The organism is Pseudomonas sp. JS3066 (assembly GCF_036328175.1).
In the GTDB taxonomy this organism is placed as follows: domain Bacteria; phylum Pseudomonadota; class Gammaproteobacteria; order Pseudomonadales; family Pseudomonadaceae; genus Metapseudomonas.
Genome location: NZ_CP143312.1, coordinates 1,582,291 through 1,812,976, shown reverse-complemented (window position 1 = coordinate 1,812,976; position 230,686 = coordinate 1,582,291). Strand labels below are relative to the sequence as shown.

Annotated in this window: 202 protein-coding genes, 11 tRNA genes and 1 pseudogene (2 of these 214 running past the window's edge); 56 read left to right on the top strand and 158 right to left on the bottom strand. The window is 61.7% G+C overall.

Annotation, left to right across the window (positions count from 1 at the left end; all coding sequences use genetic code 11):
- The 5 genes from SA496_RS08475 to SA496_RS08455 all read right to left on the bottom strand — a co-directional run.
- Positions 1-288, bottom strand: partial view of a dienelactone hydrolase family protein gene (locus SA496_RS08475; RefSeq protein WP_330115264.1) — the start only. Its footprint begins 501 nt before the window's first position; 288 of the gene's 789 nt are visible here — the first part of the coding sequence; the start codon lies at positions 286-288; its stop codon lies off the left edge, out of view.
- A gap of 260 nt (positions 289-548) precedes the next feature.
- Positions 549-2,447, bottom strand: a complete 1,899-nt coding sequence (gene htpG, locus SA496_RS08470; RefSeq protein ID WP_120651605.1) for a molecular chaperone HtpG — start codon at positions 2,445-2,447, stop codon at positions 549-551.
- A 207-nt stretch (positions 2,448-2,654) separates the two neighbouring features.
- Positions 2,655-3,902 carry an MFS transporter gene (locus SA496_RS08465; RefSeq protein ID WP_120651606.1) on the bottom strand — a complete coding sequence of 416 codons (1,248 nt, stop codon included), beginning with the start codon at positions 3,900-3,902 and terminating at the stop codon, positions 2,655-2,657.
- A 40-nt stretch (positions 3,903-3,942) separates the two neighbouring features.
- Complete coding sequence (locus SA496_RS08460; protein ID WP_120651607.1) at positions 3,943-4,386, bottom strand: PaaI family thioesterase; 444 nt, start codon at positions 4,384-4,386, stop codon at positions 3,943-3,945.
- On the bottom strand, positions 4,383-4,838 hold the full coding sequence (locus SA496_RS08455) for a PaaI family thioesterase (protein ID WP_120651608.1): 456 nt from the start codon (positions 4,836-4,838) through the stop codon (positions 4,383-4,385). The genes SA496_RS08460 and SA496_RS08455 overlap by 4 nt, the downstream gene beginning before the upstream one ends.
- Before the next feature lie 171 nt (positions 4,839-5,009).
- Here SA496_RS08455 and SA496_RS08450 point away from each other — a divergent pair, with 171 nt between their 5' ends.
- Positions 5,010-5,237, top strand: a complete 228-nt coding sequence (locus tag SA496_RS08450; protein ID WP_120655224.1) for a hypothetical protein — start codon at positions 5,010-5,012, stop codon at positions 5,235-5,237.
- Between the two features lie 61 nt (positions 5,238-5,298).
- On the opposite strand, the gene SA496_RS08445 is transcribed toward SA496_RS08450, so the two are convergent.
- From SA496_RS08445 to sdhC, 12 genes are all read right to left on the bottom strand, one after another.
- The gene (locus SA496_RS08445; RefSeq protein ID WP_120651609.1) at positions 5,299-5,688 is read right to left on the bottom strand and encodes an MAPEG family protein; all 390 of its coding nucleotides are present in this window, start codon (positions 5,686-5,688) and stop codon (positions 5,299-5,301) included.
- Positions 5,685-6,419, bottom strand: coding sequence for a DUF599 domain-containing protein (locus SA496_RS08440; protein ID WP_153921132.1), 735 nt, complete (start codon positions 6,417-6,419; stop codon positions 5,685-5,687). The genes SA496_RS08445 and SA496_RS08440 overlap by 4 nt, the downstream gene beginning before the upstream one ends.
- A gap of 122 nt (positions 6,420-6,541) precedes the next feature.
- A complete protein-coding gene (brnQ, locus tag SA496_RS08435; protein WP_330115263.1) occupies positions 6,542-7,855 on the bottom strand; it encodes a branched-chain amino acid transport system II carrier protein in 1,314 nt (437 codons plus the stop codon).
- 309 nt (positions 7,856-8,164) lie between these two features.
- On the bottom strand, positions 8,165-9,052 hold the full coding sequence (gene sucD, locus SA496_RS08430; protein ID WP_028629428.1) for a succinate--CoA ligase subunit alpha: 888 nt from the start codon (positions 9,050-9,052) through the stop codon (positions 8,165-8,167).
- Positions 9,052-10,221, bottom strand: coding sequence for an ADP-forming succinate--CoA ligase subunit beta (gene sucC, locus SA496_RS08425; protein WP_153921128.1), 1,170 nt, complete (start codon positions 10,219-10,221; stop codon positions 9,052-9,054). Before sucC ends, sucD begins: the two co-directional genes overlap by 1 nt.
- A 203-nt stretch (positions 10,222-10,424) precedes the next feature.
- Positions 10,425-11,861, bottom strand: coding sequence for a dihydrolipoyl dehydrogenase (lpdA, locus tag SA496_RS08420; protein ID WP_120651613.1), 1,437 nt, complete (start codon positions 11,859-11,861; stop codon positions 10,425-10,427).
- 69 nt (positions 11,862-11,930) lie between these two features.
- A complete protein-coding gene (gene odhB / locus SA496_RS08415) occupies positions 11,931-13,160 on the bottom strand; it encodes a 2-oxoglutarate dehydrogenase complex dihydrolipoyllysine-residue succinyltransferase (protein WP_120651614.1) in 1,230 nt (409 codons plus the stop codon).
- 44 nt (positions 13,161-13,204) lie between these two features.
- Complete coding sequence (locus SA496_RS08410) at positions 13,205-16,036, bottom strand: 2-oxoglutarate dehydrogenase E1 component (RefSeq protein ID WP_153921126.1); 2,832 nt, start codon at positions 16,034-16,036, stop codon at positions 13,205-13,207.
- Positions 16,037-16,281: 245 nt separating this feature from the next.
- Positions 16,282-16,998 (bottom strand): succinate dehydrogenase iron-sulfur subunit, encoded by a 717-nt coding sequence (locus tag SA496_RS08405; RefSeq protein WP_120651616.1) that lies wholly within the window; start codon positions 16,996-16,998, stop codon positions 16,282-16,284.
- A gap of 11 nt (positions 16,999-17,009) precedes the next feature.
- Positions 17,010-18,782: a succinate dehydrogenase flavoprotein subunit gene (gene sdhA / locus SA496_RS08400; RefSeq protein WP_120651617.1), complete on the bottom strand. Its 1,773-nt coding sequence runs from the start codon at positions 18,780-18,782 to the stop codon at positions 17,010-17,012.
- A 3-nt stretch (positions 18,783-18,785) separates the two neighbouring features.
- The gene (gene sdhD / locus SA496_RS08395; RefSeq protein WP_069083276.1) at positions 18,786-19,154 is read right to left on the bottom strand and encodes a succinate dehydrogenase, hydrophobic membrane anchor protein; all 369 of its coding nucleotides are present in this window, start codon (positions 19,152-19,154) and stop codon (positions 18,786-18,788) included.
- The gene (sdhC, locus tag SA496_RS08390; protein ID WP_120651618.1) at positions 19,148-19,522 is read right to left on the bottom strand and encodes a succinate dehydrogenase, cytochrome b556 subunit; all 375 of its coding nucleotides are present in this window, start codon (positions 19,520-19,522) and stop codon (positions 19,148-19,150) included. Before sdhC ends, sdhD begins: the two co-directional genes overlap by 7 nt.
- A 362-nt stretch (positions 19,523-19,884) precedes the next feature.
- Between sdhC and gltA the strand changes: the two genes are divergently transcribed.
- Complete coding sequence (gene gltA / locus SA496_RS08385) at positions 19,885-21,171, top strand: citrate synthase (protein WP_120651619.1); 1,287 nt, start codon at positions 19,885-19,887, stop codon at positions 21,169-21,171.
- A 66-nt stretch (positions 21,172-21,237) separates the two neighbouring features.
- On the opposite strand, the gene SA496_RS08380 is transcribed toward gltA, so the two are convergent.
- The 3 genes from SA496_RS08380 to SA496_RS08370 are packed head-to-tail and all read right to left on the bottom strand — an operon-like array spanning position 21,238 to position 23,024.
- Positions 21,238-21,840, bottom strand: coding sequence for an START domain-containing protein (locus SA496_RS08380; protein WP_120651620.1), 603 nt, complete (start codon positions 21,838-21,840; stop codon positions 21,238-21,240).
- Between the two features lie 47 nt (positions 21,841-21,887).
- A complete protein-coding gene (locus tag SA496_RS08375; RefSeq protein WP_120651621.1) occupies positions 21,888-22,145 on the bottom strand; it encodes a YkgJ family cysteine cluster protein in 258 nt (85 codons plus the stop codon).
- Between the two features lie 45 nt (positions 22,146-22,190).
- Complete coding sequence (locus tag SA496_RS08370) at positions 22,191-23,024, bottom strand: hypothetical protein (protein ID WP_330115262.1); 834 nt, start codon at positions 23,022-23,024, stop codon at positions 22,191-22,193.
- 71 nt (positions 23,025-23,095) lie between these two features.
- Between SA496_RS08370 and SA496_RS08365 the strand changes: the two genes are divergently transcribed.
- Positions 23,096-23,437, top strand: coding sequence for a DMT family protein (locus SA496_RS08365; RefSeq protein ID WP_077525320.1), 342 nt, complete (start codon positions 23,096-23,098; stop codon positions 23,435-23,437).
- A gap of 127 nt (positions 23,438-23,564) precedes the next feature.
- Here SA496_RS08365 and SA496_RS08360 read toward each other — a convergent pair whose 3' ends face one another.
- Positions 23,565-24,437 carry an NAD(P)-dependent oxidoreductase gene (locus SA496_RS08360; protein ID WP_120651623.1) on the bottom strand — a complete coding sequence of 291 codons (873 nt, stop codon included), beginning with the start codon at positions 24,435-24,437 and terminating at the stop codon, positions 23,565-23,567.
- 116 nt (positions 24,438-24,553) lie between these two features.
- Between SA496_RS08360 and SA496_RS08355 the strand changes: the two genes are divergently transcribed.
- Entirely contained in the window at positions 24,554-25,096 is a 543-nt protein-coding gene (locus tag SA496_RS08355; RefSeq protein WP_120651624.1) for an exonuclease domain-containing protein, read from the top strand.
- A gap of 78 nt (positions 25,097-25,174) precedes the next feature.
- A complete protein-coding gene (ppnP, locus tag SA496_RS08350; protein WP_120651625.1) occupies positions 25,175-25,456 on the top strand; it encodes a pyrimidine/purine nucleoside phosphorylase in 282 nt (93 codons plus the stop codon).
- Between the two features lie 78 nt (positions 25,457-25,534).
- Here the strand turns inward: ppnP and murB are convergent, their stop codons facing one another.
- The 8 genes from murB to SA496_RS08310 all read right to left on the bottom strand — a co-directional run bounded on the left by murB (position 25,535) and on the right by SA496_RS08310 (position 32,382).
- Positions 25,535-26,554 carry a UDP-N-acetylmuramate dehydrogenase gene (murB, locus tag SA496_RS08345; RefSeq protein WP_120651626.1) on the bottom strand — a complete coding sequence of 340 codons (1,020 nt, stop codon included), beginning with the start codon at positions 26,552-26,554 and terminating at the stop codon, positions 25,535-25,537.
- Positions 26,551-27,015: a low molecular weight protein-tyrosine-phosphatase gene (locus tag SA496_RS08340; protein WP_153921119.1), complete on the bottom strand. Its 465-nt coding sequence runs from the start codon at positions 27,013-27,015 to the stop codon at positions 26,551-26,553. The genes murB and SA496_RS08340 overlap by 4 nt, the downstream gene beginning before the upstream one ends.
- Positions 27,015-27,779, bottom strand: coding sequence for a 3-deoxy-manno-octulosonate cytidylyltransferase (gene kdsB / locus SA496_RS08335; RefSeq protein WP_153921117.1), 765 nt, complete (start codon positions 27,777-27,779; stop codon positions 27,015-27,017). The genes SA496_RS08340 and kdsB overlap by 1 nt, the downstream gene beginning before the upstream one ends.
- Entirely contained in the window at positions 27,776-27,961 is a 186-nt protein-coding gene (locus SA496_RS08330; protein ID WP_077525327.1) for a Trm112 family protein, read from the bottom strand. Before SA496_RS08330 ends, kdsB begins: the two co-directional genes overlap by 4 nt.
- Positions 27,962-28,001: 40 nt before the next feature.
- On the bottom strand, positions 28,002-29,006 hold the full coding sequence (gene lpxK / locus SA496_RS08325) for a tetraacyldisaccharide 4'-kinase (protein WP_153921114.1): 1,005 nt from the start codon (positions 29,004-29,006) through the stop codon (positions 28,002-28,004).
- A complete protein-coding gene (locus SA496_RS08320) occupies positions 29,006-29,452 on the bottom strand; it encodes an ExbD/TolR family protein (RefSeq protein ID WP_120651630.1) in 447 nt (148 codons plus the stop codon). The genes lpxK and SA496_RS08320 overlap by 1 nt, the downstream gene beginning before the upstream one ends.
- A complete protein-coding gene (locus SA496_RS08315; RefSeq protein WP_120651631.1) occupies positions 29,449-30,084 on the bottom strand; it encodes a MotA/TolQ/ExbB proton channel family protein in 636 nt (211 codons plus the stop codon). Before SA496_RS08315 ends, SA496_RS08320 begins: the two co-directional genes overlap by 4 nt.
- A 72-nt stretch (positions 30,085-30,156) precedes the next feature.
- Positions 30,157-32,382 (bottom strand): DNA internalization-related competence protein ComEC/Rec2, encoded by a 2,226-nt coding sequence (locus SA496_RS08310; RefSeq protein ID WP_330115625.1) that lies wholly within the window; start codon positions 32,380-32,382, stop codon positions 30,157-30,159.
- A 173-nt stretch (positions 32,383-32,555) separates the two neighbouring features.
- Between SA496_RS08310 and SA496_RS08305 the strand changes: the two genes are divergently transcribed.
- Positions 32,556-33,083 (top strand): DUF2062 domain-containing protein, encoded by a 528-nt coding sequence (locus SA496_RS08305; protein WP_120651633.1) that lies wholly within the window; start codon positions 32,556-32,558, stop codon positions 33,081-33,083.
- A gap of 50 nt (positions 33,084-33,133) precedes the next feature.
- Here the strand turns inward: SA496_RS08305 and SA496_RS08300 are convergent, their stop codons facing one another.
- From SA496_RS08300 to SA496_RS08290, 3 genes are read right to left on the bottom strand one after another with little or no spacing between them, the layout of a single operon-like run.
- Positions 33,134-34,378 carry a lipoprotein-releasing ABC transporter permease subunit gene (locus SA496_RS08300; protein ID WP_120651634.1) on the bottom strand — a complete coding sequence of 415 codons (1,245 nt, stop codon included), beginning with the start codon at positions 34,376-34,378 and terminating at the stop codon, positions 33,134-33,136.
- 1 nt (position 34,379) lies between these two features.
- Positions 34,380-35,063, bottom strand: coding sequence for a lipoprotein-releasing ABC transporter ATP-binding protein LolD (gene lolD / locus SA496_RS08295; protein WP_120651635.1), 684 nt, complete (start codon positions 35,061-35,063; stop codon positions 34,380-34,382).
- Entirely contained in the window at positions 35,056-36,306 is a 1,251-nt protein-coding gene (locus SA496_RS08290) for a lipoprotein-releasing ABC transporter permease subunit (RefSeq protein ID WP_120651636.1), read from the bottom strand. Before SA496_RS08290 ends, lolD begins: the two co-directional genes overlap by 8 nt.
- A 166-nt stretch (positions 36,307-36,472) precedes the next feature.
- On the opposite strand from SA496_RS08290, the gene SA496_RS08285 reads away from it, so the two are divergent.
- Genes SA496_RS08285 through SA496_RS08275 form a run of 3 tightly spaced genes read left to right on the top strand, consistent with a single transcriptional unit; the run spans position 36,473 to position 38,082 of the window.
- Entirely contained in the window at positions 36,473-37,057 is a 585-nt protein-coding gene (locus SA496_RS08285) for a PilZ domain-containing protein (protein ID WP_120651637.1), read from the top strand.
- Positions 37,058-37,066: 9 nt separating this feature from the next.
- On the top strand, positions 37,067-37,357 hold the full coding sequence (locus SA496_RS08280; protein ID WP_330115261.1) for a phosphodiesterase: 291 nt from the start codon (positions 37,067-37,069) through the stop codon (positions 37,355-37,357).
- Positions 37,358-37,359: 2 nt separating this feature from the next.
- The gene (locus SA496_RS08275) at positions 37,360-38,082 is read left to right on the top strand and encodes a glycerophosphodiester phosphodiesterase (protein WP_120651639.1); all 723 of its coding nucleotides are present in this window, start codon (positions 37,360-37,362) and stop codon (positions 38,080-38,082) included.
- Between the two features lie 328 nt (positions 38,083-38,410).
- On the opposite strand, the gene sthA is transcribed toward SA496_RS08275, so the two are convergent.
- From sthA to SA496_RS08220, 11 genes are all read right to left on the bottom strand, one after another.
- A complete protein-coding gene (gene sthA / locus SA496_RS08270) occupies positions 38,411-39,805 on the bottom strand; it encodes a Si-specific NAD(P)(+) transhydrogenase (protein ID WP_120651640.1) in 1,395 nt (464 codons plus the stop codon).
- Between the two features lie 150 nt (positions 39,806-39,955).
- Positions 39,956-40,183, bottom strand: coding sequence for a (Na+)-NQR maturation NqrM (nqrM, locus tag SA496_RS08265; RefSeq protein ID WP_120651641.1), 228 nt, complete (start codon positions 40,181-40,183; stop codon positions 39,956-39,958).
- Between the two features lie 2 nt (positions 40,184-40,185).
- Positions 40,186-41,202 carry an FAD:protein FMN transferase gene (locus tag SA496_RS08260; protein WP_330115260.1) on the bottom strand — a complete coding sequence of 339 codons (1,017 nt, stop codon included), beginning with the start codon at positions 41,200-41,202 and terminating at the stop codon, positions 40,186-40,188.
- Positions 41,186-42,412: an NADH:ubiquinone reductase (Na(+)-transporting) subunit F gene (nqrF, locus tag SA496_RS08255; RefSeq protein WP_330115259.1), complete on the bottom strand. Its 1,227-nt coding sequence runs from the start codon at positions 42,410-42,412 to the stop codon at positions 41,186-41,188. Before nqrF ends, SA496_RS08260 begins: the two co-directional genes overlap by 17 nt.
- Positions 42,413-42,421: 9 nt before the next feature.
- Positions 42,422-43,030 carry an NADH:ubiquinone reductase (Na(+)-transporting) subunit E gene (gene nqrE / locus SA496_RS08250; RefSeq protein ID WP_069083249.1) on the bottom strand — a complete coding sequence of 203 codons (609 nt, stop codon included), beginning with the start codon at positions 43,028-43,030 and terminating at the stop codon, positions 42,422-42,424.
- Positions 43,030-43,704 (bottom strand): NADH:ubiquinone reductase (Na(+)-transporting) subunit D, encoded by a 675-nt coding sequence (locus SA496_RS08245; protein WP_174235579.1) that lies wholly within the window; start codon positions 43,702-43,704, stop codon positions 43,030-43,032. The genes nqrE and SA496_RS08245 overlap by 1 nt, the downstream gene beginning before the upstream one ends.
- On the bottom strand, positions 43,701-44,489 hold the full coding sequence (locus tag SA496_RS08240) for a Na(+)-translocating NADH-quinone reductase subunit C (protein WP_120651644.1): 789 nt from the start codon (positions 44,487-44,489) through the stop codon (positions 43,701-43,703). Before SA496_RS08240 ends, SA496_RS08245 begins: the two co-directional genes overlap by 4 nt.
- A complete protein-coding gene (locus SA496_RS08235) occupies positions 44,482-45,693 on the bottom strand; it encodes an NADH:ubiquinone reductase (Na(+)-transporting) subunit B (protein ID WP_120651645.1) in 1,212 nt (403 codons plus the stop codon). The genes SA496_RS08240 and SA496_RS08235 overlap by 8 nt, the downstream gene beginning before the upstream one ends.
- Position 45,694: 1 nt before the next feature.
- The gene (locus SA496_RS08230) at positions 45,695-47,032 is read right to left on the bottom strand and encodes a Na(+)-translocating NADH-quinone reductase subunit A (RefSeq protein ID WP_153921101.1); all 1,338 of its coding nucleotides are present in this window, start codon (positions 47,030-47,032) and stop codon (positions 45,695-45,697) included.
- 323 nt (positions 47,033-47,355) lie between these two features.
- Positions 47,356-48,753, bottom strand: a complete 1,398-nt coding sequence (locus SA496_RS08225) for an amino acid permease (protein WP_120651647.1) — start codon at positions 48,751-48,753, stop codon at positions 47,356-47,358.
- A 93-nt stretch (positions 48,754-48,846) separates the two neighbouring features.
- Entirely contained in the window at positions 48,847-50,313 is a 1,467-nt protein-coding gene (locus SA496_RS08220) for a glyceraldehyde-3-phosphate dehydrogenase (RefSeq protein ID WP_330115624.1), read from the bottom strand.
- Positions 50,314-50,448: 135 nt separating this feature from the next.
- Here SA496_RS08220 and mfd point away from each other — a divergent pair, with 135 nt between their 5' ends.
- From mfd to SA496_RS08205, 3 genes are read left to right on the top strand one after another with little or no spacing between them, the layout of a single operon-like run.
- Positions 50,449-53,889, top strand: coding sequence for a transcription-repair coupling factor (gene mfd, locus SA496_RS08215; protein ID WP_330115258.1), 3,441 nt, complete (start codon positions 50,449-50,451; stop codon positions 53,887-53,889).
- A 34-nt stretch (positions 53,890-53,923) separates the two neighbouring features.
- Positions 53,924-54,445 carry a CsiV family protein gene (locus SA496_RS08210; protein WP_330115257.1) on the top strand — a complete coding sequence of 174 codons (522 nt, stop codon included), beginning with the start codon at positions 53,924-53,926 and terminating at the stop codon, positions 54,443-54,445.
- 6 nt (positions 54,446-54,451) lie between these two features.
- Complete coding sequence (locus tag SA496_RS08205; RefSeq protein ID WP_330115256.1) at positions 54,452-57,082, top strand: DEAD/DEAH box helicase; 2,631 nt, start codon at positions 54,452-54,454, stop codon at positions 57,080-57,082.
- A gap of 55 nt (positions 57,083-57,137) precedes the next feature.
- Here the strand turns inward: SA496_RS08205 and SA496_RS08200 are convergent, their stop codons facing one another.
- The 4 genes from SA496_RS08200 to SA496_RS08185 are packed head-to-tail and all read right to left on the bottom strand — an operon-like array spanning position 57,138 to position 60,169.
- Complete coding sequence (locus SA496_RS08200) at positions 57,138-57,875, bottom strand: S-methyl-5'-thioinosine phosphorylase (protein WP_120651650.1); 738 nt, start codon at positions 57,873-57,875, stop codon at positions 57,138-57,140.
- Between the two features lie 9 nt (positions 57,876-57,884).
- On the bottom strand, positions 57,885-58,883 hold the full coding sequence (gene nagZ / locus SA496_RS08195; RefSeq protein ID WP_330115255.1) for a beta-N-acetylhexosaminidase: 999 nt from the start codon (positions 58,881-58,883) through the stop codon (positions 57,885-57,887).
- Positions 58,884-58,892: 9 nt separating this feature from the next.
- Positions 58,893-59,417: a L,D-transpeptidase gene (locus SA496_RS08190; protein ID WP_120651652.1), complete on the bottom strand. Its 525-nt coding sequence runs from the start codon at positions 59,415-59,417 to the stop codon at positions 58,893-58,895.
- Between the two features lie 44 nt (positions 59,418-59,461).
- Positions 59,462-60,169: a TetR/AcrR family transcriptional regulator gene (locus SA496_RS08185; protein WP_120651653.1), complete on the bottom strand. Its 708-nt coding sequence runs from the start codon at positions 60,167-60,169 to the stop codon at positions 59,462-59,464.
- Positions 60,170-60,395: 226 nt separating this feature from the next.
- On the opposite strand from SA496_RS08185, the gene lexA reads away from it, so the two are divergent.
- Entirely contained in the window at positions 60,396-61,007 is a 612-nt protein-coding gene (lexA, locus tag SA496_RS08180; protein ID WP_120651654.1) for a transcriptional repressor LexA, read from the top strand.
- A gap of 10 nt (positions 61,008-61,017) precedes the next feature.
- Positions 61,018-61,491, top strand: a complete 474-nt coding sequence (sulA, locus tag SA496_RS08175) for an SOS-induced cell division inhibitor SulA (protein WP_120651655.1) — start codon at positions 61,018-61,020, stop codon at positions 61,489-61,491.
- A gap of 82 nt (positions 61,492-61,573) precedes the next feature.
- On the opposite strand, the gene SA496_RS08170 is transcribed toward sulA, so the two are convergent.
- The 6 genes from SA496_RS08170 to fadB form a co-directional block, all read right to left on the bottom strand.
- Entirely contained in the window at positions 61,574-61,807 is a 234-nt protein-coding gene (locus SA496_RS08170; RefSeq protein ID WP_077525348.1) for a hypothetical protein, read from the bottom strand.
- 71 nt (positions 61,808-61,878) lie between these two features.
- Positions 61,879-62,397, bottom strand: a complete 519-nt coding sequence (locus SA496_RS08165) for a DUF6586 family protein (RefSeq protein ID WP_153921095.1) — start codon at positions 62,395-62,397, stop codon at positions 61,879-61,881.
- Positions 62,398-62,463: 66 nt separating this feature from the next.
- The gene (topA, locus tag SA496_RS08160) at positions 62,464-65,070 is read right to left on the bottom strand and encodes a type I DNA topoisomerase (protein ID WP_153921093.1); all 2,607 of its coding nucleotides are present in this window, start codon (positions 65,068-65,070) and stop codon (positions 62,464-62,466) included.
- A 117-nt stretch (positions 65,071-65,187) separates the two neighbouring features.
- Complete coding sequence (locus SA496_RS08155) at positions 65,188-65,424, bottom strand: DUF1653 domain-containing protein (RefSeq protein WP_120651658.1); 237 nt, start codon at positions 65,422-65,424, stop codon at positions 65,188-65,190.
- Between the two features lie 162 nt (positions 65,425-65,586).
- Positions 65,587-66,762, bottom strand: a complete 1,176-nt coding sequence (gene fadA / locus SA496_RS08150; RefSeq protein WP_120651659.1) for an acetyl-CoA C-acyltransferase FadA — start codon at positions 66,760-66,762, stop codon at positions 65,587-65,589.
- A 19-nt stretch (positions 66,763-66,781) separates the two neighbouring features.
- Entirely contained in the window at positions 66,782-68,929 is a 2,148-nt protein-coding gene (gene fadB, locus SA496_RS08145) for a fatty acid oxidation complex subunit alpha FadB (RefSeq protein ID WP_330115254.1), read from the bottom strand.
- Between the two features lie 470 nt (positions 68,930-69,399).
- Here fadB and SA496_RS08140 point away from each other — a divergent pair, with 470 nt between their 5' ends.
- On the top strand, positions 69,400-70,206 hold the full coding sequence (locus SA496_RS08140; RefSeq protein WP_330115253.1) for a hypothetical protein: 807 nt from the start codon (positions 69,400-69,402) through the stop codon (positions 70,204-70,206).
- A gap of 42 nt (positions 70,207-70,248) precedes the next feature.
- Here the strand turns inward: SA496_RS08140 and SA496_RS08135 are convergent, their stop codons facing one another.
- Complete coding sequence (locus SA496_RS08135; protein ID WP_120651662.1) at positions 70,249-70,683, bottom strand: hypothetical protein; 435 nt, start codon at positions 70,681-70,683, stop codon at positions 70,249-70,251.
- 85 nt (positions 70,684-70,768) lie between these two features.
- Between SA496_RS08135 and SA496_RS08130 the strand changes: the two genes are divergently transcribed.
- The gene (locus tag SA496_RS08130) at positions 70,769-71,209 is read left to right on the top strand and encodes a universal stress protein (protein ID WP_077525355.1); all 441 of its coding nucleotides are present in this window, start codon (positions 70,769-70,771) and stop codon (positions 71,207-71,209) included.
- A 27-nt stretch (positions 71,210-71,236) separates the two neighbouring features.
- On the opposite strand, the gene SA496_RS08125 is transcribed toward SA496_RS08130, so the two are convergent.
- Both SA496_RS08125 and SA496_RS08120 read right to left on the bottom strand, forming a co-directional pair.
- Positions 71,237-71,923, bottom strand: coding sequence for a DUF6901 family protein (locus tag SA496_RS08125; protein WP_120651663.1), 687 nt, complete (start codon positions 71,921-71,923; stop codon positions 71,237-71,239).
- 20 nt (positions 71,924-71,943) lie between these two features.
- Positions 71,944-73,857, bottom strand: coding sequence for an ATP-binding cassette domain-containing protein (locus SA496_RS08120; protein WP_120651664.1), 1,914 nt, complete (start codon positions 73,855-73,857; stop codon positions 71,944-71,946).
- A 184-nt stretch (positions 73,858-74,041) separates the two neighbouring features.
- Here SA496_RS08120 and SA496_RS08115 point away from each other — a divergent pair, with 184 nt between their 5' ends.
- The gene (locus tag SA496_RS08115) at positions 74,042-75,976 is read left to right on the top strand and encodes a transglycosylase SLT domain-containing protein (RefSeq protein WP_120651665.1); all 1,935 of its coding nucleotides are present in this window, start codon (positions 74,042-74,044) and stop codon (positions 75,974-75,976) included.
- Between the two features lie 52 nt (positions 75,977-76,028).
- On the opposite strand, the gene SA496_RS08110 is transcribed toward SA496_RS08115, so the two are convergent.
- The 3 genes from SA496_RS08110 to yegS form a co-directional block, all read right to left on the bottom strand.
- Positions 76,029-76,832, bottom strand: a complete 804-nt coding sequence (locus SA496_RS08110; RefSeq protein WP_330115252.1) for an MOSC domain-containing protein — start codon at positions 76,830-76,832, stop codon at positions 76,029-76,031.
- 68 nt (positions 76,833-76,900) lie between these two features.
- Positions 76,901-77,827, bottom strand: a complete 927-nt coding sequence (locus tag SA496_RS08105) for a chemotaxis protein CheV (RefSeq protein WP_120651667.1) — start codon at positions 77,825-77,827, stop codon at positions 76,901-76,903.
- Positions 77,828-77,960: 133 nt separating this feature from the next.
- Positions 77,961-78,860 carry a lipid kinase YegS gene (gene yegS, locus SA496_RS08100; RefSeq protein WP_120651668.1) on the bottom strand — a complete coding sequence of 300 codons (900 nt, stop codon included), beginning with the start codon at positions 78,858-78,860 and terminating at the stop codon, positions 77,961-77,963.
- Positions 78,861-79,067: 207 nt separating this feature from the next.
- On the opposite strand from yegS, the gene SA496_RS08095 reads away from it, so the two are divergent.
- Positions 79,068-79,766 carry a pirin family protein gene (locus SA496_RS08095; RefSeq protein WP_120651669.1) on the top strand — a complete coding sequence of 233 codons (699 nt, stop codon included), beginning with the start codon at positions 79,068-79,070 and terminating at the stop codon, positions 79,764-79,766.
- Between the two features lie 119 nt (positions 79,767-79,885).
- On the opposite strand, the gene SA496_RS08090 is transcribed toward SA496_RS08095, so the two are convergent.
- From SA496_RS08090 to SA496_RS08080, 3 genes are read right to left on the bottom strand one after another with little or no spacing between them, the layout of a single operon-like run.
- The gene (locus tag SA496_RS08090) at positions 79,886-81,445 is read right to left on the bottom strand and encodes an FGGY-family carbohydrate kinase (RefSeq protein ID WP_330115251.1); all 1,560 of its coding nucleotides are present in this window, start codon (positions 81,443-81,445) and stop codon (positions 79,886-79,888) included.
- Positions 81,446-81,463: 18 nt separating this feature from the next.
- Positions 81,464-83,038: a glycerol-3-phosphate dehydrogenase/oxidase gene (locus tag SA496_RS08085; RefSeq protein ID WP_330115250.1), complete on the bottom strand. Its 1,575-nt coding sequence runs from the start codon at positions 83,036-83,038 to the stop codon at positions 81,464-81,466.
- A 2-nt stretch (positions 83,039-83,040) separates the two neighbouring features.
- Positions 83,041-84,636, bottom strand: coding sequence for an FAD-binding oxidoreductase (locus tag SA496_RS08080; RefSeq protein WP_120651672.1), 1,596 nt, complete (start codon positions 84,634-84,636; stop codon positions 83,041-83,043).
- Between the two features lie 126 nt (positions 84,637-84,762).
- Between SA496_RS08080 and gliR the strand changes: the two genes are divergently transcribed.
- Positions 84,763-85,785: an AraC family transcriptional regulator GliR gene (gliR, locus tag SA496_RS08075; protein WP_120651673.1), complete on the top strand. Its 1,023-nt coding sequence runs from the start codon at positions 84,763-84,765 to the stop codon at positions 85,783-85,785.
- 48 nt (positions 85,786-85,833) lie between these two features.
- On the opposite strand, the gene SA496_RS08070 is transcribed toward gliR, so the two are convergent.
- Both SA496_RS08070 and moaB read right to left on the bottom strand, forming a co-directional pair.
- Entirely contained in the window at positions 85,834-87,048 is a 1,215-nt protein-coding gene (locus SA496_RS08070; RefSeq protein WP_120651674.1) for a molybdopterin molybdotransferase MoeA, read from the bottom strand.
- Complete coding sequence (gene moaB, locus SA496_RS08065) at positions 87,045-87,584, bottom strand: molybdenum cofactor biosynthesis protein B (protein ID WP_120651675.1); 540 nt, start codon at positions 87,582-87,584, stop codon at positions 87,045-87,047. The genes SA496_RS08070 and moaB overlap by 4 nt, the downstream gene beginning before the upstream one ends.
- Before the next feature lie 67 nt (positions 87,585-87,651).
- Between moaB and mobA the strand changes: the two genes are divergently transcribed.
- From mobA to SA496_RS08045, 4 genes and pseudogenes are all read left to right on the top strand, one after another.
- A complete protein-coding gene (mobA, locus tag SA496_RS08060; RefSeq protein WP_120651676.1) occupies positions 87,652-88,239 on the top strand; it encodes a molybdenum cofactor guanylyltransferase MobA in 588 nt (195 codons plus the stop codon).
- A gap of 78 nt (positions 88,240-88,317) precedes the next feature.
- Positions 88,318-88,539, top strand: coding sequence for a YgdI/YgdR family lipoprotein (locus SA496_RS08055; protein WP_120651677.1), 222 nt, complete (start codon positions 88,318-88,320; stop codon positions 88,537-88,539).
- Positions 88,540-88,702: 163 nt separating this feature from the next.
- Positions 88,703-88,779, top strand: a tRNA-Pro gene (locus tag SA496_RS08050).
- A 118-nt stretch (positions 88,780-88,897) separates the two neighbouring features.
- Positions 88,898-89,229 (top strand): annotated as a pseudogene (locus SA496_RS08045) (hypothetical protein).
- 3 nt (positions 89,230-89,232) lie between these two features.
- On the opposite strand, the gene SA496_RS08040 reads toward SA496_RS08045, so the two are convergent.
- The 3 genes from SA496_RS08040 to SA496_RS08030 all read right to left on the bottom strand — a co-directional run bounded on the left by SA496_RS08040 (position 89,233) and on the right by SA496_RS08030 (position 91,309).
- Entirely contained in the window at positions 89,233-89,469 is a 237-nt protein-coding gene (locus SA496_RS08040) for a glutaredoxin family protein (RefSeq protein WP_120651692.1), read from the bottom strand.
- 46 nt (positions 89,470-89,515) lie between these two features.
- On the bottom strand, positions 89,516-90,667 hold the full coding sequence (locus SA496_RS08035; RefSeq protein WP_120651693.1) for a DUF5610 domain-containing protein: 1,152 nt from the start codon (positions 90,665-90,667) through the stop codon (positions 89,516-89,518).
- Between the two features lie 84 nt (positions 90,668-90,751).
- A complete protein-coding gene (locus SA496_RS08030; protein ID WP_330115249.1) occupies positions 90,752-91,309 on the bottom strand; it encodes a TetR/AcrR family transcriptional regulator in 558 nt (185 codons plus the stop codon).
- 155 nt (positions 91,310-91,464) lie between these two features.
- Here SA496_RS08030 and SA496_RS08025 point away from each other — a divergent pair, with 155 nt between their 5' ends.
- The 3 genes from SA496_RS08025 to SA496_RS08015 all read left to right on the top strand — a co-directional run bounded on the left by SA496_RS08025 (position 91,465) and on the right by SA496_RS08015 (position 94,412).
- Entirely contained in the window at positions 91,465-92,079 is a 615-nt protein-coding gene (locus SA496_RS08025; protein WP_330115248.1) for a glutathione S-transferase family protein, read from the top strand.
- A 90-nt stretch (positions 92,080-92,169) separates the two neighbouring features.
- Positions 92,170-93,036, top strand: coding sequence for an MBL fold metallo-hydrolase (locus tag SA496_RS08020; RefSeq protein ID WP_120651696.1), 867 nt, complete (start codon positions 92,170-92,172; stop codon positions 93,034-93,036).
- A 107-nt stretch (positions 93,037-93,143) separates the two neighbouring features.
- Positions 93,144-94,412: an OprD family porin gene (locus SA496_RS08015; RefSeq protein ID WP_153921078.1), complete on the top strand. Its 1,269-nt coding sequence runs from the start codon at positions 93,144-93,146 to the stop codon at positions 94,410-94,412.
- A gap of 171 nt (positions 94,413-94,583) precedes the next feature.
- Here SA496_RS08015 and SA496_RS08010 read toward each other — a convergent pair whose 3' ends face one another.
- Positions 94,584-95,792: an ammonium transporter gene (locus SA496_RS08010; RefSeq protein ID WP_120651698.1), complete on the bottom strand. Its 1,209-nt coding sequence runs from the start codon at positions 95,790-95,792 to the stop codon at positions 94,584-94,586.
- Between the two features lie 356 nt (positions 95,793-96,148).
- Between SA496_RS08010 and SA496_RS08005 the strand changes: the two genes are divergently transcribed.
- The 6 genes from SA496_RS08005 to SA496_RS07980 all read left to right on the top strand — a co-directional run bounded on the left by SA496_RS08005 (position 96,149) and on the right by SA496_RS07980 (position 100,947).
- A complete protein-coding gene (locus tag SA496_RS08005) occupies positions 96,149-96,463 on the top strand; it encodes a DUF883 family protein (protein WP_120651699.1) in 315 nt (104 codons plus the stop codon).
- Positions 96,460-96,855 (top strand): phage holin family protein, encoded by a 396-nt coding sequence (locus SA496_RS08000; protein ID WP_372240573.1) that lies wholly within the window; start codon positions 96,460-96,462, stop codon positions 96,853-96,855. Before SA496_RS08005 ends, SA496_RS08000 begins: the two co-directional genes overlap by 4 nt.
- On the top strand, positions 96,852-97,169 hold the full coding sequence (locus SA496_RS07995; protein WP_120651701.1) for a hypothetical protein: 318 nt from the start codon (positions 96,852-96,854) through the stop codon (positions 97,167-97,169). The genes SA496_RS08000 and SA496_RS07995 overlap by 4 nt, the downstream gene beginning before the upstream one ends.
- A gap of 120 nt (positions 97,170-97,289) precedes the next feature.
- Complete coding sequence (locus SA496_RS07990; protein ID WP_120651702.1) at positions 97,290-98,462, top strand: EAL domain-containing protein; 1,173 nt, start codon at positions 97,290-97,292, stop codon at positions 98,460-98,462.
- Between the two features lie 61 nt (positions 98,463-98,523).
- Entirely contained in the window at positions 98,524-99,855 is a 1,332-nt protein-coding gene (locus SA496_RS07985) for a deoxyguanosinetriphosphate triphosphohydrolase (RefSeq protein ID WP_120651703.1), read from the top strand.
- A gap of 24 nt (positions 99,856-99,879) precedes the next feature.
- Positions 99,880-100,947, top strand: a complete 1,068-nt coding sequence (locus SA496_RS07980) for an FUSC family protein (RefSeq protein ID WP_330115247.1) — start codon at positions 99,880-99,882, stop codon at positions 100,945-100,947.
- 9 nt (positions 100,948-100,956) lie between these two features.
- Here SA496_RS07980 and SA496_RS07975 read toward each other — a convergent pair whose 3' ends face one another.
- Positions 100,957-104,574: a transporter substrate-binding domain-containing protein gene (locus SA496_RS07975; protein WP_330115246.1), complete on the bottom strand. Its 3,618-nt coding sequence runs from the start codon at positions 104,572-104,574 to the stop codon at positions 100,957-100,959.
- 7 nt (positions 104,575-104,581) lie between these two features.
- Entirely contained in the window at positions 104,582-105,196 is a 615-nt protein-coding gene (locus SA496_RS07970) for a response regulator transcription factor (protein WP_178123561.1), read from the bottom strand.
- Between the two features lie 414 nt (positions 105,197-105,610).
- Between SA496_RS07970 and SA496_RS07965 the strand changes: the two genes are divergently transcribed.
- Positions 105,611-108,565, top strand: coding sequence for an HD domain-containing phosphohydrolase (locus SA496_RS07965; RefSeq protein ID WP_120651706.1), 2,955 nt, complete (start codon positions 105,611-105,613; stop codon positions 108,563-108,565).
- A gap of 167 nt (positions 108,566-108,732) precedes the next feature.
- On the opposite strand, the gene SA496_RS07960 is transcribed toward SA496_RS07965, so the two are convergent.
- Positions 108,733-109,074 carry a YggL family protein gene (locus tag SA496_RS07960; RefSeq protein ID WP_120651707.1) on the bottom strand — a complete coding sequence of 114 codons (342 nt, stop codon included), beginning with the start codon at positions 109,072-109,074 and terminating at the stop codon, positions 108,733-108,735.
- A gap of 224 nt (positions 109,075-109,298) precedes the next feature.
- Between SA496_RS07960 and dacB the strand changes: the two genes are divergently transcribed.
- The gene (gene dacB / locus SA496_RS07955; protein ID WP_120651708.1) at positions 109,299-110,756 is read left to right on the top strand and encodes a D-alanyl-D-alanine carboxypeptidase/D-alanyl-D-alanine endopeptidase; all 1,458 of its coding nucleotides are present in this window, start codon (positions 109,299-109,301) and stop codon (positions 110,754-110,756) included.
- A gap of 35 nt (positions 110,757-110,791) precedes the next feature.
- On the opposite strand, the gene SA496_RS07950 is transcribed toward dacB, so the two are convergent.
- Positions 110,792-113,569 carry a sensor domain-containing diguanylate cyclase gene (locus tag SA496_RS07950; protein ID WP_330115245.1) on the bottom strand — a complete coding sequence of 926 codons (2,778 nt, stop codon included), beginning with the start codon at positions 113,567-113,569 and terminating at the stop codon, positions 110,792-110,794.
- A 373-nt stretch (positions 113,570-113,942) separates the two neighbouring features.
- On the bottom strand, positions 113,943-116,120 hold the full coding sequence (gene rlmKL, locus SA496_RS07945) for a bifunctional 23S rRNA (guanine(2069)-N(7))-methyltransferase RlmK/23S rRNA (guanine(2445)-N(2))-methyltransferase RlmL (protein WP_120651710.1): 2,178 nt from the start codon (positions 116,118-116,120) through the stop codon (positions 113,943-113,945).
- A gap of 435 nt (positions 116,121-116,555) precedes the next feature.
- Here rlmKL and rmf point away from each other — a divergent pair, with 435 nt between their 5' ends.
- A complete protein-coding gene (rmf, locus tag SA496_RS07940; RefSeq protein ID WP_120651711.1) occupies positions 116,556-116,771 on the top strand; it encodes a ribosome modulation factor in 216 nt (71 codons plus the stop codon).
- 92 nt (positions 116,772-116,863) lie between these two features.
- Here rmf and SA496_RS07935 read toward each other — a convergent pair whose 3' ends face one another.
- Together SA496_RS07935 and SA496_RS07930 are read right to left on the bottom strand one after the other, a co-directional pair.
- Complete coding sequence (locus tag SA496_RS07935; RefSeq protein ID WP_120651712.1) at positions 116,864-117,889, bottom strand: quinone-dependent dihydroorotate dehydrogenase; 1,026 nt, start codon at positions 117,887-117,889, stop codon at positions 116,864-116,866.
- A gap of 57 nt (positions 117,890-117,946) precedes the next feature.
- Complete coding sequence (locus SA496_RS07930; RefSeq protein ID WP_120651713.1) at positions 117,947-118,168, bottom strand: DUF2835 domain-containing protein; 222 nt, start codon at positions 118,166-118,168, stop codon at positions 117,947-117,949.
- A gap of 147 nt (positions 118,169-118,315) precedes the next feature.
- Between SA496_RS07930 and SA496_RS07925 the strand changes: the two genes are divergently transcribed.
- Positions 118,316-119,185, top strand: a complete 870-nt coding sequence (locus tag SA496_RS07925; protein ID WP_120651714.1) for a DUF6685 family protein — start codon at positions 118,316-118,318, stop codon at positions 119,183-119,185.
- A gap of 351 nt (positions 119,186-119,536) precedes the next feature.
- Here the strand turns inward: SA496_RS07925 and SA496_RS07920 are convergent, their stop codons facing one another.
- Positions 119,537-119,851, bottom strand: coding sequence for a cupin domain-containing protein (locus SA496_RS07920; RefSeq protein ID WP_120651715.1), 315 nt, complete (start codon positions 119,849-119,851; stop codon positions 119,537-119,539).
- Between the two features lie 204 nt (positions 119,852-120,055).
- A complete protein-coding gene (locus SA496_RS07915) occupies positions 120,056-124,918 on the bottom strand; it encodes an NAD-glutamate dehydrogenase (RefSeq protein ID WP_153921063.1) in 4,863 nt (1,620 codons plus the stop codon).
- Positions 124,919-125,326: 408 nt separating this feature from the next.
- Between SA496_RS07915 and SA496_RS07910 the strand changes: the two genes are divergently transcribed.
- The 6 genes from SA496_RS07910 to SA496_RS07885 all read left to right on the top strand — a co-directional run bounded on the left by SA496_RS07910 (position 125,327) and on the right by SA496_RS07885 (position 132,154).
- The gene (locus tag SA496_RS07910; protein WP_120651717.1) at positions 125,327-126,286 is read left to right on the top strand and encodes an AAA family ATPase; all 960 of its coding nucleotides are present in this window, start codon (positions 125,327-125,329) and stop codon (positions 126,284-126,286) included.
- Between the two features lie 122 nt (positions 126,287-126,408).
- Entirely contained in the window at positions 126,409-127,287 is an 879-nt protein-coding gene (locus SA496_RS07905) for a DUF58 domain-containing protein (RefSeq protein ID WP_120655229.1), read from the top strand.
- Entirely contained in the window at positions 127,284-127,775 is a 492-nt protein-coding gene (locus tag SA496_RS07900; protein WP_120651718.1) for a DUF4381 domain-containing protein, read from the top strand. Before SA496_RS07905 ends, SA496_RS07900 begins: the two co-directional genes overlap by 4 nt.
- Complete coding sequence (locus SA496_RS07895; RefSeq protein ID WP_120651719.1) at positions 127,768-128,787, top strand: vWA domain-containing protein; 1,020 nt, start codon at positions 127,768-127,770, stop codon at positions 128,785-128,787. Before SA496_RS07900 ends, SA496_RS07895 begins: the two co-directional genes overlap by 8 nt.
- On the top strand, positions 128,784-130,505 hold the full coding sequence (locus SA496_RS07890) for a VWA domain-containing protein (protein WP_120651720.1): 1,722 nt from the start codon (positions 128,784-128,786) through the stop codon (positions 130,503-130,505). Before SA496_RS07895 ends, SA496_RS07890 begins: the two co-directional genes overlap by 4 nt.
- On the top strand, positions 130,505-132,154 hold the full coding sequence (locus tag SA496_RS07885) for a BatD family protein (protein WP_120651721.1): 1,650 nt from the start codon (positions 130,505-130,507) through the stop codon (positions 132,152-132,154). Before SA496_RS07890 ends, SA496_RS07885 begins: the two co-directional genes overlap by 1 nt.
- Positions 132,155-132,537: 383 nt before the next feature.
- Here the strand turns inward: SA496_RS07885 and SA496_RS07880 are convergent, their stop codons facing one another.
- The 10 genes from SA496_RS07880 to SA496_RS07835 all read right to left on the bottom strand — a co-directional run bounded on the left by SA496_RS07880 (position 132,538) and on the right by SA496_RS07835 (position 146,983).
- Positions 132,538-134,913, bottom strand: coding sequence for an efflux RND transporter permease subunit (locus tag SA496_RS07880; RefSeq protein WP_120651722.1), 2,376 nt, complete (start codon positions 134,911-134,913; stop codon positions 132,538-132,540).
- Between the two features lie 18 nt (positions 134,914-134,931).
- Positions 134,932-136,020, bottom strand: a complete 1,089-nt coding sequence (locus tag SA496_RS07875) for a WD40/YVTN/BNR-like repeat-containing protein (RefSeq protein WP_371924364.1) — start codon at positions 136,018-136,020, stop codon at positions 134,932-134,934.
- Positions 136,021-136,381: 361 nt separating this feature from the next.
- Positions 136,382-137,749: a DUF1329 domain-containing protein gene (locus tag SA496_RS07870; RefSeq protein ID WP_120651723.1), complete on the bottom strand. Its 1,368-nt coding sequence runs from the start codon at positions 137,747-137,749 to the stop codon at positions 136,382-136,384.
- A 63-nt stretch (positions 137,750-137,812) separates the two neighbouring features.
- Positions 137,813-139,849 carry a DUF1302 domain-containing protein gene (locus SA496_RS07865; RefSeq protein ID WP_120651724.1) on the bottom strand — a complete coding sequence of 679 codons (2,037 nt, stop codon included), beginning with the start codon at positions 139,847-139,849 and terminating at the stop codon, positions 137,813-137,815.
- Between the two features lie 520 nt (positions 139,850-140,369).
- On the bottom strand, positions 140,370-143,027 hold the full coding sequence (pepN, locus tag SA496_RS07860; RefSeq protein ID WP_330115244.1) for an aminopeptidase N: 2,658 nt from the start codon (positions 143,025-143,027) through the stop codon (positions 140,370-140,372).
- A gap of 105 nt (positions 143,028-143,132) precedes the next feature.
- Positions 143,133-143,963 carry a DUF2797 domain-containing protein gene (locus SA496_RS07855; protein ID WP_178083602.1) on the bottom strand — a complete coding sequence of 277 codons (831 nt, stop codon included), beginning with the start codon at positions 143,961-143,963 and terminating at the stop codon, positions 143,133-143,135.
- Positions 143,963-144,223 (bottom strand): YeaC family protein, encoded by a 261-nt coding sequence (locus tag SA496_RS07850; protein ID WP_120651726.1) that lies wholly within the window; start codon positions 144,221-144,223, stop codon positions 143,963-143,965. The genes SA496_RS07855 and SA496_RS07850 overlap by 1 nt, the downstream gene beginning before the upstream one ends.
- Before the next feature lie 36 nt (positions 144,224-144,259).
- A complete protein-coding gene (locus SA496_RS07845; protein ID WP_120651727.1) occupies positions 144,260-145,126 on the bottom strand; it encodes a rhomboid family intramembrane serine protease in 867 nt (288 codons plus the stop codon).
- A complete protein-coding gene (locus tag SA496_RS07840) occupies positions 145,113-146,096 on the bottom strand; it encodes a metallophosphoesterase (RefSeq protein ID WP_330115243.1) in 984 nt (327 codons plus the stop codon). Before SA496_RS07840 ends, SA496_RS07845 begins: the two co-directional genes overlap by 14 nt.
- A complete protein-coding gene (locus SA496_RS07835; protein WP_044875010.1) occupies positions 146,096-146,983 on the bottom strand; it encodes an NAD(+) kinase in 888 nt (295 codons plus the stop codon). The genes SA496_RS07840 and SA496_RS07835 overlap by 1 nt, the downstream gene beginning before the upstream one ends.
- Before the next feature lie 93 nt (positions 146,984-147,076).
- Here SA496_RS07835 and SA496_RS07830 point away from each other — a divergent pair, with 93 nt between their 5' ends.
- Complete coding sequence (locus SA496_RS07830; protein WP_120655232.1) at positions 147,077-148,018, top strand: DUF1853 family protein; 942 nt, start codon at positions 147,077-147,079, stop codon at positions 148,016-148,018.
- An 89-nt stretch (positions 148,019-148,107) separates the two neighbouring features.
- On the opposite strand, the gene SA496_RS07825 is transcribed toward SA496_RS07830, so the two are convergent.
- The 6 genes from SA496_RS07825 to SA496_RS07800 all read right to left on the bottom strand — a co-directional run bounded on the left by SA496_RS07825 (position 148,108) and on the right by SA496_RS07800 (position 158,117).
- Positions 148,108-150,378 carry an Ig-like domain-containing protein gene (locus SA496_RS07825; protein ID WP_330115242.1) on the bottom strand — a complete coding sequence of 757 codons (2,271 nt, stop codon included), beginning with the start codon at positions 150,376-150,378 and terminating at the stop codon, positions 148,108-148,110.
- Positions 150,379-150,409: 31 nt separating this feature from the next.
- Positions 150,410-151,708, bottom strand: coding sequence for a hypothetical protein (locus tag SA496_RS07820; RefSeq protein ID WP_153921056.1), 1,299 nt, complete (start codon positions 151,706-151,708; stop codon positions 150,410-150,412).
- 473 nt (positions 151,709-152,181) lie between these two features.
- A complete protein-coding gene (locus SA496_RS07815) occupies positions 152,182-153,288 on the bottom strand; it encodes a cyclic nucleotide-binding domain-containing protein (protein ID WP_120651731.1) in 1,107 nt (368 codons plus the stop codon).
- A 4-nt stretch (positions 153,289-153,292) separates the two neighbouring features.
- The gene (locus SA496_RS07810) at positions 153,293-154,258 is read right to left on the bottom strand and encodes a 1-aminocyclopropane-1-carboxylate deaminase/D-cysteine desulfhydrase (protein WP_178123559.1); all 966 of its coding nucleotides are present in this window, start codon (positions 154,256-154,258) and stop codon (positions 153,293-153,295) included.
- 69 nt (positions 154,259-154,327) lie between these two features.
- On the bottom strand, positions 154,328-155,698 hold the full coding sequence (locus tag SA496_RS07805; protein ID WP_153921052.1) for a chromosome partitioning protein ParA: 1,371 nt from the start codon (positions 155,696-155,698) through the stop codon (positions 154,328-154,330).
- Positions 155,699-156,080: 382 nt separating this feature from the next.
- The gene (locus tag SA496_RS07800) at positions 156,081-158,117 is read right to left on the bottom strand and encodes an NADPH-dependent 2,4-dienoyl-CoA reductase (RefSeq protein ID WP_330115241.1); all 2,037 of its coding nucleotides are present in this window, start codon (positions 158,115-158,117) and stop codon (positions 156,081-156,083) included.
- A gap of 203 nt (positions 158,118-158,320) precedes the next feature.
- Between SA496_RS07800 and SA496_RS07795 the strand changes: the two genes are divergently transcribed.
- Positions 158,321-159,253: a hydrolase gene (locus SA496_RS07795; RefSeq protein ID WP_120651735.1), complete on the top strand. Its 933-nt coding sequence runs from the start codon at positions 158,321-158,323 to the stop codon at positions 159,251-159,253.
- A complete protein-coding gene (locus SA496_RS07790) occupies positions 159,250-160,287 on the top strand; it encodes an AraC family transcriptional regulator (RefSeq protein ID WP_120651736.1) in 1,038 nt (345 codons plus the stop codon). The genes SA496_RS07795 and SA496_RS07790 overlap by 4 nt, the downstream gene beginning before the upstream one ends.
- Here the strand turns inward: SA496_RS07790 and SA496_RS07785 are convergent, their stop codons facing one another.
- From SA496_RS07785 to gspE, 13 genes are all read right to left on the bottom strand, one after another.
- Positions 160,288-160,413 (bottom strand): hypothetical protein, encoded by a 126-nt coding sequence (locus tag SA496_RS07785; protein ID WP_330115240.1) that lies wholly within the window; start codon positions 160,411-160,413, stop codon positions 160,288-160,290.
- Between the two features lie 157 nt (positions 160,414-160,570).
- A tRNA-Asp gene (locus SA496_RS07780) sits at positions 160,571-160,647 on the bottom strand.
- Between the two features lie 102 nt (positions 160,648-160,749).
- Positions 160,750-160,826, bottom strand: a tRNA-Asp gene (locus SA496_RS07775).
- Positions 160,827-160,861: 35 nt separating this feature from the next.
- Positions 160,862-160,937, bottom strand: a tRNA-Val gene (locus tag SA496_RS07770).
- Positions 160,938-161,086: 149 nt separating this feature from the next.
- Positions 161,087-161,605, bottom strand: a complete 519-nt coding sequence (locus tag SA496_RS07765) for a type II secretion system protein M (protein ID WP_120651737.1) — start codon at positions 161,603-161,605, stop codon at positions 161,087-161,089.
- Between the two features lie 2 nt (positions 161,606-161,607).
- Positions 161,608-162,750: a type II secretion system protein GspL gene (gspL, locus tag SA496_RS07760; protein ID WP_330115239.1), complete on the bottom strand. Its 1,143-nt coding sequence runs from the start codon at positions 162,748-162,750 to the stop codon at positions 161,608-161,610.
- On the bottom strand, positions 162,747-163,718 hold the full coding sequence (gene gspK, locus SA496_RS07755; RefSeq protein WP_120651739.1) for a type II secretion system minor pseudopilin GspK: 972 nt from the start codon (positions 163,716-163,718) through the stop codon (positions 162,747-162,749). Before gspK ends, gspL begins: the two co-directional genes overlap by 4 nt.
- On the bottom strand, positions 163,715-164,419 hold the full coding sequence (gene gspJ, locus SA496_RS07750) for a type II secretion system minor pseudopilin GspJ (RefSeq protein ID WP_120651740.1): 705 nt from the start codon (positions 164,417-164,419) through the stop codon (positions 163,715-163,717). Before gspJ ends, gspK begins: the two co-directional genes overlap by 4 nt.
- Complete coding sequence (gene gspI, locus SA496_RS07745; protein WP_330115238.1) at positions 164,416-164,805, bottom strand: type II secretion system minor pseudopilin GspI; 390 nt, start codon at positions 164,803-164,805, stop codon at positions 164,416-164,418. The genes gspJ and gspI overlap by 4 nt, the downstream gene beginning before the upstream one ends.
- Positions 164,802-165,347, bottom strand: coding sequence for a type II secretion system minor pseudopilin GspH (gene gspH, locus SA496_RS07740; protein WP_330115237.1), 546 nt, complete (start codon positions 165,345-165,347; stop codon positions 164,802-164,804). The genes gspI and gspH overlap by 4 nt, the downstream gene beginning before the upstream one ends.
- 32 nt (positions 165,348-165,379) lie before the next feature.
- Positions 165,380-165,766 (bottom strand): type II secretion system major pseudopilin GspG, encoded by a 387-nt coding sequence (gene gspG, locus SA496_RS07735; RefSeq protein ID WP_256661032.1) that lies wholly within the window; start codon positions 165,764-165,766, stop codon positions 165,380-165,382.
- Positions 165,767-165,815: 49 nt separating this feature from the next.
- Positions 165,816-167,030 (bottom strand): GspF family T2SS innner membrane protein variant XcpS, encoded by a 1,215-nt coding sequence (gene xcpS / locus SA496_RS07730; protein ID WP_120651744.1) that lies wholly within the window; start codon positions 167,028-167,030, stop codon positions 165,816-165,818.
- Entirely contained in the window at positions 167,031-168,518 is a 1,488-nt protein-coding gene (gene gspE, locus SA496_RS07725) for a type II secretion system ATPase GspE (protein WP_120651745.1), read from the bottom strand.
- A gap of 261 nt (positions 168,519-168,779) precedes the next feature.
- On the opposite strand from gspE, the gene SA496_RS07720 reads away from it, so the two are divergent.
- Both SA496_RS07720 and gspD read left to right on the top strand, forming a co-directional pair.
- The gene (locus SA496_RS07720; protein WP_120651746.1) at positions 168,780-169,424 is read left to right on the top strand and encodes a type II secretion system protein N; all 645 of its coding nucleotides are present in this window, start codon (positions 168,780-168,782) and stop codon (positions 169,422-169,424) included.
- A gap of 4 nt (positions 169,425-169,428) precedes the next feature.
- The gene (gspD, locus tag SA496_RS07715) at positions 169,429-171,390 is read left to right on the top strand and encodes a type II secretion system secretin GspD (RefSeq protein ID WP_120651747.1); all 1,962 of its coding nucleotides are present in this window, start codon (positions 169,429-169,431) and stop codon (positions 171,388-171,390) included.
- Between the two features lie 118 nt (positions 171,391-171,508).
- Here gspD and SA496_RS07710 read toward each other — a convergent pair whose 3' ends face one another.
- From SA496_RS07710 to leuC, 17 genes are all read right to left on the bottom strand, one after another.
- Positions 171,509-172,273: an SDR family oxidoreductase gene (locus SA496_RS07710; RefSeq protein ID WP_256660980.1), complete on the bottom strand. Its 765-nt coding sequence runs from the start codon at positions 172,271-172,273 to the stop codon at positions 171,509-171,511.
- A gap of 11 nt (positions 172,274-172,284) precedes the next feature.
- On the bottom strand, positions 172,285-173,496 hold the full coding sequence (locus SA496_RS07705) for an O-succinylhomoserine sulfhydrylase (protein WP_120651749.1): 1,212 nt from the start codon (positions 173,494-173,496) through the stop codon (positions 172,285-172,287).
- A 75-nt stretch (positions 173,497-173,571) separates the two neighbouring features.
- Positions 173,572-175,077, bottom strand: coding sequence for an amidophosphoribosyltransferase (purF, locus tag SA496_RS07700; RefSeq protein ID WP_330115236.1), 1,506 nt, complete (start codon positions 175,075-175,077; stop codon positions 173,572-173,574).
- Between the two features lie 89 nt (positions 175,078-175,166).
- Complete coding sequence (locus tag SA496_RS07695) at positions 175,167-175,679, bottom strand: CvpA family protein (protein ID WP_077525450.1); 513 nt, start codon at positions 175,677-175,679, stop codon at positions 175,167-175,169.
- 95 nt (positions 175,680-175,774) lie between these two features.
- Complete coding sequence (locus SA496_RS07690; protein ID WP_120651751.1) at positions 175,775-176,449, bottom strand: SPOR domain-containing protein; 675 nt, start codon at positions 176,447-176,449, stop codon at positions 175,775-175,777.
- A 5-nt stretch (positions 176,450-176,454) separates the two neighbouring features.
- Positions 176,455-177,741: a bifunctional tetrahydrofolate synthase/dihydrofolate synthase gene (folC, locus tag SA496_RS07685; protein WP_120651752.1), complete on the bottom strand. Its 1,287-nt coding sequence runs from the start codon at positions 177,739-177,741 to the stop codon at positions 176,455-176,457.
- Positions 177,738-178,610: an acetyl-CoA carboxylase, carboxyltransferase subunit beta gene (accD, locus tag SA496_RS07680; RefSeq protein ID WP_120651753.1), complete on the bottom strand. Its 873-nt coding sequence runs from the start codon at positions 178,608-178,610 to the stop codon at positions 177,738-177,740. The genes folC and accD overlap by 4 nt, the downstream gene beginning before the upstream one ends.
- Positions 178,611-178,647: 37 nt before the next feature.
- Positions 178,648-178,911 (bottom strand): hypothetical protein, encoded by a 264-nt coding sequence (locus tag SA496_RS07675; RefSeq protein WP_120651754.1) that lies wholly within the window; start codon positions 178,909-178,911, stop codon positions 178,648-178,650.
- Between the two features lies 1 nt (position 178,912).
- Positions 178,913-179,530, bottom strand: a complete 618-nt coding sequence (locus SA496_RS07670; RefSeq protein WP_330115235.1) for a phosphoribosylanthranilate isomerase — start codon at positions 179,528-179,530, stop codon at positions 178,913-178,915.
- Between the two features lie 56 nt (positions 179,531-179,586).
- Positions 179,587-180,447, bottom strand: a complete 861-nt coding sequence (gene truA / locus SA496_RS07665; RefSeq protein WP_153921038.1) for a tRNA pseudouridine(38-40) synthase TruA — start codon at positions 180,445-180,447, stop codon at positions 179,587-179,589.
- Positions 180,448-180,450: 3 nt separating this feature from the next.
- A complete protein-coding gene (locus SA496_RS07660) occupies positions 180,451-183,435 on the bottom strand; it encodes a FimV/HubP family polar landmark protein (RefSeq protein WP_120651775.1) in 2,985 nt (994 codons plus the stop codon).
- 142 nt (positions 183,436-183,577) lie between these two features.
- Positions 183,578-184,606, bottom strand: a complete 1,029-nt coding sequence (locus SA496_RS07655; protein ID WP_330115234.1) for an aspartate-semialdehyde dehydrogenase — start codon at positions 184,604-184,606, stop codon at positions 183,578-183,580.
- A 111-nt stretch (positions 184,607-184,717) separates the two neighbouring features.
- Positions 184,718-185,830 carry an aspartate-semialdehyde dehydrogenase gene (asd, locus tag SA496_RS07650; RefSeq protein ID WP_120651777.1) on the bottom strand — a complete coding sequence of 371 codons (1,113 nt, stop codon included), beginning with the start codon at positions 185,828-185,830 and terminating at the stop codon, positions 184,718-184,720.
- 57 nt (positions 185,831-185,887) lie between these two features.
- Positions 185,888-186,970, bottom strand: a complete 1,083-nt coding sequence (gene leuB, locus SA496_RS07645) for a 3-isopropylmalate dehydrogenase (RefSeq protein WP_120651778.1) — start codon at positions 186,968-186,970, stop codon at positions 185,888-185,890.
- A 42-nt stretch (positions 186,971-187,012) separates the two neighbouring features.
- A complete protein-coding gene (locus SA496_RS07640; protein ID WP_120651779.1) occupies positions 187,013-187,777 on the bottom strand; it encodes a class I SAM-dependent methyltransferase in 765 nt (254 codons plus the stop codon).
- Between the two features lie 16 nt (positions 187,778-187,793).
- Entirely contained in the window at positions 187,794-188,438 is a 645-nt protein-coding gene (leuD, locus tag SA496_RS07635; protein WP_120651780.1) for a 3-isopropylmalate dehydratase small subunit, read from the bottom strand.
- A gap of 15 nt (positions 188,439-188,453) precedes the next feature.
- A complete protein-coding gene (gene leuC, locus SA496_RS07630) occupies positions 188,454-189,878 on the bottom strand; it encodes a 3-isopropylmalate dehydratase large subunit (RefSeq protein ID WP_120651781.1) in 1,425 nt (474 codons plus the stop codon).
- Between the two features lie 171 nt (positions 189,879-190,049).
- Between leuC and SA496_RS07625 the strand changes: the two genes are divergently transcribed.
- Both SA496_RS07625 and SA496_RS07620 read left to right on the top strand, forming a co-directional pair.
- Positions 190,050-190,937, top strand: a complete 888-nt coding sequence (locus SA496_RS07625) for a LysR family transcriptional regulator (RefSeq protein ID WP_077525439.1) — start codon at positions 190,050-190,052, stop codon at positions 190,935-190,937.
- A 113-nt stretch (positions 190,938-191,050) separates the two neighbouring features.
- Complete coding sequence (locus SA496_RS07620; protein ID WP_330115233.1) at positions 191,051-194,731, top strand: sensor domain-containing protein; 3,681 nt, start codon at positions 191,051-191,053, stop codon at positions 194,729-194,731.
- A 61-nt stretch (positions 194,732-194,792) separates the two neighbouring features.
- Here SA496_RS07620 and SA496_RS07615 read toward each other — a convergent pair whose 3' ends face one another.
- The gene (locus tag SA496_RS07615; protein WP_120651783.1) at positions 194,793-195,239 is read right to left on the bottom strand and encodes an Hsp20 family protein; all 447 of its coding nucleotides are present in this window, start codon (positions 195,237-195,239) and stop codon (positions 194,793-194,795) included.
- Between the two features lie 112 nt (positions 195,240-195,351).
- On the opposite strand from SA496_RS07615, the gene SA496_RS07610 reads away from it, so the two are divergent.
- The gene (locus tag SA496_RS07610) at positions 195,352-196,098 is read left to right on the top strand and encodes an SDR family oxidoreductase (protein WP_120651784.1); all 747 of its coding nucleotides are present in this window, start codon (positions 195,352-195,354) and stop codon (positions 196,096-196,098) included.
- A gap of 3 nt (positions 196,099-196,101) precedes the next feature.
- On the opposite strand, the gene SA496_RS07605 is transcribed toward SA496_RS07610, so the two are convergent.
- Entirely contained in the window at positions 196,102-197,076 is a 975-nt protein-coding gene (locus SA496_RS07605) for a tRNA dihydrouridine synthase (protein WP_330115232.1), read from the bottom strand.
- 126 nt (positions 197,077-197,202) lie between these two features.
- On the opposite strand from SA496_RS07605, the gene SA496_RS07600 reads away from it, so the two are divergent.
- Positions 197,203-197,595 carry a hypothetical protein gene (locus SA496_RS07600; protein ID WP_120651786.1) on the top strand — a complete coding sequence of 131 codons (393 nt, stop codon included), beginning with the start codon at positions 197,203-197,205 and terminating at the stop codon, positions 197,593-197,595.
- A gap of 3 nt (positions 197,596-197,598) precedes the next feature.
- Here SA496_RS07600 and SA496_RS07595 read toward each other — a convergent pair whose 3' ends face one another.
- From SA496_RS07595 to SA496_RS07540, 12 genes are all read right to left on the bottom strand, one after another.
- Positions 197,599-198,048, bottom strand: coding sequence for an acyl-CoA thioesterase (locus SA496_RS07595; RefSeq protein WP_120651787.1), 450 nt, complete (start codon positions 198,046-198,048; stop codon positions 197,599-197,601).
- The gene (locus SA496_RS07590) at positions 198,045-198,695 is read right to left on the bottom strand and encodes a bifunctional 4-hydroxy-2-oxoglutarate aldolase/2-dehydro-3-deoxy-phosphogluconate aldolase (RefSeq protein ID WP_153921026.1); all 651 of its coding nucleotides are present in this window, start codon (positions 198,693-198,695) and stop codon (positions 198,045-198,047) included. The genes SA496_RS07595 and SA496_RS07590 overlap by 4 nt, the downstream gene beginning before the upstream one ends.
- Before the next feature lie 104 nt (positions 198,696-198,799).
- Positions 198,800-199,642: an alpha/beta hydrolase gene (locus tag SA496_RS07585; protein ID WP_120651789.1), complete on the bottom strand. Its 843-nt coding sequence runs from the start codon at positions 199,640-199,642 to the stop codon at positions 198,800-198,802.
- Between the two features lie 11 nt (positions 199,643-199,653).
- A complete protein-coding gene (locus tag SA496_RS07580) occupies positions 199,654-200,193 on the bottom strand; it encodes a TetR/AcrR family transcriptional regulator (protein WP_120651790.1) in 540 nt (179 codons plus the stop codon).
- Between the two features lie 165 nt (positions 200,194-200,358).
- A tRNA-Glu gene (locus SA496_RS07575) sits at positions 200,359-200,434 on the bottom strand.
- A gap of 63 nt (positions 200,435-200,497) precedes the next feature.
- Positions 200,498-200,573, bottom strand: a tRNA-Ala gene (locus tag SA496_RS07570).
- Positions 200,574-200,615: 42 nt separating this feature from the next.
- A tRNA-Glu gene (locus SA496_RS07565) sits at positions 200,616-200,691 on the bottom strand.
- A gap of 63 nt (positions 200,692-200,754) precedes the next feature.
- Positions 200,755-200,830: transfer RNA gene (locus tag SA496_RS07560), tRNA-Ala, on the bottom strand.
- A gap of 42 nt (positions 200,831-200,872) precedes the next feature.
- Positions 200,873-200,948: transfer RNA gene (locus tag SA496_RS07555), tRNA-Glu, on the bottom strand.
- 38 nt (positions 200,949-200,986) lie between these two features.
- Positions 200,987-201,062, bottom strand: a tRNA-Ala gene (locus SA496_RS07550).
- A gap of 146 nt (positions 201,063-201,208) precedes the next feature.
- Entirely contained in the window at positions 201,209-202,690 is a 1,482-nt protein-coding gene (gltX, locus tag SA496_RS07545) for a glutamate--tRNA ligase (protein ID WP_120651791.1), read from the bottom strand.
- Positions 202,691-202,716: 26 nt separating this feature from the next.
- Positions 202,717-203,637: a LysR family transcriptional regulator gene (locus SA496_RS07540; protein ID WP_120651792.1), complete on the bottom strand. Its 921-nt coding sequence runs from the start codon at positions 203,635-203,637 to the stop codon at positions 202,717-202,719.
- A 107-nt stretch (positions 203,638-203,744) separates the two neighbouring features.
- Here SA496_RS07540 and SA496_RS07535 point away from each other — a divergent pair, with 107 nt between their 5' ends.
- From SA496_RS07535 to SA496_RS07525, 3 genes are read left to right on the top strand one after another with little or no spacing between them, the layout of a single operon-like run.
- Positions 203,745-204,791, top strand: a complete 1,047-nt coding sequence (locus tag SA496_RS07535) for an HlyD family secretion protein (RefSeq protein ID WP_120651793.1) — start codon at positions 203,745-203,747, stop codon at positions 204,789-204,791.
- A gap of 49 nt (positions 204,792-204,840) precedes the next feature.
- Positions 204,841-206,340, top strand: a complete 1,500-nt coding sequence (locus tag SA496_RS07530) for an MDR family MFS transporter (RefSeq protein ID WP_330115623.1) — start codon at positions 204,841-204,843, stop codon at positions 206,338-206,340.
- Between the two features lie 41 nt (positions 206,341-206,381).
- Positions 206,382-207,281 (top strand): EamA family transporter, encoded by a 900-nt coding sequence (locus SA496_RS07525; protein WP_120651795.1) that lies wholly within the window; start codon positions 206,382-206,384, stop codon positions 207,279-207,281.
- A 39-nt stretch (positions 207,282-207,320) separates the two neighbouring features.
- On the opposite strand, the gene uvrB is transcribed toward SA496_RS07525, so the two are convergent.
- Positions 207,321-209,336: an excinuclease ABC subunit UvrB gene (uvrB, locus tag SA496_RS07520; protein WP_120651796.1), complete on the bottom strand. Its 2,016-nt coding sequence runs from the start codon at positions 209,334-209,336 to the stop codon at positions 207,321-207,323.
- 183 nt (positions 209,337-209,519) lie between these two features.
- Between uvrB and SA496_RS07515 the strand changes: the two genes are divergently transcribed.
- Both SA496_RS07515 and SA496_RS07510 read left to right on the top strand, forming a co-directional pair.
- Positions 209,520-210,716 carry an amino acid aminotransferase gene (locus tag SA496_RS07515; RefSeq protein WP_120651797.1) on the top strand — a complete coding sequence of 399 codons (1,197 nt, stop codon included), beginning with the start codon at positions 209,520-209,522 and terminating at the stop codon, positions 210,714-210,716.
- A gap of 69 nt (positions 210,717-210,785) precedes the next feature.
- Positions 210,786-210,861, top strand: a tRNA-Asn gene (locus tag SA496_RS07510).
- 218 nt (positions 210,862-211,079) lie between these two features.
- On the opposite strand, the gene SA496_RS07505 is transcribed toward SA496_RS07510, so the two are convergent.
- The 20 genes from SA496_RS07505 to wbpA form a co-directional block, all read right to left on the bottom strand.
- Positions 211,080-211,400: a ComEA family DNA-binding protein gene (locus SA496_RS07505; RefSeq protein WP_153921022.1), complete on the bottom strand. Its 321-nt coding sequence runs from the start codon at positions 211,398-211,400 to the stop codon at positions 211,080-211,082.
- 63 nt (positions 211,401-211,463) lie between these two features.
- Positions 211,464-213,476, bottom strand: a complete 2,013-nt coding sequence (locus SA496_RS07500) for a polysaccharide biosynthesis protein (protein WP_330115231.1) — start codon at positions 213,474-213,476, stop codon at positions 211,464-211,466.
- Positions 213,477-213,640: 164 nt separating this feature from the next.
- Positions 213,641-214,654: an MraY family glycosyltransferase gene (locus tag SA496_RS07495; protein WP_330115230.1), complete on the bottom strand. Its 1,014-nt coding sequence runs from the start codon at positions 214,652-214,654 to the stop codon at positions 213,641-213,643.
- Complete coding sequence (locus SA496_RS07490; protein WP_330115229.1) at positions 214,651-215,613, bottom strand: NAD-dependent epimerase/dehydratase family protein; 963 nt, start codon at positions 215,611-215,613, stop codon at positions 214,651-214,653. Before SA496_RS07490 ends, SA496_RS07495 begins: the two co-directional genes overlap by 4 nt.
- Before the next feature lie 32 nt (positions 215,614-215,645).
- Positions 215,646-216,602: an NAD-dependent epimerase/dehydratase family protein gene (locus SA496_RS07485; RefSeq protein WP_330115228.1), complete on the bottom strand. Its 957-nt coding sequence runs from the start codon at positions 216,600-216,602 to the stop codon at positions 215,646-215,648.
- An 18-nt stretch (positions 216,603-216,620) separates the two neighbouring features.
- Complete coding sequence (locus tag SA496_RS07480) at positions 216,621-217,721, bottom strand: DegT/DnrJ/EryC1/StrS family aminotransferase (RefSeq protein ID WP_330115227.1); 1,101 nt, start codon at positions 217,719-217,721, stop codon at positions 216,621-216,623.
- Entirely contained in the window at positions 217,714-218,184 is a 471-nt protein-coding gene (locus SA496_RS07475) for an acyltransferase (RefSeq protein ID WP_330115226.1), read from the bottom strand. The genes SA496_RS07480 and SA496_RS07475 overlap by 8 nt, the downstream gene beginning before the upstream one ends.
- On the bottom strand, positions 218,177-218,581 hold the full coding sequence (locus SA496_RS07470) for a sugar 3,4-ketoisomerase (RefSeq protein WP_330115225.1): 405 nt from the start codon (positions 218,579-218,581) through the stop codon (positions 218,177-218,179). The genes SA496_RS07475 and SA496_RS07470 overlap by 8 nt, the downstream gene beginning before the upstream one ends.
- Before the next feature lie 309 nt (positions 218,582-218,890).
- Positions 218,891-219,712, bottom strand: a complete 822-nt coding sequence (locus SA496_RS07465) for a glycosyltransferase (RefSeq protein WP_330115224.1) — start codon at positions 219,710-219,712, stop codon at positions 218,891-218,893.
- 2 nt (positions 219,713-219,714) lie between these two features.
- Positions 219,715-220,827 (bottom strand): glycosyltransferase family 4 protein, encoded by a 1,113-nt coding sequence (locus SA496_RS07460; protein ID WP_330115223.1) that lies wholly within the window; start codon positions 220,825-220,827, stop codon positions 219,715-219,717.
- 96 nt (positions 220,828-220,923) lie between these two features.
- Positions 220,924-222,246: a hypothetical protein gene (locus SA496_RS07455; RefSeq protein WP_330115222.1), complete on the bottom strand. Its 1,323-nt coding sequence runs from the start codon at positions 222,244-222,246 to the stop codon at positions 220,924-220,926.
- Positions 222,234-223,307: a non-hydrolyzing UDP-N-acetylglucosamine 2-epimerase gene (wecB, locus tag SA496_RS07450; protein ID WP_330115221.1), complete on the bottom strand. Its 1,074-nt coding sequence runs from the start codon at positions 223,305-223,307 to the stop codon at positions 222,234-222,236. The genes SA496_RS07455 and wecB overlap by 13 nt, the downstream gene beginning before the upstream one ends.
- A gap of 43 nt (positions 223,308-223,350) precedes the next feature.
- Positions 223,351-224,490: an N-acetyl sugar amidotransferase gene (locus tag SA496_RS07445; protein ID WP_330115220.1), complete on the bottom strand. Its 1,140-nt coding sequence runs from the start codon at positions 224,488-224,490 to the stop codon at positions 223,351-223,353.
- Positions 224,487-225,263: an AglZ/HisF2 family acetamidino modification protein gene (locus SA496_RS07440; RefSeq protein ID WP_330115219.1), complete on the bottom strand. Its 777-nt coding sequence runs from the start codon at positions 225,261-225,263 to the stop codon at positions 224,487-224,489. Before SA496_RS07440 ends, SA496_RS07445 begins: the two co-directional genes overlap by 4 nt.
- The gene (hisH, locus tag SA496_RS07435; RefSeq protein ID WP_330115218.1) at positions 225,263-225,871 is read right to left on the bottom strand and encodes an imidazole glycerol phosphate synthase subunit HisH; all 609 of its coding nucleotides are present in this window, start codon (positions 225,869-225,871) and stop codon (positions 225,263-225,265) included. The genes SA496_RS07440 and hisH overlap by 1 nt, the downstream gene beginning before the upstream one ends.
- Positions 225,868-227,154 (bottom strand): oligosaccharide flippase family protein, encoded by a 1,287-nt coding sequence (locus tag SA496_RS07430; protein ID WP_330115217.1) that lies wholly within the window; start codon positions 227,152-227,154, stop codon positions 225,868-225,870. The genes hisH and SA496_RS07430 overlap by 4 nt, the downstream gene beginning before the upstream one ends.
- Before the next feature lie 94 nt (positions 227,155-227,248).
- On the bottom strand, positions 227,249-228,331 hold the full coding sequence (locus tag SA496_RS07425; protein WP_330115216.1) for a DegT/DnrJ/EryC1/StrS family aminotransferase: 1,083 nt from the start codon (positions 228,329-228,331) through the stop codon (positions 227,249-227,251).
- 3 nt (positions 228,332-228,334) lie between these two features.
- On the bottom strand, positions 228,335-228,916 hold the full coding sequence (gene wbpD / locus SA496_RS07420) for a UDP-2-acetamido-3-amino-2,3-dideoxy-D-glucuronate N-acetyltransferase (protein WP_330115215.1): 582 nt from the start codon (positions 228,914-228,916) through the stop codon (positions 228,335-228,337).
- 8 nt (positions 228,917-228,924) lie between these two features.
- Positions 228,925-229,875 (bottom strand): UDP-N-acetyl-2-amino-2-deoxy-D-glucuronate oxidase, encoded by a 951-nt coding sequence (wbpB, locus tag SA496_RS07415; protein ID WP_330115214.1) that lies wholly within the window; start codon positions 229,873-229,875, stop codon positions 228,925-228,927.
- Positions 229,876-229,894: 19 nt separating this feature from the next.
- On the bottom strand, positions 229,895-230,686 hold the 3' portion of the coding sequence (gene wbpA, locus SA496_RS07410; RefSeq protein WP_330115213.1) for a UDP-N-acetyl-D-glucosamine 6-dehydrogenase. The gene runs 522 nt beyond the window's last position; only the last 792 of its 1,314 coding nucleotides appear in the window; its start codon lies beyond the right edge, outside the window — the gene reads right to left on this strand; its stop codon occupies positions 229,895-229,897.

Sequence of the window (230,686 nt, the reverse complement as noted above, 5' to 3'; positions counted from 1 at the left end):
CTCTTCCGGATTGCTCGGTCGGATGCCCTTGCCGTACATGTCGGCGATGAAGATCACATAGCGTTGTCCGGCAATCTCCTTGGCCTGTTCAGCTGCAGCCGGCGTCACTCCAAGCCAGTTGGGCACCATCATCAAGCCGGGTCGCGGCGTCTTCACGGTATCGTCGTAGACCAGCGTGCCCTCGAAGGCCTTGCCATCGATCTCATAGGGAACCGCCTGGGTGACCATAGCCGCCCAGGCGGGGCCGGTGAATGCGAACAACAGCGAAGAAAGCAGCAAACGGTTCATGGAGTGCTCTCCTTTCCTGGGGAAATGACCAAGGTTAGACAGTCCTGTGGCGCAAACCGTCCTACCGCTTTCATTGCCTGGAATTTCAGCCTGGCCCGATGTGTGGCATTCATTCGCCAAGGGCGACGCAGCTACACCAAGACGCTGCTTGTCGTACCTGCGATCCGGTTGGCGAGTGAACTCGACCCAAGAAGAGCCGGCGTTAATCCCGGACAAAGAAAAGGCCCGCATTTGCGGGCCTTTTCCTTACCTTCCAACAGTCAAGCGGAGAGCTCCACCAGCAGCTTGTTCAGGCGACGCACGTAGGCAGCCGGGTCCTTCAGGCTGTCGCCTGCGGCCAGGGCAGCCTGGTCGAAGAGGATGTGCGACAGCTCGCCGAAGCGGTCCTCGTCCTGCTCGCCATCGAGCTTCTCGATAAGCGGGTGGGCCGGGTTGATCTCGAATATCGGCTTGGAGTCCGGTACTTTCTGGCCGCTGGCTTCGAGGATCTGGCGCATCTGCAGGCCCAGGTCCTGTTCGCCGATGGCGAGGATCGCCGGAGAGTCGGTCAGGCGGTGCGACACGCGCACTTCCGAGACTTCTTCACCCAGCGCGGTCTTGAGACGCTCGATGAGCCCCTCCTTGGTCTTGGCGACTTCTTCCTGGGCCTTCTTGTCCTCTTCCGAGTCCAGCTTGCCGAGGTCGAGATCGCCACGTGCGACGTCAACGAAGCCCTTGCCGTCGAAGTCGGAGAGGTAGCTCATCAGCCATTCGTCGATGCGGTCGGTGAGCAGCAGCACTTCGATGCCTTTCTTACGGAAGACTTCCAGGTGCGGGCTGTTCTTCACCTGCGAATAGCTCTCGCCAGTGAGGTAGTAGATCTTGTCCTGGCCTTCCTTCATGCGACCGATATAGTCGGCCAGGGAAACGCTCTGCTCGCCCGAATCGTCGCTGGTGGCAGCGAAACGCAGCAGGCCGGCGATCTTCTCCTTGTTGGCGAAATCCTCCGCCGGACCTTCCTTCAGCACCTGGCCGAAGTTCTTCCAGAAGCCCTTGTATTGCTCGGGTTCGTTCTTCGCCAGCTTCTCCAGCATGTCCAGCACACGCTTGGTCAGCGCCGACTTCATGGAGTCGATCACCGGACCGGACTGCAGGATTTCGCGGGAAACGTTCAGCGACAGGTCGTTGGAGTCCACCACGCCCTTGATGAAGCGCAGGTAGAGCGGCAGGAACTGGTCAGCCTGGTCCATGATGAACACGCGTTGCACGTAGAGCTTCAGACCACGCGGCGCCTCGCGGTGATAGAGGTCGAACGGTGCACGGGCCGGGACGTAGAGCAGCGAAGTGTATTCCAGCTTGCCCTCAACCTTGTTGTGGCTCCAGGACAGCGGATTCTCGAAGTCGTGGGCGACGTGCTTGTAGAACTCCTGGTACTCCTCGTCCTTCACGTCGGTGCGCGGACGGGTCCAGAGCGCACTGGCGCGGTTGACGGTTTCCCACTCCTGCTCGGCCGGCGCATCCTCACCGTGATGCTCCTTCGGCAACTCGATGGGCAGGGCGATGTGGTCCGAGTATTTCTTGATGACGTTGCGCAGGCGCCAGCCGTCGGCAAACTCTTCTTCGCCGCTCTTCAGGTGCAGGACGATACGGGTGCCGCGTTCGGCCTTGTCGATGGTGGCGATGTCGAACTCGCCTTCGCCTTGAGACGACCAGTGAACACCTTCGGTGGCAGCCAGGCCGGCGCGACGGGTGAACACGTCGACCTTGTCGGCAACGATGAACGCGGAATAGAAGCCCACGCCGAACTGGCCGATAAGGTGGGAATCCTTCTTCTGGTCGCCGGAGAGGTTCTTCAGGAAGTCGGCAGTCCCGGACTTGGCGATGGTGCCCAGGTGCGCGATCACCTCGTCACGGCTCATGCCGATGCCGTTGTCCTCTAGGGTGACGGTGCGAGCCTCCTTGTCGAAGCTGACTCGGATCTTCAGCTCGGCGCCCCCTTCCAGCAGCGCGGGCGTTGCCAGCGCTTCGAAGCGCAGCTTGTCGGCTGCGTCGGAGGCGTTGGAAATCAACTCGCGGAGGAAGATTTCCTTGTTGGAATACAGGGAATGGATCATCAGGTGAAGCAGTTGCTTCACCTCGGTCTGGAAGCCCAGGGTTTCTTTTTGAGTTTCCACACTCATGGTCGTCTTACTCCACGTGGATGGCTAGAGCCGCTTACAGCGGCGGATCACATCCAGATGGGGCCTTAGACAAGGATTTCAAGTGCTTAGCGAAAGCGGAAGGAACCTCGCTCTCGATACATCACAGGCTGGGTGTCACTCGGCATGCCCGCAAGCGGTGCCCAGCCTGGCCAGCGATGCTCGCCAGAGCGGCGCTTCCGTCCGGACTCAGGGTTCGAGCAGCTCGACGTGGGATACCTCGTCGAGATCGAAGCTGAAGCTGGCAGCCCCTGCCCCACCGAGGTTGCGACGAATCAGGACGCGGCCGTCACGATCCAGGCCGGCGAAGCGGCCTTCGGCGGTGCTACCGCGTACCGTGTACACGCGCATGCTGAGCTCCTGGTACTCGCCGGGGTCGCTCAGCAAGCGTTGCAGGGAGAAGCGCAGGCGGCGATCCAACGGACCCGCGCTGTCCGCCTGTGGCGCAGGCTCCTGCGCCTCGCCCGACGCCTGGGCGTCTGCGCTGGACACTGCCAACGGCGGGAAACTGTCACGACCCACGCGCCAGCCCCGGCTCTCGCTCTTTACCAGCTGAAGTGACAGGTGCTGGCTCTGGCCGTCGACACGAGCTTCCACCTCGACGTCCAACTCACGTGCCGGCAGGCTGACGGATGGCAGCTGGGCCAGTTCGACATCGCGGGTGACGAATCGACGTTGCAAGTAATCGCGGATCACATAGGCCAGCGTATCGCGCGAGTCGAAGGTCGTATCCACCAGGCCGTCGCGGTAGCGCAGGCGGTCGGTGAAGACTTCAAGGTGGCCGGAAAGCGTGGTCGCGAATTTCGGTGGTAGCACCAGGTGGAAGTCACCCGCCAAGCGATTCGGTGCGACCGGCTGAAGATCGAGGTGCAGCGTGTAGCCGCGGGGGATGCGCCGGGCTTCGGGCAGTTCCTGCTCTGGCAGCAGCCAACTGATTTCCACTTCCGGCTGCGGGCCGGCATCTTTGGGCAGCACATCCAGGCGCAGAGCCCCCTGCGGCTGGTTGCCCACACGGATGGTGAGCTCGCGACGGGCGTAGAAGTCCTGGCCCTCACGCAGGCTGAGAACTCCATCCACCAGTTCGGCTTGAAGCGGAGCGAAGCGCTGCCCGTTGAGTTCGCCTTTGATGCGGATATCCAGCTCGGAAACCGTCTGCTGCTCGTCAGCCAGCCAGCGCAAGCTGAAGATCGCCTGCAGTCGCTCCGGGTCCTGCGCGGCGAGCATGGTCAGGCCCACCACAAACGGTATGAAGCCCATGGCCCCGAAGGCCACGGCCTTTCGCGCGGTTCGCCAATGGTAGAGCACGTAGGCCACCGTCACCGGCGGCAGCAGGCTACCGAAGCCCCAGAAGAGGCTGGTACCGAACGCGAGCATCACCAGCCAGACGAGGCCGATGATGATCAGCAGCAGGCCACCAAGTATGAGTAACGCAACCATCGGGCTTTCCTTGTAAGCGACCGGACGCGCCTGGCACGCCTCAGGATTCGTCGACCTTGAAGTGGGCGCGCGCGGTGGCGATGGGTTCGGTCTGGGTGGTTTGCCAGGCAGTAATGGCGACGTTGGCGACACGGCGGCCTTGTCGCCAGACCTGGCATTGGACGTAGGTGTCACGATAGTGCCCGGCGCGTAGGTAATCTATCGAGAAGTCGATGATTTTGGGCATATGTGGCGTGCCCATGAACATCAGCAGATGGAGCATCGCGGCGTGCTCCATGAAGCCGGCGATCACACCGCCATGGATAGCTGGCAGGGTCGGATTGCCGATGTTGTCCTTGTTCGCCGGCAGGCGGAACACCATGTCATCCCCCAGGCGCAGGCATTCCATGCCGATCAGCTTGGCGTAGGGAATAAGGCACACCAGCGAGTCGTAATCGTTCTTCTCGTGGGCTTCGCGCACCAGGGCATTCAGATCGAGGCTCATGCCGCACCTCCCTGCTTCAGCTGTCCGGGCTTACCCATCCGCATGAATGCGCCCACCACGTGGGCGATGGGCTGGGTCGGGTCGTCCTGGTAGGCATAGCCTCGGGTGAAGATGATGTTGGGAGTAACCCGGTAGCACTCGGCAAAGCCAAAGACATCTTTGTGCGGCTCGGCCGGATGCATGTAGTCGATGCGCAGGTCCAGGGTCGGACAGATCTCGAACTCCGGCAGCACGCAAACGGTCGAAATGCCGCAGGTGGTGTCCATAAGAGTGGTAATAGCGCCACCATGGATCACGCCCGTTTCCGGATTGCCTATGATCTGCGCGCTGTAGGGTAGGCGCAGGGTCAGGCCCTGGGGAGTGGCTTCGTGCACGCTGAGACCGAGCACCTGGCAATGGCGCAGCACGGCAAGAAAGCGCTGCGCCCGTTCGATGAGGGTGTTGTCCGTCATGACTGCAACCTTGGCGGAATATGAGCAAGGAGGCGAATCATACCCTGCCCCACCTGCTTCCGCCGTGGGAGACCGCCCAGTCATGCTTTTTGCAATTAGTGCGGAACTTAGAAACCGGTCATAAACTCCAACGGCTATCGATGAGGAAAAGCCACACATGGAGGCTCAATGATGAAGAAAACCCTGTCTCTCGCCCTGCTCCTGGCTGCAAGCCTTGGTCTCGCCGCCTGCGACAAGAAGGAAGAGGCTCAGGCACCGGCTGCCCCGGCAACCGAATCCCAGCCGAGCGCACCGGCAACCGCGCCGACTCCGGCACCGGCTCCCGAGGCCGCACCGGCTCCCAGCGAACCTGCTCCGGCCGCTCCGGACACCGCGCCGACCGAGGAAAAGAGCCAGTAAGCTCCCGGCAGCAGAAACCACAAGGCCCGCATTTGTGCGGGCCTTGTCGTATCCAAGGGTATCAAAGCGCGGGGCTGAGCATCAGCAACAGGCAGCAAATCAGGCCGACGGCCCAGACCAGGCTGCGCGGGCTGGCATTGTCATTCCAGTAGAGGAACAGGTACAGGACCCGCGAGACGATGAAGATGATCGCCAGCAGGTCGACGAACCAACCGTGGGTCTGGGTGACGTGCGCCATGAGCACACCCGCGGCGAACAGCGGGAACATCTCGATGCTGTTCTGATGCGCCGCCACCGCTCGTGCGCCAAAACCCGTAAGCCGTGCCTGCTGCGCGCGCGGGTGATGATTGTCGTAGCCCCTGCCCTCCTCCCGCATGGCTTTGGCCACAGGAATCTTCGCCAGGTAGATGAGCAAGGCGGCAAAGAACAGGCACCAGAACGGAATACTCATTCGACTTTCTCCTTGGGCGCTTCCAGCGCCTGGGTCGGCGTATAGACCATCACATCCAGCACATCGGAATGGAATTCGCGCCGGTACAGCACCAGTACAACGCCGGTGGTCACAATCACGAAGAACCAGGGATTGATGAACCACGCCAGCATAGCCAGGCCGAAATAGTAGCTGCGCAGGCCGAAGTTGAACTGGTTTGCCGCCAGCGAAATGACACGGGCAGTTCGCTCTGCAAAGGCCTTTCTTTCCTGTTCGCTGACATGCTTCTCACCAATCATCGGCGCCGATCCCACGAGGATGGCGGCAAAGTTGTACTGACGCATGCACCAACTGAAGGTGAAGAAGGCATAGACGAAAACCACTGCCAGGCCCAGCAGCTTGAGTTCGGAGATGCCGCGGCTGGCGGGCTGCACGAACGGAAGGTCGGCCAGCACCGATACAGCACGGTCTGTGGATCCCAGCACGGTAAGGATGCCGGCCAGGATGATCAAGGTGCTGGAGGCGAAGAAAGACGCGTTGCGCTCCAGGTTGCCAATCACACTGGCATCGGCGATGCGGTTGTCACGTAGCAGCAGACGGCGCATCCAGTCCTCTCGATAAAGGTGAAGGACCGACGCCAGGCAGGCGGTATCCCTCCCCTTCCATATGGCGTAACGGGTGTATCCCACCCAACAGGTGATGAACCAGAGGATGGCCACCAAGTGAGGCCAATTGCGCAGGATCGTGGACATGCGAATTCCTTTTAAGAACACGACCGATTATAGCGACCCGCAAGCACGTCCCTGCAGCTTCTAATGGATGCTTATGGCAACAAAAAGGCCGCCCTGAGGCGGCCTTTCTCGCGGAGACGGTTTCAGGCGGCCACTTCCACCGGCTTACCCAGAAGGCGATCACAGAAGCTGGCCACGGCCAATGCGGCGACAGCGGGCAGCAACCACGCAAGGCCTTGCTCGGACAGCGGCAGATGGGACAGCCACTGCGGCATCCAGCCGGCCAGCTCAGCACCCTTGAGCGCGTCGATCAGGCCGAACAGCAGCGACACCAGCATCACCGGCGCCACCACGCGACCCGGCGAGTGCCACAGGCCCCAGCAGAAACTAAGCGCGACCAACACGATGCACGGCGGATAGATCGCCGTGAGCACCGGCACCGAAACCTGGATCAGCTTGGTCAAGCCGAGGTTAGATACCAGCAGGCTGAAGACGGCCAGGATGATTACCAGGCTGCGGTAGGAAAGCGGCAGAAGGCGGCTGAAGTACTCTGCACAAGCGCAGGTCAGACCGACCGCCGTTACCAGGCACGCCAGGGAAATCAGCAGTGCAAGGAAGGTACTGCCGAGGTTGCCGAAGGTGTGCTGCACATAGGCATGCAGCACCGCTGCACCGTTGGCGGCTTCACCGGCGATGCCATGGCTGTTGGCCCCCAGGCGGAACAGGCTGATGTACACCAGCGCCAGGCCCACACCGGCGATCAGGCCAGCGATGATCGCGTAGCGAGTAATCAGGCGCGGCGACTCGACGCCACGAGAGCGGATGGCATTGACGATGACAATACCGAACACCAGTGCACCCAAGGTGTCCATGGTCAGGTAGCCATTGATGAAGCCCTGGGAGAACGGGGCGGCCTGGTAGGCCGGGGTGGCATCACCGATATCACCCATCGGCAGCATGAACGCAGCAATGCCGAGGATAGCCAGAGCGATGATCTTCATCGGCGCAAGCACGCGACCAACAGTGTCCAGCAGGCGGCCCGGGTAGAGGGAAACCGCGAGGACCACCAGGAAGTAGACCAGGCTGTAGGCGAACAAAGCCACCGGTGTATCGCCGGTCAAGGGCGCCAGGCCCACTTCGAAGGAAACGGTGGCGGTACGCGGAGTCGCGAACAGCGGGCCAACCGAGAGGTAGCAGACTGCCGCCAGCAATACGCCGGCCGTTTTTCCGATCGGGCTGCTGAGGGAGTCCATGGCACCACCGACCTTGGCCAGTGCGATCACCGTCACGACCGGAAGACCAACCGCGGTGATCAGGAAGCCCAGGGCCGCCATCCAGACATGGGGACCGGACTGCAGGCCAACGATAGGAGGGAAGATGATATTGCCGGCCCCGACGAACAGGGCGAATGTCATAAAGCCAAGTGCCAGGATGTCCTGGCCTTTCAAGGATTTCATTGGGGAATTACCACATCGCTGAAACAGGGTTTACCGAAGGGGTTTCCCGATTGGGTCGGGGGAAACGTCATCCATCCGTTTGGGATTGATCGCTAGTGCCCGACCTTCGCCCTTGTGGAGCATGGTGAGCGGCACGGTTGCAACCCTACTGATTTTACCGGGTGCAACGCCTGACGTGGATCAGGTTGTCGGAGTAGCAACCGTTTCTGTCGCTTGCCCGACAGGCGGTTGCACTTTCTCGAGAAAAGGTTGCACCCATAACGACAAAGGCCACCCGAGGGTGGCCTTTGTTGGGAGCATCAAGTCGCCTTAGGCGTTCTTGACTTCCCAGCCGGTCAGCTCGGCCAGGGCCTTGCCAATGTCGGCCAGGGAACGCACGGTTTTCACACCAGCGTCCTGCAGGGCGGCGAACTTCTCGTCCGCGGTGCCCTTGCCACCAGAGATGATGGCGCCGGCGTGGCCCATGCGCTTGCCGGGCGGTGCAGTCACACCAGCGATGTAGGACACCACCGGCTTGGTGACATTGGCCTTGATGAAGGCAGCAGCTTCTTCTTCAGCGGAACCGCCGATTTCGCCGATCATGACGATGGCTTCGGTCTGCGGGTCTTCCTGGAACAGCTTCAGGATGTCGATGAAGTTGGAGCCCGGGATCGGGTCACCGCCGATGCCCACGCAGGTGGACTGGCCGAAGCCGGCATCGGTGGTCTGCTTCACGGCTTCATAGGTCAGGGTGCCGGAACGCGACACGATGCCTACCTTGCCCGGCAGGTGGATGTGACCCGGCATGATGCCGATCTTGCACTCGCCGGGAGTGATCACGCCCGGGCAGTTCGGGCCGATCAGGCGTACGCCCAGCTCGTCACACTTGACCTTGGCGTCCAGCATGTCGAGGGTCGGAATGCCTTCGGTGATGCAAACGATCAGCTTGATGCCGCCGTTGGCCGCTTCCAGAATGGAGTCCTTGCAGAAGGGAGCCGGAACGTAGATCACCGAAGCTTCGGCGCCAGTGGCTTCAACCGCTTCCTTGACGGTGTTGAACACCGGCAGGCCCAGGTGAGTGGTGCCGCCCTTGCCGGGGGTCACGCCGCCAACCATCTTGGTGCCGTAGGCGATGGCTTGTTCAGAGTGGAAAGTACCTTGGCTACCGGTGAAGCCCTGGCAGATGACTTTGGTGTCTTTGTTGATCAGGACGCTCATTACTTGCCCTCCGCCGCGGCCTTGACGACTTGCTGTGCAGCGTCGGTCAGGCTGGTCGCCGCGATGATGTTCAGACCGCTCTCGGCCAGTACCTTGGCACCGAGGTCAGCGTTGTTGCCTTCCAGACGAACCACGACCGGAACCTTCACGCCTACTTCCTTCACGGCACCGATGATGCCTTCGGCGATCATGTCGCAGCGGACGATACCGCCGAAGATGTTCACCAGAACGGCTTGCACGTTGCTGTCGGAGAGGATGATCTTGAACGCTTCGGTCACGCGCTCTTTGGTCGCGCCGCCGCCAACGTCAAGGAAGTTGGCCGGCTTGCCGCCGTGGAGGTTGACGATGTCCATGGTACCCATGGCCAGGCCGGCACCGTTGACCATGCAGCCAATGTTGCCTTCCAGGGCTACGTAGTTCAGTTCCCACTTCTGCGCATGGGCTTCACGAGCGTCGTCCTGGGACGGGTCGTGCATGGCGCGCAGCTTGGGCTGACGGTACATGGCGTTGCTGTCGATATTGATCTTGGCGTCCAGGCAGTGCAGGTTGCCGTCTGCCTTGATTACCAGCGGGTTCACTTCCAGCAGGGCCAGGTCGTAGTCCTGGAACAGCTTGGCCAGGCCAACGAAGATGTGGGTGAACTGCTTGACCTGGTCACCTTCCAGGCCCAGCTGGAATGCCAGCTCGCGGCCCTGGTACGGCTGAGCACCGACCAGCGGGTCGATGGTGGCCTTGAGGATCTTCTCGGGGGTGTCGTGAGCTACTTTCTCGATGTCCACGCCACCTTCGGTGGAAGCCATGAACACGATACGGCGGCTGGAACGATCTACCACGGCGCCCAGGTACAGTTCCTTGGCGATGTCGGTGCAGGATTCAACCAGGATTTTGCTGACCGGCTGACCATTGGCATCAGTCTGATAGGTCACCAGGCGCTTGCCCAGCCAGTTGGCGGCGAAGGCCTTGGCATCTTCCTTGCTCTTGACCAGCTTCACGCCGCCCGCTTTACCGCGGCCGCCAGCGTGGACCTGAGCTTTGACAACCCATTCGCTGCCACCGATTTTTTCGCAGGCTTCTGCGGCTTCTTCCGGGGTGTCTACGGCAAAGCCCTTGGATACGGGCAGGCCGTATTCAGCGAACAGCTGCTTACCCTGATACTCGTGGAGATTCATGCTTGTCTACCGTCTTCGTTTAGGTATTGCGCATTTCGGCGCTGCATTCGTGGTGCCGCGCCACCTGTGACTGCAGTTGAAGGCAGTCCGGCGGGCTTTCCGCGGTGAGCTGCTGCCTTGTCGGCCGCAACTCACGACGGGCAACCCGCCGTGGTTCCGGATCCTGCACTGGCCACTTGCGCGGTCTGTGCAGGAGGTCTTGCTCAGCGCTTCTTGCGGTTGGCGATGTGGATGGCGTGGCCATTCACAGCGAGGGCCGCTTCGTGCAGCGCTTCGGACAGGGTCGGGTGCGAGAAGACCATCATGCCCAGGTCTTCGGCACTGGTGCCGAATTCCATGCCGATGGCACCTTGCTGGACCAGTTCGGCAGCGCTCGGGCCAATTACGTGGACGCCCAGCACACGGTCGGTCTTGGCATCGGCGATCACCTTGACGAAACCAGCGGTGTCGTTGGCAGCCATGGCACGACCGCTGGCGGCGAACGGGAAGGTGCCGACGTTGATTTCAACGCCTTCGGCCTTCAGGGTCTGCTCGGTCTTGCCGACCCACGCGATTTCCGGGTGGGTGTAGATGACCGACGGGATCAGGTCGTAGTTCATCTGGGCTTTATGGCCGGCGATGCGCTCGGCGACCATGATGCCCTCTTCCGAGGCCTTGTGGGCCAGCATGGCGCCACGTACCACGTCGCCGATGGCGTAAACGCCCGGAACGCTGGTCTTGCAATGGTCATCGACGAAGATGAAGCCGCGCTCGTCCAGGGTAACGCCGCTGTCGGCAGCCAGCAGATCGGTGGTTACCGGGCGACGGCCCACGGCCACGATCAGCTTGTCGAAGGTTTCCTTCTGCTCGCCGTTGGCGTCGGTGAAGTTCACAGTGACCTGCTTCTTCTTCACTTCGGAACCGGTCACGCGGGCACCCAGACGAATCTTCAGGCCTTGCTTGGTGAGGACCTTCAGGGCTTCCTTGGAAACCTGCTCGTCAGCGGCCGGGAGGAACTTGTCCAGTGCTTCGATGACGGTCACTTCAGCACCCAGGCGAGCCCAGACGGAACCCAGCTCAAGGCCGATGACGCCGGCGCCGATAACGCCCAGCTTCTTCGGAACGGCCTGGAAGTCCAGCGCACCGGTGGAGTCGACGATCACGTCCTGGTCAACCGGGGCCGGCGGGATGTCTACCGGCTTGGAGCCGGAAGCGAGGATCACGTTCTCGGCTTCGACGATCTGCACCTTGCCGTCGGAACCAGTGACTTCGACCTGCTTGTTGGCCAGCAGCTTGCCGTGGCCTTCCAGCAGGGTGACGCCGTTGGCCTTGAACAGGGTAGCGACGCCGCCGGTCAGGTTCTTAACGATGGTGTTCTTGCGACCGACCATGGCAGGAACGTCGATGGTGACGCCCTTGGCTTCGATGCCATGGATTTTGAAGCCCTCGTGGGCCTCATGGTACTTGTAGGAGCTGTCCAGCAGCGCCTTCGACGGAATGCAGCCGACGTTCAGGCAGGTGCCGCCCAGTGCGGTCTTGCCTTCCTTGTCCTGGTACTTCTCGATGCAGGCGGTTTTCAGGCCGAGCTGAGCTGCCTTGATAGCGGCAACGTAGCCGCCGGGGCCCGCACCAATCACTACCACGTCGAATTTCTGGGTCATAACTCATTCCTTCTCATATGAAACCGGACGGCCCCTGTAAGGGGGGCCGCCGTAAAGAGAGACTGCTGATCAGATGTCCAGCAGCAGACGAGCCGGGTCTTCCAGCAGGTTTTTGATGGTCACCAGGAAGCTTACAGCTTCCTTGCCATCGATCAGGCGGTGGTCGTAGGACAGAGCCAGGTACATCATCGGGCGGATAACAACCTGACCGTTGATGGCCATCGGGCGCTGGATGATGTTGTGCATGCCAAGGATGGCGGCCTGCGGCGGGTTGACGATCGGGGTCGACATCATCGAGCCGAAGGTGCCGCCGTTGGTGATGGTGAAGGTGCCACCAGTCATCTCGTCGATGGACAGCTTGCCCTCACGAGCCTTCTTGCCGAAGGTCGCGATGCCATTCTCGACTTCGGCCAGGCTCATCAGCTCAGCATTGCGCAGGACCGGAACCACCAGGCCACGGTCGCTGGAAACGGCTACGCCGATGTCCTGATAGCCGTGGTAGACGATGTCGTTGCCGTCGATGGAAGCGTTGACCGCCGGGAAGCGCTTCAGCGCCTCGACGGAGGCCTTGACGAAGAAGGACATGAAGCCCAGGCGCACGCCGTTGTGGGTCTTCTCGAACAGGTCCTTGTACTTCGAACGCAGCGCCATGACTTCGGTCATGTCGACTTCGTTGAAGGTGGTCAGCATGGCCATGGTGGACTGGGCTTCGACCAGACGCTCGGCGACCTTGGCACGCAGGCGGGTCATCGGTACGCGCTTCTCGACGCGGTCGCCAGCGGCGAAGACCGGAGCCTCGGCAGCCGGGGCTGCGGGCTTGGCGGCCGGGGCAGCGGCAGGAGCGGATTTCTTGGCTTCGACAGCGGCAACCACGTCTTCCTTGGTCACGCGACCGCCTTTGCCAGTGCCGGCGATGCTGTTCGGGTCAATGCCGTTCTCTTCAGCCAGCTTGCGGGCGGCCGGGGAAAGGATGGCGTCGTCGGCAGCAGCTGCTGCCGGAGCAGCAGCCTGGGCCGCGGGAGCGGCTGCCGGAGCAGCAGCGGCCGGGGCGGCGGCAGCGGCGCCGGCGTTCAGCTTGCCGAGCAGCTCGCCGCTGAGCACGGTGTCGCCCTCGTTCTTGACGATTTCAGCCAGGACGCCATCGGTTTCAGCGAGGACTTCCATGACCACCTTGTCAGTTTCGATGTCGACGATCAGTTCGTCACGCTTGACCGCATCGCCCGGCTTCTTGTGCCAGGTAGCCACGGTGCCGTCGGCAACCGATTCCGGGAAAGTGGGGGCTTTGATCTCGATAGCCATTATTCAGGGTTCCTATCTAATTCGGTTTCTTCAGCGCGAAGGCGTTAAACAGTAAAGGCATCTTGCAGCAGTTTTTCCTGCTGCTCAGCGTGCATGGAGGCGTAGCCGCAAGCCGGAGCTGCAGAACCTTCACGACCCGCGTACTCGAGGAACAGCCCTTTCTTGTGGGCTGCCGCGACGCGACGCATGTGGTGCTGGCTGCAGTACCAGGCGCCCTGGTTCATCGGCTCTTCCTGGCACCAGACGATGTGCTTGAGGTTCTTGTACGGAGCCAGAACCTCGGCCAGATCGTCCTCGGGGAACGGATACAGCTGCTCGATACGCACGATGGCGATATCTTCGCGGCCTTCGGCGCGACGCTTCTCCAGCAGGTCGTAGTAGACCTTGCCGCTGCACAGGATCAGGCGGTCGACCTTCTTCGGCTCGATCGCATCAATCTCGCCAATGACGGTCTGGAACGAGCCTTCCGCCAGATCTTCCAGGGTCGAGATGGCCAGCTTGTGGCGCAGCAGGGACTTCGGAGTAAGGGCAACCAGCGGCTTGCGCAGCGGGCGGATCACCTGGCGACGCAGCATGTGGTAGACCTGCGCCGGGGTAGTCGGTACGCAAACCTGGATGTTGTGCTCGGCGCACAGTTGCAGGTAGCGCTCCAGACGCGCGGAGGAGTGCTCCGGTCCCTGGCCTTCGTAGCCGTGCGGCAGCAGCATGGTCAGGCCGCACAGACGACCCCACTTGTGCTCGCCGCTGGTGATGAACTGGTCAACCACAACCTGGGCGCCGTTGGCGAAGTCACCGAACTGGGCTTCCCAGATCACCAGCGCGTTCGGCGTGGTGGTGGAGTAACCGTATTCGAATGCCAGCACGGCCTCTTCCGACAGGTAGGAGTCGTACAGATCGAACTTCGGCTGGTCAGCGAACAGGTGCTGCAGCGGCAGGTAGGTACTGGCGTCCTTCTGGCTGTGCAGCGCCGCATGGCGGTGCGAGAAGGTGCCGCGACCGACGTCCTGGCCGGTGATACGGACCGGATGGCCTTCGAACAGCAAGGTCGCGTAGGCCATGGTCTCGGCGTAGCCCCAGTTGATCGGCATCGCACCGGCGCCCATCTTCTGGCGGTCTTCGAGGATCTTGGCGACCTGGCGCTGGACCACGAAACCTTCCGGAATCTCCAGCAGCTTGGCGGAGAGTTCCTGAAGGGTCTTCAGCTCGAAGCTGGTGTCGTGGCGCGCGGTCCAGGCGTGCCCCAGGTACGGACGCCAGTCGACGAAGAGCTCCTTGTTGGGCTCCTTGACCAGACTCTTGACCACGTGCTGGCCGTTGTCCAAGGCAGTGCGGTACTCGTCGACCTTGGCCTGGATGGCGGCGGTGTCGAGCACACGGGACGAACTCAGGGCGTCGGCGTACAGCTCACGAGTGGTGCGCTGCTTGCTGATCTGCTGGTACATCAGCGGCTGGGTACCGTTCGGTTCGTCGGCTTCGTTGTGACCACGACGGCGATAGCAGACCAGGTCGATGACCACGTCACGCTTGAACTGCATGCGGTAATCGACAGCCAACTGGGTAACGAACAGTACGGCTTCCGGATCGTCGCCGTTTACGTGCAGGATCGGCGCCTGGATCATCTTGGCGACGTCGGTGCAGTACTCGGTGGAGCGCGAGTCTTCCGGACGGCTGGTGGTGAAACCAACCTGGTTGTTGATCACCAGATGAATGGTGCCGCCCGTCTTGTAGCCACGGGTCTGCGACATCTGGAAGGTTTCCATGACCACGCCCTGACCAGCGAAAGCGGCGTCGCCGTGGATGGAAATCGGCAGAACCTTGTCACCGCTCTTGTCCTGGCGACGGTCCTGGCGGGCACGAACGGAACCCTCGACCACCGGGGAAACGATTTCCAGGTGGGACGGGTTGAACGCTAGCGCCAGGTGAACTTCGCCGCCCGGGGTCATGACGTTGGAGGAGAAGCCCTGGTGGTACTTCACGTCACCGGAGGACAAGCCTTCGGTCTTCTTGCCTTCGAACTCGTCGAACAGGTCGCGCGGGTTCTTGCCGAAGGTGTTGACCAATACGTTCAGACGGCCGCGGTGAGCCATGCCGATGACGATTTCTTTCAGGCCGTAGGAGCCGGAGCGTTGGATGATCTCGTCCAGCAGAGGGATCAGGCTTTCGCCACCCTCCAGGCCGAAACGCTTGGTGCCCGGGTACTTGGTGCCCAGGTACTTCTCCAGCCCCTCGGCAGCGGTCAGACGCTCGAGCAGATGGCTCTGGACTTCCGGCGAGAACGCCGGACGGCCGCGCACGCTCTCCAGACGCTGCTGGAACCACTTGCGTTGCTCGGAATCGACGATGTGGGTGAACTCGGCACCGATGGTGCGGCAATACGTCTCGTTGAGGGTCTGCTGAATCTCACGCAGAGTAGCCTCTTCTTTGCCGATGTAGAGCTCACCAGTACGGAAGGTGGTATCGAGGTCGGCATCGGTCAGTCCGTAGTGACGGATCGACAGGTCAGCCGGAACCGGACGCTGCCACAGACCAAGCGGATCGAGCTTGGATGCCTGGTGGCCGCGCATGCGGAAAGCCTGGATCAAGCGCAGGACTTCTACCTGCTTCTTCTCGTGCTCACTGCTTACAGCGCCAGCGGAAACCGGCTGAGCGCGGCGCTGGTTCTTGGCGAGCAGGACGAAATGATCGCGGATGGTGGAGTGCGAAACGTCGGTGGCAAGATTGCCGTCGGTCGGCAGCTTCTGGAAGTAGGTGCGCCACTCTTCGGGCACAGCGTTGGGATCGTGCAGGTAGAGCTCATAGAGCTCCTCCACATATGCAGCGTTACCACCGGATAGGTGGGCACTGTTCCACATGCGCTGCATTTCGCTTTCTTGCATGCTTTGTCACCCTCGATAAGGGGACACCATCGGCATGGACACCACTAGGGCTTAAAAGTCCTGGCACAGCGACTTCGGTAAAGCCACCAAGGATCCCGCAGATAGTCCGGGCACCAGCCCGGTTGCCCCTGCTGGTCATCTATATATTTTTCAAATAAGGAACACGGCTTTGTGAGCTGCGTTCCTGGTTTTACTGCGACACCGGCCAGGCCGGTGTCGCAGGTGTTGCGGGTACAGCAATCGAATCAGGTACCGCTTTGCAGCAGCATGTTACGCACGTGACCGATCGCCTTGGTCGGGTTCAGTCCCTTCGGGCAAACGTTCACGCAGTTCATGATGCCGCGGCAACGGAACACGCTGAACGGATCGTCCAGCGCAGCCAGTCGCTCTTCGGTCTTGTTGTCGCGGCTGTCAGCCAGGAAGCGATAGGCTTGCAGCAGTGCGGCGGGACCGAGGAACTTGTCAGGGTTCCACCAGAAGGACGGGCAAGAGGTCGAGCAGCAAGCGCAGAGAATGCACTCGTACAGACCGTCGAGCTTCTCGCGCTCTTCCGGGGACTGCAGACGCTCGATGGCCGGAGCCGGAGTGTCGTTCTGCAGGAAGGGTTTCACCTTCTCGTACTGCTTGTAGAAGATGCTCATATCGACGACCAGGTCACGTATGACCGGCAGGCCCGGCAGCGGGCGAATCACCAGCTTGCCGCCCTTCAGTCCAGCGGCGGACAGGGGAGTGATGCACGCCAGGCCGTTCTTGCCGTTGATGTTCATGCCGTCGGAACCGCAGACGCCTTCACGGCAGGAACGACGGTAGGAGAAACCCTCGTCCTGCTCTTTGATCAGCGCCAGTACGTCGAGGACCATTACGTCCTTGCCGTCGGTGTCGACCTGGAAATCCTGCATGGTCGGAGCGCTATCGCGCTCCGGGTTGTAGCGATAGACGCTGACAGTAAGAGTCTTGGACATGTCGGCCACCCTTAATAAGTACGTACTTTGGGTTCGAACGCCGGAACGGTCTTCGGCGCGAAGTTGACGGCGCGCTTGGTAACGCGCTTATCACCCGGGAAGTACAGGGTGTGGCACAGCCAGTTCTCGTCGTCGCGGTCTTCGAAGTCTTCGCGGGCATGGGCGCCACGGGACTCTTTACGGACTTCCGCAGCGATCGCGGTCGCTTCGGCGACTTCCAGCAGGTTCTGCAGCTCCAGAGCTTCGATACGCGCGGTATTGAAGGCCTGAGACTTGTCGTTGATCTTGACGTTTGCGATGCGCTCACGCAGCTCAGCCAGCTGAGCAATACCCTTCTGCATGTATTCGCCGGTACGGAATACACCGAAGTAGTTTTGCATGCACTGCTGCAGCTCGCGCCTCAGCGGGGCAACTTCTTCGCCGCTGGTACGCTCGTTGACGCCGGACAGGCGCTTGAGCGACTGCTCGATGTCGGTCTCGCTGGCGCCGCGCGCCTCGATACCTTCCTTGAGCGCCTTTTCCAGGTGCAGACCAGCAGCACGGCCGAATACAACCAGGTCGAGCAGGGAGTTACCGCCCAGACGGTTGGCACCGTGTACCGATACGCAAGCCACTTCGCCCACTGCAAACAGGCCTTCGACGATGGTGTCGTTGCCGTTGGCGTCCTGAGTGATGGCCTGGCCATGAATATTGGTGGCAACGCCGCCCATCATGTAGTGGCAGGTCGGGATAACCGGAATCGGTGCGACGACCGGATCGACATGCGCGAAGGTCTTGGAAAGCTCGCAGATGCCGGGCAGGCGACTGTGCAGAACTTCCTCACCCAGGTGGTCGAGCTTCAGCAGTACGTGGTCCTTGTTCGGGCCCACACCATTGCCGGCGATCACTTCCTTCACCATGGAGCGGGCGACCACGTCGCGGCCAGCCAGGTCCTTGGCGTTCGGAGCATAACGCTCCATGAAGCGCTCGCCATGGGCGTTGATCAGGTAACCACCCTCGCCGCGGCAACCTTCGGTCACGAGCACGCCTGCACCGGCGATACCGGTCGGGTGGAACTGCCACATCTCGATGTCCTGGACCGGCACACCAGCACGCAGGGCCATGCCCACGCCGTCGCCAGTATTGATCAGGGCGTTGGTGGTGGAGGCGTAGATACGACCTGCACCGCCAGTGGCCAGAACAACGGCCTTGGAACGGATGTAAACGGTTTCGCCGGTCTCGATGCAGATGGCGATGATGCCAACCACTGCGCCGTCCTGGTTCTTCACCAGATCAACCGCGTACCACTCGTTGAGGAACGAGGTACCGCTCTTCAGGTTCGCCTGGTACAGGGTGTGCAGCAGGGCGTGACCGGTACGGTCGGCTGCGGCGCAGGTACGGGCAGCCTGGCCACCCTTGCCGAAGTCCTTGGACTGGCCACCGAACGGACGCTGGTAGATGCGGCCTTGCTCGGTACGGGAGAACGGCAGGCCCATGTGTTCCAGCTCGAACACGGCTTCCGGACCCACGGAGCACATGTACTCGATAGCGTCCTGGTCACCGATGTAGTCGGAACCCTTGACGGTGTCGTACATGTGCCAGCGCCAATCGTCGTTCGGGTCGGCCGAAGCGATGGCGCAGGTGATGCCGCCCTGGGCGGACACGGTATGGGAACGGGTCGGGAAGACCTTGGTCACCACGGCGGTCTTGTGACCACCTTGGGCCAGTTGCAGCGCAGCACGCATGCCGGCGCCGCCGCCACCTACGATGATGGCGTCGAAAGAAAGAGTACGAATGCTAGACATGGATCACACACCCCAGAGAATCTGCACGCCCCAGACGAAGAACGCGAACATCGCAATGCCGCATACCGCCTGGAACAGGAAACGCACGACAGTCGCCGCCTTGCCCAGCGCCATCGGCGTCAGGTAGTCGGTGGAGATGGTCCACATGCCGACCCAGGCGTGGACGCTCAAGGCGACCAGGGCAAGCAAGCTGAAGATGCGCATCGCGGTGTGGGAGAACAGACCGTGCCACTCGGCATAGGTCAGACCCGGATTGAACAGCAGGTAGCCCAGCAGGAAAAGGAAATAAGCCGCGAGAACGACCGCAGAAACACGCTGGGCCATCCAGTCATAAAGACCCGAACGCGAGAAGTTCGTAACGTTGGTTACCATATCCACACCCCCAGCAGCACGATCAGCACCGCAGAAACTACGATGACGATTTTCGAGCCCAGCTTGCCGCCCTCGAGCGTCTCGCCGACGCCCACATCCATTACCAGATGGCGCACACCGGCGACCAAGTGGTAAAGCAACGCGGACAGGAGGCCCCAAACCACCAGCTTGGCCAGCGGACTGGTCAGGCACGCCTTGACCTGCTCGAAGCCTTCCTCGGAGCTCAGCGACTTGTCGAGTGCGAACAGCAGCACGGCAATGCCGAAGAAGAGGATGACGCCAGAGATACGATGCAGGATGGACGTGTAAGCAGTGATGGGGAGTTTGATGGTCCTGAGATCTAGGTTTACAGGTCGTTGGCTATTCACGGCTTTTTTTTCACACTGAGGCCCCTAACAAACAGGGCAAGTTGTCGGGAAGTGCACTGATCAGGTACCCCTCACCAAAGGGAGTGCCGACCTCCAGAATATGGGCCCAGGGCCCCTGGCGATCGGGCGCTGAGTATAGACAGTTAGCTGACTAATGACAATGCAAACGCCTGCCCCTAAAAGCGGATTGCGCTGCCTATATAAAAGGCGTAAATAGCCCCACTTTTTGCGCCGAAAAACCCACGCAAACCCCACTGGCGCATGGGTTTCTTCAAATTGACATTCGAATTTATACCTCTATAGTGTCCCGGGCCCTGCGTGGGGGGCTGTCTGATGATTTCAAGCATAACTAGGAGGCCGCTATGGCTGACAAAAAAGCGCAGTTGATCATCGAGGGCGCAGCCCCCGTAGAGCTGCCCGTTCTGTCCGGAACCATGGGACCCGATGTAGTCGATGTGCGGGGCCTGACCTCCACGGGCTGCTTCACCTTTGATCCTGGCTTTATGTCGACCGCCTCTTGCGAGTCGAAGATCACCTACATCGACGGCGACAAGGGCGTACTGCTGCACCGTGGCTATCCGATCGAGCAGTTGGCAGAGAAGTCCGACTACCTGGAAACCTGCTACCTGCTGCTGAACGGCGAACTGCCGAACGCTGAAGAGAAGGCCAAGTTCGTTGGCACCATCAAGAACCACACCATGGTTCATGAGCAGTTGAAGAGCTTCTTCAACGGCTTCCGCCGTGATGCCCACCCCATGGCAATCATGTGCGGCGTAGTCGGTGCCCTCTCCGCCTTCTACCACGACTCCCTGGACATCAATAACCCGCAGCACCGCGAAGTTTCGGCCATGCGCCTGGTGGCCAAGATGCCGACCATCGCGGCAATGGCCTACAAGTACTCCATGGGCCAGCCCATGATGTACCCGCGTAACGACCTGAACTACGCGGAAAACTTCCTGCACATGATGTTCAACACCCCGGCCGAGATCAAACCGATCAGCCCGGTACTGGCCAAGGCAATGGACCGCATTTTCATCCTGCATGCGGACCACGAGCAGAACGCCTCCACCTCTACCGTACGCCTGGCTGGATCCTCCGGCGCCAACCCCTTCGCCTGTATCGCTGCCGGTATCGCCGCCCTCTGGGGCCCGGCGCACGGCGGCGCCAACGAAGCGGTGCTGAGCATGCTGGACGAGATCGGCGACGTCTCGAACATCGACAAGTTCATCGCCAAGGCGAAGGACAAGAACGACCCGTTCAAACTGATGGGCTTCGGCCACCGCGTCTACAAGAACTTCGACCCGCGCGCCAAGGTCATGAAACAGACCTGCGACGAGGTTCTGGCCGAGCTGGGCATCAACGACCCGCAGCTGGAGCTGGCAATGAAGCTCGACGAGATTGCGCGCAACGATCCTTACTTCAAGGAGCGCAACCTCTACCCGAACGTCGACTTCTACTCAGGCATCATCCTGAAGGCCATCGGCATCCCGACCAGCATGTTCACCGTGATCTTCGCCCTGGCTCGCACCGTCGGCTGGATCTCGCACTGGAAGGAAATGCTCTCCGGCCCGTACAAGATCGGCCGTCCGCGCCAGCTGTACACCGGTTACGAAAAGCGCGACTTCGTCTCGCTGGATGGCCGCAAGTAAGGCCGACCGCATAATAAAAAAGGCTGCCGATGGGCAGCCTTTTTTATTTCGACTTCGTCTAGCCTTTCAGCGCTTTTCCGCCCGCTGGCGCATCGCTTTGAGGGTATTGAACGGTGCATCGACCACAAAGCTGTTGGCCAACCAGGAAGGTACGCTGCCACCCGGTTCGGTATGCACCTGGTAAGTCACCTCCACCTCCCCCGCTTCTTTAGGCACAAGCTTCCATAAACCATCCACCTGGGTCACCCGGACATAACCATCTGTCTCAGGCAGGTACTTGGGCACGCCTTCCAGTAAGCGCGTGACACTGCCGTCTGCCCCAAACTCAGAAGTGACGTGCAACACCGAATCCCGCGGAGTTACCGGCCAGGGCGTATTGAATCGGGTGTAAGTCCAGCTCTGCGCCCCGTCACTCTTGAGCAGCTTCTGGTCCTTGCACTCATGAATCCAGGCGCAGGATCCAGAGACATCCTCCTGCAAGGCACGCAAGGTTGCGATATCCGTCTTCATGGTCACGACGCCGCGATAGGCCTTGTACCTGGATCCCGGCACCTCGCTGAGGAAAACCTTTATGCCCTCCTCGTCCTTAGCCAGCTTCCAGTCCTCGGCACGAGCACCTGAGACCGCCAGAAGCCCCAAGGCGCAGAACGCCACAAACTTGAATCTCATGATTTCTCCTTGTTCGGACAGTACCGGCGATGGGCCGGCCGAATAAATCAAGCGGCCGAGGTTGCCTCTTCCAGCCAGCCGAGCAGGCGAATCGCCTCATCGCGGCTATCACCGCAAACTTCCGGATCTGCATCAAAAGCACCACAGACAGCCGGACGGCGAGGATCGCCGAACAACTGGCAGAGATTCTCGACGGACAAATGCAGACAACGCTCTCCGGCTGGCTTTCCCGAAGGCATGCCAGGAATCGGGGAACTGATGGATGGTGCAATGCAACAAGCACCGCAGCCTGGGCGGCAGAGCATGGCGAACGACCTCGGACGGCAGGAATGCTGGAACAAACGCGCATTTTACTTGGACGGAGCCGGTGTGGACATGACCCCAACCACCGACGCCTGGTGCGCACGAAGCTCTTGTGGAGTTTCGCCCTTGTAGATACGTGCGCTCAGTTGCCCTTCGTGCACTTCAAGTCCTATGCGTTGGGGATCTCGCAAGTCGAACACCTGATAGGCCACAGATTGGCTATGAAAAGCCCGCAAGCCTGACGTCAGGTAAAACGCCTGGGTCGCAATGATGCTCCGACCACCCTCCCCTACATCTGAATCACCACTCAACAGCACCACCAGGCGTCGACCGGACATGTCGTACGCACCGGAGAGTTCGCCAAAGCCATAAACGCGCTCCCCCAAGTCCCGCCGCCAGCTCAGGTAAAGCCGGTTCAGCTTCGGCTCGCCCAGCGTCACCTTCAGCAGCAACCCGCGCTCGCCATCATCCTCGAGGGACAACGTGTATCCGCTCAGGCTGCCATCTGCACAGCGCAGATGCCCCTTCAGCAGCAGCCTGTCACCCAAGCGCTCTACTGACTCCAGACTCTGGTCGCGACACAGTAGCTCTTGCTGCAGCAGGGACGGTGCCTTTCTCCCCACACCAGCCGCTAGAAAACCACCCTCAGCAGCCCAGAGCGTTTTTTCCGGCCGTTTTTGCGCGTAGACCCCGAACCCCGAACCACGCCAGGAAAGCCTGTAGCGACCGAAATCGAAGTCGCGCGCCACCATGAAGGCCGGCGGCAGATGCAGCTCCGCAATCACCGGCTTCGTGCGCCAGGCATCGAGACCACGCAAAACTGTAATTGCCACCGCGAGCAGCAGCAGTGCGAAGAAACCCAGCCCACGCCGAAACCCCATGGCCCGCCCCTTTCCTTGAATAACAACACCCATTAGGCTTGCACGCTTCCAACGACACAGAGCCCCACATCATGCCGGTATGGATGCAGACCGCCGCCCTACTCACCCTGTCCAACGTTTTCATGACCTTCGCCTGGTATGGCCATCTAAAGACCCTTAATACCAAGCCCTGGATCATTGCCGCGTTGATCAGCTGGGGTATCGCGCTGTTCGAGTACCTGATCATGGTGCCGGCCAATCGCATCGGCTATACCGAGCTCTCGGTCGGCCAACTGAAGATCATGCAGGAAGTGATTACCCTGGCGATCTTCGTCCCCTTCAGCGTGCTCTACATGCAGCAGCCGCTGAAGCTGGACTATCTCTGGGCGGGGCTGTGTCTGCTAGGCGCGGTCTACTTCATTTTCCGCAGCTAGGCTCGCCTGCGCTTCGACCATGCGTCGCCAAAAATCGACTCAGACTGCTCATTAACAGTCGTTAACTCCACGTCCTCGCCGATTTCTTCCTAGGCAGACCTTTTCTCGGCGTCCTAGCGTTCGAGCACTACGCGGGTTTCTTCAATCGGGCGATCAGGCTGGAAGTATCCCAGCGCCCACCGCCCATGGCCTGGACCTCAGCGTAGAACTGGTCGACGAGTGCCGTAATAGGCAATTGCGCGCCGTTGCGAGCCGCCTCGTCGAGGACGATGGACAGGTCCTTGCGCATCCAGTCCACGGCGAAGCCGAAATCGAATTTGCCATCCAGCATGGTCTGGTGTCGGTGTTCCAGCTGCCAGGACTGCGCAGCCCCCTTGCTGACCACTTCCATGGCGCCCTGTGCATCCAGCCCGGCGCACTGGGCGAAGTGCAGCGCCTCGGCCAACCCTTGCAGCAGACCGCCGACGCAAATCTGATTAACCATTTTGGTCAGTTGTCCGCTGCCCACGGGCCCCATGCGTCGAATCAGTTTGGCGTAGCTGTCGATCACCGGCGCGGCGCGGTCGTAGAACACCTGCTCGCCACCCACCATCACCGAGAGCATGCCCGCTTCAGCGCCAGCCTGACCGCCAGAAACGGGGGCATCGAGGAAACCCAGTTCCCGCTCAGCCGCCAGGGTGGCCATTTCACGCGCGACATCCGCCGAAGCCGTGGTGTGATCCACCAGGATAGAGCCGGGTGCCATGCCGGCGAAAGCGCCATCCGCCCCAAGCAGGACAGCGCGCAAATCATCGTCATTGCCAACACAGACCATCACGAACTCCGCGCCCTCTGCCGCCTCACGAGGCGTGGCGAAGGCATCGCCGCCGAACTCATCGCACCACAGCGTGGTCCTGCCCGGCGACCGGTTGTAGACCCGTACCGAATGCCCTTCGCAGGCCAGGTGTCCGGCCATGTTGAAACCCATGACCCCCAAACCGATGAACGCTACTTCAGCCATTGTTCTTCTCCTTCGTCGACCTGCGGAAAAGCCTAACACGCAGTTTGCCGCCCCGCGAAAGCGCCACCATACTCGCTCCAGGCTGGCCCCGACCGCCCCTTGCCAAGGAGAACCCCATGCCGCACTGGCTGGTAATCGATCTGGAAGCCACTACCGAAGAAGGCGGGTGGCCCCTGGAAGAAATGGAGATCATCGAGATCGGAGCGACCGTCGTCCGCGCCGACGGACATGAGGTCGACCACTTTCAACGTTTCGTACGACCTGCACGCCGCCCCTGCCTGACCGGGTTCTGCCGCCAACTCACCCACATCAGCCAGGCCGACGTGGATGGAGCCGCCAGCCTGCCGCAGGTATGGGAGACCTTCGAGCGCTGGCTCAGCCATCACAGCCCGCGCCTGGTGGGTTGGGTGAGTTGGGGCGACTATGACCGCCGCCAGCTGGAGAAAGAATGGCAACGGCATGGACTCGACAGCCTGCTGGCCGTGGCTCCTCACGTGAATCTCAAGCAGCGCTTTGCGGAAGCGCGCCAGCTCAAACACGCAGTTGGCCTGCACACGGCCCTGCAGTTGGCAGGGCTGCACTTCCAGGGTCAGCAGCACCGCGCCCTCGAAGACGCCCGTAATACCGCCCGCCTGCTTCCGCTCGTGCTACCCGCCTGAATGCGCCGGAGCTAGTGACGCTGAAATTCTCGTTGGGCATACTGTCGGGCCCTTTCAGACCCCATCCAGGAGCCCAGCATGTTCAAGGTCAACGAATACTTCGACGGCACCGTCAAATCCATCGCTTTCGGCATGACCGAAGGCCCGGCCACCATCGGAGTGATGGCCGCAGGCGAGTACGAATTCGGCACCAGCCAGCTGGAAGTGATGCATGTCATCGCCGGCGCACTGACCGTGAAACTGCCGGGCAGCGACAACTGGGAAACCTTCGCCGCCGGCAGTCAGTTCACCGTGCCGGCCAACAGCAAGTTCCAGCTGAAAGTGGCTCAGGACACCGCCTATCTCTGCGAGTATCGCTAAGGCGGAGCCTCGCTCCCGAGGCCCAGAATGAAAAAACCGGCCAGTTGGCCGGTTTTTTTTATTTGTGCGAGCAGAACTTCATATCAGATTCGGCTCCATCTCCAGCGCTACGCCAAACTTCGCCACGATATCCGCCTGGATGCGCTGGGCCAGCCCATGGAGCTGATGACCGGTGGCGGCGCCGTAGTTCACCAGCACCAACGCCTGAAGACGGTGCACACCGGCATCGCCGTCGCGGAAACCCTTCCAGCCGGCACGCTCGATAAGCCAGCCAGCGGCCAGCTTCACCTGCCCATCCGCCTGCGGATAAGCGACCAGATCGGGATACTCGCCACGCAGACGCTGAGCCAGCTCGGCATCAACCAACGGATTCTTGAAGAAGCTGCCGGCGTTGCCCAACAGGGCGGGATCGGGCAGTTTTTCGCTACGAATTGCGCAAATGGCGCGGCTGACATCGCTGGGCGATGGCGAGCCGATGCCTTCATCCTGCAGGCGCTGACGTACCGGGCCGTAATCCAGATGCAGCAGAGGCGAGCGACTGAGTTTGAAACGGACCCGCAAGATCAACCATCGGCCCGCTTCGCGCTTGAACAGGCTGTCGCGATAGGCGAACTGACACTCATCCAGATCGAACTCTCGCAACTCGCCAGTTTGCCGATCCAGGGCGGTGAGCCCGGCGAAGACGTCTTTCAGCTCGACGCCATAGGCACCGATGTTCTGCATGGGCGCAGCGCCAACAGTGCCAGGAATCAGACTGAGATTTTCCAACCCGCCCAAGCCTTGCTCCAGGCTCCAGAGCACTAGCGGATGCCACGGCTCGCCCGCCTCTGCTTCCAGCAGTACAGTCACACCGTCATCGGCCAGGATACGAATACCTCGGCTGGCCATACGCAGCACCAGCGCCTCCACGTCACGGGTCAGCAGCAGATTGCTGCCGCCACCGATCACCAGCAGAGGCAGGCCGCGTTGAGCCGCCAGATCGATGGCCTCACGCACGCCAGCATCGTCGCGCGCCTCGGCGAAAAGCCGTGCCTTCACGTCGACGCCGAAGGTGTTGTACGGCTTCAAGGACAGATTTTCGTGCAGGACCAGACTCACAGGCGCCCCTTGATTTCAACGATCAGCGCATCGCAGGCCCGCTCCACCAGGTCAAGCACCTGCTCGAAGCCCTCCTCTCCGCCGTAATACGGATCAGGCACCTCATCCAGCTCCAGCTGGTAACGGCGGAGGAACAGGTCCAACTCGGCCGTAGAATCGCCGGGACACAGTCGGCGCAGATTGGCCAGGTTGTTCTCGTCCATTGCCAGGATCAGGTCGAAGTCGCCGAAATCCCCCCGGCCAACCTGACGTGCGCGCTGCTGGGAAAGGTCGTAGCCACGGCGTTGGGCGGCCACGCGGGTACGGGCGTCCGGCGCCTTGCCCACATGCCAGTCACCAGTGCCGGCGGAGTCCACCCACACCCGCTCGGCGAGACCAGCCTCACGCAGTTTGTGGCGCAGCACGCCTTCGGCAGTGGGAGACCGGCAAATATTACCGAGGCAAACGAAGAGAACGCGCATCAGCCCCCCAGCAAGCGCCGAACGCGCTCGAGGTCTTCCGGCGTGTCGACGCCGGCAGGCGGCGCTTCCAGGGCATCAGCGACATGGATACGCACCCCGTGCCAGAGCGCGCGCAACTGCTCCAGGCATTCGGTATTTTCCAGCCAGCACGGGCCCCAGGCGACAAAGTCATGGAGAAAGCCCGCGCGGTAGGCATAAATGCCGATATGGCGGCGATACGGCACCCCGGCCGGCAACTGGTCGCGACTGACAGCGAAAGAGTCCCGGGCCCAAGGCAGCGGCGCGCGACTGAAAGTCAGGGCCAGGCCGTTGAGATCGGAGGAAACCTTCACCACATTGGGATTGAACAGTGCCTGCACATCCTGGATGGGTTCGGCCAGTGTGGCGATGCCGGCTTCCGGATGAGCGGCCAGGTTGGCAGCCACCTGGTCGATGATGGCTGGCGGGATCAGCGGCTCGTCACCCTGCACATTCACCACGATGGCATCACTGGCCAGACCGAGCTGGCTAGCCACTTCGGCCAGGCGGTCCGTGCCGGAATTGTGGTCCGCACGGGTCAGTAGCACTTCGGCACCGAAGGCCTGACAGGCTTCGACGATCCGCGCGTCGTCAGTGGCTACCACCACGCGCTGCGCTGCGCTGTGCCGAGCCTGCTCCCAGACGTGCTGGATCATCGGCTTGCCGGCGATGTCCTGCAGCGGTTTTCCGGGCAGGCGTGTCGAAGCGAAGCGGGCGGGAATGACGACGGTGAAGGCCTGGGTCATTTGTCCAGACGCTCATCGACATTGAGAGTGCGGGCTTCACCTTCCAGCATCACCGGAATGCCATCCCGTACCGGGAAGGCCAGAGCGTCGGCCTTGCAGATGAGCTCGCTCTTGTCGTCGGCCAACTTCAGCGGGCCCTTGCACAGGGGGCAGGCGAGGATATCGAGGAGTTTCGGGTCCATGAGTGAATCCTTGAGGCGGCAGCCGAAGGGCTACCTTGGGTTAGAAGCGGCTTGGCAGAAGGCGGGCCAGCTGCCCGTCGAACCAGGCGACGAATGCCGGCGAAGGCGCGGCATTGACCGCCAGATACCACCAGTCGGCGGAGGCAAAGGCCCGGCACTTCACAGCATCCTTCTCGGTCATCAGCAGCGGCAGCGACGGTGTGAAAGCCAGGGCTTGCGCGCTATAGACAGCATGATCGGCGAATGGGTGCGGGATCGGGCGCCAGTTTAGCGCCTCCAGGGTTCTGAAGAAACGCTGCGGGTTGCCTATGCCGGCCACCGCATGTATGGCCTGCCCAGGCGCGAAATGGTCCAGTCCGACACGCTTTCCAGTCTGCAGATTGACCAGTTCGCTCGGTTGCAGCTTGAAGGAGAAACCTTCGGCGGAGTCGCTTTCGGCGCCATTGCGCAGGACCGCATCCACCGAATCCAGACGCTCCGGCGGCTCGCGCAGGGGGCCGGCTGGCAGGCAGCGGCGATTGCCGAGCCCACGGGCTGCGTCAATCAGCACCAACTCCAGATCGCGCGCCAAGCGGTAGTGCTGCAGGCCATCGTCGCTGAGGATCAGGTCGAGGGTTTCCTGCTCCAGCAGGGCCCGCACGGCACGGGAACGGTCCGGGTCGATTACCAGTGGCACACCACTGCGCTGGACGATCAGCAGCGGTTCGTCGCCGGCCTGCTCGGCCCCCTGCTCCGCCCGCACCCGCCAAGGCATTTGCGGCGGCTTGGCCCCATAGCCGCGGCTGACCACACCGACGCGCAATCCGCGCGCCCGGCAGTGCTCGATCAGCCAGAGAATCATCGGGGTCTTGCCGGTGCCACCAACGGTGATGTTACCGACGACGATCAACGGAACAGGCGGGCGATAGCTGTTGCCCTGCCCCGCCATGAAGGATGCGCGCTTGCGCTCGGCGACTCGACGATAGAGCCACTCCAGCGGGCTCAGCAAGCCAAGTGCCGGATGACCTCGATACCAGGCGTCTAGCAGGCGCTCAGAGAAGGCCATCAGGGCTTCTTGGCCGCGTCGGCCTCGATGGTGGTCATGCGCAACTGGCTGAATCCCAGCTTGCCGGCGGCATCCATGGCGGTGACTACTGACTGGTGAGTAGTGCGCGCATCAGCGGTGATCACCAGCGGCAGGCTGTTGTCGCCTTCCGACTCGCGTCCCAGGGCAGCGATCAGGGTCGCCAGGTCGCTCTTCACCAGGTTCTGGCCGTTGAGCGAGTACTGGCCGTCCGCAGCGATGCTCAGCTCCAGCGTCTTGAGCTCGGTTTCCTCGGGAGGCGTGCCGCTCACGGCCTCGGGCAGTTCAATTTTCAGCTGATTGGGTTTGCTGAAGGTGGTGGTCACCACGAAGAACAGCAGCAGCACGAAGATCACGTCGATCAACGAAGTGAGGTTGAGGAACACCTCTTCGCGGGCGACATTGCCCGCCCTGCGGCGGAATTTCACGCTTTGGCTTCCTCTGCGAAATCCACTTCGCGATCGCCTTGGACCACTTCCACCAGCTTGATCGCTTCCTGCTCCATGGCCACTACCAGCTCGTCAACACGACGCAGCAGGTAACGGTGGAAGAACACAGCCGGAATGGCGACGATCAGGCCTGCAGCAGTGGTCACCAGCGCCTTGGCGATACCGCCGGCCAGCACGGGCGCGTTGGCCATGCCGTTCTCCATGAAGCCGCCGAATATATCGATCATGCCGAAGACGGTACCCAGCAGGCCGAGTAGCGGCGCCATGGCAGCGATGGTGCCAAGGGCATTGAGGTAGCGCTCCAGCTCATGGATGACCCGACTGGCAGCTTCCTCGATGCACTCCTTCATGATTTCGCGGCCATGTTTGGAGTTGGCCAGGCCCGCAGCCAGCACCTCACCCAGCGGCGAAGAGGCGCGCAGCTCCTTGAGCTTCTGGCTGTTCAGCTGCTTGTCCTTGATCTGGCGCCAGACCTGGCCCAGCAGGTGCGGCGGAGACACGCGGCTGATGCGCAGGGTCCACAGGCGTTCGGCAACGATCGCGGTGGCGGCGATGGAACACAGAATGATCGGCAGCATCATCCAGCCGCCGGCTTTGACCAACTCCCACACGGTAGGAAATCCCCTTCGGAAAAGTGGCGCCACTCTAGCATAGGGGCGGGCCTCCGCCGACCGTCGCCGTTCTCATTTTTCCCTCCAGAATACGGACTTTTCTCGCTCGCTCTCCGGCTCGACGCCAGCGCCCAGACGCAGCAGCAAATGACCCTGCTTCGCCGTGTCATGGATCTCGGCGGGCAGCGCGCCGATTCGCGAAACGATCAACGGATGGGGATGGCCGTAGGGGTTCAGGTGGCCTCGGGAAATCAGCACTTTCTCAGGCGCCACGGCATGCAGGAACGCGCCACTGGAGGACGTTCGGCTGCCATGGTGGCCCGCCACCAGCCAGCGCGCCGCAAGTGGCTGGCCACTGGCGACCCAGGCGGCTTCACCGCGAGCCCCGAGATCGCCACTCAACAGGATGCGCTCACCAGCGGCCTCGACCGACAACACACATGAGCCATCATTGCTATCGCCTGTCAGTGGCGACTGCCAGATTCGGAATCTCACGCCATCCCAAGTCCAGGCCAGATCAGCCGGACAGGCCTCGGCGCCCAGTTCGGATGGCAGCCGCTCCAGCTCACCAGTCAGCACCCGCGCCACCGCCAACCCCCGACTTACGGCCAGGGCGCCGCCGGAATGATCGGAATCCGCATGACTGAGCAGTAACAGATCCAGCCGAGACAACCCCAGGCCGCGCAGGGTCGGAACTACCACACGCTCGCCGATATCGAAGTCGCCCCGGCGCGGACCGGCGTCGTAGAGCATCGCATGCTCGTGAGTGCGGACCAGCACCGAAAGGCCCTGCCCCACATCCAGCACCCGAACCTCGGCCTGACCACGTGCCGGGCGCTCCTGCGGCGGGAACAGCATGGGCAATAGCAGCGCCAGCCCCAGCGCACGCAGCGGCACGCCAGCCGGGGCAATCAGCAGCAGTACACCCAGCGTTCCAAGGATCCAACCCCAGAACGGAACTTGCGTAGGAATCCAGGCGGGAACCTGCGTCGCCGTCCAGGCCAGTATCTGGAACAGCAACTCCAGGGCACCACCGGCCAACCAGAGCAATGCATCCCCCAGTAGGGGAATGCCAAGTAGCAATGTGCCTAGCAGCGCCAGCGGCAGCACCACCAGGCTGATCCAGGGCACCGCCAGCAGGTTCGCCAGAGGGCCACTGAGGCTGATGGGCAAGGCCAGGGCCAGCAGCAGAGGCGCCAACCCCACACCCATGACCCACTGAGCTCGCCACCAGGTCGCCCACCAGCGCCATGCCCCCAGCCGCCCGGCAAAGGCCAGCACCAGCAGGACCACAGCACCAAAGGAAAGCCAGAATCCCGGTTGCAGCACTACCAATGGTTCAGCCAGCAATACGGCACACAGCGCCACCAGCAAAGGCGTGAGGAATCCCAGGTGGCGAAAGCGCAAACGCCAGAGCAAGACGACGCCAAGCATCACGCAAGCTCGCTGCACCGGCACATCGAATCCTGCCAGCACGCCATATCCGAGCCCACCGGCGAGAGCCATGGCACAAGCCCAGGGTAGCCAGGGCAGCGACCGAGGCCAGAGTCCGTTTCGAGCGAGCACCACCACCAGGCCGTAAAGGACACCCGCGAATAGCGTGATGTGCTGACCGGAAATCACCATCAGGTGCGTGGTCCCCGTGTCTTGTAACAGGCGCCAGTCCCGATCCTGCAAGCCGGAGCCGTCGCCCAGCACCAAGGCGGCTAGCCCACCGGCCCGTCCCCAGGCATCCACCTGCAGCAAACGATGACGCAAGGAGTCCCGCCAGGCGACAGGGCCGCTTGCCGCTTCCAGTCGCTCCCCGGCCTTGACCGAGCCGGTTGCCCCTATGCGCCGTGCCAGCAGCCACGCCTCGTAGTCAAAGGTCGCGGGATTCACGAGACCACGCGGTCGTTTAAGGCGAACAGCCAGCCGCCAGCGTTCGCCGGCAAACACACGCGGGCCGCCATGCCAGGACAGCCGCAACCTGCCAGGCAATTGCGCCCGGGAGGAATGGAGCGCCGCCAGCTCGAAGCGCACCACCCCATCAGCCGTGCTGGGGAGGCCGACCACGGTTCCTTCCAACCAGCGCACCTGGCCGTCCAACCGCGATTCCAACCGGTCGTCCAACGCCCATTGGGCACTCATGCAAGCCCAACCGAGACCAAGCAGGAACAGCCCGCTGCGCCAGGCACGCGACGCCAGCAGCGCGAATCCGAGAATCAACTGGAGCAGGAGCCACCAGACAGGCGGCAAGACAGGCATCCAGCGCAATAAAAGAAGGCCTACGGCAAGCGTGGCCAACCCCGAAACCATGGGCATCCGACTTCCCTTCCCTGGGACGGAGACTGCGGCGACGTCCCCTACAGCCCTGCACGTCGCGATCCAGGCGGCGCAGTTCCGTTTAAACTTGCCGACACAAACTGACCCGGCGATGTCATTTCCGGGTGTGCATAATACCCGGCGCTTTCGTCGGCCAGAGACCGCCCATGCCGCGTCGTATATTCAAACGCTACATGCCGAACCCGGACACCATCAGGGAACACAAGTCCCTGCGTTTTCTCGGCACCCTGATTCACGACCCGAACCTCTGGCACCTCAATCGCCATTCGGTCGCCCGCGCCATGGCCATGGGCCTGTTCGCCGCGTTCATCCCCATTCCCATGCAGATGCTGCTGGCAGCCGGCCTGGCCATCATGGTCCGTGCGAACCTGCCGATCTCGGTGGGTCTCGTGTGGTTGACCAATCCCATCACAATGCCGCCGGTTTTCTACTGCACCTACAAGATGGGGGCGTGGATCATGCAGATCTCTCCGCGCGCCCTACCCGAGGAACTGACCTGGGAATGGATCACGCAGGAGCTTTCCTCGGTCTGGCAACCATTCCTCCTAGGATCGGTGGTCTGCGGCATCCTGATCGGCGCACTGGCCTACATGCTGACCATGCTTTATTGGCGCTGGTGGGTCGGGCACAGTTGGCGCAAACGCCAGAAGGCCCGGCGCGAAAACAGCCGCTAAAACGAAAACGCCGCATTGAATGCGGCGTTTTCTATTGCGGGGAGCGCCCCCTACTCGTAGCGCAAGGCCTCGGCTGGCTGGGTCTGGGCGGCACGCCAGGCGGGATAGAGGGTGGCCAGGAAGCTCAGGATCAGGGCCGCGCCACAGATCAGCAGAACATCCCCCAATTGCAGCTCAGACGGCAGGTAACTGACGAAGTAGACGTCTGAACTGAATATCTGCCGGCCACTGGCGCGCTCCAGCGCAGCGATCCACTGGCTGACGTTGAGCGCCGTGATGATGCCCAACACGGTGCCGATCAGCGTGCCGATGAAGCCGATCACGCTGCCCTGAACCATGAACACCGCCATGATCTGGCGCGGCGTCGCTCCCAGCGTGCGAAGGATGGCGATATCCGCACGCTTGTCGGCGACCACCATGATCAAGGTGGCGATGATGTTGAACGCAGCCACGGCCACAATCAGCAAAAGGAGCAGGCCGATCATGGTCTTCTCCATCTTCATGGCGCTGAACAGACTGCCCTGCGTATGGGTCCAGTCATCGGCGCGATAACCCTGCCCCAGCTCGGCGGCAATCTGTTTCGACACTTCAGGTGCGAGGAACAGGTCCTTCAGGGCAAGGCGCACACTTTGCACCTGCCCTTCCGGCAGACGCTGGATGGTGGAGGCATCGGCGATGTTGATCAGCGCCAGGGAGCTGTCCAGCTCGGCACCGACCTTGAATACACCCACCACATTGAGGCGCTGCATCCGCGGCGTAATACCGCCTGGTGCATTGCTGACTTCAGGGACGATCAGGGTCAGCTTGTCGCCGACATTGAGGCGGAAACGCCGCGCAGTAATTTCGCCGACCACGATGCCGGACTCGCCCGGCTTCAGGGCATCGAGATTCCCTTGCACCATGTGCTTGCCGATGATGGAAACCTTGGTCTCTTCCTGCGGGTCAACACCATTGATCTGCACCGGCTGCATCATTCCCTTGTAGGAAAGCATGCCCTCCAGCTCAGCGAAGGGCACCGCGCCCACGACCTCCGGGTGCTTCATTGCGGCGTCGGACACGCGGCGCCAGTCGGCCAGGGGCTGATCGGCACTCAGGGTAGCGTGTGACACCATGCCGAGGATGCGCGAGCGCATTTCCTTCTGGAATCCGTTCATCACCGAGAGCACTACGATCATGGCCAGCACGCCCAGTGCCAGACCGATCATCGACGTGAGCGAGATGAAGGAAATGAAGTGGTTACGGCGCTTGGCGCGCGTATAGCGCGTGCCGATAAAGATCGGGAGAGGTCTGAACATCTCAGGCAGCCACCAGTCGGCCTTCTTCAAGGCGCAGCACCCGATCCATCTGGCGGGCAAGCTGCAGGTCGTGGGTCACCACCAGGAAGGCGGTCTGCGAGGAGCGGCTCAGTTCCAGCATCAGCTCCTGGATGCCATGCGCAGTGTGCTGGTCGAGGTTGCCGGTGGGCTCGTCGAGCAGCACCAGACCTGGGTTGTTGACCAGGGCGCGGGCAATGGCCACCCGCTGGCGCTCACCACCGGAAAGCTCGGCCGGCTTGTGCGACAGGCGATGGCCCAGTCCAACGCGCTCCAGCAGCGCGGTGGCACGCTGGCGCGCCTCGGCGATTGCAGTACGACCGATCAGCAACGGCATGCAGACGTTCTCCAGCGCAGTGAACTCTGGCAGCAGATGGTGGAACTGGTAGACGAACCCCAGAGCGCGATTGCGCAGCAGGCCGCGGGCAGTTTCACTGAGCGCGGACAATTCCTCGCCGGCCAACCAGACGCTGCCCTTGCTCGGGGTATCCAGTCCACCCAGCATGTTCAGCAGCGTGCTCTTGCCGGAGCCGGAGCTACCCACGATGGCCACCCGCTCTCCCGGATGCAGTTCCAGCTGGACGCCAGACAGCACCTCGACGGACTGCGGGCCCTCGTCGTAGCTCTTGCCCAGGTTGCGGCAACTCAGGACAGCCTTGTTACTCATAGCGCAAAGCCTCTGCTGGCTGGGTGCGCGCGGCACGCCAGGCGGGATAAAGGGTGGCGAGGAAACTCAGGACCAGCGCAGCCGAGCAGACCAGCACCACGTCCTCGGCCATCAGTTGGGATGGCAGATAATCGATGAAATAGACATCGGCACTGAGGAACTTGTGTCCCAGCAGGCGCTCCAGCAGGCCGATGGCATCGCTCACGTTCAATGCCGCGAGAATGCCCAGCACGCCGCCAATAAGCGTGCCGACAACACCGATCACGGTGCCCTGGACCATGAAGATGCCCATGATCTGCCTGGGTGTGGCACCCAATGTCCGGAGAATGGCAATGTCACCGCGCTTGTCAGTCACCACCATCACCAGGGTTGAAATGATATTGAAGGCAGCGACAGCCACAATCAGCAGCAACAGCAGGCCGATCATGGCCTTTTCCATCTTGATCGCCTGGTAGAGGTTGCCGTGCGTACGGGTCCAGTCACGGGCATAGAAATCTTCGCCCTTCAATTCGCCCGCGATCTGCCACGCCACTTGCGGCGCCTGGAACAGGTCATCGAGTTTCAGGCGCAGCCCCTGAACCTGGTCCGGCTGCCAACGCTTGAGGCGGGCGACATCGGACAGGTTGGCAATGGCCAGGAAGCCATCCAGCTCACCCGCGCCAACGTGGAAGATGCCGACCACGGTGAAGCGCTTCATCCGCGGGAAGACCCCCGCCGGGGTCACGGCAACTTCCGGGAGCACGAAAGTGACCTTGTCGCCCATACCGACGCCAAGCTTGCTGGCCGCACGATCGCCAATGACGATGCCGAACTCGCCCGGTTTCAGGGCACCGAGGCTGCCCTCCCGGAAGAAGTTGCCGATGATGGAAACCTTGGGTTCTTCCTGCGGGTCCACGGCGTTGACCAGCACCTTCTGTACCTTGCCGTCGGCAGTCAGCAGGCCCTGGACCTGGGTGTAAGGCGCAACGGCCTTCACTTCGGAATGCCGGGCCACGCCTTCTGCCAGCTTGCGCCAATCATTGATCGGCACCGCGGACTCCACGGTGGCGTGGGGCACCATGCCCAGCACACGGGTTCGCATTTCATAGTCGAAGCCGTTCATGACCGACAGCACCAGGATCATTACCAGCACACCGAGTGCCAGGCCGATCATGGAGGTCAGGGAAATGAAGGAGACGAAGTAGTTGCGGCGCTTGGCGCGCGTGTAGCGTGCGCCTATGTACAGGGACAGCGGTCTGAACATGGAAGTGGAGTTCGCTGGCGAAAGAAGGGACGTCCTTGTGGCGGGGCTTGGCGAGCAGCGTTTACACTCAAATTCTGTTCGTGGTCTGTCGCGGCGCTCCGGGCGACGCAAACGGACTTGCAAAACGGAACAGCTCTTCGACCACCACCGCTGCCATGGGTTCGCCATGTCGACACGAGACGCGGATGACCGCCGCGAATACTACCGCATCGAAGATTCGATCGCACTGGAATTTCGCCCGCTGAAACAGGGCGAAACAGCTGATGAAAGCGGCGCGGACAGCGGCTCTCAACTGTTCGGACTGCTTAGCGAATTGCATCTGATGGACTTCGAATCGCAGCACTTGCTGCGGCATATCCATGAGCGCGATCGAACCCTGGCGAATTACCTCAAGGTCATCAACAAGCGAATTGACCTGCTTGGCCAGGCCCTTGCGCAGAGCCTGTTGCGCGACATCGGCCCAGCACGCCAGGTGACCCTGTCAGAAGGCGGCCTTGGCTTCACCAGCGACCAGCCCATCGAAACCGGCACCCACCTGGCGATCAAGATGGTGCTGATGCCCCAGGCCCTTGGCCTCTTGCTGAATGCCACGGTCATCCACAACCAGCCCCGCGATGACGGCCAGTTCGATATCGGCACCGAGTTCGATGACCTTACCGACGCCCAGCGCCAGCTGCTGGCGCGCCACATACTTCAGAAACAGGCCCAGCAGCGACGCCAGGCCCGCGAACGTTCCTCTCCTTCCACCTGAGACCCGCGCATGAAGCGTACCGGACTGCTGCTGACCTGCCTCCTCCTCGCACTGCCCGTTAGCGCGGAAACCATCGAGATTCCTGTCGGAGAGCAAGGCGACCTGGGCCTCTCGCTGCCTGTGCGCGGTGAGAGCCAGGGCGCGGTACTGGAGCGCTTCGGCCTTCCTGACGAAGAACACCCCGCAGTAGGCAAGCCACCGATCAGTCGCTGGGACTACCGCGAATTCTCGGTTTATTTCGAAAGCGGACGAGTCATCGACAGCGTTCGACACCATCAACCCAGAGCACCAAGGGAATAAACGTGACCCTGATCTACGGCCATCGAGGCGCAAAGGGCGAATGCCCGGAAAACACCCTGGCCAGCTTCAAGCAATGCCTGTCACACGGCGTGAAGCGTTGCGAGCTGGACCTGCACCTGTCCCGAGACGGCGAGCTGATGGTGATCCACGACCCCAGCCTGAAGCGCACCACCGGCCGTCGGGGCAAAGTGGCGGAGCATGACGCCGAAGAGCTGGAAGGTTATGACGCCCGCCTGGGCGGACCAGGCTGGCACCAGCCCTGCCCCATCCCGCGCCTGGCGAGCCTGTTCGAGCACTGTGATTTCGATCATTGGCAACTGGAAGTGAAGAGCGCTTCGCGGGTTCGCGCCGCGCGGACCGTGCTGGCAATCCAGGAGCTGGCTGAGCGTCACGGACTGGTGGACAAGGTGACGGTCACTTCCAGCTCCCGCGAGGTTCTGCGCGCCCTCAACCGACTGACGCCAAAGCTGTCTCGCGGGCTCGTGGCGGAGTACGCCTGGCTCGACCCGCTGAAGGTGGCCAAGCACCACGGCTGCAACCTGCTGGCCCTGAACTGGACGCTTTGTACCCCGGAGCGTCTGCTGAAAGCCCAGAAGGAAGGTCTGCACGTTTCGGTCTGGACCGTGAACGAACCAGCGCTGATGCGCCGCCTCGCCGACTTCGGCGTGGACAGCATCATCACCGACTTCCCAGGCCTGGCAAGCACCTCCATTGGGATACGCTGAAGCCGCCCGGCTGCAGCGAGTTCATTCGCGATTGAAATGACTATGCCGACAAGTTTGTCGGGTACGCCGCGCGCACCAGCGGCACCTGGACCACGACTGTCGCTCCACTGAGGCCGAACCGGTGCGCATGGCGCACCCTACAGCAGGCGTGCCACGGTTGAATGGTTCTTCAAGCTCAGGCAGTCCCCCATGAAAAAACCGGCCATAAAGGCCGGTTTTTTCGTTTAGGCGTCACCTGATCAGAAGCTCTCCCGGTTCGGCCAGCGCCATAGGTGCGTATCGCCGAGAGGGTCCTCCCCGGCCGGCTCAGGCGCCCGGCCGGTGCCGCTCAAAAAAGCCGGTTAAGGCCGTCGAACGCAGCCACCCGATAGGCTTCGGCCATGGTCGGGTAGTTGAAGGTAGTGTTGATGAAGTACTTGATGGAGTTGGCTTCACCCTTCTGGTTCATGATCGCCTGGCCAATGTGGACGATCTCGGAGGCCTGGTAGCCGAAGCAGTGGACGCCGAGGATTTCCAGGGTCTCGCGGTGGAACAGGATTTTCAGCATGCCCACCGGCTCGTGGGAAATCTGCGCACGCGCCATGCCCTTGAAGAAAGCCTTGCCCACTTCGTAGGGGATCTTCGCCTGGGTGAGTTCGCGCTCGTTCTTGCCGATCGAGCTGATCTCCGGAATGGTGTAGATGCCGGTCGGTACGTCATCGACGAAGCGCCAGCTGTCATTTTCAACGGCGCTGCCGGCGGCCGAGCGGCCCTGATCCGCGGCAGCACTTGCCAGGCTTGGCCAGCCGATCACATCACCGGCAGCGAAGATGTTGCTGACTTCAGTACGGTAGTACTGGTCAACGTTGATCTGGCCACGACTATTGACCTTGATCCCGATGTTCTCCAGGCCCAGCTTGTCGGTGTTGCCGGTACGACCGTTGCACCACAGCAGGCAGTCGGCCTTGATCTTCTTGCCGGACTTGAGGTGCAGGATCACCCCGTTCTCCAATCCTTCGATGCGCTCGTACTCTTCGTTGTGGCGAATCAGCACATTGTTGTTGCGCAGGTGGTAGCTGAGGGCGTCGGAGATTTCGTCGTCAAGGAAGCTGAGCAGCTGGTCGCGGTTGTCGATCAGGTCCACCAGCACACCCAGGCCGCTGAAGATCGAGGCGTACTCGGAACCGATCACGCCGGCTCCGTAGATGATGATTCGACGCGGCGTGTGGGTCAGGCTGAGGATGGTATCGCTGTCGTAGATGCGCGGGTGGTTGAAGTCGACATCCGCCGGACGATAAGGGCGCGAGCCGGTGGCGATGATGACCTGCTTGGCCACCAGCTTTTCCACCACACCACTGGCGCAGACCACTTCCACGGTCTGCTCGTCATGGAAGCTGGCAGTACCGAAGAATACGTCGACGCGGTTGCGCGCATAGAAGCCGGTGCGCGAGGCGACCTGCTTGGAAATAACCCGCTCGGCACTCTTCAGCACGTCGGGGAAGGAGAACCAGCGCGGCTCACCAATCTGGCGGAACAGCGGGTTGGTGTTGTACTGCATGATCTGCCGAACGGAATGACGTAGCGCCTTGGACGGAATCGTGCCCAAGTGGGTGCAGTTGCCGCCAACCAGCGGGCGGTTGTCTACCACCGCTACCTTGCGCCCTGCCTTGGCGGCGTTCATCGCCGCACCTTCCCCCGCCGGGCCCGAACCCAGCACCACTACGTCGTAGTTGTAGACAGCCATGCTTACTCCTCATAACGGGCCGGGGCGCCCTTTGGCGCCCCCGGCAAGGTCCGCGGCAGTCGCCACCGCGGAAATCGGAACCTGTTTCGGCGATCCTGGAAGGGACCCTGAACTGGCGTGCAGCTTAGTCCAGGCGCCTGGCGCTGCACATTAGCGCTTGGTCGCGTCGTAGGCGAGGTTTGAATCCACTACATCGCCCTCGCGGCGCACTTCCTCACATTTCTCGCGATTGCCGCCACAGATCGAGCACTCCTTCTCGATGCCCAGGTTGGCGATTCCACCACAGGAACCGGCGATGGGCTTGCGACCCATGATCACGCCGACGGCCATGCCCAGCACCACCAGCAGCATGATCAGGAACACCAGCACGAAGGTCATCTTCACTTCTCCTCTTGCTCGAGCAGCTCGCGGAAGCGGCTGCTGCCATGGCTGACGAAGCCCTGTCCTTCACGGATCACGAAGAAGGCGGCGATGCCATGGCGTTCAGCATAGGCCTCCCCCGCCTTCGGCCCCAGTACCAGCAGCAAGGTGGACAACCCGTCCGCCCTCAGCGCCGACTCATCCACCACGGTTACCGCCGCCAGGTTGTGGCTGATCGGCGCCCCCGTTGCCGGATCCAGAGTGTGGGAGTAACGCTTGCCGCCCTTCTCAAAATAGTTGCGATAGTCGCCCGAGGTGGAAACGCCGACCCCATCGAGCTGGATGATCTTCTGCGCTACCTGCCGATCATCCCGCGGTGCTTCGATGGCGATGCGCCAGGGCGAGCCATCGGGTTTGCGGCCGAAGGCCTTCAACTCGCCCGTGATTTCCACCAGCGCACTGCCGACACCCAGCTCACCCAAATGTGTCACCACGCGATCAACCGCATAGCCAGCGGCGATGCTGTTGAAGTCCAGTTGCACCGGTGCGTCCTTGCACAGCTCCTGACCACGAATCGACAGGTGCTGATGACCGACATTGGCCTTCGCGGCAGCAATGGCTACGGCACTGGGTACCTGCTCGCCACGTGACTGAGGGCCGAACCCCCAGAGGTTGAGCAGCGGCTCCACCGTCATGTCGAAGGCGCCATTGCTGTCCTTTGACAGGTCGCCGGCGAAAGACACCAGCTCCAGCATCGGGGCAGGCAGTGCCATGCAGCTGCCTGCCGGCAAGGCGTTGAAACGCTCCACTTCGGAGTCGGCGCGGTAGGTGGACATCTGCAGGTCGATTTCCTTCAGGATGCCTTCCACCTCGTGGCGGACCCGCTCGACCGAAGGGCCGGAAGCGTTGCGCACGTACTTCACCGAGTAGCTGCTGCCCATGGTGGGGCCGCTGAACTGCTCCAGGCTATCGCCACACCCGGCCAGCAGGAGACTGGCCGAGAACATCAGCGCGATCGGCCTAGCCACCGAAATCATCCAGCAGGATATTGTCCCGCTCCACGCCGAGGTCGGTGAGCATCTTGATCACCGCAGCGTTCATCATCGGCGGGCCACACATGTAGAACTCGCAATCCTCGGGGGCCGGGTGGTCCTTGAGGTAGTTCTCATAAAGGACGTTGTGGATGAAGCCCTTCAGCCCACTCCAGTTGTCCTCCGGCTGCGGGTCGGACAGCGCCAGGTGCCACTGGAAGTTCGGATTCTCGGCGGCCAATTGGTCGTATTCCTCGGTATAGAAGGCTTCGCGCAGGGAACGCGCGCCATACCAGAAGCTGATCTTGCGCTTTGAACCCAGGCGTTTGAGCTGGTCGAAAATGTGCGAGCGCATGGGCGCCATGCCCGCACCACCACCGATGAAGACCATTTCCGCTTCGCTGTTTTTGGCGAAGAACTCGCCGAAGGGGCCATAAACGGTAACCTTGTCGCCTGGCTTGAGACTGAAGACCCAGGAAGACATCTGCCCAGGCGGCAAGTGATCCTTGCCTGGCGGGGGCGAGGCGATACGGATGTTGAATTTGACGATGCCCTTCTCATCCGGGTAGTTGGCCATGGAGTAGGCGCGGATCACCGTCTCCTCGACTCTGGATACGTACTTCCACTGGTTGAACTTGTCCCAGTCGCCCCGGTATTCGGGCTGAATATCGAAGTCCTTGTAGGCCACCTGGTGTGGCGGGCATTCCAGCTGTACGTAACCACCAGCGCGGAAGTCCACGCTCTCGCCTTCCGGCAGGCGCAGCGTCAGCTCCTTGATGAAGGTAGCCACGTTGGGGTTGGACTCCACCGTGCACTCCCACTTCTTCACACCGAAGACTTCTTCCGGCACCTCGATATGCATGTCCTGTTTCACCGGGGTCTGGCAGGACAGGCGCCAGCCTTCCTTTGCTTGGCGGCGGGTGAAGTGGGACTCCTCGGTGGGCAGCATTTCCCCACCGCCGCTCTCGACGACGCACTTGCACTGGGCACAAGTACCGCCGCCGCCACACGCGGAAGACAAAAAGACGTTATGGGATGCCAGGGTCTGCAGCAGCTTGCCGCCGGCGGGCACAGTGATGGTCCGCTCGCCGTTGATCACGATATTCACGTCGCCGCTGGACACCAGCTTGGCGCGGGCCGCCAGAATGATCACCACCAGCCCGAGGACGATGGCGGTGAACATGCCGATGGCGAGGAAGATTTCGAAACTCAGCATGTCCGTTCCTTAGAGCTGCACACCGGAAAACGACATGAAGCCGAGCGACATCAAGCCGATGGTGATGAAGGTGATGCCGAGGCCCTGCAGGCCCTCGGGGACATCACTGTATTTCAGCTTCTCGCGGATACCCGCCAGCAAGGCGATAGCCAAGGCCCAGGAGAAGCCGGAACCGACGCCGTAGACCACGCTCTCGCCCAGGTTGTAATCACGCTCCACCATGAACAGCGAGCCGGCCATGATGGCGCAGTTCACCGTGATCAGCGGCAGGAACACACCGAGGGCGTTGTAGAGCGAGGGCACATATTTGTCGAGCAGCATCTCGAGGATCTGCACGATGGCGGCGATCACGCCGATGTAGCTGAGCAGGCCAAGGAATGACAGGTCCACGTCCGGTAGACCTGCCCAGGCCAGGGCACCATCCTTGAGCAGCAGACTGTAAAGCAGGTTGTTGGCCGGCACGGTGATGGCCTGCACCACGATCACCGCGATACCCAGGCCAATAGCGGTTTCCACTTTCTTCGAAATGGCGATGAAAGTGCACATGCCAAGGAAGAAGGCCAGCGCCATGTTCTCGACGAACACGGCCTTCACGAACAGGCTGAGGTAGTGCTCCATCAGTAGGCCTCCTTGTTGGATACCTGGGGCGCGATCCTGTAGGACGGAGCCTCCTTCTGCTCGGTCTTCCAGCTACGCAGCGCCCAGATGATCAAGCCGATCAGGAAGAAGGCTGAGGGTGGCAACAGCAGCAGGCCATTGGGCTGGTACCAACCACCGTCGTTGATCACCGGCAGGACCTCGTAGCCCAGCAGCTTGCCGGCGCCAAGCAATTCGCGAATGACACCGAGGACGATCAGCATGGCGCTGTAGCCCAGGCCGTTGCCAATGCCATCGAAGAAGGACAGCAGTGGCGGATTGGCCATGGCAAACGCTTCCGCGCGGCCCATCACGATGCAGTTGGTGATGATCAGGCCGACGAACACCGACAGCTGCTTGGAGAGGCTGAAGGCGTAGGCCTTGAGCACCTGGTCGACCACGATCACCAGCGAGGCGATGATCACCATCTGCACGATCATGCGGATCGAGCTGGGGATCTGGCTGCGGATCATCGAGATGAACAGGTTGGAGAAGCCGGTCACCAGGGTCAGGGCGATGGACATCACCAGCGCGGTCTTCAGGTTGGAAGTGACCGCCAGCGCCGAGCAGATCCCCAGTATCTGCAAGCCGATGGGGTTGTTGTGCAGGATCGGGTCCAGCAGGACCGACCGGATAGTGGGTTGCGCCATGCTCATGCCTCCCCGTCGCTCAGCCTGGCCAGGAACGGACCAAAGCCGTTCTTGCCAAGCCAGAAATGCAGCAGATTGTTGACGCCCTTGCTGGTCAGCGTGGCGCCGGCCAGGCCGTCGACCTGATGTCGGGCGTTCGGCGACTGCGCGTCGACACTGCCCTTGATGATCTGGACAGCCAGTTGGCCCTGTTCGTCGAACAGGCTCTTGCCATTCCACAGCGCCTTCCATTTCGGGTTGTCCACTTCGCCACCCAGACCCGGGGTCTCGCCATGCTGGTAGAAACCCAGGCCGACCACGGTATCGAGGTCACCCTTGAGCGCCAGGAAGCCGTACAGGGTCGACCAGAGGCCGTAGCCACGCACGGGCAGGATCAGGGTCTGCAACTTGCCATCCTGCTCCACCAGGTAAACGGTGGAGAAACGCTCGCGACGCTTGATAGAGGCGGTGTCCTGCTCAGCCGACAGTGCATCGGACAGCTTCGGATCCTTGGCGGCCTTCAGCGGGTCGAACCCGGCGGCCTGGATATCGGCGGCATAGTCACCACTGTTCAAGTCAACAACCTTGGCGGAGATGCGCTCGGCGTAGAGCTTCTTGACCTCATCGGCAGACATGCCCGGCTGCGCCAGACCCGCGATGGTCAGAATGCTGCGCTGTTTGTCCAACTCGCGGTTTTCCACCTGGATGGGCTTAAGCGCGATGGCGCCACCTGCCACGAACACGGAACACACCAGGCAGACCACCAGGGCCACCATCAGGGTGCGGACAGTGGATTCCTTCTGGTTAGCCATTGCGTGCCAGCCTCCGCTTGATATTGGCCTGGACCACGAAGTGGTCGATCAGGGGCGCGAACAGGTTGGCGAAGAGAATCGCCAGCATCATGCCCTCCGGGAAGGCCGGGTTGACCACACGGATCAGCACCACCATCAGGCCGATCAGTGCACCGAACAGCCATTTGCCGGTGTTGGTCATGGAGGCAGACACCGGGTCGGTGGCCATGAACATCATGCCGAAGGCGAATCCACCCAGAACCAGATGCCAGTACCAGGGCATGGCGAACATTGGATTGGTGTCCGAGCCGATGGCGTTGAACAGCCAACTGGTGGCGATCATGCCCAGCATCACACCAGCAACGATTCGCCAAGCCGCGATGCGGGTCACCAGCAACACGCCGCCACCGATCAGGATGGCCAGGGTGCTGGTTTCACCGATGGAGCCCTGGATGGTGCCGAGGAAGGCGTCCATCCAGCTGATGCCATGGCCGACGATATTGTCGACGCCGCCCGCGGCACCGAGGCTCAGCGAAGTGGCGCCGGCGAATCCGTCCACAGCGGTCCAGACCGCGTCACCGGAAATCTGTGCCGGGTAGGCGAAGAACAGGAAGGCGCGGCCTGCCAGAGCCGGGTTTAGGAAGTTCTTTCCGGTACCGCCGAAGACCTCCTTGCCCAGCACGACGCCGAAGCTGATACCCAGCGCGACCTGCCAAAGTGGAATGCTTGGCGGCAGGGTCAGGGCAAAGAGCACGGAGGTGACGAAGAAACCTTCGTTCACCTCATGGCGACGGATCGAGGCGAACAGGACTTCCCAGAAGCCGCCGACAATGAAGGTCACGGCGTAGATGGGCAGGAACCAGGCGGCCCCCTGGACGAAGTTGTCCCACAGGCTGTTCGGGTCGAACCCGGCCAGGGCTCCGATCAACGCGAAGCGCAAGCCCTCCTGGGCCGCCAGTAGGTCTGGGCTTTGCGCGAACACCAGGTTGGCCTGGTAGCCGACGTTCCACATGCCGAAGAACATCGCCGGGAAGGTGCAGAGCCAGACGGTGATCATCATGCGTTTCAGGTCGATGCCGTCGCGCACATGGGCGGTGGTTCGGGTCACATTGGCGGGGCGATAGAAGAAGGTGTCTACCGCCTCGTACAGTGCGTACCACTTTTCATAGCGACCACCCTGCTCAAAGTTGTGCTCGATCCGATCGAGGAATTTACGCAGGCCCATGTCAGCCCTCCTTCTCAATACGGCTGAGGTTGTCCCGCAGGATGGGGCCGTATTCATACTTGCCGGCGCAGACGTAGCTGCATAGGGCCAGGTCTTCTTCATCCAACTCCAGGCAACCGAGTTTCTGCGCCATTTCGGTGTCACCGACGATCAGGTAGCGCAGAAGCTGCGTGGGCAGGATGTCCAGGGGCATCACCGCCTCGTAGTTGCCCACCGGCACCATGGCGCGCGGACTGCCGTTGGTAGAGGTGCTGAATGCGAACTTGCGACTGCCCAGCAGTCTGGAAACGAAGATGTTCAGCACCGAATGCTTGTTCATCCCGGCACGCAGGTAGTGCAATAGCTCGCGGTCGTTACCTTCGCGCAGACAGGAAACTTGCAGGTGGTAACGACCGAGATAGGCGCAAGCACCACGGGATGTGCGGCCACCCAGCAGGGAGCCGGAAACCACGCGGTTAGCACCGGATTGCAGCTCGCCAGCGGTGAGCTCATCCAGGCTGGCCCCCAGACGTGTTCGCACCAGACGCGGTTTCTCCACCACAGGGCCGGCAAGCGAAATCACGCGTTCAACCCAGAGGCGGCCGGTGGTGAACAGTTTGCCGATGGCAATCACGTCCTGATAACCGATGTGCCAGACGCTCTTGCTCACACTGACCGGATCGAGGAAGTGGATATGGGTTCCTGGCAGCCCGGCGGGGTGCGGGCCGGCAAACGACTCACGATGAACCTTGGCCAGGCCTTCACCCGGCAGTGCAGCGCCTTCTGCCTTGCAGAGAAAGATGCGGGCCAACCTGGAGAGGACTTTCAGGCCGTGCTCGAAGTCCGCGGCATGCCCGGCGATCACGACAGCAGGATCGGCGGCCAAGGGATGGGTATCCATGGCGGTGACGAAGATGGAACTGGGCGTGGCATCGATAGCTGGCACGCGGCTGAAGGGCCGAGTACGAAAGGCGGTCCAGAGACCGGAGGTAACCAGGTTATGACGCACTTGCTGTGGGTCGAGCTGGTCGAGCCTTTCGGCGGAATAATGCTCGAAACAAACCTCGTCATCGCCGTCGAGATCGATCACCACCGATTGCAGCACGCGCTGTTCGCCACGGTGGATGGCGCTCACTAGGCCGGCACCTGGCGCGGTATAGGTCACGCCGGGTGTTTTCTTGTCGGAGAACAGCGGCTGGCCGAGCTTGACCCGGTCCCCCACCTGAACATCCATGGTCGGCTTCATGCCGTGGTAATCGAAGCCGATGACGGCAACGCTCCGAACCGGGCGCCCAGCCTCGATTCGTTGAGCCGGCTCACCCGCCACTGGCAGGTCCAGCCCTCGCTTGATTCTGATCATAGGTTTCGCCTGAAACAGGAATTCTGCTCGAAATGCCTTGGCTCGATAGCCCGATAGAACACCGTCGCACCTGCCTGAGCAGGTACGGACGCACTACATCCCGAACGATTAAGCAGCGGATTATAGAGAGCCAGCCCTACCGTCGCCACTTGAGCCCTTTCATTTCATAGACTTAGGAAACAACGAGCAACAGGTCGTCCACTACTGAATCGTGGGTCATCTCATTCGCACTGGACATTGCCGTAACGCACGCCCCCCATCGGCGCGTGGATACAATGAAAAACGGGAGCCGTTGGCTCCCGTTCTTCGTTCCGCATTCCGCATCAGTGGGCGACAGCACGCTCGGCGGTGCGCTTGAAGTAGTAGCAAACGCCGATCAGCGCCAGCCAGAACGGAATGGCGTAGACCGAGACATTGATACCCGGAATCATCAGCATCACACCGAGGATCAGCGCCACGAAGGCCAGGCACATGTAGTTGCCTACCGGATACCAGAGTGCCTTGAAGAACGGCTGAATACCCTGCGACTGCAGAGACTTGCGGAACTTCAGGTGCGACAGGCTGATCATCGCCCAGTTGATCACCAGCGCCGCCACTACCAGAGCCATCAGCAGCTCCAGCGCCTTTTGCGGCGCCAGGTAGTTGACCACCACACAAAGAAGCGTGATCAAGGCGGAAACCCCGATGGCCAGCACCGGCACCCCACGGTCGTCCACCTTCATCAGCGCCTTGGGCGCATCGCCTTGCTCCGCCAGGCCGTAGAGCATCCGGCTGTTGCAGTAGACGCCACTGTTATAGACCGAGAGCGCAGCGGTCAGTACCACGAAGTTGAGGATGTGTGCTGCAGTATCGCTGCCGATCAACGAGAAGATCTGCACGAAGGGGCTACCGCTATACGGATCGCCAGCGGCGCCCAGGGTTTCCAGCAGCTTGTCCCACGGATAGAGCATCAACAGCACGCTGAGCGCGCCGATGTAGAAGATCAGGATGCGATAGATCACCTGATTGATGGCCTTGGGAATCACCTTCTTCGGCTCGCTGGCCTCGGCGGCGGTAATACCCACCAGCTCCAGGCCACCAAAGGAGAACATGATGATGGCCAACACCATCACCAGACCTTCGATTCCGTTGGGGAAGAAACCGCCATGGCTCCAGAGATTGTCCACCGCGGCCTGGGGCCCGCCTTCTCCGCTGACCAGCAGGTAGATACCCAGGATGATCATGCCGATGATGGCCACCACCTTGATCAGGGCGAACCAGAACTCCGCCTCGCCGAATACCTTCACGTTGGCGAGGTTGATCAGGTTGATCAGTACGAAGAACACCGCGGCCGACACCCAGGTCGGTACTTCCGGCCACCAGAACTGGATGTACTTGCCCACCGCCGTTAGTTCGGCCATGCCCACCAGGACATAGAGCACCCAGTAGTTCCAGCCGGCGAGAAACCCCGCGTACCCCCCCCAGTACTTGTGGGCGAAGTGACTGAAGGAACCCGCAACCGGCTCCTCGACGATCATCTCGCCCAGCTGGCGCATGATCAGGAAAGCGAAGAATCCGGCAATGGCATAGCCGAGAATCATCGACGGCCCCGCCGACTTGAGCACCCCGGCCGACCCCAGGAACAGGCCGGTTCCGATAGCTCCGCCCAGCGCGATAAGCTGGATGTGGCGGTTTTTCAGGCCCCTTTTGAGCGGCCCTTGGTGAAGGTGATGTCCTTCCATCTGGGTAATCCCCAAGCGATTCTTGTTATCCGATTACAGACCCAATAATGAAAAACGGGAGCCCGAGAGCTCCCGTTTTTCATTTTCAAACGCTTAGCGCGGGAAAGACGGCAGGTTGACTCCGGCCATGTCTTCCATCACGCGAACCACCTGGCAGCTGTAACCGAATTCGTTGTCGTACCAGACGTACAGGACAACGCGGTTGTCATTGCAGATGGTGGCCTCGGCGTCTACCACACCGGCGTGGCGGGAGCCGACGAAGTCGGTGGAGACCACTTCCTGGGAAGCGACGAAGTCGATCTGCTTCTGCAGGTCCGAGTGCATGGCCATCTGGCGCAGGTACTCGTTGATCTCTTCGCGGTTGGTGGCCTTTTCCAGGTTCAGGTTCAGGATGGCCATGGAGACGTTCGGCGTCGGGACGCGGATCGCGTTACCGGTCAGCTTGCCCTTCAGAACCGGCAGAGCCTTGGCGGCAGCGGTAGCGGCGCCGGTCTCGGTGATCACCATGTTCAGCGGCGCGGCACGGCCACGACGGCTGCCCTTGTGGAAGTTGTCGATCAGGTTCTGGTCGTTGGTGAACGAGTGAACGGTTTCGACGTGGCCGTTGACGATGCCGTACTGGTCGTTCACTGCCTTCAGCACCGGCACGATGGCGTTGGTGGTGCAGGAAGCGGCCGAAACGATCTTGTCGTCAGCGGTGATGTCGCCATGGTTGATGCCGTGGACGATGTTCTTCAGCGCACCCTTGCCCGGAGCGGTCAGGATCACGCGGTCGACGCCGGGGCACTTCAGGTGCTGGCCCAGGCCTTCGGCGTCGCGCCACTTGCCGGTGTTGTCGACCAGCAGGGCGTTCTTGATGCCGTACTGGGTGTAGTCGATCGACGCCGGGTCGTTGGAGTAGATCACCTGGATCAGGTTGCCGTTGGCGGTGATGGTGTTGTTGGCCTCATCGATGGTGATGGTGCCGTCGAACGGGCCATGCACGGAGTCGCGGCGCAGCAGGCTGGCACGCTTTACCAGGTCGTTCTCGGCGCCCTTGCGGACAACGATGGCGCGCAGGCGCAGGCCGTCGCCACCACCGGTCTTCTCGATCAGGATGCGGGCCAGCAGGCGACCAATGCGGCCGAAGCCGTACAGGACAACGTCGGTGCCTTCGCGGGCGCCGCCATTCTGCTTGCCAACCACATCGGCCAGCTCGTCCTTGGTGAACTGCTCGATACTGCGGCCTTTGCCTTCAGCCTTGAACTTGGCAACCATCTTGCCCAGGTCCACGGAAGCGCTGCCCAGCTTGAGCTCGCTCATGGCCTTGAGGATCGGGAAGGTTTCGTGAACCGACAGCTCAGCTTCCCCCGCCAGGCGGTGACGGGCAAAGCGGTGAGCCTTGAGAATGGCAATCACGGAGCGGTTGATCAGGCCACGGCCATAGATCGAAGTCACAACATTGTTGTTGCGATACAGCTGGCCAATCATCGGAATCATGGCTTCCGCGAGGGCTTCACGATCGATCCATTCACCGAGACACTGGTCGGGCTTCTGAGTCACGGGCAGTACCTTCCACATGTAGGGGATGAAAAAAGGGGCTACATTATGACGGCGCACGCAGGCGCCGGCAATCAGCAGCGGCCCCAACACTGACATCCGCTAGTCGGGATAGTTACAATCCGCCGATCTTTTTCCGACCGGAGCCTCTTGCCCGTGTCCGTATTGCGCCTCCCGCCCCTCCCCTCCGCCGCTGGCAAGCAGCACTGGGGCAATCTGCCCGGTGCCGCACTGAGCCTGGCCATCGCCGAAGCCGCCAGCGCCGGTAAGCGATTCACCCTGCTGCTGACCGCTGACAGCCAAACGGCCGAGCGACTTGAGCAGGAACTGGGTTTTTTCGCCCCGGACCTCGATGTCCTGCATTTCCCCGATTGGGAAACGCTGCCCTACGACCTTTTCTCGCCGCACCAGGACATCATTTCCCAGCGTGTCGATACGCTTTATCGGCTGCCCGGGGTCAAGCGCGGCGTACTGGTGGTCCCCATCACCACGGCCCTGCACCGTCTGGCGCCAACTCGTTTCCTGCTCGGCTCCAGCCTGGTACTGGATGTCGGCCAGAAACTGGATGTGGAACAGATGCGTCTGCGCCTGGAAGCGGCCGGCTATCGCTGCGTGGACACAGTCTACGAGCATGGCGAGTTCGCCGTGCGTGGCGCGCTGATCGACCTGTTCCCCATGGGCAGCGACCTGCCCTACCGGATCGACCTGTTCGATGACGAGATCGAAACCCTGCGCACTTTCGATCCGGAAACCCAGCGTTCGGTGGACAAGGTGGAGTCCATCCGCCTACTGCCGGCGCGCGAGTTCCCGCTGGACAAGAAGGCGGTCACTGACTTCCGCGGCCGCTTCCGCGAGCGTTTCGACGTCGACTTCCGCCGTTGCCCGATCTATCAGGATCTGGCCAGCGGTATTACCCCCGCGGGGATCGAGTACTACCTGCCGCTGTTTTTCGAAGAGACCGCAACCCTCTTCGATTACCTGCCAGCGGACACTCAGGTGTTCTCCCTGCCAGGTATCGAGCAGGCGGCCGAGCAGTTCTGGAGCGACGTACGCAACCGCTACGAAGAACGCCGTGTCGACCCGGAACGCCCTCTGGTACCGCCCGCCGAAGTGTTTCTGCCGGTGGAAGACTGCTTCGCCCGCCTGAAGGGTTCGCCCCGCCTGATCCTGAGCCAGGAGGACGTCGAGCCCGGCGTCGGCCGCGAGCGCTTCTCCGCTCGCGCCTTGCCCGACCTGGCGATCCAGGCCAAGGCCACCGAACCCCTGGCAGCCTTGCGCCGCTTCATCGACGAATTCCCCGGCAGAGTGCTGTTCAGTGCTGAATCTGCTGGTCGCCGCGAAGTACTGCTGGAGATGCTCGCACGCCTGAAACTGCGCCCGCTGGAAGTCGAGGGGTGGCCGGAATTCGTCGCCAGCTCCGAGCGCTTGGCCATCACCATCGCACCACTGGATGAAGGTCTGCTGCTGGACGACCCGGGCCTTGCACTGATCGCCGAGAGCCCGCTGTTTGGCCAGCGCGTGATGCAGCGCCGCCGTCGCGAACGTCGCGGCGATGCCGGCGACAACGTGATCAAGAACCTGGCCGAGCTGCGCGAAGGCGCTCCCGTCGTGCATATCGATCACGGCGTGGGCCGCTACCTGGGGCTGATCACCCTCGAGATCGACGGCCAGGTTGCCGAGTTCCTCGCCCTGCAATACGCCGAGGAAGCCAAGCTCTACGTCCCGGTCGCCAGCCTGCACCTGATCGCCCGCTACACCGGCAGCGACGATGCCCTTGCGCCCCTGCACAGACTAGGCTCCGAAGCCTGGCAGAAGGCCAAGCGCAAGGCCGCCGAGCAGGTGCGCGACGTTGCCGCCGAACTGCTGGACATCTACGCACGTCGCGCCGCCCGCGAAGGCTATGCGTTCAAGGACCCGACGGTGGACTACGCCACCTTCTCCGCCGGCTTCCCCTTCGAAGAAACCCCGGACCAGCAGTCCGCCATCGAGGCCGTGCTGACCGACATGCTGGCTCCCAAGCCCATGGACCGCCTGGTTTGCGGCGACGTCGGCTTCGGCAAGACCGAAGTGGCCATGCGCGCGGCCTTCGTCGCCGTCCACAGCGGCAAGCAGGTTGCGGTGCTGGTGCCCACTACCCTTCTCGCCCAGCAGCACTACAACAGCTTCCGCGACCGCTTCGCCGACTGGCCGGTGACCGTGGAAGTGATGAGCCGCTTCAAGTCCGCCAAGGAAGTGGAAGGCGCGGCGCAGCAGCTGGCCGAAGGCAAGATCGACATCATCATCGGCACCCACAAGCTGCTGCAGGACGATGTGCGCTTCAAGAACCTGGGCCTGGCGATCATCGACGAGGAACACCGCTTCGGCGTGCGCCAGAAGGAACAGCTGAAGTCCCTGCGTAGCGAAGTCGACATTCTCACCCTCACCGCCACGCCCATCCCGCGTACCCTGAACATGGCTGTCGCGGGCATGCGCGACCTGTCGATCATCGCCACGCCGCCGGCACGCCGCCTGTCGGTACGCACCTTCGTCATGGAGCGACAGAACACCGCCATCAAGGAAGCCCTGCTTCGCGAGCTGCTACGCGGTGGTCAGGTCTACTATCTGCACAACGAGGTGGCGACCATCGAAAAATGCGCCGCCGAGCTGGCTGAACTGGTACCGGAGGCTCGCATTGCAGTCGGTCACGGCCAGATGCGCGAGCGCGAGCTCGAGCAGGTGATGAGCGACTTCTACCACAAGCGTTTCAACGTACTGGTGGCCTCCACCATCATCGAAACCGGTATCGACGTACCCAGTGCCAATACCATCGTCATCGAGCGCGCCGACAAGTTTGGCCTGGCCCAGCTGCACCAGCTGCGCGGGCGGGTCGGCCGTAGCCACCACCAGGCATACGCCTACCTGCTGACGCCGCCGCGCAAGCAGATGACGCCGGACGCCGAGAAGCGCCTGGAGGCCATCTCGAACGCCCAGGACCTGGGTGCCGGTTTCGTCCTCGCGACTCACGACCTGGAAATCCGTGGCGCCGGCGAACTCCTTGGCGACGGCCAGAGCGGACAGATCCAGGCGGTCGGTTTCACCCTCTACATGGAAATGCTCGAACGTGCGGTGAAGGCGATCCGCAAGGGTGAGCAGCCGAACCTGGAGCAACCTCTGGGCGGCGGACCGGAAATCAACCTGCGCGTGCCGGCGCTTATCCCCGAGGATTACCTGCCGGACGTGCATGCTCGTCTGATTCTCTACAAGCGCATCGCCTCGGCGGCCGACGAAGATGGCCTGAAGGAGTTGCAGGTGGAGATGATCGACCGCTTCGGCCTGCTGCCTGAACCGACCAAGCACCTGGTGCGCCTGACCCTACTCAAGCTGCAGGCGGAAAAGCTCGGCATCAAGAAAGTCGATGCAGGCCCGCAAGGTGGCCGCATCGAGTTCGACGCCACCACCAGCGTCGACCCGCTGGTGCTGATCAAGCTGATCCAGGGCCAACCCAAGCGCTACAAGTTCGAAGGCGCCACCCTGTTCAAGTTCCAGGTGCCAATGGAGCGCCCGGAAGAACGCTTCAACACCCTTGAAGCCCTGTTCGAACGCCTGACCCCGCAGTAGTCTGCGGAATGATTGCCCCTATAAGGAACAACCCATGCGTGCCATCCGTAACTTCGCCCTGCTGCTCGCCCTTCTGGCCCCGGCAGCCTTCGCTGACGGCCTCTATTCGGTGGAGATGATCATCTTCCGCCAGGCCGGCGACCCCATCCCCGCCAGCCAGCCGGCTCCGGACGATTGGGCGACAGGCAGCCAGTCCATCTCCGGCAGCGAGCGCGGCACCGCACTGGATGGTGAAGCAGCCAAGCTGAACCCCAACGCCGGCTACGAGGTCCTGCTGCACAAGGCATGGTCACAGAACCTGTCGGCCATGGAGAACAAGGTCTCGGTCACTTCCGGCGAGCAACAGCTGGGGCATTTCCCAGTCGAAGGCACGCTGGCCCTAACCCTCGATCGCAGCGTCGATGCTCAGGCCGACTTCTGGATCAACCAGTTCGACAGTAGCGGCCTCATCAGCAGCAGCGAGCGCCTGCGCCAGGGCACCCGCCTGAAGAATGGTGAGCTCACCTACCTCGACCACGGCAACCTGGGCATCCTGATCCGCATCAGCCCCCTCTAAGGCGCCATGAGTGCCCTGCTCGACCAACTGAGGCAACTGGACTGGCGCCTGGATTTCGATCCAGGCGCTCTTTCCCGTGGTCTCAGATACGCAACGGAAAACCGCATCCGTCTACTCAGCCTCAGCGACAAGGCCATCGAAACCAGCTGTGAAGGGTCCGAAGGTCACTTCTATACCCAGCTGATCCGCCTAGCCCCCCAGGGACTGGGCATCGTCGGCCGTTGCAGCTGTCCAGTGGGCTTCAACTGCAAGCACTGCGTTGCCGCCATAAGCCATCTGCTCACCCAGCCCGCGTCCGGCTGGCAAGCCAATACTCCGCCCAGCGAACGCCTGATCGATGACCTCCAACCCGTTCCGCACCTGATCCTCGGGAGCCATGCGCAGAGCCAGTACGACCTGCGCAGCGGGCGCATGGTCGGCAGCCAGCAGCACCGCGCCGGACTGGTGTTCGATTACGGCGGCGCCCACACCCATGGCAAGACGGCGAAACCGGAGCGCTTGCATCACCGCACCAATGGCGAACGCCTTTCCATCTCACGCCACCCGAAAGCCGAGCAGGCCTTGCGGGATGTTCTACGCCAGCACGGTTTCAAGGAAGCCCTGCGGCAGAGCCTGGCGCTGCCCGCCAACAGCGCCGAGATGTTCGAGCTACCCAGCGATGAGCAATGGCTGCATTTCATGCGCGAGCAATTGCCGGCTCTTCGCGAGCAGGGCTGGCATATCGATATTCGTCCCGGCTTCCAGTTCGACCTGTCCCAAGTCGAGGGCTGGTACGCCGAAGTGGAAGAAGCGCCCGGCCGTGAATGGTTCGACCTGGAACTGGGCATTGTCGTCGAAGGCCGCAGAATCAGCCTGCTTCCGGTACTGTTGCGCCTGATTCAGCGCAATCCCGAGCTGCTCGACCCGCAGAACCTCCAGCGCCGCAAGGACGACGAACAACTACGCCTGCAACTGGATGCCACCCGCGCGGCGGATGGGCGCCCCTTGCAGGTTATGCTGCCTTTCTCTCGACTAAAGCCCGTTCTGACAACGCTGGGCGAGCTCTACCAACGCGACCAGGACCCGTCCCAGACCCTGCGCCTGGCACGCCCCGACGCTGCGCGCCTGAGCCAGCTCGAAGGGCTGGACCTGCACTGGCAGGGCGGTGAAGAACTTCGAGATCTGGCGCGCAAACTACGCGACAGCAGCAAGGCCGCCTGCAGCCCGCCAAAGGGCCTGAATGCCGAACTGCGCCACTACCAACTCGAAGGTCTGGCCTGGCTGCAAACCCTGCGAGAAGTCGGAGCCGGCGGCATCCTCGGTGACGACATGGGTCTGGGCAAGACTCTGCAGACCCTCGCCCATCTTCTGCTGGAAAAGGAAGCCGGCCGCCTCGACCGCCCGGCCCTGGTGGTAATGCCCACCAGCCTGATCCCCAACTGGCTGGACGAGGCTGCACGCTTTGCGCCGGACCTGCGCGTCCTCGCCTTGCATGGCCCCAGTCGAAAGAAAGCCTTCGCGCGGATGGCCGAGCATGACTTGTTGCTGACCACTTACGCCCTTCTCCCGCGGGATCTGGAACAGTTCGCTGAACTGCAGTTGCACGCCCTGATCCTCGACGAAGCGCAGTACATCAAGAACCACGCCAGCAAAGCAGCCCAAGCGGCACGCCAACTGCAAGCCCACCAGCGCCTGTGCCTTACCGGCACGCCACTGGAAAATCACCTGGGCGAACTCTGGTCGCTGTTCCACTTCCTGATGCCCGGCTGGCTGGGCGACAGCCAGGGCTTCCTACGCAACTACCGGACGCCCATCGAGAAACACGGCGACGCCACCCGTCTGGCACACCTCAATGCCCGCCTCAAGCCTTTCCTGTTGCGCCGCAGCAAGGAAGCCGTGGCCACCGAACTGCCGGCCAAGAGCGAGATCACCCAGTGGGTCGAACTCAGCGACCGCCAACGCGACCTCTATGAAACAGTGCGCCTGGCCATGGATCACAAGGTCCGCGACGAGATCGACCGCAAGGGCCTGGCCCGCAGCCAGATCGTTATCCTCGAGGCCCTGCTGAAGCTGCGCCAGGTGTGCTGCGACGCGCGACTGATTGAGGAAAGTGGCACTCGCTCGCGAGGCAGCAGCTCGGGCAAGCTGGATAGCCTGATGGAAATGCTCGAAGAACTGATCGCCGAAGGCCGCAAGGTGCTGCTGTTCTCGCAGTTCACCAGCATGCTGTCGCTGATCGAGGATGAGTTGCGCAAACGCGCGATCGAGTATGTGCAGATCACCGGCGACACCCGTGATCGCCGGACGCCCGTACAACGCTTCCAGAACGGTGAAGTGCCGCTGTTCCTGATCAGTCTGAAAGCTGGCGGAACTGGCCTTAACCTCACTGCCGCCGACACGGTTATCCACTACGATCCGTGGTGGAACCCGGCGGTGGAGCGCCAGGCGACAGACCGCGCCTATCGCATTGGCCAGGACAAGCCGGTGTTTGTCTATCGGATGATTTCGCGCGGGACCGTGGAGGAGAAGATCCAGCAACTGCAAGCGCAGAAGGCAGCGCTCGCAAGAGGGATTCTCGACGGCCGCGAGAAGGATGGCTGGCGATTGGCGGAAGAGGACATCGACGCCCTCTTCGCCCCCCTGCCCCGAATTGTCTGAACCGGAGCACCGCAGCAGGCATCACACCGAGATGCCTGCTGCGGGACAGGACACGTCAGGCTTTCAGCACGTGGGCCAGGACGCTGCGAACCTTGCCGATACCCGCGGCCAGAGCGGCTTCGATCTCGGCCATGGTGATAATGCCTTCGGACTTTCCGGCAGCCGGATTGACCACCAGAGACAGGCACGCATAGGGCAGGTTCAACTCACGAGCCAGCGCAGCTTCGGGCATGCCGGTCATGCCGACAATGTCGCAGCCATCGCGCTCAAGGCGGGTGATTTCGGCAACGGTCTCCAAGCGTGGCCCCTGGGTGCAGCCGTAGACGCCGAAATCGCTATGCGGGAAATCGCAGGCATTCAGTGCGGAAAGCAACTGGCCGCGTAGCACTTCGTCATACGGGTGGCTGAAATCGATATGGGTGACGTGGTCCAGGTCACCCTCGAAAAAAGTACCGACGCGACCGTGGGTGTAGTCGATCACCTGATGCGGCACCACAAGGTGGCCGCTGCCCATGGCCGGATGAATGCCGCCCACCGCGTTCACCGCGATCACCGCCTGGGCGCCCGCATGCTTGAGGGCCCAGAGGTTCGCCCGGTAGTTCACCTGGTGCGGCGGAATGCGATGCGGGTGGCCATGGCGAGCGAGGAACAACACATCGTGCCCGGCGTACTCACCACGAACGATACCGGCCGAGGGTGCACCGTAAGGCGTGTCAGGATGCAGCAGCGCTTTCATGCTCAGGCCTTCGAGCTGGGTCAGGCCTGTACCACCAATGATGGCGTAGACGGTCATGTCGGTTCCTCAATCGATCAACTGGGCTTCACGCAATGCTGCAGTCGCCTGCAGCCAGCGGGGGTCCTGGCGGTATTCGGTACCGGGGAAAGCGCGGCGGCGCATGCGCGCGAGGCTGGCCGGCGGCGTCGCTCCCAAGCGCTGCAGGCGCTCCAGGGCCAACTCGGCGGCTGCGCGATCGTTGCACACCAACCCCATGTCGCAACCCGCGGTCAGGGCTGCCTCGATGCGCTCGGCGGCGTCGCCCACCACATGGGCACCGGCCATGGACAGGTCATCGCTGAAGATGACGCCGGAGAACTTCAGTTCCCCACGCAGGATTTCCTGCAGCCAACGCCGGGAGAAACCAGCCGGCTGGTTATCCACCTTCGGGTAGATGACGTGGGCGGGCATCATGCCGTCCAGCTCGGACGCAAGGCGGGCGAAGGGGATCAGGTCGCTCGCTCGAATCTGCTCAAGGCTGCGCTCGTCCGTGGGAATCGCCACATGAGAATCGGCCTCCGCCCAGCCGTGTCCAGGGAAGTGCTTGCCGGTAGCAGCCATGCCGGCCTCACGCAGCCCACGGATGAACGAACCAGCCAGACGCGCAGCGCGTTCGGGGTCGCCTTCGAACGCACGACTCCCCACCACAGCGCTGCGCTGGTGGTCGAGATCCAGCACCGGGGCAAAGCTGATGTCCAAGCCTACCGCCAGTACTTCGGTCGCCATCAACCAGCCGCACTGTTCAGCCAGTTGCTCCGCGTTGTCGTTGTCGGCCAGGGCCCGCATCGCGGGAAGGCGCAGGAAACCCTGTCGCAGGCGCTGTACGCGGCCGCCTTCCTGATCGACGGCAAGAATCAGGTCCGGACGAACGGCACGGATGGACGCACAAAGCTCGCGTACCTGACGCGGGCTTTCGATATTGCGGGCGAAGATGATCAGACCGGCAACTTCTGGCTGTCGGAGGATCTGCCGATCCTCAGCGGTCAACCAGGTGCCGCCGATATCCAGCATCAGGGAACCTTGCATTAATAATCCTTAAGAGAGTTGCGCCGCCGCCCAGTCCGGGCAGGGCGCTTCGTCAATGCGTACCGCACAGTGGACGGGCACTCGATCGAAGAGTTCCAGCACATCCGTATTGCGCAGACGAATGCACCCATGGGAACGAGGCACGCCCATTGGCTCGGTATCTGGCGTGCCATGCAGGTAGATATAGCGGCGGAAGCTGTCGACACTACCAAGGCGGTTGCGACCTGGCTCTCGACCGCTGAGCCACATAATGCGACTCAGTATCCAATCCCTTCCCGGAAAACGCCCGTGCAGCTCGACATTCCAGACCTCACCAGTCCAGCGCCGACCACGCAGCACCGCCCCCAAGGGCAGACCGCCGCCAATCTTCGCGCGAACCTGGTGAAGTCCACGGGGCGTGCAATTGGAGCCATTGGTCTCACCCGCACCGTTGAGCGCGGTAGAGACAGACATGCGCAGCACCAACTGCCCGTCGGCAAAGCCGTAGAGCTGCTGGTCAGCGATGGAGATATGCAGAAGATCAAGGTATTGCATGGGCCGCAAGCTTAGCCGATCAGCCCGCTCGCGCCCATATGGTTTTAAGCCTTGGCGGGGGCTGCCGGGGCCTTGCTCCGTGGTTTCAGCATTGCGCTCGCCAGCACCTCGTCGGTAACGCCGGTCTCGGCACGCATGCCGGCCGCCAGGAAGGGCACCATCAGTCGCATGACTTGTTCGATCGAGGTATTCACGCCAAAGTCGTTTTCCGCCATGGCACGCAACGCCTTGATCCCAGACATGCTGAATGCCGCGGCGCCAAGCATGAAGTGCACCCGCCAGAACAGCTCCAACGGGGGAACCCTTGGTGCAGACTCATTTACCAGCAGCATGTAACGACGGAAGACCTTGCCGTAAACCTCTTCCAGATACTTGCGCAAGTGCCCCTGGCTCTGACTGAATGCGAGACCGAGCAAGCGCATGAAGATAGAAAGGTCATTTCCGCTACGAGGCTTTACCGCAAGGGCCTGCTCGACGAGCATTTCCAGCAACTCCTCGAGGCTGGCCTTGTTTTCGGCCTTGGCCTGGCGACGATCCAGCTCTCGCTCCAGGCTCTGACAGAAGGGGCCAAGGAAACGCGAGAAGACCGCCTGAATCAACGCCTTCTTCGAACCGAAGTGATAGTTCACCGCCGCCAGATTGACCCCAGCTTTGCTGGTGATCAGGCGCAACGAAGTCTCGGCGAAGCCCTTCTCCGCGAACAGCTGTTCCGCAGCATCCAGAATGCGTTCTACGGTTTCCGACTGGGCCATGGCTCCTCCGCCTGACAAACACTTGTTTGAAACATACGTTTCATCCGGTCAGATTGTCAAGTCGACCTCACCACTATCTGACGCAACGGTCATTCTCCCGGGCAGTGCGCCAAAGGGGTGTCTCGATTATTCCTCCCTCTTCTTCCTTCGCCACAAAAAGAAGCATTGCCAAGCCCAAATCACTGTATATAATCCCAGCAACTGTATAAAAAAACAGAGCGCCTCCATGCTGAAACTGACGCCCCGCCAAGCTGAGATTCTCGCATTCATCAAGCGCTGCCTTGAAGACAATGGCTTCCCTCCGACTCGAGCGGAGATAGCTCAGGAACTTGGCTTCAAGTCACCCAACGCCGCCGAAGAGCATCTCAAGGCGCTGGCACGAAAAGGTGCGATTGAGATGACCCCGGGTGCTTCCCGCGGCATTCGCATCCCCGGCTTCGAGCCCGGCAACAGCGAAGATGATGGACTGCCGGTGATTGGCCGCGTCGCTGCAGGCGCGCCAATCCTCGCGCAGCAGAACATCGAGGAATCTTGCCGCATCAATCCCGACTTCTTCCATCCCCGAGCCGACTACCTGCTGCGCGTTCGCGGCATGTCGATGAAAGATATCGGCATCTACGACGGAGACCTGCTCGCCGTCCATAGTACCCGCGAAGCCCGAAATGGCCAGGTTGTCGTAGCTCGCCTGGGCGAAGAAGTCACGGTCAAGCGCTTCAAGCGTGAAGGCGAAAAGGTCTGGCTGATTGCCGAGAACCCGGAGTTCGCCCCAATCGAAGTCAACCTGGATGAACAGGATCTGGTGATCGAAGGTTTGAGTGTCGGCGTGATCCGCCGTTAAAGGAGGCCCTATGCAGTTCCCGCAGTCGCTTGGTCGGTCACAGCTCCCTCTGTTCCACGAGGCCATCCTGGCCAATCCCGTGGCGCCGCTGCTGACCGATGTGGTCGAAGAAACCAGCAAGGAAGAACCAGACGCGTTCAGTGAACTGTCGCTGCGCGGCGCTGCCGGGCATTGCCGCAGCCTGCTCGCCTCGATATTGCGGGAACTAAGTGAAGAGAAAGACGCACGCTGGCTGACACTGATCGGCGCCCCCGCTGGCCTCTCCCGGGATTGGCTGCGCGAGTCCGGCCTCAACCGCGAACGCATCCTGATCCTGCAACCACGCGGAGAGCAAAGTGCTCTTGAGCTGGCTTGCGAAGCCCTGCGCCTAGGCCGCAGCCATACGGTTGTGAGCTGGCTTCAGTTGGGACAACGGGCCAAACGCCAACTGGCCCAAGCTGCACGCCAAGGCGACGCGCAAAGCCTGAACGTTCTACTGGGATGAAAGGTTTCTGGGCCCCTGATGATCGCAGCGCCCCTCTGACACGAGACGGTAACCGGATCAGCGGAAGATCTGGCCCCAGAGATCAATGCAGGACGCGCGGACCATCCTGGTGGTCCATCTCTCCTTCAGCCAGTCGGCCAGCCATCTGAACACCGACATTCAGCATGGCTTTGGCGACTTCCAGGTGATGCCCCTGAAGGAAAGCCTTGGCATCGGCGGAGAAGTCCAGCGTAACCAACGCCTCCTCGTCCTCAGCCCGGCGCAGAATGATGCGCCCGTCAGGCAGTTCGACTATTTCCAGAAAGGACGTAGGCATAAGTTCATATCTCCACGAAAGGCGGCCATTGTAGCAGCCAGCCGCCAGCACGCCCTAGCCCGTCGATCAAATCAGCACTCGCTGAGTGTTTCCCGGAAGCGCAACGCAAGCGATTTCAGATTTTGCCGCCATGATTCCAGGACTTCACGCGACAACGGCTTTTCTTCCTCATCTATGCTGACTGCGGTGATCAACGGTAGAGTCGGGTCGATCTTTGCCTGCTTCGGCGCCTGAGGTGGCTGGAATAATGCGCGATAAGCAAAGAGCAGCTCAGCCAGCCATGTTTCACGCTGCTGGGCCAACTCCACCAACTCAGCCAGCTCAGGACTAGGCGCAGCAGCCAGGACTTCCGGCGTCAGTAGCAACTCGACTCGCGGCGCACCTGCTTCTGGAAGGCGATAGTAACCGGCAATTTCGTGGCACAGGCCAAGAAGCGCACCGTAGAGGTGGAACAGTACCGCCTCGCGCTCGGATTGCACCAACGCCTGGGCATTCATGGCCTTGCCCTCTTCCGCCTTGCTCCAGGACTCCAGCGACAGGCCAGCGAAGAAGATTTTCTGGTTGGTGCGGGTATAAAGCTCATGGGCCATGACGGCGCCCTCCACAGGTGACCCCGGCAGTATATGCGCGCCCGTAAACGGACGCGCTAGGGGCGGTCAGCGCTTGTCTTCGACCTTCCACTTGCCGCCATCGAAGAAGGCGCGCCAACCGGTTGGTTTGCCTTCGACCTCGGTCTGCACATATTGCTCCTTGGTCTTGCGGCTGAAGCGGATCACCGCCGGGCGCCCCTCCGGGTCTTTCTTCGGCGCATCCAGCAGGTAGTGATACTTGGCATCCAGCTCGTCCTTGTGCGGAATCAGCTCCTGAACCAAGGGGGCGCGCGTTTCGCGATTCTTCGGGAACTGGCTGGCTGCCAGGAACAGGCCGGAAGCACCATCACGCAGCACGTAGATGTCATCGACCTTCTCGCATTTCAATTCCGGCATACGGATCGGATCGATCTTCGGCGGCGCTGCTTCACCGCTCTTCAGCAACTTGCGGGTGTTCTTGCAGCTCGCGTTGGTGCAACCGAAGAACTTGCCAAACCGACCCGTCTTGAGCTGCATCTCGCTACCGCACTTGTCACACTCCAGGCTCGGACCTTCATACCCCTTGATGCGGTACTGGCCCTGCTCGATCTCATAGCCTGAGCAATCCGGGTTGTTGCCACAGATATGCAGCTTGCGGGTTTCATCCAGCAGATAGGCGTCCATCGCAGTGGCGCAGATCGGGCAACGATGCTTGCCGCGTAATACGCGGGACTCCGACTCACCTTCGTCGTCCGCGGCAATCTCATCGCCCGGCACCAGGTTGATGGTGGCCTTGCAACGCTCTTTCGGCGGCAGGCTATAGCCCGAGCAACCAAGGAACACGCCGGTAGAAGCGGTACGGATCATCATTGGGCGACCGCAGTCACGGCAGGAAATATCGGTCGGGGTTGGCTGGTTGGCACGCATGCCCTTGTCAGCGCCTTCCGCCAGCTCGAGCTTCTTCCTGAAGTCGCCATAGAACTCGTCCAGCAGATGCTTCCAGTCACGCTCGCCCTGGGCTACGTCATCCAGATGCTCTTCCATGCCGGCGGTAAAGCCATAGTCCATCAGGTTGGCGAAGCTTTCGTTCAGCCGCTCGGTGACGATGTCGCCCATCTTTTCCGCGTAGAAACGACGGTTGTGCACCGTTACGTAGCCGCGCTCCTGAATGGTGGAGATGATTGCCGCGTAGGTGGACGGACGACCAATGCCCCGCTTTTCCAGTTCCTTCACCAGGCTGGCCTCGGAGTACCGCGCCGGCGGCTTGGTGAAGTGCTGGCTGGGCTCGAGGTTGAGTAGCTTGAGCAGTTCGCCCTCGCTCATTTCCGGGAGTACGTCATCCTCGCCAGGCTTGCTCTGCTGTGGCAGGACGCGAGTGTAACCATCGAACTTGAGAATGCGCCCCTTTGCACGCAGCTCAAACTTGCTGGCAGTGACGCTGACGCTGGTGGACAGGTATTCCGCCGGCGGCATCTGGCAGGCCACGAACTGGCGCCAGATCAGGTCATACAGGCGCTCGGCATCACGCTCCATACCAGACAACTGAGTGGGACGCAGATTGACGTCGGACGGGCGAATGGCCTCGTGCGCTTCCTGAGCGCCTTCCTTGCTGGAATAGACGTTTGGCTTGGACGGTAGGTACTTCTGGCCGAATTCCCCCTCGATGAAGCCACGCACCATGGTGATGGCATCGGCCGAGAGGTTGGTCGAGTCGGTACGCATATAGGTGATGTAGCCGGCCTCGTAGAGGCGCTGGGCCATCATCATGGTTTTCTTCACCCCGAAGCCCAGGCGATTGCTCGCGGCCTGTTGCAAGGTGGATGTAATAAACGGCGCGGAGGGGCGACTGGAGGTTGGCTTGTCTTCGCGCTTGGCAACGGAGTAACTGGAAGCCTTGAGCTTCTCCAGCGCCGCCATGGCCTGGGATTCGTTCAGCGGCTTGAAGGCCTCGCCGTTCTCACGCGCCACTTCGAAACGCACCTTCGCGCCCTTGGCGGTGCCAAGGTCAGCGTGCACTTCCCAGTACTCTTCCGGAACGAATGCGCGGATCTCGCGTTCGCGCTCCACCACCAGCTTCACCGCTACTGATTGCACGCGACCGGCAGACAGGCCACGAGCAATCTTCTGCCAGAGCAACGGCGAGACCATGTAGCCCACGACGCGGTCGAGGAAGCGACGGGCCTGCTGGGCGTTCACGCGGTTGATATCGAGGTCGCCGGGCTGGGAGAAGGCTTCCTGAATGGCCTTCTTGGTGATCTCGTTGAACACAACGCGCTTGTAGCGGCTGTCATCACCACCGATGGATTCCCGCAGGTGCCAGGCAATGGCCTCCCCTTCGCGGTCCAAGTCGGTTGCGAGATAGATGGTGTCGGCATCCTTGGCCAGGCGGCGCAACTCGTCGATCACCTTCTCCTTGCCGGGCAGGATCTCGTACTTGGCTTTCCAACCGTGCTCTGGGTCGACGCCCATGCGAGCAACCAACTGGCGCTTGGCTTTCTCCTTGGCGGACAGGACCGGCGCTTCGCCAGCAGTCTTTCCGCGCTTGGCCGGCTCCTTGGCGGTACTGGCTGAACCGCTGGTAGGGAGGTCACGGATATGGCCGATGCTCGACTTCACCACGTACTGGTTGCCCAGGTACTTGTTGATGGTCTTGGCCTTGGCCGGGGATTCCACGATGACCAGCGATTTGCCCATGGATCGGTGTGTTCCTGATTGAAGAATGTAAAAGGCGGGTGCCGCCCGTCGCGGCACCGCTATATATAGTGGCCAGTGCGAAGCGGTCAAGCGCGCCCCGGCTGTCCTCGCCGCCCCTCAGGGCTGAGGAAATAGGTCCGGCTCCGCACTCACCAAGGCGAAGCGCGCAATCTGCTCGCCGTCCACCTGAACCGTTTCGGTGAACATGCTGAGCGGTCGCACCCAAAGGCCGAATTCGCCATAGAGGGCCTGGTAGACCACCAGTTCTTCCTCCGTCTCGGAATGTCGTGCAATACCGATGACACGGTACTGCTGACCCTTGTAGTGACGATAGAGACCCGGTTGCAGGCTCATGATTGCCTCACAGTGATGAATGCAGGCTAGCCCGCAAAGGTTGCGCATGGTGCCGCGTGATGCGACTCGAAGCCAGCCCTTACACGAAAATTCCTGCGAAGTATCTCCACATGAAAGCAAAAACCGGGGCACTGGGCCCCGGTTTTCTCATCCTGCGTGCGCTTATACGCGCTCGAAGATGGTGGTGATGCCCTGGCCGAGACCCACGCACATGGTGGACACGCCCAGAGTACCGCCGTTCTGCTTCATCACGTTCAGCAGGGTACCGGAGATACGGGCACCAGAGCAGCCGAACGGGTGACCCAGGGCAATTGCACCGCCGTGCAGGTTGACCTTCTGCTCCATCTTGTCGAGGAGTTTGAGGTCTTTCAGCACCGGCAGGGCCTGAGCAGCGAAGGCTTCGTTGAGTTCGACGAAGTCGATGTCGTCCATGGTCAGGCCAGCGCGTTTCAGCGCCTTCTGGGTGGACGGCACGGGGCCGTAACCCATGATCGCCGGATCTACGCCGGCAACCGCCATGGCACGTACTACGGCCATCGGCTGAATACCCAGGTCCTGGGCACGCTGGGCGCTCATCACGATCATGCAGGAAGCGCCGTCAGTGATCTGCGAGGAAGTACCCGCAGTCACGGTGCCGCCTTTCGGGTTGAACGCTGGCTTCAGGCTGGCCAGGCTTTCCAGGGTGGTCTCCGGACGAATGGTCTCGTCAAAGTCGAACACCTTCAGGAAGCCGTTCTCGTCGTAGCCTTGCATCGGGATGATTTCATCCTTGAACTTGCCTTCGACGGTGGCCTTGTGGGCCAGTTGGTGCGAACGCACACCGAACTGATCCTGGGCTTCACGGCTGATGCCATGCATCTTGCCGAGCATTTCGGCGGTCAGGCCCATCATGCCGGACGCTTTGGCGGCATACAGGGACATATGCGGGTTCGGATCAACGCCGTGCATCATGCCGACGTGGCCCATGTGCTCCACACCGCCGACCACGAATACGTCGCCGTTGCCGGTCTGGATGGCCTGCACGGCGGTGTGCAGGGCGCTCATGGAGGAACCGCACAGACGACTGACGGTCTGGCCGGCGCTGGTGTGAGGGATCTGGGTCATCAGCGACGCCATGCGTGCGATGTTCCAGCCCTGCTCCAGCGTCTGGTTAACGCAGCCCCAGATCACATCCTCGACTTCCGCCGGGTCGACCTTGGTGTTGCGCTCCAGCAGCTTGCTGATCAGGTGCGCCGACATATCTTCGGCGCGGGTGTTGCGGTGCATGCCACCCTTGGAGCGACCCATCGGGGTGCGGCCGAAGTCGACAATGACTGCATCTCTAGGATTCAGGCTCATATTCTTCACTCTCGCTCAATTAGCCGAAAAACTTCTGGCCGTTCTTGGCCATTTCGCGAAGCTTGGCGGTCGGGTGGTACAGCGCGCCCAGGTCGGCGTACTTGTCGGCCAGGGCCACGAACTCGGCCACACCGATGCTGTCGATGTAGCGCAGCGCACCACCACGGAAGGGCGGGAAGCCGATGCCGTAGATCAGGCCCATGTCGGCCTCGGCAGCGGTCGATACGATGCCATCTTCCAGGCAGCGCACGGTTTCCAGGCACAGCGGGATCATCATGAAGTTGATGATGTCTTCGTCGGTCAGCTCACGCTGCTCCTTGACGATCGACTTCAGCACTTCGTAGGCAACCGGATCGGTAACCTTCTTCGGCTTGCCGCGCTTGTCGGTTTCGTAGGCGTAGAAGCCCTTGCCATTCTTCTGACCCAGGCGCTTGGCTTCGTACATGACGTCAACGGCGGTCTTGCCTTCAACGGCCATACGATCCGGGAAGCCTTCGGCCATCACATCGCGGCCGTGGTGGCCGGTGTCGATGCCGACCACGTCGGACAAGTAGGCCGGGCCCATGGGCCAGCCGAACTTCTCCATGATCTTGTCGATGCGTACGAAGTCGACGCCGAATTCCAGCAGCTTGGCGAAACCGCCGAAATACGGGAACAGCACACGGTTGACCAGGAAGCCGGGGCAGTCGTTGACCACGATCGGGTTCTTGCCCATTTTCTTGGCGTAGGCAACGGTAGTGGCAACAGCCACTTCGCTGGACTTCTCGCCACGAATCACTTCAACCAGCGGCATCATGTGCACCGGGTTGAAGAAGTGCATGCCGACGAAGTTCTCCGGACGCTTCAGGGCCTGGGCCAGGTAGCTGATGGAGATGGTGGAGGTGTTGGAAGCGATGATCGCGTCTTCGCGAACATGACCTTCCACCTCGGCCAGCACGGCGTGCTTGACCTTCGGGTTCTCGACGACAGCTTCGACCACGATATCGACGTTGCCGAAGTCGCCGTAGGACATGGTCGGACGAATCGCATTCAGCGCTTCAGCCATCTTTTCAGGCTTCATGCGGCCTTTCTCGACGCGCTTGCCGAGCAGCTTGGACGCTTCGTTCAGGCCCATCTGGATACCCTCTTCGCGGATATCCTTCATCAGGATCGGAGTGCCCTTGGAAGCGGACTGGTAGGCGATGCCGCCACCCATGATGCCAGCGCCGAGTACGGCAGCCAGTTTCACGTCCTTGGCAGCTTCGTCGTACTGCTTGCCCTTTTTCTTCAGTTCCTGGTCATTCAGGAACAGGCCGATCAGGCTAGTGGCGACCGAAGTCTTGGCCAGCTTCACGAAGCCGGCGGCTTCCACTTCCAGAGCTTTGTCGCGGCCGAAGTTGGCAGCTTTCTGGATGGTTTTGATGGCTTCGACCGGAGCTGGGTAATTCGGGCCGGCCTGGCCAGCAACGAAGCCCTTGGCGGTTTCGAAGGCCATCATCTGTTCGATGGCATTGAGCTTCAGCTTTTCAAGCTTGGGTTGACGCTTGGCCTTGAAATCCAGCTCGCCGGAGATGGCACGCTTGACCAGGTCCAGAGCGCCAGCCTGCAGCAGGGCGGGAGCGACAACAGCATCGACGGCACCAACTTTCAGGGCGTCCTCGGCACGGTTCTCCTTGCCGGAAGCGGTCCACTCGATCGCGTTGTCGGTACCGATGAGGCGCGGCAGGCGCACAGTGCCGCCGAAGCCCGGATAGATGCCGAGTTTGACTTCCGGCAGGCCGATCTTGGCAACGGTGCTCATCACGCGATAGTCGGCTGCCAGGCACATTTCCAGGCCGCCACCCAAGGCGATGCCGTTGATCGCGGCAACGGTGGGAACTTCGAGGTCTTCGAACGCGCTGAAGATCTTGTTGGCTTCGAGGTTGCCGGCCACCAACTCTTCGTCGGGCAGCTGGAAGTTCTCGACGAACTCGGTGATATCGGCGCCGACGATGAACACGTCCTTGCCGCTGCTAACGATCACGCCCTTGACCGAAGCGTCGGCCTTGATGGCTGCAACTGCATCACGCAGTTCGTTCAGGGTGAGGCGGTTGAACTTGTTGACGGACTCACCCTTGAGGTCGAATTTCAGTTCGACGATACCGCCCTCAAGAGCCTTAACCGTGATGGCTTTACCTTCGTAAATCATCAACTGATCTCCACGGTTTGGGAAACTGGACTGTACGCATCGGAGCCGACCGGCGGACTTGCCTCCGGCGCTGCCGGAGCATAGTCCTGATCGATCCGGCACACCCACCGACGCGATATTCGGGCTTCATCGGAAGCGTCAGACAAGACAAACGCTTGATTCATACGCCCGTTTGATTTGGGTGAGCGCAGATTCAGGGAAAAGTCTGCGCTTGTCAATCGCGCAGCGTGACCGGTCGGCCACGATAAAACAGCTCTGTCACCTGCCTTGCCGCAAGTCGGGCAAGACAAATGACACAGATTCACTCAATTGATTGCGTCTCATCACGACCACTGCTGCTTGGCGGAAAAGCTGCCAGAAGGCCGCTGGCAAATTGCCTGCCTCACAGGTACATTCGTGCCACTCGATCCGCCAGGATTCGAACGCCAAAACAACAACAATCGAGGCCAATGGCCCACGGAGTAGTACCAATGACGAGCCGTCTGCTTGCCATTCTGCTGGGTACCCTGCTCACCCTTCCCGCTTTAGCTTCTGCTCAAGCGTCCCCGGCGGACAGCCTGCTCAAGCTCCATCAGATGCGCCTCGCCGCCCAGCGCAGCCTTGGCGACTTCTATATGTACAACGGCATGGAAGGTGATCAGCGCTACGCGCGACTGATCGACGAGTCGGTGCAGAAGGCGGATACGCACCTGAAGGAACTGGGCGAAATGCCCGGGGAAGCATCGAAGGCCCTGCGCGCCCAGCTGGCCCAGGAATGGCAGAGCTACCACAGCGAGCTGACCGGTCTGGTCACCTCACTCAAGCAGCAAGGTTATACCGACCTGCAACCGGTGGCCGACCTGACCGAGCGGAACAAGCGCCTGATGGACCTCTCGAACGAGCTCTACGCCAGGATCCAGCAGGAGGGTTCGACCCAGGTTCCGCCCCTGACCCAGCGCAGCCGAGATCAGAGCCTGCTGATGCAGACCATCGCAGTGGACTACGCCTCCCGTAGCGCGTCCATCGGTGGCAGCTTCATTGGCAGCAATGGCGGCAAGGGCATCGACGAGCTGGCCGGTCAGTTTGCCAACCAGCTGATCAGCCTGGAGCAGGCGCCACAGAACACTCCGGAAATTCGCCAGGCGCTGGATGGCATCAGCACCAAATGGCGCTACATCGAGAAATCGCTGAAGAACTACAACGAAAACAGCGTGCCGTTCCTCATCAACAAGTACTCGGACCGCATCATCGACGGCCTCGAAGACATCTCCGCCCGCTACTCCGCCGCCCAGAGCTGAGACCGGCAACCTGCGCGACGGCAACACCGTCGCGCCCTGACCTCAGGCCAGCGCCTTCAGCGTTTCGGCGATGCGCTGCAGGTCTTCCGCAGTTCCCCGCTCCCCCCAGTAGAGGGCAATCATCTGCGAGCTCGCTTCGACCTTGTAGACATCCTTCGGCAAACCAGCCAGATGTGTCAGCACCGCCGCGTCCTCGCACGGCTCGCGCCACTGGTTCACCCAGGTGCCCGGCTCGTTCTGCCAATAGCACCAGGCCTCGCGCCCGCGCAGACGCGGCCGATGGTACTGGGCGCAGGAATGCGGCGGCTCCTGGACCAACCAGTGCGGCCACTCCTGGCGCGACAACTGCATGGACAACCCCATCCGCCGTGCCTGCAGGCGCAGCTCCATACGCCCGCGCTGCCCTTTGGAAGGCACCAGCCAGACCAGCGGGCTGAGCATCGCCAGTAGGAGCAACAGGACGATCCAGATGGTCATAAAGGTTATCCCGCTCAAAAGCCTGTGTTAAACGTTCCGGAAAGCCATACTTGTGATCATGCGCAACCTTAAGGAGGAGTCACCCATGACCTACCAGCACATTCTGGTCGCCGTAGACCTGACCGATGAATGCCATCCGGTGGTGCGTCGCGCCCAAGCGCTGGCCCAAGCCAGCAATGCCAAGCTGTCGCTGGTGCATATCGTCGAACCGATGGCCATGGCCTTCGGTGGTGACGTACCCATGGACCTGTCCATGCTCCAGCAACAGCAGTTCGAACAGGCTCGGGAGCGCTTGCAGGGCTTCGCCGGCATTTATTCCGAGCTGAGCGCCGACCAGCGCCACCTGGCCTACGGCCAGCCACGCCAGGAAATCCACCGCCTCGCCGAGGAGCAGGGCTGCGACCTGATCGTTGTCGGCAGCCATGGCCGCCACGGCCTTGCTCTGCTGCTCGGCTCCACCGCGAACGATGTGCTCCACGGCGCACCTTGCGACGTACTGGCGGTCCGCCTGAAGAAGCCTGAATAAAACGACTCGACCCAGCGGGCGCGGGCGTCAGTCAAAGCCCTCGCCCGCGCTCATCACCAGCGGCCGGATCTTCTGCAACTGGGTTTCCAGCGAGTAGGTCATGCTGGAGGCCATGGAGAAGAAGGTCAGGAAGGCCTTGAGATTGGAGTCCCCTTCGCAAGTATCGTGGATACGTTGCCAGAAGGCCTGGTTCACCAGCTGTAGCTGCTGGAACAGACGCACCAGCCCCTTCAACTCCCAGTCTGCATGGCGCCCTTCCCGAAGGTTGAAATACTGACGTGCCAGATAGAGCGAAACGGCCCGTAGGATGAACTCCTGATTACTGGCAAATGGCAGGTGCTGATGCGCCATCGGCTTGAGCTTGCCCAGCACCGGGCAGGCGCTGGTAGCCATGATGACCCCCAGCAGGGCGCGAAGCCCCTCCTCCAACCCAACCACCTTGGCGTATTCACGCTCTGGCGTACGCACCCAGACCTGCACCTTCTTGAACGCCGGCAAGCCCTGAAAGTCCTCGATCACCCGGTGCAGGTCCACCGCTGCCGGGCAATGGCTGTGGGTTTCCTGACGCAACGGGCAGTTGCTGCACTGCTGGTGCTCCAGACGCGTCCACTTCGGCGCGCCAGCAGCGCGTTCCGGGTCGTACTCACGATCCAGCTCAATGCGATAGCTGAACTCATGAAGGTCATCCAGGCTGATGCGGTATTCGATGGCCATGGGCTCTCCGGCTCACTTCCTCAACTGTCTTCCAGCTCCGCCCAACGCTCGATCAGGCGGTCCAGTTCCTTCTGCAAGCCATCCAGGCGTTCCAGCACCACGCGGGTCTGCTCCGCCGGGCGCTGATAGAATACCGGGTCGGAAATTTCCTCCTGCAGCTTCGCCTGCTCAGCCTCCAGGGCTTCGATCTGCCCGGGAATCGCTTCCAGTTCGCGCTGGAGCTTATAGCTCAGCTTCTGCTTCGGAGCCTCAGCGACGGTCGCCTTGACCACGGGTGCGGGTTCTGCGGCCTTGGGAGCCTCGGCCTTGGCCTCTCGCCCCTCCCCAACGCCCAGTAGGCGCGGCGAACCGCCCTGGCGCAACCAATCCTGATAACCGCCCACATACTCGCGAACCCGACCCTCGCCCTCGAACACCAAAGTGCTGGTGACCACGTTGTCGAGGAAGGCCCGGTCGTGGCTGACCATCAACACGGTGCCAGGGAAGCTCAGCAGCACTTCTTCAAGCAATTCCAGGGTTTCCACGTCCAGGTCGTTGGTTGGTTCGTCCAATACCAACAGGTTCGCCGGCTTGCTGAACAACTTTGCCAGCAACAGACGTGCCCGTTCGCCTCCGGACAGCGCCTTCACGGGTGTGCGAGCGCGCTGAGGGCTGAACAGGAAGTCTCCGAGATAGCTCAGCACATGACGGTTCTGGCCCTCGATGGTGATGAACTCGCGACCTTCGGCGAGGTTGTCGATTACGGTCTTTTCCAGATCGAGCTGGTGACGCAACTGGTCGAAATACGCCACTTCGAGGCGAGTGCCGACCTCGATGCTGCCGCTGGTGGGTTGCAGATCCCCGAGCAGCAGCTTGAGCAGCGTGGTCTTGCCGGTTCCGTTGGCGCCAAGGAGGCCGATACGGTCGGAGCGCTGCAGCACCAGGTTGAAATCGCGAATCAGCGGTTCGCCGCCCGGATGTGCAAATCCGACGCTCTCGGCCACCATGACCTGCTTGCCGGACTTCTCGGCGGTTTCCAGCTGGAAACTGGCCTTGCCCTGACGCTCGCGACGATCGGCACGTTCGGCACGCATAGCCTTGAGCGCGCGTACGCGACCTTCATTACGCGTACGACGCGCCTTGATGCCTTGGCGAATCCATACTTCTTCCTGCGCTAGTCGCTTGTCGAACAGCGCGTTGGCCGTCTCTTCCGCCGCCAGTTGCTGCTCCTTGTGGACCAGGAAGCTGGCGTAGTCGCCGTTCCAGTCGATCAGGTGGCCGCGATCCAGTTCCAGGATGCGCGTGGCCAAGTTCTGCAGGAAGGAACGGTCGTGGGTGATGAACAGTACTGCACCGTTGAAGCCCAGCAGGGCCTCTTCCAGCCAGGCAATGGCGCCGATATCCAGATGGTTGGTGGGCTCGTCGAGCAGCAGCAGGTCAGGCTCGGCCACCAGCGCCTGTGCCAGCAGCACGCGGCGGCGCCAGCCACCGGAAAGCTCGGCCAGGGTTTTGTCCGCCGGCAGCTGCAGGCGGCTCAGGGTGCTATCTACCAGTTGCTGCAGGCGCCAGCCGTCGCGAGCTTCGAGTTCCTGCTGGACGTGGGCCAGCTTGGTCAGGTCCGCCTCGGACTGGATGTGCTGGCTGAGGTGATGGTATTCGGCCAACAGCGCGCCGACACCGGCCAGACCCTCGGCGACCACGTCGAAAACGGTACGATCGTCAGCAAGCGGCAACTCTTGCGGCAATTCGCCGATCTTCAGCGCCGGTGCGCGCCAGATTTCACCGTCATCGGCGAACTGATCGCCCTTGACCAGGCGCAGCAGGCTCGACTTGCCTGTGCCGTTGCGGCCAATGATGCAAACGCGCTCGCCACGGGCGATCTGCCAGGACACCTTATCCAGCAGCGGCATGGCGCCGTAGGCAAGAGATACGTCGGTGAACTTGAGCAGCGTCATGTGGGGCCTCCGGGATAAGGGCGCGCATTCTACCCGACTTGCCACACCGTCTCTCGGGCATTTTTTACCGCCGGTTTCCCTTGCTGGCGCAATGCTTTAACCGGCCCGCCCCAGAAGCTAAGCTAGGCGCTATTCGATGCCCCGAAATGGGCATTCACAACGATATATCTGCCTCGGAAGTGTCATGCGCGGTCGTCTGCTCAGCCTGTTTTCCTGTCTGCTCCTTTCTACGGTCGGCCTGCAAGTCGCTCAGGCCTCCTCGGTTCCCCTCGCGCAGCAGCGGCTGATGTACGACGAGGCCAAGCGCGCACTGGCCAAGGGTGATTCCGGCCCCTACCAGCGCTACGCCAATGCCCTGCGCGACTACCCGCTGGAGCCCTACCTGGCATACGACGAGCTGACCGCCCGTCTGAAATGGGCGAGCAACGAAGAAATAGAGAAATTCCTCGCCGAGCATGGCGACCTTCCCCAAGCCGGCTGGATGAAGCTGCGCTGGTTGCGCTGGCTGGCCGAGCGGGGCGAGTGGCAGACGTTCGTCAATTACTACGACCCCAAGCTCAATTTCACTGAACTCGACTGCCTTTTCGGCCAGTACCAGCTCAAGCACGGAATGAAGAAAGAAGGCTATGCCTCGGCCAAGAAGCTCTGGCTGGTGGGCAAGTCCCAGCCCGAAGCCTGCGATGTGCTGTTCGGCATGTGGAGCGCCGAGGGCCAACTGACCGAGGAGCTGCGCTGGAAGCGCGCCAAACTGGCCGCTGAAGCCCGCAACTATGGCCTGGCCAACCACCTGGTGAAAACCATGCCGCGCCTGGGCACCCAGGGCAAGCTGATGGTGGAAGTGGCGCAGAAGCCGCAGATATTGAGCCAGACTGCCCGTTTCGCACCCGCCGATCGCCACACGGCCGATGCCGCAGGTCTCGGCTTGCGCCGCCTGGCACGCCAGGACCCGGAGAAGGCTCTGAGCCTGCTGGATGTCTATGCAGCGCGCCTGCCCTTCTCCAAGGAAGAGAAAGTGGCCATCGCCCGCGAAATCGGCCTGACCCTGGCCAAGCGCTTCGACTCCCGCGCACTAAAGGTCATGACTCATTACGACCCCGAACTGCGCGACAACACCGTCAGCGAATGGCGCGCGCGCCTGCTACTGCGACTGGGTCGCTGGGACGACGCCTACCAGTTGACCCGGCAGATGCCCGAAGACCTGGCCAAGACCAACCGCTGGCGCTACTGGCAGGCCCGCAGCCTGCAACTGGCGCAGCCCCAGAGCCAGCAACCGGTCCCGCTGTTCCAACCGGTTGCCCGAGAGCGTGACTTCTACGGCTTCATGGCCGCCGACCGTATCCAGGCACCCTATCAGTTGAACAACAAGCCTCTGGCCATCGACCCGAAGGTGATGCAGAAGGTGCGCAACACCGCAGGCATCCGCCGTGCGCTGGAGTTCCATGACCGCGGCGAGATCGTCAACGGCCGCCGCGAGTGGTACCACGTCAGCCGCCTGTTCAACCGCGACGAGATGGTGGCCCAGGCCAAGATCGCCTATGACCTGCAATGGTACTTCCCGGCCATCCGCACCATCAGCCAGGCCCAGTACTGGGATGACCTGGATATCCGCTTCCCGATGGCCCACCGCTCGGCACTGACCCAGCAAGCGAAGATTCGCGGTCTGCATTCCAGCTGGGTGTTCGCCATCACCCGCCAGGAAAGCGCCTTCATGGCCGACGCGCGCTCCGGCGTCGGCGCAATGGGGCTGATGCAACTGATGCCGGGCACCGCCAAGGAAACCGCGCGCAAGTTCGGCATTCCGCTGGGCTCGCCGAAGCAGGCGTTCAACCCCGACGTCAACATCCAGCTCGGCGCCGCCTACCTGAGTCAGGTCCACGGCCAGTTCAACGGCAACCGAGTGCTCGCCTCGGCCGCCTACAACGCCGGCCCCGGCCGGGTTCGCCAGTGGCTGCGGGGCGCCGACCACTTGTCCTACGATGTCTGGGTGGAAACCATTCCCTTCGACGAAACCCGCCAGTATGTGCAGAACGTGCTGTCCTACTCGGTGATCTACGGGCACAAGCTGAACGCTCCGCAGCCTCTGGTGGATTGGCACGAGCGATATTTCGACGACCAGTAAGACATGAGAAAGGGCGCCAATCGGCGCCCTTTCTCATTGGCTCGAAATCAGATTACTCGAGGACTTCGATCTCCATCCCCACTTCCAGCACCCCGGTAGCGCGGTTGATCAGATTCTGTCCAAAGTAGACCTCGCCCTCGCGCTCGCGATAGGTCTTCAGGGTCGTCAGTGGCTCACGGTCGGCGTTGCGTTCTCCGGTCGCCGGATCGATGGTGGTCAGGATGCAGCGGCTGCAGCCCTTGGCGACACTGAACTCGATGCCACCGATGCGAATGCGCTTCCAGCCGTCCTCGGCGTAGGCCGCGCTGCCCTCCACCACCAGATTCGGGCGAAAACGCAGCATCTCCAAGGGCCGCCCTACCCGTTCGCTCAAGTCTTCCAGCGAGGCCTGACCGATCAGCAGCAGCGGGAAACCGTCGGCAAAACCCACCTTTTCTTCCGGCAACAGACTGCCTGGAATGTCCCGCGCACGGTGTTCTGGTACATGGACCAGGCGGCACGCCTTGCCGAGGAAATCGCTGAGCCATTGCGCCGCTTCATCGCCGGCGTCCGGCACATGCATCGGAGCACCCCAGACAAAGGTACCGCGCAGATTGCCGTCGGGATCGGGCAACAGCACTTCCAGGGTCGGCTGCCCCGCGGTGCTCAGGGTCAAGCCGCCGGCATCGTTCCACCGTGCCGAAAGCTGGGACATCCGAGGAAAGGCGCGCTGGGTCAGGAAGCGGCCATTTTCGGCATCCACCAGCATCCAGCGCCGGTCGCCTGCCAAGCCCAAGGCGTCCACCTGGGCCTTCTGCAGGGGTTCGCCAATGGCGGATTTCATGGGGTATCGATAGAGGGAGGAGAGACGCAACATGGCCGGCTTCCTGATCAGCGTTCGAGCGAAACCCACCTTATACGCAGCGAACCCCGCTCACCTCAAGCTCATTGATCGCGCTTGAGCCGGTCCATCACCACATCCACCAGCCTGTCGGGCTGGAACTTGGAGAGGAAGTTGTCGCAGCCGACCTTCTTCACCATCGCATCGTTGAAACTGCCGGACAGCGACGTGTGCATGACCACATAGAGGTCGCGCAGGCGCGGATCGTTGCGAATCTCGGTGGTCAGGCGGTAGCCATCCATCTCTGGCATTTCCGCGTCGGTGAAGATCATCAGCAGCTTCTCGGTCATGTCTTCGCCACTGTCGGCCCAGGCTTTGAGCATCTTCAATGCTTTCAGGCCATCGCTGGCCATGTGCATGCGCATGCCAAGCTGCGAAAGGGTCTCCCGCAGTTGCGTCAGAGCTACGCTGGAATCGTCCACCAGAAGCACCTCACGCCCCACAGCCATCTGCAACAGCGGGTTGCCCAGGCGATCAGCGGATACGCGTGTGCTCATGGGCACGATCTCGGCCAGCACCTTTTCCACGTCGATGACTTCGACGATCTGCTCATCCACCTTGGTGATCGCCGTCAGATAGTGCTGGCGACCCGCGCCTCCGGGCGGCGGCATGATGGATTCCCAGTTGAGGTTGAGGATGCGGTCCACGCCACCCACCAGGAACGCCTGTACCGAGCGGTTGTACTCGGTGACGATGATGGTGCTGCGCTCATCCGGTACCAGTGGTCGCATGCCAATGGCCTGGGATAGGTCGATCACCGGCAGTGTCTGGCCTCGGAGGTTGACTACACCGCACACAAAGGGATGTCGCTGCGGGATCAGCGTCATCTTCGGCAACTGCAGGACTTCCTGCACCTTGAACACGTTGATGGCGAACAGCTGGCGGCCACTGAGGCGGAACATCAGGATTTCCAGCCGGTTTTCACCCACCAGTTGGGTGCGTTGATCGACGGTGTCGAGAATGCCGGCCATGGAACTTCCTCTGCTACGAATGCGGTGTGGGCAGGACTGCCATGGCAGCGTTTCGGCAAATTGCCGAAAAACTGAAGGCATGGCACCGCGCCATCATGCCGCAGCCAATCCCCTGGCGCCAGTGCTCCGGCGCCTAGCCTGTCAGTAGCAGCGGAGAACTCTCCGGCAGATGCACCCGCAGCGCCCCAACTCGCGCGGAAACGCGCAGACGCGAGCTTTCCAGCGGTTCGCCATCAAGGTTCAGGTCCAGCCCTTCCGTGGCTTCCACCTCCACCCACGGCAGACGTGCGCTCACGGAAACCGCCTCCAGGCCGAGGATGCCGCCGGAGAGCAGAGTTGTCAGGGTGCCCACCACGTCCTGGGGCGCCGGGATGATGCAGAGATCCAGCAGTCCATCGTCCACCACAGCTTGCGGACACAAAGGGTGGCCACCGCCGGCCTGACGCCCGTTACCGATTCCGAGAGCCAGGAACTCGCCCTCCCAGGAGAAATCCGGGCCGCGAAAACTGCCCAGAGCCGAGTGCACCTCGGAGAAGTGGGTAAGGCCCGTGAGAAAATAAGCCGCTCCACCGAGCACCTTCTTCAGGTCTTCAGAGGTGTTGGCAGTGATTTTCGAGCCAAATCCCCCTGTCACCATGTTGAGGAACAGATGCCCGTCGGCATCGCCCAGGTCTATGGCTCGTGGCGCGACGTCCAGCAGCGCCAGCGCATCGCCGGGCTCAAGAGGTATGCCGGCGGCGCGAGCGAAATCATTGGCCGTGCCCAGGGGCAGCAGCGCCAGGCTGGCATCGCTACCGGCCTGGACGATGGCTTCGGCCACTTCGCGCAGGGTGCCGTCACCGCCTCCTGCGATCAGGGTCCGATAGCCCGCTGCCAACGCTTCCCCGACCAGACGCCGGGCATCACCGCCTTCCCAGGTGACACGCACCGCCAACTCCCACCCGTCATTCCGACGGGCTTCGACGGCAGACCTCACGTCGTCGTTCGTTGCTTGCTTGCCATGCAGGATCAGCAAGGCTTTGCGCTCGCCCATGATCACCTCCGTCGATCAGGAATGGCCGGAGTATAGGACCGCAAGGCTTCCGCAGTGACGTCACTGGCGATTGACCCAATGCCAATTAAATCGAACTAATAGATACGAAAGGCGAACAAATTGCGCTTTTACACAGTTATATGATGATTGATCATGCCACCCATTCCTCCCGGAGAACTCCCTCCGCGAGCAGACAGGAGACCGAACATGATCGAAGTACGCCCCTTCGCTGAACTGGGTGGAGCTCACCACGGCTGGCTAAACGCTCGTCATCACTTTTCCTTCGCCAGCTACTACGACAGCCAGCGGATGAACTGGGGCCAACTGCGGGTGTGGAACGACGACGAGATCGCACCTCAGAGCGGCTTCCCGCCGCACCCGCACCAGGACATGGAAATCATCACCTACGTCCGCGAGGGTGCCATCACCCACCAGGACAACCTGGGCAACAAGGGCCGTACCGAAGCCGGCGACGTGCAAGTGATGAGCGCAGGTACCGGTATCGCCCACAGCGAGTACAACCTCGAGGACGAAACCACCAAGATCTTTCAGATCTGGATCATGCCCACCGAGTACGGCGCCGCGCCGTCCTGGGGTGCCCGTCCCTTCCCCAAGGGCGAGCGCGCAGGTAGCTTCGTCACCCTGGCTAGCGGCATTGACGAAGGTAATGACGCCCTGCATATCCGCGCCAATGCCCGACTCGCCGCCGCGACCCTGAAAGCCGGCCAGACCGCCGAGTACCGCCTGGAGAAAGGCCGCAAGGCCTACCTGGTGGCAGCCAAGGGCCGATACGAAGTGAATGGCGTTGCCGCTGAAGCCCGTGATGGCGTGGCAGTACACGATGTGGAAGTGCTCAGCTTTACCGCCAGCGAGGACAGCGAAATCGTCCTGGTGGATGTGGCCTGACACTCCCCATCGCCATCAATGGGTACACAGCACTTTGTGTAGGTTAATTCATTGGCGAGGGAGCTAGCCGGGGGCCGCGATGCGGCCCTTTCACGAATGAATTCGCTACTGCGGCTGCCCTACGCCGGGTAGCCGGTGATGTCGCGAATCTTCCGGTACAGCGGCCGCAGCTGCTTGTACATCCCCCGGTAGACCTCCCGGTACAGCCGCTCGTAGGTGCGTTGTGCCTGCGGTTCCGGCTGGAACACCTGGCCCACACGCGTCATGGCACGGATGGCCGCCGGGAAATCCGGGTGCAAACCCAGGCCCACCGCGCAATCGATGGCCGCACCGAGCCCCGAGGTTTCGTATACGTGCGGCCGCTCGGCCGGCAGGCCGAAGATGTCGGCGGTCAGTTGCATAGCCGCATCACTCTGGGAACCTCCACCTGATACCCGCAGACGCGTGATGGCCGTGCCGGAGCGTTTCTCTATCTGTTCCTTGCCTTGGCGAAGTGCGTAGGCCAGGCCTTCGAGGATGGCCCTATAGATGTGCGCGCGGGTATGGACATCGCCGAAGCCGATGATCGATCCCTTCGCTTCCAGACCCGGCTCGCGGATGCCCGGCGACCAATACGGCTGCAACATCAGCCCCATGGAGCCAGGCGGCACGCTGCTGACCAACTCGTCGAACAACGCCTCGGGCTCTACCCCCAGCTCCTTCGCCCGCTGCATTTCGCGCAGGCCGAACTCCTGCTTGAACCAGCTGACCATCCAGAATCCCCGATAGATCATCACTTCGGTGTTGAAGTGATCGGGAATCGCCGCCGGATATGGAGGGATCAGTGGAATGGTTTCCAGGTACTTGCGCCGCGTGGTGTTGATGGTCGCGGTCGTACCGTAGGACAGGCAGGCCACGCTCGGCTCCACCCCGCCAGCGCCAATTACTTCGCAGGCCTTGTCAGCCCCAGCGGCAATCAGCGGCAGACCTTCCGGAATACCGGTATGGCGGCTGGCCTCGGCAGTGATGCTACCCAGGCGCTCGCCGGGCTTGAAGAGTTCCGGCAACTGCTCGCGGCGCACGGGCATGGACTGCCATTTCCAGTCACGCGACGGCGCCCACTGCAAGCGCTTGTAGTCGAACGGCAGGTAGGCGACCTGACATGCCACGGAATCGACGAAGCGACCGCACAAACGGTGACTGAGAAAGCCAGACAGCAGCAGGACCTTGTGGGTCCTGGACCAGAGCTCCGGTTGGTTCTGCGCAACCCAATTGGCTTCCGCCTGGGCGCGGAAGTAGTCCACCGTACCTTCCAGCCCGATCGCCTTGAACAACCAGCCCCATGGTCCCTTGATTCTTCCCTTCACCTCGGCCTGGCGCTGGTCGAGCCAGAGAATGGCCGGACGCAACGGCCGGCCCTCGTCGTCGACGTTGATGACTGTCCCGCGCTGGGTGGTCAGGGAGACACCACGGATCAGGCTGCGGTCGATATCCACTGATTCCCACAACAGTCGGCAGGCTTCACCCAGGCTGTCCCAGTAGTAGTCCGGGTCCTGCTCGGCCCAGCCGGGCTGGCTGGAGTAATAGGCCTCCAGCGGTACCTTGCCCTTGCCCACCAGATTGCCTTGCAGGTCGAACAGCAGGGCGCGCACGCTCTGAGTGCCGTTGTCGATGGCCAGCAGATAGCTCTTTTCGCTCACGATGCGTCCTTGTTGTTGTTATTCGGGCAGGCTGTAGCAGTGACGCCAGAGCGCCAGGTAAGCCGCCTCTTCGTCTGCCCAGCGGAAATCGTCCCAGCCCAGCAGCGGCTGACACAGCGAGCGGATGCGCGGCAACTCCGCGCGGGCACCTTCAGGCAGCAACAGACCGAGGCGCGTGCGGCGCAGCAACAGGTCATCCAGGTGCAGGACCAATTCACCCTCCGCCGCCCAGGCCAGTTCGGCCCAGAGCGTATTCGTGGTTCCGACGCGCCCATTGCCGATCTTCGCGACCCAGCGAGCCAGCTCGGCGGCACTTCGTCCATGCCGGCCTGCCAGACGCAGACGCTGGGCTGGCGACAGGCTCGCAGCGTCCGGAGCTGCACAAGGCATGAAGACCGGGCCATCGCCCTCCTCCAGCGTCCGGCCGACGAAGCCCGCGCAGGCATGCAGCACCTCCAGCGCCAACAAACGGAAGGTGGTCAACTTGCCGCCGGCCAGGGTGACGCAGCCGGGCTCCATCCAGAGGACATGCTCGCGTTTCTCATCCGACGGTCTCAGCCGTGCCTCGCCATCGCTCACCACCGGCCGAACACCCGCCCAGGTGGACAGCACATCGTCACGGCCGATCCGCACAGCGGGGAACTGCAAGGCGCAGGCCTCCAGCAGGTAGTCGACTTCCGCCTCAGTGATGCGTGCGTCCCGGTCCAGCTCTTCCCGGTGATCGAGATCGGTGGTGCCAATCACAGTCGCCCCTTCCCAAGGGAAGACAAATACCGGCCGACCGTCCGTGGGGTGCATGAAACTGATCGCATGGGCCAACGGCAGACGCCACCCCGCAATCAGGAGGTGACTGCCGCGCAAGGGACGGATGTGCTCCGTGCCCTGCACAGTACGTAGACGATCAGCCCAGGCTCCCGTCGCCTGGGCCACCGCACGGCTGCGGAAAGTGAGTCGTTGACCACTTTCCAGGTCCTCGGCCTCCAGGCCGGTCACGCTGCCTTCTTCCCGTCGCAAGTTCACCACACGCATGCCGTTCAGGGCCTCGCCGCCTTCAGCACGGGCCTCTCCCAGCACCCGCATTACCAACCGGGCGTCGTCGGTTACCGCATCGAAGAAACGGGTGCCGCCCTGAAGGCCGCCTTCGTCCAGGCCGGGCACCAGATAGCGCAGCTGCTGCAGCGGGTAGTACAGGTGGTTGCGGCGCCCGGCCAGGGCGTCATAGACCGCCAGCAGACCGCCGAATACGCGCGGCCCCGGAAAGCTGCCGCGGTGCGGCATGACGAAACTCAACGGATCCACCAGTCCCGGCGCTTCAGCCAGCAGACGCTGGCGTTCTCGCACCGAGGCGCGGGTAAGGCCGAACTGGCCCTTGGCGATGTAGCGCAAGCCGCCGTGGACCATCTTCGAGGAGCGACTCGACGTCCCCCAGGCGAAATCCCGCTGCTCCAGCAGCAGGCATTTCCAACCGCGCCTCGCCGCTTCCCGCAGGATTCCGGCGCCGCATATGCCGCCGCCGACCACGATCAGGTCCCATTCCCTGCTGGCCAGTTCCGGCAAGGCTGCGGCGCGCCAACCGGCGTTCCAGGCGGCCATGTTCAATCCTCGAACAGCACGCCGGGGGCGAGACGGCCCTCGGGGTCGAAGTGCTGCGCCAGGCTGCGCAGGGCGGACATGCCCAGAGGCCCTTTCTCCGCCGGCAGCCAGGGCGCGTGATCGCGGCCAACGCCGTGCTGATGGCTGATGGTGCCGCGATTCTGCGCGATCACCTCACTGGCGACGCGCTTGAGTTTGCTCCAGCGCGCCAGGGCGTCAGCGTAACTCGCACCAGGACGATAGACATAGGTGGTGTAGATGCTCGAACCCTCGCCATAAACGTGGGACAGGTGCGTGAACACATGGACCCGCTCGCCCTCATCCGTCAGGCCATTGCGCAGACTGGCCTCGATCTTGCCGAGCAGACTGTCGACGTTAACCCAGTCGGTGGCCGTTTCCAGGGTGTCCACCACATAGCCTGCACCCCACAGCGCGTGGCGCAGGTAGGGGAAACGGAAGCGGTTGTGCTCCCACTTCTTGCCCAGCAAGGTGCCGGTGAATACACCACCGAAGGCCTTCAACAGGCGCCTGGCCTGCTTCAGCGATGTGGCGTTCTGCAAGCGGTTGCCAGTCACGCCGAAAGTCAGCATGCATTTGCCGGCGCCCGCCCCGCGCAGCGCCAGGTACCTTTCCAGCAGTGCAATCTGCCCCGGATGGCCAGCCAGGGCCAACTGGGTTTCCGTCTCGATAGCATTCGACAGACGCAGCATGGACAGCGGCACCCGCGCCTGGGCAAGGCGGCGAATACCCTTGAGGGCCTGGCTCCAGCTGGGGAGGAAAACCGCGTAGAAGGACTCCTGATCTGCCAGCGGAGTGACCCGCACCCGCACTTCGGAAATCACCCCGAAGCGCCCTTCTGAGCCGAGCACCATCTCGCGCAGATCCGGGCCCGCAGCCGACGCCGGGAAGGTGGGCAGTTCCATGGGGCCGGCAAAGGTCTCCAGCGTGCCTCCGGCAAACAGCTGCTCGATGCGCCCGTAACGCAGGGATTGCTGGCCACTTGAACGGCTCGCCACCCAGCCGCCAAGGGTGGACAGCTCCCAGGACTGCGGGAAATGACCAAGGGTGTAGCCACGGGCACGAAGCTGGCTTTCCACTTGCGGTCCGTTGGCGCCGGGGCCGAAGGTGGCTATCTGGCTTTCCTCGTCCAGCTCCAGCATGCGGTTCATGCGCGCCAGGGAGAGCGTCAGCACCGGCCGCTCGCTGGCTTGAGGATTGATATGGCCCGCCACCGACGTGCCGCCGCCATAGGGAATCAGTATCAGGTCGCGTTCGGCCGCCAAGGCCAGCAGCTCGCGGATCTGCTCCGGGGTTTCTGGGAAGGCCACGCCATCTGGGAACTGGCCGAAGTCTCCCTCGCGCATTGCCAGCCAGTCCGGCAGGCTTTGGCCACGGGCGTGGCGCACGCGAGTCTCGGCATCCAGGCTGATCAGCGGATGTGCCACAAGGCGCGAAGCCGGTACACGAGCCAGCACCTGCTGCAGACTTGCGTCAGCCAGAGGCTGGCCCGCGCTGATGCGCTCGGCCAGGAAGGCCGCTCCATTGGCCGGCAGCTCCACCACCGTCGCCTCATCGCCCCAGCCGTTCCAGCGTCGCATGCCGTTCTCCTTGTTCGGGTTATTTCGTAGGTCTTCGATGGCTGCCTATACTAGCCAGCCGCCCAAAGGCGTCACTGTCGGATCGGGACAGTGGCCATCGCCAATCAGGACATAACAAGAAAACGCATGCACGCCCTCGGCTATACCTCCGTTCCCGCCCTTCTCAAGTACCTGCGCCACGCGGAACAGCTTGGCCTGGAACAGGCCTCCGTCCTCGCTGCCGCCGGGCTCAGCCCGGAGGACCTCGCGGACAACGGCCGACGCCTGCCCAGTGAAGCCCACGAACGTCTGCTGGACCATCTGATCCGGGAATCCGGTGACCCACTCTTCGGCCTGCACTCAGCGCGCTACGTGCAACCCGGTTCCTGGAGCGTGCTGGGCTACATCACCATGAACTGCGCCACCCTGGGCGAGGCCATGAGCCGCATCGCGCCTTACGAGAAGCTGGTGGGCGACATGGGCGTGAGCCGCATCGAGGCCGAGGACGACCTGGTGCGGATGATCTGGAACTGCCGCCACCAGGACCCGGCCATTCGCCGCCACATGGTGGAAAACGTGCTCGCCTCCTGGCTGCTCTACGCCCGCTGGATCGCCGACATGCAGCGCTCGCCGAGGGAAGTGTGGTTCGAACACGCCCAACCCGAGGCGACCCGCATCGAAGACTATGAAGAGGTATTCGGCTGCCCAGTGCGTTTCGAACAGCCCTGCAATGCCCTGCTGGTACCCCTTGAATACCTCGCCGTGCCACTACGTCAGGCCGATGCCAACCTGCTGCGTACCCTGGAAGAACATGCACTGGCACTGATGGCGGGGCTGGATGACGACGAGCCGCTTCCGCAGCGAGTCAAGAATGCGCTGCGCCTACTGCTCAAGGATGGCCTGCCGCGTAAGGAACGGGTGGCGGAAAAATTCCACATGACGGTCCGCACCCTGCAGCGCCACTTGCAGCAAGCCGGCACCAGCTACCAGCAGATACTCGATGAACTACGCCGCGAACTGGCCGAACATTACCTGCTGCGCAGCGACCTGCCGATCCAGGACATCGCCTGCTACCTGGGTTTCACCGAATCCCGCTCCTTCCATCGCAGCTTCAAAACCTGGACCGGGCAGACGCCAGGGGAGTATCGGGAGGCGAAGAGGCAGGCGTGAACAGCCTATAGGGGATCAATCCTGTAGGGACTTGACCAACCAGAGCAGTCAGGCCTGCAACTCACTCAACGGAATAAAGCGCAAGGTATCGCCCTCGGCCAAAGTGGTGCCTTCCAGCACTTCCACCAGCCCCTCTGCCCAAGCGGCACTGCGCAACACACCCGAACTCTGGTTCGGGTAGATCACCGCGCGGCCGTTCTCCAGCCGTGCTCGCAGGTACTCGCGACGATTACCCGGCTTCTTCCAGGTAAAGCCGGCAGGCACCACGAACCCGAGCGGCTCCACCTCTTCGACGCCTAGACGACGCAGCAAGTAGGGCCGCGCCAAAAGGCCGAAAGTCACCAGCGTCGATGCCGGGTTACCCGGCAAGCCGATTACCGGTACGCCGCGGAAGTGCCCGAAAGTCAGGGGCTTCCCTGGTTTGATCGCCAGTTTCCACAGTGCTAGTTCGCCCGCTTCGCGCAGCGCCTCACCCAGGAAATCCGCCTCGCCCACGGAAACGCCGCCGGTGGAGAGAATCAGGTCCACCTGCCCCAACTCGGCCAGCGCCTTGCGGGTCAGCTCCAGATCGTCTGCGAGGATGCCGGCGTCCACGACCGAACACCCCAAACGCTTGAGCCAGGCGATCAGCAGACTGCGGTTGCTGTTGTAGATCTGCCCCGGTCCCAGCGGCTGGCCGGGCGGTACCAGTTCGTCGCCGGTGGAGATCACCGCCACGAGGGGACGACGGCGCACCAGCAACTCTGCAGCACCCAGGGAAGCGCACAGCCCCATTTCTATAGGGCCAAGTCGCGTACCGGCGGGCAATACGCTATCGCCAGTGCGGGTTTCCTGGCCGCGTGGACGGACGTTCTGCCCTGCTCTAAGCGGCTCGAGAAAACGCACCCTGCCATCGGGCAGGACTTCGGCGTTCTCCTGCATTTCCACCAGGTCCGCGCCTTCGGGCAGCGGCGCACCGGTGAAGATGCGCGCGCAAGTGCCAGGTTTCAGCGGCTCCGGTGCACTGCCGGCAAGAATGCGCTGGCTCACTATGAGAGGCTCGCCCTGCCAGTCGGCCAAACGCAGGGCAAAACCGTCCATTGCGCTGTTGTCCCACGGTGGAAGGTCGAGACCGGCCACCAGCGGTTCGGCCAGTACGCGGCCGTCGGCCTCAGCCAGGGCCACGGTTTCACACGCATCGATCGGCGCAGCCACCGCCAACGCCAGCAAGCGCGCCAGGGCGTCCTCGACCGGCATCAGGCCGGGATGGTCGCATCCACTCATCCGCGGCTCTCGCAAGCATTGGCCTGAGTCAGGTGCGGTACGAAGTTGCACGGACGATGGCGGTTATCCAGTTGCTCGGCGAGGATGCCGTCCCAGGCCGTTCGGCAGGCATTGGTCGAGCCCGGCAGGCAGCATACGAGCGTGCCGTTGGCCAGCCCGGCCAGCGCGCGGGACTGCATGGTCGAGGTGCCGATATCTGCCACGGAAATCTGCCGGAAGTATTCGCCGAAGCCGTCCACCTGCTTGTCCAGCAGGCAGGCCACCGCTTCGGGAGTGCTGTCACGGCTGGTGAAACCGGTACCGCCGGTGATGAGCACCACCTGCACTTGATCGTCGGCGATCCAGGTGGCGACCTGGGCGCGGATCTTGTACAGGTCATCCTTCAGCAGCACGCGCGCGGCCAGGTTGTGCCCGGCGGCGGTCAGGCGGTCGACGAAGAGCTGGCCGGAGGTATCGGTCTCCAGGCTGCGGGTATCACTGACGGTTAGAACGGCGATATTGAGCGGCACGAACACCGCCTCGGCCTTGTGACTCATGGCAGGCTTCCAGTTGTAGGTGTGAATGCCCGGTGTTATATCACAGCGCCGCCCCGGAGACCTTTCGATGACCGACCAACCCTTGCCGCACTGCTCCGTCCTGCTGCTTTCCGGCGGTCGCGGCCAGCGTCTGGGCGGCCGCGACAAGGGCCTGGTCGAGTGGTGCGGTCGCCCCCTGATCGCCTGGTTGCACGAACGGGTCCGCCCCCTTACCGACGACCTGATCATTTCCTGCAATCGCAACGCCGAGCAATACGCAGCCTGGGCCGACCAACTGGTACAGGACGACAGCCCGGACTATCCGGGACCGCTGGCCGGCATCCGTGCGGGTCTGGCGGTGGCCCATCACGATCAGGTGCTGATACTCCCCTGCGACGCCCCTCAGGTGGACGACACGCTGATTGCCAGCCTTCTCGCCGCCGCCTGCGAGCGTCCGGTGATGGTCCGCCAGGGTGAACTCTGGGAGCCGCTGTTCTGCGTGCTACCCCGTAGGGTACTGCCGATACTGGAAGCCGGCTGGCAGGCCGGAGAGCGCAGCCCACAGCGCATTCTCAGGCAACTGGACCCGGTCGCAGTGGTCTGCCCGGAAGGCGATCCACGGCTAGCCAACCTGAATACACCCGATCTGCTAGGCCCCTCGTGCCCCGGAAACTGAGTCAGATTTCTGGAACTTTGCCAGGAAGTTCTTCGTCAGAAGCTCCGTACAACCAGCGTAATCATCAAGGAGATGACGATGAACCAGCGGATAGTCCCCGCTTTCCTGCTCGCAATGGGTCTTTTCACTCTGGCCGGCTGTTCTTCGCCGACAGTGATCACCCTGAATGACGGGCGTGAAATCCAGGCCGTGGACAAACCCGAATTTGACGACGACTCGGGTTTCTACGAGTTCGAACAATTGGACGGCAAGCGTGCCAAGGTGAACAAGGATCAGGTCCGCACCATCAAGGAACTCTGATTCCCACGGCCCGCTCGCGCACTGCCAGCGAAGCGGGCCTTCACCCTCCCGCAGCAACCCCGCGTCATTCTTAGCCTCCCGCGCCGCGATGCAGAGAAAATAAAAAATTTCTCGCTAACCCCTTGTAGGCCAAAAGTTTTTCTGTAGAATGCGCGCCACACAACGGAGCGTAGCGCAGCTTGGTAGCGCGTCTCGTTCGGGACGAGAAGGTCGCTGGTTCGAATCCAGTCGCTCCGACCAAACCCCGAAAAACCCGCCTTGAAGGCGGGTTTTTTATTGCCTGCGATTTTTCTTTGGCAGCTTTCCCAGTGCAGATGCCAAATCGCCAGCACCGCCCTATCATCAGCCGGTTTCTCCCATCGCCAGGGAAGCGGTCGTGCGCATTGCACTCCTCTCCATCGTCCTGCTATCTGCCTCCGCCCTGAACGTCAGTGCCGCCAATACGCCATGTCCGGCAGTAAAGGCGGTATCGCCCGTTGCGATGGCGAACTCTTCGTCTGCAATGATGGTTCCATCAGCGGTTCGAAAAAGAACTGCGGCGCGATGCTTGGCCAGCCGGCAGCCGGGAGCGCCACGCGGATGGTGGAGGATGGGCAGTGTCTGTGTGGAAGCGGAACGATCTGCATCGGTCCGCGTGGCGGGCACTACTGCCTGACACCAAGCGGCCGGAAGAGCTATGTCAGGAAATAGCCGTCAGGACAGGAAGGCCGCTACGGCAGTCGCATCGAAGGGCCACCCCAGCTCTCCGCCGGTATCGCAACGGCGCAGAACCGGAATGCGCAGACCATAGATTTCGACCCACTCTTCGCGGTCAGCTATGTCCACCAACTCCACCATCAGGCCGCGTTCGACGAAAGGCATGAGCACGCCTTCGGCTACCTCGCAGAGGTGGCAACCGAGGGTGCCGAAGAGTTGGCATTCAGGAAGCATGGCGATGCGCCTCGAAGATCATCGAGGCGCGAAGTCTAGCACGCGCTCAGGCGTCGGTGGACTTGCCCTGGCCCTTGTCTAGCAAGGGTTGCAGACCATCCAGCAGACGATTGTTCAGGGCCTCGGCCTTGGCCAGTTGAGTTGAATCGAAGCGCTCGTCCAGGGCGAAACCACCCTTGAGCAGCTGTTTCAGGGTGTCGCGGCCGTTTTCGGCCAGTTCCCCGGCGCTGCGCAAGGCGTCCAGCAGGCTGTTGGCGTAGTCCTTGAGGTTGCCATTGACCGCGCTGGCCGCCTGGCCACCCTGCTGGGCGACTGCGCCGTATGCGTCAGCGGCCTGCATGACCTTGGTCTGGGTGAGGTGCAGGGACATGGACGCCAGTTGTTCACCATCCATATCCAGCGCCATGGCCCGGTCGAAAGCGCCGGCCAGATCGCCGGAGTAGAACTTGCTGGAGATGTCCTGGACCTGGCCGAGCAGGTCGCTCAGCGCGGCCTTTTCCTCGTCATCCAGATCTCCCTCTATCTCGATCTGCCAGGCTCCGATCTGCAGGCTGGAGGAATGGCTGCTGCCAACCAGAAGCGACGTCTTGCCATCGCTGGCTGCTGCCAGAGTGCTGCGGGAGTAGCTGGCCGACGCCTGGGCAATCGAGATGCGCAGCTTGTCCCCATCACGGGTCTTCACTTCCAGGTCGAAGGTTTCCGCCTGTGCCTGGAATCGCTCGCTATAGCCGGCGACTGCCACCGCGCCGCCCGGCTCGGTCGTAGTCGCTGGCTGCAGGTAGGTCTTCTGCAATTGATCCAGGCCGTCCTGGATGCGGTCGAAAGTGTCGTCGATATCCTCGGCCACCTTGCCGCCGAGCACACCCAGGCCATCGAGAATCTTGCGCGCGTCATCGAAGCCTTTCTGAATCCCGGCGCGAGCCTGGTCGAGCAGCCCCTGCAGCTTGGCTGTGTCGGCGCCATTGGCCGACTCACTGCGCAGGCGCTGGTCGATGAAACCGAGCACGCGGTCCGCGACTTTCTCGGGGGTGTATTTGGATGCTTTGTCGCTCAGAGCGCCCGGTTCCAGCCCCAATTGCTCGCCGAGGCGGCGAGCCAGCGTTTCCTGCGCATTCACCTGCTTTCGCGCCAGGGCAGCGGGCATACCGGAAACAGTAGAACGTTGAGTGGACGAAGCGAAAGGAGCCAGGGCATTCATATCGGGGAGTCCGGAGTCGGCGGCGTCCCCTCTTTGGCGGCCGCAGGCGGAAGAACTTGAGCGGCTGTCGACGAGCGGATTGAGTCAGATGCCAGCGGCGCGCATCAACTGATCAGCTGCGTCCTTCGCCTCCAGCGCCTGCTCGCTCGGCCCCTCGATGTGGGCCATGCTGATCGCCCCTTCCATCAGATACTGGAGTTGGCGGGCCAGACGCTCCGGCTGGGCAACCTCCAGTCGTGCCAGCGCATCTCGGAAGTAACGCTGGGTAGCGAGCTTGTAGGACGCCGCCAGACGATGCACAGGATGGTCCCGATCATGGAATTCGCCCGCCGCATTGATGAAGGCGCAGCCGCAGAACGGTTCCTGTCTCAGCCACTCGGCCAGGCCATCGAAAACCCGCAGGATCGCCTCCCGCGGCGGCAAATGCTCAAACGCCGATGCCATGCGCTCGGCTGCCGGCGCGAAGCGCGATTCCAGGGCCGCGATGATCAGCTCGTCCTTGGATTTGAAATGCTTGTAGAGGGTCATCTTGGCCACGCCGGACTCGGCCAGGATGCGGTCGATACCCGTGGCGTGGAAACCTTCGCGATAGAAAAGCGCGATGGCGGTGTTGACCAGTTGATCGCGTTTGCTCGATGCCATTGCAGCCTCCTGAACCGGCGCATTATGCGCATCCCGTTGGATTGGCTCAAATGACGTGGGACGTGAAGCCAGGGATGTCGCATGCTTCGCCCTTGAAATATACAGACAGGTCTGTCTACCATCCAGCGCATTCCAACCAACGCGAGGGACTCGCCATGCAACTTCACGACTTCTACCTCTCCGGCAATTGCTACAAGGTCCGCCTGTTTCTCGGCCTGATCGGTCAACCGGCTGAACTGTTGACCGTGGACCTGCCCCACGGCGCGCAGAAGCACCCGGAGTTCCTCGCGCTGAATCCACGAGGCCAGGTCCCGGTGCTGGTGGACAACGGTCAGCCGCTGGTCGACTCCCAAGCGATACTTGTCTACTTGGCGCGACGCTATGCAGATGCGCACTGGTACCCGCTGGACGCCGTCGCCCAGGCGCAGATCGCTGGCTGGCTGAGCCTCACCGCCAACGAAATCCATAACGGTGTGGCACGTGCACGAATCGGCCTGAAGTTCGGCCGGCAGGTGGATCTGGAGGACGCCCAGGCGCGTGGCCGGCAGGTCCTGGAACTCGTGAACGCGCACCTGACCAATCGCACCTGGCTGGTCGGTGAGCAGCCCACCATCGCCGACGTGGCGGTTTACCCCTACCTGGCCATGGCCGAAGAAGGCGGGCTGGAGCTCGCGCCCTATCCGTACCTGAATAGCTGGCTCGCGCGGATCCGCGCCTTGCCCGGTTACCTCGACCTACCTCATTTCCAAGGGGCTCGGAGGACAGAATGAACAGCCCATTCCACCTCGGCCGCAATCGCCTGCCATTGGCTTCAGAAGCTGCGCCCCCCTCTTCTTTCCTGCCCCAAGGACACTGATCAAATGCGCTTGCGTTCGTATTTCCTGCTCATTCTGCTTGGCACCTTCAGCGCGATTGCCCAGGCCGATGGCCTGCGTTTTGCCCTAGTGAAGACTTCGGAAACCGAAACCCTGGACGCCTTCACCGTGGCGGACGGCAAATGGACCGAGAAGGTGAAGGCGAACCACGTGGCGGTGCTGATCCAGCATCACGCCGCTACCCTGCTGTTCGACACAGGCCTAGGCCGACAGGTAGACAGCCAGTTCACCAGCGAAATGCCCTGGTGGGACAAGCCCCTGATGCAGTATGGCGCCGTGACCCCGGCCCGCGACCAGTTGGATCGCGATGGTATCCAGGTGGACCGCATCATCCTCAGTCACGCCCACTGGGACCACGCCTCGGCACTGGTGGACTTCCCCGATGTGCCAGTCTGGGCGCCTTACGAAGAGATCGAGTTCACCGAAATCGCAACACCGCCGGCAATACTGCCCAGTCAGTTCACCCACGGCGTCAAATGGCACCCCTTCACCTTCCTGCCCATTCCCTTCATGGGCTTCGAGGAAAGCCTCGACCTCTTCGGTGATCGCAGTCTGGTACTGGTGCCGCTGAGCGGCCACTCACCGGGTTCGGTGGGCCTATTCCTGACCCTTGAAGATGGACGGCGTTTCTTCTTCACCGGTGACGCCAGTTGGCGCCTGGAAGGTTTTACCGGGCCGAAGGAGAAATTCTGGGTCAGCCGCAGGATGGTCGATAACGACCGCGAAGCCACGCGCGCCCAATTGCAGAAGGTTCACGAACTGCTCCAGAGCGAACCTGGGCTCACTGTGATTCCTGCTCACGACGCCAAGGTGCAGGACGTGCTCGGTTACTACCCGCAGTGGGTGCAGTGAGCTGCAGACCATCGTCTAACAGACAGGAAATGTAACGAAATGCTTTAGTCAAATTGTTGTAACAGGACGACCCGACCGACCTGCAATCCAACGAGGAGACAATAACAATGAGCAATACCTCGCTTGCACGAGCCGTGGCCCTGGCCACGCTCGGCGCCAGTGTCACCCTGCCGGGCATCGCCCAGGCCGAGTTCATCAAGGACAGCAAGGCCAGCCTGGAGCTGCGCAACTTCTACTTCAACCGCGACTTTCGCCAGGACAACGCTCCCCAGTCCAAGGCTGAAGAATGGGCCCAGGGTTTTCTGCTTCGCTATGAATCCGGCTACACCGAGGGCACTGTGGGCGTTGGCGTCGATGCCCTTGGCCTGCTCGGCGTCAAGCTCGACTCCAGCCCGGACCGCAGCAATACCGGCCTGCTCAAGCGCGACCGGGAAACCGGACGCGCCCAGGACGAATATGGCGAGCTCGGCCTGACCGCCAAATTGCGCGCCTCCAAGAGCGTTCTCAAGGTCGGTACCCTGCTGCCCAAGTTGCCAGTCGTCCAGTACAACGATTCGCGGCTGCTGCCACAAACCTTCAAGGGCGGCCATCTGAACTCGATGGAGCTCGACGGCCTCACCTTCGATGGCGGCCAGCTCAAGCAGGTCAACCAGCGTGACTCCTCAAACTACGAGGACATGACAGTTGCCAGCGGCGCCGCCCGCGCCATCACCTTCCGCAGGGGCACCACCAGCGACGAGTTCAATTTTGGCGGCGCCACATACAAGTGGACCGACAATCTCGCCACCGGCTACCACTACGGCGAACTCGACGAGTTCTACAAGCAGCACTATTTCACTGCCCTGCATTTACTGCCGCTGGGCGACAAGCAGTCGCTGAAGAGCGATATCCGCTATGCCCGCTCCACCGATGAAGGCACCAGCAACGTCGACAACAAGGCCTTCGGCGCCATGTTCACCTATGCCCTCGGCGGCCACGCCTTCGGTCTCGGCTACCAGAGCATGAGTGGCGATACCGGCTTCGCCTACATCAACGGCACCGACCCCTTCCTGGTCAACTACGTGCAGATCGGCGACTTCGCCAACAAGGATGAAAAATCCTGGCAAGCCCGCTACGACTACAACTTCGCCAGCATCGGCATCCCCGGGCTGACCTTCATGACCCGCTACCTCTCCGGCGACAACATCGACCTGGGCGCAGGCCGCGAGGAAGGCAAGGAATGGGAGCGCAACATGGACATCGCCTATGTGTTCCAGGAAGGCGCTCTGAAGAACTTCGGCGTGAAATGGCGCAACGCGACCGTGCGTTCGACCAACTTCGGCAGTGACATCGACGAGAATCGCCTGATCCTCAGCTACGTGCTGCCGCTCTGGTAATTCCGCTCCAACAGAAAAGCCCGCCAATCGGCGGGCTTTTTCATGTTCCGGCATTGAGCTCCCGTAGGTTGGCAGCGTGCAAGTCATGGCTGGGACTGCACGTCTGGCTTCACGTACCTCGGCGGAGTGCCGCCTGGGCCAACCTGCAAGGACTCGCAGGTGAAGCGGACATCAGTCCTGCGAAGTCGCACCGATCTTGTGTATCGACAGGTCTGCGCCGTAGTACTCCTCTTCCTGGCTCAGACGGATACCCCAGGTAGCCTTGAGCAGACCGTAGACCGCGAAGCCCCCCACCAGCGCCACCAGCACGCCAAGGCCCGTGCCGATCAGTTGACTCACGAGGCTGACGCCGCCAAGGCCACCCAGAGCCTCCTGACCGAAGATGCCGCAGGCGATGCCGCCCCAGACGCCGCAAAGGCCATGCAGCGGCCAGACACCGAGCACATCATCGATCTTCCATTTCACCTGGGTAGCGGTGAACGCCCATACGAACAGGCCGCCGGCGATGGCGCCAGTCACCAGCGCACCGACTGGATGCATCAGGTCGGAGCCGGCACAGACCGCTACGAGGCCGGCAAGCGGACCGTTGTGCAGGAAGCCGGGGTCGTTGCGCCCCACCAGCAACGCTGCGACGGTGCCGCCGACCATGGCCATCAGTGAGTTCACTGCCACCAGGCCGCTGACGCCCTGCAAGGTTTGTGCGCTCATCACGTTGAAACCGAACCAGCCAACAATGAGGATCCACGACCCGAGCGCCAGGAACGGGATGTTCGAGGGTGCGAATGCCACCAGGCGGCCTTCGCGATAGCGCCCGTTACGGTGCCCCAGCAGTACTACGGCACCGAAAGCCAGCCAACCGCCCACGGCATGCACCACCACCGAGCCGGCGAAGTCGTGGAAGCTCGCGCCAAAGCTGCCCTTCAGCCAGTCCTGAAGACCGAAGTTACCGTTCCAGATCAGCCCCTCGAAGAAGGGATAGACGAAGGCAACGATCAGCAACGTGGCGCAGAGCTGCGGACAAAAGCGTGCACGCTCGGCAATGCCGCCGGAAATGATGGCCGGAATCGCCGCGGCGAACGTGAGCAAGAAGAAAAACTTCACCAGGGCATAGCCGTGGTCGGCGGCGAGTACGCTGGCCGGCTCCAGGAAAGTCACGCCATAGGCGATCCAGTAGCCGATGAAGAAATAAGCCAGGGTCGAGACGGCAAAATCGGAGAGGATCTTCGACAGCGCGTTGACCTGGTTTTTCTGGCGCACGGTGCCGACCTCGAGGAAGGCAAAACCCGCGTGCATAGCCAGCACCATGACGGCGCCCATAAGGATGAACAAGGTGTTAGAGCCGTGGATGAGAGTCTCCACGGCACTGTTGAGGTTTTCCATTGGCGAAGACGACTCCGGCAGCGAGGAAAAAAGCACCAAAGCAGTTCAAGCAGGGATTTCTGCGCACCATCCTGAAGCCGTGCTGCACCGCCACGGATCCAACCAGGATCCAGACTTGGTGCAGGCAGGCCAGCGCAGGAATTCTTCCTGACTGCGTTTCTCTTTGATTTTCATGAGGTTGTGCGCTTGCTCCGCGTATCGACGAGCCTTCCAGGCCGCCCCGATGCGGAGCATTTCGCCACAACCGCGCACCAGCCCGATGCAAGCGCTATACCAGCAATCCGATTGGAAATTCCGGATGAACCTTGGCCGAAGGCACCTACTCTTAGGCATTGAGTCCTACAAGGAGAATCGACATGCCCCGTAAGACCGCCACAACTACCCAGGACGAATTGCTGGCCGACTTCCAGACCCTTGTCAGCGATACTGAGAAGCTGCTGCAGGACACCGCCAGCCTGGCAGGCGAACAAGCAGATGAGCTTCGCCTGCAGATCCACGAAAGCCTCAAACGCGCCCGCGAAACCCTCCGCGATACCGAGAAAAACCTGCGCGAACGCAGCGAAGCCGCCGTCCAGGCCACCGAAGACTACGTACAGGAACATCCCTGGCAGAGCGTCGGCCTCGCCGCCGGCATCGGCTTTCTGCTCGGCCTGCTGGCTGCAAGGCGCTGACCATGAGCGACGAAAACCCTTCCGCCCAGGAGGCGGAACGCGGTCCCTCGCCAAGACGCCTGAGCGCCTCCCTGCTCAACCTGTTGCACAGCCATGTGGAGCTGTTCGGGATAGAACTGCAGGAACAAAAGGCCAGCAGCCTCCACCTGCTGCTGCTCGGGGGGTTGACGCTGATTTTCGCCTTGCTGCTGCTGATCGGGCTTTCGGGCCTGTTGATCGTGCTGCTTTGGGAAAACTGGCGCCTGGAAGCGCTCGGAGGACTCTGCCTCTTCTACCTGCTCGCCACGCTTTACTGTGGCGTGCGCCTGCGGACAGCGATAGACGACGAAGAATCGCCCTTCAGCGCAACGCTCGAAGAATTGGCCCGTGACCGGGAGCGCCTGTTGCCATGAGCCTGCCGGAACTGCCCCGCAATGCATCCCGTCGTGACATGCGCAAGGCATTGGTACGCCTACGCCTTGAAATGCAGCGCCAGGAACTGCGCCACGAATCCCTGCTGCTGACTCAGCCATTGCGCCAGGCACGTGAGTTCACCCGCCAGCTGGACATCCCTCACGCCCCGCTTTGGGGCATGGCGGCGGTGGCTGTCCTGGGTTTTTTCGCCGCCCGCAAAGGCAGCCTGAGGCGCGGCCTGCGCCTGGGCAGCGCGCTATACCCGTTGTTGCTGGCCCTGTTGAAGAACCCGCCGCGAAGCGGGCCGGGGTAATACACCAGCCGGGGAAGGCAACTGGCCACATTCTTGCTACGGGTGAGCGGCCCGTCGCACCTGAAATGGGCAACACCCTGCGCACCGCGCCGCCCCCTGGCCGTCCACTAAGGAGTCACCGTGATCGATGGGCAACCGCTCGCCTGCTTCCAGCCCTTCATCGATACTGCTACAGGGCTAATCGCCGGCGTCGAGGCCCTGGGGCGATTGCGCCAGCCGGACGGCAGCCTGCAGTCGGTCGGACCGCTGTTCGTTGATACCAGAATCTCGCCGGCTGCTCTGCGCCGGCTCGACCGGCAGCTGCGGGAAGACGCTTTGCGGCGCCTGCATGAGGCCCCGCCAGACTGGTTCCTCAGTTTGAACATCTCGCCGCGCTGGATTAGCCGTCTGCGTCCGGGCCAACCCTTGCCCAGCCTCAAGCAACTGCAGCGCTTCGGCGTCCCGGCCGAACGCATCGTTTTCGAGATCACCGAGTTTGGCGGCGCCAGCCAGCGCCTGGCGGACGTGGTGGCACGCTATCGCGAGGCCGGCGCGCGAATTGCCATCGACGATTTCGGCGCCGGATATTCCCAGCTTGATCGGGTTTTGGCGTTGCAACCGGACATTCTCAAACTCGACATGCGTCTGTTCCAGGCCGCCGCCCGTGGCGGGCCCAGCGGTGAAGTGGTGAAGGCACTTGCGCAAATGGCCGAAAAGACCGGCTGCTGGATCATCGCCGAAGGCGTGGAGACGGAAGCCGAACTGGACTTCGCCCTGGAGTGCGGCGCCCGCTACGTGCAGGGCTACTTGTTTGCCGCGCCGCACCTGGAGTTCTTCGAGGAAGATGCCTTCGTCCAGCGCTTCGCCCTGCTCCGCGACCGCTACGTACAGAGCAAGCTGGCCGAACGCGCACGTCTCATGAGGCTGCGCCGCAGCCTCAACCAACTGATGGCACGGCTACGTGACTGGGCCGAAAGCGGAGCGCCGGCGTCGAGCCTGGCCAGCCCGGAGGGTTACCCCTGGTTGCTGCGCATCTACCAATGCGATCGTAATGGCACACAGATCACTCCCAATCTGCATTGGGAGCCTGGTGGTTGGCAGGAGGACGCGAGCTACCGGGGTCACAACTGGTCCTGGCGGCCCTACTTCTATCAACTTCTGGCCGAAGGCTGGGAAGAGCGCCGTCTGACCCTGTCCACGACCTACCGTGACGCCACCACCAACCAGTACTGCCTGACGGCCGGACAGTTCATCGACAACGGCCGCCGTCTCCTGCTGGTGGATGTGGATGCCGCCGGCCTGGCAATGGACTGAGTCGCCGGTAATCGCTTGGGGTAGAGTAGGATCTTCGGCCACAGAACGGCGAGGACAGGCCTTGGACTGGCAGACCCTGCTCACCCGCGAACGCCTTGGTAAACCGGTGCACAGCACCGATGAGCTGGGCCGTAGCCCCTTCCACAAAGACCACGACCGCATCGTCTTTTCCGGCGCCTTCCGCCGCCTCGGGCGCAAGACCCAGGTGCATCCGGTCTCCAGCAACGATCATATCCACACACGCCTTACCCATTCGCTGGAAGTAAGTTGCGTGGGGCGCTCCCTGGGCATGCGCGTCGGCGAGACCCTGCGAGATTCACTGCCGACATGGTGCGAGCCGTCGGACCTCGGCGTCATCGTCCAGTCGGCCTGCCTGGCCCATGACATCGGCAACCCGCCTTTTGGCCATTCCGGAGAAGACGCCATTCGCCACTGGTTCGAACAGGCGGCGGCGCGGGGCTGGCTGGACGCCATGAGCGAAGCCGAGCGAGCTGATTTCCTCAGCTTCGAGGGCAACGCCCAGGGCATGCGCGTGCTGACCCAGCTGGAGTATCACCAATTCGACGGCGGCATGCGCCTGACCTACGCCACTCTCGGCACCTACATCAAGTACCCCTGGACTTCGCGCCACGCCGAGGCACTGGGCTACAAGAAGCACAAGTTCGGCTGCTACCAAAGTGAGCTGCCGCTGCTGGAGCAGATCGCAGCCAAGCTGGAGTTGCCGCGCCTCGACCAACATCGCTGGGCTCGCCATCCACTGGTTTACCTGATGGAGGCTGCGGACGACATCTGCTACGGCCTGATCGACCTGGAAGACGGTCTTGAGATGGAGCTGCTGGACTATGCGGAAGTCGAATCCCTGCTGCTGGGCCTGGTGGGCGACGACTTGCCGGAGACCTATCGCCAGCTCGGACCAAAGGATTCCCGTCGGCGCAAACTGGCCATCCTGCGCGGCAAGGCGATCGAACACCTGACCAATGCCGCCGCGCGCGCCTTCGTCGAACAGCAGGACGCCTTGCTCGCCGGCACCTTGCAAGGCGACCTGGTGGAACACATGCACGGCGCGGCCAAGCGTTGCGTGCTCCGCGCCAAGGCCATCGCCCGCGAGAAAATCTTCCAGGACAAGCGCAAGACACTCCACGAAATCGGCGCCTATACGACGCTGGAAATCCTCCTCAACGCGTTCTGTGGCGCCGCGCTGGAGCAACATGGCGGGCGCACGCCGTCATTCAAGAATCAACGCATCCTCGACCTGCTCGGCAACAATGCACCTGACCCTTCCTGGCCGCTGTATCAGGCCTTCATCCGAATGATCGACTTCATTGCCGGGATGACCGACAGCTACGCAACCGAAATGGCCCGAGAAATGACCGGCCGATCCAGTCCGACCTGACCCAGCGCCCTCAGGAGACGCTTGATGCGTACGTTGCTCAAACAGAGCCTGCACTGGCACGCTGGCGCACCAGCGTGGGGACCCGCCCTGATGGCGGGACTGGGCTGTGGATTGCCTCTGGTGCTGGGCCTGTTCACCAGTCACACAGGATTTCTCTGGGCTGCCACTGGAGCCTTCCAGGCTTCGCTGGCCAACCCCTTGCACCGTTTGGGCATGCTGCGCATGACGCTGCTTACCGGATTGGGAGCGCTCGCCGCGGGGATGGGTTTCTGGGTGGCCAGCCATCCGCTGCTGAGTCTGTTCAGCTTCGCCCTGATGGGGCTCCTGATGGCCGCTCTGCAACGTTTCGGCAACGAGCTTGGCAAGCTGGGAGCCGGGCTCGCTGTGTGCCTCTGCCTCGGCCAGGGCCAGGCGGGTCTCGGCAACCTGAACAATGGCATGGCAGTGGGCGCGCTGTTCGCCATAGGGGGATTGTGGGTAATGTTGCTGGCGTTCGCGCTGCGGGCCTATCACGGGCTGCGACTGTGGCCACTGCTACCCAGCCCAGGCAACCTCGCCAAGGTGGCGCGTCGCCTTGCGCAACGCATGTCCCATCGCCTCTGGTTCATACACGCCCTGGCCTGCAGCCTTGCCGGCGCACTTGCCGGGCTAGCGGTGAACCTGACCGGATTGCCGCGTGGCTACTGGTTGACGTTGACGGTGCTGACTACGATCCAGATGGACCTCAACAGTAGCCTGCAACGTGGCATCCAACGTTGCGTGGGAAGCCTCGTGGGCGCATTGATCCTGATCGGGGTGGGGAGCTGGTTGCAGAGCCCTGCCCTGCTGGTAGCCTGCCTGCTGCCATTGATATTTTTCAGCCGGGCGTTCATCGCCCAGCATTACGGACTGTTCGTGGTGCAGACTACCGTGTGCTTCGTGCTGCTGGCGGAGAGCCTGTCCCGCGACTGGCATCTCCCCGAACTGCGCCTGTACAACTCCCTGCTGGGTGCCGGGCTTGCGATGCTGGTCGCCTACCTCGCCTTTCGTGCCCGTCTGCACTGGGGAACCGCACCAGCACCTTCAATGGAAATGGCACGTCAGGGCGAGTAGCCCCGGTCGTCACTCCTGCAGGAGACACTCCAACTCGCCCTGGACGCGGCCCAGGTTCTTGCACACCGCACGGGCCAGGTGCAGCAGCTCGGCGTGCTCGGCGCCGTTGTCATGGGCTCGGCTGTAGGCCATGCAAAGGGCCAATAGCGGTTCGGCACCGATCAACTCCACTGCGCCCTTGACCCTGTGCACCAGGCGCTCCAGCTCGTTCCAGCGCTCAGCCTGCAGAAGGTTCTCCATCTCCTCGACGTCAACCTCGTTGGCGCGGTGCAACTCCTGCAGCAGCATGCGGGTCACTTCCGGCGAGCCGCCCGCTGCGCGCTCCAGCAGACCAAGGTCCAGGCGGACGGGCTGATCATCGCTACATGGTTCGCCCTTGGGTAGCAGACTCTGGAGATAGCGCTGCAGACCTTCCAGGCCAATGGGCTTGAACAGGCAATCGTCCATGCCAGCTTCGCGGCAACGCGCCAGTTCTTCCGGCTGGGCGTTGGCAGTGAGACCGATGATCAGTCCGGGATGCACGCCTCGCGCGCGCTCCCTTTCGCGAATGCTTCGAGTCAGTTCATAGCCATCCGTTACCGGCATATTGCAGTCGGTAATGACGAGGTCGAAATCCGAAGCACTCCAGGCAACCAGGGCCTTTTCGCCATCCTCGGCCTGTTCGGCAAACTGCCCCAGGAGCTCCAGTTGCTGTACCAGCATCATTCGGTTGACCGGGTGATCGTCCACCACCAGCACGCGAAAAGCCCCCGGAGGCAGTTCCCGGACACCATCCAGCTCCGCCACTGGTGGCAGCGGGGTCAGACGTGGCAGACAGAAACTCATGGAAACACACGTGCCAACACCCAGCTGGCTGCGTAGTTCGATGCTTCCCTCCATCAACTTCACCAGTCGCCGGCAGATGCTCAAGCCCAAGCCAGTGCCGCCTTGCCCCGCACCCACGCCGCCGGCCAGTTGGGTAAACGGTTGGAACAGGCGCTGCTGGTCCTCTTCGGCGATACCGATGCCACTATCTTCCACTATCACGGTCAGTTGCAGATGCTCATCAGCTTTGCAGCAGGCCTGCAGACGAACGCGAACCGTGCCCTTGTCGGTGAACTTGATCGCATTGCTGATCAGATTCGACAAGATCTGCTTGAAGCAGGAAGCATCCACCATCACATCGTCCCGGGACTGGAGGTCCAGCGCCAATGACAGTCGCAGGCCCTTCTGCCGTGCCAATCCATCAAACACGCGGACCACGGATTCGATCAGTGCGCGGGGGGACTCGCGACGTGGCTCCAGAGTCATGCGCCCGGACTCGATCTTGGCTATGTCGAGAATGTCGCCGATCAGCGCCAGCAGGGAATCAGCCGACTCTCGCGCCACCAGAATCGCTTCCCGATCGAGACGTTCACGCTTCAAGGCAAGCTCGAGCATGCCGATGATGGCATTCAACGGGGTGCGGATTTCGTGGCTCATGGTGGCGAGGAAGCGACTCTTCGCAACGTTGGCGGATTCAGCCTGCTCCTTGGCCTGGCGCAGTTCATCCATCAGGCGATTGCGCTCGGTGATATCCACCCAGCCGCAGATCAGGCCACGAATCCTCTGCAGGGCATCGCGATAGGGAATGGCCCAGTACGAAACTTCCAGGGGAATGCCGCCCAAGTGCAGCTGATAGTCGCGGAACAGCGCCTCGCCATTTTCCAACGCGAGCCGACTCAGCCCTTCCAGCACCTCGAGCTCTTTTACGGCGTCTGCCTCGAGGCCAGGCACTTCCGTCAGACGCAGACCAATCAGTGCCGCGCGTGGTAAACCAATGGCGTCGATGAAACTGCGGTTGCAGGTGATGGTACAGCCGTCGAGACCGCGCACTGATAGGGGAAAGGGAATCCCATCGATAAGTGATCGCTTGAATGCCAACTGGTCGTTGAGGCGACGTTCCTCCCGCTCACGCCGCCACACCTGACGACGCAGATACAGCGCCCATGAAGCGAACACTATCGCCACCAGCAGAAAAGCGAAGCCGATCTGGTAGAGCCGCGCCCGGTACTCGATCCAGCTGCTCGCAGGCTCTTCGGCCTTGGTATACCAGCGGTTGATGATGCTGCCCAGCTCATCTGGAGATACGGACAACAACGCCTTCTCGAGGATGCTTTGCAGTTCGGGCGCATCACGAGATACCGAAAAGGCGAAGCGGCCCGGATCACGGCCGATGGTGTCGGCGATCCGGAGTTGCCCGGGATAGTATCGATTGATAAGGAAGGTGGACGACGCCATAGCATGCACCGCTGCATCGGCCTTGCCCTCCGCGACGTTCGCGAGACCCTCGATGCCGGTTTCGACTTCTCGCAGCTCTAGCTTGGGGTAGTTCTCGCGAATGTACGGGATCAGCGAATGCCCGGCAGGAACCACCAGGGTGCGCCCATTTAGCTCCCCAAGCCCTTGCGGAGCGCTATCCGAAGCCCTTACCACCAGAACGCTGCTGGTGCTGTAGTACGGTCGGGTGAAGCCAAGGAACTGGCTGCGCTCGGGTGTGGAGAACAGCGTGGCGGCCATGTCGACGCGCCCTTCCCGCAAGTCCGCGAGCATATCCCTGGCGGTGGACCTGGCGCTGACTTCGAACTCCAGGCCGGTCCTCTGCCGGATCAACTCCAGGAGATCCGGCACGATCCCACGGAAGCGGCCCTGCCGGCTGAAGAAGGTCAGCGGCTCGAAGGTTTCATCGACCACCAGCCGTGCGGGATTATGCTGCGCCATCCAGCGCAACTCGCGTTCGGTAAGTTGGGGACGAAGGTTGTCCAGGAACATCCCCGCACCGCCGCCCCAACGCTTCGCAATACCTACGCGAGCGGCATCCGGGATCCCGGCGATGGCGCTGTCGAAAATTCGCTGCAGCCGCTCGTTACCCTTGGCCATGGAGAAGCAGACGCCAACACCGTCGAATCCGGCAAAGTTCGTCATGCGCAGGTTGATGAGGTAGCCCTGCCTGATCAGGTAGTTGGCAGCGACGGCGTCGCCGATGAAAACATCGCTCTGATCGAATGCGACTGACTGCAAGGCTCTGCGCACCGAGCTGTGCTGGATAAGACGCGCATCGGGGTAGAGCTGGCGGAGCATTTCCAGGCTCGGCCCCTCCGCTGAATAGGCGAGGCGCAAGTCGCGAAGATTGCCGCTGGCCGCACGACGATCATCTATGCGCGTCACCATCACCGGCTGATGATGCATGTAAGGGATGCTCTGGATCAGGCCAGGACTGGCAGCGTCACCTTCCATGCTGTTGCCCAGGAGGTCGACCTTCCCGTTGCGCAGCGCCTCGCGAGCCGCCTCGCGGTCAGGGAAACGCAATACCTCGGCCTTGACCCCGAGGGCCTGGGTGATCAGCCGCAAGAAGTCCGCAGTCACCCCTTCGTAGTCCTGGCCGCTCGCCGTGATATCGAAGGGAGGAAAATCGGGTTCGTTGGTGCCGATCCGCAACACGCGCTTTTCCTTCAACCAGCGCTGGTCATCCTCTGTCATGGACACTACCAGGCTGCTGGATTCGGACCGCCCCAACAGTTCCAGGGAAAGATTATCGTCGCCAAGGCTGATCGAGGGCAGGAGCGAGCCTCCGAGCAGGAGGCCTGCCAGCAGGTAGATTAAGCGCATGAATGCGTCAGATCAGGGTGTTGCGGTTGGCGAACTCCACCAGCTCAATCAACGTCCGGGCGTTGAGCTTGAGCAACAGGCGCGTCTTGTAGGTACTGACGGTCTTGTTGCTGATGAACATCTCCTCGGCAATCTCCTTGTTGCTGAGACCATTGGCGAGAAACTTGAGCACCACCAACTCCCGATCGGAAAGGCGGCCGATCATCTCGACTTCATCGGGCAACCCGATCTGCCGTTTGCCGGACTTGATCACATCGCTCGGGAAGTAGCTGTAGCCGGAAAGGACCGCCCGAACCGCCGCGGTGACCTCGGCGAGATCGCCCTCCTTGCAGACGAAACCCGCCGCACCTGCCTGCATGCATCGCGTGGCGTAGTGGTTGGGGTTCTGTCCGGTCAGTACCAGCACCCTCAGGGGCAGGTCCAAGGCGTGGAGCCGGGCAATGACGTCCAGACCGCCGAGCTTTGGAATGCCGATATCGAGTATCACCATGTCTGGCTGGTGCTCCCGCGCGAGCGCGATTGCATCAACGCCGTTGTCCGTTTCTGCCACTACCGCGTAGCCTTCGCGGTCCAGTAAAAGCCTGACGGCGAGGCGGATCACCGGGTGATCGTCGACGATCATTACCTTGTAGGCGGACTCGCTTCCCGGCTCGAGGAAATCGTCCAGATTGACCAGTTTGCTCACAGCATCGCCCCCTTGGCGCGGTTTGGTGGCTGCCAAGATAGAGAAGCTCGTTGCACTGTCGACCCCTGAACGGCACCGGTCGCGCCATTCAGGACAGGACCTACCTTAGCTTGCGTCCTGTCCTACAGCTGCGGGCCAATTTCGATAGGAAAGACAGTTCGGTTCCCGCCCGGTGATCGCCAAATCCATGGCCCCGGGTGCAATCGGGATCGCCGGGCTTTCGCAGTTTCCCGGCACCTCCCCTTCTGTAGCTGACAATTTTGCCCTTCATGGCAGTTTGCACGACGCGCGCAACGAGCCTCATCTATGCTGCTGTAGGCCACCAGGGACAGGGCTCGAGGAGCTTCCGCAATGCCGCAAAAGTTCGCTGAGCGTCGCTTTCCGTTGCACGTCCACATCAGTGCGCTCTTTACCCTGCTGCTGCTTATCACCGGAGTGGTCCTTGGCCTGTTCAATTACCGCCAGACCAGCCAGATCATTCTGTCCAGCAGCGATGAGCTTTTCGACCGCATCAGCGCGGAGGTGGAAACCGATCTGCAGCACACCTACCAGCCGATCCACCATCTGCTCAACCTGCTGGCCCTGAGCGACACAGACCAGTCTCTGGACAGCACAGATCGCCTCAACGCCCTGCTCAAACCCCTGACCCAGGCATTGAAGGACAACCCCAAACTCGCATCGCTGTATCTCGGCTATGACGATGGCGACTTCTTCATGGTCCGCCACCTGCGCAGCGAAACCCTGAAGAAAGCGTTCAAAGCACCGCCGACTGCAGCCTTCCAGGTGTGGAGCATCGAGCGAGACAACCAGTCCACGGCGCGCTCGCTGACTTTCTTCTTCGACGACCAGCTCAACCAGATCACCAGCCGCGAGGAGCTCAACGAACGCTATGACCCTCGTGGCCGGCCCTGGTACTACCGTGCCCTGGAACAGGATGGTGCGATCACCACGGCACCCTACGTGTTTTTCTCCAGCGGTGCTGTCGGCACTACGTTGGCCCGCCCCAGCGGCGGCGACGCGGTGATAGGTGCCGACCTGACCCTGGAAGACCTGTCCGCCACCCTGGCCAATCACCGAGTCACCCCCTCCACCGAGGTAGTGCTTTACCAGCCTGACGGCCGCGCCGTGGCCTATCCCGACACCAGCAAACTGGTCAGGCGTCTCAACGGCGCGCCCGAGCTGGGTGAAGTGAAGGATTTCAGTCCCCCGCTCGCGGCGCTGATCGGCCTTTCCGGCCAGGATGCCCTGCGCACCAGCCTGGAGATCGGTGACCGACGCTGGGTCCTCGCCCGCCAGCACCTCAAGGAGGGCGGTCCGAAAGGCCTTCAGCTGGCAGTTCTCGCTCCTGAGGACGAACTGCTGGATGATGCCTATCGCATCCGCTGGCAGAGCGCGATGCTGACCCTGGCCATCCTGCTGCTGTGCATCCCGCTCGGTATCCTGCTCTCGCGCGTTGTGGTCGAACCGTTGCGAGCCCTGGTCACCCAGGCCGAAGCCATTCGCAGCTTCAACTTCAGCCTGCCCGCCATGGGCCGCTCGCCGATCCTGGAAGTCGACCAATTGGCGGTCGCCACGGCGCGAATGAAAGAAACCATTTCCAGTTTCCTGGAAATCGCCTCCAGCCTATCGGCCGAAACCCGCTTCGACAATTTGCTGCGACGCGTCCTCGACGAAACTGTCGACATCAGCGAAGCCTCCGGCGGGCTGATCTATCTGATCGACAACCAGAAGGGCCGCCTGGAGCCTCACGGTCTGTTCCTCAACGATCAGGAGCAGGATCTGGAATCACACGGTATTCGTGGCTTCGGCCTTGAGAGCCCGGCCCTGCCGCACTGGCTGGACCTTCCATCCCACGGCGGCCCGAGCCAGGTTTGCTCCTTCGGCTATGACCAGGCCGGCGCCTACCGTGACCTGCTGAAAACCTTGGAAAGCCCTCGCGTACATCTGGTCAGCACCGGCCTGCACAACCGCCAGGGTGTCACCATCGGCGTGTTGGTCCTGCTGCACCGCGACACGGGCAAGGAGTCGCGCCCCGCCATCCTCAGGCCGGAGCGCATCGCCTTCGTCGAAGCCATCTCCGGTGTCGCCGCGCTGTGCATTGAAAGCCAGCGGCTGCTGGAGAAGCAGAAGCAGTTGCTGGATGCATTCATCCAACTGATGGCCGGCGCCATTGACGCCAAGAGCCCTTACACCGGCGGACACTGTCAGCGAGTGCCTGAAATCACGCTGATGCTGGCGCGCGCCGCCGCCGCCAGCAACGAGACACCATTCCGCGGGTTCAACCCCACGGATGAAGAATGGGAAGCGCTGCATATTGCCGCCTGGCTGCATGACTGCGGCAAAGTCACGACCCCGGAATACGTCGTGGACAAGGCCACCAAGCTGGAAACCCTGAACGATCGCATCCATGAGATCCGCACCCGCTTCGAGGTGCTCAAGCGTGACGCCTGGGTGCGCTACTGGCAGGCGATCGCCCAAGGCGCCGAGGAGGCCGGGCAAGTACGGCTACGCGATGACGAACTGGTCGCGCTGGACGATGACTTCGCCTTCATCGCCCGCTGCAACCTGGGCGGCGAAGCCATGGCGGATGCGGACCAGGCACGCTTGAAGAACATCGCCGCACGCACCTGGACGCGCACTCTGGACAATCGTCTGGGCGTGTCCTGGGAGGAGGCCCAGCGCCTGGCCCGAACCCCGCCGCAGCCGCTGCCGGTGGAAGAGAATCTCCTGGCCGACCGCCCCGACCACGTGATCGAGCGCCCTGCCAGTGAGCTGCTTCCCCCTGACAATCCCTGGGGTTTCAAGCTGCAGGTGCCTGCACACAAATTCAATCGTGGCGAGCTGCACAACCTTTCCGTTGGACGTGGCACGCTGACCGAGGAGGAGCGCTACATCATCAATCACCACATCGTGCAAACCATCCTGATGCTCAATCACCTGCCCTTCCCTGCCCATCTCGCGAACGTCGCGGAGATCGCTGGCGGGCACCACGAGAAGATGGATGGGACTGGCTATCCGAAACGCCTGACCCGCGAAGAGATGAGCCTGCCGGCACGTATGATGGCGATCGCCGATATCTTCGAGGCGCTGACGGCCGTAGACCGCCCCTACAAGAAGGGCAAGACTCTCTCCGAAGCGCTGGGCATCATGATCGGCATGTGCCGCAATGCCCACATCGACCCCGACCTGTTCGGCCTGTTCATCCGCTCCGGGGTCTACATGGACTATGCGCAGCGCTTCCTGAAGCCGGAACAGATCGACCAAGTGGACGAGACGGACGTGTTGACGAAAGCAGGGCTGGCTTGATCGGGCGGCACACGCCGCGAGTTCATTCGACAAGGCAGCGAAGCTGCCCCCAGATGAAGCCCCTGCAGATCGGTGGTCTGCCTGGTGATTGAAATCGCCCGTGCAGCAATTCGCAGAAAACAAAAAAAGGGCGCCACCAGGCGCCCTTTTTCCATCCTTCAACCCAATCAGGCGTTGACGGGATTTTCCGGGTACCACACGTCGATCAGCGGGCTGACAGTGGAGCCGGCCAGCTCAGCGTGGCCCTTCTTCAGCCAGGCTTCGACCAGGTCACGCTGCTCGGCGGTTACCGAACCACGCTTGCCAAGGCAAACGAAACCGTAGTCTTCGGAACCGATGAAGCCCAGACCATTGCCCTCGACCGCTTCGTCGATGAAACGCTCGAAGAATGCCGAAACCGCTTCCAGATCCAGGCCCTCCTTGTAGTTGAAGGTGAGTTCGAAACCCAGTTCCTGGAATTCATCGACGCAAAGCTTCTTGCGCAGGCGGCGGGAGCGATTGGTGGCCATAAGGCAGTTCCTCGGCATAAATGACGGGCGGCACTCTAGCAGCTTCCGTCGCAACTTGCCCGCCCGCTGCGCGTATGTGATTGCACTGGCTGACGAAATGAGTAGCGAACTCGCACAGTCGGGACAGGGTTACGGCATAATGCGCCGATTTCCCGCCCCCTCATGGGAACAGTTGCCATGTCATCCATTTTTGTTACCCGCCCTCGCCAGGAGGGCAATCTTTAATGTTCAAATCCATTCGTACCCTTGCATTTGCTGCCCTGATCCTGCCCTGTGCGCTACCTGCCTCCGCCGCACAGGTGAACACCAGCCTGCCTGCCAAGGTGCAGAAGGCGCTGACCGCCAACAAGATCTCCTCCAACTCGCTGTCCCTGGTGACCCTGCCGCTTACCGGCCCGGGCGCGCAGACTCTGGTCAACGCCGATGTGTCGGTGAATCCGGCCTCCACCATGAAGCTGATTACCACCTATGCCGCCCTGGAGCTGCTCGGCCCCACCTATCAGTGGAAGACCGAATTCTTCACCGACGGAACGCTGAAGGATGGCGTGCTGAACGGCAACCTCTACCTCAAGGGTGGCGGCGATCCCAAGCTGAACATGGAAAAGCTCTGGCTGATGATGCGCGACTTGCGCGCCAACGGCGTGCGCCAGGTCACCGGCGACCTGGTGCTGGATCGCGGCTACTTCATCCACCCGCAGCTACCCGCCTTCAATGATGATGGCGGTGACGACAACAAGCCCTTCCTGGTCGGCCCCGACTCGCTGCTGGTCAACCTCAAGGCGGTGCGCCTGATCGCCCGCGCCGAGGGCGGCAAGGTCAACCTGGCCATGGAGCCTCCGATCGAGAGCATCCGCATCGAGAACAAACTGCAGGTGACCAAGGCCGCCAAGTGCCCCTCCTGGCCCGATGTGCGTTACAACCCGGTGACCCAGTTCGATGGCACCACCCTGATCGCCAGCGGCAAGCTGCCGGAAGGCTGCAGCGCGCAGACGTACATGTCCCTGCTCGACCATCCGGGCTACGCGGCAGGCGCCGTACGTGCGTTCTGGAAGGAGCTGGGCGGCAGCATCAACGGCAAGGATCGCCAAGGCGACGTTCCCAAGGACGCCAAGCTGCTGGCACGCTCCTTCTCTCCGGACCTCGTTGAGATCATTCGTGACATCAACAAGTACAGCAACAACACCATGGCCCAGCAGCTGTTCCTCAGCATCGGCGCGCGCTATCGCACCGACGCCGATGGCGACGATGCCAAGGCCGCGCAGCGGGTGGTCCGCAACTGGCTGGCGAAAAAGGGCATCACCGCCCCCCACCTGGTAATGGAGAACGGCTCCGGCCTGTCCCGCCATGAGCGGGTCAGTGCGCGCGAAATGGCCACTATCCTCCAGGCCGCCTGGCAGAGCCCCTATGCCGCCGAGTTCATCTCGTCGCTGCCGCTGGTAGCGATGGACGGCACCATGCGCAAGCGCCTGCGCCGCACGGCCCTGGAAGGTGAAGCTCATATCAAGACGGGCACGCTGAACACCGTGCGTGCAATCGCCGGCTTCAGCCGAGACAGCAACGGCCATACCTGGGCAGTGGTCGCCATCCTCAACGATGCGCGCCCGTGGGGCGCCTCGGCGATCCTCGACCAGGTGCTGGTGGACCTCTATCGCCAGCCCAAGAGCGTCGCTGGCGCCAACTGAACTCCGAATGGCCGCCCACTCGGGCGGCCAACTCGTCAGTCGGCTATCTGGATCCGATTGCGCCCTGCCTCCTTGGCCGCGTACACCGCAGCATCAACCCGACGCAGCAAGTCATCCGCAGTCTCCCCTTCACGCCAGCCGGCGCACCCGAAACTGGCCGTTACCGGCCCCACGCCCGCTATGTTCTCCCGTGACAGCGCCTGCCACAGTGCCTGGGCCACCTGGAAGGCCTGGTCGACATTCGTATCCGGGCAGAGCACGACGAACTCCTCGCCACCCAGCCGGCAGAGCACGTCGATGCGTCGCAGACGCTCGCCAACCCGCATGCACAGGGTCTTGAGTACCCGGTCACCGGCCTCGTGCCCATGGCAATCGTTGATCTGCTTGAAGTGGTCGACATCGAGCATCACAAGCGCCAGCGGACCTTCGCGGCGTTCGGCCCTGGCGATTTCCAGGTCCAGCCGCTCCTGGAAGTAACGCCGGTTATAGACACCCGTCAGGGCGTCGGTGACCGAGAGCGCGCGCAACTCCTGCTCCACCAGCTTGAGGCCAGTGATGTCGGTGATGTAGCCGTGCCACAGGAAAACACCATCCTCGCCACGCTCGGGTACCGATTCCCCCCGCAGCCAACGCAGGCCCTTGCGCGGCAACAACACCCGGAAGTCTTCGCGCCATGGTGCGAGGGCTGCCGCTGAACGCCGGATCGAACCCTGGACCCGTTCAAGGTCATCAGGATGAATGCGCTCCAACAGCCACATCGCATCGTCCCGTACCCTTTCCGATTCGACTTCGAAGACTTCGAGGATTCCAGCGCTGGTGTAGGGAAAGCTGAAATGCTCGCCCGGCTCCATGCGGAACTGATAGAGCACACCGGGCACGCGTGCGCTGAGTTTCTCCAGCAGACGATCGCGCGCCTCAAGCGCCTGCTGTACATGCTTGCGTTCGGTCACATCGATTGCCACGCCGAGGTAGCCCACCAGCACATCGCGTTCGTCACGTACGCCGGTCAGGATCAGGCTACAAGTCAGCCGGCTGCCATCGCGGCGCTGGAATGTCCACTCGTGCTCGTCGTAGCGGTCGCCAGCAGTCACCTCTTCCACATAGGCCTGGTAGTCGGGAACCGGCTTGCCGAGTTGTCGTCCCAGCTCGCGGCAGCGCGCTTCCACTTCGCTTTCGACATGCAGCACCACCGGATGCCGGCCAATCATCTCCAGCGCGCGATAACCGAACATGCGCTCGGCGCCGACGTTGAACTGGAGGATGGAACCGCGCATGTCGGTACTGATGATGGCCACCTGCGTCGCGGCATTGAGCAGGCTGCGCAACTGCCCGTGAGCCATGGCCAGCTGGAGTTCCACCGCCTTGCTGGAACTGATGTCGGTCTGGGTGCCGATCATCCGCAGGGGCATGCCGGCGGCGTCCCGATCGACCACCTTGCCCCGATCCAGTATCCAGAGCCAGCGACCGTCCTTGTGCAGCATGCGATGTTGGCTCTGGTAGACGGTGCTGGCACCTCGCAGGTGCCGTTCCAGCTCTGCCCGCGCCTGAGGCTGGTCCTGGGGGTGGATCAGGCGAGCTCGCGCCTCCAGGCTGTCGCCTACATCCTCCTCGGCATAACCGAGCATGCTCTTCCAGCCGCGAGAGAGAAATATTCGCCCACTCTGCGGCTCCCAATCCCAGACTCCGTGCCCGGCGCCATCCAGGGCGAAGCTCCAGCGTTCTTCGCTTAGCTGCAGCTCGATCTCCCGGTCGCGTAGCTCCATCGTGCGCTGTGCCACAAGGGCCAGGGCGTTCTGCCGCTGGTTGACCATCAGCAGGAGATAGCCCGCCAGCAGCAGGGTGAACGCCAGGCCGCTGATCGCTACCAGCTTGGCGGTAGAGAGCGGCGGCCCGGCCAGGAAGGCAGCACTCGGCACCACTTCCAACAGATACCGGCGGTCGCCAAACGGCACCACGCGGCGCAGGTACAAGTCGCTCTCGGGCACCTCGGCGCTCTGGTAGATCAGCTGTTCACGGCCATCCTCACTAACGTCGCTCACCCGCATCGCCAGGTTCGCCAGGTTGTCCGGCGCGATAGCCGCTTCCATCTCCAGGTTGAGGCTGACCACCGATGCCACGAAGCCGCGCAGGCCGGAGTCCTTCGGCAGATTGCCGTCATACACCGGCGCCAGCATGACCACGCCGCTGGCTTCGCGCTCCACGACACCCCTCACCCGCAACCGCTCAGTGACGGTCACGCTGTGCGTCTTACGCGCCTTGGCGATGGCGGCTCGTCGCTGTGGACTGGAATTCAGGTCCATCCCCAGCGGCACCTGGTCGATGCGCGACGTCACGCTGTAATAAACCGGGAAGTATTCGTCGCGTGTCGGGCTGGGTACGAGGCCGTCGCCCTTCAGGTCACGTATGGCGAAACCGGTCATACCTTCCGCCCGCCCCTTGGATTCGAAGCTCTCGCGCTCGCCCCCGACAATTCGAGGTACCCAGGAGTAGGCAAGCGTGTCGCCCAACAGCGGACCGACGAAGCCCTGGAATTCGCTGAGGGTGACTTCATCGGAATTGCCGAAGAAACGCTGGACAGCATCCAACTCCTTGAGTTGACCGTCCAGACGCTCTTGAATGCGGCTGATTCGCTCGGTGGCAGCGAGGCTGAAGCGCTCTCGCAGCTGTTCCTCTTCGGCGCTGCGCACTGCCTGACTGAGCAGGAGGGTGAGCGCAGCACCGCCGAATACGGCCAGCAGGCAAACCAGCCACACCAGGGGGCGGCCGGACAGCAAAGCCGACAGGTTCAGTTTTTCCGTCGCAAGCGACTGCATGCTCACTTCTCGAATCTGGGTGTGGAAATACCGTCCCTGTGAGGATGAACATAGCTAGGTAGTGGCACTTTGCCTAGGCGCAAGCGGGGGCAGGCCGACCGCCCACGACAAACGCCGGACAGCCGGAGCTGGCTGGAAGCAACGAAGGAGAGCGTTTCGGAGGACTGCCAGGAGGGCGTTGTAGTGGGAGCGGCACGGCGGTAAAGAAATTTCCCGTTGCACCCGAGCCAGGTCCAACGGGATTTACCGGGCCGTCATGCACCATGCCGGATCGGTATAGGCCCCCTTGACCCGACAGGTACTGCCGCGCCGCGAGGGCCACTCAAGGTGAAAGTCCGATCCCGGAACTCAGTCCCTGGCGACCCGAGCTGAATCAACGGGTGGTCAGGCGCCAGGCGCGGTGGATCTTTGCATTGCGGGCGAAATCCGGGTCCAGGGTTTCGGCGCTGATCTCGCTGACCGCGTAGCGGGACACAAGGCCCTCATCCAGTTGGAACTTGCGGAAGTTATTGGAGAAATACAGAACGCCACCTGGCGCCAGCCGCGCCATGGCCAGGTCCAGCAACTGGACATGGTCACGTTGAACGTCGAACACCCCTTCCATGCGCTTGGAGTTGGAGAAGGTCGGCGGGTCAATGAAGATCATGTCGTACTCCCCGCGATCTTCTGCCAGCCAGGCCATCACGTCGCCCTGCTGCAACCGGTGCTTGTCGGAGAAACCATTCAACGACAGGTTGCGCCGCGCCCAGTCGAGGTAGGTCTTCGACAAGTCCACGCTGGTGGTGCTACGCGCGCCACCCTTGGCCGCATGAACGCTTGCCGTGGCGGTGTAGCAGAAGAGGTTGAGGAAACGTTTACCGTCGGCCTCGCGCTGGATGCGCATGCGCATCGGGCGATGGTCGAGGAACAGGCCGGTGTCCAGGTAGTCGGTGAGGTTCACAAGTAGCTTCACGCCACCTTCACTCACCTCCATGAAGCGCCCTTCGCTGCCCTGGCGCTCGTACTGGCGGGTTCCACTCTGGCGCTCGCGCCGCTTGACCACCACGCGGGAGGGGTCCACGTCCAGCGCTTGGGGAATCGCCGCCAGCGCATCGAGCAGGCGCGCCTGAGCCTTCTCAGGGTCGATGGAACGAGGCGGTGCGTACTCCTGCACGTGCACCCAATCACCATAGAGGTCGACCGCCAGGGCATACTCGGGCATATCCGCGTCATACAGGCGATAACACTGGATACCCTCCTTGCGCGCCCACTTGCCCAGTTGCTTGAGGTTCTTCTGCAATCGATTGGCGAACATCTGGCCGCCTTCGGAGAGGCGCGCGGGCTCCGCGCGCACGGAGGTACGCTCGCCCTCCGCGGCCGCCCGACGATCACCGGTCACGAACTGTTCCGGCAACACCTTGAGCAGCAGGAGCTTGCACGCCAGGGCGCCGTTCCAGAACGCGTACTGCTTGTGGCTACGGATGCCCATACGCTTGCCCAGCTCCGGCGCACCGGTGAATACCGCCGCTTCCCACCCCAGGCACGACTGGCGCAGGCGCTCACCGAGGTTCTGATAGAGATAGAGCAGGCTGGCTTCGTCGCCAAGACGCTCGCCGTAGGGCGGATTGCTGACGACCAGGCCCTTCTGGTTCTGGTCCGGGCGCGGCTCGAAGGTGGCCAGTTCGCCTTGATAAATCTTCACCCAGTTGCTGAGGCCGGCGCGTTCGATGTTGTTGCGCCCAGGCTGGATCAGGCGGGGGTCCGCCTCGTACCCACGAATCCACAGCGGCGGTTTGGCCAGGCCGGCGTCTGCGCGGTCACGCGCCTCTTCGTGAAGCTTCTTCCACAGCGCCGGGACATGGCCCAACCAGTTGGTGAACCCCCAGCGCTCGCGCTTGAGGTTGGGCGCAATATCGGCCGCCATCATCGCCGCCTCGACCAGGAAGGTGCCAACACCACACATGGGGTCGGCCAGCGCCCCACCTTCAGCAGCGATCCTTGGCCAGCCTGAGCGGATCAGAATGGCAGCCGCCAGGTTTTCCTTGAGCGGTGCGGCCCCCTGCTGCAGGCGATAGCCACGCTGGTGCAGGCTATGGCCGGCCAGGTCGACGGACAGGATCGCCTCGCCCTTCTCCAGGCGCAGGTGGATGCGCAGGTCGGGGTTCACCTTGTCCACGGAAGGGCGCACTCCATCGGCATTGCGCAGCTTGTCCACCACAGCGTCCTTGACCTTGAGCGCACCGAAATGCGTGTTGTCGATGCCCGAACCGTGGCCACTGAACTCCACCGCCAGGCTACCGCTGGGCATCAGATGATCGTGCCAGTCCACCGCCAGCACGCCGTGATAGAGATCTTCAGCGTTCTGTACCGGGAAGCGCTTGAGCACCAGCAGCACTCGGTTGGCCAAGCGCGACCAGAGGCACAGGCGATAGGCGGTTTCCAGGTCAGCCTTGCCGCGCACTGCAGCAACCTGCTCGCGTACCTCCTGCAAGCCGAGTTGTGTAGCCTCTTCGACCAGCAGGCCTTCCAGGCTCTTCGGGCAGGTGAGAAAAAGTTCGTAGCGATCCGACATTGTGGAATCCAGGGCCTTTGCAGGCCATCAGCGGCACAGAACCTGATCTGTGCGGTAAGAAAATGTGTGACCAAAGGTCGCGGAACGGCCCTTCGTCGGAATGAAAAATTGTCTGACTCGCGCGCCAAACCAAATGGCACTACGACATCACTGCTCTGGCCAGCCCCGAAGCCACGGGGCTTAGACCGAAAAGTGGCAAAAAACGTTTCCGTCAGCTTATGGCCATTGCCACCTTCAAGTTACGTGCTTATGACAAAACGATCATTCACAGGCCAGAGGGCATTGGTTAGAACTCAGCTTAACCCGCCGCCGCAATGGCGGCGGGATGAAGGCGCGTCACGCCGGCAACGCGTCGTCGAAGGCAGAGCATTTTCTGCCGCGGTTCCGCCATTGGAACCAATGGACATAACAGTCAACAAATGAGGGCTACACCCTATGAGAAGACTTAAGCGTGATCCGATGGAACGAGCATTTTTGCGCGGCTATCAGCACGGCATCAACGGCAAATCCCGCGATCTTTGTCCTTTCACCCATCCCACCACACGGCAAGCCTGGATCAATGGTTGGCGCGAAGGCCGTGGCGATAACTGGGATGGCCTCACCGGCGCAGCCGGCATTCATCGACTGAACGAACTCCACGCCGTCGGCTGACACAGGATCACACCGACTTCACCAAGCACGCCCCATCCGGGCGGCGGGCGCAAGCCCAGGGGCTCCCAAGCGGGAGCCCTTTTTATTTGTGCTCAGTTCCTTGGCAGACCAGCGATGGCATCCACCGCCTCGCGAATCAGTGCCGGCCCCTTGTAGATGAAGCCCGAGTAAATCTGTACCAGGCTTGCACCGGCAGCGATTTTCTCCGCCGCATGACGCCCCTCGGTGATACCGCCGACAGCAATGATCGGCAGGCGACCGCCCAGTTCACCGGCCAGCACTTTCACCGTCTGGGTACTCTTGTCACGCACAGGAGCACCGGACAGGCCACCCGCCTCGTCGCCGAACGGCAGCCCTTCGACGCCTTCGCGGCCGAGGGTGGTGTTGGTGGCGATCACTGCATCCATGCCGGACTCCAACAGCGCCTTGGCCACCATTGCGGTTTCCTCGTCGCTCATGTCCGGGGCGATCTTGATGGCCAGCGGCACGTGTTTGCCGTACTGGGCAGCCAGGGCCTCCTGGCGGTTGCGCAGGGCCTCCAGCAATTGCTTCAGCGAGTCACCGAACTGCAGGCTGCGCAGGCCGGGGGTGTTCGGCGAGCTGACGTTGACCGTCACATAACTCGCGTGGTCGTAAACCTTGTCCAGGCAGATCAGGTAGTCGTCCACCGCCCGCTCTACCGGGGTGTCGAAGTTCTTGCCGATATTGATGCCCAGTACGCCGTCATACCGGGAGGCATGCACCCGCGCCAGCAGATGGTCGACGCCCAGGTTGTTGAAGCCCATGCGGTTGATGATGGCTTCGGCCTGGGGCAGACGGAATAACCGCGGTTTGGGATTGCCCGGCTGCGGGCGCGGCGTCACGGTACCGATCTCGACGAAGCCGAAGCCAAGCTGGGCGAAGCCGTCGATGGCGTCACCGTTCTTGTCCAGGCCGGCGGCCAGGCCAACCGGGTTGGGGAACTCCAGCCCCATCACCTTCACTGGCAGGCTTGCCGGTGCCTTGGTCAGCAGTCGGTTGAGGCCGAGTCGGCCACCGGCTCCGATCAGGTCGATGGAGAGTTCGTGGGAGGTTTCCGGGGACAGGGAAAAGAGCAGCTCGCGGGCCAGTTTGTACATGGTCGGTCGGGCATCGATCGGCGATATGGGCCGGCGATTATAGCTGCGCCGCCCCCTTCAGGCGAGGCGACGCAGGCTCATGAGCTTGCCATCTGCCGAGAATTCAAGCTCGAAGGTGCCACGAACCCCGGCGTGACCCAGATGTGGGCGCAGATGATGGGCAGGCAGGCTGACCTTCCGGCCATCGCGACTACGTAGCAACACACGGTTGGCCCGACCTTGATAGACTGCGACGAATTCGTCCGCAGTCAGGGAAATATCCAGCACCACGCTGGGCATGGAGGCGTCCTCGACAATGAAGAGCAGAATTCTGCCACACCGTCCGTTCGCCCTGATTCCCCGCCAAGCGGAATTGTCCGACACCCGGTTCGCGCGGCCGGCAAGCCTCTGCCACACTGCCAGCCGTGACCGAGGAGTATTCAGGCCATGAGTCAGATGCAGCCACCACCACTGAGCGCCCGCCTGGCTGCAATCGCCCAGCGCTTTGGCCTTGGTAAAGCGTCGCGCCGAGTGTTCGAACGCGCCAGTCAACTGCATCTGCCATTCCAGCAACTGCCGCCCCCCCAGGAAACCATCTGGTGGCAGGCAAGCCCGCCCCTGCAACGCCTGGTGGAACTGCCGCGCAGCGCGCTGTCAGGCCCCGTCCAGGAAGACAAGGCCGAAGCCCATGCCGTGCTGGTGGGCGTGATCAAGCGCAGCGAGCAGCACCTCTCCAGCTTCGACCTGCGCCAGGTCGATGGTTTCTGCGGCCACGACAACGAACCGCTCCCCACTGCCAGCTTCGAGGACTACCTGAGCGGCCTGCACAGCCGCAAGGTGCGCATCATCAGCTACAAGGACTTCATCAAGGCCATCAGCCTGCCGTTGCCACGCTTCCTCGCCGGCTCACCCATCAGCCTCTTCCGGGCCAACTGGTGCGGCAAGCGAGTGTTCTGGAACGGCGACCAGCATTCCGAAGCGTTTGCCGCCTCCATCGCCTACGCACGCCTGCGCGAGCTGGAAGCCACGCTCCCCGCCGAGATCATCGACTACCGCATTGACGACGGCGGCCTTGATCTGCTGGACGACCGTTACCATGTCCTGGCCATGCCGGTGCAGGCCTGGAGCGACCCCTCTTTCATGGGCCTGCTGCTGGATGGCGGCATCCCCTATTCCCGCCTGACCATCCTGCGTCATGCCGGAGCCCCGGAATTCATCCTGCTACCCAAGAAGCACGCCGATGCTACCGCCCTCGGCGAAGGCCTTCGCCTGGCCGGCGCAGCGGATGTCGTGAAATACCTGCGGGCATTGGCCTGAGGGTCGCCCGTCCAAGAAACCTCCTCCGCCACCTAGAGGCCAGGGCAGGAGGAGAAAAGTTCAGGCAAGACGAAACTGAAGCGGAAAGAAGAACAGCCGGACGGCTGGCAAAAACCGAACGCCCCCAATGATCCGGACTATGACCGACCACGCAGGCCATACGAAGGTGACCCGCTCAACGCGTCGGAATGAATGATCCAACCTCACCTGAAACCTGGCTGAATATTGGGCTACCCAATACCCGAATGACCAGAAATGTTCTGGATCGCGGGGCAGGAACTGTGCCGCAGAGTATTGCCTCGTGGCAGATGAAAGGGACAGGAATTCAGCCTGCCCCCTTCTACTGCCCCCTCATTCCTTGATGATTGCGCCGCCAAGGTGAGCGAGGAAGAACAGTGAGTCCTCCAGGGCCTCAGCGTCATGCTCCTCGTCCGGGCCAATCCGCATGTAGTCACCCGCCGCGAGAGCCAGGTCGCCAAAGCGGATGCGGCCGGACAGCACGAGGATTTCCTCCGGGCCTTCGTGGTCATGGCACGGGAAGACGGCGCCAGCCTTGAATTCAATGAAGTCCGAACCGTTGCCATTTTCACCCCAGATGGAGGCAACACGGATTCCGGGGATGCCGGACTCGACGAACTGACGGGCTGCGTTGGGGAAATGGATCATGGCGATTTCCTCGCTAGATATTTGCCTGAGACTTTAATCGTGCGCGATGCAATCGTGTACGATTTAGAAATATTGCTCCCACCGATTGGGAGTGTCAACAAACGCAGAACCGGCGTTAATCGCTAGGCCTCGCGATTCTCCGGGCGAAAAAAAGCCCCGCATGAGCGGGGCTGAGAGCACAAAGAGTCTACGGAGCCACGGTCATCACGGGATGCAGATGCCGTGCTGACCGCTTTGGGCCAGGTCCATGAGCTCGCGGTTGGCCACTGCGTACATGGCGTAGTCGGTAGCTGTGGCGGCGCGCAGTTCGATCAGCATGGCCTTCCAACGCTCCACCAGGGCGCGGTGCTGATCCAGCCACAGAGCCACACGCTCCTCGATGTCCGCCGGACCTTCGTTCATCTGCAAGACGGAGATGGTGATGGCCCGCTGCTGCCAGTCCAGGTCGTCGCGGAAAGCTTCCCGCGCCAACGCTTGCCAGTTGTTTTCCACCGGCAGGCTGGTGATCTGCTGCAGGTACCAGGACAGATCCAGCGCGCCACCCACCGCGAAGTAGGCGGTAGCCACTTCGGCGGTGTCCTTGCCGGTGACATCCGATGCCTCGATGATCGGCAGCAGCGTGTAGAGGTGGCTGGTACCAGCCACGACACGGGCCAGGTCCTCGGGTGCGCCGGCTTCCACGTAGGACTGGAAGCGTGCGAGCCACTGCTCGCGGGACGGGCCTTCGAGAAGCTCGTCCAGGCGGCCGGCCAGGGCCTCCACGCGCGGAGCAAAGTGGTTCACGTCGCGCGCTGCGTTCTGGTCTTCACGACGGCTGCGCAGGAACCAACGGGTGGCACGGCGTCCCAGACGCATCAGCTCATCCATCAGGGTCAGCTGCAGCTCGGCCGGCACCTTGTAGTCCAGCGCCTCGATCTGCTGCCACCAATGCGGCAGGCGGAACACATCGCGCACCACGACATAGGCGCCAGCCACGTTGGCCGCGCTCATGCCAGTGGACTCCTTCAGACGCTGCACGAAGGTGATGCCCATGTGGTTGACCAGGTCGTTGGCGATCTGGGTGCTGATGATTTCGCGCTTCAGACGATGGCGGCGCATGGACTCGCCGAAGGTCTCGGCCAGGCGCGCCGGAAATGCAGTCTCCATCTCCTGAGCCAGGTAGTCATCATCCGGCACCAGCGATTTCAACAGCGATTCCTTGAGGTCGATCTTGCTGTAGGAGATCAGCACCGACAGCTCGGGACGGGTCAGCCCCTGGCCATTGGCGATACGCTCGTTCAGCTCGTCGTCCGAAGGCAGGAACTCCAGGCCGCGATCCAGCTTGCCGGCGGATTCCAGGGCGGCGACCAGGCGCTTGTACTCGCCAATCTTCTCGCGGGCACGGCGTTGTGCCAGGGACAGCGCCTGGGTCTGCTTGTAGTTGTTGCCCAGTACCAGGTTGCCCACGTCGTCGGTCATCTCGGCCAGCAGCTTGTTGCGCTGTTTGCCGGTCATGTCGCCGTTGGCCACGATCTCGTTGAGCAGGATCTTGATGTTGACCTCATGGTCCGAGCAGTCCACGCCGCCGGCATTGTCGATGAAGTCGGTGTTGCTGGCGCCGCCATTGAGGCCGTACTCGACGCGACCCAGTTGGGTCATGCCGAGGTTGCCGCCCTCGCCCACCACCTTGGCGCGCAGTTCGCGGCCGTCCACGCGCAGCGCGTCGTTGGCCTTGTCGCCCACATCGGCATGGCTCTCGCTGCTGGCCTTGACGTAGGTGCCGATGCCGCCGTTCCAGAGCAGGTCGACCGGAGCTTTGAGCAGAGCATTGAGCAGTTCGGTCGGGGTCAGTTTGTCGGCCTCGATCTCGAAGCGCTGCTGCATCTGCGGACTGATGGCGATGCTCTTGGCGCTGCGCAGGAAAATGCCACCTCCCTCGGAGATCAGCTTGGTGTCGTAGTCGGCCCAGGACGAGCGCGGCAGATCGAACATGCGCTTGCGCTCGATGAAACTGGACGCCGCGTCCGGGTTCGGGTCGATGAAGATGTGCATGTGGTTGAAGGCGGCCACCAGCTGCAGCTTGTCTGACAGCAGCAGGCCGTTGCCGAATACGTCACCGGCCATGTCACCGATGCCGATCACGGTGAAGTGATCCTTCTGAACATCGATGCCGCGTTCGCGGAAGTGACGCTGCACCGACACCCAGCCACCCTTGGCAGTGATGCCCATGCCCTTGTGGTCGTAGCCAGCCGAACCGCCGGAGGCGAAGGCGTCACCCAGCCAGAAGCCATAGTCCTGGGCAATGCCGTTGGCGATGTCGGAGAAGGTCGCGGTGCCCTTGTCGGCGGCGACTACCAGATAGGGGTCGTCGGCGTCGTGGCGCACCACGTTGGCCGGTGGCACCACCTTGCCTTCCTTCAGGTTGTCAGTGACGTCCAGCAGACCGGAGATGAAGATGCGGTAGCAGGCGATGGCTTCGTTCTGGATGTCGTCACGGGTGCCGCCAACCGGCAGGCGACGCGGGATGAAGCCGCCCTTGGCGCCCATGGGCACGATCACCGCGTTCTTCACCTGCTGTGCCTTCACCAGGCCCAGCACCTCGGTACGGAAGTCTTCCTCGCGATCGGACCAGCGCAGGCCGCCACGGGCCACATCGCCGAAGCGCAGGTGCACGCCCTCGACACGCGGGCAATAGACGAAGATTTCGAACTTGGGCACCGGACGCGGGATTTCCGGAATCAGGCGCGGGCTCAGCTTGAAGCTGAAGTAGGACTTGTTCTGGCCGGCCGCGTCGGGCTGGTAGAAGTTGGTGCGCAGGGTCGCCTTGATGAGGTCCAGGTAGCGACGCAGGATGCGGTCTTCGTTGAGCACCGCAACGTTGTCCAGCTCACTGAGGATGGCGTGCTCCAGTTTCTGCTGCTTGTCCTCCAGATCGTCTGCCGCCAGCTTGCGCGCCAGGTAGAAGCGGGTCTTGAACAGACGCACCAGCTCCTTGGCGATGTTGGCGTGGTTCAGCAGGGTGCTGGCGATGTAGGACAGGTCGAAGCCCAGGCGAATCTGCTTCAGGTAGCGCGCATAGGCACGCAGCAGGGCAACATCGCGCCACGGCATGGCGGCAGTCAGCACCAGGCGGTTGAAGGCATCGTTCTCGGCGTGGCCGCCAACGATATGGACGAAGGCGTCCTGCAGCGTGTCGTTCAGCTCCTGGAGGTCCACCTCATCACCCAGGGCGCTGGTGAAGGCGAAATCGTGAATCCAGTACTGGCGGCCGTCCTGGCGCGCAAGGCGGTAGGGGAACTCACCCAGCACGCGCAGGCCGAGGTTCTCCAGGATCGGCAGCACATCGGACAGCGCCAGCGGCGTGTCGGCGTGGTAGAGCTTGCAGTGCAGCTGCTGCTCGCCCTGGACCAGCGGCTGGTAGAAGCTCATCACCAGCGGGCGCTCGTCGGACAGGCTATGCAGGTGCTGCATGTCCACCACCGCCGAGTGCGGGGCGAAGCGCTCGCGATAGCCGGCCGGGAAGCCTTTCGGGAAGTCGGCCAGGACACGGGTGCCCTGTCCTTCACCGAAGCTTTCGTTGACCAGGCTGGCGTAATCGTCCTTCCAGGAGCGACAAGCCTGGATGACTTCCTTCTCCAGTAGCGCGATATCGACGTTCAGCTTGATCTTCGGGTCCAGGCGCAGGATGAATTGCACGCGCGCCAGCACGGATTCGGAGAAGAAGGTCCAGAACTCGCAGTCGGTGGCCTGCAGGCGATCCATCAGGATCTGCTGGATCTTCAGGCGCGTCTCGGTGGAGTACACATCGCGCGGCACATAGGCCAGCGCATAGGCGAAGCGGCCATAGGGGTCACGGCGCAGGAACAGGCGGATCTTGTTGCGTTCCTGCATCTGCACGATGGACATGGCGGTGGTGAACAGATCGGCCACCGGGGTCTGGAACAGGTCGTCACGCGGCAGTACTTCCAGGACCTGGGCCAGTTCCTTGCCCAGGTGAGCCTTGGCATCGAAGCCGGAACGGCGCTGGATTTCCGCCACTTTGCGGCGGATGTAGGGAATATGCTCGACGCTTTCGGCGTACACCGAGGAGGTGTAGAGGCCCATGAAGCGGCACTCCTTTACCACCTTGCCCTTGGCATCCAGCTCACGGATGGAGACGAAGTCCGGATAAGCCGGGCGGTGCACGCGACTCGGTTCGGCTGCCTTGGCAAAGGACAGCAGATTGGGCTCGCGCAGGTACTCCAGCGCCTCGGCCTCGATGTGCACGTCGTCCTTTTTCAGGCCCGCACGGCGCAGCCTGGAAACCCCCAGCAGGGATTTCTCGTCATAAACCAGGTGACCGCCGTTCTTGTCGTCGGCCACGGTGAATTCTTCATAGCCGAGGAAGGTGAAATGGTCGTCCAGGATCCAGTCCATGAACACCTTCACTTCCTTCAGCTCTTCGCCATCGACCTTCAGCTTGGCCTTGTCCAGCCAGGCCAGCAGCTCCTGGGCCTTGGCCTTCATCGGCTTGAAGTCCGCCACGGCCACGCGAACCTCGCCAAGCACTTCCAACAGAGCCTTTTCCAGGGTCTTCATGGCACCGTTGTTGGCACAGCGGTCGATTTCCAGGTACATCAGCGCTTCCTGGCGCACATCCTTGCCCTGGGTACCCTTGGGCAGGACTTCCTGCAGTTCGCCCTTGGCATTGCGACGCACGCTGAGCACGTTGTTCTGCAGGGTATGGATGCTATAGCCGCGACGGTTAAGCTCCATGCGCACCGAGTCCACCAGGAAGGGGATGTCGGGGTGCAGCACTTCCACGGCGGTATGGGTGGACTGCCAGCCGTGTTTCTCGTAGTCGGGGTTGAATACCCGCACTTCAGGGCTGGCGGGGTCGAAGCGCTCCAGCAGGCGCCAGGACGACAGGGTGCAGCCGGCCAGGTCGGACATGCGGCGCTGGGTCAGCTCGTCGAGCGCGATGATGCCGAAGAATTGTTCGGCGAACAGGGAAACTTGTGGCAATGCCTGTTCGCTGACGTGCTGCGCCAGGGCCGCTTGCAGTTGGTGCTGGAAGTCGGCTTTGCTGGCCGCCGTGAAGAACGCCATGGTTGTGCTCCGCTAGGCTCGTTTTGTTGGGGTTAAGCGTAGAACGCTTAAGAGGCGGAGAAAGGGCCACAGGTCGATCCGGGCAGTGCGACCCTGCTCCGGGCAAGCGCCGGGAAACAACTGCGACCCGGCGGTCACCATTGCCGCGAAAGCTTAACGAGGGAGCAATGCAGCGCGCTTACGGTGCTGCGACATATTCGTTCAATCAGCGTCCGCCTATACCAATGTACAAGTGCCCATCCAGAGGCACTGGAGCGAACCAGCGAAGAGACCAAATATCCGGCCCTGTCACGGAACCAACGCCTGAATTCAGGCTCTTCTAGGCCGCCTCCCCTGGTCTGGATTAAAGTTATGCATCAACACCGGAGGGCTTACAGCTCTCTTTTCCCCAGCTCAACGAGTCCATCGATGGAACACCGTGAAGCGCTAGTCACCCTTCGAAACTTCCTTTCCACGCAAATCCTCGGTCAGGAAAAACTCATCGATCGCCTGCTGGTCGCTTTGCTTGCCGACGGCCACCTGCTGGTGGAAGGCGCGCCCGGCCTGGCCAAGACCAAGGCCATCAAGGATCTGGCCGACGGCGTGGAAGCAGAGTTCCATCGCATCCAGTTCACCCCGGACCTGTTGCCGGCTGACATCACCGGCACCGAGATCTACCGCCCTGAGAACGGAAGTTTCGTCTTCCAGCAGGGGCCGATCTTCCACAACCTGGTGCTCGCGGACGAGATCAACCGTGCACCGGCCAAGGTGCAGTCGGCCCTACTGGAAGCCATGGCCGAACGCCAGGTATCCATCGGCCGCTCCACCTACGCCCTGCCTCCGCTGTTCCTGGTTATGGCAACCCAGAACCCGATCGAGCAGGAAGGTACCTATCCCCTCCCTGAAGCCCAGCTTGACCGTTTCCTGATGCACGTACGGATCGGCTTCCCGGACGCGTCGGTGGAACGCAAGATTCTCCAGCAGGCCCGCGGCGAGGCACTGCATGGCGAGACGCGTGCCGAACACCAGGTCAGCCAGCAGGCGATCTTCGCCGCGCGCAAGGAAATCCTCGGGCTCTACATGGCCGACGCGGTGGAGGAATACCTGGTGCACCTGGTCATGGCCACCCGCACCCCAGCCAAATTCGACAGCGAGCTTGCCGAGTGGCTGGCCTGGGGCGCGAGCCCACGAGGCTCCATCGCACTGGACCGCTGCGCCCGCGCCCATGCCTGGATGGCAGGCCGCGACTTCGTCAGCCCGGAGGACATCCAAGCGGTGCTCTTCGACGTGTTGAGGCATCGCCTGATTCTCTCTTTCGAAGCAGAAGCTGCCGGTATCGACCAGGACCGGGTGATCCAGCGCATCCTGGATGTGGTAGCGGTGGCTTGATGCGCCTGAAAGCGGCGGCCTGGAGATTCCGGATCAGGAAGCGCCGTCCGGCGACTGCTGGCTTCGCCCCACCGGCTGCCAGCGCGGAAGGCGTGCACGTAGACCTGGCCGAACTGATCGACATGCGCCATCGGGTTCGGGAAGTGCAGCTGTTCTCCAGCCCCGCCCGGCGCAGTCCACTGATCGGCCTGCACCACTCCAAGCTGCGTGGCCGTGGCGTGGACTTCGACCAGGTGCGCATCTACCAGGCAGGCGACGACGTTCGCACCATCGACTGGCGCGTCACCGCACGCACCCAGGAACCCCACACCAAGCTGTTCCACGAAGAGCGCGAACGGCCGGTGTTCATCATGGTCGAGCAAAGCCAGCGGCTGTTCTTCGGCACCGGGCTGGTGTTCAAGTCGGTGCTCGCCGCGCAGGCCGCCAGCCTCATCGGCTGGGCCGCCCTGGCCCACAACGACCGGGTCGGAGGCCTGGTGTTCAGTGACCAGGACCACCACGAAATCAAACCTCGGCGCAGCAAGCAGAGCCTCCTGCAATTGCTGAACCGCCTGGCCCGTGCCAACCAGGCCCTCGGCAGTCCGGGCGGTGCCCAGCGCGAAGGTTTCAGCCTGGCCCTGCGCCGCGCCCGCGAGGTACTGCGCCCGGGCAGCCTGGTGGTGATTCTCTGCGACGAGCGCACCCTTTCCGATACCGCCGAGCAGCAGATCAGTCTCCTCTCTCGTCACACCGACCTGATCCTGATGCCGGTTTCCGATCCGCTGGACCATGCGCTGCCGGCTGCCGGCCTGCTGCGTTTCGCCGAACACGGTGCACAGCTGGAACTGGACACCCACGCCAGCGACCTGCGCCAGGCCTATCGCGAGATGGGTGAGGCCCGAGTGGCACGCTGGGAGCGCCTCGCCCAGCGACTCGGCGTTCTGCTGCTGCCGCTGTCCACCCAGGAAGGCATGATCGATCAACTGCGCGACTACTTGCAGCACCGAGGCGGCAAGCAATGAACCCACTGGACGGACTGGAACCCCTTATCGAGCCAACGCCCATTCCCTGGTGGCCGCCGGCACCCGGCTGGTGGTGCCTGCCGCCCTTGCTCGCGCTGCTGGCATGGGCTATCTGGCGCTGGTGGCGACTCCGGACACGCCCAGCCGCGGAAGAAGCCGAACAACCCCTGGACCCTCTGCGCCAGGCCGCCCTGGATGAACTGGCGCGCCTGCCAAAACCCTACGACGGCGCACCTGCCGGCCCCTGGCTGCAGGAACTCAACGGTCTGCTCAAACGTCTGTGCCGCATGCACTACCCCGGAGACCAGAGCCACACCCTCAGCGGTCGCGCCTGGCTGGCCTATCTCGACAACCGCTGCCCGGCCGCTGGCCTGACACGCTGGATGCTGTTGGTCGAAGGCGCCTATCGCCCGCAGTGCAAACTGGACGACAAGGCCATCGCCGGCCTCTACCAGTCCGTCGAGACCTGGATCCGCAAGCATGTTTGAGTTCGCCTGGCCCTGGATCTTTCTCCTCGCCCCGCTGCCCTGGGTGCTGCGCCTGCTACTGCCGCCGGCAGACAGCGGTGAAGCGGCGCTCAAGGTGAGCTTCCTCGCCGACCTCGAAGGCCTGGTGGGCCGGCGCGCCCGCGCCAACCTGCCGGCCTGGCGTCAACAGGCGCCCTTCGCCCTGCTCTGGCTGTTGCTGCTCTGCGCCGCCGCTCGCCCGGAGTGGGTCGGCGAGCCGCAACCATTGCCCACCAGCGGACGCGACCTGCTACTGGCGGTGGATGTGTCCGGGTCCATGGATTACGCCGACATGCAATGGGAAGAGGAAGAAGTCAGCCGACTCACCCTGGTGAAACACCTGATGGGCGAGTTCATCGACGGCCGCCGCGGCGATCGCATCGGCCTAATCCTGTTCGGCAGCCAGGCGTACCTGCAGGCGCCCCTGACGTTCGACCGACAAACCGTGCACACCTGGCTGGACGAGGCCCTGATCGGCATCGCTGGCAAGAACACTGCCGTCGGCGACGCCATTGGCCTGGCGGTTAAACGCCTGCGCCAGCGGCCAGCTGACAGCCGCGTGCTGGTGCTGATCACCGATGGCGCCAACACCGGTGGCGAGATTGACCCGCTGACGGCCGCGCGCCTGGCTGCCGAAGAGAAGGTGAAGATCTACACCATCGGCATCGGCGCCGATCCGGAGCAAAGTGATGTACTGGGAATCCTCGGCCTCAATCCAAGCATGGATCTGGACGAGCCGACCCTGACCGCGATCGCCGAACAGACTGGCGGTCAGTATTTCCGCGCACGCAATAGCAAGGAACTGGAAGAAATCGAAGTAAGCCTGGATCGCCTGGAGCCGGTGACCCAGCGAGCCAGCCAGGCTCGTCCGGCATTTTCCCTGTACAGCTGGCCCCTGGCCGGGGCCTTGCTGCTGAGCGTCTTACTGGTCTGCCGAGTACTCTGGCCCCACGCCCTGCAGCAGCGACCCCAATGGCTACGGAGGCGCCCATGATGGAGCTCTGGCCCCACTGGCTGCGCCCTATATGGCTGCTTCTGCTACCGCTGCTGGGCTGGCTGCTCTGGCAGCTCTGGCACCGCGAGCGGCGCAGCGGCCGCTGGGAACAACTGCTGCCACGTGCCTTCCAGCCCTGGCTACTGAGCGGCGGCAGCCAACGCAATAACCGCCTGCCCTGGCTTGCCCTTGGTCTGGCCTGGCTGCTGTGCCTGCTGGCCCTTCTCGGTCCCACCTGGCAACAGATGGAGCAGAGCACGCAGAAGCGCGCCGACCCACTGGTGGTAATGCTGGAACTGACGCCGTCCATGCTCGCCAGCGACATCGCGCCGAGCCGTCTGGAGCAGGCGAAACGCAAGCTGCGTGACCTGCTGGACGCGCGCCGCGACGCGCAGACGGCGATCGTCGTCTATGCCGGCAGTGCCCACAGCCTGGTTCCGCTCTCCGACGACCTGATGACCAGCCTCAACCTGATCGACTCCCTGAAGCCCTCGATCATGCCGCAGCAGGGGCACCGTGCCGACCTTGCCGTCGCCAAGGCCCTGACGCTGCTGGAACAGGGCGCACAGGGCCAGGGACGCCTTCTGCTGATTACCAGCGGACTCGACGACGAGGAGCAGGCTGGTATCCGCAAGGCCCTCGGATCACGCGCAGAGCGCCTGGTCATTCTGGGTATCGGCACGGCAGCCGGCGCCCCCATCGCTCAGGAGGGAGGCGGCTTCCTAAAGGATGATCAGGGCGCCATCCTTCTGCCCAAGCTCGACGGTTCCCAACTGCGCCGTTTCGCCGCAAACCTGGGCGGCCGCTACGCTGAAGTCCGACTTGATGAAGGTGATCTGCGTAGCCTGGAACTGCTCGATGGCCCCAGTAGCCTGCGCGAGAGCGGCGAGATCGCCCGCCTTGCGGCCTGGGCTGATCAGGGCCACTGGTTGCTGCTGCCGCTGCTGCTCATCGCTGCCTGCGCGGGCCGCCGTGGCTGGCTGTTCTGCCTTCCATTGCTGCTGGTGCTTCCCCGCCCAAGCCTCGCCATGGATTTCGAAGACCTCTGGCTGCGTCCGGACCAACAAGGCCAACGTCTGCTGGAAGCCCAGCAACCAGCCGAGGCGGCCAGGCGCTTCAGCGATCCACGCTGGCAGGGTATTGCCCTCTATCAGGCTGGCGACTACACCGAGGCCGCAACACGATTCGCCCAGGGCGATACGGCGGCCGACCACTACAACCGCGGCAATTCCCTGGCCCAAGCCGGCGAACTTGAAGCGGCGGTAGATGCCTACGATTCGGCCTTGCAACGCCAGCCGGACCTGGCGGCAGCAACAAAGAACAAGACGCTGGTGGAAGACCTGCTGCGTCAGCGCGAGGCCGAGAGCAGAGCTGGCGACCAGGAAGCGCAGAACAGTGAAAAGCAGCAGACTGGCCAGGGCCGCGAGGCAAATGCTGCGAAACAACAGGAGGGCGAACAAAGTGCCGAGCAGAACGCCCAGCAGCAGGCTGGCGGTGAAGCCCAACCAGGTGGGTCGACGCGGCCGGGCCAGGGCGGCACCGCCGAACAGGCGCTCTCCCAGAACACCACACAAAGCCAATCCGCCAGCAACGAGCCTTTGGGCGACGAACGTCGCCAGGCCCTCGAACAATGGCTTCGGCAGATTCCGGACGACCCGGCCGAGCTGCTGCGCCGCAAGTTCTGGTACGAACAGCAACAGCGCCAGGAAGAACAGTGATGACGCGCCTGCTATGCACCCTACTTCTCAGCCTGATGGCGCTGACGGCCCTGGCCGCCGGCTTCACCGCCACCGTCGATCGCACGCGGTTGAGCGAAGGTGAAACCGTCGAGCTGACCCTTGAGTCTTCCGACCCGACCCTGTTCGGCAAACCGGACCTGACGCCCCTGAACGACACCTTCGAAGTTCTCGCCACCCGTCAGATCAACCAGCTCGGCACCTTCAACGGCAAGAACGACCGCGCCACCCGTTGGATCATCACCCTGCAGCCGAAGCAGACCGGCTTCGTCACCATCCCGGCTTTGAAGCTGGGCGATGTTCACAGTGCCCCGATCACCCTGCACGTGCAAAAAGCCGAGAAAAGCGAGAAATCCGGCAGCAGCAATCTGGCCCCGGTCTTCATCGACGCCAGCCTCGACCAGGAAAGTGTCTATGTACAGGCGCAGGCCATCCTCACCCTGCGCATCTACCATTCGGTGTCCCTCTACGATGACAGCAGCCTCAGCCCGCTGCAGATGAACGACGCCCGTGTCGAGCAGCTGGGTGATCCGCGCACATATGAGAAGGAGATCAACGGCGTTCGCCATGGTGTGATCGAAGTGCGCTACGCCGTCTTTCCGCAGAAGAGCGGTGTTCTGAACATTCCCCCGCAGGTGTTCAGCGCGACCTTGGTCGATCCGGGCAGCGATACCGGCTACCAACCCTTTGGCCCGCGCCCCGGCAAGCTGACGCGGGTGAACTCGCCGCGCATACCCCTCACCGTCATGCCCAAGCCCTCCGAGTATCCTGCCGACGCACCCTGGCTGCCGGCACGCAATCTGACCCTGACCGAATCCTGGAGCCCCGATCCGACCAGCGCGCAGACCGGTGATTCGCTGACTCGCAGCCTGCTACTCAATGTAGAGGGCCTCTCCAGCGCCCAGATCCCGCCATTGCCGGCGACACAGGCCCAAGGCTTGCGCCGCTATCCCGACCAGCCGCAGATGGGCAACAAGATCGACGACCGCGGAATCATCGGTAGCCGCGAAGAGCGCGAAGCGCTGGTGCCCACCACCAGCGGCCGCCTGGACCTGCCGGCAGTGACCGTGACCTGGTGGAATACCCGCGACAACCGCCTGGAGCGCAGCGAAATTCCTGCACGCACCCTGGAGGTCGCCAGCAATCCCGAACTCGAAACAGCGCCTGCGCTATCGGTTGGGACGCAGGTCGGCAATGCGATCGGCCAGGCGCTCGTCTGGCCCTGGCAGCTCGCCTGCGCGCTGCTCGCCTGCACTACCCTTCTGGGCTTTGGCCTGTGGTGGCGCGCGCGTCGCCAACCAGCAATCCTGCCCACGATCCAGGCCGGTCCCAGCCCACGCACCCTGCTGGACGAACTGCGCCGTGCCTGCCAATCCAACGATCCCCACGCGACACGCCAGGCCCTGGACAACTGGGCTCGCCAGCAGCCGGAAACCCTCGCTGACATGGCCGCCCGCTTCGTACCGTTGTCAGATGCCATGGACGGACTCAACGGCGCGCTCTACAGCGAAGCCGGCCTGCACTGGCAGGGCGAAGACCTCTGGAAAGCCATTCGCGCCCTGCCTGCCGCCCAGCTGGAACAACTGGCCACTGGCGAACCGAGCCAACTGCCGCCGCTGTATCCGCGCTGACGCCTGGAGCCTCGCGCTTACCTTGTTGGGACGAATTCGTTCCGTAGGTTGGTACGAGCCCGCGAGGCCCAACGTGGGGACTCGACCGCGATCGTTGGGCTTCGCCGCGCTCTGCCGCAACCTACGGATTGCCTAGACCCCCTCTGCAGCCTCGAACTTCCCTTGTAGGGGCGAACTCACTCGCCACCCAGGTAGGGTGCGCCGCGTGCACCAGCGATCAGACCGGCGCGAGAGCTGAATCCGCAATCGGTGCGCATGGTGCACCCTACGACGGCAGCTCTGCGCATACCCTGTGCGAGCGCACTCATTCGCCGACTCGTTACGTTCGAAAGCCCATAAAAAAACCGCGGCCAGGGCCGCGGTTTTTTATTCAACGATCAGGCTCAGTGGGCCAGCAGCGAACCACCGACCTTGCCCGCCAGCTTCTCGGGCTTGATCAGGAAGCGCGCCAGGGCCGGCAGCAGCCACAGGGCACCGAACATGTTCCAGAGGAGCATGAAGGTGAGCATCAGACCCATGTCAGCCTGGAACTTGATGGCCGAGAAGATCCAGGTGGCGACACCGATGGCCAGGCAAAGGCCCGTGAAGAGCACGGCCTTGCCGGTGGACTTCAGGGTCTCGTAGTAGGCCTCCTGCAGCGGCAGGCCAGCACGCAGGAAGCTTTCCAGGCGGCTGTAGATATAGATGCCGTAGTCGACGCCGATACCCACGCCCAGCGCGATCACCGGCAGGGTTGCCACTTTCACGCCAATACCCAGCCAGGCCATCAACGCGTTGCCCAGCACCGAGGTGAGGATCAGCGGCAGTACGATGCACAGGGTGGCAGCGATGGAGCGGAAGGTGATCAGGCACATCACGGCAACGCAGATGTACACCAGGATCAGGATGGTCAGTTCGGCCTGGGCGATCACCTCGTTGGTGGCTGCTTCGATACCGGCGTTACCGGCGGCGAGGAGGAACTGCAGACCATCCTTGTTGTGATCCTTGGCGAACTCTTCCACGGTCTTCACGGCACGGGAGAGCGTCTCGGCCTTGTGGTCGTTGAGGAACACCAGTACCGGGGCCAGCGAGCAATCGGAGTTGTACAGGCCTTCGGCGCGGCTGATGGAGTTGTTCAGCACGTCCTGGTTGCGGGAAAGGGTTTCCCACTTCAGGTTGCCTTCGTTCATCCCTTTGATCACCTGCTTGGAGACGGTGACCATGGAGATGGCGGACTGCACGCCCGGAGTGTTCTCCATCTTCCACATCAACTCGTCCACCGGCGCCAGGGTTTCATGGGTGGAGCAGCCTTCCGGGCCGGTCTTGACCATGACTACCAGTACGTCAGAGCTGGTGGAGTAGTTGTTGATGATGAAGTTGTTGTCCTGGTTGTAGCGCGAATCCGGACGCAGCTCCGGCGCACCCTGGTCGAGGTCGCCGATCTTCAGGTTCTGGCCGTACCACAGGCCGCCGCCGAAGGCGATCAAAGCGATGACCACGGAAATCGGAGCCACCACCGGATGGGCGAAGTTGGACAGCAGGCGCCAGAACGGATGGTCGCGCACCGCGTCCTTCTTGCTGCGCTCGATGGCCTTCTTGCTGATGCCGACGTAGGAGATCGCAACCGGCAACAGGATCAGGTTAGTGAAGACGATCACCGCAACACCGATGGAAGCGCCGATGGCCAACTCGCGGATCACGCCGATGTCGATGATCAGCAGGGTGATGAAGCCCACTGCGTCAGCGAGGATGGCGATCATGCCCGGCAGGAACAGCTGGCGGAACGTGCGCCGCGCGGCGGTCAGGGCGTTGTCGGCGTCACTGGATTGCAGGGCGATACCGTTGATCTTCTGCACGCCGTGGGAAATACCGATGGCGAAGATCAGGAAGGGCACAAGCATCGAGTACGGGTCGAGACCAAAGCCCACGGTGTGCATCAGACCCAGCTGCCAGATCACCGCCACCAGCGTGGTGGAAAGTACGGCGATGGTGCTGCGGATACACCAGGTGAACCAGTAGAGCAGCACCAGGGTGATGAAGAAGGCGATGCCGAAGAACATCACCACCATGATCAGGCCGTCGATCAGGTCACCCACCTTCTTGGCGAAGCCCACTACGTGGACCTTCACATTGGGGTTCTGGGCCTGGTACTTGTCACGGATCTTTTCTTCCAGCTCATGGGAGAACTGGCGGTAGTCGAGCTTCATCAGCTTGCCCTGGTCGTTCGGGTCCGGATAGGACTCGAGCAGCGGCACATCGACGATGCTGGACTTGAAGTTGTTGGCCACCAGACGGCCAATCTGGCCGGACTTGAGCACGTTGTTGCGCAGCTCTTCCAGGCTGGCTGGCGAGCCGTCGTAGGTCTGCGGAATGACTTCGCCACCGGCGAAGCCTTCTTCGGTCACTTCGGTCCAGCGAACGCTCGGACTCCACAGGGACTTCAGACCGGAACGGTCCACGCCGGAGATGTAGAAGACCTCGTCATGGATCTGACGCAGGGTTTCCATGTACTCCTTGGTGAAGATGTCGCCGTCGACCGCTTCCACCGAGATACGCACGGTGTTACCCAGGTTGGCCAGGTCATTGCGGTGTTCCAGCATCTTCTGGATGTACGGATGATGCAGCGGGATCATCTTCTCGAAGCTGGTGGAGGGCCGTACGTGCATGGCCTGCCAGAAGAGGAAGATGCTGACCAGCAGGCAGATGATGATCACCGCCGGCCGGTTGTTGAAGATCAGGCGCTCCAGAAAGGTCGCCTTGTCCTGGTGATGGGTACTCATCGAAATTCTCCGCCTTTCTTATAGTTGGCCCAGCTCGGCGCCGGTCGGCGACGCTACGCGTACACCGCCCTGTCCCACCAGGATCAGGTTGCCTTTCTCGTCGGCGATGACACTGGCCAGCGACATGCGATCGCTGCGGTTCACCACGGCGAAGCTGCGGCCATTGTCGGTGCTCTTCAGCACGCTGCCGCCATGACCGACCACCACCAGGCTACCGTCAGGCAGCAGTGCGCCACCGGACAGACCGAACTCCAGTTCGCCGTTGCCGGCTTTCAGCGGCACGGTTTCCCAGGTGCTGCCGAAGTCCGCAGAACGGAACAGGTGGCCACGCAGGCCGTAGGCGATCACCACGCCCGGCTCGGAAGTGCCGAGTGCACCGAATAGCGAGCCCTCGTACGGGCCTTCGAGGCGTTCCCAGGTCTCACCCCAGTCGGCGGAGCGGAACATGCTGCCCGCCTCCCCTACCACGAACAGGCCGGAGTCTTTCACCGCGGTGATGGCGTTGAGGTGGTACTGGTCTTCGTTATCGAGGCGGTCGCTGACGTCTTCCCAGTTCTTGCCGCCGTCACGGGTGGTCAGCAGGGCGCCATAGGAGCCCACTGCAAAGCCGGTGCTGGCGTCCTTGAACCAGACATCCAGCAGAGGCGCTTCGCGTTGCAGGTCTTCGAACTGAAGGGTCCAGGTTGCGCCACCGTCCACACTGGCGAGGATCTGCGCGTCGTGGCCAACGGCCCAGCCTTGCTTGTCGTCGACGAAATAGACAGCGGTAAGCATCTGGCGGGTAGGCACCTTGGCCTGGGTCCAGGACTTGCCGTTGTCGTCGGAATAGAGAATGTGGCCGCGGTCGCCAACGGCAACCAGGCGCTTGCCGGCATGGGCGACGTCGAGCAGCAGGCTGCTCACGGCTTTGGGCGATTCGATGGAGAGGACCGGCGCATCAGCGGCCAGCGCGGATGCGGTGATGGGCGCAGCGGCTACAGCAAGGACGGAGAGCACACTGAACAGCGAGAGCGCTTTGGCCAGCGGCGAATGAAAGCGGAACGTCGGCTTGTGGAGATTTTCCACTGCAAGGCCTGACGGGGTGCGCCGCATGACGGGCTCACTCATACACCTTTCCCCTTTTTGTTATAGGTGGATGCTGCCCAGGGCAGGCAGCGCACTAATCCTAGCCAGCTTTGGAAAGCCTGCACAATCGGCGGGACGTTATGTTTTGTTAAGCGCAGGTGCCGCTGTGTAACCGAGGCGCGAACTGCTCTGGCGCGGCGATCATTGACGGAACATCGAATCGACGCAGCGCTGGCAGAACCGTCCGTTTGCAATTGGTTGGCAATGCCCAGGCGGACACCTCCCGGCGACCTGCGCCTGAGGCAATGGGCAATTCTGATGCAGGCTTATCGCCTGCAAAATCGCCGACGAGAATGAAAAAGGCCGCTACAAGTAGCGGCCTTCTTCCTGGAGCTCTAAGCGATCAACGAGTACCACGGCGACGCAGGGCGGATGGCTTGAAGTAGCCATCGTCCGGAGTGGCCTGGGTGAAGTCGATGGTGGTCGGCTCTTCGTTGTCCAGGTTCTGCACGTGGTAACGACGGGCCTGCAGGTCGTGGAACACGTCGAGTGCGGACCAGGTGGTCGGCAGATCGTAGTAGTTCTTCAGGTAGGCAACCGATACGCGCCACAGCTCGCCACGGCCGTCGTACTGGTCAACCACCGCGGCTTGCCAGCTGTCCTCGTCGAGGAACAGGGTGCGCTTGGAGTAGATGTGGCGGGCGCCCGCCTTCAGGGTGCCTTCCACGACCCACACGCGGTGCAGTTCGTTGCGGGTAAGGGCCGGATTCAGGTGGCCGGGCTGCAGCAGGTCCTTGTACTTAACCTCAGGGCTGGAAACCTTGTAGTTGTTGTACGGGATGTAGATTTCCTTCTTGCCTACCAGCTTCCAGTCGTATCGGTCCGGAGCCCCGTTGAACATGTCGGTGTCGTCGGCGGTGCGCAGGCCGTCGGCAGCAGCGATCGGGGTGTCGTAGGCAAGGTTCGGTGCGCGGCGCACGCGACGCTGGCCGGCGTTGTAGCCCCAGGCCTGACGCGGCTCCTTCACCTGGTCGAGGGTTTCGTGGACCAGCGTGGCACCACCAGCCAGGCGAGCCGGGCTCTTGGTGAAGGACAGGTAGTAGAACAGGATGTTGTTCAGGTCGGCGTAAGTACCTTGCGGGTTGTAGTACTTGAACCGGGCTTCCTGCTGCGAGGTCACCAGGGAGTAGTCGCCATTACGCTGCACGGCCACTTCCGAAGCGCGGCGCACGATGTAGGAGCCGCGATAACGGGTGATGTGGTTCCACAGGGCCTCGACGCCATTCTGCGGGATCGGGAACGGGATGCCGCCATAGGCATCGGAGAAGCCATTGCCGCCGTCCAGCAGCTTGGCGGTGGTGGCGTTCTTGACGGTGTTGTCATACACCCACTGTGGCGCAGAACCGGAGCGGCGGGTCTGGTACACTGGCATCTGGAAGCTGTTCGGGTAGGCATTGAACAGGGCGATCTGACCGGGTGTCAGGTTGGCCTTGTACTGGTCCAGGTTCGCCTTGGTGATGGTGAACAGCGGTTTGTCTTCCGGGAACGGATCCGGGTGGTGCTGGCCGGACTTGTAGCCAGCCGGAGCCTGGGTAATACCACCGGTCCAGGCCGGGATGGTGCCGGCAGCGTTGCCGGCCTTCTCGGCACCGAAGGGGGTCAGGCTGGCGCCGAGCTTGGTGGCGTCCTGGGCCGAAACCGAGGCCAGGGCGCTGCTGGCGGAGAGCGCCAGGGCAACCGCGGCGCTAATCAGCGAAAGCTTTTTCAGCATGTGGGTTCTCCGTGATGAGTCTGTATCGGGCGCCCCGGGGCGCCCGTATTGTTCTTGTTGGGATTAGAACGAGTACTTGACGTTGACGCCGATGTTGTCGCGGTCACGTACCGAGTTGTTCTGGCCGCCGCCGTAGAACTCGGTGTACTGGAGTTCGGCTTCCAGGCTGTTCAGGTAGGTCGCTTTGACGCCCAGGGTGTAGGCCTTGCGACCTTCGATGAAGCTGCCGGTCTGGTAGGAGTTGCCCTCGAAGTCGTCCTTGTAGACGACGTAGGGGGAGATGTTCACGCCGGCGTAGACGTCGTTCCAGGTACCGGATACCAGCAGGGTGTAGCCGTAGGCGTTCTTATTGACCTGATCGTCACGCTCGCCGCCGGACACGTAGGAGTTGTTGCCGCGGCCGGAGTAGTAACGCTTCTGGCCGTTGAACGCGGTGTATTGCAGGTCGCTGCCGCGCAGGTGCTCGGAAGCCAGCTCCGCCACGCCGATCAGGGAGTCGAAGGACAACGACGGGCCGAAGTTGTAGATGGTGCCCAGGGAGGTGTTGAAGGCCTCTACGCGCTCGGAGTTGTGGATCGAATCACCCAGCTGCACGTCCTGGCCGCCGATGTTGACGGTACGTCCGGACGCCAGTTGCGGCGCCTGGAGCAGCAGATCACCCAGCAGGTCGTTGGTGGTGGCGATACCAATCGGCAGGTTCGGGCGGTAGGCCAACTCACCGAAGACCGAAGCGTCGCCCACGGTGGTGTTGAAGCTGAAGCCGTACATGCGGATGTCTTCGGCGTATTCACGCTGTGCTTGCACGGCGTTCGCCACATCCATCGTCGCCAGGCCGCCGGCTGCGGTAGTAGCGGCGGTAGTCAGCGCGTTGGAGTAAGCACGCGCCAGGGCCGGGTTGAGGGCCGGGTTGGCCAGCACTGCGCGCAATTGAGCGACCGAGATACCCGCCTGGGCTGCAACTGCCTGCTGAACCTGCGGAGCGATCGCGGTAGAAGCAGCGCCAGCGATCTGGGCAAGGTTCAGGCCCGCGTAATCACCCAGGTTGGCCGCGATGGTCGGCTCTTTGGCGTGATAGTTGACAAAGTAGAAGCCGAACTCGGTGGAGTTCAGTTCTTCAGCGATATAGCGGAGAGCCACGCCGAATTGACCGTCGTTCTTGGCGTTGATGTCCGGGCCGATCGAGGCCACCTTGATCACGCCATTGGCGTCCACGTTACGGCCGCCTTGAAGACCACCGATACCCGCAGCGCTCAGGCCGCTGTAGAGGGGAGCGAGCGGTTGCAGGGCACGCTGGGTGGAGTACGCGGTATTGCCGCCATCAGCGAACAGGTCGGTCTCGGAGTAGAAGGTGCCTACCGGGTCGATGGCCGACTCTTTCCAGTTCCACTGGTAGAAGGTTTCCATCGACAGGTTTTCAGTCAGGCCGACGTTGAAGCTCAGGGCCTCCACCGGCACCAGCACTTCCTTCAGTTCGGAGCCCGGCAGACGGAACTTGGCCGCGTCCACCGGGTTGGTGGTGTTCACGCCGCCGCGGTAGAAGATGCCCTCACCCCAGTTGAATACCTGCTTGCCAACACGGCCGGTGACCGGCATGTCGGCCACGTCCCAGTTGCCATAGAGGTAGGCGTCGAGAATCTGCGCGTCACGGCCGGCCTTGTGACGGGTTTCGTAAGTGAAGCTGTCGTCCTTCGGGAAGTTCTGGCTCGGCTGGACCGGGTTGTTGTTGTCCAGGTAGTCGTTGCGCTTGTCCATGATCTGGGTGTCATAGAAAGCGGTGCCACGCACGAACATGCCGTAGTTCTTGTAGGTCGCTTCCAGGTCGGAAGTGATCTTGTAGACCTCGGAGACCAGGCCGGTATCGAAGTTGCGGTTACCGTCGTTGGTGTTGATGTCGTTGTTGGTCTTGTCCTGGCCCTGTACGCGCCACAGCTGGCCGTAGGAAACAGTGGTATCCAGGGAACCGGAAATTTCGTCGTTGGCGAAGCTGAACTCCACCGCCTGGGCCTGGGCGGCTACCAGGAGCGGCAGGATACCGGCGAAGGCGAAACCTGCCTTGGCCGGTGCGAAACGCAACGTGGGCTTGCGGGACTTGAGCTCCATCGAGTCTTACTCCGTGGACTGATCACTTTGTTATTGGCAGCCCGTCATGCGGGCTTGTTTGTCCAGCCGCTTGGCGGCTTTGTTTGGCTTCGGCAGGAAATCCCCAGCGCAGAGCGCACCCCGCTTCGATTGCACCGAAACGGGGCCAAATCGTCAGCGGCGTTGCAACCATGGTGCCAATTCGCAATTGAGCGTCAGAAAAGTTCCACGAGTCTCGCGACAAATTTCAGTCAAACAAGTGACTGATCATCCACTGATCAAATTTGAATTTTCTGTCCGATCTTGTCGGACGATCTGGCTCGATTTGTCACTCAAGATCACACTTGAAGGGCATGTACGTTCATACCAAAAGCTGTCTGGTCAAGCCATTTATGGGCTTTTAAGACTGCTTGCGCATAACAGCGGCCCGATTCATTTCCTTGAGTAACAAAAAAGTGTTACCGGAGCTAACCGGTAACACTTCTTGAGGAAGAGACTTCAGAGGGATGACAGCCCGCTTTCGCAGGCTGTCAGCGGAGCGTCAGGCGAGGCTCTTGCTAACCACTTCGAAGACATCGCTGGACAGTTCGCCAGAGGCGAGGATGCGCTCCAGCTCGGCCTTCATCAGCTGCTGGCGAGCGGCGTCGTACTTGCGCCAGCGGGTGAGCGGCGCCAGCTGGCGGGAAGCGATTTGCGGGTTGAGGGCGTTCAGCGTGATCACATGGTCAGCGAGGAAACGGTAGCCGGCACCATCGGCCCGGTGGAAGTTCACCAGGTTCTGGTTGGCGAAGGCGCCGATCAGGGCACGCACCTTGTTCGGGTTCTTCAGGGTGAAGGCCGGGTGCTCCATCAACGCCTTGACCCGTTCCAGGCCACCTGGAAGACCACAGCCGGCTTGCACACTGAACCACTGGTCCATCACCAGCGGATCATCCTTGAAGTATTCGGCGAAGCGTTCGAGCGCCTCTGCCTTCTCTTTTTCGAAGCCCGAGTTGACCAGCACGGCCAGGGCCGACAGGCGCTCGGTCATGTTGTCGCAATCGCTGAACTGCTCCCGGCAGGCCTCCAGCACTTCCGCCTTGCCGCTCTGCATCAAGTAGGAAAGCGCAATGTTCTGCAGGGTGCGACGGGCGATATGCGCCGCCTCGGCCACGTAGCCGGTTTCGCGGGACAGCGCGCGATTGGCCTGGAAGCGGGCCAGCAGCGGTTGGAACAAGGCTCCGCCGATGGACTGGCGCGCGAACTCTCGAGCGGCGTGAATGGCATCCACATCAGCCACTTCGCTGATCTCGGTGAGATAGGCCTCGCTCGGGAGGGAAAGCATTTCTGCAACCATCGCCTGATCGAGCGACTCATCCTCAAGCAGGGTGCGGAAGGCAGTTATCAGGCGCGGATCCAGTACCAGCTTGTCGCCGCGCTGATGCTGGCCGATCAGCTCCTGCAGCACCTGCACCGAGAGTTGCTGGCCGGCTTCCCAACGGTTGAATCCGTCGGAGTCGTGCTGCATGAGGAACATCAACTGGTCGCGGCTGTAGGGAAAGCTGAGCTTCACCGGCGCGGAGAAGCCTCGCAGCAGCGAAGGCAGTGGGCGCTCGGGAACGTCGACGAAGGTAAAGGTCTGCTCCGCCTCGCCCAGGGCCAGCACGCGGCTGCACCCTTGGGCCGCGTCTTCTCCCTGCAGGCGCAGAGGCAGCTCGCGGCCCTGGCCGTCCAGCAGCCCCAGCTCCACGGGAATGACGAAGGGTTGCTTATCCTTCTGCCCCGGGGTGGCCGGGCAGCTCTGACGGAAGGTCAGGCTGTAGGTCTTCGTGGCGGCATCGTAGCGGTCTTCCACCTGCAGGCGCGGCGTACCGGACTGGCTATACCAGCGCTTGAACTGGGAAAGGTCGACACCGTTGGCATCTTCCATCGCCTTGACGAAATCGTCGCAGGTCACTGCCTGGCCGTCATGGCGCTCGAAGTACAAGTCGGTGCCCTTGCGGAAGCCTTCGGCCCCCAGGAGGGTATGGATCATGCGTACCACTTCCGAACCCTTCTCGTAGACGGTCAGGGTGTAGAAGTTGGAGATTTCGATGAAGGAGTCCGGGCGCACCGGGTGGGCCATCGGGCCGGCATCTTCGGCGAACTGATTGGTACGCAGGAACGCAACGTCCTCGATGCGCTTGACGGTGCGCGAGTTCATATCGGCGGAGAACTCGGCGTCACGGAACACGGTGAAGCCTTCTTTCAGCGACAGCTGAAACCAGTCGCGGCAGGTCACGCGATTGCCCGACCAGTTGTGGAAGTACTCGTGGGCCACTACGGCCTCGACACGCTGGTGGGCTGCATCGGTGGCGGTTTCCGCCTTGGCCAGCACGCAGCTGGAGTTGAAGATGTTGAGCCCCTTGTTCTCCATGGCGCCCATGTTGAAGTCGTTAACCGCAACGATCATGAAGATGTCCAGATCGTATTCGCGGCCATACACCTCTTCGTCCCAGCGCATGGACTTCTTCAGGCTGTCCATGGCGTGCTGCACCTTGTCGATGTTCTCCGGCTCGACATAGATGCGCAGGGTCACGTCGCGCTTGCTCATGGTGTTGAAGACGTCTTCCACGCACCAGAGGTCGCCCGCCACCAGAGCGAACAGATAAGCCGGTTTCTTGAACGGGTCTTCCCAGGTCGACCAGTGACGACCGCCCTCCTCCGCCCCACTGGCCACCGGGTTACCGTTGGACAGCAGCACCGGATAGCGGTGCTGCTCGGCGCTCACGGTGGTGGTGAACTTGCTCATCACGTCCGGGCGGTCGAGGTAGTAGGTGATCTTGCGGAAGCCTTCGGCCTCGCACTGGGTGCAGAACATCTTGCCGGACTTGTACAGGCCTTCCAGCGCCGTATTGGTTTCCGGGTGAATGCGCACGGTGCTATCGAGGGTGAAGCTCGTTGTCACGGGCTGAAGGGTCAGATGGCTGTCATCCACCTGGTAATCGGCGGCGCCCAGCTCGCGGTCGTCCATGGAAAGCGACAGCAGCTCCAGTTGCTGGCCGTCCAGCACCAGCGGCGGCAGACCTGAGCCGGATTCGGGGTTGCGGCGCATCACCAGCTGGGCGTGAACCAGGGTGTGATCCTCGTACAGCTCGAAGGTCAGGTTGGTCTCGTCGATCAGGTAGTCGGGCGCCTGATAGTCCTTGAGGTAGATGACTTTCGGTTGCTCGGTGCGCATGGTCGTCTCTTCGCGTGCGGGGCGGCCCCGAAACCCTGGGCCGCGCATGATGAAAGGGTCAAGGTCGGAGTATGGACTATTCCCCCTCCGACCTCATGGCGGGAGCTATGCGGCGCTGATGGCCAATTGGTAGGCCGTGTACTTGCGCAAATTGATCACGCCGGTATCGAGGATCAGGTACTGGCCCTTGATGCCCCGCAGCGTACCTTCCACCACCGGCGTCTTGTCCAGATCGAAGCTGACGACCTTAGTCGGGTAGGCATCCACGGGATAGCTGATCTCGATGGGCAGGATATCCCTGACTGGCTGGATGGCCTGCAAGCCGAAGCGGTCCTGCAAGGCGCGAATACCATCGGCAAGCTGGTCGAGCAGCTCATCGCGAATAGCCGGCAAGTCCAGCGAAGGTGCCTCGCCCTTGAGCATCGCCCGCCAGTTGGTGCGGTCGGCCACCTTGCTGCGCAGCAGGTCCTCGACGAAGCCCGACTGCTGGCGGGTGGCCACGCGAACGATCGGTAGCGCCTGGCTGGCGCCCTGGTCGATCCAGCGGGTCGGCACCTGACCGGCGCGGGTGATGCCCACTTTGATGCCCGAGGAGTTGGCCAGATAGACCACGTGGTCGGTCATGCAGAAGCGTTCGCCCCACTCGGGCTCACGGCAGGTGCCCTCGTCGAAGTGGCACTTTTCCGGGCTGACGATGCAGCTGTCGCACTGCGCCAGCTTGGTGAAACAGGGGTAGCAGTAGCCCTGACTGAAGCTCTTCTTCGTCTTGCGTCCACAGTGGGTGCAGTGGATGGCGCCGAGGAACTCCAGGCGCAACTGCCTGCCGATCAGGGGATTCACCGCGATATCGGCTTCGCCAAGGCGGAAGCCGTATTGCACCGGGGCCTCAAGGCGCACCGACATCTTGCTGAGTGCGCCGCGTCCTAGTTCCAGCATCAGTGAACCGAATTCGACTTGAACAGGATGTTGGGGATGGGATCGGACTTGGAGCTGCACTCCTGCGGACCCATGTAGCCGGTACGTTCTTCTTCCGGCAGGTGCTTCAGCTCCCAGGCGATTACCGCCTGAAGCGACAGTTCTTTCTGTTCCTGGGTCAGCTTGCGGCCGTCCGGCCACTTGCCGATCTCCACGGCCAGCTTGAGGCTTTCGTAGACATCCTGGGTGATGTTGCTGATCAGATGGGCAAACGACGACATGGGCCACTCACGGGGAAATGGGACAGGCTGCGCATTCTACCGGCGCAGGCGAGCCAGGGCACCACCCATCAGTCCAGTGGCGCAACCGACGACGAGGCCGCCCACATGGGCGCCGTTGGCGATGGCTCCGAACCCCAGGGCAGTGATCAATCCGGACAAGCACACCAGCAGCCAGATCAGCATCATCGCCATCACGCCTGGCGGCAGCCGGTAAGCCGGACACGGCGCCAGGCGCTGGAACACCCAGCAATGCCCCAGCAGGCCGTAGAGCACACCGGACAGCCCACCGAACAGCGACGGGCCGCTGACGAGATATTGGGTGTAGTCCGACACCAGGCTGAAGCCCAATGTCAGCACCAGCAGCACCGGACCGCCCTGGCGCGCTTCGATGCGGCGCCCCAGCTCCCAGAACCACATGCCGTTCATGGCCAGGTGCAGAATGCCGAAGTGGATCAGCATCGGCGTCACCAGCCGCCACCACTGCCCTGCCGCCAGGCCCTCATCCAGGGACGAAAAATAGATGTAATCGCCCTGGACCTCGAAGTCCTGGAAGCTCAGCCAGCGAATGACCGAGAAGTTGTCACCCAGGTTGGTGAGCGCTGCGACCACCAGGGTGACCAGTAGCACCAGGCTGGTAATGGGGCTGGCCATGATCTGGGCGACGAAGCCCGCGCGGGGGGCATCCTGCGGCGTTTCATGCTGAAGCTGGAAGTGCGGGTCGCCGTCGGGAAAGCGCGCATAGAGCCCACGCACCTGTTCCGCCAGTTGCTGGCCCGGCACCCAGAGCACCTGCTCGCCGGATTCCTCGCTGACGCGATAAGGCACATTAAGGCGCTGCAACAAGGCAATGAAACCGGAAAGATCCACGGTCAGGGGCAATCGCAAGACTTCAATCGCGCTCATTGGGAGCCTCGGGGCGTTCCACTTCGACCCAGACGAACTTGTCCGGATCCAACCGGCTTTCCTGGTCGAGCCGATAGGCCACCAGCTTGCCGTACATCACCGCGCTGTAATCCAGACAGGCAAGGTTGCCGCGAATCGGCGCCGGCCGACCGCGCCGCCAGTAGTGGCCGACGAACAGCAAGGGCTCCTGCGGACCATAACTGAGCAGGCGCGACTTGTGCGCCTTGGACAGTGGTTGGCTGGCCACCTGTTCGGGCAGCGCGTCAGGCTGGAACACCACGTCACCATAGGTTTGCGGGTCTTCAGCCCAGAACTTGGTGCGGAACACCGAGCGGGTGAAGCCGTCGCTGCCGGTCAGGGTCATGCCACCGGGCAGCGGCAGGTCGGTGCCACGCAACAGGCGGTCGAATACGCGGCTGGCGAAACTGGCGGGGTCGGCCGCAGCCTTGATGAAGGCTTCGTTGACCCGCCCGTTCGGATGCATTTCGCGCAGGGCGGCGATCAGCTCGCCGTCCCAGCACGCATGGACCATGCGGAAGTGACCGCCGTCCAGGAACAGCGGCAGTTCGTAGAACCAGCCGAGGAAGTCCCGCCAGTCCGCCGGATGGCCTTCGAATTGCTCCAGGGTTTCCTTGATCAGCCGGGTATGACGCGGCGTGTGCTCACGGACAAAATGCCGACCGCTACCGGGCGACGCGGGGGTGCTCCAGCCGAGCGCGTTGTACTCATGGTTGCCCATGATGCACAGGGCCTGCCTGGCCTCCACCATGGCGTGGACGATGTGCAACGCTTCGCGGATGCGTGGGCCGCGATCGATGATATCGCCGAGAAACAATGCCATTCGCTTCGGGTGCTGCCAGACATCGCCATGCTTGCGATAGCCCAGGCGGTCAAGCAGACGCTCCAGGGTGTGGGCGCAACCATGGACGTCACCGATCAGATCGTAGCCACGGCCGGGATCGAGGCTCATCAGTCGCCTCCACCTAGTCGGCTGCCCCAGCCCAGCTTGGTCCGGCAGACCTCGTAGTAGTTGTGGTCCAGCGGGTGGATCAGGCGCAGTTTCTGCGGCTTCTTGGCGACGGTAATGGTGTCGCCGGGCGCGCAGGTGAAGTGGTTCTGGCCGTCGCAGGACACCAGCGGGTAGATCTGCAGGTTGGGCGAGACCACGATTTTCAGCTCGCTGGTGCTGTCCACCACGATGGGCCGGCTGGACAGGGTGTGCGGGTACATGGGCACCACAACTATGGCATCGAGTTTGGGATGCATGATCGGGCCGCCCGCGGATAGCGCATAGGCGGTGGAGCCGGTGGGTGTGGCGATGATCAGGCCGTCGGCCTTCTGGCTGCAGACGAACTGGCCGTCGATGTGAAGTTCGAACTCGATCATCCGCGTCGACTTGCCGGGGTGCAGCACCACATCGTTCAGCGCGTCGCCCTGGCCAATGGCCTCGCCGTGGCGGCGTACCTCGGCCTCAAGCAGGAAGCGCGTCTCGACGCTGTAGCGGCCGTCCAGCACCTCGGCCACCTTCACCTCGAGCTCGTCAGGGCGTATGTCGGTCAGGAAGCCCAGGCTGCCACGGTTGATCCCCAGTACCGGCACGTTGTGGCGCGCGAGGGCCCGTGCGGCGCCGAGCATGCTGCCGTCTCCGCCGACGACGATCACCAGGTCGCAGACCTCACCAAGGATTTTTCGTGAAGACGTCTGCAGGCCGTGGCCCGGCAGCACTTCGGCGATGGTGTCTTCGAGGATGACGTGGAGATGGCGGTCCAGCAGGAATTTTTTCAGCCGGCGAATGGTGTCGAGCACATGGGAACTGCCCAGGCGACCGATGATGCCGATATTGCGGAATTGCTCCATGGGGCTCCAGGGCGGCATTGGCGGGTGAGGAATGGCGAAATTATGGGGGATAGCAGCGGACAGCGGCAAACCGCCTTCGGCTATGCTCGCAGCATGCACGCCTTCGAATCGCTGACCGACCTGCCCCGTCAACTGCGCCACGCCGGTGTACGCGACCTGGCGTGGGTTCTGGTTTCCCCGCCGCTGCTGGCGCAAACGCCCTGGCGCCAGCGCCATCCCCTCAGCGCGAGCGGCTGGGCCAGTCGTCCTGAATGCCTCGCTGACTGGCTCCGTGCACTGGACCGCCAGCCCGAGTCTCTCGACCAATGGCTGGCACATGCCGCCAGCCGGCGCCTCGGCCTCTACTACGAACGCCTGTGGCAATTCGCCCTGACCCAGGCGCCGGATGTGGAGCTGCTGGCCGCCAACCTGCCAATCCGCATCGCTGGCCAGACCCTGGGCGAGCTCGACCTGCTGCTGCGGGACGACGAAGGCGTGCATCACCTCGAGCTGGCGATCAAGCTCTACCTGGGGCCGCGCCACGGCGATGGCGGCAAGCCATCCGAATGGCTGGGGCCAGGCAGCCACGACCGTCTCGACCTCAAACTGGAACACCTCAGCCAGCACCAGCTGCCCCTGTCGTCGAGCCCCGAAAGCCGCCAGGTTCTCGATCAGTTGAACGCGCAGCCGGCCAGCGCTGAGCTCTGGCTGGGTGGTTATTTCTTCTACCCCTGGCCGGGCAACTGCACCGCACCGCAAGGCGCCAATCCGGGCCATTTGCGCGGGCATTGGCTGCGCCACAGCGACCTCGAGGACTTTCTCGGCCAGGCCGAGGGACCCTGGCAGCCCCTGCCTCGGCAATCCTGGCTGTCCCCGGCGATCAGCGAAGCCGACGAATGCTGGACGACAGAACGCTTCGGACAGTGGCGCGAAGAGCTCCAGTCGGATAGCCCGGCTCGCCTGCTGGTACGCCTGGCTGCGGATGGCGACGGTCGCTGGAAAGAAGCCGATCGCGCCTTCCTGGTCAGTGATCGCTGGCCGCTCGAACCGCTGTAATCCGGCAAGGCGCAACCTGTCCTGCAAGAACGCCAGCAAAGCACAACGCCCGCAGACCTGATGGCCTGCGGGCGCTTGCCAGCTCCTGGTTACTGCACGACCACAGGGCTGGTCCGCACGGTGCCCAAGGCCGATCGCGCAGTGGCGCTGGGGCTGTTGCCAGGGGCGATGCTGGAATTGCTCACCGTCACCCGCCAGGTGCCGTTGGCCGCCGGTACCGCGGTGCCCAGCAAGGTCACGCCGCCGCTGCTGGTCACTTCTACCCGGATGCTGTTGCCAGCAGGGCGGGAGGTGGTGCCACTGATATCCCAGTCATAGCGCCGTACCGACGGTACCAGGATGCCTAGGACTCCCGAGACCAGACCGCCCAGTCCTCCGGTGGCGCGCACCGTGGCCGAGGTTATGCCCAGGGTTTCCGCTGGCATCTGTACCGGTGCGACCAACACACTGACGGTCGCGACCCCAGAGAGGTTGCCCAGGCTGTCCCGTGCGCGATAGGTGAAGCTGGTGCTGAGCGGATTCGCCAGGGCCGACGGCGGCGTGTAGGTGACGCTGGTGCCATTGCTGGTGACGCTGCCCTGCCCGGACGGCGGCTGAGTCAGGTTGGCAATGGCCAGAGGCACATTGCCCTCCGGGTCACTATCGTTGGCCAGCACGTTGATGGTCACCGGGTTCGGCGCCGTTGTGCTCGCCGAGTCATTGCCCGCCACCGGCGGTTGGTTGCCGGCCACGTTCACGGTCACGGTCGTCGGGGCGGAAAGCGCGCCCAGGCTGTCCCGAGCCTGATAACTGAAGGTGGTGGTCAGCGGGCCGGCAAGGCCAGCCGGCGGCGTATAGGTCACCACGGCTCCGTTGGCGGTCACGCTACCTGTGCCGGATGCCGGCTGGGTCAGGTTGGCAATGGCCAGCGGCACGTTGCCCTCCGGATCGCTGTCATTGGCCAGAACGTTGATACTGACCGGCGTACCCAGCGCGGTGCCCGCGGAATCGGCAACCGCTACCGGCGGCTGGTTGGCCGGACCGCCCTGAGCACCGACCACAAGGACCGGTTCGGTATCGGCACCACCGGCGGCAGACTTCACCGTCACATAGGCTGGCGGTTGCGCTACCTCTCCAGCGATCAGGCGCTGCTGGCTGCCGGCAATCCGGGTCAGGGCACCGAAACCCTCCGCGGCCAGCACCGGCACCTGCACTTCGTCGCTGGATCGCGCTTCGATGGTCAGCGTGCGATCGACCGCCGAGTAACGCGCATTGCTGATTTCCACCTGGTCCGTCAGCGGCTGGCTCAGGGTAGTCGGTGCCGTGATGCCACTGCTGTCGGTTGCCGTCACCACCACCTGCGGAGGCAGGCTCGCAGGACTGGTGTCCTGGCCGAAGAACGTACCGCTGCCACTGCCGGTCATCTGGAACTGGCAAGGTGACGGCGGATCGCCAACCAGGTCGATGGATTCACGGAAGCAAAGGCTGGCGCCCGTGGTGGAATTGCCGAACACCGAAATCCAGGTGCGACCGGCACTGCGGGTGTAGCTGGCACGGGAAACCTCCAGCGACGTGCCTGCACGGCTGCTCAGGACCTTGCCCGACAAACTGAACAGGTTGGTCTGCGCCACCCGCCCACCGGGCCCTTCGATGCGCACGAAGTTGGTGCCGAAGGGACTGCCGGTAACCTGCTCGGCGAGGTTGGGGTCGCCAATGAAGGTCTCCACCAGCCCGGTCTGAGGGTCGGTTTCCCGGTACGGACCATTACGGCTGACCAGATAGGGACCGACATTGCCAGCCAGGGCACCGCGGAAATCGCCCGGAGCGCCGATGCCGATATCGCGGGTCAGGTTGATGGCCCGGCGGCCGGGTGCAGTGACATTGAAGGTATCCACGCCATAAGGGTGGATGACCCGGTAGGTGCCGGCCACCGGCACGTTCACCCGGATGCGGATACGCGCGAAGCTCTGCTGGTCGCCCTGGCGTGGCACCTCGCTGGCAAAGGCTGCCTCGATGCCGGCAACGTAGGCCTCCATCTCGATGCCATTGCCTGGATCTTCGATTTCGGCTTCCGCGAGCATCCAGAAGCTTTCATCCGGGAAGTTGCCAGGGAAAGCGATCGGTTTGGTTTCGTCGAAGATGCCGGGATTGGGCAGCAGGGTACACATGAAATTGCCCGGCGCACGCGAACTTTGAACCTTGGACAGGCACAGCTCGAGCTTCAGTTTCGCCGCGTCCGAATCCGTGCGGTCCTGGTACCAGAGGGGAAAGCCGCCGGTCGCCGCGGTATAGGGACCGGGGTCGACAGCCGCGAGCTGGGCCTGGGCGCCAGCGGCGCCAACCCCCACAACCATCGCAAGAACTACTGGCCACTTATGCATGACAGTCTCCATAGCAATCTGGGATTGGCGCTCAGGGAAGGATTCGCACGTCTTCGGTGTCGCGGCCGCCGTTGGCGGACACCACCGTGACCCGCGCGGGGGGAATGGGCGTGACGACCTGCTGCAGACGCCCGCCCACCAGCCCGCCGACGCCCTCGACCGTCAGGCCCGGCTGGCCGGTGCGATCGCTGGAAACGGCTTCAACCGTCAGGGTGTTGTTGCCCAGGCTGTACTCGGCGCGGCTGATGCTCACCACATCAACCAGTGCACTGTTCTTGCTGGTAGGCAGACTGCCCGGCACCACGGCCGAGTTGTCGGCAGTGATGCTCACGCTGCTTGCGCCCCCCGGATCACGCGGCGACTGGCCATACCAGGCGCCCAGGGCGGTGCCCTGCATGGCCGCGGCAGTGCCGCCGGCGTCGGTGAAACTGGCACTGGCGCCGGGTGGCGGTGCCTGGACGAAGACGTCCTGCTGTGCCTGCCCCGCCCCGTTCTCACCGCGCGAATAGGTGCTGCGGGAAACCTGCAGGGGCGTCGGCAGCTGGACGCTGGAGAGCTTGCCGGAAACCGAGAACAGTCGTGATTCGAGCCTCAGGCCGTTTGGCCCTTCGATGCGTACGAAGTTGGTGCCGAAGGGGCTGCCTGTAACCGCCTCGGTCAGGTTGGGATCACCGATGAAGGTTTCCAGCAGGCCGGTATCCGGATTGGCCTCCTGATAGGGTCCATTGACGCTGCGCAGGAATGGGCCGACATCGCCCTTGAGCGCCCCCTTGAAATCGCCCGGTGCGCCGATGCCGATATCACGAGTCATGTTGATGGCGCGGGTGCCGGGCGCATCCACCTGGAATACCTCAACCCCGTAAGGGTGAGTCACGGTATAAGTGCCGGCGGTGGGTACCGTCACACGGATGCGGATACGGGCGAAACTGACCTGGTCGTCGTTCGCCGGCACTTCGCCGTTGAAGGCTGCCTCGACCGCTGAGACGTACAGCAGGTCAACCCCGCTGGCGGCGTCAGCAACACTGGTCTCCCCTGTGAACCAGAAGGCTTCATCGGGGAAGTTACTCGGAAAGTTGATCGGCCGGGTGTCATCGAACACTCCGGGACTGGGCAGCAGCGTACACATGTAGTTGCCCGGCACCCTGGAGCTTTGCGCCCTGGACAGGCAGAGGTCCAGGGCGCGTCCGTGGGTGTCCTGGTACCACGCGGCGAAGAAGCCGTTGGCGTGGATGGGAGCGTTCTGATCGACCGCGTAAAGCGCTGCCCGGACCGGCTGCAGGCCAGCGCCCAGGATCAGCGAAACTGCGACTGTTGTGGCTGTTTTGCGCATGACATTGCCCTTCTATGCTGGTGAAGTTTCAGCCGTAGAAATGCCTGGGAGCTGGTCACGAGGAGGCACCCTCGGGAAGTTGCCCAAGTGCAAACGAGTAATGGGAAAGCGGCGGCAACAGTTCGGATTGCAGTGCCCGAACCGTGTCCGAAAAGCCCCCGGATGATTCAGGCGATGGCGCCGCACCTGCGGAAGCGGCTCGCTCCAGGGGAACGGGGCATCCGCGACCTCAGCGTTGTTGAGGGGGCGGGGCGGCGCAACAGTATCAAGTCGATAGTCGGAAAGTTAAACCGAGTGTGGTGACCCGAAAGTGGGTGGGAAACTGATACCTCCAATTTCCGCCAGAGTTTCGAAGTTATGCGATAGGGCAAGGCCGGCGACAACTTTCTCGAACTACAAAGTTACTCGTCGCAACTTTTCCAGCGAAGTTTGAAGACCCAGTTTTGGGGTTGGAAACTTGTGTGCGCGACCGATCAACGGCTGCGTTCGACCCGCCCTCCCGAGCGCGCCAGGTAGCCTGCCCCGGTCTCGCTGATCAGCGCATCGCGCTGCAATGCCGGCAAGGCATCCAGGCCATCGCGCAGGGCATAGGCGCGAATACCCAGCTGGGAAAGCGTGAACACTGCACTGGCGCTGCGTTTGCCGCTGTCGCAATAGCAGAGGTAAGTGCCACCGCCATCCAGCAACCGCGCCTTCAGGCGCAACAGGTGCAGTGGCATGTTCAGCGCCTTGGGCGCATGGGCGCGCTCGTACTCTTCCTGCAGACGCACATCCAGCCATTGGCCGCCGCCGCCCAGCAGGCGGACCGCTTCGCCCAGGCTGACCTCATCCACCACCGGCGCCTTCAGGAGTTCGAGGAAGTCGGCCTGGTCCAGCCGCTGCAGGATGCTGTCTTCCAGCAGCGTGACACTGGCGTTGCGCGGGCAATCCCCCAGCAGGGCTTCCTCGCCGAAGCACGCTCCCACGTCCAGTTCAGCCAACAGTTGCCGGTCGCCGCCCTCTCCACGGATGACCTCCGCCCGGCCGGACTGCAGGAAGTAGCAACAGTCGCCCTCCTCCCCCTCACTCATCACACGGCTTCCCGCCGGCAGCTCCACTCGCCGCAGACGCTCCAGCATGCTGCGCACGTTGGCCGGTGGAACCTTGGCCAGCAACGGGCTTGCGAGCAAGGTTTCGAGCCACTCGCCTTCGCCTTCCGGACTGAGGTCCAGCAGCAGATCCAGATGGGTCGAGCTCCAGGTCAACTGGCGCGCCAGGGTGGCGCTGTCGATGCCCAGCAGCGAGCAGTCTCGCGAGGCGAGCGCTTCGTGCAGGCGTGGCAAGGTGGGGGAAATGGGATGGCAGCTGGCTTCGCTGCCCGCCTCCAGACGCGTCTCTGCACCTTCGGCATCTCGCAGGAGCAGCTCGCCGGACAACAGGTACCAGGTCAGGCGGGCCTGGTCGCCCCGTCGGAACAGCAACTGTCCCGCGAGCAGGGGTTGGGGTACCAGTTGCGGACGCAGCTCACGCCACTGCTGGTCACTCAGTGCATTGAGCGGGACCAGGCTGCGCAGCTGTTGGGGATTCAGGGGTTCGCTCATGGAGTCATCCTTGTGCTTCCACTGCCCGATCAGTGTAGCCGGCCAGTCGCAACAAATCGGAATGCAGGGCGCGGCGGCCCTGCAGACCACCAGTGTGGAGCAGCACCAGGCGGCTGCCGCGAGGAATCCGGCCAGCCTGTGCTTCATCGTGGATTGCCAGCAGAGCCTTGGCGGTATAGAGGGGCTCAAGTTCCAGGCCGCCATCCCTTTCGCTGTCCAGCAGGAAGCGGGCGAGCACCGCATCCAGCCGCGCAAATCCCCCCTGGCTGGCATCGATCAGGCGGTAGCCCCCGTCGGCGCACCCGGCCTCGGTAAGGATGGCGCTCACTTGCTCTGCCACGCCGTGGTCGGACGGTACCGCGAGGGCACCGATTACCGGGTGCTCGCCTGCCTCGCCCAGCACCAGCCCGGCGAGAGTCGTGCCGGTGCCTGCGGCCGTCCAGAGGCTGTGGTAGTCGCTCCATCCCAGGTCGGCCAGTTGCTGGCGAATCATCCCCACCAGCCCCAAGCATCCTTGGGCCCCCATCAGCCCTCCACCGCCCTCGGGCACCGGTTGGTAGCGCGGATAACGCCCCAGCCACGGGTCCCAGAATCCTGGCCGGTGGCGCGCCCGGTAGCCGCCATACCCCAGCCAGTGCAGCTGCATTCCGAATTGCTGAAGGTCGCGCACGGTTGGCGTGTCCTGGGGTTCGCCACGAAGCAGACCGACCGAGGGAAACCCGAACCGGGCACCGGCCGCCGCCAGGGCATGGAGGTGGTTGGAGTGCGCGCCCCCCAGACTGATCACACCTTCAGCACCCTCGCGCCCGGCCTTGGCCAGGTAGGGCGCCAGCTTGAACCACTTGTTGCCAGACACCAGTGGGTCTACTGCATCCAGGCGTAGCACGGCCAGTTGCAACTCGGCTGCGGTCAACCAAGGCAGGCACAGAGGCTCAAGAGTGGCGCGGGGATTCCAGTCAGGCAGGGTCAGGGGCAAGGTCGGGTCCGTCGGCGGCCATTCGGGGGCGCTAGGGTAAAGCAGGCTCGCGTACGGTTTCGCTCAACCTGCGGTCCGCAGTCGCCCACCCGCACGGTGACGGGGGCAGCAATTGGATTCGCCGGAAACGAAGCGACTGGGTGCCTCGATGCGATCGATGGGCATGCTGCAACGCTCGCCGTTTGGCAGGCTGGCTTCGCAGGTGGGCTGCTGGTAATGAGCCAACCACTGGCGGTACTGGTTCTCGGACACGAAGCACTTGGCCGCGGCGTAGGCCTGGGGATTTTCCTGGTAGCGGGCGATGTCGGTCAGCGGAATGGTCAGGTGCCCAGCGCCCGGATGGTAGACCACAAAGACCACGCCCAACTGGGCCAGACGTTCCAGCATCAGTTGCCCGGACTGTCCTTCGAGCGCATCGCACTCCTGGCGCAGGCGATTGACCTCGGCCTGCAGCTGTGCGTCCAACTGGTCGCGATAGGCCAGTTCGACATCACGAATCGCCAACTGCTCGCGGTACTCGGCCACGGCGGCGGCGACTCGCGCCTGCAGCTCGCCTTCGAATTGCGCGCGGAGGATGTCCGCTTCGGTACGGCCGTGGCGCTCCAGTGCACGCAATTGCACGTTCATTTCCTCACGGCTGGCCTGGAAGCGCTCCAGCTCGCCATCAAGCTTGGCTTGCAGGCCCGCGTTGACCTCTTCCTGCTGGCGCAGGGCGTGCTGCAGGGTGCGAATCTGATCCTGCAGGGCCGAGCTGCTCTGGTCGGCCGCATGGCGCATTCGCGCAATGGCCTCTTCGTTCTGCTGGCTGAGGGAGCTGAGGCGCAGGCGCTGCTGGCGGACCAACTGGGCAGTCTTCAGGCGATGCTCCTTCTCCATCTTCTCCGCCAGTTGCTCGGCCATCTCCTTGGTGATTTCCGGCGGGGCGTACCAGCTGTCTTCCGATGCCACCTGGAGCTTCTCGGCATCCAGGACCGTGGGCAGTTCCTCCTCCACCAGCAGGCCTAGGCTGTTGCCCTTGACGGCGTCACGCAGCAGGGCGAGGTCATTGCGGTCGGAATTGAGGCTGGGGTCCCAGAGATGCATCTGCTGCCAGGACACCGGACACTGACTGCGGCACGCCAGGCGAATAGGGCCGGCGCCGAGGTCGGGACCACGCCCTGCGCGCTCGGCCAGCTGCCGCAACGGCAGGTTCCAGCCGGTATCGGCTCGGCCGTCTTCATCGAAGTCGAGGTAGAAGAACACCACCGCGCGCACTTGCATGCGCGGGTTGATCATCACGTAAGCCAGTTGCATCTGGCGGTCGGCGAACTCAGGCAAACCGACCACACCGTCGAGGATGGCTTCAAACTCCGAGTGAAGCATCTGCTTGCAGATGCCACGGTCGTTGAAGAACACGACGGCTTCCACCAGTTGCGGCTTCTTCAGCATGCTCATCGCTCTACCTCTGGCTCTGCGCGGTGACTCACTGCGGGCATTGTTGGGGGTGTTCGGTTTTCGTCCGCACACACTAATCCGGACTTTAGAAAAGTCTAGGGGATATTAGGCGCCGAGCAATGTGACTGGGTTGGCAGAGCCCGGTCGCCGGGGCCTGTCGGACCGGCGGCAAGGCTAAAGTGTGACGTGGTTGGAGCTGCAGGGAAGTGCCGCCCGGCGCGAACCGGGCGGCGAGGCGGACGAAGCCCGGACAGGATCTCGCGAGCTAGCAGGTCGCAAGGCGAAAACCGCCTAGGAAGCGCAGTTTACGAATGGTAAATATGCATTCCGAGGCGGTTTTCAACACAGCAGAGCCGACGCGCAGCAAACCCTGTTCTGGCTTTTAGAGTTCGGCAGCGAGGCGCGAGCCTTGATTGATGGCACGCTTGGCGTCCAGTTCGGCAGCCACATCGGCACCGCCGATCAGGTGCACGCTCTGGCCGGCGGCGACAAGGCCATCCTGCAGTTCGCGCAGCGGGTCCTGGCCGGCGCAGACGATCACGGTATCCACCGGCAGCACCTGGGGCTCGCCCTCGGCCACGCGAATGTGCAGGCCAGCATCGTCAACCTTGAGGTACTCCACCGAGTTGAGCATCTGCACCTGCTTGTTCTTCAGGCCGGTACGGTGGATCCAGCCGGTGGTCTTGCCGAGACCATCACCCACCTTGGATTTCTTGCGTTGCAGCAGGAAGACCTGGCGCGCCGGCGCATGAGGCTGCGCCTTGATCCCGGCGATACCACCACGGGCCTCCAGGGCGCCGTCGATGCCCCACTCTTTCCAGAAGGCGGCACGATCGAGGCTGGTGGACTCACCCTGATGGGTGATGAACTCGGAAACGTCGAAGCCGATACCGCCAGCGCCGATGACGGCAACCTTCTGGCCCACCGGCTTGCGCTCGAGAATGGCGTCCAGGTAGCTGATCACCTTCGAATGCTCGATACCGGGGATTTCCGGGGTGCGCGGGCTGATGCCGGTGGCGAGGATGATTTCATCGAAGCCGCCCTTGGCCAGGTCCTCGACCGAGACACGAGTATTCAGGCGCAGGTCGACCCCGGTGGTTTCAAGCTTGCGCTTGAAGTAGCGCAGGGTCTCGAAGAACTCTTCCTTGCCCGGCACACGCTTGGCCACGTTGAACTGCCCACCGATCTCGGCGGCGGAGTCGAACAGGGTCACGCTGTGGCCACGCTCGGCGGCAACGGTGGCGGCCGAGAGGCCGGCAGGACCGGCGCCAACCACGGCGATCTTCTTGGCCTGGGCAACCGGGATGAAGTTCAGCTCGGTTTCGTGGCAGGCACGCGGGTTCACCAGGCAACTGGTCAGTTTGCCGCCGAAGGTGTGGTCCAGGCAGGCCTGGTTGCAGCCGATGCAAGTATTGATCTCGTCGGCGCGGCCTTCGGCGGCCTTGTTGACGAAATCCGGATCGGCGAGGAAGGGACGAGCCATGGACACCATGTCGGCGTCGCCTTCAGCCAGTACCTGCTCGGCCACTTCCGGTGTGTTGATGCGGTTGGTGGTGATCAGCGGGATCTTCACCTCACCCTTGAGCTTGGCGGTGACTTTGGTGAAGGCCGCGCGCGGTACCTTGGTGGCGATGGTCGGGATACGAGCCTCGTGCCAGCCGATACCGGTATTGATGATGGTCGCGCCAGCGGCTTCGATGGCCTTGGCCAGGGTGACGATCTCGTCCCAGGTGCTGCCACCTTCCACCAGGTCGAGCATGGACAGGCGGAAAATGATGATGAAGTTCGGGCCTACGGCCTCGCGAACGCGACGGACGATCTCCACCGCCAGGCGCATGCGGTTCTCGTAGCTGCCACCCCAGCGGTCGGTACGCTGGTTGGTGTGGGCGGCGAGGAACTGGTTAATGAAGTACCCCTCGGAACCCATGATCTCGACGCCGTCGTACTCGGCCTGCTGGGCCAGCATCGAGCAGGTGACGAAGTCCTGGATCTGCTTCTCGATGCCCTCTTCATCCAACTCGTTGGGCTTGAAGGGGTTGATCGGCGCCTGGATGGCCGACGGTGCTACCTGCTTGGGGTTATAGGCGTAGCGGCCGGCATGGAGGATCTGCATGCAGATCTTGCCGCCCGCTTCATGCACCGCGCGGGTAACGATCTTGTGCTTTTCGGCCTCTTCCACGGTAGTCAGCTTGGCCGCACCGGCATAGACGCCACCTTCGGCATTAGGGCCGATGCCGCCGGTGACCATCAGGCCGACACCACCACGGGCGCGCTCGGCGAAGTAGGCCGCCATGCGCTCGAAGCCATGGGGTTTCTCTTCCAGGCCGGTGTGCATCGAGCCCATCAAGGTGCGGTTGCGCAGAGTGGTGAAGCCCAGGTCGAGCGGGGCAAGCAGGTGCGGGTAACGGGTGGCGGTCATGGTTCCTCCACAACAGGCGGTTCTATTCACGGAATGCCTCGGCTTCAGGGGGCCGGGGTCGGTTATGGGGCAGAAGATAAAGAGCCGACATGGCCCGCTCAATGATCAGAACTGACAAGTTACTGATCCAAACTGACAGCCACCCTTGGCAAGCGGCAGTGCGTCCCCTACCCTGATCGGCATTCCCCTGACTCGGATTTTCCATGCGCAAGCTGCTGACGCCCTTGATCGCCGCCATCCTGGTGAGCTGCCTGACTGCCTATGCGGTATGGACCGGCGAACGGCCGCACGCCCACTATCTTTCCGATCTGCGCGCCACGCTCACCAGCAATGTGGGAACGGCCGGTGCAAGCGGCAACCTGCTGGCGATCCGTCCGGCGCTGTACCCCAGCGACTACCGCGACCCTGATCTCCTGCGCATGAAGCTCGTCGCTGCCTTTGACCAGGCCCGTGCCCTGGGCCTGCTGAACGAGAAAACCGTAGTCGCCCTGCCCGACCACATTGGTACCTGGATGCTGTTGCGGGACGAAAAGCACAGCCTCTACCAGGCTCGAACCTTCGCCGAAGGTGGCCGATTGCTCACCCTCAGCCACCCGACGCTCCTGGGACGCCTGTTCCTCCAGGGGCAGGACCTGGAAGAGGCACTGCTGCGGGCCAAGGCCCGTCGCATGGCGCGGGACTACCAGAAGATGTTCGGCCGTCTGGCTGGCCAGTACCAGGTCACCATTCTCGCCGGCTCCATCCTCCTGCCCTCCCCTTACCTCAAGGACGGCAAGCTGCGCAGCGGCCACGGCGCGCTCTACAACGTCGCATTGGCCTTCTCCCCCGACGGCCTGCTGCTTGGCGAGCCTTTCAGCCAGCCCTGGCCACAAAGCGCCAGGGGCGAATCCAGCCAGAAGCTGCAAACCGCCGGCGGCCAGGTGACCATTGCCCGCAGCTGGAGCCAGGGGTATCCGCAGAATCTGGTGACACTGAGCGACGGCCAGACCAGCGCCAGCGAGGCGCTGTTCCTGCGCGGTCGTCTATGGCGGCTGCATAACGCACCAGCGGGCAGCGAACTGACACCCGCCCAGGTCTCGCAAGCCAGCGAATCGCCGGGCAGCCACCTGCTGAATGCCTGGTTGAGCCCGCGATGAAAACGCAACGCGTCAAACTGGGCGATCTCTCCGTGAGCTCCGTACTCAGCATGGCAGCGGCGCTGGAGCAGGCCGGTCACTGCGCGACGGACCTGCTGGAACGCTTCGGCCTGGACGCCACGCGTTTCGCCGAACCCCATGGGCGACTGTCGATCCCGCGCTTCATGCGGCTCGGCCACGCCGCCATCCAGCTCAGCGGCAATCCCGCCCTGGGCCTGGCCATGGGCCGCCTCAGCCGACTCAGCCAGCTCGGGCTCGCGGGTGTCTGCGCCGAACAGGCACCCAACCTGCGCGAAGCGGCCCGTGCCCTGACCCGATTCGAACTGCTCTACGCCAGTAACTATCGCGGACAGTCGAGCTTCCACGAGGACGCCAAGGGTGCCTGGCTGCGCTTCTATTCCATCAGCCCCTACAACGCCTACAACCGCTTCGTCGTGGATTCGGTACTGGCCGGCTGGCAGAGCCACCTGAGCCAACTGGCTGGAATGGGCATCCGAGTAGAGAAGGTGGAGATCGAGTTTCCGGCACCGGAATATGCCGAGCGCTACACCGAGCATTTCGGTTGCACGGTGGAGTTCGAGGCCAGCGCCAACCAGCTTCGACTGTCTCAGGACACCCTGGCACTGCGCGGCAGCGAACACTGCCCGAGCACCTGGCGACAATTACTGGATATCTGTGAGAGGGAGCTGCAGCAGCTGACACGAACCCGCAGCCTGCGCGAGCGTATTACCCAACTGCTGGGACCACTGCTGCACGGGCGCGAGCCGGACCTCGAAGAAGTGGCGGCGCGGCTGCAGATGCCGAGCTGGACGCTACGCCGCAAGTTGGCCGAAGAAGGCACCCAATTCCGCGCCATCCTCAACGAAACGCGCCGCGACCTGGCCATGGCCTATATCCGCGATACGGAACTGGCCTTTGGTGAGATCGCCTACCTGCTGGGGTTTGCCTCGGCCGAAGCCTTCCAGCGCGCCTTCAAGCGCTGGAGTGGCAGCACACCGGGCGAGTTCCGCCGCGCCCAGCGCCAGGCAGGTTGATCACATTTCGGTAGCGTCTTCAGCCGGCTCGACCGAGTCCTGCTCGCTGGCGTGAAAGTCGAGAATCTCTTCCTGGTAATCGTCCATTGGCTGTTCCTCCTGGTGGCGATATGAGTTAGGAAACAAAGTCCATGCCAATAAGGTAACGAGCGCAGGTGACCGGAAAATTACCCCTGCCTTCGTCATGGGAACCAAGGAGGGCCGAGAGGGTGGCCATGGGGAGAGATAAACGAACAGGCAAAGAAAAAGCCCCCAGGTATCGCTACCTGAGGGCTTCTCTATATGGCGCAGCGGACGGGACTCGAACCCGCGACCCCCGGCGTGACAGGCCGGTATTCTAACCGACTGAACTACCGCTGCGTGTCGGTTGGACTTGCGTCCGCTGGAACCTTTGCATCGTCTGGCAGATAGGCCCAACGGGACTTTCTGCCTCACGCCCGAGCAACTCGAACATGGGAAATATGGCGCAGCGGACGGGACTCGAACCCGCGACCCCCGGCGTGACAGGCCGGTATTCTAACCGACTGAACTACCGCTGCGCGTCGGCCGGACTTACGTCCGAAATTCGCAAGATTGGTGGGTGATGACGGGATCGAACCGCCGACCCTCTGCTTGTAAGGCAGATGCTCTCCCGGCTGAGCTAATCACCCATCGGCCTTGCGAGGCGCGCAATTTACGCAGAGGCCTCCGCTAAGTCAACACCCTGTATGGATTTTTTCTTCGAATGGCATTTCCCGCCCCGCCTGCCATCGCCTCGATGCGCACCAGAGCAGGGCAAGCGCACCGGACTGGCGCAGGATCAGCTCCCGGCCTTCAGCGATACCCGCGCCGTCACCCGGCCATCTTCGGTGCGATCCAGCCCGGCCTCTTCGATGCGAACGCCCTGCCCTTCCAGAACCCCCAGCCAACGCAACAGGCTGGGGAAGGCCGCCGGTTGAAGGTTCACCTGCACCGCCCCTGGGGCGTCGCTGTCGATTCGCTCGACAGCCAGTCCCTGCTCGGCAGCAGTGGCGGTCACCAGTCCCTGCAGGCGCTCCGGATCAACCTTGCTTTGCGGCTGACTCTGTATCGCACGCGCTTCGGGCGCATGGAGTTGTAGATAGGCGTGCATCCCGCGCTGGGTTTCGAAGTACTCGCGAGCGCTGGCCAGGCGACGTTCCGCTGGCAGCCAGAGCAGCAGGTAGAGCAGGACCATGCCGAGGAATATGCCCAGCCACAGCAATGCCATGCGATCCCGTGCCGGCAAGGCGCGCCAGCGCGGGGCCAGGGAGGAAGCCTGCCACTGCGAGCGGAGCGGCGCCTTGATTGCATCGAGCATCTTCATCCTCCTATCACCAGGCGCGCGCTGACGCCGCTCTGGTCACGGCTGGCCGACCCCATTTGCACGGAAAGCCCGCTTCCGATCAGGCGCTCGCGCAGACGCTCCAGGGCGTCGAAGCCCGGAGCCTGCACCTGCAGAGCCAGATCACCCCGTATCTCACTGAAATCCAGTTGCTGCACCCGCACCTGAGCACCTTCGGCAATCAGTGCCTCGGCCGCCTTGCCAAGTAATGCGAGCAAGCGGCTCTGACCTGCACCAGAGCCTTCGACCAGGTGTTGATCGAACTGCGCCCGCAGATTCACCAGCTTGGTGTCCTGGGGGAACAGTTCGCGATAGAGCGCTTCGTTGGCATCGGCGTAGGTGTCACCCTGGCGCTGCAGCTGCCAGGCCTGGACCAGGTTGAAGCCCCATTGCAGTACCAGCCACAGACCGACCAGTCCGAGCAGCGGCTTCCAGCGCGACCAGCGTTTCCGCTCTTCCTTCAGGGTGAACTCACCCTGGGCCAGATCGCTGCCCTTCTGCTCCGCCAACCAGCCATAGGCATCCATCTCATCGCGCCAGTCATCCACGCCCTCGAGGGATTGGCGCTCGACGGGAGCGCGGCCATTGCGCGGTGCCGGGCAGACATCCCGCAGATGCGGCCAGTCCTGTTCCAGGAAGCCAAGTCGGGCACTCCCCTCGCCCCCCAGCAGCCAGCGCTGGTCCAGCCAGAGCAGCTGGGTGCCCTGCTCCGGCAACATGTCGGCGTCTATCTGGATGGATGCGGGCATCGTCCCGAGTTTGCCAGCCAGATCGAGCCATCCCGCCAGCCAGCTGCGGCGCACCGCAAATACCCGATGCCGACCATCGACCAGAGCACCACCGAGCCCCAGATGGAAGCTCTCGACCTCCTCGGCAAGCATCTCCTCCACCGCGAATGGCAGCGCCTGACGCAGCCAGCGCCCCTTCTGCGTAGGCAGCCGGACCGCGCAGCAGGTCACGGCCTCCACCGGCAGAATCAGGCGCCAGGGCGAAAGCACTTCTTCCAACGCCCCGGCAAACGGCAGGCGACGGCCCGTGCCTCCTTGCCAGAGCAGCACCTCCAGTTCGGCATCCAGCTGCGTGCAGGCGGCCACCGGGAGGAAGATGCAAGCCTGTGTCATGACTGCGGCTCCTTGACGGGCGCCGGCGGCAAACCGCCTTGCCCGAGATCACGAGAAAGAATCCGTACCTTGCCGTCACTGCCGCGCTGCAGGGTACTGACCAGAACCTGGCGGCGACCGGCGAGGCGTACCTCGCTGATCACCTGGAAATACTGACTGCCCACCGCCAGTCCCTGCGCCTCCAACCCCATCCCGGCGAGGGCCGGCTGGCCGAGGAAGGCATCCATGCTGCGGAAGCCCGTGGCGCCTCGAGCCGCCATCAGCAGCCCGCCGCTGTCAGCGTCGAGGTTGTCGGCCAGGGTGGATAGCACGAGGGCACTGGCCGTGTTGACGTTGAGAGTGGAATCAGACGGCAGCACGGCCACGAAAGGCAGCAGCTTGCGGTAGTCCAACTCCGTCATGCCTAACACTAGGCGCAACTCGGAAACATCGCTCATGGCGTGATTGGCCGCGCGGTAAGGCGGCTGCAATAGCAGGTACTGGTTATCTTCCGCACCATTTGGCCCGAAGGGCTCCTCGTCACGGTCGAGCCAGTCCACCAGCCGCTCGGTATAGGGCGCCTCGATTCCCAGGCGCAGCAGAAGACGCCGGAACTGGCGAATACCCTGTTCGTTGAGCTGGCCATCGCGCACCAGGCTGTTGAGGTTGAAGCGCCCGCTCGGATCCTCGATACGCACGCTGAGCGAGCCGCCGTCGTCCAGTTGGAAAGTGCTCAGGGGACGCGCCCAGGCCTCGCCGAGGTGATCCACCGGCGTACGCGGATCGCCCTGGCGCAGGTCACGAACCAGGATGGCTTCCGCCAGCGCCTCGCCGCCAAGCGCGTACTGGGCCACCTGACGGGTATGGAGCTCGTTGCCGCTGGAGCGGATGGAAAGCTGGGTCCTGGCGATCAGGCCAGCGCAGACGACAGTGACCACCGCCACAACCAGCAGCACAGTAAGCAGCGCAACGCCTGTCTGGCGCTTCATTGCGTCCGCTCCTGTCCGTCATCCTGCTGGTTGTCCTGCTCTCCCTGAGGACTCTGCTGCTCGCCGCCTGCCTGGGGCACCTGGCGCGGCGGGGTTTCCACCAGCCGCAAGACCCTGCGCAATTCGCCGTAGCGGCGATGCTGCAAAGTGATCTCCAGCGCGCGCGGCAGGCGATCCAGACGCTCATCGTCGGACAGCCCGGCAGGCGGCCAGCTGTCTTGCCAGTCGCCACTGTCGTCCATGTAGCGCAGCTTCATGGAGGTCACACCATCCAGGGCGTTCTGAACCCGCGGCAGGCTGTCCTGCGCCTGGTCTAGGACCGTCCAGTAACGCCGTTCCAGGCGCTCACCGGAAAGCTGCCAGCGCACCCGCTGCAAGCGCGAGCGCTGCGTGCCGGTAGGATTGCGCCAACCGCTCCGGGTGAGTTCCAGGCTGTCGCCGTCGCCGGACTGTTCACCCAGCAGCGCGGCCCGTGATTCGCCGTAGGCATCGCGTATCGGCCGTGAGATCACTTGGCGAACATCGCGTTCGAAGGCGGAAATGCCCCGCACCAGCTCCCGCAATTGCTGCTCCTGTAAACGGGTCGCCTCATCGCTGTCGAGGACCGCACCTAGCATGCGCCAGGTACCGATGGCCAACAGCGCAAAAATGGCGATGGCGATCAGCAGCTCCAGCAGGGTGAAGCCTGCGGAGCGCTTCATGGTGTACTCCCGAGGAAGCCCACCAGGCGTATAGCGGCGCGGTCTTCCAGTTTGCCGCCGATACCTCTAAGGGGCTTGGGTGCGACCCACAGCGTGACTCTCCGCAGTGCCGGGTCGCTGGTCCCCTCGACCTGGCTCAACCACTCCCAGCGCCGCCCACCGTAGTCCAGTTCACCCTGGTCGCGGCCATTGCCCGGCGGCGTCTGGCGCAACTGCAACTCCGTCAGGCGGTTGTCGGCGATCCACATCGCCAGGGTCTTGTCTTCCAGGCGCGAAGCGATCTGCAGGCTGCGGGCGCTGGCAGTGAGCACGCTGGCGGCTACCACTGCGAAGATGGCCAGGGCCACCAACACCTCGATCAGGGTGAAGGCGCGACTGTGCTTCATCCAGCGCGCCCTTTGCCACTCAGGCTCTCCACGCGGGGCAGGCGAAAGCCGTCGCTGGAAAGCTGCAGGCGCCGCCCATCCTTGCGCCGCTCGGCCATTACCAGGCGGAATGGACTGAGCTCGCCACTGGAGAGAATAATCAATTGCGGTACCGGCTGGGCATCCTTCGCCTTCTTCTCGTCCTTGGCAGGCGCCGGCAGCACCAAGGGCTCGCCGTCCAGTTCGAAGGTCAGCTCGGCCCACTCGGGCAACTGGCGGGCGCCATCGGACATGGGCTGCCAGCGCGAACTGGATTCGTCGTAGTAGTAGACCTGGTAACGGTCGCGCTCGAGTCGCAGGCCGTACTCGCGGTTGTCCAGCACGGCCTCGTCGGCGAGCACGCCGATCAGGCCCGCCAGGCGCTCCGCTTCGTTGTTGAGTTCACGAGCGGGGCCGGCGACACCAGAGCTGATTACCGCCAGACCCGCGAGGCAGGCAATGACGACCATCACTACCAGCACTTCTATCAGGGTGAAACCCGCGGACGCCAAGGTACCGGACATCCGACCAGCGCCACCCTGCCGCCCGCTTCTCATCAGTTGTCCCAGTTGGTGATGTCGGCGTCGTTGTCGCTACCGCCTTCCTTGCCATCGGCCCCCAGGGAATAGAGATCGTAGGTACCCTTGCTACCGGGCGACAGGTACTGATAGGGGTTGCCCCAAGGGTCGATTGGCAGCTTCTTCAGGTAGCCGTCCTTATTCCAGTTCTTCGGCGGCGGGTTGCCGGAAGGCCGGCTCACCAGGGCCTCGAGACCCTGCTGGGTGCTGGGATAGGCGAAGTTGTCCAGCTTGTACATGTCCAGGGCGGCGCCAATGGCCTTGATATCGCCCTTGGCCACGGTGACCTTGGCCTGGTCGGGACGGTTCATCACCTGCGGCACCACCAGCGCGGCAAGAATGCCGAGGATGACCACCACCACCATGATTTCGATGAGCGTAAAGCCCGACTGACTACGGCGCAGATTCACGCGATTACCCCACGAGTTGGTTGAGAGAAAGGATAGGCAGCAGGATGGCGAGCACGATCATCAGCACCACTGCCCCCATCACCACCAGCATGAATGGTTCGAAAAGCCCGACCAGCAGGGCGATGCTCGCGGCCAGGTCGTTTTCCTGGTTGCGCGCTGTGCGGGCAAGCATCTGGTCGAGCTCACCAGAGCGTTCGCCACTGGCGATCATGTGCAGCATCATCGGCGGGAACTGGCCGCTGCCTTCCAGGGCGCGGGTCAGGCTGCCGCCTTCGCGGACCTTCTGTGCAGCCAGCACGACATGGGCCCGGATCACACGGTTGGCGATCACTTCGGCACCGATGCCAAGGGCCTCCACCAGCGGCACACCGCTACGGGTCAGGATCGCCAGGGTGGACGCGAAGCGCGCCGTATCGGTGGCGCGCACTAGCCGCCCCACCAGCGGGATGCGCAGCACCATGGCATGCCAGCGGTGGCGGATGTTGGGGTCACGCAAGGCCCAACGTGCACCGACGATGGCCGCGACCAACACCAGCAACATCAGCCAGCCCCAATGCTTGACCAGATCGCTCAACGCGATGAGCCCTCGGGTGAGCAAAGGCAAGGTCTGTCCGGAATCGATGAACACCTTGACCACGTCCGGCACCACGAAGCCCAGCAAGAAGGCGACGATCGCCAGCGACGCACACATCAGGATCACCGGATAGAGCAACGCCAGCTGGATCTTCTGCCGCGACTGCTGGCGTTGCTCGGTGTAGTCGGCCAACTGCTCCAGCACCGGGCCCAGGTGACCTGCATGCTCCCCAGCCGCCACCGTGGCGCGATAGAGATCAGGGAAGGCCGATGGAAACTCCCGCAGGCTGCTGGCCAGGCTGTGCCCCTCCAGCACCCGCGCGCGCACCGCCAGCAACATCGACTGGATGCGCGAACTGCTGGACTGCGCGGCTGCCGCCCGCAAGGCTTCCTCGATGGGCAGCGCCGCCTGCACCAAGGTCGCGAGCTGTCGCGTCACCAGGGCGAGATCACGCGCGGAAAGGCCACGCGAGAGGCTGAAGCGGCCACGCTCGGCCTGCTCGCGGACACGGGTCGCGCGCACTTCCAACGGGGCCAGCTGGCGCTCCCGCAGCAGCTGGCGCACCTGGCGAGCGCTGTCCGCCTCGAGCACGCCCTTCTGCTGGCGGCCCTTGGCGTCGAGCGCGAGGTATTCGAATGCGGCCATTTACTCTTCCTGGGTGACCCGCAGAACTTCTTCCACCGTGGTGACCCCGAGCAAAACCTTGCGTCGGCCGTCCTCGCGAATGCTTGGGCTGGACAGCCGGGCGTGGCGGATCATTTCCTGCTCTGAAGCAACGCTGTGAATCAGGCTGCGCATGTGATCGTCGAACACCACCAGCTCGTATATACCGGTGCGCCCGCGATAACCCTGCTGGTGGCACTCCGTGCAACCACGGGCGCGATACAGGGTCGGCGCGCTACCCGGGTCCACACCGAGTAACTTGCACTCGGCGGAGTCAGCCTGATAGGACTCCTTGCAATGCGGGCACAACACCCGCACCAGGCGCTGGGCCAGCACACCAAGCAAGGACGATGACAACAGGAAGGGTTCGACCCCCATGTCCACCAGGCGGGTGATGGCACCGATCGCGCTGTTGGTGTGCAGGGTCGAAAGCACCAGGTGACCGGTGAGCGATGCCTGTACGGCGATCTCGGCAGTCTCCTGGTCGCGGATCTCACCCACCATCACCACGTCCGGGTCCTGGCGCAGGATGGCACGTAGACCACGGGCGAAGGTCATGTCCACTTTGGGGTTGACCTGAGTCTGGCCGATACCCTCGATGTGGTACTCGATGGGGTCTTCGACGGTAAGGATATTGCGGGTGCGGTCGTTCAGCGTGACCAGGCTGGCGTAGAGAGTGGTCGTCTTGCCCGAACCGGTGGGGCCGGTGACCAGCAGGATGCCATGAGGGCGGCGCACAGTGTCTTCCAGCTGGTGGCGATCGCGATCGCTCATGCCCAGATGCTGCAGGGTCAGGCGGCCGGCCTGCTTGTCCAGCAGACGCAACACCACCCGCTCGCCATTGGCCGACGGCAATGTGGAAACACGGATGTCGACTTCGCGTCCGGCAACCCGCAGGGAAATGCGGCCGTCCTGGGGAATGCGCTTCTCGGCGATATCCAGGCGCGCCATGACCTTGATCCGCGACACCAACAGGGCCGCCAGCTCACGCTTGGGCTCCAGCACTTCACGAAGTATGCCGTCGACGCGGAAGCGCACCACCAGGCGTTTCTCGAAGGTTTCCAGATGGATGTCGGAGGCGTTTTCCTTGATCGCCTCGCCGAGGATGGCGTTGATCAAGCGAATGATCGGCGCGTCGTCCTCCTGCTCCAGCAAGTCCTCGGTTTCCGGAATCTGCTCGGCCAGGGCCGCAAGGTCGAGGCTTCCGCCAAGGTCTTCGGCGAGTTGCATGGCGGCGGAGGAATCATGCTGATAGGTCTGCGCCAAGGCCTGCTCGAAGGCCTCACCGGTGAGCGGTTTCATCGGCAGGCTGCGCCCGGCGAATCGACGCGCCTCGGCCAGCGCTACCAGTTCGACGCCCGGGCGGTGTGCCAGGCAGGGCTCCACACCATCGAGCAACAACACACCATGTCGCTTGGCGAATCCGAACGGTAGCCGTCGCAGAGGGGCTTCAACGAGTGGAGGGTTCATCCGTGGGCGCCTATTTCAGGTGGGTCCAGAAAGAAGTATTGCAGGGCAATCTGACGAATGTGCAGAGCCGCTGTCCGATTCTTATGATGCTTGTGAACAAAACCACCTAAAGCCGTAAAAATTCACATATATCTTTAGCACAGCGACCGTGTCGCAACATCACCCGAACGGCCGACCATCGCCGGCAAAGTCGCTGCTATGATCAAAGCAGATTTGCCAAAAACAAAACCAGAAAAAAGCCCCATTAGGAGTTGGACCCACTTGCAAGCCTCGGATTCCGTGCATTGGCTGCAACGCCACGCGCCTGCACTTGTCGGTGCGCTGTTGGTGCTTGTCATGGGGGCCAGCTTCGCCTGGCAGACCCGTGAGTGGTTGCGCCTGGTGGATGCTCCAGCCGAGGCGCCCGAACAGCAGGGAAAACCGCGTGCCACCAGCCAGCCGCTGCAGAACCTGGAGCCCCTCTTCGGCCCGGCGCCGAAGGTCCAGCCAAGCGGCCCGCCCCCCACTACCAATCTGCGCCTGACCTTGCTCGGCAGTTTCGTCCATGCCGGGCCGGACAAGTCCATTGCCATCATCCAGTACGAAGGTGGCAAGCCGCGTCGCTTTACCGCCGGTGACGAGATCACCAGCGGGGTGAAAGTACACGCGGTGTATCGCAATCGCGTCGAGATCGAACGCAACGGTCGCCTGGAAAGTCTCAGTTTCCCGGAACCGCGCTCACGCTTCACCCCTGTCGGTGGCGTCCCTGACGAGCCCTCTGCCGCAGTGATCGACGAACTCAACGGCCTGCAGGAAGACAACGCCGCGGAATTGCGCGAGCGCATGGAAAAGCTGCGCCAACAGATGGAAGACCCGGAAAACACCGTCTCCGATCCTTCCGCCGAACAGTCCCAGGAAAGCGAATGACACGATGCCCCTGACCTTCTCGCGCCTCACGCTCGCCCTGATCGCCGCCGGGATGCTGACCGCGCCCCTGTCCCTGCTCGCCGCACAGCCGGCCGCCGCTCCTGGCAGTGCACAACAGCAGCAGCAGGACGGCTGGACCATCAACCTCAAGGACGCCGATATCCGCGAGTTCATCGACCAGATCGCCGACATCACCGGCGAGACCTTCATCGTCGACCCGAGAGTGAAGGGCCAGGTCAGCGTTGTGTCGAAGGCACCACTCGGGCTCAACGAGGTGTATCAGCTGTTCCTTTCAGTGATGGCAACCCACGGCTTCACCGTCGTCGCCCAGGGCGACCAGGCACGCATCATCCCCAACGCCGAAGCCAAGGCGGAGGCCGCCAGCAGCCGTGCCGGCGCGGAAAGCCTGGAGACCCGGGTGATCCAGGTGCAGCACACCCCGGTGACCGAACTCATCCCACTGATTCGACCGCTCGTTCCCCAGTACGGCCACCTGGCGGCTGTGACCTCGGCCAACGCCCTGATCATCAGCGACCGCGCGGCCAATATCGCGCGTATCGAAGACCTGATGCGCCAACTCGACCAGAAGGGTGACCGTGACTACACGGTGCTCAACCTCCGGCACGCCTGGGTCATGGACGCCGCCGAAGTGCTCAACGCGTCCCTCAACCGTGGTCAATCCAAGGGGACGTCGGGCACCCAGGTGATAGCCGATGCCCGCACCAACCGACTCATCATCCTCGGCCCACCGTCTGCCCGGGCGAAGCTGGCTGCCCTGGCGCAGTCCCTCGACACGCCTACCTCGCGTTCGGCCAATACACGGGTGATCCGTCTACGCCACAACGACGCCAAGGCGCTCGCGGAAACCCTCGGCGAAATATCCGAAGGCCTGAAGAGCGAAGAAGGGGGCGGTGAAGGGGGCGGCGCCGCTTCAGGCGGCAAGCCACAGAACATTTTGATCCGCGCTGACGAGAGCCTGAACGCGCTGGTCATGCTGGCCGAGCCGGATGTGGTAACGGCCATGGAAGATATCGTCCGCCAGCTCGACGTACCCCGCGCCCAGGTGATGGTCGAAGCGGCCATCGTCGAAATATCCGGCGACATCACCGACGCGCTGGGCGTGCAGTGGGCGGTGGATGCACGCGGCAGCACCGGCGGCCTGGGGGGCGTGAATTTCGGCAACACCGGCCTCTCGGTGGGCACCGTGCTCAACGCCATCCGCGACGACGAGATTCCCGACACCCTGCCCGATGGCGCCATCATCGGCATTGGTACCGACAACTTCGCCGCCCTGATCACCGCCCTCTCGGCCAACAGCAAGAGCAACCTGCTGTCGACGCCCAGCCTGCTGACGCTCGACAACCAGAAGGCGGAGATCCTCGTAGGCCAGAACGTGCCCTTCCAGACCGGCACCTTCACCACTGACGCATCAGGCGCCAACAACCCCTTCACCACCATTGAGCGCCAGGACATCGGCGTGACCCTCAAGGTGACCCCGCACATCAATGAAGGCGCCACTCTGCGCCTGGAGATCGAGCAGGAAATCTCCTCCATCGCTCCCTCCGCCACCCTGACCGCACAAGCGGTGGATCTGATCACCAACAAGCGCTCGATCAAGAGCACCATCCTCGCCGAAGACGGTCAGGTGATTGTGCTGGGCGGCCTGATCCAGGACGACATTACCCAGACCGATTCCAAGGTGCCGCTGCTGGGCGACATCCCCATCCTTGGCCGACTGTTCCGCTCGACCAAGGACACACATGTGAAGCGCAACCTGATGGTGTTCCTGCGCCCGACCGTGGTCCGCGACCGCGCCGGCATCGCGGCCCTGTCCGGGAAGAAATACAACGATATCCGCATCGTCGGCGAACACGACAAGGAAGGCCGGCCTTCCATCCTGCCGCGAGAGCCGGTGCAACTGTTCGACAACCCGCAGACTCCGGCGGTCGACCTGCGCAAACCGTGATGCTCAGGGGCTCGTGATTCAGCCCCGACGCGAGTCCTTCTTTCAGGCAGCCAGGCACAAAAATGGGCGGCCCACCTTCGAGGTGTAGCCGCCCTCTTCTTTCCAGCCCGATTGCCTATCAGCCGAGATAGATCATCTTGCGCGTCATGCCGCCATCGACCATGAACTCCTGACCGGTAACGAAACTGGCGTTCTCCGACAGCAGCCAAGCCACCTGGGCAGCAACGTCTTCCACCAGACCGACACGGCCCACCGGGTGCTGCTCGTGGTCCGACTGGGAGAGGGGTGCTTCTTCGCGGGCGGACAGGTCGCGGGCGTCGATCCAGCCGGGCGTCACGGCGTTGACCCGGATGTCGGGCGCCAGGCTCATGGCCAGCGCATGGGTCAGCGCCAACAGGCCGCCCTTGCTGGCGGCATAGGCCTCACTGTCGGGCTCCGATTGATGCGCACGAGTAGAGGCGATCGTGACAATGGCGCCCTTATGTCCTCGCAGGTATGGCGCACAATGCTTGGCGAGCAACATGGTCCCCGTCAGATTGACCGCCAGCAGGCGGTTCCAGCGGGCCAGTTCTAGGCTCTCCAGCGGCGGATTGTGGGGGTCGGTAATAGCAGCGTTGCTGACCAGGGCATCGAGGCGGCCGAACTGCCCGAGCACTTCAGCCACGCCCACCGCCACCTGACTTTCATGGGCGACATCCATGCCGACGAACCAGGCATTCTCACCCAATGCCTTGGCTACCCGAGCACCACGGGCGCGGTCGATGTCGGCAAGCACCACTTGCCAGCCTTCAGCGATCAGCCAGGCGGATACACCCAAACCGATCCCGCGCGCCGCGCCGGTAACCAGGGCGACCTTGCCGTTATTTGGCGCAGTCGCCTGCAAGGCCCAATCGATCACAGGGCGGCGAGCCCACGCTCCAGATCGGCCTTGAGGTCCGCCACATCTTCCAGGCCAATGGCCAAGCGGACCAGGCTGTCACTGATACCCGCATTGGCCCGTTCCTGAGGCGAAAGGCGCCCGTGGGAAGTGGTGGCCGGATGGGCGATGGTGGTCTTGGTGTCGCCCAGGTTGGTGGTGATGGAAATCATCCGGGTGGCGTCGATGAAACGCCAGGCCGCTTCCTTCCCGCCCTTGACCTCGAAGCTGACTACCGCGCCGAAGCCTTTCTGCTGACGCTTGGCCAACTCGTGCTGCGGATGACTTTCCAGCCCTGAGTAGTAGACGCGCTCGACACCGGATTGCTGCTCCAGCCACCGGGCGATATCGAGAGCGCTGGCGCAATGGGCCTGCATGCGCACGCGCAGGGTTTCCAGACCTTTCATCATCACCCAGGCATTGAAGGGGCTCAGGGTCGGGCCCGCGGTACGCAGGAAACCCACCACTTCCTTCATATGCTCGGCGCGACCGGCGACCACACCGCCCATTGTGCGTCCCTGGCCGTCGATGTACTTGGTGGCCGAGTGCATGACGATGTCGGCCCCCAGCTTCAGAGGCTGTTGCAGGGCTGGGGTACAGAAGCAGTTGTCTACCACCAGCAGAGCGCCTTTGGCGTGGGCAATCTCGGCCAGGGCGGGGATATCCACCAGTTCGGCCAGAGGATTGGAAGGAGACTCGACGAACAGCAGCTTGGTGTTCGGTTTAATCGCGGACTTCCAGCCATCCAGGTCGGACAGCGCCGGATAGTCGACTTCAATGCCGAAGCGCTTGAGGTACTTTTCGAACAGGCTGATGGTGGAGCCAAACACGCTACGGGAGACCAGTACGTGATCGCCGCTGCTGCACAGACTCATGGCAATGGCGAGGATCGCCGACATGCCAGAGGCGGTAGCCACAGCCTGTTCGGCACCTTCAAGGGCAGCGATTCGCTCTTCGAAGGTCCGAACGGTCGGGTTGGTGTAGCGCGAATAGACGTTGCCCGGGACTTCGCCGGCGAAACGCGCAGCAGCGTCGGCGGCAGTGCGGAACACGTAGCTGGAGGTCAGGAACATGGCCTCGCCGTGCTCACCTTCCGGCGAACGGCGCTGGCCAGCTCGCACGGCCAGGGTTTCGAAGGCGGCGCCTTCCAGGTCACTGTCCAGCCTTCCGGCTTCCCATTCCTGCGTCATATCCCTACCTCTTCAGAAACGAAGCCCGGATGCGATCCGGGCTACAGACTTACGACTCGCCGCCAGACGCGCGACTCAGTTGTTGTACAGATCGATAATGGCGCTGACCGCGTGGGCCTTGACCTTGCTGGCGTCGTTACGGGCCTGCTCGATCTTGTTCAGATAGTGCTCATCCACGTCGCCGGTGATGTACTGGCCGTCGAAGACCGCACAGTCGAAGTGGTCGATCTTCACTTTACCGCCACCCACTGCGTCGATCAGGTCCGGCAGGTCCTGGTATACCAGCCAGTCAGCACCGATCAGTTCGGCCACTTCCTCGGTGGAACGGTTGTGGGCGATCAGCTCGTGGGCGCTGGGCATGTCGATGCCGTACACGTTCGGATAGCGCACCGCCGGAGCGGCGGAGCAGAAGTAAACGTTCTTGGCGCCAGCTTCGCGGGCCATCTGGATGATCTGCTTGCAGGTGGTGCCGCGAACGATGGAGTCATCCACCAGCATCACGTTCTTGCCGCGGAATTCCAGTTCGATCGCGTTCAGCTTCTGGCGCACGGATTTCTTGCGCGCGGCCTGGCCCGGCATGATGAAGGTACGGCCGATATAGCGGTTCTTCACGAAGCCTTCGCGGAACTTCACACCCAGGTGATTGGCCAGCTCCAGGGCAGCGGTGCGGCTGGTATCCGGAATCGGAATCACCACGTCGATGTCGTGCTCGGGACGTTCGCGCTGGATCTTCTCGGCAAGCTTCTCGCCCATGCGCAGACGCGCCTTGTAGACGGAGATGCCATCCATGATGGAGTCCGGGCGGGCCAGGTATACATGCTCGAAGATGCAGGGGGAATACTGCGGATCAGCCGCGCACTGGCGGGTGAACAGCTTGCCTTCCTCGGTGATGTAAACCGCTTCGCCCGGGGCCAGGTCGCGAATCAGGGTGAAGCCCAGCACATCAAGGGCCACGCTCTCGGAAGCGATCATGTACTCGACGCCTTCGTCGGTGTGGCGCTGACCGAAGACGATCGGGCGAATCGCATGGGGATCACGGAAGCCGACGATGCCGTACCCGGTAATCATCGCAACCACGGCGTAGCCACCCTTGCAGCGCGCGTGCACGCCGGAAACCGCGGCGAATACATCTTCCTCGGTAGGCTGCAGCTTGCCGCGGTGAGCCAGCTCGTGGGCGAACACGTTGAGCAGCACTTCCGAGTCGGAATTGGTGTTCACGTGGCGCAGGTCGGATTCGTAGATTTCCTTGGCCAGTTGCTCGACGTTGGTCAGGTTGCCGTTGTGCGCCAGAGTGATGCCATAAGGCGAGTTGACGTAGAACGGCTGGGCCTCTGCGGAGCTGGAGGAGCCGGCAGTGGGATAGCGCACGTGGCCGATGCCCATGCTGCCGACCAGGCGCTGCATGTGGCGCTGCTGGAAGACGTCACGGACGAGACCGTTGTCCTTGCGAAGGAAGAGCCGGCCATCATGGCTGGTCACAATACCGGCAGCGTCCTGGCCGCGATGCTGAAGCACGGTAAGCGCGTCATACAGCGCCTGATTGACGTTCGACTTACCGACGATACCGACGATGCCACACATGTGACGCAACCCCTGCTAGTAGTTCAGGCTAATCAAGTACCCGTCCAGGCCGTTTGGGCATGGACGAGCATGCTTCCAGTTGCGACGCATCAGCTGGGTGAGCTGATGCCGCTCGCGAGCCACTGACTGGTGAAGCCCAGAATAAGGTTCTTCGACCAGTCAGCGACCATTAGAAAATGCGGTAACAGCGTAGATTGCTGCCACCAGGGATCCTGTTGCACCGGTGCCAGGCTAAGCAGGCCGACCAGCAGCACAACCAGCAGCGCACCACGGGCGGCGCCAAAGGCCATGCCCAGCACGCGGTCAGTGCCGTCCATACCGGTAACCCTGACCAGTTCGCCGATCAGGAAATTGATCAAGGCACCCACCAGCAAGGTGGCGATGAAGAGAATGGCGCATGCGGCGATGATGCGCGCCGAAGGCATTTCGATGAATTCAGTGAGGTGCAGCGACAAGGCGCCGCCGAAGGTCCAGGCAACAACACCTGCGACTATCCAGGTCAGGAGCGAGAGGGCTTCCTTGACGAAGCCCCGACTCAAACTGACCAGACTGGAAACGGCGATGATGGCGATTATCGTCCAATCGACCCAGGTGAATGCCACGATGCGGCCCACAAACAGAAAAGGCGCTGCATTTTAGCAGAGCCCTTCCACTCCGGTAACCCGCGGAGCAGAAAGGGCTCGATTAACCTGCTCTATCAGGTCTTTTCCGGCTGGAAACGGACGATGAAGCCGTTCAGCTTCTGCTGACGGGAGAGCTGGTCGCGCAGGCGATTGGCCTCGGCACGCTCGATTACCGGGCCGACGAACACTCGGTTCATGCCCTCCACGCTGCGGATGTAGGCGTTATAGCCCTGGGTACGCAGGTTCTTCTGCAGGTTCTCGGCACTGGCGCGACTGGACAGGCTGGCGAGCTGGATCGACCAACTGACCGGCAAGCCATTGAGATCCAGACGCTTCTCTTCGGCCTTGACCGCCGCAATGGGAGCAGCCGGCACGGGCACCGGTGTCTTAGCCTGAGCTGGTGCCGCAGGTTGCGGCTGCGCAGGAACCGGAACGGCAGGTGCGGTCGGTTGGGCGGGCGCTGTCGGTGCGGCCTCCTCGGCCGGAGGCATAGCCGAAGCGAGTGCGTCGTCGACAGGCTCCAGCGGCGGCACAGGCTCCTGAGGCAGAGCTTGCGGCTCCGGCACCTGGACCTGCTCGAGCTCCACCGGCGGCATTTCCGGCGCCTTCGGCATGGGCGGAGCCTCGACCACCACCTGGCGCATCTCGTCCTCGCGACTGAACAGCATGGGCAGGAAGATCACCGCCAGCGCCACCAGCACCAGAGCGCCGACGATACGTTGCTTGAGTCCCTTGTCCATTACAGCCATTTCCCCTACTCCCCCGCTGCTTGGTTATCCAGCCAGCTCAGCGCCTCAGCCACACTGTAGAACGAACCGAACACCAGAATCTCGTCGTCCGGTGACGCCCGCTCACACTGCGCCTCGAGAGCTGCGGCGATATTTTCGTGGACACTGACGCTTGCGTGAAGGTTCGTCAATGCCGCCTGCAGTTCCGATGCGGGACGGCTACGCGGGGTGGGCAATGGCGCCACAGCCCAGTGGGCCAGTCGCGCGCTCAGGGGGCCAAGAACGCCGGGAAGATCCTTGTCGGAAAGCAGACCGAAAACAGCCAGGTGGTTGCCGGCAACCGGGCGGGCAGCGAGGCGTGCCGCCAAGTACTCGGCCGCATGGGGGTTATGACCGACATCCAGCAGCAGGGAAACCCTCTTGCCGTGCCAGTCGAGGTTGCGGCGATCCAGTCTTCCGGTGACCCGCGTACCGATCAGCGCGGCCTGGAGGGCTTCCGGCTGCCAGGGCATGCCCAGCAGCGCATAGGCCTGAAGTGCCAGAGCGGCGTTTTCCATAGGCAAGTCGAGCAGAGGCAGATCATGCAGTTCCAGCACCTGCCCGGAAGCGCAGGTACCACGCCAGTGCCAACCGCCATCGCCCTGCGCCAGGTCGAATTCTCTTCCGCGCAAGAACAGCGGCGCGGCAAGCGCATGCGCCTGGTCCAACAGCGGTTGAGGCGGGTCCAGATCGCCACACAGGGCCGGCTTGCCCGCGCGGAAAATGCCTGCTTTCTCGAAGGCCACGCTTTCCCGTGTGTCGCCGAGCCAGTCCGCGTGATCCAGGCCGATGCTGGTCACCAGAGCGAGATCGGCATCCACCAGATTCACTGCGTCCAGGCGACCGCCAAGGCCAACTTCCAACACCACGGCATCGAGGCTTGCATGCTGGAACAACCAAAAGGCTGCCAGGGTGCCCATTTCGAAATAAGTAAGAGAGATTTCGCCGCGCGCGGCTTCTACCGCGGCGAACGCATTGCAGAGCGCCTGATCGGTAGCCTCCTGGCCGTTCAACTGGACGCGCTCGTTGTAACGCAGCAAGTGCGGCGAGCTGTACACACCAACCCTGAGCCCTTGAGCGCGCAATAGCGCGGCCAGGAAAGCGCAAGTGGAACCCTTGCCGTTAGTGCCGGTGACCGTGATCACTTTCGGAGCCGGCCGGGTCAGGCCCAGCCGTTCGGCAACTTCGCGGCTACGCTCCAACCCCATGTCAATGGCTGTGGGGTGGAGCTGTTCAAGATAGGAAAGCCAGTCGGCAAGGGTTTTCTGGGTCATGCGATAGCCGGGGAAGGTAGACGCAGCATCTGCGCCAGCAGCCGACCAAGGCGCTCTCGCAGCTCTGCGCGTGGGATGATCATGTCGATGGCGCCGTGCTCCAGCAGGAACTCGCTGCGCTGGAAGCCTTCCGGCAGCTTCTCGCGCACGGTCTGCTCGATCACGCGCGGACCGGCAAAGCCGATCAGGGCGCGCGGCTCGCCGACGATCACGTCGCCAAGCATCGCCAGACTGGCCGAAACGCCACCGTAGACCGGGTCGGTCAGTACGGAAATGAAGGGGATGCCCTCTTCACGCAGGCGGGCCAGGACTGCGGAGGTCTTGGCCATCTGCATCAGAGAAATCAGGGCTTCCTGCATCCGCGCACCACCGGAGGCGGAGAAGCAGACCAGCGGGCAACGCTTTTCCAGGGCAACGTTGGCGGCGCGAACGAAGCGCTCACCGACGACGGCCCCCATCGAGCCCCCCATGAAGGAAAACTCGAAGGCGCAAGCCACGATCGGCATCTTGTGCAGGGTGCCGCTCATCGCAATCAGCGCATCTTTCTCGCCGGTATCTTTCTGGGCGGCTACCAGGCGGTCCTTGTACTTCTTGCTGTCACGGAACTTCAGGCGATCTACCGGTTCCAGGTCAGCCCCGATCTCTTCGCGACCTTCCGGGTCCAGGAAGATGTTCAGGCGAGTGCGCGCGTCGATGCGCATGTGGTGGTTGCACTTAGGGCAGACGTCCAGCGTCTTTTCCAGCTCGGGCTTGTAAAGCACCGCCTCGCAGGACGGGCACTTGTGCCAGAGGCCTTCCGGAACGGAGCTCTTCTTCACCTCGGAACGCATGATCGAAGGGATCAGCTTGTCTACCAGCCAGTTGCTCATGCTCTAGTTCTCCACAGCTTTCAGGCCCGAACACGCGCTAGCGGTTCATAGCCCCGCGCATGTCCTTGAGCGAATTCATGGTTGCGACCCCGGCACTCAGCATGTAACCGGGGATCACCCTGGTGATGGCCTCACCACCACCCTCTAAAAAAACAGGCCCGATCGACGCAGCCTTGCCGCGTGACCCGACAGGCTTCGCCTGACTGGGCAACTCGGTTATGGACGGCAGCGACGCGCTGTCCGTCACATATGCAGGAGACGCGCCAGCAAGCAAATACGCGAAATCTTCCGCGATCTGCATGTCAGGCACGTGCCCGTTGGATGAAGGCTTGAATCTTTGCTGCGTCCTTGATGCCCTTGCTGGCCTCGACGCCACCGCTGACATCCACGGCATAAGGGCAAACCTGGCGCACCGCTTCGCCGATATTCTCGGGGGTCAGACCGCCAGCGAGAATCACCGGCTTTGCCGCATTCCGGGGCACCAGGCTCCAGTCAAAGGCTTCGCCGGTGCCACCAGGGGTGCCCGCGACATAGGTGTCGAGCAGAACACCGGATGCGTCGGGGTAGCGTGCGATCGCCGCCGCAACATCATCACCCGGCTTGACCCGCAGCGCCTTGATGTAGGGGCGACCGTAGCCCGCGCAGTCCGCCGGGCTTTCATCTCCGTGGAACTGCAACAGGTCAAGGGACACCACTTCCAGCAACTGCTTCAGCTCAGCCCGCGGCATGTCGACGAAGAGCCCGACAGTAGTCACGAATGGCGGCAGCGCAGCGATGATGGCACCCGCCTGGGCAGAAGTTACGGCGCGCGGACTCTTGGCGTAGAACACAAAACCTATGGCATCCGCCCCGGCAGCAACCGCAGCCAGGGCGTCCTCGATTCGGGTAATACCGCAGATTTTGATGCGAACGGCTGACAAGATGCGGGCACCTGAAGGCTAAAGACCACGGATGTTAACAAAGGCCTGACGCAGCGTCAGCCCGCGCAATCCGGCAAACCGGAAAGAAAGTGCGGCCCCAGGTAACGCTGGGGGAGCTCGAACTCTTCGGGGTACTCGACACGCACCAGATAGAGCCCATAGGGATGCGCTGTCACGCCGCCCTCCCGACGGATCCGCCCCTCCAGCACCTGCTCCGCCCACTCCGCCGGCTGCTCGCCGGCACCGATGGTCATCAGCACCCCGGCGATATTGCGCACCATGTGGTGGAGGAATGCATTGGCGCGGATATCGAGCACGATCAGGCGTCCGTGCTCAATCAGCTCAAGGTGATGCACCGTCTTGATCGGCGATTTCGCCTGGCACTGTCTGGCGCGAAACGCACTGAAGTCATGGGTTCCCACCAGGCAGCGCGAAGCCTCGCGCATACGCTGGACATCCAGGGGGCGGTGGTTCCAGGTCACTTCCTCAGCCATGTGCGCCGGACGAATCTCGTCGTTGTAGATCACATAGCGATAGCGCCGGGCCATGGCGCTGAAGCGGGCATCGAAATTCTTCGGCATCTCCCGCGCCCAGGTAACACTGATATCCGGCGGCAGGTTCGCGTTAGCCCCCATCACCCAGGAGAGCGCAGACCTCGAGACGGGTGTATCGAAGTGCACGACCTGGCCACTGGCATGAACCATGGCGTCGGTACGTCCGGCGCAGGAGAGTGTCACCGGGGCACCACCCGCCACACGGCAAAGGGCTTTCTCCAGCGCGCCCTGGATAGAAGGAACCCCGTCGATCTGGCGCTGGAAGCCGCGATATCGCGAACCCTTGTATTCAACGCCAAGGGCAATTCTGTAAATGCCAGCGGCAGCCGAATTGGCTGCCGCTGCGGGTACTACATCTGTCATCTATCAGCTGAGTCGTGCGATCAGTTCGCGCGCTTCCTGTTGCTGGGTGTCACTACCCTCGGACAGCACCTCGTCGAGGATGTCGCGAGCGCCTTCAGTGTCACCCATGTCGATATAGGCACGAGCCAAATCCAGTTTGGTCGCGGTTTCGTCGGTACCGGAGAGGAAATCGAAGTCGTCCTCCTCGCCCAGCCCCAGGCCGAGGTCTGCCGTCTCATCTTCCAGTACGGCAACCGGCTCGGGTTCCGGCGCCTTCTGCAGACTGTCGGAGAGCTGATCCAGCTCGGCGGTCACTTCGTCCAGTTGCGCGGCAAAGCTGTCATTGTCAGCCAGCGGCTCGGCAATCGGCTCGTCGGGCAACGAGAGGTCGAAATCAGCCGGCAGACCGAGCAGACCTTCGCTTTCCTTTTCTGCTAACGGAGCGGGTGCTTCGGCAGTCAGCGGCGTGTCGAGGTCACTGTCCAAACTCAGCAGGAAATCTTCCTCATCGGCCGTCGCCGGCTGGGTAGTCGGCTCCAGATCCAGGCTGAAGTCAGCCAAGTCGTCGCTGAGTTCCAGACTCTCGTCGCCAGTCAGCAGTTCGTCGCTACCACCGATATCCAGATCGAAATCCAGATCGCTTTCGGCCTTGACCGGCGCGGCTGGGAGGTCGAGCTCCAGATCGTCCAGCCCCAGATCATCGACCGGAGCTGCAGCCGGCTGGATGACGGTCGGTTTTTCGTCTGCAAGCTCCAGATCGAGGTCGGAATCCAGATCATCCAGACTGAGGTCGAATGCGTCGTCCAGATCAGCGCTGCCAGCTGTCGGCGCGTTTGCCGGAACATCGTCGAGGGTCAGGTCATCGAGACTGAAGCTATCGAGATCGTCTGCCGCAGCCAGCCCCGCAGCCGCACTGGCTGCTACGGCGGCAACGGCCATGGCTGGGTACTTGCCTTTCAGTTGCTCGATTTCGCCGTTCGCGCCGCCAATTTCGCGGAGCTCGCTTTCCTGGCGCGCAAAACCTTCGCGATCTCCCAGTTCGGCATAGACCTCCATCAGCTTGAGGCGAAGATCGCTGCGATGCGGCTCATCATTGATGGCGTTCTGCAACAGCTCGCCAGCCTGGTTGAAGCGGCCGTAGGCGATGTAAATGTCGGCCTCGCTGATCACGTCGCCAGTCTGCGCGGTGACACGCTCGTCGGCCTTGGCGGGAGCAGCATCCGGCGCGTCGGCAACCGCGGCGTCCAGATCCGGACTATCGAGGCCAGAGAAACCGTCGTCCTTCAGATCGAGATCACCGTCGAAACTGTTCTCGTCGTCCTGCGCGGCAAGACCGTTCTGCAGCTCGGCCTCTTTCAAGGCATTGCGGCGCGACAGCACCATCAGCAGAACCAGCAAGGCCACGAGCGCACTGCCACCCGCCAGGAGCAGCAGCATGGGGTTGGCAAGCACATCGTCGATGATGCTGGACTGCGGCGGTTCGACCACAGGCGCAGCCGGTGCGGTCTGCACAGGCTTGACTGGCGCGGCCGGCTTGGCGGGTTCCGCCGGTTTGGGCGGCTGCGCTGCGGCGGGTGCTGCAGGCTGGGCAGGTGCAGTCGGCTGGGTCGGTGCGATGGGCTGTGCCGGAGCGGCAGCTGCCGGTTGGGCCGGAGCAGCGGCTGCTGGAGCAGCAGGCTGGGCCGGGGCTGGCGTCGGATTCGCTGCCGCCGGTTGAGCAGGCTGTGCCGGCGCAGCGGCAGCCGGCTGGGCCGGAGTTGCGGCAGGCTGGGCCGGGGCTGCGGCTACCGCGGCGGGCGCGGCAGTTGCGGAGGCAGCAGGAGCCTGCTTGCCTTGGTTGGCCATGTTGGACTGCAGCTTCGCGAGCTGATCATCCTTGAGCTGAATCAGACGCTGCAGCTTGTCCATCTGGCTCTGCAGATCGGTCATGCGGCTCTTCAGCTCATCATTCTCGCGGCGAGTCGAATCCAGGCTCTCCTGGGTAACGGCCAGTTTGTCGCTGAGCGCCTTGCTTTCGCCGTTGGCGCCCTTGTCGCTGCCGCTGGAAGCCTTACCGCTCGCAGCGGAAACCAGGCGCAGACTGTCCTGGGTCTCAACTTTCTCCGGAGCGACGTCCGCGCTGCTGCGCTTGGTGGCGTCAAGCTGGCGCTTGCCCTCCCCGGCCAGACTGCGACCTTCGCTCCAGGCGGTGTTCTGCGCCTGTACCTGGGAAATAGCCTCGGCCTGGGTGCGGCTGGCAATCTGCTTTTCATCGGGCAGACGCAGTACCTGGCCGCTCTTCAGGCGGTTGATGTTGCCATCGACGAAGGCATCGGGGTTCAGATCCTGGATGGCCAGCATGGCCTGGTGCACCGAGCCACTGGCACGTGTGCGCTCAGCGATCTCCCAGAGGGTATCGCGGGATGTGGTGCGGTACTGGTCGGTTGGCGCCTTGGCCGCCGGCGCAGGAGCGGGGACAGGAGCCGGCGCTGGAGCACTGGGACGCGGCGCGACGCTGGAAGTTGCCGGGGCACTGCGAACTGGCGCTGGGGACGGGGCTACCGCGGGACGCGGAGCCGGAGCGGCAACCGGGATCTTCGGCGCGGCAGCGGCGGCAGCCTGCGGCGAGTAAAGCGGCGGATCGAGGAGCAGCGTGTACTCACGCAGGAGGCGGCCATTGGGCCAAAGCACCTCGACCAGGAAGTTCAGATAGGGTTCGCGGACCGGCTTGCTCGAAGTCACGCGGATAACGCTGCGACCGTTGGGCTTGACCACCGGGGTGAACTTGAGGTCCTGCAGGAAATACTGACGGTCGACACCCGCCTTGGAGAACTCCTCGGCCGATGCCAGGATCGGTTTGACCTCGGCCGACGCCAGGTCACGCACTTCCAGCAGCTCGATTTCCGCATCCAGTGGCTGGTTCAAGGAAGAACGCAGGGTGACTTCCCCGAGTCCCAGGGCGTTGGCCACACCCGAAGTCAGCGCGGATGCAGCCGCGATTGCCAGCACAAGTTTGCGAACCCGAACCATAGAGTGATTCCCTTGTTTTATCTTTTTTCTCGCTGCGCGAGAGGAGGGTCTTAAGTCGCTGCCTGCGCACGCCGAAACGGCGGCTCCCCATCAACGATAAGGCCAAGCCAGTATTGTCAAGCTAGAATATTTCTACAAATTTTCAGGTAAGTATCTTTGACAGATAGTGTTTTATCAACAACTCGGCCGACTGCACAGCATTGAGCGCAGCGCCTTTTCTTGCATTATCTGAAGCAATCCACAAATTGAGTTCGCACGGGTCATCCAACCCACCTCGAACCCGGCCTACATATACCGAATCCTGTCCTACGGCGTCGCCGACAGCGGTCGGATAATCACCTTCTTCTTCCACAAACTCGACGCTCGGCGCAATCCCGAGCCGCTCGCGCACCTTGGCGACATCCACCGGCTGCTCTGCCACGACCGATACTGCCAGGCTGTCTCCAAAGAAGACTGGTGCCAGGGCGCATGTGGCGGACACACGCAAATCCGGCTCGCCGAGCAACTGTTTGATCTCGCTCGCCAGGCGACGCTCCAGGGAGGCATGCCCTTCGGCATCCGGTGCACCGGCCTGAGCCAGGACGTTGAAGGCAATCTGGCGATCGAAAAAGCGCGGTTCCAGTGGTCGCGCATTGAGCAGCTCGGCTGTCTGGCGCGCCAACTCGGTTACGCCCTCACGGCCACGACAGGAAACCGCCAGGCTGGCCATCACGCTGATGCGCTGTGGCTTGAGCAGGTCCTTGAGCGGCGCCAGCACGCAGGCAAGCGCCACTGACGAGGCACTGGGGCTGCTCAACTGATAGGGCGCCGAGAGCGTATCGAGCAACTGCGGATTGGCTTCCGGAACCAGGCCAGGGGCCTTGACCGGATCGAGGGCCCCGGACAGATCGATCAGCGAGCATCCCGCGGACGTCGCGCGCGCAGCAAAGCTGCGGGTCACTGCCTCACCAGCCGCGAAGAAAGCCAGGCGCACCTGGGAGAAGTCGAAATCGGCCACATCCCGCACCCGCAGGTTGCGCCCTTTGAAAGGCAGCGATGAGCCGGCGGATTCGCCACTGGCAAGCAGATGAAGGTTTCCGACCGGAAAATCCCGCTCTTCGAGGAGCTGGACGAGGGTTTCGCCAACGGTGCCGGTGGCGCCGATCACGGCGATATCGAGGGTCTGGCTCATGGGGGGGGATACTTCTGGCGATGCGAGGAGCGGCACTTTAACCGTCACCCCGCACGCAGGCAATCGAGGGTCAGAGGGTGCCGACGAGCCTCATCGGCACCCTGCGATCCATCAACGCTCCAGCAGGATGCGCAGCATGCGGCGCAGCGGCTCGGCTGCGCCCCACAGCAGCTGGTCACCGACGGTGAAGGCGCCAAGGTACTGCGAGCCCATGTTGAGCTTGCGCAGACGGCCGACCGGAACGGTCAGGGTACCGGTCACGGCGGTCGGAGTGAGTTCGCGCATGCTGATTTCGCGCTGGTTCGGCACCAGCTTCACCCAGGGATTGTGCTGGCTGATCATGCCTTCGATATCGGCGATCGGCACATCCTTGTTCAGCTTGATGGTCAGTGCCTGGCTGTGGCAGCGCATAGCGCCGATGCGCACGCAGATGCCATCCACCGGGATCGGGCTCTTGAAGCGACCGAGGATCTTGTTGGTCTCGGCCTGGCCTTTCCACTCTTCGCGGCTCTGGCCGTTAGGCAGTTCCTTGTCGATCCACGGGATCAGGCTGCCGGACAGGGGCACACCGAAGTTCTCGGTAGGGAAATCTTCGCCGCGCATGGCTTCAGCCACTTTGCGATCGATGTCGAGGATGGCACTGGCCGGGTTGGCCAGATCGTCGGCCACCGCCGCATGGGTCGCGCCCATCTGCTTGATCAGTTCGCGCATGTTCTGCGCGCCGGCGCCGGAGGCAGCCTGGTAGGTCATGGCGCTCATCCACTCGACCAGGCCGGCTTCGAACAAGCCACCCAGAGCCATCAGCATCAGGCTGACGGTGCAGTTGCCGCCGATGTAGTTCTTGGTACCGGCGTCCAGTTGCTGGTCGATGACCCGGCGGTTTACCGGATCGAGCACAATCACCGCGTCATCCTGCATGCGCAGGCTGGAAGCAGCGTCGATCCAGTAGCCCTGCCAACCTGCTTCGCGCAGCTTGGGGAACACCTCGTTGGTGTAGTCGCCACCCTGGCAGGTCAGGATCACATCGAGGGTCTTCAGCTCGTCGATGCTGTAGGCGTCCTTCAGCGGGGCAATGTCCTTGCCGACCGCAGGGCCCTGGCCACCGACATTGGAAGTAGTGAAGAACACCGGCTCGATCAGGTCGAAATCCCGCTCTTCCAGCATTCGCTGCATGAGCACGGAACCCACCATGCCGCGCCAACCGATCAGACCTACACGCTTCATGACAACTACACCTTTCGTGAAAAAGTGGGCCGCTGGTATTCCAGCGGGCCCGACAGATTACAGATTCCGCAGTGCCGCGACCACAGCATCGCCCATTTCGCGGGTACCGACCTTGGTCGCACCAGCGGAGTAGATATCGCCCGTCCGCAGCCCCTGGTCCAGCACCAGGCTGACGGCCTTCTCGATGGCGTCGGCAGCAGCGGTCTGGTTGAAGCTGTAGCGGAGCATCATCGATACGGAAAGTATGGTCGCCAACGGGTTGGCGATGCCCTGGCCGGCGATATCCGGTGCCGACCCATGACAGGGTTCGTACATGCCCTTGTTGTTCGAGTCCAGCGAGGCGGAGGGCAGCATGCCGATGGACCCGGTGAGCATGGAAGCCTCATCCGACAGGATGTCGCCGAACATGTTGTCGGTGACCATGACGTCGAACTGCTTGGGTGCACGCACCAGTTGCATGGCGGCGTTGTCGACGTACATGTGGCTGAGCTCAACGTCCGGATAGTCCTTGGCCACCTCTTCGACGACTTCGCGCCACAGCTGGCTGGAAGCCAGGACGTTGGCCTTGTCCACCGAGCACAGCTTCTTGCCCCGCACGCGGGCCATGTCGAAGCCGACGCGCGCGATACGGCGAATTTCGCTTTCGCTATACGGCAGGGTGTCATAGGCCTGACGCTCGCCGTTTTCCAGAACACGCTGCTCGCGGGGCTGGCCGAAATAGATGCCGCCGGTCAGCTCGCGAACGATGAGGATATCCAGGCCGGCAACCACTTCCGGCTTGAGGCTGGAGGCCTCGGCCAGTTGCGGATAGAGGATGGCCGGACGCAGGTTGGCGAACAGGCCCAACTGCGAACGGATCTTCAGCAGACCGCGCTCCGGACGGATGTCGCGCTCGATCTTGTCCCATTTCGGGCCGCCCACGGCACCCAGCAGGACGGCATCGGCCTTGCGCGCACGCTCCAGTGTCTCGTCGGCCAGGGGTACGCCGTGCTTGTCGATGGCTGCGCCGCCGATGACATCCTCGGTCAGCTCGAAGCCCAGCTGGAACTTGTCATTGGCGACTTCCAGCACCTTGACCGCTTCGGCCATGATCTCCGGGCCAATACCGTCGCCAGGAAGAATCAGAATCTGCTTGCTCATGCTTTCCTCTCGTTAGGCGCACTCCGCGCCATGCAATTCGTTCTAGCGTTCGGCCCAGAGCACCACGACATCGGTGCTGAAGGAGCCGTCTGCCGCAATCTCGAAATACTCGCGAACCTCATCACCCACTGCTTTCTGCAGCGCCAGGATCGCCTCGCGGAACACCATCGGCGTGCGCATGCGCTCGACCCAGGAAGTGAACTCCAGTCGCAGCCGCTGGCGGGTATGGCTACGAGTCGCCAGGCCGGCCTCGGACACCTGGCGCAGCCACTCTGCGGGCGAATAGTTGCGCACATGGCTGGTATCGCGCAGCACTTCCACGGCCTGCAGGTGGGTATCCAGCAGTGGGCGCCCCGGCGAAGCGACGTCGATGAAGGCAGCTACGCCGCCCGGCGTCAGGACACGGCGCACCTCACGCAGGGCTACACCGACATCGCTCCAGTGGTGCGCCGAATAACGGCTGAAGACGAAATCGAAACTGGCGTCAGCGAAGGGCAGCATTTCGGCCGCCCCTTGCTGGGTAACCACATTACCGAACCCGCGTTGGGCAGCGGCACTCGCCACTACGTCAAGCATCTGCCCGGAGAGGTCGTACGCAACGACTTCGCCGACCAGCGGCGCTACATGAAAGGCCACATGGCCAGCACCGCAGCCGAGGTCCAGCACCCGCGCATCGCTTCGCCCATCCACTTCAGCCTGCAGCAGGGCGAACTCGGTGCCCTGGGCATGTACGGCACTGCTCAGGTAGGCAGCGGCCTGCTCACCGAACTGACTCTGGACGACCTGCGCATGGGCCTTATCGTTCACTTCGTGCTCCTGGATATCAGGCGTCGCGGAACAACCAGGGGTTGCCCTGGCGGTAATTGCCTTCGAAGGCCTTGATCGCTTCGGCGTCCTGCAGGGTCAGGCCGATATCGTCCAGGCCATTGAGCAGGCAGTGCTTGCGGAAGGCGTCCACTTCGAAGCTGTACTGCTTGCCATCCGGGCGGGTGACTGTCTGCGCGGCAAGGTCAACGGTGAGCTGGTAGCCCTCGGCGGCCTCGCACTGTTGGAAGAGTTCATCGACTTCCTCGTCCTTCAGGATGATCGGCAGCAGACCGTTCTTGAAGCTGTTGTTGAAGAAGATGTCGGCGTAGCTCGGCGCGATGATCGCGCGGAATCCGTACTCGTCGAGCGCCCAGGGTGCGTGCTCGCGAGAGGAGCCGCAGCCGAAGTTCTCACGGGCCAGGAGCACGCTGGCGCCCTGGTAACGCGGGAAGTTCAGCACGAAGTCGTGGTTCAACGGACGCTTGGAGTTGTCCTGGTTCGGCTGCCCCACATCCAGGTAGCGCCACTCATCGAACAGGTTGGGGCCGAAGCCGGTGCGCTTGATCGACTTGAGGAACTGCTTGGGAATGATCTGATCGGTGTCGACGTTGGCGCGATCCAGCGGAGCGACGAGACCGGTGTGTTGGGTAAAGGCTTTCATCTCGACTCTCCTTCCTTACTTGAGCAACTCGCGAACATCGACGAAACGGCCGGTCACCGCGGCAGCGGCTGCCATGGCGGGGCTGACCAGGTGGGTACGGCCACCAGCGCCCTGACGCCCCTCGAAGTTGCGGTTGGAGGTGGATGCGCAATGCTCGCCACTCTCCAGGCGATCCGGGTTCATCGCCAGGCACATGGAGCAGCCCGGCTCGCGCCACTCGAACCCCGCCTCAAGGAAGATCTTGTCCAGGCCTTCCTGTTCGGCCTGCTGCTTGACCAGGCCGGAGCCCGGCACCACCAGCGCCTGTTTGACGGTGGCAGCGACCTTGCGGCCCTTGGCCACTTCAGCGGCGGCGCGCAGGTCTTCGATACGCGAGTTGGTGCAGGAACCGATAAATACGCGGTCCAGCTGGATATCGGTGATCGCCTGGTTGGCGGCGAGCCCCATGTATTTCAGGGCGCGCTCAATGGAACCGCGCTTGACCGGATCAGCTTCAGCGGCTGGATCCGGCACGCGCTGATCGACCGGCAGCACCATTTCTGGCGAAGTGCCCCAGCTCACCTGCGGCTTTATGTCTTCGGCGCGCAGCTCGACCACGGTGTCGAAATGCGCATCAGCGTCGGAAACCAGGTCACGCCAGGCAGCCACGGCATTGTCCCAATTAACACCTTTCGGCGCGAACGGGCGACCTTCGACATAAGCGATGGTCTTTTCGTCCACGGCCACCAGGCCGACGCGGGCACCGGCCTCGATGGACATGTTGCAGATGGTCATGCGGCCTTCGACGGACAGGTCACGGATGGCGCTGCCGGCGAACTCCAGGGCATGGCCGTTGCCGCCAGCGGTGCCAATCTTGCCGATCACGGCGAGCACGATGTCCTTGGCAGTGACGCCGGCGGGCAGCTTGCCCTCCACGCGTACCTGCATGTTCTTCATCTTTTTCGCCACCAGGCACTGGGTGGCCAGCACGTGCTCGACCTCTGAGGTGCCGATGCCGTGGGCCAGCGCGCCGAAAGCGCCGTGGGTGGAGGTGTGCGAGTCGCCGCAGACCACGGTCATGCCCGGCAGAGTGGCGCCTTGCTCCGGGCCTACCACGTGGACGATGCCTTGGCGCACGTCGTTCATCTTGAACTCGAGGATGCCGAAGTCATCGCAGTTCTCGTCCAGGGTCTTGACCTGGATGCGCGACACTTCGTCGGCGATGGCTTCGAGGCCACCCTGGCGCTCGGCGCGGGTGGTCGGCACGTTATGGTCGGGAGTCGCGATGTTGGCGTCGATGCGCCACGGCTTGCGGCCCGCCAGACGCAGCCCTTCGAAGGCCTGCGGCGAGGTCACTTCGTGAAGGATGTGACGATCGATGTAGATCAGCGACGAACCATCGTCGCGGCGCTTCACCTCGTGTGCATCCCAGAGCTTGTCGTAGAGCGTCTTGCCGGCCATCGTCAGGTCCTCGTCAGCTTGTTTCTGTGCGCAGGGGTCGAAAAGCCCCTTTTGCTTGTGGGGACGATCGTAGGGGCTTGCATCGAATAACTCAAATTCATATTTTTTATTTAAAGCATTCCATCAAGGAATGCGGATACTACCGGCGCCAGCAACCCACGGAGTCCAGATATGGATTTGGCCAGCCTCAATGCTTTCATCGCCATCGCCGAGACCGGCAGCTTCTCTGAAGCGGGTGAGCGCCTGCACCTGACCCAGCCTGCGGTGAGCAAGCGCATCGCCTCGCTGGAACAGCAACTCAGCGTGCGTCTGTTCGACCGCCTGGGTCGCGAAGTGAGCCTGACCGAGGCCGGGCGCGCCCTACTCCCGCGTGCCTACCAGATCCTCAACGTGCTGGACGACACTCGCCGCGCGCTGAGCAACCTTTCCGGTGACATCAGCGGCCGCCTGACGCTGGCCACCAGCCACCACATCGGCCTGCACCGACTGCCGCCTTTGCTACGCGCCTTTACCCGCGCCTATCCGCAAGTCGCCCTGGACATCCAGTTCCTCGACTCGGAAGTGGCCTATGAGGAAATCCTCCACGGCCGAGTGGAGCTGGCCGTGATCACCCTCGCACCTGAAACCGCATTGCCCGTGCAGGCGGTGCCGGTCTGGAACGACCCGCTGGATTTCGTCGCAGCGCCGGAACATCCGCTGGCCCGCGACAAGACCATCTTCCTTCCGGACGTAGCACGACATCCGGCGGTATTCCCGGGCGGCAACACCTTCACTCACCACATCGTCCGCCGCATGTTCGAGGCCGAAGGCCTGATGCCGAACATCGCCATGAGCACCAACTACATGGAAACCATCAAGATGATGGTTTCCATCGGCATCGCCTGGAGCGTGCTGCCGCGTACCATGCTTGACGACTCCGTGGTACGTCTGCCCCTGCAGGACATCCAGCTTTCACGCCAGCTCGGCTACATCCTGCACACCGAGCGCACGCTCTCCAACGCCGCCAAAGCCTTCATGGCGCTGCTGGATGCGCAACGCGACGACCTTGCGTATCTGTGAAGGCAAAGGATAAGTTGACGCGCACAGCATAAGAAAAGGGTCGGGAAAGCGTCAGGGGCGTCCCTGCAGTTCACCGACCCGAACATCTGCCCTATCGCCGGAAAGGGGCGCGCATGCGCAAAGCCAGTGAGCCGAATCCTCCATTCCCCCATATTCCTGCCCTTGACCCTGTCGCATTCGAGCAATCCTGGCAGGACGCCACCAGCCTGCTCGCAGCGCTGAACGGCGCCCGACTTGGCGCCTGGTCGTGGGATATCGATACCGGCCAGGTCAGCTGGTCACGAGGTGCCCAGGCACTATTCGGGCTGGACCCGCGCCAGCCGCTCAGCGAACCCGTTGATTACATACAACTGATTCCCGAAGACGATCGCGTCGAAGTGCTGCGCCTGTTCCAGGAAGCTCTCGCCGGGCGCCAGGCGGAACGCGCTATGCGCCACCGCATCCGTTGGCCCGACGGCAGCCTGCACTGGCTGGAAATCAATGGCAGTCTGCAACCCCAAGGTAACGGGAAACGTCGCATGGTTGGCGTCATCAGGGACGTCACACAACAGCAGCAACGCGCCCAGGAACTGGTCAACTCGAGACAACGCTACTCGAGCCTCTTTCACCTGAGTCCGGACGTGGTGCTACTGGTTCGCCTCAGCGACAGCCGGATTGTCGAAGCCAACCAGCATTTCGAGGACGTGCTGGGTTGGCCGGTGAGCGAAACCATTGGCCGTACCACCCTGGACCTGGGCATCTGGGAGGATCTCAGCCAGCGCGAATGGTTGCATTGCAATGCCCGTGGCAGCAGCTCGCCGGTTGCACAGGAAGTGAAGCTGCGCACCCGCAGCGGCCGCATCCTCGATGGCCTGCTCTCGAGCCAATACGTCGAACTGGAAGGCGAGCCGTACCTCATCAGCACCTTCCTCGACACCACCGAACGCAAGCGCGCGGAGAATGCGCTGCGCATCAGCGAAGAGAAGTTCGCCAAAGCCTTCCGCAGCACGCCAGAAGCCGTGGTGATAACCGATCGCGCCAGTGGCCTGTTCCTGGAGATCAATGTCGGCTTCGAGCGTCAGTTCGGCTGGAGCCAGGAAGAAACCATCGGCCACAGCTCCCTGGAACTGGGTATCTGGGAAGACCCGGCGCAACGTCATGCAATGCTCGAAACCCTGCAGCGCGACGGCCGCCTCGATGAACTGGAAGTGAATCTCAGGCGACGGGATGGCAGCCATGCCATCTGCCTGCTTTACGGCGAGGAGATCGAACTGAATGGCCGCACCTGCCTGGTGCTGACCGTCCGCGACGTCACCCGCCAGCGTGCCCAGGAACAGGCCCTCAAGGACAGCCAGGAGCGCCTCAACCTGGCGCTCGAATCCGCCGACCTGGGCACCTGGGACTGGCACATCACCAACGGCACCCTGTACGGCTCGGCCCGCGCATCGGCCCTGCACGGCCTGGCCAAGGAACCCTTCGAAGGCGAGTTTCGTGACTTCTTCGTATGCGTACCGGAAGAAGACCGCCAGAGCATGCGCCGTGCCTACCAGGGACTTCTGGAGGGTCACGAGAACGACTACCAGGTGACCTATCGCACACGTTTCGCCGACGGCGAAGTGCATTACCTGGAGAGCACCGCCAAGCTTTATCGCGACGAGCTGGGCCGGCCACAGCGGATGACCGGCATCCTCATGGACATCAGCGAACGGGTCCGCCGCGAGCAACGCCTGGCGGCCTCGGAAGAGAAGTTCGTCACCCTGTTCCAGGCCAGCCCCGACCCCATTTGCGTTTCGCGAATCCGCGACGGGTTGTTCATCGAGATCAACCCGAGCTTCAGCGAGGTGTTCGGCTGGCAGCCTGAGCAGATCGTCGGCCGCAGCGCTCCGGACATTCAATTCTGGGCAGACCCGGAGCAGCGCTCGAGCCTGTTCGGCCAGTTGCTGCGCGACCAGGGCCTGGACAACGTGGAAGCGCGCTTCCTGACCCGCGATGGCCGCCTGTTGACGTGCGTGGTCTCCAGCCGCTTCATACGCGTCGAACGCCAGCTTTGCATCACCACGACCTTCCGGGACATCACCGCGCGCCAACAGGCTGAGGCCGCACTCAAGGCCAGCCAGGAGAAGTTCGCCAAGGCATTCCACTCCAGCCCCGACGCCATCACCATCACCGAGCGCGAATCCGGCCGCTACATCGAGGTCAACGAAGGTTTCAGCCGCCTGACCGGCTACCGTGCCGACGAGGTGTTGGGCCGCACCGTCAGCGAAATGAACATCTGGGCCGATCCAGCAGAACGCGAGCACCTGATTGAACTGATCACACGCAATGGCCGCGTCCACCACCTGGAGATGCTGGGCCAGCACCGCGATGGCAGCCAGAAGGTGGTGGAAGTCTCGGTGGAGCAGATCGAGCTGGACGGCACGCCCTGCCTGCTGCTGACTGCACGGGACATCAGTGCGCTCAAGGACGCCCAGGCACAGATCCAGCACCTGGCCTACCACGATCCGCTGACCAACCTGCCCAACCGTGCCCTGCTAACCGATCGCCTGACCCAGCAGATCGCCTTGCTGCAGCGCCACCACATGCGTGGCGCCCTGCTCTTCCTCGACCTCGACCACTTCAAGCACATCAACGACTCGCTCGGCCACCCCGTCGGCGATGCCGTACTGATGATGGTCACGGCCCGCCTGGAAGCCAGTGTGCGACTGGAAGACACCGTAGCGCGCCTGGGCGGCGACGAGTTCGTGGTGCTGCTCACCGGACTCGAAGGCAAGCGGTCGGAAGTCACCCGGCAGGTTCGCGAGATCGCCGACAAGCTGCGCAAGCTGCTGGCTGAACCCATGCTGCTCGACGGACACCGTCTCCAGGTCACTCCCAGTATCGGCATCGCCCTGATCCCGGACCACGGGGCCAGCCCGGCGGATCTGCTCAAACGTGCCGACATCGCTCTCTATCGCGCCAAGGATTCCGGACGGAACGCCATCCAGATTTTCCGCAGCACCATGCAGGAAGCAGCCAGCGAACGTTTGCGCCTGGAGAACGACCTGCGCCAGGCCTTGGCCCGCGGGGAGTTCGAGTTGCATTTCCAGCCCCAGGTGGATGCCCGCAACAACCGCGTGGTAGGGGCAGAAGCCTTGCTCCGCTGGCAGCATCCGACATTGGGCCAGCAGTCGCCCGGCCAGTTCATCCAGGTACTGGAGGAAAGCGGCCTGATCCTCGAAGTGGGTGCCTGGGTACTGGATGAAGCGTGCAACGCCTGCGAGCAGCTGACGGCCGAGGGCCTGGTCGAAGCCGGTGAATTCAGCCTGTGCGTGAATATCAGCCCACGGCAGTTCCGCCAGAGCGATTTCGTCGAGCGGGTCGAACGCAGCCTGCAACGGAGCCAGTTACCTGCCCAGCTACTGAAACTGGAGGTCACCGAGGGCATCGTCATCCAGAACATCGAGGACACCATTGGCAAGATGCGACGCCTGAAGAAGCTCGGTACCAGCTTCGCGATGGATGACTTCGGCACCGGGTACTCGTCCCTGACCTACCTGAAGCGGTTACCGGTCGACGCGCTCAAAATCGATCAGTCATTCGTTCGCGACGCCACCCAGGACCCCAACGACGCCGAAATCATCCGTGCGATTGTCGCCATGGCACGCAGCCTGGGGCTGGAAATTATCGCCGAGGGGGTGGAACGCGACGAACAATTGGCATTCCTCGAGCAACAGGGCTGTCACCTGTACCAGGGCTACCTGTACAGCAAGCCGGTGCCGCTGTCGGAGTTCCGCGCGCTACTGGCCCACAGCCAGCAACGACCTCCGCCCGCCTGAAACCAGGCATGAAAAAGGGCGCCCGTAGGCGCCCTCTTCCTTTCAGGGTGATGCCAGGAGATCAGTTCTCCAGCACTGCGTGCTGCCCGTTGATCGGAATGCGCTTGGCCTTGGCCTCTTCTGGCACCACGCGCACCAGGTCGATGTTCAGCAAGCCATTCTGCAGGCCAGCATTCCTGACTTCGATGTGGTCGGCCAGGCGGAAGGACAGCTTGAAGGCACGCTGGGCGATGCCATGGTGCAGATAGGTGACGGATTCGTCGCTCTTCTCACGCTTGCCGCCACCCACTGTCAGCACGCCGCGCTCGACCTGGAGCTCCAGGTCTTCTTCCTGGAAGCCGGCCACGGCGATGACGATACGGTACTGGTCGTCACCGTGCTTTTCGACGTTGTAGGGCGGATAGGTGCTGCCACTTTCATTGCGCAGGGCGGATTCGAACAGGTCATTGAAACGGTCGAAGCCCACGGAATGACGGAACAGAGGGGCGAGGGAAAATGCAGTGCTCATGAAAATCTCCTGAATAATCAGCAAGTGGTTCAAGTGCGGGACCCGACTTCGGCGTCCCGCAGTACCCTAGATAAGGACAGCCGAAAGCATTTCAAGCCCCCAAGGAAATCCCATGCAGAAAGTCATGCTGATCACTGGTGCTGGCCGTGGCATCGGTGCCGCCACGGCCCGCCTCGCCGCACAACGCGGCTACGCCCTGGGCATCAACTATCGACAGCAGCGGGAAGCGGCTGAAACCCTGGCACGCGAAATCGAATCCGCTGGCGGCCGTGCGCTTCCCCTGTGCGCGGATGTCGGTGATGAATCCCAGGTACTGGAAATGTTCGACCGCCTGGACCGAGAGTTCGGGCGGCTGGATGTGCTGGTCAACAACGCCGGTATGCTGGAGCGCCAGATGCGCTTGGAGGATATGGACGTGGCTCGCTTCGAGCGGGTGCTGCGGGCCAATGTAGTGGGCAGCTTTCTCTGCGCCCGGGAAGCCATCAAGCGCATGTCGACCCGGCATGGCGGCCAGGGCGGCGCCATCGTCAACCTGTCGTCCATCGCCGCGCGCATTGGTGCTCCCAACGAGTACATCGACTACGCCGCCGCCAAGGGGGCCATCGACAGCATGACCCTGGGGCTGGCCAAGGAACTGGCGGGAGAAGGGATTCGCGTCAACGCAGTGCGCCCTGGAGTGATCCACACCGAGATCCATGCCAGCGGCGGCGAACCGGACCGTGTCGAGCGCGTGCGCCAGTCGGTGCCCATGGGGAGAGGCGGTGAAGCGGAGGAAGTGGCTACAGCGATCCTCTGGCTGGCCAGCGAGGAAGCGTCCTATACCAGCGGCAGCTTCCTCGATGTCTCGGGCGGCCGCTGAGGCTCAGACGGCTTCAGCCCACTCTCTCTGCAGGTCCGGAACTCCGAGCAAGGCGTCGATTTGGGCGCAGTCATTCTCCCGGCGAACCTCTGCGAACAACGCGACCGCCTCGGGATAGCTGCGGGTGAGCATGCCCAGCCATTGCTTCAGGCGCCCCGGCGCATAGCGCGGAGCCAGCTTGCGCCTGGCCTGGAGCCAGAAGTCCTGGAGCATCGGCTGAAGCTCCGCCCAGGTCATTTCCACCACCGGCTCTCCGGCGCGCACTGCCGCAATCTGTCGAGCCAGGTCGGGTCGCGACACAAGACCTCGGCCAAGCATGATGTCTTCCACCCCGCTCACTTCGCGACAGCGGCGCCAGTCAGCCAGGGTCCAGACCTCGCCATTGGCGAAGACCGGCACCTTGACCGCATCCTGCACCCGCGCCACCCACTCCCAGTGCGCTGGAGGCTTGTAGCCTTCGACCTTGGTTCGCGCGTGCACCACGATCTGCTGGGCACCGCCATCGGCCAGAGCGCGCGCGCAATCCAGGGCGCCGTCGGGGCTGTCGAAACCGAGACGCATCTTCGCTGTCACCGGGATATCCGTGGGCACGGCGCGGCGCACTTCGCAAACGATGGCATGGAGCAGTTCGGGCTCCTTGAGCAGGACCGCACCGCCCCGCGATTTGTTCACGGTTTTGGCCGGGCAGCCGAAATTGAGGTCGATCACCGGTGCCCCAAGCTCGCAGGCAAAGGCTGCGTTATCCGCCAGGCAGACCGGATCGGAACCCAGCAATTGCACGCGCATGGGCGTACCGGCGCGGGTGCGCGCGCCATCGGCCAGCTCGGGGGCCAACTTTTCGAAGGTACTGGCCGCCAACAGACGGTCGCAAACCCGGATGAATTCGGTCACGCACCAGTCGATGCCACCGACACGGGTCAGCACATCGCGAAGGATTTCGTCGACCAGCCCTTCCATCGGGGCCAGGGCGATTTGCATGGATTACAGGCTCACAGGAAAAAGGCGCGTAGTTTACGCAGCATGACGGACGGCGAATATCCCGGGGAGCATCCGGCTGGACTGGTGGTCGAACTTTCACCGATTCAGCGCAGGAGAAACGCCACGATGAATTCGCTCGTACCCGTCCTTGCCGCACTCACGCTGGCCGCCACGGCAGTTTTCGCCGCCAGCGAGGCGATTATGTCACCTGCGCTGCAACCGGCGCCGGACGCCATCGGCGAGCTTCTGGTCAGTCGTGACGAGAACACCCCGAACGCATGCGACATCGACCTTTACGTACAGAACGAACTCGTGGCGAAAATAGCGCCGGGCCAGTCGGTGAGTATCCCGGTACCTGCAGGCGAGGTCGCGCTGAGAGTGGCGCAGAACGGGGCCGGCTACTGCTCCGGGCTGCTTGCCGGCGACCCGCAGTCGGCCATCTTCCAGCCTGGCGAAGTCCGTCATTTTCGTATCGTGCAGAACCAGCACGAGGTGCTCCTCGCTCCGGCGGCGGACTGAGCTTCAGAGTTCCAGCGGAAAAGGCGGCTGCAGCGCCTGGCCATAGCCCTCGACGAACTCGGTCGGCATGCGTTTCGGCCTGCCCGAGGAAAGTTCGATGCAGACGAAGGTGGTTTTCGCCCGCAACAGGGTGGCGCCATCTTCCGGCCGCATCAGTTGAAAGCGCCGATCCATCTTCAGGCGTTGGTCCGACTCCACGATCCATGTCGCCATCTGCAGCTCCTGGCCCTCATAGGCTGCAGCAAGGTAATCGATCTCATGCCGCAACACCGCCATGGCGCGGTCGAGTCTGCGGTATTCGGCCAGGTCCAGCCCAAGATTCTGGGAATGCCGCCAGGCACAACGCTCCAACCAACTGACATACACGGCGTTGTTGGCGTGACCAAGGCCATCGATGTCTTCGGCAGCCACCTTGATATCGATGACGAAGGGAGTGGGCATGTCCCAGTTCATGAATGCTGCTCCAGGTTGCTGGCCAGTTCGCGGGCCTCTGTGGCGAGTTGAGTGATCTGGTCCCAGGCGCGGGCACGGATCAGGCTGGAAGGCGCGATCCAGGTGCCGCCCACGCAGGCCACATTGGGCAGGCGCAGGAAACTGGGCAGATTGTCCGGGGTGACGCCGCCGGTCGGGCAGAAACGGATGCCGGTAAACGGCCCCTTGAGGCTTTTCAGCATCTTCACACTGCCATTGCCATTGGCCGGGAATAGCTTCAGGGAGCGATAGCCGTACTCGAGCGCCAGCAGAACCTCGGAGGGCGTCATCACGCCAGGCAGGTACGGCAGGCCGGAGTCTTCGGCGGCAGCCGCGAGGCGCTCGGTACATCCAGGACTGACGGCAAAATGCGCTCCGGCGTCGCGAGCCTCGAGGAATTGCTCGGTATGGATCAAGGTACCGGCGCCCACCAGCAGGTCCGGGAATTCCTTGCGGATCGCCGCCAGCGCGTCCAGCGCCCGCGGCGTACGCAGGGTCACCTCCAGCACTTCGACCCCCCCCGCGCTCAGCGCCCCGGCGAGGTCCAGGGCCAACCCGGTATCTTCGATCACCAGTACGGGCAGAACCGGTCGCGCCCGCTGCAGCACCACATCCATCGTCAGGCTCATGTCAGCTCTCCACATTGCAAAGTCCCCAGCTCATTCTCGCAAGCGAACAGAACGGGTCGGTGAACGTTGGAAGTAGAGCACTGTCGGCAGGTCACCTGCCAGCCTCAACGCAGAGCTTCTGCTCCGAGGCGGGCGTCCCGAACCTGGGCCAGTAGAGTTAGCACGGCTTGGATCACGCGGGTATCGGCGAGCAAACGCTGGTGGCCTCCTTGCTCCAGTCGGAGCAATTGGCTGTCGAACCAGGCATCGTGGATGGCCTGGCTATCCGCGGCCGGCACCAGCGGATCGTCCTCGGCGTGCACTACCAGACCGGGTATATCCATCTGGTAACGCTCCACGTCGAGGTGGGCAACGGAGATGCCCGCGTGCCGTTCCACCTGATTGACGAAATGAGCTCGTGCTTTTGGCGGCAGCCCCATGAAACGGGCGAAGCTACGTAATGGCCCAAGGATTCGGCTGGGAGCGGAGATGCTCACCAGAGCCTTGGCACGCAAGCCCATCTGGCTGGCCAGCAGGACACTCGCACCGCCCATGGAGTGCCCGATAACCGCATGCAGCGGCGGCAACTCCCCTGCGGCCTCCAGCAATGCCCGGGCGAAAAGCACCACATTCGCTTCGTGTCCGGGCGAGCGCCCATGGGCAGGACCATCCAGCGCCACCACTCCATAGCCGGCCGCTACCAACGCCTCGATCAGACTGGCGAACTGGGTCGGACGCCCCTCCCAGCCATGCATCAGCAAGACCGTTGGACCGCTTCCCCAGCGCAGCGCGGAAAGACCAAAGCGCAAGGTGATCCGCTCTGAGGTGCCGAGCAACTGCATCTCCCATTCCCGCGGGGCCAGGTTGCGGGGAGTCATGAACTGGCGACGCATGCGGCGGGCTACGACCCGCGGCGCCAGACGGCCAAGGGTAGCGTTTACGCCGCGAATGAGGCTCAGGCTATTCATCATCAGACTCCTCAAATGACCGCCGACTTGGCGGCACGCAGTACTCGATCGGATAGATCACCCTCACCCAGGGCCCGCGCCAAAGCCAATCCGCCCACCATGAGCGCGATATCAGCGAGCGCCATGTCGACCTCCTCAGGGCTGTCGCACATCCTGGCACTGAGTACTTCCAGGTGCCCCACCAGCAACTCCCGGTACGCACCCGGCAGCTGCGCCATCGCACTCAAGGAACTGGGAAGTGGGCAACCTGAGCGCGTGGCATCCCGGTGCTTGCGCGACAAATAGAAGCCGGCGGCGAGAGCACGCCTTTCCGCGCCAGGAAGGGATTGATCGATCAAAGCCATGAGATCGCGACGCTTACGCAACAGCTGCTCGAACACTTCCAGCATCAGGGCATCCTTGCTGGCGAAATGAGCGTAGAAACCGCCCACCGTCAATCCGGCAGCACCCATTACATCAGCTACACCCGGCTCCTGCGGACCGTGCTGCAGCATGGCCGAAGCGGCGGCCTGCAAGATGCGTTCACGGGTCTGGGCTTTCTTCTCGCTCATGTCAGCCTCCAGTTGAATTACACTCATAATATTATTTGTGTAATACAAAAACGCAAGCCGATCGCGAAACCATTCGTCGGTACTGAAAAAACAGGGCAGAAAAACAAAAGGGCCATCCCAAGCTGGAATGACCCTTGAAAAGCCCGCAAAGCGGGAAATTGAAAGTGGCGTCCCCTAGGGGACTCGAACCCCTGTTACCGCCGTGAAAGGGCGGTGTCCTAGGCCACTAGACGAAGGGGACAGAACCTTCGAACAGCAGGGCCAGCGCTTAGGCTGGCCCTGAGTGATGCGCATGGCATCGATTTGGTGGAGCTAGACGGGATCGAACCGTCGACCTCTTGCATGCCATGCAAGCGCTCTCCCAGCTGAGCTATAGCCCCGAATTACTTCGGCTGCACCGGCTGACCGATGCTGCTGGAAAATGGCGTCCCCTAGGGGACTCGAACCCCTGTTACCGCCGTGAAAGGGCGGTGTCCTAGGCCACTAGACGAAGGGGACGAAACCTTCGAACAACAGGGCCAACCCTCGGACTGACCCTTGCGATGCGTGGCGCATCGTATTTGGTGGAGCTAGACGGGATCGAACCGTCGACCTCTTGCATGCCATGCAAGCGCTCTCCCAGCTGAGCTATAGCCCCGAATTGCTTCGGCTGCACCGACTGACCGATGCTGCTGGAAAATGGCGTCCCCTAGGGGACTCGAACCCCTGTTACCGCCGTGAAAGGGCGGTGTCCTAGGCCACTAGACGAAGGGGACGAAACCTTCATGCCTTTTCGCGACCCACTCGGAAAGAGTGGTGGAGCTAGACGGGATCGAACCGTCGACCTCTTGCATGCCATGCAAGCGCTCTCCCAGCTGAGCTATAGCCCCATCGCGAGGACGGGGCGCATATTAGGGGCGCCCCCTCCTGCTGTCAACAATATTTTTTCTACGAACCGAACTTTTTTATCTGGAAGAACAAACACTTACCCGACCTCGGTCAGCACAGGACCTTCCCCGCACCGACCGAAGGGCCATCAGGAGATGGCCGCGAGAAGCTTCTCCCACTCCTTGGTTTCCTTCTTCGACACACCGCCGAGAAGCTCGATGGCCTGACGCAAACGGAAGCGGCTGAGGTCAGCCCCCAGGATTTCCATGGCGTCCAGCACCGAAACCGAACTGGCCTGCCCCGTGATGGCAGGGAACATCAGCGGCATCACATCTCGCAACTTGAGTTCCAGGCTTTCGGCAACGGCCTGAATGCAGCCGGTGATGCGGTCTTTTTCCCACTGACGCAAGGATTCCAGCTTCCACAGAACCAGTTGCATGACCTGGCGCACCTGGTCAGGGCTCAGCTTTTTGTGCTCGAACAATTTGGCGTCCAGCGGCACCGCACCGGAGAAGAAGAATCCGGCCAAAGGCGCAATCTGGCTGAAAGTCTCCACCCTGCCCTGCACGTGCGGCGCGATACGCATGAGGTACTCGGGATTGAGCGCCCATTTCTGTATCTCGGCGGCAAAACGCTCCACCGGCAGCTCCCGGATCCACTGGCCGTTCAGCCAGGAGAGTTTCTCCAGGTCGAAGATCGGACCACCGAGCGAAATACGCGACAGATCGAAGTGCTCGACCATCTCAGCCAGCGAGAACTTCTCGCGCTCGTCCGGCATCGACCAGCCCATTCGCCCCAGGTAGTTGAGCATCGCTTCGGGCAGGAACCCCATACGCTCGTAGAAGGTGATGGAGGTGGGGTTCTTGCGCTTGGACAGCTTGCTCTTGTCCGGATTGCGCAGCAGCGGCATGTAGCAGAGCTTGGGCTGCTCCCAACCAAAGTACTCATAGAGCTTGATCAGCTTGGGCGCCGAGGGCAGCCACTCTTCGCCACGGAGCACATGGGTGATGCCCATCAGGTGGTCATCCACCACGTTGGCGAGGAAGTAGGTCGGAAGGCCATCGGTCTTCATCAGGACCTGCATGTCCATGCGATCCCACGGGATTTCAACATCACCACGAAGCATGTCCGGGACCACGCAGACACCCTCGCTCGGCACCTTCATGCGCACGACGTGGGGTTCACCGTCGGCAATGCGCTTTTCTGCCTCATCTTTGGCGAGATGCATGCAATGGCCGTCGTAGCGCGGGGTTTCCTTGCGTTCGGTCTGCTCGGCGCGCAGTTTGTCCAGCCGCTCGGCAGTGCAGAAGCAAGGGAACGCGTGGCCCTTGTCCACCAGCTCCTGGGAGTACTTCTTGTAGATTTCGCCACGCTCACTCTGGCGATACGGACCATGTGGGCCGCCAACGTCCGGACCTTCATCCCATTCGATACCGAGCCAACGCAGAGCGTCATAGATCTGCTGCTCGGACTCGCGGGTGGAGCGCAGCTGGTCGGTGTCCTCGATACGTAGGATGAACTGACCGCCGTGCTGGCGCGCGAAACACAGATTGAACAGGGCGATGTAGGCGGTGCCCACGTGCGGGTCACCGGTGGGCGACGGCGCGATACGGGTACGGACGGTGGTCATGGAATGGTCTCGAAACTCAAGGTGGATCAAAGGCGCGATCTTATCAGGCTGGCCGCCGTCGGCTCCAGCAAGTGTCCTTCCTGTACCGGCAGGCTGCGCATCAGGAAGTCGAGAAACGCCTTGACCTTCATCGCCTGGAAGCGCCGCGACGGATAGACGGCATATATCTCACCGCTTGGCAGTCGCGCCTCGGGTAGCAGCTCGATCAGCTCGCCACGCTGCACAGCGGACTCGGTGAACATCAACGGCAACCCTGCAATGCCAGCGCCTGCCAATACTGCCTCGCGGGCGAAAGTGATGTTGTTGCAATAAAGGACGCGCTGGCAGGGCACGCTTTCACCCTGCAACATCCAGTAGCGCTGGGAGTCCTGAGGCAGCAGGACGGCACGATGGCCGGCCAGTGCCTCTACCGTGCGCGGCGTGCCATGGGCAGCGAGGTAGGCCGGGCTGGCGCAAAGCCGACGACCGCTTTCGAACAGCTTGCGAGCGATCAGTGTGGAGTCCTGCGGCTGGCCGATCATGATCGCAATGTCCACGCCCTCTTCCAGCGGATCGACATTGCGCGACGTGATCTCGACCTCAGCAGTGATCTGTGGGTACTGGCGCATGAAACTGCCCAGCACCTTGCCGAGGAACAGCTGGCCAAATTCGATAGGGGCAGTAACGCGCAAAAGGCCGGAGGGCTCCTGCTGCAATTGCATGACCGCCTGCTCGGCCTCAGCGAAATCCAGCATGATCTGGCGGCACCGCTCGTAATAAGCCAGCCCGACCTCGGTCAGGCGCAGCTTGCGAGTCGTACGATTGAGCAGACGCACGCCGAGCCGCTCTTCCAGAAGCGCAATACGGCGACTGACGGTCGATTTCTGCATACCCAGGCTATGCGCAGCCTGGGTGAAGCTGTGGCACTCGACTACGCGAGTGAAGATCAGCGCATCATCCAGCCCCATTATTGTTCCCTATAAGCAACAAAGTTTCTGAATTGTACTGGCTATTGGCGAGCACGGAACACTGCTAGATTCGCAACATTCTGCAAAGACTTCGAGTCACACTTTCCATGCCTGCCAAACTGCAACGCCGCCTATTCATCTTCATTGCTCTGGTGGTCCTGGTCGCCGCTGGCCTCTTCGCCCATTGGCTGCTGATCGGCCGATTCGTCGAATCCACTGACAACGCCTACGTTCAGGGCGAGATCACCCGCGTCTCCAGCCAACTGGGTGCGCGCATCGACGAAGTGCTGGTCAGCGATAACCAGCAAGTAAAGAAAGGCGATGTCCTGGTGCGACTCGACGCTGACGACTTCAAGCTCGCGCTGGAGCGGGCCCGGGCCCAGCTCGATACGCGCGAAGCCGAACTGGCCCAGGCGCAGAGCAAACTGGTCCAGCAGTCCAGCCTGATCGCCGCCAGCCAGGCTGACGTCGCAGCCACCCAGGCCACCCTTGGCCGCACCCAGATCGACCTATCCCGCGCCCAGACCCTGCGCAAGCCTGGTTACGTCTCCGAGGAGCGCGTTACCACCCTGTCCGCCGACTCCCGCGTCGCCCGCTCCCAGGTTGCCAAGGCAGAGGCCGACCTCAAGGCACAGCGCCAGCAAGTGGATGCATTGAACGCCGAGATCAAGCGCCTGCAGGCGCAGATCGCCACCGCGCGTGCCGAGGTCGCCCAGGCAGAGTTGAATCTCAGCCGTACTGAAATCCATTCCCCCATCGACGGCCGCGTTGGCCAACGCGCTGCGCGTAATGGCCAGTACGTACAGGTGGGCGCTCATTTGCTGTCCCTGGTACCGGACGAAGACATCTGGGTCCAGGCCAACTTCAAGGAAACCCAGATCGAACGCATGGTGCCGGGCCAGACCGCGGAACTGGTGTTCGACAGCTTCCCGGACACCCCCATCGAAGGCCGCGTGGATAGCCTCTTCGCCGCTTCTGGCGCACAGTTCAGCCTGCTTCCGCCGGATAACGCCACGGGCAACTTCACCAAAGTGGTCCAGCGTATTCCGGTGAAGCTGATTTTCGCCGCTGACAACCCGCTCAAAGGCCGCATCCGGCCCGGCATGTCCGTTCTGGTCAAAGTACGCCTGAAGGCCGAGAACCATGGCGGGTGACGTACTGGTTCGCCCCACTGGCGAACCGACTCGACGCGATTGGATAGCCGTGATGAGCGCCATGCTTGGCGCTTTCATGGCGGTACTGGACATCCAGATCACCAACTCCTCGCTCAAGGACATCCAGGGCGCGCTCTCCGCCACCCTCGAAGAAGGTTCATGGATTTCCACCTCCTACCTGGTGGCCGAAATCATCATGATTCCGCTCACCGCGTGGCTGGTGCAGCTGCTCTCTGCGCGGCGCCTGGCGGTCTGGGTCTCCATCGGCTTCCTGATTTCGTCGCTGCTCTGCTCACTGGCCTGGAGCCTGGAAAGCATGATCGCTTTCCGGGCGCTGCAGGGCTTCACCGGTGGTGCGCTGATCCCGCTGGCATTCACCCTGACCCTGATCAAGCTGCCGGAGCATCACCGCGCCAAAGGCATGGCGCTGTTCGCCATCACGGCGACATTCGCCCCTTCCATCGGCCCAACCCTGGGTGGGTGGCTGACGGAAAACTTCGGGTGGGAGTACATCTTCTATATCAACGTTCCACCGGGTCTGCTGATGATTGCTGGCCTGCTCTACGGTCTGGAGAAGAAAGCACCGCACTGGGAACTGCTGAAGCGTACCGACTACGCCGGCATCGTGACGCTCGGTGTCGGCCTCGGTTGCCTGCAGGTGTTTCTCGAAGAGGGGCACCGCAAGGACTGGCTGGAATCGGACCTGATTGTCGGCCTGGGCAGCATTGCGCTGGTTAGCCTGATCCTGTTCGTCATCCTCCAGGTCTCGCGCCCCAATCCGCTGATCAACCTCGGCATCCTGAAGAACCGCAACTTCGGCTTGTCGAGTATTTCGAGCGTCGGCCTCGGCATGGGTCTGTACGGCTCGATCTATGTATTGCCGCTGTATCTGGCTCAGATACAGGGTTACAACGCACTGCAGATCGGTGAAGTGATCATGTGGATGGGCGTCCCGCAGCTGTTTCTGATTCCGCTGGTCCCCAAGCTGATGAAGGTGATCCCGCCCAAATTCCTCTGCGCCCTGGGTTTTGGCCTCTTTGGCTATGCCAGCTTCGCCTCTGGCGTGCTCAACCCGGACTTCGCAGGGCCGCAGTTCAACCAGATCCAGATCATTCGCGCCCTCGGCCAACCACTGGTGATGGTAACGGTGTCGTTGATTGCCACCGCCTATATCCAGCCGCAGGACGCCGGCTCTGCATCCAGCCTGTTCAACATCCTGCGCAACCTGGGCGGGGCCATCGGTATAGCCCTGCTCGCCACGTTGCTGGACGCTCGCGCCAAAGTCTACTTCGACTACCTGCGTGAATCCCTGGTGCCGAGCAACCCACAGGTCGCCGAGCGCCTGGCGCTGCTGACGGAAAAACTTGGCAGCGAGCAAGCGGCTCTCGGCAAGCTCAGCGAGATCGCACACCAGCAGGCCGCCATCATGGCCTACAATGACGCCTTCCACTTCATCGGCATCGCCCTCGGCGTCAGCATGCTCGCTGTGCTGCTCACCCGCGCCCTGCCCGTCGGCGCTACCGGCGGCGCCAGCGCCGCCGCCCACTAATCCCGCGCCGGACAATCGGCGCGCTTCGCTTCAGGCTGTACATGTCTTCCCACGCTTCATCCCGCCGCACCCTTCTCCTGATCGGTGCCTTCGCCATGATTTATATCGGCTGGGGCACCACCTATCTGGCCAACCACTTCCTCCTCCGCGAGCTTCCGCCCTTCGTCATCGCCACCTTGCGCTTCCTGTTCGCGGGCTCCCTGGCCCTGGGCTGGGTGATGGCCAGCGGCAAGGCGCAAATCCAGCGCAGCGACTTCGGCGGCGCCCTGGTCGGAGGGGTCCTGCTGATTGCCGTTGGCCAGGGGGCGCTGATCTATGCCAACCAGTTTCTGCCCACCGGCATGCTGGCGATGCTCTACACCACCCTCCCCCTCTGGAGCGTGGCCCTGGAGTGGCTGCTCGACCGTCGCCCGCCGCTGTGGGTCCTGTGCGGCCTGGCACTCGCCAGCGGCGGCATCGTGATGCTGATGGGCAAGGGCCTGGGAGGTGGAGCGGGCTTCGATCAATGGTTCGCCGGCGGACTGGTAGTGATGGCCACCCTCCTCTGGGCGGTCGGCGCTTGGCTGTTGCGCCAACGCCCGCCCTTCCGCTCGAGCTGGATGGGCCTAAGCCTGCAGATGCTGACAGGCACTCTGATCCTCGCGATGTTTGGCCTCTGGCGCGGGGACTGGCACGAGGTGAACCTGTCCAGCGTGAGCCTGGATGCCTGGTTCTGGATGGCCTATCTGGTGGTGCCGGTCAGCCTGGGGGTCTATCCCGCTTACTTCTGGCTGCTGAGGGAAGTGAAACCGAGCCTGGTTTCGACCTTCGCCTTCGTCAATCCGGTAGTGGCACTCCTGCTCGGATTCGTGATCCTCGGAGAACGACTTGAGGCCGCTGCGCTGCTCGCCTGCCTGGCGACTTTGGCTGGCGTCGTGATGATCATTTTCGGTAGACGCTGAAGACAAAGAGCAAGGGCGCAATGCGGCGCCCTTGTCCATTCAGAGCTTGAGAAGGCGCTCCCGCAGCTTCTGGATTTCGTCGCGCATTTGGGCCGCCGCCTCGAACTCAAGGTCGCGGGCCAACTGGAACATCTTCTCTTCCATCTGGCGAATGCGCTTGGTGATCTCACTGGGCGAACGCAGTTCGGCCTCATAGCGGGCGCTCTCCTCCGCCGCCTTGGCCATGGCCTTGCGCTTGTTGCTGCGCGAGCCCGGCACGGTCGCACCTTCGAGGATGTCCTGAATGTCCTTCTTCACGCCCTTCGGCACGATGCCGTGGGCTTCGTTGAAGGCCACTTGCTTGCTCCGGCGTCGATCAGTCTCGTCCAGTGCACGCTGCATGGACCCGGTGACGTTGTCCGCATACAGGATCGCCCTGCCGTTCAGGTTGCGCGCCGCACGGCCGATGGTCTGGATGAGCGAACGCTCGGATCGCAGGAAGCCTTCCTTGTCGGCATCCAGGATGGCCACCAACGAGACCTCCGGCATATCCAGGCCTTCGCGCAGCAGGTTGATCCCCACCAATACGTCGAACGCACCGACACGCAGGTCCCGGATGATTTCCACCCGCTCCACGGTGTCGATATCCGAGTGCAAGTAACGCACCTTTACGTCATGGTCAGCGAGATAGTCGGTAAGGTCCTCCGCCATTCGCTTGGTAAGGGTGGTAACCAGCACGCGCTCTTCTACTGCCACGCGTTTGTGAATTTCGGAGAGCAGGTCATCCACCTGGGTGGTTGCGGGACGTACTTCCACCTCAGGGTCCACCAGCCCTGTCGGCCGCACCACCTGCTCAACCACCCGACCGGCATGCTCACCCTCGTAAGGGCCCGGCGTGGCAGAAACGAAAATGGTCTGCGGACTGATTGCTTCCCATTCATCGAAACGCAGTGGGCGGTTGTCCAGCGCAGACGGCAGCCGGAAGCCGTACTCCACCAGGGTTTCCTTACGCGATCGGTCGCCCTTGAACATCGCGCCGACCTGGGGAACCGTAACGTGGGATTCGTCGATCACCAGCAGCGCATTCGCTGGCAGGTAGTCATAGAGCGTCGGCGGCGCCTCACCCGGAGCACGGCCAGAGAGATAGCGCGAGTAGTTCTCGATGCCATTGCAGTAGCCCAGCTCGAGAATCATCTCCAGATCGAAACGGGTCCGTTGCTCCAGTCGCTGCGCCTCCACCAATTTATTGGCTGAGCGCAACTGTTCCAGACGCTCCTGGAGCTCTTCCTTGATCTTGTCCACCGCTTCGAGAAGCACCTCGCGAGGCGTCACGTAGTGGCTTTTGGGATAGAAGGTGAAGCGCGGAAGCTTGCGAATAACCTCACCGGTCAGTGGATCGAACGCCGCAAGGTTTTCAACCTCATCATCGAACAGCTCGACACGGATGGCTTCGAGATCGGATTCCGCCGGGAAAATATCAATGACATCGCCACGAACACGAAAGGTTGCGCGGGCAAAGTCCATGTCATTGCGGGTGTATTGCAACTCAGCCAGGCGGCGCAGCAAGGTCCGTTGATCGAGACGGTCGCCACGATCGATGTGCAGCACCATTTTCAGGTAGGACGCCGGATCACCCAGACCGTAGATGGACGAGACGGTGGCGACGATGATCGCATCCGAGCGCTCCAGCAGGGCCTTGGTCGCGGACAGACGCATCTGCTCGATATGGTCGTTGATCGAGGCGTCCTTCTCGATATAGGTATCGGAGGACGGAACGTAGGCTTCCGGCTGGTAATAGTCGTAGTACGAAACGAAGTACTCGACGGAGTTGTTCGGAAAAAAGGCGCGGAACTCGCCATACAGCTGCGCAGCCAATGTCTTATTGGGCGCCAACACCAGTGTGGGGCGCTGTACCTGGGAAATGACGTTGGCGATGCTGAAGGTCTTTCCTGACCCGGTAACCCCCAGTAGCGTCTGGTGCGAAAGACCCGCTTCCAGCCCTTCCACCATCTGGCGAATGGCCTCCGGCTGGTCGCCGGCAGGCTTGAAACGGGTTACAAGCTGGAACTCCGACATGCTGACCTCGACTTTGGATGTGACACCTGGGCAGAACGGGCGTCATACCTGGCGGAAAGCTTGCGCGCGATGTCGCCGCAAACTGTCTGGGCCGCTATAATACCGGCCCGATTGCGCAACCCCTAGCGCACATCGTTCGGGGTTGCATCCCATCCTCACCTTCCTCCTCCGAGCTGCCGCATCATGAGTCTGTTTTCTGCCGTCGAAATGGCTCCGCGCGATCCTATCCTGGGTCTCAACGAAGCGTTCAACGCCGACACCCGTGCCGACAAAGTCAACCTGGGCGTGGGCGTCTACTACAACGAGCAAGGCCGTATCCCGCTCCTGCGCGCTGTAGCTGAAGCGGAAAAGGCCCGCATCGAAGCGCACGCCCCGCGCGGCTACCTGCCGATCGAGGGTATCGCGTCCTACGACCAGGCCGTGCAAAAGCTGCTGTTCGGCGCTGATTCCGAACTACTGGCCCAAGGCCGCGTTGTGACCACCCAAGCCGTAGGTGGTACCGGCGCGCTGAAGACCGGCGCCGACTTCCTCAAGCGCCTATTACCCAATGCCGTTGTCGCCATCAGCGATCCGAGCTGGGAAAACCACCGCGCACTGTTCGAATCCGCCGGTTTCCCGGTGCAGAACTACCGTTACTACGACGCAGCCACCAACGGCGTGAATCGTGCCGGCCTGCTGGAAGACCTCAAGGCCCTGCCCGCTCGCTCCATCGTGGTACTGCACGCCTGCTGTCACAACCCGACCGGCGTGGACCTCGAACTGGAAGACTGGAAAGCCGTTCTGGAAGTCCTGCGCGAGCGCGAGCATGTGCCGTTCCTCGACATCGCTTACCAGGGCTTCGGCGCCGGCATCGAGGAAGACGCCTTCGCGGTACGCCTGTTCGCCAAATCCGGCCTGCAGTTCTTCGTCTCCAGCTCCTTCTCCAAGTCCTTCTCGCTTTACGGCGAGCGCGTAGGCGCCCTGTCCGTGGTAACCGGCTCGAAGGAAGAGGCTGGCCGCGTCCTGTCCCAGGTCAAGCGCGTGATCCGTACCAACTACTCCAACCCGCCCACCCATGGCGCTACCGTGGTTGCCTCCGTGCTGAACAGCCCGGAACTACGTGCCATGTGGGAAGCTGAACTGGCTGAAATGCGTACCCGCATCCACAGCATGCGGCTTGCCATGGTTGAGCAACTGGCTGCACAGGGTGCCAAGCGCGACTTCAGCTTCGTGGCTCGCCAGCGCGGCATGTTCTCCTACTCCGGCCTCACCGCCGAGCAGGTGGAACGCCTGAAAAACGAGTTCGGCATCTACGCCGTCAGCACCGGCCGCATCTGCGTTGCCGCGCTGAACAACAGCAACCTGGAAAGCATCACCCGCGCGATTACCCAGGTACTCTGAGACGGAAATGGAGAAGCTCAAGCAGCTGCTTGACTTCTCCTTTCTAATCAGTAAGATACGCGCATCCGATCCGCGATAGCTCAGTCGGTAGAGCAAATGACTGTTAATCATTGGGTCCCTGGTTCGAGTCCAGGTCGCGGAGCCAAATTAAAAGCCCTCGGCACATGCCGAGGGCTTTTTCTTTTGGGCGATGAACTCTCACCAGGAACTGCGCCCCAGGTGACTCGAGCCTTCGGCCCTCTACCCTTCCGGGCCATGTTGAAGCGCGCTGAGCTCCCCCCACATACCCGCCGCCACCTGACGCCACCTGACGCCAACAAAAAAGCCGGCCTCGAAAGGCCGGCTCTTAATGTCGATTGATCGTTACTCGACGGTCAGCTTGTCACGACTCTTCTCCAGAGTCTTGACGCCTATACCTTTAACCTCGAGAAGGTCATCCACCGAGGAAAAAGGACCGTTCTCCTCTCGATACTTCACGATCGCCTTGGCCTTCGCTGCGCCGATTCCGATCATATAGTCCTGCAACGCCAACTCATCCGCAGAGTTGATGTTCAGCTTGGCCTGGCTAGAAGAACTTTCAGCTACCACTGCAGGCGCAGCCTTCGCTGCTGCCGCAACCTGGGTATAGCCGAGACAAAGCGAACAGAGAACAAGAAATAGCGAGGCAATACGAACACGAAACATCGTTAACACTCCTTGTCATCAGTAAGGGGAAGGGCGGTACATCCATAAACCGCCCGACACAAACTAATGCCTGGAGTTAGAAGGCTCAATTCGCCGCTGCTGATGGATCCAGTCAACGATTTCCTCTTCAGGGGTGTAACCGTTGACAGTTTCGCGTAGGAGTTGGCGTACACGAACGTAGTCATCGGCCTCAACGGCAGCGAAGAGCTCAGTGAGCACACGCTTGAAGGCCTCCCAGGGAAGATGCTCCTCATTCGCTCGCATGATCATCGGGTGATCGGTCGGGCTGACGTTGTCTCCAATGAGCAACTCTTCGTAAAGCTTCTCGCCAGGTCTAAGACCAGTAAACTCGATTGCGATATCGCCGCTGGGGCTTCTGTCGGACCGAACCGTCAGGCCGGACAGATGAATCATTTTCTCCGCGAGCTCAGCAATCTTTACGGGCTGCCCCATATCCAACACGAAGACATCCCCCCCCTGCCCCATTGATCCCGCCTGGATCACCAGCTGGGCAGCTTCCGGGATGGTCATGAAATAGCGCGTGATATTGGGATGCGTAACAGTAACCGGCCCGCCGCGCTTGATCTGCTCGCGAAACAGCGGAATTACCGAACCGGAAGACCCCAGCACATTGCCGAAGCGCACCATGGTGAACCGAGTCTTGTTAACCCGGTGAACCGCGCCGCTGTCACCAAAGAGCACGGGCGCCGACTCGCCGCTGAGCGCCTGCAGGACCATTTCGGAGAGACGCTTGGTGCTACCCATTACATTGGTCGGCCGGACTGCCTTGTCCGTCGAGATCAACACAAAATTTTCCACTCCAGCCTGAACTGCGGCCTGAGCGGTGTACAGCGTACCCATTACGTTGTTGAGCACACCTTCGGCCACGTTGTGCTCAACCATGGGGACATGCTTATAGGCAGCCGCATGGTAGACCGTATCTACCTTCCACGTCCGCATGACATCGACAAGACGCCCCAGATTACGGACCGATCCTAAGATCGGGACCAGCTTGATATTCAGCGACTCGCGCAGGAGACGTCTCTCGAGCTCGATCTGGATGTTGTAGAGGTTGAATTCGCTATGCTCGAACAGCAGAAGCGTTCTGGGGCCAGAACCGAGGATCTGCCGGCAGAGCTCGGATCCAATGGATCCACCGGCACCGGTGACCATCACGACATTCCCGCGAATGCAGCGCTCAAGCAGCTCCTGCCGCGGCGGTACCGCATCTCGCCCAAGCAGGTCGGCAATGTCCACTTCCTGAATGTCGTCGACTTTCACCCGCCCACTGGCCAGGTCCATGAAGCCGGGCACACTGCGCACGTGCAGCGGGAATCCCTCGAGCTCTTCCAGGATTTCGCGCCGTCTCACCCGGGAAGCAGACGGAATAGCCAGCAAGACCTCTTCAGCCCCAGTCTGGTCGATCATCTGCTGGATATGTTTGGGCTTGTACACCTGCAACCCAGCGATCACCCGAGTAGCGATATTGCTATCGTCATCGATAAACGCCACAGGCCGCATCGCCCGCCCCATCCTCAAAGCTGCTACCAGCTGATTGCCGGCGGCACCAGCACCATAAATGGCGACCTTCGGCAAGGTGTCTGACTTGTTGATGAACGGGACCTGTTGGCTAGCCACATACCAGTCGCCCATGAAGTACTGACGCATAGCCAGACGGAGCCCGCCAATGAAAATCAGGCTCAGCCACCAATAATTGAAAACAATGGATCGAGGCACCACGGCAGGCGGCTCTCGGTACCAGTACACGACCAACGCCAGAAGCAAGGCCGACAAGGTAACAGCCTTGATGATCGTGATAAGCGCATCGTTCCCGAAGTAGCGCATCACGGCGCGATACATTCCAAACTTGATGAAGATTGGGATTGCAACAAGTGGTGCAGTGGCAAACAGCCAAAGATGCTCTTCAAACGGATTAATGGGGTTGTCGATACCCAGCCGGACGATGAATGCAAACCACAGCGCAGCAAATACCAGAACGACGTCCGCAGCAACCTGCAGCAAGCGTTTATATCTGCGCGGCCACGCCACCAACCAAGTACGCATCTTATCTCCCATCCCTTACAAACCTCGCCCCATCCATCCGCAACCATGTGGTGCTGAAAAACTCTTTGGCACTGCCCCCAGCGTCGCGTGGGACCAGAGACAATAGCACGTGCGACTCGCTTACCTATGGTCACCCGCCCCCGGTTAGCATAGCCACCGCATGGGTCAAAGCAGCATCAGTGCTCCTTCTTCCCCGCATCGAACCTGGCCACGAGGACGGCGACAGGTGCATACGCAAGTACCAACCCCAACGACACATCCACCTTGCCGAGTACGATCAGCAGAGCGACAGGCAGTAACCAGAATAGATTGATCGCCCCAACCGCCAGCGTTACCGGCAGGTGTCGACCAAACCGGCGTGAAGCGTACTGATAAGCATGGCTGCGATGAGCCTCATACACCTTGTCTCCACGCAAGAGTCGCCGGATCAGGGTCCAGGTAGCATCAACGATGAATACACCAAGCAGTACCACCCATCCCCAGAAAAGCTCTGCCTGGATCCAACCCGCGTGCAAGGACATTCCGGCCAGAATAATTCCCAGGAATCCACTTCCCGCATCCCCCATGAATATTCGGGCTGGCGGGAAGTTCCAGTAGAGAAATCCTGCTACAGCCATGGCCAGCATCAGTGGAGGGGCCATCATAGCCGCGTGCCCGCTCACCAAATAGAGCAGCGCCCCTCCCAGACACACACATATCGCTTCGACGCTGGCAATACCGTCGATCCCATCCATGAAGTTGTAGAGGTTTAACAACCACACAAGATAGAAAGCCGCGATTACGTTGCCGACCCAACCAAGCTCAAGGCGCAATCCGAATAACTCCAGGGGAGGCAAGCCGCCGAGCCAGAACAAAGCCCAAAGCGCGGCCAGAAAGTGCCCTAGCAATCTCCAGCGAGCTGGAATATGGCCGTGATCATCCAGAAATCCGATAAGAGCTACCGCCACACCCGACCCCATTAGCGCCCACATAGCAGACCAAGGTATGGTCCCGAACACGGCCAGCAAGGGCAGCACTAAAAGGAAGGCCAACACAATTGCTACGCCCCCTCCTCGTGGAGTGGGCACGGAATGCGAACTACGCGCATTGGGAATATCGATAATGCTGCGAGAAAGTGCGTACTGACGCAAAACGCCAGTCAAAAGAAGCGCCAGGCCGCCTACGACAGGCAGCAACCACAGTATGGTCATTTGGATTGATGTTCCAGATAGTGACGTACGGTCCGATGCAGTGCTTGGTCAAACTCGATCACCGGAGACCAGCCCAAAAGGCTCTTGGTCTTACTGATGTCGACTTGCAGCGTGCCACAGAGGCGTTCAAGTTCGGCGGTATTGCCAGTGAGTCCAGCACCAAAGCGCAAAAGCCCTTTTGGCACGGGGAACAAGCGCGCTGAACAGCCCAGCTCCGACCCGATTTTACGCAGTAACTCGGGCGTCGAGACATCCCGGCCATCACTTACCAGAAAGATTTCATTGGCTGCAGCCGGATGAGTCACGCAGGTAAGGACAAGATCTACAAGATTTTCCAAGGCCACGAAGCTTCGGAGATTATCAACAGAGGCCAACGGCAAAGCCACACCCTTGCTTACCCAACGAATCATTCTGAGAAAGTTCGCCCCAACTCCTGTGCCATAAACCAGCACCGGACGGATTATCACTATTTCCAGACCTGTCTCGCGGGATATTTCAAGCAGCCCCTCTTCCGCCCGCCTTTTCGAAGCGGCATAAGGTCCCACCGGGTTTGGCACGCTATCCGGCCGGAACGGCGAGTTCCTGATGGAATATTCCCCTAGAACCTTCACCGTACTAAGGAAGACGAATCGCTTGACACCTGCCTCTGCCGCCTGCCGAGCCAAAGCAAGGGTCGCATGCGTGTTGACCGCTTCGAAATCATCAATTCGCCGCTGCATGTCGCAGCCAATTGCATGGGCCAGTGCAGCGGCATGAACCACAACGTCCACATCCCCCAAGTACGTCCCCCAGTCCGTATCGAATCGAAGATCCCCTAAAAAAGGGAAACGGGGGTCTTCCTGCATTGCCCCATGAATCTCACGACATGGAAAGATTGCGTCCCAATCCGAGCGCAACAGAATCTCTTTACGCAGTGAGGCCCCAACAAATCCACTGGATCCAGTCAGCAAAATGCGCATGCCGAAATTTCGTACTCATGGCTAATTAGAATTCAGAACCGCCCCTGAACGTAGAAACGTCCAATTCTTTCCAGCTCATCTTGTGTATCGCTCAAGGGGGACCACCCCAGAAGTGCGCGCGCTTTTGCGGAGTCTACTTGAAGTGACCCACATAACTGCTTGTACATCGATTCCTTACCGAGTGCCCTGGCAGCAGCGATCAACAACACCTCGGGGATTGGCAAGAACACTTGGCGTCGCCCCATCCCACGCGCCAACGCACGCATCATCTGCGGTGTTGAAATATCGCATCCATCGGAGATCAGGAACAATTCACCAGCGGCCTTGGGGTGCGTGCTACATAGAATGATGAAGTCAACCAGGTTGGTCAGGGAAACCATACTGCGATGATTGCTTATCCTTCCGAACGGCAACGGGATTCCTAGAGAAACCAACCTCAGCAAACGACCGAAGTTCCCAGGAGCGCCAACGCCATAAACCAGGGGTGGGCGAATGATCACTAGCTCCATAGGGGACTCATCGAGTTGCGCGCGCAGCCCGTCCTCGGCCTCCAGCTTCGAAAGCGCGTAGTCCGCATGGGGTGCAGGTGGAGACTTCTCGCTAAACGCAGTACCACTCGTTTCGCCACCATTTACACCAATCGAGCTGATGAAAACGAAGCGCTTTACTCCTTCATCCTTGGCAATTTGCGCGAGACTGAGCGTGGCGTCGCGATTGACCTCACGAAAGGCAGCGAGAGGTTCATGACTATCCTCCCGCATTACGTGGGCGCGCCCCGCCAGATGAATTACGCAATCAGTGCCTCGCAAGGCAGCACGCAACACGTCATGGTCCGCTAGTGAGCCTACGTGGTAGGTGACCTCAGGGATAGCGGTTCGCGTCTCTCGGACTAATCCGTGAACGAAATGCTGGTCCTGCGCCAAACGCTGGCACAGTGCTGTCCCAACGAATCCATTCGCGCCAGTGACCAGTACTTTCATCGTCGTCATGCAGTCATCCCGCTGCAATTATTTGAACGAATTGAGAGCATCGATCACGCCCCCCACTTCGTCCATGCTCAGTGTGGGATCCATGGGTAGACTGAGAACCTCCTGATGAATTCTTTCCGTCAACGGAAGACTCAGACTCGAGTAGTTTCGATACGCATCCTGTTTGTGAGGTGGGATAGGATAGTGGATAAGGGTTTGCACACCCGCCGCAGTCAAATGCTCCTGAAGCTCAGAACGACGCGAACTGCGCACGACAAAGAGGTGCCATACGTGCTGTTCTGTATTTTCCCATGTCGGTAACTGAACAGCTGGATTCTTCACTTCGTCCAAATAGGCGCGAGCGATATGACGGCGACGGGAAACATGTTCGTCCAGATACTTGAGCTTGACGCTGAGCATAGCGGCCTGGATTTCGTCCAAGCGGCTATTTACTCCTGTGTAGAGGTTCTTGTATTTCTCGTGGGAACCGTAATTACGCAATGCACAAAGCACTTCCGCCAACTTGGCGTCATTTGTCGTTATTGCACCCGCATCTCCCAAGGCCCCCAGATTCTTCCCCGGATAAAAACTGAATCCGGACGCATGACCCCAGCTTCCCGCTCGACGCCCGCCAATACTCGCTCCGTGCGCCTGCGCGGAATCTTCCAATACGAGCAGGTTGTGCTGGTCTGCGATAGCCATGAGTTCCGGCATGTCGGCCAAGCGCCCATACAAGTGGACCGGAAGGATTGCGCGCGTTCGTTCGGTAACTGCGCTCCGGACCTTGGTTGGGCTCAGGTTGTAGCTGTGTTCATCCGGTTCGACTAGAACCGGCACCAGGCGGTTCTCGGTTATCGCTAGTACGCTCGCTATGTAAGTATTGGCGGGGACGATTACCTCATCCCCATCCTTCAAGCGCCCTAATTCCTTCCACGCCCGCAGAGTGAGCACCAGCGCATCCAGACCGTTCGCGACGCCGATGCAATGTTCAGCACCGCAATAGCGAGCGAAATCTCGCTCGAATGCAGCCAGACCGCCGCCCGAGATATACCAGCCCGAATCAATAACGCTCGCGCAAGCAGCCAGGAGTTCCTCTCGAAACTCGTGGTTGATTTTCTGGAGATCCAAAAACTTAATCATCGCTCAGTTTCCTGACAACCCGTGCAGGGTTTCCAACTACTACGGAATACTCATCAACATCCTTTGTCACCACAGCGCCGGCGCCAACCATCGCGTGTTCACCAATGGTGATTCCTGGCAACAGAGTCGCATTCGCACCAATGCTCGCCCCCCGACGGACAGTGATGCCCGAAAAGGCGTCGGGATACACTTTCGATCGCGGCATCGGATCGTTGGTGAAAGTCGCGTTCGGTCCAATGAACACGTCATCTTCAATACGAGTGCCGTCCCAGAGAAAGACACCGGACTTGATCGTCACGTTGTTACCGATGACTACGTCTCCCTCGATGAGCGAATGGGCGCATATATTGCAGTTACCTCCAATCCTTGCGCCGCGCAGGATTACAACGAACTGCCAAACTCGAGTGCCCTCGCCGATTGTCGACTCGGCGGCGATGTCAGCGGACGGGTGAATGCTAGCCATGCTTGGCTGCCTCCAGGAAATGCTCGTATTTGCGGATGTAGTCAGCCTCGTCATAGTGCTCACTGGCCAAGACCATCAGCACGCAGTCTTCACTGAAGTCGTGCATTTCCCGCCAAACCATGTTCCCGATGATCAACCCCTTGGTCGGCGAATCCAGCCACGCTTCCTCGCGAGTAACACCATCATCGAGGATGAAGCGGCAGCGGCCGGCTACACATACCGCAACCTGATGCAAATGCCGGTGGGCGTGAAATCCGCGGGGAACACCTGGCTTGAGATCAGTCATGTAGTAGACACGCTTGATCTCGAAGGGAATGTTCTTGTGCTCTTCGAGCGAAACCAACTGACCTCGCCCATCTCCAATGGCGACCAGTTCCGCCCATTTAATCAGCGTCATGCAAAACGCTCCTTCAAGAGTACTACGAGTAGAGGCCCACGTTGCCGCACTGGCACAGGCCCGTTTACAGAATGTGGTCGGCGCAAGGCTGACCTAGACAAAGCATTCCCTTTCAGATGAGGGGAGCCCAACCCACCTCACCGGCACGGATCAGGCAGGTACACATCCTCATGACACGACACTGAAGCTTGGGCACGCAGCCTACCACGCCCAAGCACGCCGGCCGTCGATGACTCTCAAGCTACCGACAAAATAAACTGCCATTAGCCGCCGGCTAATCGGTGGATGCTGACCTCAGGACGAGGAACATCACCGAACTCGATTGTTGCCACGAAGCCTGTAGATCAGAGGCCGAAGCAATGAGTCCAGCGAAAAATGCAAACAGATCGAGGCAAAGCGTAAGACAGGGTTCAATATGAGCCTATTCTTTCTCAAGACTTTCATCTTCTCTTGAAAAAGGATCCCACGTTCACGCATCTTCGCGATCGAACTCTCATCGTGCAGGCGATAGAGAAGCAGTTCTTCATCCAAAAAACAGAAGTCCGTGACCGCAGATGCCCTGAGGAGAAAGTCCCAGTCCTCTAGGCGCAAGCCGGTTTCATCGAATCCGCCGACAGTGTCATAGAGATTACGGGTAAAGAAAATCGTTCCGGCAGGAACGAAGTTGTACAACGTAAGCATCGCCCTGACATCGCCGGAAAACAACCTGCGAGACGCCTTTCGCTCAATGCTGTCACGACCGAAAGTGCGGGCATTGCTGTAGCAAAGCTCGCTAGTCGGTGTTGACTTTATATGCTTGATTTGCTGCTTCAGCTTTCCAGGCGCCCACATATCATCTGACGCGATGACAGCTACATACTCGCCACTGGAGTGCTCGACAACTGCGCGATTAAGCGTTTTGCAGAGGCCTTCATTGCTCTTCAGGACAAGATTGAAATTGTAAACTCCAGACTCTTGAAGACCGCGCAAGAGCTCAACGCTACCATCGGTAGAGCCATCATCAATTACAATTAGCTCCAGAATGAATCCTGCCTGATCTTGGGAGGCAACACTACTGATCGCGGCCTCGACGTAATCAATGTGGTTATAACTTGGGATAATGACACTAACTTTTGGGAGGTCACCGCTCATGATCATTTACCGAGAACGTCCTCGTAGAGACTGATCAGCTTTTTGCCCTCACCATCCCAGTTATATCGCCCCAATACGGCCGCTCGCCCGTTTTCACCCATGGCCTTCGCTTCAGCCTGATGGATGAACAGATAGTCGATAGCAGCCGCGACAGCCATCGGGTCGGCGGGATCTACGCAAACACCACACTTGTTTCCCTCAATGATGCTTCGCCACAGCGGGAAGTTCGAACCGATAACGGGAATCCCTGCAGACATGTACTCGAACATTTTGTTCGGTTGCGCATCGACATGGTTCGGAGCAGACAGAAATGTCACAACGCCCGCAACGGAGCGACTCATGATCTCTCTCACCTTCTCTCTCCCGACAAAACCATGATCGTCTACTGACGACCACCCCTGGCTTTTCTTGCAATATTCGCCCGTAGCCGCCTCGGTAAAGCTGCCCGCTAACGCCAGTCGAGCCGGAGTAGTTGTTTGCGACATTGCATCGACCAACTCCGGAACACCACGAATTGCGGTCATTGCGCCGATGTAGCAAACTGCGGCGCGATCCTGGCTCCAGGGCAACAACTCCTCCAACTCTTCAAGCATGGGATAGTTGTTCACGTCCAAAGACTTACAGCCGATCCGCTGGAATTTTTCCCTGATTGCAGGAGTTGCCGATACGATATGATTGAGCTTCCTGCAGGCACGCTTTTCATACGATGCGAACAGCGTAGAAACGACTATACGCCCAACACGCCCCAGGTAAGGCTTACTCATGATATCGGCGGGAAAGTCCTCATGAGAGTCAAATATGACTCTCTTTCCCTTGGCCTTGAGCTTCATGGCAATCGGTAGTAGCTCAGGGTCATGCAAATGATACAAGTCAGCGTCGAGCTCGAGCGCCTTCCTGAAAACCCGCTTGGTGCTTTTGGTCATACGAGAAAGGCGTCCGCCGGTATGCGCGCCCACATCAATGATATTGACCTTGTCTTTTTCCTCGTTGCCTTTTCCATCGGCCACAATCAGAGATACAGCGTAACCCGCTGCCGCCAGCGTCCTACATTCTTTCCAGAAAACCCGCACGTCATAACGCGGATGGACTGATGTCAAATGGGCTACTCGCTTCACAAAAAACCTCTAATACTGGATCACTATCACACTCAATACAGCAATTATAATTCTTGAGATTGAGCGAATTAATATTCCCTTGCCACACTTCAACCATCAAGCACAAGAGCTCAAAGCCTGGCATCCAGCCCCTCTTGCCTGACGCAAAGAATGTTTACTCAACATGTAACAGATGATAATCATGAGTCCACCTCCGCCAGTCAAGAGCAAAGTGGGCAACGGCGTGTCGAGAGCCTGAGTAAACACCGGCACTATCAGAACCAAATATTTTGAGCTGCGTAAAATAGCGCGCAACGAAACAAAGAAAAACAGCAAGGGGGCAATAGCCACCCACCCTAAATTCACATATGCGTCAGCCAAAAAATTTACGGTAGCATTGTCGCCCACGACATAATACTCAGCACCAATTAACTTTGCAGGCAAATCAGAATAGCTATAATCGAACAAAGAAGACAGAAAACTGTAAGCATAGAGCAGCGGCTCACTCTTGAAGTATTCAACATAATTAAATGATATATCGACAGGCAACGCCAGGAAGCGCTGAACGATCGTGGGCACCCAGATATCACCAAGCAAGTAGAAGAAGCCCACCCCAGATAGACTCAAGAAAATGAAGCCACACAACAACAGAGATGCACCGCCCAACAGCGGGGTCATCCTCAGGAAAAAAACCAGTGCCAGCAGAAACAGGTACACCTTATCACCCGCTACAGCATAAAAAATCAGTACGTAAAGAAGCCCAACAAGCTTGAACAACTTTCGTCTGCTGACAAAAACCAGATAGACTCCAAAGACATACACCGACCAGGCATAGAGATAGGAACTAAGCCCACCCCCCAGCCAAGCAGTGAAGGCTTTCCGTCGCTCATAAACCGAGTCGAACCCAAATCCGGAGAAAATGCTGAAATTCAACAGCAACGAGCCGCCCAGCAAAACAACAACCGCCAGGAAAAACCAATCCAGAAAGCCTTCCACCCTACTTGCCACATTATCATTCCGCACTACAGTACGAGTCACGGGAAGCAAAGCTAGCGCCAGGAATAGAAGGAACCAAAAAATCGAGCAAAATGATAAATAGGAAAGATCCCCTTGCTCAATCCAGAACAAAGAGAGCAAAGGAAGAAATATCGAAAAAAACAGAAAACTTAACGCGAAATCGAAAATATCGCCACGCCCACTTATAAACAAGAAATAAGCGGGCATGACAAAAATATAGCTCACCCAGGAAAGCCAGTATATGTCGGAAAAAAACGAACCTTTTACCTCTACGCCATATATGCCAAACACTGGAGATACTGCGAACAAGAAATAATCAACACAGGTTTTCGCAATCACACTCAGCAAGGCAATAGCCAACAATCCGTCAGAACGTAAACCTAGTGACAGCCCCCTCACAGCATTCACCTCTAACTGTAGCAAGCAAGCTCATGCAGAATGGCTTCGGCGGCAGCGCCATTACCATACGGCATTGCACCTGTAACCCCGGGCGTATAGGAAGCTGCAAACACAGACGCCAAGTCGCTACGCGACGGTGAAGCAAGGGTATTCCAGCCCAGCTCGACCAATTCGGTCCATTCCGTTTCATCGCGCAATGTCAGGCAGGGAACTCGGTGGAAATAAGCCTCCTTCTGCACCCCACCCGAGTCTGTGGCCACCAACGCCGCATTCTTCTCTAGCATAACCATATCTAGATAGCCAAGCGGATCCACAACTTTCACATTACCGGGAATGGCTATATCAAAGGAATTGATACGCTGCCGGGTACGAGGGTGAAGCGGGAGCACCACAGGCAAAGGAGCGGCAGCGAAACCGGAAAATATATTGCGCAGACGCTCTGGTGTATCCGTATTATCCTGGCGGTGGACAGTCGCAAGGATATACTGCTGCGGACGCAGAGAGAGAATATTGAGAATGTTGCTTTTCGCCTCGGCTTTTTCACCGAAAATAAGCGCAGCGTCATACATTACGTCGCCCACGTTCACTACATGACGTCCGCTGATCCCCTCACTTGCCAGTGTTTTGAGCGCCGCTGCATTCGGCGCGAGCAGAAGATCACTGGCATGGTCGGTGAGACGACGATTTATCTCTTCCGGCATACGCTTGTTAAAAGAGCGAAGCCCAGCCTCAACATGCGCTAATGGGATGTGCAACTTGACGGCCGCGAGTGCGCCAGCAAGTGTCGAGTCCGTGTCGCCATAGACAAGTACCCAATCGGGGCGCTCGCTCACCAATACCGTCTCAATGGCTTCCAGCATGCGCCCGGTGTTTTGTCCGTGCCCACCACCACCTATCCCTAGATGGAAATGAGGCCGCGGGATATCCAGTTCGTCAAAGAAAACATCTGACATATTGGAGTCGAAGTGTTGGCCAGTATGCAGTATCCGCTCGTCGAATAGCTCATTACTACGAAACGCCCGTGAAACTGCGGCCGCCTTGATAAACTGAGGACGGGCGCCGACGATTGTAATGACTTTTTTCAAAACCGCTTCCTCTAGCTAACAAGTAATATTCAAGCGCCGTCTTTCAGGAATAGACATTCAACTGCTTGCCGGTGATTCTTTGAAGAGCGAACTGAGCCGTCTTGGCAAATTTATGCAAACCCTTCCAGTTCTTGAAATCCGTGGCTTCATGGACAGATGCATGCATCAGGGAGTTGAATTCAGCCCTGGAGATCCTTAGCTTCTTACAGAAATACTCGATATCCGATTCCAGCTCATTCAGATCATAAAGTGGCTCAGCAAGTTTTCCCAGAGCCTCTTCGCGAGTCATTTGCCCGGACACAATTAAACTCGACAGATGCGGCAGACGCTTATCGTAGCCAAATCGCTCCGGCAGGTAGTAGTTCTGGAAAAACTTGGTGAATACGGATTCCCCGTGTTTACGTGGATAAGGACGGTAGTCCGCTACATCCTGAAGGTACTTCACCGCGTCATCTTTATTATAATCCATAAAATTTAGCGGCCGAACAGTACGCATACCCTTAACGAAGGGGTACCAGAAGTAATACTGAAAGAAGCTGATGGTTTTGTAATCGCGCAGAGGTCGCGAACCGTATTTCTTATGAATATCCTTCAGATTGATAGAATCCATAGCACTACCATGCCAGGCGGCCGGGAAAATTGCTTCAGTTGCTAGGTTACCACCACTCAAAATGTACTTGATGTCATTCTTAACCGAGAAGTGATACATGCTAGCAAAGAAGGCATGATCTTGAGGCACATCCTGATTCGCGACCGCAGCCTTCAAATAGGCCAATTGCAAGTCGCGCATTTCTTCCCAATTCATCACATGGGTATGCAAATCATAATTACAATATTTGACGACCTTCTCAATATTGCTAACTGCCAACTCGCTGTTCCAACCTGCGTCCACATGAACTACCAATGGGCGCAGGTCGAATTCTTTCAACTTGACTGCCAGATAGGAACTATCAACGCCACCGCTCAGGCCGATAATGCAGTCGTACTCTTTGCCTTTTCCTTCATCCTTGATTTTCTGGATGATCGCTTGCAGGCGCTCTTTCCCGGAATCCCCTGGGAACCACTGTTTGGATTGGATCTGATCAAAATCACGGCAGTGGTTGCACACGCCACTCTCATCGAAGCTGATTTCCGGATCACTTGTATCCATGACACAACGGACACAGACTCGGTAATTACTCATTTGCCTTCCCTCGACGACAGCAAGCCGCTCATGGCGTCATGCGTAGGATAGTTAATCAGCACAGCTTTATGCTTACCATGAAATACAAATAGACTGCCGGCGGCCACAGCCGATGCTCCAGCCTTATTGATGGGCTCGGCAAGGTCAGCCAAGGAGCCGGCGCCCCCACAAGCGACGACGGGAATAGAAACCGAGTGGGTCACACTCTCTATTAGTTCTAAGTCGTAGCCGCGCATCGTGCCGTCACGATCTATCGAATTCAAAAAAATCTCACCCGCTCCAGCCGCTTCAACCGTACGCGCCCATTCGGCTGGTACAATTTTCATGTCTTTCGAAGCTGAATGACTCATGACGTGATATTTGCCGAACAAGCTCTTCTTGCAGTCGATTGCCACCACGACACTTTGGCTGCCATAGACAGCGGCAATCTGACTGATGAGTTTTACATCCTGTAGAGCAGCGCTGTTCAGGGCGATTTTTTCGACCCCGGAAGAAAAAATCCTTCTAGCTTGTTCCAAGCTGCGAATGCCGCCGCCATAACATATCGGCATGAAACATTCACCCGCGACTTCGGCAATCAGTTCGTAATCCGGCTCACGCCCCAATTCAGAGGCCTTAATATCGAGCAAAACGAGTTCGTCGACCTCTTTGTCGTTAAAGATCTTGATCGCATTGACCGGATCCCCCACATAAACCGGATTTTTGAATTTGTGGGTTTTTACCAACCCTCTATCCTGGAGGAGAAGGCAAGGAATGATGCGACTCCGATACATTAACATTTCTCCCAGAAGTTTTTAAGCAACGCCATACCAAACTTATGGCTCTTTTCCGGGTGAAACTGGACACCAACGATATTTTTCTTTACCACCGCGGCTGTGAATTCCTGGTCGTAATCGGCAGTTAACAAGGTGAGCCCTGACGAGTTCGGGCGCATGTAATAGCCATGAACGAAGTAGAAGCGGAACGCCTCGTCAAGACCGTCTAATATCGGATGTTCGAGCGTTGCCTTGACATAATTCCAGCCCATATGGGGCACCTTTCGGCCAGTCCTGGGTTCGAACCGAACAATATCCATATCGACCCAACCAAGGCCAGGCAACTCACCTTCCTCACTAGATTTACCTAGCATCTGAGCTCCCAGGCAAATACCGAGAATTGGCTTTTTCAATTCCAGAACCTGAGTGTTCAGGACATCGATGAGTCCGCAATTGCTCAGCTTAGACATTCCCGCATCGAACGAACCGACACCAGGCAGAATTAGTTTATCAGCCGCGGCAATATCAGCCACCGCATTGGAAACCTTGGCCTTGGCGCCCACCTTCCTCAGCATATTCATAACCGAGGCGATGTTACCCGCACCATAATCGACAACAACTATCATGCCACGCGCCCCCGAGCACAATAATAGGACAAAAAGAAATAAATCACATACATTGCCGCATACGCCATTGCATAGATACTCAATGCCGCGACAGCACTGTTCGAATAGCTAAATGTCACGTATGAAATCACTAACAGGCAAGACTGCCAGATTAGATCCAGCTTTTGCTTCTGGGCAATATAAAGGGTATAACTCAATGGACTTACAACAAAGCGGCAGTAGAAGAATGGAACCAGAATGGCCGCATAATGACCAGCCTCCGCCCATTCAGCGCCGAATAAAATCGTAAATAGCCACTCACTCGTAAACCACAACACAACAAATGGCAAAACAGCTAACGCAGCCAAGACCTTAAAGGTCTGCAGAAATATATGGCGACAGTTACCAAATTCTCTATAGTCCTTTGCAGCCTGAGACTTGAATACATCAAGAATCGACGTCGCCAACAAAGAAATTGGTGCCCCAAGCACCTTCAAGGTCAACGCGAACCAACCTGCTGCTTCCGCACCGAAACGAGAGGCAATCAGAATCAAAGGAAGCTGATTGGCGATGGTATTGATCAGGTCCGCAGGCAGAGAGTATTTAGGAAAGTTGGAATATAGGCGAAAAGAAGCAAGCATGTCTTTGTTAGAGGTTTTCCACAGTGAAGAAAGCCATGCTTTATCCAGCCAGAGGAAAGCACACAAAGTCGCCAACAGGATGCCTACAACCTGGCCATAGATAAGCCCTGCTACACCATAGGCCAAAAGACCAGCGGCAATCTGCGCGACGGCAATACTTGCAGCCAGAATGACTTTTGCCAAACCTAACCGCTTGAATTGGCTCAACAGTGCCAATAACGAAAGAACGGCTTTATTCAACCCCATACCAAGCATAGCCAAGGCAAGCCCCAGCATAAATTCAGGAATTGGCCTCGGTAGCAGGTTCGTAAAACCATTCACCAGCGTTAGCAGGAGAAAAGTTACAAGGGAAAGCCAGAGTGCGATATAGACAATCAACTTACCTATCACATATGACTCATCCTCATTCTTTATACTGAAGAAAGCCGACTCATAACGAGCCGTGACCAGCACCTCCAGGATGGCCAGAAAAGACATCCAGACATAAAAAAGCCCAACTTCCGAAGGGGAATAAAGCTTTACGACAATCAACATCACGCCAAGCGAAATCGCCTGAGCGCCAAGCCCTCCCAACAAAACCGAACGGACATTTTTGAAAAAACTTTTGTTATTCAAGCCGCTGCCCATCTCATAACATTCATCCCTAATGGAAAGCTTAACCAAGACACTCCACTATAGACATAATGACGCTTACCCTGACGACAACTAAACGGACCACCCTTTAATAAAAGCATCATCCGTCCAACCCAGGTGACAACTAAAAAGCCAGCGCTCGAACAATTCTTTCCATATCCGATTCTTGCAAATAGGGATGCATCGGCAGGCTAATCACTTCGTTCGCAATACGGTCTCCCACACTCAGGGAAACCGAACTGTCCGCAACAGCCGGTTGCTTATTCAAAGGAATGGGATAGTGAACAGCTGTTGGGATACCCGCACCTTTCAGGCGGTCTTGCACCTCTTGACGGTTTTCAACCCTTACCGAGTACTGCGCATAAACGCTGGTATTGTAGGGCTCTACATAGGGTGTAGAGGTGATACCAACCTCGTTCAGCGCATGATCATAGTATCCGGCTACCACTTGGCGCTGTTCGATCTCATCCTCGAAGATTTCCAGCTTGGGCAACAGGATCGCGGCCTGCAGGGTGTCCAGGCGGCTGTTCACACCTACGCGGACATGGTGATACCGGCGGTCTTGCCCATGACGCGCGATCTGCCGCAGAGCCACGGCAATCTCATCGTCGTTGGTAAAGATTGCACCGCCATCGCCATAGCAGCCTAGAGGCTTGCTCGGGAAAAAGCTGGTGCATGCAATGCGGCTCAGGCTACAAGAACGCCGGCCTTTGTAGCTTGCCCCGAAGCTCTGGGCAGCATCCTCGATCACCGTTATTCCGTACTTCGCTGCGATGGCGTTGATCGCATCAAAATCTGCGCACTGACCATAGAGGGAGACAGGGATGATGGCCTTAGTTCGCTCGGTGATCGAGGCTTCCAGTAGCTGCGGGTCGAGATTGTAGGTACGCGGGTCGATATCCACGTACACCGGCTTGGCCCCCAGCAGCGCCACTGTTTCGGCGGTGGCGATATACGTGAAGCCAGGCGTGATGACTTCATCACCTGGCCCGATGCCTAGCGCCATTTGCGCGATCTGCAAGGCATCTGTGCCGTTGGCGCAGGAAATGCAGTGCTTTACTCCGACGAAGGCGGCAAGCTTTTCTTCCAGCTCTGCCACTTCTGGGCCCAAGATGTACTGCCCATGAGCCAGGACACGCTGAATACCGGCGTCAATCTTGTCCTTTATACGGGCCTGCTGGGCCTGGAGGTCGATGAATTCGATCATGTACTACACGTCCAGTTTGGTGATTTGTTTGCTCTTGAGCAGATAGCGAGCGCCCGTATGCTCACAGAGGGTCTCGCCCTCCCCCTCCAGGGGCAAGTCGAGTTGTTCGCCAAACTCACTCATCCAGCCAATTTGGCGGGCCGGCACGCCGACCATCAAGGCATAAGCAGGCACATCCTTATTAATCACAGCCCCGGCGCCGACAAATGCGAACTCGCCGACAGTCACGCCGCACACAATGGTGCAGTTGGCGCCCAGGGTCGCACCGTGCTTGACCAAAGTGCTGCGGTACTCACTCTTTCGTTCGATCAGCGAACGGGGGTTGTAGACATTGGTGAAGACCATGCTCGGCCCGCAGAACACGCCATCTTCGAGGATGACGTTGTCGTAGACGGACACGTTGTTCTGGATCTTGACCTTATCGCCGATCACAACTTTGTTGCCGACGAAGACGTTCTGGCCGAGCGAGCACTCGCGCCCGATCCGCGCTCCCGCGCAGACGTGCACGAAGTGCCATACACGGGAGCCTTCACCGATCACCGCGCCATCGTCGACGATGGCGCTGGGATGTACCTGATAGCTCATGATTGGCCTCAGCGCGCAAGAGACTGGAGGAAGGGGTGACCTTCGTTGTCTTGCGCAGTGCTCTTGGCGGCGGAACGGATGGTGTTCACCGTCTCAACACAATGGCGAGCATCGTCAATTCCGAAGCCCCGGTCTGCCAGGATTTCCTGATAGCTGATGGTATGTAGGTCGGTGAAGCCTTCAGAAAACTCCATTTCTTCGCCATTGACGGTGATAGAGCGATACGTCGGTTTCTTGCCCTTCACAGCATCCGGCAAGTCGCGCGCGTCGATCGACAGGAACCAGCGTACGCGAGCCTGCTCGTATTCCAGGTAACCAGCTGCCTTGAAGTTATCGCTGTAGTGCACGACATTGCGTTGCAGCTTGCCGAAGATGAAGTGCAACATGTCGTAGAAGTGCACACCAATGTTAGTGGCTACACCGAAAGACTTGCGCGGGTCGCCCTTCCAACTCTCCATGTACCACTTACCGCGCGAAGTTATGTAGGTGAGTTCGACATCGTACTTGTGTTCGCTGCAGCCGCTGCACACTTTGTCCTTCAGAGCAAGAATTGCTTGGTGATGACGCAACTGCAGAATGTTGAATACGCGACGTCCAGTCTCGCACTCCACCCGCGCCAGTTCATCAAGGTCGGCAGGTGTAGGCACCAGAGGCTTCTCGCAAATCACGTCGCACCCCAAGCGTAGCCCGGCTGCTATATGGGGCTGGTGCAGGTAGTTGGGGGAGCAGACGCCGACATAATCCAGCGAGGTTTCCTGGCTGCGCTTCAGGCTCCAAGCGTGGTCGTAGAAGCGCTCGAACTCAGTGAAGAATTCGCTTTGAGGCGAAATGCTATCAATGATACCGACCGAATCGTTGATGTCGTAGGCAGACACCAGCTCGTTGCCAGTGTCCTTGATTGCACGCATGTGCCGGGGGGCGATATAGCCTGCTGCACCAATCAGGGCAAAACGTTTCAAATCCGAATCTCCAGCCAAATCAGGCCTTGATGATGTGCGCCTGCGGAGCGCGATACTTGCCACGGCTATCGACCAGCAAGCGGGCCTGCTGACTGATGAGGTCGTAGTCGAAGCGGTCATGATCCGTAGCCAGAACAACAGCGTCGAAGCTGGCGAGATTCTCTGGAGTCAACGGTTCACTGGAAAGCTCGAAGTGGTGCTCTCGCATTTTCGGGAAGGTCGGTACGTGCGGATCACTGTAAGCAACCACACCGCCCTTGGCCTGGATGAGCTCCATGATTTCGACTGAGGGCGATTCGCGCATGTCGTCGACGTTCTTCTTATAGGCAATGCCCAGAACCAGCACTCGGCTGCCCTTAAGCGCACGACCGCGATCATTCAGGCCGTCCATCAACTTACTGACAACGTACTCCGGCATAGCCTGGTTTACCTCACCCGAGAGCTCGATGAAACGGGTGTGCAAACCATACTCACGGGCCTTCCAGGTCAGGTAGAAGGGGTCAATCGGGATGCAGTGCCCCCCAAGTCCCGGGCCTGGGTAGTAGGGGGTGAAGCCAAATGGCTTGGTCGCCGCCGCGTCCACAACCTCGAAGATATCGATCCCCATGCGGTCAGCCACAACTTTCATCTCGTTGACCAGACCGATATTCACAGCACGGTGGATGTTCTCCAACAGCTTGGTCATTTCCGCAGCCTTGGTGGAACTCACCGAGACCACGCGGTCAATCGCCTGCTCATACAGAGCAATGCCCACCTCCAGGCAAGAGGAAGTGTGCCCCCCGATTACTTTCGGAATGGTGCGGGTTTCGAA

What these genes read in the sequence shown, in the direction of transcription:
- htpG (WP_120651605.1), bottom strand. Translation starts at nt 2,447, where the DNA reads ATGAGTGTGGAAACTCAAAAAGAAACCCTGGGCTTCCAGACCGAGGTG.
- SA496_RS08465 (WP_120651606.1), bottom strand. Translation starts at nt 3,902, where the DNA reads ATGGTTGCGTTACTCATACTTGGTGGCCTGCTGCTGATCATCATCGGC.
- SA496_RS08460 (WP_120651607.1), bottom strand. Translation starts at nt 4,386, where the DNA reads ATGAGCCTCGATCTGAATGCCCTGGTGCGCGAAGCCCACGAGAAGAAC.
- SA496_RS08455 (WP_120651608.1), bottom strand. Translation starts at nt 4,838, where the DNA reads ATGACGGACAACACCCTCATCGAACGGGCGCAGCGCTTTCTTGCCGTG.
- SA496_RS08450 (WP_120655224.1), top strand. Translation starts at nt 5,010, where the DNA reads ATGAAGAAAACCCTGTCTCTCGCCCTGCTCCTGGCTGCAAGCCTTGGT.
- SA496_RS08445 (WP_120651609.1), bottom strand. Translation starts at nt 5,688, where the DNA reads ATGAGTATTCCGTTCTGGTGCCTGTTCTTTGCCGCCTTGCTCATCTAC.
- SA496_RS08440 (WP_153921132.1), bottom strand. Translation starts at nt 6,419, where the DNA reads ATGTCCACGATCCTGCGCAATTGGCCTCACTTGGTGGCCATCCTCTGG.
- brnQ (WP_330115263.1), bottom strand. Translation starts at nt 7,855, where the DNA reads ATGAAATCCTTGAAAGGCCAGGACATCCTGGCACTTGGCTTTATGACA.
- sucD (WP_028629428.1), bottom strand. Translation starts at nt 9,052, where the DNA reads ATGAGCGTCCTGATCAACAAAGACACCAAAGTCATCTGCCAGGGCTTC.
- sucC (WP_153921128.1), bottom strand. Translation starts at nt 10,221, where the DNA reads ATGAATCTCCACGAGTATCAGGGTAAGCAGCTGTTCGCTGAATACGGC.
- lpdA (WP_120651613.1), bottom strand. Translation starts at nt 11,861, where the DNA reads ATGACCCAGAAATTCGACGTGGTAGTGATTGGTGCGGGCCCCGGCGGC.
- odhB (WP_120651614.1), bottom strand. Translation starts at nt 13,160, where the DNA reads ATGGCTATCGAGATCAAAGCCCCCACTTTCCCGGAATCGGTTGCCGAC.
- SA496_RS08410 (WP_153921126.1), bottom strand. Translation starts at nt 16,036, where the DNA reads ATGCAAGAAAGCGAAATGCAGCGCATGTGGAACAGTGCCCACCTATCC.
- SA496_RS08405 (WP_120651616.1), bottom strand. Translation starts at nt 16,998, where the DNA reads ATGTCCAAGACTCTTACTGTCAGCGTCTATCGCTACAACCCGGAGCGC.
- sdhA (WP_120651617.1), bottom strand. Translation starts at nt 18,782, where the DNA reads ATGTCTAGCATTCGTACTCTTTCTTTCGACGCCATCATCGTAGGTGGC.
- sdhD (WP_069083276.1), bottom strand. Translation starts at nt 19,154, where the DNA reads ATGGTAACCAACGTTACGAACTTCTCGCGTTCGGGTCTTTATGACTGG.
- gltA (WP_120651619.1), top strand. Translation starts at nt 19,885, where the DNA reads ATGGCTGACAAAAAAGCGCAGTTGATCATCGAGGGCGCAGCCCCCGTA.
- SA496_RS08380 (WP_120651620.1), bottom strand. Translation starts at nt 21,840, where the DNA reads ATGAGATTCAAGTTTGTGGCGTTCTGCGCCTTGGGGCTTCTGGCGGTC.
- SA496_RS08375 (WP_120651621.1), bottom strand. Translation starts at nt 22,145, where the DNA reads ATGCTCTGCCGCCCAGGCTGCGGTGCTTGTTGCATTGCACCATCCATC.
- SA496_RS08370 (WP_330115262.1), bottom strand. Translation starts at nt 23,024, where the DNA reads ATGGGGTTTCGGCGTGGGCTGGGTTTCTTCGCACTGCTGCTGCTCGCG.
- SA496_RS08365 (WP_077525320.1), top strand. Translation starts at nt 23,096, where the DNA reads ATGCCGGTATGGATGCAGACCGCCGCCCTACTCACCCTGTCCAACGTT.
- SA496_RS08360 (WP_120651623.1), bottom strand. Translation starts at nt 24,437, where the DNA reads ATGGCTGAAGTAGCGTTCATCGGTTTGGGGGTCATGGGTTTCAACATG.
- SA496_RS08355 (WP_120651624.1), top strand. Translation starts at nt 24,554, where the DNA reads ATGCCGCACTGGCTGGTAATCGATCTGGAAGCCACTACCGAAGAAGGC.
- ppnP (WP_120651625.1), top strand. Translation starts at nt 25,175, where the DNA reads ATGTTCAAGGTCAACGAATACTTCGACGGCACCGTCAAATCCATCGCT.
- SA496_RS08340 (WP_153921119.1), bottom strand. Translation starts at nt 27,015, where the DNA reads ATGCGCGTTCTCTTCGTTTGCCTCGGTAATATTTGCCGGTCTCCCACT.
- kdsB (WP_153921117.1), bottom strand. Translation starts at nt 27,779, where the DNA reads ATGACCCAGGCCTTCACCGTCGTCATTCCCGCCCGCTTCGCTTCGACA.
- SA496_RS08330 (WP_077525327.1), bottom strand. Translation starts at nt 27,961, where the DNA reads ATGGACCCGAAACTCCTCGATATCCTCGCCTGCCCCCTGTGCAAGGGC.
- lpxK (WP_153921114.1), bottom strand. Translation starts at nt 29,006, where the DNA reads ATGGCCTTCTCTGAGCGCCTGCTAGACGCCTGGTATCGAGGTCATCCG.
- SA496_RS08310 (WP_330115625.1), bottom strand. Translation starts at nt 32,382, where the DNA reads ATGGTTTCGGGGTTGGCCACGCTTGCCGTAGGCCTTCTTTTATTGCGC.
- SA496_RS08305 (WP_120651633.1), top strand. Translation starts at nt 32,556, where the DNA reads ATGCCGCGTCGTATATTCAAACGCTACATGCCGAACCCGGACACCATC.
- SA496_RS08300 (WP_120651634.1), bottom strand. Translation starts at nt 34,378, where the DNA reads ATGTTCAGACCTCTCCCGATCTTTATCGGCACGCGCTATACGCGCGCC.
- lolD (WP_120651635.1), bottom strand. Translation starts at nt 35,063, where the DNA reads ATGAGTAACAAGGCTGTCCTGAGTTGCCGCAACCTGGGCAAGAGCTAC.
- SA496_RS08290 (WP_120651636.1), bottom strand. Translation starts at nt 36,306, where the DNA reads ATGTTCAGACCGCTGTCCCTGTACATAGGCGCACGCTACACGCGCGCC.
- SA496_RS08285 (WP_120651637.1), top strand. Translation starts at nt 36,473, where the DNA reads ATGTCGACACGAGACGCGGATGACCGCCGCGAATACTACCGCATCGAA.
- SA496_RS08280 (WP_330115261.1), top strand. Translation starts at nt 37,067, where the DNA reads ATGAAGCGTACCGGACTGCTGCTGACCTGCCTCCTCCTCGCACTGCCC.
- sthA (WP_120651640.1), bottom strand. Translation starts at nt 39,805, where the DNA reads ATGGCTGTCTACAACTACGACGTAGTGGTGCTGGGTTCGGGCCCGGCG.
- nqrM (WP_120651641.1), bottom strand. Translation starts at nt 40,183, where the DNA reads ATGACCTTCGTGCTGGTGTTCCTGATCATGCTGCTGGTGGTGCTGGGC.
- SA496_RS08260 (WP_330115260.1), bottom strand. Translation starts at nt 41,202, where the DNA reads ATGATTTCGGTGGCTAGGCCGATCGCGCTGATGTTCTCGGCCAGTCTC.
- nqrF (WP_330115259.1), bottom strand. Translation starts at nt 42,412, where the DNA reads ATGCTGAGTTTCGAAATCTTCCTCGCCATCGGCATGTTCACCGCCATC.
- nqrE (WP_069083249.1), bottom strand. Translation starts at nt 43,030, where the DNA reads ATGGAGCACTACCTCAGCCTGTTCGTGAAGGCCGTGTTCGTCGAGAAC.
- SA496_RS08245 (WP_174235579.1), bottom strand. Translation starts at nt 43,704, where the DNA reads ATGAGCATGGCGCAACCCACTATCCGGTCGGTCCTGCTGGACCCGATC.
- SA496_RS08240 (WP_120651644.1), bottom strand. Translation starts at nt 44,489, where the DNA reads ATGGCTAACCAGAAGGAATCCACTGTCCGCACCCTGATGGTGGCCCTG.
- SA496_RS08235 (WP_120651645.1), bottom strand. Translation starts at nt 45,693, where the DNA reads ATGGGCCTGCGTAAATTCCTCGATCGGATCGAGCACAACTTTGAGCAG.
- SA496_RS08230 (WP_153921101.1), bottom strand. Translation starts at nt 47,032, where the DNA reads ATGATCAGAATCAAGCGAGGGCTGGACCTGCCAGTGGCGGGTGAGCCG.
- SA496_RS08225 (WP_120651647.1), bottom strand. Translation starts at nt 48,753, where the DNA reads ATGGAAGGACATCACCTTCACCAAGGGCCGCTCAAAAGGGGCCTGAAA.
- SA496_RS08220 (WP_330115624.1), bottom strand. Translation starts at nt 50,313, where the DNA reads ATGTGGAAGGTACTGCCCGTGACTCAGAAGCCCGACCAGTGTCTCGGT.
- SA496_RS08210 (WP_330115257.1), top strand. Translation starts at nt 53,924, where the DNA reads ATGCGTGCCATCCGTAACTTCGCCCTGCTGCTCGCCCTTCTGGCCCCG.
- SA496_RS08205 (WP_330115256.1), top strand. Translation starts at nt 54,452, where the DNA reads ATGAGTGCCCTGCTCGACCAACTGAGGCAACTGGACTGGCGCCTGGAT.
- SA496_RS08200 (WP_120651650.1), bottom strand. Translation starts at nt 57,875, where the DNA reads ATGACCGTCTACGCCATCATTGGTGGTACAGGCCTGACCCAGCTCGAA.
- nagZ (WP_330115255.1), bottom strand. Translation starts at nt 58,883, where the DNA reads ATGCAAGGTTCCCTGATGCTGGATATCGGCGGCACCTGGTTGACCGCT.
- SA496_RS08190 (WP_120651652.1), bottom strand. Translation starts at nt 59,417, where the DNA reads ATGCAATACCTTGATCTTCTGCATATCTCCATCGCTGACCAGCAGCTC.
- SA496_RS08185 (WP_120651653.1), bottom strand. Translation starts at nt 60,169, where the DNA reads ATGGCCCAGTCGGAAACCGTAGAACGCATTCTGGATGCTGCGGAACAG.
- lexA (WP_120651654.1), top strand. Translation starts at nt 60,396, where the DNA reads ATGCTGAAACTGACGCCCCGCCAAGCTGAGATTCTCGCATTCATCAAG.
- sulA (WP_120651655.1), top strand. Translation starts at nt 61,018, where the DNA reads ATGCAGTTCCCGCAGTCGCTTGGTCGGTCACAGCTCCCTCTGTTCCAC.
- SA496_RS08170 (WP_077525348.1), bottom strand. Translation starts at nt 61,807, where the DNA reads ATGCCTACGTCCTTTCTGGAAATAGTCGAACTGCCTGACGGGCGCATC.
- SA496_RS08165 (WP_153921095.1), bottom strand. Translation starts at nt 62,397, where the DNA reads ATGGCCCATGAGCTTTATACCCGCACCAACCAGAAAATCTTCTTCGCT.
- topA (WP_153921093.1), bottom strand. Translation starts at nt 65,070, where the DNA reads ATGGGCAAATCGCTGGTCATCGTGGAATCCCCGGCCAAGGCCAAGACC.
- SA496_RS08155 (WP_120651658.1), bottom strand. Translation starts at nt 65,424, where the DNA reads ATGAGCCTGCAACCGGGTCTCTATCGTCACTACAAGGGTCAGCAGTAC.
- fadA (WP_120651659.1), bottom strand. Translation starts at nt 66,762, where the DNA reads ATGAGCCTGAATCCTAGAGATGCAGTCATTGTCGACTTCGGCCGCACC.
- fadB (WP_330115254.1), bottom strand. Translation starts at nt 68,929, where the DNA reads ATGATTTACGAAGGTAAAGCCATCACGGTTAAGGCTCTTGAGGGCGGT.
- SA496_RS08140 (WP_330115253.1), top strand. Translation starts at nt 69,400, where the DNA reads ATGACGAGCCGTCTGCTTGCCATTCTGCTGGGTACCCTGCTCACCCTT.
- SA496_RS08135 (WP_120651662.1), bottom strand. Translation starts at nt 70,683, where the DNA reads ATGACCATCTGGATCGTCCTGTTGCTCCTACTGGCGATGCTCAGCCCG.
- SA496_RS08130 (WP_077525355.1), top strand. Translation starts at nt 70,769, where the DNA reads ATGACCTACCAGCACATTCTGGTCGCCGTAGACCTGACCGATGAATGC.
- SA496_RS08125 (WP_120651663.1), bottom strand. Translation starts at nt 71,923, where the DNA reads ATGGCCATCGAATACCGCATCAGCCTGGATGACCTTCATGAGTTCAGC.
- SA496_RS08120 (WP_120651664.1), bottom strand. Translation starts at nt 73,857, where the DNA reads ATGACGCTGCTCAAGTTCACCGACGTATCTCTTGCCTACGGCGCCATG.
- SA496_RS08115 (WP_120651665.1), top strand. Translation starts at nt 74,042, where the DNA reads ATGCGCGGTCGTCTGCTCAGCCTGTTTTCCTGTCTGCTCCTTTCTACG.
- SA496_RS08110 (WP_330115252.1), bottom strand. Translation starts at nt 76,832, where the DNA reads ATGTTGCGTCTCTCCTCCCTCTATCGATACCCCATGAAATCCGCCATT.
- SA496_RS08105 (WP_120651667.1), bottom strand. Translation starts at nt 77,827, where the DNA reads ATGGCCGGCATTCTCGACACCGTCGATCAACGCACCCAACTGGTGGGT.
- yegS (WP_120651668.1), bottom strand. Translation starts at nt 78,860, where the DNA reads ATGGGCGAGCGCAAAGCCTTGCTGATCCTGCATGGCAAGCAAGCAACG.
- SA496_RS08095 (WP_120651669.1), top strand. Translation starts at nt 79,068, where the DNA reads ATGATCGAAGTACGCCCCTTCGCTGAACTGGGTGGAGCTCACCACGGC.
- SA496_RS08085 (WP_330115250.1), bottom strand. Translation starts at nt 83,038, where the DNA reads ATGGCCGCCTGGAACGCCGGTTGGCGCGCCGCAGCCTTGCCGGAACTG.
- SA496_RS08080 (WP_120651672.1), bottom strand. Translation starts at nt 84,636, where the DNA reads ATGCGACGCTGGAACGGCTGGGGCGATGAGGCGACGGTGGTGGAGCTG.
- gliR (WP_120651673.1), top strand. Translation starts at nt 84,763, where the DNA reads ATGCACGCCCTCGGCTATACCTCCGTTCCCGCCCTTCTCAAGTACCTG.
- SA496_RS08070 (WP_120651674.1), bottom strand. Translation starts at nt 87,048, where the DNA reads ATGAGTGGATGCGACCATCCCGGCCTGATGCCGGTCGAGGACGCCCTG.
- moaB (WP_120651675.1), bottom strand. Translation starts at nt 87,584, where the DNA reads ATGAGTCACAAGGCCGAGGCGGTGTTCGTGCCGCTCAATATCGCCGTT.
- mobA (WP_120651676.1), top strand. Translation starts at nt 87,652, where the DNA reads ATGACCGACCAACCCTTGCCGCACTGCTCCGTCCTGCTGCTTTCCGGC.
- SA496_RS08055 (WP_120651677.1), top strand. Translation starts at nt 88,318, where the DNA reads ATGAACCAGCGGATAGTCCCCGCTTTCCTGCTCGCAATGGGTCTTTTC.
- SA496_RS08040 (WP_120651692.1), bottom strand. Translation starts at nt 89,469, where the DNA reads ATGCTTCCTGAATGCCAACTCTTCGGCACCCTCGGTTGCCACCTCTGC.
- SA496_RS08035 (WP_120651693.1), bottom strand. Translation starts at nt 90,667, where the DNA reads ATGAATGCCCTGGCTCCTTTCGCTTCGTCCACTCAACGTTCTACTGTT.
- SA496_RS08030 (WP_330115249.1), bottom strand. Translation starts at nt 91,309, where the DNA reads ATGGCATCGAGCAAACGCGATCAACTGGTCAACACCGCCATCGCGCTT.
- SA496_RS08025 (WP_330115248.1), top strand. Translation starts at nt 91,465, where the DNA reads ATGCAACTTCACGACTTCTACCTCTCCGGCAATTGCTACAAGGTCCGC.
- SA496_RS08020 (WP_120651696.1), top strand. Translation starts at nt 92,170, where the DNA reads ATGCGCTTGCGTTCGTATTTCCTGCTCATTCTGCTTGGCACCTTCAGC.
- SA496_RS08015 (WP_153921078.1), top strand. Translation starts at nt 93,144, where the DNA reads ATGAGCAATACCTCGCTTGCACGAGCCGTGGCCCTGGCCACGCTCGGC.
- SA496_RS08010 (WP_120651698.1), bottom strand. Translation starts at nt 95,792, where the DNA reads ATGGAAAACCTCAACAGTGCCGTGGAGACTCTCATCCACGGCTCTAAC.
- SA496_RS08005 (WP_120651699.1), top strand. Translation starts at nt 96,149, where the DNA reads ATGCCCCGTAAGACCGCCACAACTACCCAGGACGAATTGCTGGCCGAC.
- SA496_RS07995 (WP_120651701.1), top strand. Translation starts at nt 96,852, where the DNA reads ATGAGCCTGCCGGAACTGCCCCGCAATGCATCCCGTCGTGACATGCGC.
- SA496_RS07980 (WP_330115247.1), top strand. Translation starts at nt 99,880, where the DNA reads ATGCGTACGTTGCTCAAACAGAGCCTGCACTGGCACGCTGGCGCACCA.
- SA496_RS07975 (WP_330115246.1), bottom strand. Translation starts at nt 104,574, where the DNA reads ATGCGCTTAATCTACCTGCTGGCAGGCCTCCTGCTCGGAGGCTCGCTC.
- SA496_RS07970 (WP_178123561.1), bottom strand. Translation starts at nt 105,196, where the DNA reads ATGATCGTCGACGATCACCCGGTGATCCGCCTCGCCGTCAGGCTTTTA.
- SA496_RS07965 (WP_120651706.1), top strand. Translation starts at nt 105,611, where the DNA reads ATGCCGCAAAAGTTCGCTGAGCGTCGCTTTCCGTTGCACGTCCACATC.
- SA496_RS07960 (WP_120651707.1), bottom strand. Translation starts at nt 109,074, where the DNA reads ATGGCCACCAATCGCTCCCGCCGCCTGCGCAAGAAGCTTTGCGTCGAT.
- dacB (WP_120651708.1), top strand. Translation starts at nt 109,299, where the DNA reads ATGTTCAAATCCATTCGTACCCTTGCATTTGCTGCCCTGATCCTGCCC.
- SA496_RS07950 (WP_330115245.1), bottom strand. Translation starts at nt 113,569, where the DNA reads ATGCAGTCGCTTGCGACGGAAAAACTGAACCTGTCGGCTTTGCTGTCC.
- rlmKL (WP_120651710.1), bottom strand. Translation starts at nt 116,120, where the DNA reads ATGTCGGATCGCTACGAACTTTTTCTCACCTGCCCGAAGAGCCTGGAA.
- rmf (WP_120651711.1), top strand. Translation starts at nt 116,556, where the DNA reads ATGAGAAGACTTAAGCGTGATCCGATGGAACGAGCATTTTTGCGCGGC.
- SA496_RS07935 (WP_120651712.1), bottom strand. Translation starts at nt 117,889, where the DNA reads ATGTACAAACTGGCCCGCGAGCTGCTCTTTTCCCTGTCCCCGGAAACC.
- SA496_RS07930 (WP_120651713.1), bottom strand. Translation starts at nt 118,168, where the DNA reads ATGCCCAGCGTGGTGCTGGATATTTCCCTGACTGCGGACGAATTCGTC.
- SA496_RS07925 (WP_120651714.1), top strand. Translation starts at nt 118,316, where the DNA reads ATGAGTCAGATGCAGCCACCACCACTGAGCGCCCGCCTGGCTGCAATC.
- SA496_RS07920 (WP_120651715.1), bottom strand. Translation starts at nt 119,851, where the DNA reads ATGATCCATTTCCCCAACGCAGCCCGTCAGTTCGTCGAGTCCGGCATC.
- SA496_RS07915 (WP_153921063.1), bottom strand. Translation starts at nt 124,918, where the DNA reads ATGGCGTTCTTCACGGCGGCCAGCAAAGCCGACTTCCAGCACCAACTG.
- SA496_RS07910 (WP_120651717.1), top strand. Translation starts at nt 125,327, where the DNA reads ATGGAACACCGTGAAGCGCTAGTCACCCTTCGAAACTTCCTTTCCACG.
- SA496_RS07905 (WP_120655229.1), top strand. Translation starts at nt 126,409, where the DNA reads ATGCGCCATCGGGTTCGGGAAGTGCAGCTGTTCTCCAGCCCCGCCCGG.
- SA496_RS07900 (WP_120651718.1), top strand. Translation starts at nt 127,284, where the DNA reads ATGAACCCACTGGACGGACTGGAACCCCTTATCGAGCCAACGCCCATT.
- SA496_RS07895 (WP_120651719.1), top strand. Translation starts at nt 127,768, where the DNA reads ATGTTTGAGTTCGCCTGGCCCTGGATCTTTCTCCTCGCCCCGCTGCCC.
- SA496_RS07890 (WP_120651720.1), top strand. Translation starts at nt 128,784, where the DNA reads ATGATGGAGCTCTGGCCCCACTGGCTGCGCCCTATATGGCTGCTTCTG.
- SA496_RS07885 (WP_120651721.1), top strand. Translation starts at nt 130,505, where the DNA reads ATGACGCGCCTGCTATGCACCCTACTTCTCAGCCTGATGGCGCTGACG.
- SA496_RS07880 (WP_120651722.1), bottom strand. Translation starts at nt 134,913, where the DNA reads ATGAGTACCCATCACCAGGACAAGGCGACCTTTCTGGAGCGCCTGATC.
- SA496_RS07875 (WP_371924364.1), bottom strand. Translation starts at nt 136,020, where the DNA reads ATGAGTGAGCCCGTCATGCGGCGCACCCCGTCAGGCCTTGCAGTGGAA.
- SA496_RS07870 (WP_120651723.1), bottom strand. Translation starts at nt 137,749, where the DNA reads ATGCTGAAAAAGCTTTCGCTGATTAGCGCCGCGGTTGCCCTGGCGCTC.
- SA496_RS07865 (WP_120651724.1), bottom strand. Translation starts at nt 139,849, where the DNA reads ATGGAGCTCAAGTCCCGCAAGCCCACGTTGCGTTTCGCACCGGCCAAG.
- pepN (WP_330115244.1), bottom strand. Translation starts at nt 143,027, where the DNA reads ATGCGCACCGAGCAACCGAAAGTCATCTACCTCAAGGACTATCAGGCG.
- SA496_RS07855 (WP_178083602.1), bottom strand. Translation starts at nt 143,963, where the DNA reads ATGCTGGAACTAGGACGCGGCGCACTCAGCAAGATGTCGGTGCGCCTT.
- SA496_RS07850 (WP_120651726.1), bottom strand. Translation starts at nt 144,223, where the DNA reads ATGTCGTCGTTTGCCCATCTGATCAGCAACATCACCCAGGATGTCTAC.
- SA496_RS07845 (WP_120651727.1), bottom strand. Translation starts at nt 145,126, where the DNA reads ATGAGCGCGATTGAAGTCTTGCGATTGCCCCTGACCGTGGATCTTTCC.
- SA496_RS07840 (WP_330115243.1), bottom strand. Translation starts at nt 146,096, where the DNA reads ATGAGCCTCGATCCCGGCCGTGGCTACGATCTGATCGGTGACGTCCAT.
- SA496_RS07835 (WP_044875010.1), bottom strand. Translation starts at nt 146,983, where the DNA reads ATGGAGCAATTCCGCAATATCGGCATCATCGGTCGCCTGGGCAGTTCC.
- SA496_RS07830 (WP_120655232.1), top strand. Translation starts at nt 147,077, where the DNA reads ATGCACGCCTTCGAATCGCTGACCGACCTGCCCCGTCAACTGCGCCAC.
- SA496_RS07825 (WP_330115242.1), bottom strand. Translation starts at nt 150,378, where the DNA reads ATGCATAAGTGGCCAGTAGTTCTTGCGATGGTTGTGGGGGTTGGCGCC.
- SA496_RS07820 (WP_153921056.1), bottom strand. Translation starts at nt 151,708, where the DNA reads ATGCGCAAAACAGCCACAACAGTCGCAGTTTCGCTGATCCTGGGCGCT.
- SA496_RS07815 (WP_120651731.1), bottom strand. Translation starts at nt 153,288, where the DNA reads ATGAGCGAACCCCTGAATCCCCAACAGCTGCGCAGCCTGGTCCCGCTC.
- SA496_RS07805 (WP_153921052.1), bottom strand. Translation starts at nt 155,698, where the DNA reads ATGAGCATGCTGAAGAAGCCGCAACTGGTGGAAGCCGTCGTGTTCTTC.
- SA496_RS07800 (WP_330115241.1), bottom strand. Translation starts at nt 158,117, where the DNA reads ATGACCGCCACCCGTTACCCGCACCTGCTTGCCCCGCTCGACCTGGGC.
- SA496_RS07795 (WP_120651735.1), top strand. Translation starts at nt 158,321, where the DNA reads ATGCGCAAGCTGCTGACGCCCTTGATCGCCGCCATCCTGGTGAGCTGC.
- SA496_RS07790 (WP_120651736.1), top strand. Translation starts at nt 159,250, where the DNA reads ATGAAAACGCAACGCGTCAAACTGGGCGATCTCTCCGTGAGCTCCGTA.
- SA496_RS07765 (WP_120651737.1), bottom strand. Translation starts at nt 161,605, where the DNA reads ATGCTCGATGCAATCAAGGCGCCGCTCCGCTCGCAGTGGCAGGCTTCC.
- gspL (WP_330115239.1), bottom strand. Translation starts at nt 162,750, where the DNA reads ATGACACAGGCTTGCATCTTCCTCCCGGTGGCCGCCTGCACGCAGCTG.
- gspK (WP_120651739.1), bottom strand. Translation starts at nt 163,718, where the DNA reads ATGAAGCGCCAGACAGGCGTTGCGCTGCTTACTGTGCTGCTGGTTGTG.
- gspJ (WP_120651740.1), bottom strand. Translation starts at nt 164,419, where the DNA reads ATGAAGCGCTCCGCAGGCTTCACCCTGCTGGAGCTGCTGATCGCCATC.
- gspI (WP_330115238.1), bottom strand. Translation starts at nt 164,805, where the DNA reads ATGAAGCACAGTCGCGCCTTCACCCTGATCGAGGTGTTGGTGGCCCTG.
- gspH (WP_330115237.1), bottom strand. Translation starts at nt 165,347, where the DNA reads ATGTCCGGTACCTTGGCGTCCGCGGGTTTCACCCTGATAGAAGTGCTG.
- gspG (WP_256661032.1), bottom strand. Translation starts at nt 165,766, where the DNA reads ATGGTGGTGGTGGTCATCCTCGGCATTCTTGCCGCGCTGGTGGTGCCG.
- xcpS (WP_120651744.1), bottom strand. Translation starts at nt 167,030, where the DNA reads ATGGCCGCATTCGAATACCTCGCGCTCGACGCCAAGGGCCGCCAGCAG.
- gspE (WP_120651745.1), bottom strand. Translation starts at nt 168,518, where the DNA reads ATGAACCCTCCACTCGTTGAAGCCCCTCTGCGACGGCTACCGTTCGGA.
- gspD (WP_120651747.1), top strand. Translation starts at nt 169,429, where the DNA reads ATGCCCCTGACCTTCTCGCGCCTCACGCTCGCCCTGATCGCCGCCGGG.
- SA496_RS07705 (WP_120651749.1), bottom strand. Translation starts at nt 173,496, where the DNA reads ATGACGCAGGAATGGGAAGCCGGAAGGCTGGACAGTGACCTGGAAGGC.
- purF (WP_330115236.1), bottom strand. Translation starts at nt 175,077, where the DNA reads ATGTGTGGCATCGTCGGTATCGTCGGTAAGTCGAACGTCAATCAGGCG.
- SA496_RS07690 (WP_120651751.1), bottom strand. Translation starts at nt 176,449, where the DNA reads ATGGCTGTAATGGACAAGGGACTCAAGCAACGTATCGTCGGCGCTCTG.
- folC (WP_120651752.1), bottom strand. Translation starts at nt 177,741, where the DNA reads ATGACCCAGAAAACCCTTGCCGACTGGCTTTCCTATCTTGAACAGCTC.
- accD (WP_120651753.1), bottom strand. Translation starts at nt 178,610, where the DNA reads ATGAGCAACTGGCTGGTAGACAAGCTGATCCCTTCGATCATGCGTTCC.
- SA496_RS07675 (WP_120651754.1), bottom strand. Translation starts at nt 178,911, where the DNA reads ATGCAGATCGCGGAAGATTTCGCGTATTTGCTTGCTGGCGCGTCTCCT.
- truA (WP_153921038.1), bottom strand. Translation starts at nt 180,447, where the DNA reads ATGACAGATGTAGTACCCGCAGCGGCAGCCAATTCGGCTGCCGCTGGC.
- SA496_RS07660 (WP_120651775.1), bottom strand. Translation starts at nt 183,435, where the DNA reads ATGGTTCGGGTTCGCAAACTTGTGCTGGCAATCGCGGCTGCATCCGCG.
- SA496_RS07655 (WP_330115234.1), bottom strand. Translation starts at nt 184,606, where the DNA reads ATGAGCCAGACCCTCGATATCGCCGTGATCGGCGCCACCGGCACCGTT.
- asd (WP_120651777.1), bottom strand. Translation starts at nt 185,830, where the DNA reads ATGAAGCGTGTAGGTCTGATCGGTTGGCGCGGCATGGTGGGTTCCGTG.
- leuB (WP_120651778.1), bottom strand. Translation starts at nt 186,970, where the DNA reads ATGAGCAAGCAGATTCTGATTCTTCCTGGCGACGGTATTGGCCCGGAG.
- leuD (WP_120651780.1), bottom strand. Translation starts at nt 188,438, where the DNA reads ATGAAAGCCTTTACCCAACACACCGGTCTCGTCGCTCCGCTGGATCGC.
- leuC (WP_120651781.1), bottom strand. Translation starts at nt 189,878, where the DNA reads ATGGCCGGCAAGACGCTCTACGACAAGCTCTGGGATGCACACGAGGTG.
- SA496_RS07625 (WP_077525439.1), top strand. Translation starts at nt 190,050, where the DNA reads ATGGATTTGGCCAGCCTCAATGCTTTCATCGCCATCGCCGAGACCGGC.
- SA496_RS07620 (WP_330115233.1), top strand. Translation starts at nt 191,051, where the DNA reads ATGCGCAAAGCCAGTGAGCCGAATCCTCCATTCCCCCATATTCCTGCC.
- SA496_RS07615 (WP_120651783.1), bottom strand. Translation starts at nt 195,239, where the DNA reads ATGAGCACTGCATTTTCCCTCGCCCCTCTGTTCCGTCATTCCGTGGGC.
- SA496_RS07610 (WP_120651784.1), top strand. Translation starts at nt 195,352, where the DNA reads ATGCAGAAAGTCATGCTGATCACTGGTGCTGGCCGTGGCATCGGTGCC.
- SA496_RS07605 (WP_330115232.1), bottom strand. Translation starts at nt 197,076, where the DNA reads ATGCAAATCGCCCTGGCCCCGATGGAAGGGCTGGTCGACGAAATCCTT.
- SA496_RS07600 (WP_120651786.1), top strand. Translation starts at nt 197,203, where the DNA reads ATGAATTCGCTCGTACCCGTCCTTGCCGCACTCACGCTGGCCGCCACG.
- SA496_RS07595 (WP_120651787.1), bottom strand. Translation starts at nt 198,048, where the DNA reads ATGAACTGGGACATGCCCACTCCCTTCGTCATCGATATCAAGGTGGCT.
- SA496_RS07590 (WP_153921026.1), bottom strand. Translation starts at nt 198,695, where the DNA reads ATGAGCCTGACGATGGATGTGGTGCTGCAGCGGGCGCGACCGGTTCTG.
- SA496_RS07585 (WP_120651789.1), bottom strand. Translation starts at nt 199,642, where the DNA reads ATGAATAGCCTGAGCCTCATTCGCGGCGTAAACGCTACCCTTGGCCGT.
- SA496_RS07580 (WP_120651790.1), bottom strand. Translation starts at nt 200,193, where the DNA reads ATGAGCGAGAAGAAAGCCCAGACCCGTGAACGCATCTTGCAGGCCGCC.
- gltX (WP_120651791.1), bottom strand. Translation starts at nt 202,690, where the DNA reads ATGACCACCGTCCGTACCCGTATCGCGCCGTCGCCCACCGGTGACCCG.
- SA496_RS07540 (WP_120651792.1), bottom strand. Translation starts at nt 203,637, where the DNA reads ATGGGGCTGGATGATGCGCTGATCTTCACTCGCGTAGTCGAGTGCCAC.
- SA496_RS07535 (WP_120651793.1), top strand. Translation starts at nt 203,745, where the DNA reads ATGCCTGCCAAACTGCAACGCCGCCTATTCATCTTCATTGCTCTGGTG.
- SA496_RS07525 (WP_120651795.1), top strand. Translation starts at nt 206,382, where the DNA reads ATGTCTTCCCACGCTTCATCCCGCCGCACCCTTCTCCTGATCGGTGCC.
- uvrB (WP_120651796.1), bottom strand. Translation starts at nt 209,336, where the DNA reads ATGTCGGAGTTCCAGCTTGTAACCCGTTTCAAGCCTGCCGGCGACCAG.
- SA496_RS07515 (WP_120651797.1), top strand. Translation starts at nt 209,520, where the DNA reads ATGAGTCTGTTTTCTGCCGTCGAAATGGCTCCGCGCGATCCTATCCTG.
- SA496_RS07505 (WP_153921022.1), bottom strand. Translation starts at nt 211,400, where the DNA reads ATGTTTCGTGTTCGTATTGCCTCGCTATTTCTTGTTCTCTGTTCGCTT.
- SA496_RS07500 (WP_330115231.1), bottom strand. Translation starts at nt 213,476, where the DNA reads ATGGGAGATAAGATGCGTACTTGGTTGGTGGCGTGGCCGCGCAGATAT.
- SA496_RS07495 (WP_330115230.1), bottom strand. Translation starts at nt 214,654, where the DNA reads ATGACCATACTGTGGTTGCTGCCTGTCGTAGGCGGCCTGGCGCTTCTT.
- SA496_RS07490 (WP_330115229.1), bottom strand. Translation starts at nt 215,613, where the DNA reads ATGCGCATTTTGCTGACTGGATCCAGTGGATTTGTTGGGGCCTCACTG.
- SA496_RS07485 (WP_330115228.1), bottom strand. Translation starts at nt 216,602, where the DNA reads ATGACGACGATGAAAGTACTGGTCACTGGCGCGAATGGATTCGTTGGG.
- SA496_RS07480 (WP_330115227.1), bottom strand. Translation starts at nt 217,721, where the DNA reads ATGATTAAGTTTTTGGATCTCCAGAAAATCAACCACGAGTTTCGAGAG.
- SA496_RS07475 (WP_330115226.1), bottom strand. Translation starts at nt 218,184, where the DNA reads ATGGCTAGCATTCACCCGTCCGCTGACATCGCCGCCGAGTCGACAATC.
- SA496_RS07470 (WP_330115225.1), bottom strand. Translation starts at nt 218,581, where the DNA reads ATGACGCTGATTAAATGGGCGGAACTGGTCGCCATTGGAGATGGGCGA.
- SA496_RS07465 (WP_330115224.1), bottom strand. Translation starts at nt 219,712, where the DNA reads ATGAGCGGTGACCTCCCAAAAGTTAGTGTCATTATCCCAAGTTATAAC.
- SA496_RS07445 (WP_330115220.1), bottom strand. Translation starts at nt 224,490, where the DNA reads ATGAGTAATTACCGAGTCTGTGTCCGTTGTGTCATGGATACAAGTGAT.
- SA496_RS07440 (WP_330115219.1), bottom strand. Translation starts at nt 225,263, where the DNA reads ATGTATCGGAGTCGCATCATTCCTTGCCTTCTCCTCCAGGATAGAGGG.
- hisH (WP_330115218.1), bottom strand. Translation starts at nt 225,871, where the DNA reads ATGATAGTTGTTGTCGATTATGGTGCGGGTAACATCGCCTCGGTTATG.
- SA496_RS07425 (WP_330115216.1), bottom strand. Translation starts at nt 228,331, where the DNA reads ATGATCGAATTCATCGACCTCCAGGCCCAGCAGGCCCGTATAAAGGAC.
- wbpD (WP_330115215.1), bottom strand. Translation starts at nt 228,916, where the DNA reads ATGAGCTATCAGGTACATCCCAGCGCCATCGTCGACGATGGCGCGGTG.